Below are 230,686 nucleotides of genomic sequence, written 5' to 3'. Positions count from 1 at the left end.
TCGCGGAAAAGCTCCGCGCCCCGGTGATCTGCACGCCCGGCGGCAACGGCGCGTTCCCCTGGAATCATGAGCTCTCGCTCCAGGCGTGGATCGAGGACCGGTACATGACCGAGCTTCTCGAGGACGCCGACGTCCTGATTGTGATCGGTTCCTCCCTGGGCGAGGTGACGTCGAACTACTTCACCTTCGAACCCCGCGGCCGGATCATCCAGATCGACGCCGAACCCCGCGTCCTGGAGTCCAACCGGCCCGGACTGGGCATCCGCGCCGACGCCGGCCAGGCCCTCGCTGCCCTCGACGAGGCCCTCGTGATCGGCGAAGCCGGCCCCGACTGGCACGGCACCGCCCCCGAGACCCTGGTCAAGGAGACCCTGGCCAAGGTCACGGCCCGGCTCGAGTCCCAGGACCTGGCCAAGGAACTGAAGTTCATGGCCGACATCCGCGAGGCCGTGCCTGCGGACATGCAGACGTTCTGGGACATGACGATCTCGGCCTACTGGGCCTGGAGCTGCTGGGACGCCCGGGACGGCCAGTTCCACTCCGCGCAGGGCGCCGGCGGCTTGGGCTTCGGCTTCCCCGCCGCGATCGGCGGCGCCGTCGGCCTGGAAACCACCGGCAAGCCCGGCAGGGTGCTGGCCGTTTCGGGGGACGGGTCCTCCATGTACTCCATCTCCGAGCTCGCCACCGCCAAGCAGCACAACATCCCGGTCACCTGGCTGATCGTGGACGACGGCGGCTACGGCATCCTGCGCGAATACATGGTCGGCGCGTTCGGCAAGGCCACGGCCACCGAGCTCTCCCGGCCGGACTTCGTCAAACTTGCCGAGGCCTTCGGCGTCCCGGCAGTCCGGGTCGCCCCCGAAGACGTCGGGGATGCCCTGAAGGCCGGCTTCGCCGCCGACGGCCCCAACGTCGTCGTCGTCGAAACCCTGCTCAAAATGTTCGGCCCCACCCACCTGGCCACCTAAGCGGGCCGGCCGTCCGGCCGCCTGGCTTGGGCGGCCAACCGGCCGCCTGGCACCGTAGGATCCTGCACGCTTACCGCGCGGACCTGGCGGGTCCACCCCTCACCGCGAGGGATGGGCCCGGCAGGTCCGCGTTTGGCGTTTAAACACCCTTCTTCGGGATCGGACCGGCACCTCACACGGCCATCAAAAAGGGTTAGTTTCCCGAAGTAACCATTTTGGTGATATGGTTGCCTAGGGCAAGCAAAAAAGGGGTGTCCATCATGTCAGTTGAATCCAACGCTGCAGCCAAACTCGTTTACCAAATCTTCGACCTCCAGCGCGCCGTCCGCTGTGTTGCCACCGCTAACTTGCGCGGGCAGGACACCGGAGTGGCGCTACAGGGTGTTCTCCGTTTTGTGGGGGAGGGCGAATCCCGGGCCACGCATCTTGCGGAGCGCCTCGGCGTTAGCGCTCCGGTGCTCAGCCGCCACATCGCCGAACTCGAAGAGCACGGCTATGTGGTCCGCCGGCCGGACCCCGAGGACGGCCGCGCGCAACTGATCGCCCTGTCCGCCACCGGTGCGGAAAAGCTGCGCGCTATCGAGGACCATCGCACGGCAACCATCCAGGACCTCCTGCAGGACTGGAGCCAGAACGACGTCGAAGAGACGGCGCGCACCCTGCAAAAACTCGCTGAGTCCCTCAGGACCTCAGCCCGGGCAACGACGGCCGGACCCACGAATACGACCGAAATTGTTGAGGAGTAGACATATGGCTAGCCACGCTGCCGCCACAGGGCCGTCCCCGGTCCCATCAGGCATTCAGCCGGGGGCGCCCCGCGCATCCCAGACCGCCGCAGAACCTGCGGCGATGACCCACCGCCAGATCATGGAAGCACTCACCGGGTTGCTCGCGGCGTTCTTCACCGCCATTCTGAGCAGCACGATCGTTGCCAACGCGCTTCCCACCATCATGTCCGAGCTCAAGGGCACCCAGACGGACTTCGCCTGGGTGATCACCGCGGCGCTCCTGGCCAACGCCGCAACCACCCCGATCTGGGGCAAGCTCGCCGACCTTTTCAACAAAAAAGTCCTCGTCCAGCTAAGCATCGTGATCTTCGTGGCCGGCTCCGTCATGGCCGGCCTGTCCCAGACCATCCCGCTGCTGCTGACCGCCCGCGTCATCCAAGGCATCGCCATGGGCGGCCTTACCGCCCTGGCCCAGGCCATCATCGGCTCGATGATCCCCCCGCGTGACCGCGGAAAGTACTCCGGCTACATGGGCGGCGTCATGGCCGTAGGCACAGCCGGCGGCCCGCTGCTCGGCGGCTTCATCGTCGACAGCCCGCTCGGGTGGCGCTGGACCTTCTTCGTCTGCGTCCCGCTCGCCGTCGTCGCCCTCATCCTGCTGCAGATCACCCTGAAGATTCAGCACGTCAAGCGCCCGGCCACGATCGACTGGCTCGGCTCCGTCCTGCTGACCTCAGGCGTCAGCCTGCTGCTCATCTGGGTCTCCTTCGCCGGCAACCCCGACTACTACGACTGGTGGTCATGGCAGTCGGTCGCCATGGTGGGCGGCGGCGTCGTGCTCCTTGGCCTGCTGGTGCTGGTGGAATCCCGCGTGGCCCAGCCGATCATCCCGCTCAAGATCATCTCGGAGCGGACCACCGCCCTCGCGATCCTCGCCTCGGTGGCCGTCGGCGTCGGCATGTTCGGCTCCTCGACCTTCCTGGGCCAGTACTTCCAGGTGGCACGCGGTGCCACCCCCACGGAAGCCGGCCTGCTCACGCTGCCCATGATCGCGGGCAACCTGATCGGTTCCGTCGCCTCGGGCATGCTCATCAGCCGCACCGGCAAGTGGAAGCGGTACCTGATCGCCGGCTCCATCCTGCTGATCGGCGGCCTCGGCCTGGCCGGCACCATGGACCACACCACCGACTTGTGGCTGACCGGCATCTACACCGCCATCCTCGGCATCGGTCTCGGCCTGCTGATGCAGAACCTCGTGCTCGCCGTGCAGAACACCGTCCAGGCCAAGGACATCGGCACGGCCAGCGCCTCTGTTGCCTTCTTCCGGTCCGTCGGCGGCGCCATCGGCGTCTCGGTCCTCGGAGCCGTCCTGGGCAACCGGGTCAAGGAACTCGTCACGGAGGGGCTCGCTTCCGCCGGCATCCAGGTTCCGGCGGGATCCTCGGGAGCCAGCATGGACCTCAAGGACATGCCTGCACCCATCCGCGACATCATGCGGGCCGCCTACGGTGACGCGATCGCGGAGGTCTTCATGATCTCGGCAATCATCGGCGTGATTGCCCTGGTGGCCATCCTGTTCATCAAGGAACGCCCGCTGCGCCGGACTGTCGATATCCGGCCCGAGTCGGCCGAGCAGGCAGGCGACGCCGCTGCTGCTGTCGCCGCCGGAGGTGCTTCTGCGACCGCACTTGGAAATACCGGAAACGACGCCGTCCGGGGCGCCTCGTCCGCCACCGGAACCGGCATCGTGGACCTGGACCGGGAATTCATCGAGGTGCTCAGCCGCGAGCGGGCCGAATCCCGCTTCCCGGACGCCGCCCGCCAGGAGGCAGGCCTGACGTCCGACCCGGCTTTCCGCCAAGGGGAGCCTCGCCAGGGGGAGTCAGCCGCAGAGCGCGCGGCCGACAGGGAAGGCGCCCGTCAACGGTCCCGGACCCTTGTGGCCGATGACCGGCCCGAGGCAGCCGACGTCGTGCCCGTACTGCTGCAGACCCAGCAGCTGCTGGCCGAGCAGCAGCTCCAGCTGGCCGAGGCGCTGCGCGCCGTGTACGACCAAGCTGCTGAGCAGCGTGCGATTGCCGCGGAACAGGCCCGTGTTGCCGAGGAGCTCACGGTCCTGCGCCGGCAGTTGGCCAAGCAGCGCAAGATGCAGCGCGCGGCGGCCGACTACATCGCCACGCACGGGCGGCACCGGACCGAGTAGCACCCGGTTCCGCGTCCGCCGCTCCGGACCCTCAAGGCTCCGCGGCCGCCCCTTGGGCAGCCGCGGGGCTTTCGGCGTATCCGCCGGGGGGCCGCCTTCTAGCCGAGGGACGGGCGCCAGCCACTAAGTACACCGTTTGGATGATATTTGGTGTCCCGTGTTCCACCCGGGCGGGGGATTTCGTAGAGTTGGATGGCTGTGGCTGTCGGACCCAAAAGATAGTCTCCAATCAGCTCTTCAACGCACTTCATTTTTCGGTCTTGTTCGGTCTCCTGATTCGTCAGACTCCCCTCATTCGGTACTCCTAAGGACTCGTGGGCATGCTCGTCACCCTCATGCGGCGTTATTCCAAGCCGTATCTGCCATATATCGCGGCTGTGGTCATCTTCCAGCTGGCGTCCACCATCGCGGCTCTGTACTTGCCCAGCCTCAACGCCCAGATCATCGACGAGGGCGTGTCCCGCGGCGACACGGACTACATCTGGCGCACCGGCGGCATCATGCTCGGCGTCGCCCTGATCCAGGTGGCCACCGCGATCGCCGGCGTGTACTTCGGCTCGAAGGCGGCCATGGCGTTCGGCCGGGACCTGCGCCGCGGGGTCTTCCGGAAGGTCAGCAGCTTCTCGGCCCGCGACGTCAACGTTTTCGGTGCCCCCACGCTGATCACGCGAGGCACCAACGATGTCCAGCAGGTCCAGATGCTCATGCTCATGACGCTGAACTTCATGGTGGCCACGCCCATTATGTGCATCGGCGGCATCTTCATGGCCGTGCGCGAGGACCTCAACCTGTCCTGGCTCGTCTGGGTTTCGGTGCCCCTGCTGGTGGTTGTGGTGGGCTACCTCGTGGTTCGCCTCATGCCCCTCTTCCGTTCCATGCAGGCGAAGATCGACCGGCTCAACGGGGTCCTGCGCGAGCAGATCATCGGCATCCGCGTGGTCCGGGCGTTCGTGCGCGAACCCCACGAGGCCGAGCGCTTTGGCGCCGCCAACAAGGACCTCACCGACGTCTCGCTGAAGATCGGTTCCCTTTTCGTGCTCATGTTCCCCGCCATCGGCATGATCCTGCACATCTCCACCGCAGCCGTGCTGTGGTTCGGCGGCCAGCGCGTCGACGCCGGCGAGATGCAGGTGGGCTCGCTGACGGCCTTCCTGCAGTACCTCCTGCAGATCCTCATGGCCGTCATGATGGGCACGTTCATGGCCATGATGATTCCCCGTGCCTCGGTCTGCGCCGACCGCATCGGTGAAGTGCTCGACGTCGAACCCTCCATCCACGAATCGCTCACCCCGGTGGCGCCGGCGGCAAAGGCCGGGCGCGTGGAATTCCGGAACGTGACCTTCGCCTACCCCGGCGCCGAAGCGCCCGTGCTGAGCAACATCAGCTTCACGGCTGAGCCCGGCCAGACCGTGGCCATCATCGGCTCCACAGGCGCCGGAAAGACGAGCCTGCTGGCCCTGCTGCCGAGGCTCTACGACGCCGAATCCGGCGAGGTCCTGCTCGACGGCGTGCCCGTCACCGAACTGGACCGTGCCGAGATCACCCAGCGCGTGGCCATGGTGCCGCAACGGCCCTACCTGTTCTCCGGAACCATCGAGCACAACCTGCGCTTCGGCAAGCCCGAGGCCACCGACGAGGACCTGTGGGAAGCCCTGACGGTCGCCCAGGCCGCGGATTTCGTGCGCGAAAAGAAGGGCGGCCTTGCGTCCCGGATCTCCCAGGGCGGCACCAACGTCTCGGGCGGGCAGCGGCAGAGGCTCTGCATCGCCCGTGCCCTCGTCACCGAGCCCAAGGTCTTCCTGTTCGACGACTCGTTCTCGGCCCTTGACGTCGCCACCGACGCCAGGCTCCGCCGCGCGCTCAAGGCCAAGACGGCCGACGCCACGGTGATCATCGTCGGCCAGCGCGTGTCCACCATCGCCGATGCGGACCAGATCCTCGTCCTGGATAACGGCAGGATCGTGGACCGCGGAACACATGAGGAACTGTTGCAAAGCTCCAGCACCTACCAGGAAATCGTCGAATCCCAGCTGAGCGCGGAGGCAGTGGCATGAGCACCAACGAGAAAGTCTCCACCGCCTCGGCCCAGGCCCCGGACGGGACAGCACCGGACGCGACAGCAGCCGCGATGCCGGCAACGGACGTACTGGACGATGATTTCCTCGAGGAGGAGTTCACTCCCGGCGAAGCCGACGGCGGCATGTTCGGCGCCGTGCCGGCCAAGAAGGCCCAGCACTTCTGGCCCTCGGCCAAACGGCTCATGGGGTTGCTGAAGCCCGAGCGTGCCGGCATCATCGCGGTTCTCGCGATGGTGACAGTCGCCGTCGTACTCAACGTCATCGCCCCGCGGATTCTCGGCCAGGCGATGGACGTGATCTTCGCGGGCGTGGTCGGCAAGCAGCTCCCGGCCGGCGCCACCAAGGAGCAGTTAATCGAAGGACTGCGCTCCCAGGGCCAGGACAACTTTGCCGACATGCTGACCAAGATGGATGTGGTGCCCGGTGCGGGCATCGACTTCCAGAAGCTCGCGTTCCTCATCAGCGTGGTGCTGGTGATGTACTTCGTCGCCAACATCTTCCTGTGGCTTCAGGGCTATGTCCTGAACGTGCTGGTCATGCGCGTGGTCCGCAAGCTTCGTGACGACACTGAGAAGAAACTCAACGAGCTGCCGCTGAACTACTTCGATACCCGCCAGCGCGGCGACGTCCTCTCCCGCGTCACGAACGACGTCGACAACATCCAGCAGGCGCTCCAGCAGGCCTTTGCGCAGCTCGTGAACTCGGCCCTGACGGTGCTCGGCATTGTGATCATGATGTTCATCGTGTCCTGGCAGCTGGCCCTCATCGCGCTGATCGCACTGCCGCTCTCCGGGGTGGCCGCCGGCATCATCGGCGCCCGCAGCCAGAAGCTCTTCGCCGCCCAATGGAAGAACACCGGCGAGCTCAACGGCCAGATCGAGGAATCCTTCTCCGGCCACGACCTCGTCCGCGTGTTCGGCCGCGACGCCGACATGCTGGCCCGTTTCGACGAACGGAACGAGGAACTCTACCGGGCCAGCTTCGGCGCCCAGTTCGTCTCCGGCATGATCATGCCGGTCATGCAGTTCGTCTCCTACCTCAGCTACGTGGGGATCGCGGTCGTGGGCGGACTGCGCGTGGCCTCGGGCAGCATGAGCCTCGGCGACGCCACGGCGTTCATCCAGTACTCGCGCGAGTTCACCCAGCCGCTGGGGCAGATGGCCGGCATGGCCAACATGCTGCAGTCCGGTGTCGCCTCCGCGGAGCGGGTCTTTGAATTCCTCGACGCCGACGAACAGGACGCCGAGACGGCCACCGAGCACCTCCCGGCCAAGACCGACGGCCACGTCGAGTTCAAGCACGTCACCTTCAGCTACTCGCCGGACAAGCCGCTGATCGAGGACCTGTCGTTCACCGCCGAGCCCGGACACACCGTGGCGATCGTGGGTCCGACCGGGGCCGGCAAGACCACCCTGGTCAACCTCGTGATGCGCTTCTACGAACTGAACGCCGGCAGCATTACCCTGGAGGCGGTGGACATCACCCGGCTGAGCCGGTCGGAGCTGCGCGCCAAGGTCGGCATGGTGCTGCAGGACGCCTGGCTGTTCGGGGGGACCATCTACGAGAACATCCGTTACGGCAAACTGGACGCCACCGAAGACCAGATCATGGCGGCAGCCAAGGCCACCTTCGTGGACCGCTTCGTCCGCGCCCTGCCGGATGGCTATAACACGGTCATTGACGAAGAAGGCAACAACGTCAGCGCCGGCGAAAAACAGCTCATCACCATCGCCCGGGCCTTCGTGGCGAACCCGTCACTGCTCATCCTGGACGAGGCCACGAGCTCCGTGGACACCCGCACCGAAGTCCTGGTGCAGAAGGCCATGGCCGCGCTCCGCACCGAGCGCACCAGCTTCGTGATCGCCCACCGGCTCTCCACCATCCGGGACGCGGATACCATCCTGGTTATGGAGGCCGGCCGGATCGTCGAGCAGGGCCGGCACGCCCAACTGCTGGCACTGCAGGGCGCGTACTACCGGCTGTACATGTCCCAATTCGCGGGCGAGGACGCAGACCCGGCCTCAGCAGAGGCGGCAGAGGACGCGACGGCGGTGCGAAGTTGAGCGCCGCAGGACACGCCGGCGAGGCGGGAGCCCCGGCAGCGGGGGAGGCGGGAGCCACCGAGCCCAGGCGCCTCGAGGTGGAGGTGCCGATGCGCTGGAGCGACATGGATGCGTACGGGCATATCAACAACGTCCAGATCGTCCGGATCCTGGAGGAAGCGCGGATCGCCGGGTTCGGGCCGCCGCGCGGAGCCGGGCTGCCCGGGACCGAACCCCTGGTGTCGCTCTTCAACGACATCCCGGAGGGGACTCTGGCGCTCGTGGTGGAGCACAAGATCCGGTACGTCAGGACCCTGGAGTACCGGAACGTGCCCGCCGTCGTCCAGCTCTGGGTCGGCGCGGTCAAGGGCGCCAGCTTCGATATCCACTACCTGGTGCAGGATCCGGTGACCCGGGAGGACTGCGTCCGGGCCACAAGCCATCTGGCCTTCGTCGACGAGGCAACCGGACGGGTCCTGCGGCTGACGCCGGAGCAGAAGGAACGGCTGGCACCCTATACCCGCGCCCACCCGGTCCAATAGCCCCTACCCCCGTTCTTGGCACGGCTCCTACAATGAACAATCCCGACGCATAAGGAGCAGTGGTCGCTGTGAACATGGGCAAGAACATGCACAAGAACATGGGCAAGGACATGCACCAGAAGATGCACATGAGGCACCCCCGCAAGAAGACATGGAAAGAGCTCTCCCCGAGGGCGAAGATCGGAACAATCGCCGGCGCGGTTATCCAACTGACGCTGCTCGTTGCAGCCCAACGCGACATTTCGCGCAGGCCCGCAGCGGAAATCCGCGGCAGCAAAGCGATGTGGAGGGCTGCCACCCTAGTGAACTTCATCGGTCCGGGGTGCTATTTCACCTTCGGCGTGAAGCGCCTTCCCGCCACGAAATAGCCACGGCCAACCACCCGCCCGGGATCTACTGGCAGGTAGCTGGAGGGCAGCGTTAAATGCGCGCGTTCAGTTTAAGCCTGTAAATTGAACGTATGACCCCAACCAAAAAGCCTGCCCTGCACCGTGCCCTCGGTATCTCCAAGGAGATTGAAGACGCGGCGTGGTTCGTGCTGGGCCCGGGGTTGCTCGGCAAGGCGTCCGCCCTGGACGGCCGCACCAAGACATGGTCTGTCCCGGCGGCCGCGGAGTTGCTGGAACGTCTCGAACGAGGCGTTCCGGACCCCAAGGCGCCGATGATGACCAACCTGCGCCAGAACTTGGAGGACGCCACGCGCGGGGCGAAGCAACTCGCAGTGGAGCTCCTGTTCCTCCAGTCCCTGCCGCTGGCCCACGAGGTCAAGTCACTCAAGGTCAAGCGGGCCCGTGTCGCCGAGGCCGCGTCCTGGCTGGAGCCCCCGCTTGAGCTCCCCGACGAGCTCTACGCCGGCATGACGGACCACGGTGTGATCCGGGACCGGACCGCGGAATTCAACTGGACCATCTGGGACCATCTGAAGTGGCTCTGCCGCTTCGTGCAGCACGTCGCCCAGCGGCCGGCCGGCGTCGTCCAGGCCGCGGTCAAGGACCCGCTGGCCTTCCACCGGCTGGTCGCCGGGACCCCGGATGACCAGCCGGCCATCCGCCGCAGCATCGAGTTCCTGGTCTGGCCCAGCTACTTCGAACCTGTCGTGGCCGACGTCGAACGGCAGGAAATCCGCGACGCCTTCGCATCCCTCGTGGGCGGCGCCAAGGGGGACAGCGACGAGGAAATTTCCGCGGACATCCACCGCATCCGCCTGCACCTGGACCAGCAGGCCGGGCAGCGGATCGACTGGTACTCCCGCCAGCTGGTAAGCCAGTGGAGGAAGGTCGGTGATCCGGGTCGTCGCGCCTGGCTGCTGCGCACCCACCACGACAACGCTGAGCTGCTGGGGGAGTGGCGGGACGAGGAAGCAGTGACGCTCGACGTCGAACACCTCCGCCTCCTGGACCCCGGCGTTACCGCCGGGCTGGTCCAGAACGCCGTTGACGAGGACTACAAGCACCTCGGCTACGTGGAGCGGGAGGACACCAAGACCGCCGTCTTCGCCTTCCTGACCGTGATGAAGCCGGGCGATCTCGCGCTTTACCAGAGTTCGGGCAAGGTCCGGATCGGTGTGGTCCTCGGCGAGCCGGAGCACGGCAAGGACAACCGTCAGCTCCGCCGCAAGGTCCGTTGGTTCGATGAGGAACACGACGTCACCGGCCTGCCCCGGCACGTGCAGCGGCAGCTGACCACGTCCGGCAACATCGTGGACATCACCCGCGTGATCCAGGCGCTTGAGGCGCTCCTGCCCGCAGAAGCCGAATCCGAGGCCGGCGACGGCGTCGAGCCGGCCGCCGCCGTCGAACCGGCCTGTGAAGGTTTCCGCCCGCTGACGGAGGAGTTCGCCGCGTCCCTGCATATGGACCTGGAGCCGCTGCAAGAAATCGCAGAACTCCTTGAGGAGAACCGGCAGCTGGTCCTCTACGGTCCGCCGGGAACCGGCAAGACGTACCTCGCCAAACATCTCGCCGCCGAGCTCGCCGGCGACACCACGGACGAGCGGGTCAAGCTGGTGCAGTTCCACCCCTCGTACGCCTATGAGGACTTCTTCGAGGGCTTCCGCCCGGACAAGACGGATGAGGGCCAGGTGTCCTTCAAGCTCGTGGCCGGTCCGCTGCGCCGGCTTGCTGAGGAGGCCGCCAAACCCGGCAACGAGAGCAAGCCGTACTTTCTGATCATCGACGAGATGAACCGGGCAAACCTCGCCAAGGTGTTCGGTGAGCTGTACTTCCTGCTCGAATACCGGGATGACCGGATCTACCTCCAGTACAGCCCCAATGAGCCGTTCACGCTGCCGGACAACCTCTACATCATCGGCACCATGAACACCGCGGACCGCTCCATCGCGATGATGGACGCGGCTATCCGGCGCCGCTTCTCGTTCATTGAGCTCCATCCGAAGACGGAGCCTGTGAAGGGCTCACTCTTGCGTTTCCTGCAGGCCCGCGACCTGGACACGACGCCGGCCTTGCTGCTGGACGCCTTGAACGACGCCATCGATGAATGGGACCGGGACCTGATGATCGGGCCCTCCTACTTCATGAAGAAGTCCGCGCAGACGCCCAAGGGCCTCCGCCGGATCTGGAAGTACGAGCTCATGCCGCTGCTGGAAGAGCACTATCACGGCCAGCTCAACCGCGCCCAGCTCGAGGAGCGGTTTGGACTGGAACAACTCCTCGGCCGCCTTGCGCACGTCTAGGCTGACGCCGTCCGGGGGCTCTATGGCGCTGGAGCGGAGAGTGGCGGACCGGAACGCGGCCGACCGGGGTACGTCCGCGCCGGGCGCACTCGGGGCGGGCGGGCCCGGACGGGGCATGCAGGCCCGGGCGGCGTCTGGCCCGGCTGTGGCCGGGCGCGGCGGCGCGGTGGCCGGGCGGCACCTTGTCATCGACGAGCTCTCCGCCGGCGTCGTGGAGCGGCTTGATCCGGACACCGCGGCCTACGTCAATGCCAGCGGCCTGGCAAAAGCCTCGCCGATGGGCATGGGCCTGTACCGGATTGAACCCGTCGGAAAGGTGGGCTCGGTGCGCACCCCCACCGTCCAGTTGGAGGTGCGGCCGAAGGGACGGCTCGGTCTGAGCCGGCTCCTGTTCCTGCTCGGCTACGCCGGGGATCAAGGGTTCCGCGACGAATCCGTCGCCGCCGTGGAGCACACCGATCTCTGGAGCGCGCTGGCCGAGTCCCTGGCGCAGCTTGCCGACCGGGCGCTGAGCCGCGGCGTGCTGCAGGGGTACCTGATGGTGGAGGAATCCCTGCGGACCGTCAAGGGCCGGATCCGGATCTCGGACCAAATTTCCCGCCGGCCGGGAATGCTGGTCCCGCTGGAAGTCTCGTACGACGAATTCACCGAGGACATCGCGGAGAACCGGATTTTGCGCGCCGCGCTGGAACGGATGTCCCAAGTGCCGCGCGTGCGGCCGGAAGTCCTCAGCCGGCTGCGCCAGCTAAAGGGAAAGCTCGACGCCGTGACGCGCCTTCAGTCCGGCGCGCCGCTGCCGCAGTGGCGGCCCAGCCGGATGAACACCCGCTACCACGCGGCTCTCCGGCTCGCCGAGCTGATCCTGCGGAACGCCTCGGCGGAGGCCGGCGACGGCAAACAGCAGTCGGCGTCGTTCGTGGTAGATATGGCGAAAGTGTTCGAGGACTTTGTCGGGACGGCCCTGCGCGAAGCCATGGCTGCCTTCCCCGGCGAGATGCGGCTGCGCTACAACGCGCTCCTCAACGAGGCCGTCCGCGACTCGGACAGGATCGTCGTGCAGCCCGGGGCAGTCCATTTCCTCGGCGGCCGGCCCGTCATGGTGTACGACGCCAAGTACAAAGCAGCAGCCGACGCCGGCGCATCGCTCTCGGGCGACCACTACCGGATGCTGGCCTACTGCACATCGCTGCGGGTGCCGACGGCATGGATTATTTACCCGGGCGCCGGGGAAATCAAGCTGCGCCGGATCCTCAACACCGACATCGACATTGTCGAGTTCCCGCTGGATTTGTCCTTGCCGCCGTCGCAAATTCTTGCCTCGGTGGCAGATCTGGCCCAGCAGTCCTGGGGCGAAGTGCTCCGGCAGGCCAGTATCGACAGGTCAGCCAGCTAAACTGCTCAGCGCGTTAGGCGGATTCGTCCTGCCGGACGCCCACGGTCAGCAGGTGGTCCAGAAGCGCTTTTTCCGGCTGGCCCGGGTTGTTGGCGACATGCCACAGCAGTTTGTCCTGCGCTTCAGCATCATCCGGGTTGGTCGATGCGAGAACCTCATTAATGATTGAGGTCGACTGCCGACGCAAGGGTTCAAGATCCGGGTCCGCTCCGCGGAACCGGCGGGGCCGGACGGCACGGTGTGTGGAGTGGCTGAGGGGACGGAACTGCAGGACTGTGGGACTGTAATCTGAGGGACTGGAATCTGCCGGCGTAGCAGCCGTGTCGGGCTCGTCGTTGGACATCAGCAAGTGCGGCATGCGCTCTCCCGTGTTTGCAGTACGTAGTGGTACTGACCGAATAGTGCCTAAGGTCCCCGAATTCGAATAGTAGCGGAGACCACCTGCCTGAACCGGAAGCCGGGCCACGCGACACGCAGGACTTCTCATGGTTTTTGCTGATTCGAGGTGGAGGCCGATGCCGGCTTAGGCCGGACGTCGATGCCGGTTCATGCCGGCGGCGTGCGCTGCAGGAAAGCCTCGAGGCGGTCCTCCAGCGCCGATGGGTCCTTGAGCTCGCATTCCCAGACGGTGAGAACCTCCCAGCCATCGCGTTCGAGCTGGAGCCGTTGCTCGGCGTCGCGGTTCCGGGTCCGCGTGCGCTTTGTTTCCCAGAATTCCGCATTGGCTTGGGGCGCGTGCTGCCCCGCCCGGCAATCGTGGAAATGCCAGAAGCAGCCGTTGACGAAGATGACTTTATGCCGGCCGGCGAAGACGAGGTCCGGGTTGCCCGGGAGTTTGCCGCCGGCTGCGCTGCCGTGCAGCCGGTACCGGTAGCCCTTTGCGTGCAGCAGCTTGCGGACCAGCATTTCGGGCTTCGTATTCTTGCCCCGGATGCGGGACATGTTCCAGCTGCGCCGCTCGGGGGTCAGCTTGTCCGCCATCATTCAAGTCTAGGCGGCCGCCCCGGGCAGGTCCCCGGGAAGGTCCTCGGCCTCAGCGCGCGGACGGTGACCGACGGGCAACGAGACCCCGGCGATGCCGGACGCCGAACGGCGGCCGGGAGACGACGTCGGGCCTTAGATCTCCCGTTCAGGGTGTTCGCCGAACTGGAAGTGTCGGCCACTGACAGACGCTGGCGTAATTTCTACGTAGAAGTCCTTCAATGTTGGAACCCAGGGTTTCAGTCCGAGGGCCTCGGCTTCGGCGATATCGGCCGATTGGTCAAGAACGCGCGCAGTGCCTCGCAGGACCACAGACCACGCTTCCTCGGACAAAATGCCGTCCGTTTCGAAAAGCACCTTCGAATTGATGGTGAGCTCGGCCAATTTGTTTCCCGGGGCGGTGCGGAGGAACAATTTCCGGCCGCTGACCGCGTAGTTCACAGGGAAGATGTCGGGGTCTCCGGCCACGGTGACCACGAGCCTGCCGTGTTTTGTGCCCTCGATCAGTTTCCAGCTTTGCTCGTCGTCCAGCTTGAGGATGGGATTGCCGTCTTCGTGTTCGAACATCATGGGTTCATTGTTCTGAAACGAGCCGACGATTGCTAGGGGCTAAAGGACTGACGGCCCGCCGTCCGGCACGGCGAAAGCCTCGTCAATCAGGTGCCTGTGGATAACTTTGTTGCCCAAAATGTGACGTCGGTTACCCTTAAGCAATTGCTTGGCTTCGCGCGTCTTGATTTCTATCGGGGGAGTAGCTGACCATGACATCTCGCAGTTCGTTATCCGGTCCCTGGCGCGCCTGCACGGTTGCCGTGGTGTCGCTCTCCCTGATGTCGGTCTCCGCTTGTACCGGAGGTGGAGCGCCACCTCCCGGATCCTCACCTTCCGAGTCCCAAAGCTCGGCCGCATCGACCACTCCGAGCGCCACTCCGACGCCCACGGCCGCTTACAAACCCGCCGACGCCTCGGGTAGGGCTCAGAACGTCCCTGTTCCGGTACTGCCCGAGGCAGCGAAAGCGGAAACTAAGGAAGGGCTTGAGGCGTTTGCCCGGTACTGGTACGCGCTCTTGAATTATTCATACGAGACCGGTGATTTATCCGGCATCAACTCCATCTCCGGCCCTTCATGTGCCCTCTGTGGAAAAGTCTTTCCTGGGATCCAGAAATGGAATGCAGAGGGAAGATGGATAGTCGGCGCTACCGTCACCGTCCATGCGGTCCAGTCAAGATTCGTCAAAACGCCGAATGGAGATTTCCAAGTTGCCATCCAGTCTCAACAAGCGGCGGGATCGTTGAAGAATGCAGACGGAACTGAAGCGCAGGTAGTTTCCGAGTCCGCCATGTTGGGGGACTTGATGGTTGCCAGATATGAGGGGGGACGTTGGGCCGTCCAGAACGTTGATCGGCTCGGGGGCTGAGCCATGTCCGCCGGAGCTGCATTGCGGTCGATTGTGACAACTTTCCTAGTAGCGGCAGGTCTTCTGGTGGCTCCGATGTCTGCGGTGGCCAACGACTCGGACGTCTCCTGGAACAAGTCCGGACTTGGTGTGTGGCGCTACGACTCAGGCGTTGGAGTATGGGTGGATGCGCCAGGTGCTCTATCGGAAGACCCGAACACTTATCGATTTGAATACCTCTGTCTTGACCCCACAAAGAATAATTTCGACATTGCTTGCCTGGCAGGTGCAGTGCGGTGTGACCAAGGGACTGACGGGCGCCCCGTAAGGTGGTATTCATCGCTGAAAGTTTTCATTCCCCCGATATGGTCAACGATTCGTCCCGATCGGTGCGTCTATTCAGAGAATCCTGACGATGTACTCGGCAGAATCTCGGCGCAGATCCAGACTAAATTTCAGCAGCTGCCAGTCAGTCCAGGAAATGCCGTCATGCAGCCGAGTCCACACACACTCCGAGGCGCCGAGACAAATTTTTACGCGGAAGCTGTCGAGCAAACCTTTGGCGTCGACATGCTGGGCCAGAGGGTCTCCATTGTGGCGAAACCCGTCGAATACACCTGGAACTACGGCGACGGCACGTCGCTGGGTCCGCAAACGGCGCCCGGCGGACCGCTTCCGCAGTACCGGTGGGGCGAGAAGACCCTGACGAGCCACGTCTACGCCCAGACCGGCGACTTCCCGGTGGTGCTGACAACGCATTTCCAAGGCACCTACTCCGTAAATGGAGGACCGGCGCTGCCGATTCCCGGCCAAGGACAATTCAGCTCGCCCCCGCAGACCATCAGCGTCTGGCGGTCGATCACCAGGAATTACGCGGACACGTGCCTGCAGAACCCCCAAGGCCAAGGCTGCCCCGGCGTCGCGCCGCCTCCCTGAGGCGGCACCACAGCCCGTGGCTAGGCTCGCAACTCCCGGTCTACCCGGTCCATCCGGGCGCTCACCAGCTGGCAGCGGGGATCACCCGGTCCGAGCAATGCGGCCGCGGCCGCCGCCGTTGCCGTGTCGGAGGATCCCATATCGCTTGTGCACCATTGCAGCATCAGCCCAGCATCGCCGCTGGACCGTACGGAGGCCCCCACTGCCAGGTTGAGCTCGTCGCGCATAAACCCGACCGCCAAATTGGTCGAACGGGTGAGCAGTTTCGCCGGGTAAGCCGCAAAGGCTTCGGCCACACGCCCCTCCCGCAGATGGCCGGCCACGACCGAGGCATCCGTCACGACGGTGACGGTTGGCGAGAATCGGTAGGGGTTCGCTTCCACGACATCGCCCAGGATGCTGCGGATCCGGTGCATCTCGGTCCGGATCGCCGCCCCGGTTCCCGCGTCGCCATGGATCTCGTACGCCAGTTCGTCGGCACTCCAGCCCTGGTCGCGCGAGGCCAACAGAGCCAGGATCTCGGCACGGCGCAACGTCAGCGGGCGTCTGGTGCCGCCGTCGAGCGCCGCCGATGGTGAGTCTCCCAGCAGCCGCAGCAGCAGCTGTTCCCGGGCGCCGCCGTCGCGCAGTGTCCGCTCGTCACGTAGTGCCGGCTGCCCCGGACGCCGGACGCCGCCGCCGGGAGCCGGAACCGATTTCAGCAGTTCCTCCGCAAGCCGCACCCCACACCGGACCAGCCGCAGGCTGTCCGGCGTGACCGATTCGAACGGACCGGAGACGTCCAGGACGCCGACGATTTCGCCCGTCAAAGGATCGCGAATGGGGGATGCGGTGCACGCCCACTCATGATGGGTCCGCACAAGGTGCTCGGCCGAGAAGAGCTGCGCCGGGGCGCCGGTCACCAACGCCTCGCTGATGGCGTTGGTGCCGACGCCGGACTCGGACCAGTCGGCGCCCTCGACGAACTCCAGGGAGTCCGCGAGCCGCAACGCCTGCTTACTGCCAACGCGCCACAGGACTTCGCCCTCGTGGTCAGTCACGATCAGCAAATGGCGGCCGGTCACGGTCTCATCGGCCAGCAACTGCGACAGCGCGGGCATGACAGCGGCCAGCCGGTGGCCGGCACTTAGGGAGCGCGCCTCCGAGACCTCATGCCGGTGGGGCGGCCGGTGCTGGTCCGGATTGATGCCCAATGCCAGAGACCGCTGCCAGGACTTGATGAGCGACGGCGGCAGGTGCGGATCCGGATTGCCGGAAATAGTGGCCTCGTGAGCCGCCCGGAGCGTCCGGGCGTACTCCGCCGGCGCCGAAAACCTGAGGTCTGAGGGGTGCGTGATGGAGCCATTGCCCTGCCGCATGCTCATTCTCCCAACTCGCCCTCGAATCGTCGCACCCGGCCGGTTCCCCGCCGCTTCGCCGCCGCCGTCGGCTGCTGTGAGCGCCGGACAACGGCTTGAGAGCTCCGTGTAACCCGATTGTAACCCCCTGCGACTTTTACTTGTGATGCGGGTCACTGTGTGGTCTAGGGGTCACGCAACGGGAGCGACCCACTGTCAGCAATAGAAAGAGGAATCATGCCTGAGACACCAAACGGCGTCGTCGGGGCGTGGTTGGCGCAGTTCGAAGAGGCACTGCGCAGCCACAACACGGACGCCGCACTGGAGCTTTTCGACGACGATTCGTACTGGCGCGACTTCGTCTCCTTCACCTGGAACCTCAAGACCCTCGAGGGTAAAGAGGACATTCGTCGCATGCTGGAGGCGACCCTTGACGACGTGCAGCCCAGCAACTGGGCCCTCGCCGAGGACGCCACCGGGGACGCTGCGAACGCCGAGGCCTGGGTCAATTTCGAGACCGGCCAGGCCCGCGGCTACGCCCATCTGCGTCTCCGCAACGGCAAATGCTGGACCCTGCTCACCACCATGCAGGAGCTCAAGGGCTTTGAGGAAAAGAAGGGGCCGAACCGGGAGAAGGGAGTGGCCCATCAGATCACGAAGGGCCGCAAGTCCTGGTTGGAACTGAAGGAAGAGCAAGAAGCGCGGCTCGGCTACGAAGACCAGCCCTACACCGTGATTATCGGCGGCGGCCAGGGAGGGATCGGGCTGGGTGCGAGGCTGCGCAGGCTCGGCGTGCCCACCATCATCATCGAAAAGAATGAGCGCGCGGGTGACTCGTGGCGCAACCGCTACAAGTCCCTGCACCTGCACGACCCTGTCTGGTACGACCACCTGCCCTACATGAAGTTCCCCGACGACTGGCCGGTTTTCGCGGCGAAGGACAAGATCGGCGACTGGCTCGAGAACTACACCCGGATCATGGAGCTGAATTACTGGTCCAAGACCGAGTGCACCAACGCCCGCTTCGATGAAGCGTCCCAGGAGTGGGTGGTGGAGGTGGTGCGCGACGGCGAACCGGTCACCCTGCGCCCCAAGCAGCTCGTCTTCGCCCTGGGCGTCTCGGGGTACCCCAGCGTTCCCGTGTTCGACGGCGCCGAGTCCTTCCTAGGGGAGCAATACCACTCGTCCAAGCACCCGGGCGGCGGAGACTGGACCGGGAAGAAAGCCGTGGTTATCGGTTCCAACAATTCCGCGCACGATATCTGCGCGGACCTCTGGGAGCACGGCGCGGACGTCACCATGGTCCAGCGGTCTTCCACGCACATCGCCCGCAGCGAATCCCTCATGGACCTGGCGCTCGGCGGCCTGTACTCCGAACAGGCGCTCGCCAACGGCGTCACCACGGAGAAGGCCGATCTCCTGTTTGCCTCGTTGCCGTACCGGATCCTGCCCGAAGCCCAGATCCCGGTGTATGCGGAGATGGCCGAGCGCGACGCCGAGTTCTATTCCGAGCTGGAGGCTGCCGGCTTTGACCTGGACTTCGGTGTTGACGGCTCCGGATTGTTCCTGAAGTACCTCAGGCGCGGCTCCGGCTACTACATCGACGTCGGTGCCTCCCAGCTGATCATCGACGGCCGGGTCAAGCTCGCCAACGGCGAGATCGGCAAGATCACCGGGAATTCGGTCGTGATGGCCAACGGCACGGAACTGGAGGCGGACGTCATCATTTACGCCACCGGCTATGGGTCCATGAACGGCTGGCTGGCCGATCTGGTCTCGCCCGAGGTGGCCGACGCCGTCGGCAAGTGCTGGGGGTATGGATCGGAGACGCCGAAAGACCCGGGGCCGTGGGAGGGCGAACTACGCAACATGTGGAAGCCCACGAACGTGGAGAACCTGTGGATCCACGGCGGCAATCTGCACCAGAGCCGACACTACTCCAACTACCTGGCGCTGCAGCTCAAGGCAAGGATGGAAGGACTGCCGACGCCGGTCTTCGAGCTTCAGCCCACACACCACGCGCGCTGAATTGAACTGATTCGAACGGCCCGTGACAATCACAGGCACGGCAACCAGACTGGGGTTAAGGCTCCGTTGTGAGAAACCAATGACATTCCGTGGATGCGCCTTACCGGGCGCATCCACGGCCTGGAATGCAAAGGCGATACACCATGAAAGCAGCACGATTTCACGCCCGTAAGGATCTCCGGATCGAAGATATCGCTGAGCCTGAGCTGCGTCCGGGGGCGGTGAAGATCGCGGTCGCCTGGTGCGGCATCTGCGGCACAGACCTCCACGAATTCCTGGAAGGGCCCATCTTCACCCCGCCTCCCGGCAACCCCCACGTACTTTCCCACGAGGCCGCGCCGGTCACCCTGGGGCACGAGTTTTCCGGCACGGTCGAGGAACTCGGGGAAGGGGTCAGTGGCCTGGCGGTCGGAGACAGCGTCGTCGTGGAGCCGTACTTCGTCTGCAATGAATGCGGCCCGTGCCTCAGCGGACACTACAACTTGTGCACGAAGCTGGGATTCATCGGTTTGGCGGGCGGCGGTGGCGGCTTGAGCGAGAAGGTGGTCGTCGACGCCCGGTGGGTGCACGCCGTCGGAGACATCCCTCTGGATGAGGCCGCTCTCATCGAACCCCTCGCGGTGGCGTATCACGCCGTCGGCCGCAGCGGGCTCAAGGCCGGGGACGTCGCCGTCGTCGGAGGAGCCGGACCCATCGGCCTGCTCACCGCCGCGGTCCTCAAAGGCATCGGCATCACTACGATCGTCACCGAGTTGTCGACCGCCCGCAAGGACAAGGCGGCCTCGTCCGGGGTTGCCGATCACGTTCTCGACCCGAGCTCAGTTGACGTCAAGGCGCGCGTGCTGGAACTGACCGGCGGCGCAGGGGCCAACGCGGCGTTTGAATGTGCCGGCGTGAATGCCGTGCTGGACACGATGCTCGACGTCGTCAAGCCCGCGGGCGTCGTCGTCAACGTGTCGATCTGGGGGCATCCGGCCACGGTGGACATGCAGAAAGTCGTGCTGAAGGAAATCGATCTGCGCGGCACCATCGCCTACTGCGGTGATCATGCCGCCGCCATCAAGCTCGTCCAGGACGGAAAAGTCGACCTCAAACCCTTCATCACCGGAAGAATCGCCTTGGATGATCTGGTGGACCAGGGGTTCGACACGCTGATCAACCACAACGACACCGCGGTGAAAATCATCGTCCACCCGTAGTGATTCGAGTCTCATCAGGAATAGTTGCAGACGCCTCGCAGTTGCCGCCAGTGAACCCATTTCACTGTGAAAGGAATTGCGCATGCTGTTTTCCCCGATGACCCTCGGCGAGCTGGAACTGCCCAACCGTCTCGTGATGGCGCCGCTGACCCGTCTTCGCTCGGGCCGGGAAGGAATCCCGGGGCCGCTGGTTGTGGAACACTACCGCCAGCGCGCCTCGCTCGGCCTGATCGTCAGCGAGGGCACCTACCCGAGCCACGCAGGCCAGGGCTTCCCGGGCCAGCCCGGCCTGGTCACCCCTGAGCAGCTCGAGGGCTGGTCCAACGTCACTGCGGCCGTCCACGCCGAGGGTGGCCGGATTTTCGCCCAGGTCATGCACGCCGGCCGGGTCACGCACCAGGACACCAACGGCGGTCATGAGGTTGTGGCGCCCAGCGCCATCGCGATCGACGGCGAAACCCGAACCTACGCGGGCAAGCAGCCGTTCCCCGTTCCGCGCGCCCTCACCACCGAGGAACTGCCGGGCATTGTCGACGAATTCGTCACGGCGTCGCGCAAGGCGGTCGAGGCAGGGTTCGACGGCGTGGAGCTGCACTCCGCCAACGGTTACCTGCTCCACGAATTCCTCGCTCCGTCCGCTAACCAGCGCGATGACATCTACGGCGGTTCACCCGAGAACCGCGCCCGCTTTGTCCTCCGAGTGGTCGAGGCCGTGGTTGCAGCCCTCGGCGCGGACCGGGTGGGCATCCGCATTTCGCCGGAACACAACGTCCAGAGCGCCCTCGAGCTGGATGCTGCCGATGTCCGGGAGACCTACGGCCGGCTGGTCGACGGGCTGGCTCCCCTGAAGCTCGCGTACCTCAGCGTCCTCCACAAGGAGCCTACGAGCGCACTCGTCCAGGACCTGCGTGCTCGCTTCGGCGGGACCTTCCTCGTGAACACCGGCTTTGGCGTCATCACGACGCGCGACGAGGCGGTGGCACTCGTGGCCGACGGTCACGCGGACGCCGTCGTCGTCGGACGCCCGGCCATCGCGAACCCGGACCTCGCCCGCCGCTGGCGCGAAGGCCTGCCCGTCAACGAGCCCGACCCCTCCACCTTCTACGCCGCCGGCGCCGAGGGCTACACGGACTACCCGGCCTACCAGAACTAGGCAGCCACGGGGCCACCGGCTGGACATTCCTGCGGGCTCGCATCGCGTGGCACTTGCCCGCGCCACGCCCGCGGCTGGACATGTCCCGCCGGAGCACCCTCTCGCGGCTGGACATGCCCCTCGCCGCACGTCTTGGCCGCTGGACACGCCCAGCGTCGGCCACCAGCAGTGGACAGAATGCCATTCTGTCCACTGCTGGCATTTAACAACGAGCATGTCCCTCATTGACCAGGTCTAAGGCTGGACATGTCCACCGCATCAGTACACCTTGGGCTTACGTCGCGCCTTGAAGCACACCCGCTGCGCACTTTGTGCACTGCGACGGACCCCCGGCTGGACATGTCCCGCCGCGTCCCTCGCGGCTGCGCATCTCCCTCGCGGCACATCATGGCCAGTGGACATGCTCAGTTTCGGCCACGAGCAGCGGACAGAATGCCATTCTGTCCGCTGCTGGCATTTAACAATGAGCATGTCCCTCGTTGAGCGGTCCTGCGGATGGACATGCTCCGCGATGACACGTGCGGCCGGACATGTCCCGCTCCACGTCCCTGGGGCACTGGACATGTCCACTGTTACAACGCGCCACAGGACATGTGCCTTGGCTGGTCGCGTGGCTGGGCATGTCCCGTGGTCCCTTGCCGCTGGTGCAGCCCCCGGGGAGGGACATGTCCACTCGTGAGCGGTGCGAATGAGCATGTCCCGGAGGGAGCCTCCCCACGCACGCTTCCACCCCAGTCCTATAGGATCTGAACATGCAACTAGCTTCCACCGGCAGCGCCTCTGAGGGGCGTCCCGCGGGCCGCCCCGTCAGCCGGCAGGTTCTGGCGGACCACGTCTATGAAGAACTTCTGGCGTCGCTGATGGATGGCCGGCTGGAACCCGGTGCCGCGGTGAGCATCGACGGGACCGCCCGGGAGCTCGATGTTTCACCCACGCCCGTGCGGGAGGCGCTGGCCAGGCTGGAGCACACCGGCATGGTGCGGCGGGTCGCGCTCAAGGGTTACCGGGTTGCTCCGGTGTTCACCCAGGAAGACTTCGCCGAGCTCATGGAGGCCCGGCTTGCGATCGAGCCGGTCAACGCCCGCCTGGCGTGCGTCCGGCTGACGCCGAATCACCTCAAGGAACTGGAACAGGCGGTGGCGGACCTCAAGGACGCGCCGCGCGGGCCGTCCTTTGCCGAATTCCGCGGCTACCTCGAAGCCGACGAGCGGTTCCACCGGCTCATCGCCGAGCAGACCGGCAACCAGTTCATGGTGGCCGCCTATGCCGCCCTCGGCGGACAGATCCAGCGCTTCCGCCTGTTCGGGGGAGTAGGCATCACCGACGCCGACCACGCGATCGCCGAACACCAGGCCGTCCTGGATGCGTTGGCCTCGGGAGACCCGCAGAAGGCTGAGGCCGCCATGGCGGAGCACGTGCACAAGGTGCGCGGCCGGGCCATTGCGGACGCGCCGGCAGACTGACCACCCAGCATTCCCGGAGATCCCTTCACGCGAACGATGAATGCCTATAGGATCTTCGATTGTTGCCAATGACCCCGATGTGACCTTGACAACACCCTTTCGATAGTAAATCCTATAGGAAACAGGATTCCACGAAGGAGTGACCCATGGCTTACACCGCCGAAAACTGGCCCATCACCGCGGCGCTGCTGCAGTTCCCCGGCACCGACGCCCAGGGCACCCCCATCAACGACGCCCCGGCATCCGCCTGGGCCGACGTCCTGCAGGAAGTCAAGGACGCCGGCTTTGCCAACGCGGACCTCACGGACAGCTGGGTCCGCCCCGGCGACCTCAGCGCCGCCCGGCTTGCCGAGTTCAAGCAGACCGCGGACAACGTCGGCATCGGCATCCCCGTCATCTCGGCCATCCGCCGCAGCGTCATCGAGGCCGGCAACTGGGAAGCCAACCTGGCGTACAGCCACCGCACCATCGACGCCGCCGCCGAGCTGGGCTGCGAGGTCGTCTCGTTCGGACTGCATCAGGCCATCACCGCCGAGCAGCAGAAACAGCTCTGGTTCTGGACCGTCGAAGGCTACAAAGACCCGGTGGGGGACAAAGAAGCCTGGAACAACGCCGTCACCCGGCTCCGGGAACTGGGCCGGCACGCGGCCGACGTCGGCGTCCTGCTCTCGCTCGAAATGTACGAGGACACTTATCTCGGTACCGCGGATTCGTCCGTCCAGCTGGTCCAGGACATCGGACTGGCCAACGTCGGCCTCAACCCGGACCTTGGCAACCTCATCCGGCTCCACCGACCGATCGAGGACTGGCGCGAAATGGTCGCCAAGACCCTCCCGTACTCCAACTACTGGCACATGAAGAACTACATCCGCGACGAGGACGTCGCCCGGAACACTTACGTCGCGATGCCGGCCCCGATGGAAAGCGGCCTCATCAACTACCGCGAGGCATTCAAGGTGGCGCTCTCGGTCGGCTTCCAAGGAATCCTCTGCACCGAGCACTACGGCGGCGACGGCCTCAGCGTCACGGCCAGCAACCAGGACTACCTCCGCCGCCAGGTCCTGCCGAAGACCGACGGCTACGCCCTCGGCCAGAGTCAGGTGGCCCAGGGACGGCAGCAGCCCGCGACGGCGGAACTCGCCAGCGTCTGACCCGGCGCCCGGTGCGGCCGTCTAGCCAATTGGGGGCGGCTGCACCACCCCGTTTCACCCCAGATCCACTTCTCCAACACGGATTCAATGAGGAAACCATGACCCAGATCTTCGACAACCCCGCTGACTTTGCGGATGAGGCACTGGACGGCTTCGTGGCAGCCAATCGCGGCTACGTGGCCCGTGTCGACGGCGGCGTCGTCCGCTCCACCGAGGTCCCGGCCGGGCAGGTTGCCCTAGTGGTCGGCGGCGGCTCCGGGCACTACCCGGCTTTCGCAGGCCTCGTCGGGCCCGGACTGGCCACCGCCTCGGCCTGTGGCAACATGTTCGCCTCGCCCGCGGCCGGCCAGGTCTACCGGGTAGCCAAGGTGGCCAACGCCGGTGGCGGCGTGCTGCTGAGCTACGGCAACTACGCCGGTGACGTCCTGCACTTCGGCCAGGCCCAGCTGCGGCTCAATGCCGAAGGCATCGAGACCCGCACCGTCCTGGTCACCGACGATATCGCCAGTGCCCCGCTGGACCAGATCGAGAAGCGCCGCGGCATCGCCGGGGACCTGACAGTCTTCAAGATCGCCGGCGCCGCCGCGGAGGCGGGACTGAACCTGGACGACGTCGAGCGTCTGGCCATCCGCACCAACTACCGCACCCGCTCCCTCGGCGTGGCCTTCGACGGCTGCACCCTGCCCGGGGCGGAGGCGCCGCTGTTCTCTGTCCCTCCGGGGCACATGTCCCTCGGCCTGGGCATCCACGGCGAACCCGGCATCTCCGATCACCCCATGCCCACCGCCTCTGAACTGGCCGGCCTCCTCGTCAGCAAGCTCCTGGCCGACAAGCCGGACGACGCCGGCACCCGCGTGGTCCCAATCGTCAACGGACTCGGCACCGTCAAGTACGACGAACTCTTCCTGCTCTACGGCAAGATCGAGAAACTCCTCACCGCCGCCGGGCTCAACGTGGTGGAACCCGAATGCGGCGAACTCGTCACGAGCCTGGACATGTCCGGTCTCTCCCTGACCCTGCTGTGGCTGGACGAGGAACTCGAGCAGTACTGGGCCGCCCCGGCCGACACTCCGGCGTTCCGCAAGGGCAACCTGGCGTCCCGGGCCCGCCGCGAACTCGCCGGGCCGGAAGCCGAGGAGGCCGCCGACGTCGAACGCCCCACCCCGGCGGCGGCAGCACTCGGGCGGCTGGCCGCAGAGCTCCTCGGGCAGGTGCGCGACGTCGTCGTCGAGCATGAAGAAGAACTGGGCCGGCTGGACGCCATCGCCGGCGACGGCGACCACGGGATCGGTATGCGCCGCGGCGTCGATGCGGCCGTCGCGGCGGCCCGGCAGGCGGCCGCGAACGACGGCGGTGCGTCAGTTGCGCGGATCCTGACCGCTGCGGGGGAGGCGTGGAGCGAACGCGCCGGGGGCACCTCCGGCGCCCTCTGGGGCTCCGCGGTCATCGCAGCCGGGCTGGCCCTGGGCAACCGGGACAGCTACAGCGGCGAGGACGCGGCGGCCGCGGTCACCGCCTTCACCGACGCCATCACCGCTCTCGGCAAGGCCGCGCCCGGGGACAAGACCATGGTGGACGCCCTGCTGCCGTTCCAGGACGCCTTTTTCACGGCGTTCGACGCCGGCACCCCAGTGGCTGCCTCGCTCGCCGCAGCGGCGGCCTCCGCCACGGCCGCCGCAGACCGGACCGCCGAGCTGCGCCCGCTCAAAGGCCGGGCCCGCCCGCTCGCCGAAAAGAGCCTCGGCCACCCCGACCCCGGCGCGGTGTCCTTCGCCCTCATCGCGACGCGGATCTCTGCACACATTTCCCCTACTGGAACCTGGCTCGCCAACCCCGAGCGGGCGGAACAAGGAGCACAAGCATGAGCGCAGCAACAGGCTGGCGCGTCGTCATCGGCAACGATGAGGCCGGCGTCGAATACAAGATCGCGCTGAAGGCGCTGCTCGAAGCGGATCCTCGGGTGGCTTCCGTCCAGGACGTGGGAGTCGGCGCCAACGACGCCACGGCCTACCCACACGTGGCCGTCGACGCGGCCCGGAAAGTCGCCGACGGCGACGCCGACCGGGCGCTGCTGATCTGCGGCACCGGCCTCGGCGTGGCGATCGCGGCCAACAAGGTTCCCGGCATCCGGGCCGTCACCGCCCACGACGCCTACTCCGTGGAGCGCTCGGTCCTGAGCAACAACGCCCAGGTCCTCACCCTCGGCCAGCGCGTCATCGGCCTGGAACTCGCCAAGAAGCTCGTGAGTGAATGGCTGGGCCACCACTTCGACGAAAACTCCTCCTCCGCCGCCAAGGTGGACGCCATCTGCTCTTACGAGCCCGACTACACGAAGGCAGTCTGACCATGACCGAATCAACAACCAACGCCCCGGCTCCTGAAACGAGCACAGCACCGGACACCGCAGGCGCCATCAACGCCGCCCGCAAGATCGCCGTCGTCGGCTCCGGCTACATGGGCGGCGGGATCGCGCAGGTGCTGGCCCTCGGCGGCGCGCGCGTCGCGCTGGCTGACGTGTCCGCCGAAGTGGCGCAGAAGAACTACGAGCGGTTGCTGACGGAATCGGACGAATTCGTTGCCGCCGGGCTGTTCCCGCAAGGCTCCACGGAGCTCCTGAAGGAAAACCTGTGGCCCGCCAAGGACATTGAGGAAGCCGTGGCCGACGCCGACTTCATCGAAGAAGCCGTCCCCGAGGTCATCGCGATCAAGCACCAGACCCTGGCCCGCATCAGCGCCGCCGCCCGCCCGGACGCCATCATCGGATCCAACACCTCCACGATCTCCATCGCGGACCTGTCCGAGCCCGTCAGCCACCCGGAGCGGTTCCTGGGCGTGCACTTCTCGAACCCGTCACCGTTCATCCCCGGCGTCGAAATCATCCCTCACGCCGGCACCTCGGCGGCCACGGTCGGCGCCGTCCGCGACCTCGTGCACGCCGCCGGGAAGCAGACCGCCGTCGTCAAGGACGTGACCGGGTTCGTGCTCAACCGGCTCCAGTACGCGCTGTTCCACGAGGCGGCGCAGCTGGTGGAGCAGGAGATCGCGACGGCGGAAGACATCGACACCCTGGTCCGCACCACTTTCGGCTTCCGGCTGCCGTTCTTCGGACCGTTCGCCATCGCCGACATGGCCGGGCTGGACGTCTATAACTTCTGCTACAAGTCCCTTCAGACCGACTTCCCCGAACGCTTTGCGACGCCGCAGATCCTCACCGATCTGGTGGAGGCAGGCAAGCTGGGCACCAAGTCCGGCGCCGGATTCCTCAACGTGCCGGCCGAGCGCACACCGGAGCTGATCGCGTACCGGAACAAGGCGTACGTGGCCATGCAGCAGCTCCTGGAGGACCTTGGTCCCGCCCCGATCAACTGAACCCACTTCTTCTTTCGCACTCTTCAGGAGCAATCCCATGAGCATTTTCCCCGCCGAACGCACGGCAATCGTCACCGGCGCCGTGTCCGAGCGCGGCATCGGCCGCGCCACCGCCAGCTACCTCGCGGCGCAGGGCTGGAACGTCGGCATCATTGACCTCGACGACGCCCGCTGCAAGGCAACGGCGAAGGAACTGGCCGCGGAGCACGGCGTCAAGGCCTACGGCGCGGGCGCCAACGTCGGCGACGAGGCATCCGTCCGTGCCGCCATCGACGAGATCGAGGCCGAGCTGCCCCAGATTGTGGCCCTCGCCAACGTGGCCGGCGTCAGCTCGCCGGTCCCGTACCTGGAACTTGACGCCGCCGAATGGGACCGGGTGCTCGGCATCAACCTCAACGGTGTCCATTACGCCACCCGCCGCGTGGCTGAATCCATGGTCAAGAACGGAATCGGGCGGATCGTCAACATCTCCTCGGTCTCCGCCCAGCGCGGCGGCGGGACCTACTCCAAGACGCCCTACTCGGTGGCCAAAGCCGGCGTGATCGGCCTGACCCGGTCCACCGCACGGGAACTGGGCCCCTACGACATCACGGTCAACGCCATCTCCCCGGGCCCCATCGACACCGACATCATGGGCGGCACGCTCAGCGAAGAACGCAAAGACGAACTCACCAAAGACCTCGTGGTCAACCGCGTCGGTTCCACCCGGGACATCGCGGCCGCCATCGCCTTCCTCATCAGCGAGGACGCCGGCTACATCTCCGGCCAGACGCTGAATGTGGATGGCGGACTCTACATGCACTAAGGAAGTAGTCCCGTGGCACATCACAGCAAGACTGCCGCTCCCGCCGGATTCGCGAGCTGGAGCAAAGGACGGAAGATCTATCTCGCCATCGGGATCCTGGCCTGCCTGGCCGGAATCCTGATGATGGCCTTATCCCGTTAGCCGGCGCTTCGCCCGCTCGCTTCACCCATCTGCTTTGCACCTCTGCCTTACACCTCTGCGTCTCCACCCGTTCCATCTGCTCGTTCGACCTGTTCTACCTTCCTGATCTACTCAACTGATTCACTCAATGAGGAGTTTTGATGTCCGTAGCAACAACCTCCACCAGGGATCTCCTGGAGACACCGGTCCTGAAATCGGCCATCTCCAAGGCGTCCCGGCGGCTCATGCCGATGCTCGTCATCCTGTACGTGGTGGCGTTCCTGGACCGCACCAACGTGGGCTTTTCCGAGGCGGCCCTCGGAGTGGACAAGGGCATTAGCGCTGGCGCCTTCGCCTTGGGCGCCGGGATCTTCTTTATCGGCTACGCCTTGTTCGAAATTCCGAGCAACCTGCTCCTGACCAAGTTCGGGGCCAAGGTGTGGCTGGCCCGCATCGCCATCACCTGGGGCATCGTCTCCGCCTGTTTCGCGTTCGTGCAGGGCGAGACGTCCTTCATCATCCTGCGCTTCCTGCTGGGTGTGACCGAGGCCGGCCTGTTCCCGGGTGTCATCATGTTCCTGGCCGCGTGGTTCCCCAACAAAGTCCGGGTCAAGATGTTCGCGATCTTCTACCTCGCGCAGCCCTTTTCCCAGATGATGGGCGCACCGCTGTCCGGCTGGCTCATCAACATCGGCGACCAGGTCCCCGGCGTCCAGGGCTGGCAGGTCATGTTCTTCGTCGAAGGCATGCTGGCCGTCCTGGCCGGTGTCGCGGCGTACTTCTTCCTCATCAACAGCCCGCAGGACGCCAAGTTCCTGGAGAAGGACGAGAAGAAGGCGCTCCTGGACGTCATGGCCTTGGAGGACGGCGTCAAGGAAGAGACCGGCCCGCGCGGTGTGCTGGCTGCCATGAAGAACGGCAAGGTCTGGTACTTCACGGTCATCTACTTCTGCCTGCAGGTCGCCGTCTACGGCGTCACCTTCTACCTGCCGCAACAGGTGGCGCAACTGACCGGGCAAAAGGTGGGCCTCGCCGTCGGACTCATGGCGGCAATCCCGTGGTTCTTCGGCATCTTCGCCTGCTACTTCATTGGCAGGGCGGCTAACACCGTGGTCCGCCGCCGGGTCTGGGGCACCGGGCTCTTCATCTCCACCGGTCTATGCATCTTCGGCTCGGCTTGGGCCGGTGCCAACCACATTCCGGCCCTCGGCATCGTCTTCATCAGCCTGGCCGTCTGCAGCTTCCTGTCCATCGGTCCCATCGCGTGGTCCTACCCGACGGCGTTCCTGACCGGAACTGCGGCAGCCGCAGGCATTGGCCTGATCAACTCGCTGGGCAACCTGGGCGGCTTCGTCGCCCCGATCCTGCGGACGTCCGTCAACCAGATCACGGCATCCGACACCGGAACCATGGGTGTCTATGCCCTGGGCGTGCTGCCGTTCCTGGCCGCGGTCATGATGTTCGCAACCAAGAGGTTCCGGAACAAGGCCGACGAGCTGCTGGAGCAGTAACCGGCTTACACGTCGCAGCCCCCAACTTCGCAGTCCCTGGACCCAGCAGAAAGCACCCGCAATGCAGCAGACTTCCAGCCGCCAGACGTCCCGCCAGAGCATTCTGGTGGGCGTCAGCACCAAGATGTACCTGGGCTACCGGGACAGCCTGGCGTGGCTGGAGCAGTTGCGGAATGAAGTGGACGCCCGTCCGGCCCTCGCGGCCGGGCGGGTTGTCCCGTTTGTAATTCCGTCCTTCCCCGTCCTGCCCGCGGCAGCCCGGCTACTAGAGGGGTCGCCGCTGCTGCTCGGGGCGCAGAACTGTGGCTGGGCCGACGGCCCGTGGACCGGGGAAGTGGCTCCGTCCATGCTCGCGGAGCTGGGCGTCCGCCTCGTGGAAATCGGCCACGCCGAACGACGCCGGCACTTCGGCGAAGACGACGCCATGGTGGCCCTCAAGACTCGGGCAGCCGACGACGCCGGGCTTACGCCCTTGCTGTGCGTGGGGGAGACCGAGGCCGGGGAGTCGGCTGCCGCGGCGGACCATGTGTACCGCCAGATCGCATCGGCCGTCGACGGCGACTGGAACCGCGCCGGCCGTTTGGTGGTGGCCTACGAACCGGTCTGGGCCATCGGCGCGGCAGAGCCGGCGGCCGCGGCCTACGTGTCCGACGTCGTCCGCGGGCTCCGCGGGCGCCTGGCCACGGCCGGGGTGCCCGGGCTTCCGATCATCTACGGCGGTTCGGCCAAGCCCGGTCTGCTGCCCACGCTCGAGGGTGTCTCCGGCCTGTTCCTGGGCCGCTTCGCGCACAACCCCGCGAACTTCGGGTGCGTGCTCGACGAGGCACTGCTGCTCACGGGCGCCCGCGGGACATGTCCAGCCCTGACCGCGAGCGATGGACATGATGCCTTGATGTCCCTTGGTCACGACAAAGAATGAGCATGTTCCTTGGGGTCACGCGTGAACAATGAGCATGTCCCGTGTTGTAGCTGCCTGTGAATGAGCATGTCCCATGCTGTAACAGCCTGTGATTGGGCATGTTCTCCGACATGGCTAGCGAAGCGTGAGCATGTCCAGCCCTGACCGCGAGCGATGGACATGATGCCCTGATGTCCCTTGGCCAAGGCAAAGAATGAGCATGTCCCTCGAAATGACGAGTGAACAATGAGCATGTCCCCTTGGAGCTAGGCGCGGACTGACCTTTGGCACAGGCCGATGAACCGACCCAGCTGTTCCAGGCCCTCGGGATGTGTGGGGAGATAGTTGGTCAACTCCGGCGCGCGGACAATGACCGCACGCCACTGCCCGCGGGACACCGCCACGTTGATCCGGTTGGTCGAGAGCAGGAACTCCATTCCCCGGGGCGCCTCCGCCACTGCCGAACACGCCATGGACACGATCACCACGGCGGCTTCCTGACCCTGGAACTTGTCCACGGTTCCCACCTTCACACGCAGCAGCCCGGCAGCATTGAGGGCCTCGCGGATCAGGTTGACCTGCGCGTTGTAGGCCGCCACCACGAGGACGTCGGTTTCCGCCAGCGGCCGGGTGCCGTCCTCCGTGTGCCAACCGCGGCCCACATGCCGCTGCACCTGCCGGACCACTTCGTCAGCCTCCTCGCGCGAGGACGTGACGTTACCCTGGTGCTCGACCATCACCGTTTCGATACCCGCGGCAACACCGTCCAGGCGCCGGGCGTCGGCGGCCGGTGCCGAGACGAGCCGTCCCTCGTAGGAGAGTTCGGACACGGCCCGGCACAACGGCGACGTCATCCGCCACGAGTCCGCAAGGAAGTATCCGAGTTCGGGCGGCAGGGTGGCGTGACCGGCGGAGATCCAGCCGAGGGCCGAGGCGTCGACCGGCTCAGGGTGTGAACCCTGGCTGACCTGGGGAAGCTGCTGCGGGTCGCCGAGCAGCAGGAGCCGGCTGCTGGCCTGCGCCACGGCGAGGGTATTGGCCAGCGAGAACTGACCGGCCTCATCGATCACCAGCAGATCGAGCGAGCCGCGCGGCACGGTGGCCCCGGTCATCGTCCACGCGGTGCCTCCGATGAGGGCGCCGCCGGGGGACTCGAGCAGCCGTGCCACATCCTGGGCGGAACGCTGGCTCCAGGGCAGCGGATCCCGGTGCTTGACGTCTTTCGCGACCCGGGCGGGATCGACGCCGGCCTTTGTGACTGCGGTCCGCAACAGATTTTCGACCACCGCATGCGACTGGCCGACGACGCCAACCTTCCACCCGCGGGAGACGAGCCGGGCGATCACGTGCGATCCCACATGGGTCTTGCCCGTCCCCGGGGGCCCCTGGACCGCCACGTAGGAATGGTCCAAGGCCCCGACGGCCTCCGTGATGGCGTCAACGAAGCGTTCCGGGCCCTGTCCCGGCACCGGCAGGGGCGCCCCCGAGGCAAGCCGCGGAAGCACTCTGCGCACGAGGTCGAGGGCTGGATGCTTCCCGAACCGGCTGGCTCCGGACCGGGAAGCGCGCAAACCCGCCGCGACGTCGTCGGCCAGCGCCGCCAACGCCTCCTCCAGATTCTTGGTGGCGATGGGCTGGTCTTCGGTCAGCGCCATCGGCAGTTGGGCGTACGGCTCGATGTTCCTCTTCAGCTTGTCCCGGATGATGACCGTGTCCCGGCCGTCTTCCTCGCCAAGTTCCAGAACTTCCGTGCCGAACCAGCCGTTCCGGCCGGTCCCGTTGATGCCAGTGCCTGCGAGTCCCGCGGGGAGCGGGGGCTCGTACATGCGGAACCAGATGCTTCCTTCACGCAGATCCGAGCCGGCGGTCACGGTACCGATCAGCTTCACCCTGCGTTCGGGCAGCTTGGTCCCGTCCCTCCACCAGTCCTCGAGGGCCACAGCGTCCTCGACCAGGAACACGTTGCGGTCCTGCGGGTGGCGCGCGTCCGGTCCGTTCTCGCACCGGTCGAAGTGGGCCCACCAGAACGCCTTGCGTTCGCGACGGTGGTAGCTCACGGCCGCAGCGAGGATGGCGACCGCTTGTCGATCCGCGTCCGGCAGCCCCGAATCTGGCTCGAGGAACTCGGCCAGGGCAAGCTCAGCGGGTCCGAGGCCGGCATCTGCCTCGGCGTGATCGGCGGGGGCGCGAAGTTCGGCCGGGACCGCTTCCGCTCCGGTGCCCTGCCCGGTACCCGGTCCGATCCCGCGCTCCCGGGCCAAGCCCAAGAGCCAGTTCCGCAGCTCCAGCGTGGAGAGGCAGTCGTATTCGTTGTAGTCGGAGATCCCGGAGAGGATTCTGGCTGCCTCCTCGGGCTGATCGGAGTCGCGGGCCTCGCAGTACTGGGCGTAGGCAACAACCGAGGCTCCGGCGTCTTTCACGTCCCCCGAACGCAGGTTTGTCCCCATATACAGCGGCTCAAGCTTCTTGATGCTGTATGAGTTCTCGGAAATCCGGATGCTGTTCCGGACGGTCTGGTAGAGGTCCACCAAAAGCCCCTCACGCAGCCAGCGGTCGACGGTGTCCTCGCCGGCCACGTGCATCACGGAGAGCTTGCGGAGGGCCGTCTTCTCATAGGCGGCATAGTGGTAGACGTGCATATCCGGGTACGTCTGCCGGCGTTGCTCCACATAGTCAAGGAAATCCAGGAACGCCTGCTTCTCGGCCTCCCGGCTGTGCGCCCAGAAGGGCCGGAAAACCCCGGGGACGCCGGGCTGCGTCGGTGCTTCGATGACGCCGAACAGGTACTCCAGCCCCCAGACCCCCGTGGCGCTTTCCTGCCAGAGAGGGTCGCCCTCAAAATCGAAAAAGATGTCGCCCTCGCAGGGCGACGGCAGTTCCGCCAGCGCGTTTTCCGGAAGCACCGCAAAGCGGATGATGTGCTCTTCGCCGTCCTTGACGTACCGGACTTCCCCGTCGTAGGCGCCAACGCCGCTTTGCATTCGGGCCTGGTCCTGCAGGCGACGCAGCGCGCTGTTCGCCCCGGGAAGGTGTGCCTCGGCGAGGTCCTTGACCGTAAAGATTTTCCGTTCGTGCAGTGCCTTGCGCTGCGCGGAGTTCATCCGCGCCACGAGGAGGAGATCATCGGTGGCCTTGACCATCTCCTGGCAGTAATCGCACCGGCCGCAGGCGGTCAGCCCGGGCGCACCCCATTGCGCGGTGTTGGGCTGTGCCATGTGCGTAGAAGTCAGGGTGAGGAAGCGCTCGCGCCTCTCTAGGAACACCGGCAGGATGTCCGGCAAGTTGTGGTGGCTGCGGAGGTAGTCGAAGCCGCCGCCCGGGAGCGGGACGGTGGCGCCGAGAACCAGGGTGACTGCCGGATCCGGTGCGATGCCGGCCTTCAGGAGCTGGTCCCCATAGGCGGCAAGTTGAAGCAGTGCCGTCACCTTTGCGTGGCGCGCCAGCTTGGTGTCGAACACGGCGTAGCTTCCGTCCGGCTGCCGCACCAGGAAGTCGGAGCGGCCATGGAACTGGCCGTCGAAGAAGGCTGCTTGGAAGACGACGTCGGCGCCCGCCCGCAGTGCCTCGATGGACTCGGCGTGCTTAGCCGCCAAGGTGGCGCGATCCATGCTGTCGGCAGGAGCGACGTCGTACACTCCGCGTCCGGTGGCCGGATCCCAGGCGCCGAACTCTTCGACGAAATCCGCGAGGACCCTGCGCTCGTGGACGTCGCCCAGCTTGGCGGCGTGTTCGAGCATCTCGTCGACGCCAAAGTCCGGTTTGGGGGAGCGGCCCAGCTTCTCGTCGAGCTTGCGGAGCAGTTGGTACTCGCAGCTGGCAGCCACCACAAGATCGCTCGCGGAGTAGACCAGATCCGGTGATGATCCCGGCACTTCAGGTTCAAGGAAAAACACTGTGCCCCCGTTGTTGCTGGAATGAGCCGGGTCCGGCCTTCTGTTGTTCAAGGTATCAAAGCCCTCTGACAATCACGCCGGAACCAAAAACCACGAAGCCGGAACCAAAAACCACGAAGCCGGAACCAAAAACCACGAAGCCGGAACCAAAAACCACGAACCAGGGGAGCAGTCCGGATCTGGTTCCTGTCGCCGGTTCGGCGTAGGGTCTGAGAACTATGACTGAACAGCAACCCTATGAGCTGGTCCGGCGATACGCGCACTTCGAGTTGCGCCGCTATCCCGCGCATGTTGTGGCCGAAATACAGGTCAACGCAACCTTTGACCGGGCCGGGAATGCCGCCTTCCGGCACCTGTTCAACTACATCACCGGCAGCAATACGGCCCAACAGAAGCTGGCGATGACGGCACCGGTGATCCAGGAGCTCGGTCCTTCGCAGAAGCTGGCGATGACCGCCCCGGTGCTGCAGAGTGGTCCGCTGCCGGGAAGCAAAGATCCTGCTGATTTTGTTGTGGCCTTTGTGCTCCCCGCCGGGTTGACGGCGGAGACCGCCCCGGTCCCGGCGAACCCCGACGTCAAGGTGCGGGCCATTCCCGGGTCCCTGGCAGCTGCTCTTCGGTTCACGGGCAGCGGGTCGGAAGCCGCCTTTGAACGGCACAACACTGGCCTCCAGGCAGCACTGGTGGTCGCCGGGCTGACGGCCGTGGGCCCGCCACGGTTTGCCCGCTTTGATCCGCCCTTCAAACCGTGGCTCCTGCGCCACAACGAGGTTGTTCAGGACGTGCAGGAGCCTGTTACTCCGCTGGCCGAATCAGGCCGCTGACCCGCGTAAGGCAAAATGGACAGGGTGACCCAACTCCCGCAGCGCCCCGCCTCACCCGCCTCCAGCCCGTCGCCCAGGGCCGCGTCCACGCAGACCCAGGAATCGGGCATCGCCGCCCAGATCGCGGCCGAGCTCGGCGTGCAGGCCTGGCAGGTCAAGGCCGCCGTGGATCTGCTCGACGCCGGTTCCACCGTGCCCTTCATCGCCCGGTACCGCAAGGAAGCCACCGGGACGCTGGATGACACCCAGCTGCGCGATCTGGAGGAGCGGCTGCGCTACCTCCGCGAACTTGAGGACCGGCGTCGGACCATCCTCGAAGCGATCGCCGCGCAGGGGGCGCTGACCCCGGAACTGCAGGCCGCCGTCGTCGGGGCCGACACGAAGTCGCGCCTCGAGGACATCTACCTCCCGTTCAAGACCAAGCGGCGCACGAAGGCGCAGATCGCCCGCGAAGCCGGGCTGGAGCCGCTCGCCGACGTGCTGCTGAAGCGCCCGGAGCTGGACCCGGAGCGCGAAGCCGCCAAGTACCTCAACGCCGAACATTCGATCGGGGACGCCGCCGCAGCGCTGGCCGGTGCCCGATCCATCCTGGTCGAGCGTGTGGCCCAGGATGCGGACCTGGCAGAGACGCTGCGCGAACGGCTCTGGACGCAGGGCCGGATGGTGTCCCGGGTCAAGAAGGGCAAGGAGGCCGAGGGCCAGAAATTCAAGGACTACTTCGAGTTCTCCCAGCAGCCGTCCGGGATGCCCTCGCACCGCGTTCTCGCACTGTTGCGCGGCGAAAAAGACGGCGTGCTGGAGCTCGACCTCGCCGAGGCCGCACCGGACGACGACGCCGCCCTCACCGCGGCGCGCGGCCGTTACGAAGCCGCCGTGGCCAGGTTCCTCGGGGTCGCCGACCGCGGCCGGCCCGCCGACGCCTGGCTGTTGCAGACGGCCCAGCTCGCGTGGCGTTCGCGGGTCCTGGCCCGGCTGACCGCCGACCTGCGCAGCCGGATGTTTGCCGCCGCTGAGGACGAAGCCGTGCGCGTGTTCGCGGCCAACCTGCGCGATGTACTGCTCGCCGCACCTGCCGGGAACCGCGCCACCCTGGGGCTGGACCCGGGACTGCGGACCGGCGTGAAGGTCGCAGTGGTCGACGGCACCGGCAAAGTGGTTGCGACGGACACGATCTACCCGCACGCCCCGGCCCGGAAATGGGACGAGGCGCTGCGGACCCTCGTAGGCCTGGCGAAGAAGCACGGCGTCGAGCTCGTGGCGATCGGCAACGGCACCGCGTCGCGGGAGACGGACAAACTCGCCGGCGAACTGATCAAGCAGCTCGGCACCGGATCAGAAACCAAACCCCAGAAGATCGTGGTGTCCGAGGCCGGAGCATCGGTCTATTCTGCATCGGCGCTCGCTGCCGCCGAGCTGCCAGGCATGGACGTGTCCCTGCGGGGTGCCGTCTCGATCGCCCGGAGGCTGCAGGACCCGCTCGCGGAGCTCGTGAAGATCGAGCCGAAGTCGATCGGCGTCGGGCAGTACCAGCACGACGTCACGGCCGCGAAGCTGGACCGCAGCTTGGACGCCGTCGTCGAGGACTGCGTGAACGCGGTCGGCGTGGACGTCAACACGGCCTCGCCGGCGCTGCTGAGCCGGGTGGCCGGCGTCGGGCCCCTGCTGAGCGAGAACATCGTCGCCTACCGGAACGAACACGGCCCGTTCGCGAAGCGCAGCGAGCTGAAGAAGGTCCCACGGCTCGGCGCCAAGGCATTCGAACAGTGCGCCGGCTTCCTGCGGATCACCGGGGGAGCTGAGCCGCTGGATGCCTCCAGTGTGCACCCGGAGGCGTACCCCGTCGCCCGGAAGATCAAGGCGGCAGCGAAGGCCGGCCCGGCCTCCGCGCTGAACCCGCAGGACTTCGTCGACGGATCCTTCGGCCTGCCCACGGTGCAGGACATCATCGCCGAGCTCGAGAAGCCCGGCCGGGACCCCCGTCCGGCCTTCGCGGCAGCGGCGTTCTCGGAAGGGATCGAGAAGATCTCAGACCTCAGGCCTGGCATGGTGCTGGAGGGTACGGTGACCAACGTGGCGGCATTCGGCGCATTCGTGGACGTCGGCGTGCACCAGGACGGGCTGGTGCACGTGTCTGCGCTGGCCAACCGGTTCGTCTCCGACCCGCGCGAAGTGGTGAAGTCCGGGCAGGTGGTCCGGGTCAAGGTGCTGGAAGCCGATCCGGAGCGGAAACGCATCTCCCTCACGCTAAGGCTCGACGACGAACCGGCAGCTTCCGGCGGCAGCTCACCTTCGTCCCGGGGCCGGGCAGGCAACAGCCCCGGCACGCCTAAGCCTGACACGTCGCGGCCAGCTCAGCCGTGGGCCGGTCAGCCCCGGAGTGGACAGCAGCAGGCAGGCCAGCAGCAGGGCCGGCCGCAACAGTCCCAGCCGCAACGGTCGGCCTCCCAGCCGAGGTCCACGCCGTCGCCCGTCAACACCGCGATGGCGGAGGCGCTCCGAAAAGCCGGCCTCGGCAAGTAGGCCTCGGCAAGTAGGCCTCGGCAAGTAGCCGCCCCCCGGACGCTATTGCCACCCACTCGGCTACCGCTCATCGCTGAACAGCTACCGCTCGGCGCATAAATAATACGTTTGCTGACGATCTGCACCATGATTGCCGGAGGCAACGGTCTGTGTGAGTGGCCCTTCGCCTCAGTGTGCTGGACACCGACGTCGTTGACGAGCAGGGGGAACATTTATGGGCTGGCTGGACCGCGAACGAACCATCGCACCGCCGGGATTCAACCGGTGGCTCGTGCCGCCTGCGGCGCTCGCCGTGCACCTGTGCATCGGCCAGGCGTACGCGACGAGCGTCTATAAGACCGCTCTGGTGAAGCACTTTGGTGCCAGCCTGACCGAGATCGGCGTCATCTTCTCCATCGCGATCGTGATGCTGGGCCTCTCGGCCGCCATCATGGGCACGTGGGTGGACAGGAACGGGCCGCGCAAGGCGATGTTCACCTCTGCCGTGTTCTGGGCCAGCGGCTTCTTGATCGGGTCTCTGGGGATCTTCAGCGGCCAGCTCTGGCTCGTATACCTGGGCTACGGCGTCGTTGGCGGCATCGGGCTGGGGATCGGCTACATTTCGCCGGTGTCCACCCTCATCAAATGGTTCCCTGACCGGCCCGGGCTGGCCACCGGCATGGCGATCATGGGGTTCGGCGGCGGCGCCTTGATCGCCAGCCCCGTCTCGACGGCACTGCTCAAGCTGTACGACCCCAACTCCGGCGCCAAGGGTTGGGTGGCCAGCGGCGACTCGGTGGCCAAGCTCTTCCTGACCCTCGCCGTCGTCTACCTGGCCTACATGATGTTCGGCGCCTTCACCATCAAGGTCCCGGCCGAGGGATGGAAACCGGCAGGCTTCGACCCCGGCAAGGTCAAGGCCGCCGCTCTGGTCACGACGGACAACGTCTCCGCCCGGAACTCGGTGAAGACGCGGCAGTTCTGGCTCGTGTGGATTGCCTTGTTCTGCAATGTCACGGCAGGCATCGGCATCCTGGAACAGGCTGCCCCGATGATCCAGGACTTCTTCCGCCAGTCCGACGGCACCTCCCTGGTCAGTGCCGCCGTCGCCGCTGGCTTCGTCGGGCTGTTGTCCATCGGCAACATGTCAGGCCGCTTTGCCTGGTCAGCGACCTCCGATGTGACCGGCCGCAGGCGAATCTACATGGTGTACCTCGGCGTCGGCGCCCTGCTTTACACCGTGCTCGCCCTGGCGGGCTCGACGTCCACCGTGCTCTACGTGGCGCTCGCGTTTGTCATCATCTCCTTCTACGGCGGCGGGTTCGCTACCGCCCCCGCCTACCTGCGGGACCTCTTCGGCACGTTCCAGGTGGGTGCCATCCACGGCCGCCTCCTGACCGCCTGGTCCGCGGCCGGCGTCGCCGGTCCGTTGATCGTCAACGCGTTCCTGGACGCGCAGGGCAAGCCCGGCGCGCTCACGGCCGCGTCCTATCAGGCCGCCCTGCTGACCATGGTGGGGCTGCTGGTGATCGGCTTCGTGGCAAACCTGCTGGTCACGCCCGTGGATGCGCGATTCCACGAACCACGTCCCGGCCGTGTCCGGCCCGAAGAACCCGCCTTGGAGGCTTGAGATGAGTAATGCGCAGACACCCGTGGAATCGTCGACCGGAAAATTGATCATCGCGTGGGGCCTCGTGGGAGTGCCGCTCGCCTTCGGAGTGTACGAGACCCTGACCCGGGTGGCGGCACTGTTTGGCTGACCCCGTGGCGGCAGAAGATTCCTTGCACCGGCAGCACACTGGTGCGGCCGCGTTTACGCGCCCGGATCCGTTCACCACCCGCCCCACACTGCAGGGCACGTTCGGGATGAGCGCATCCACGCATTGGCTCGCGACGGCGGCGGCCCAAGCCGTGTTGGAACGCGGCGGTAACGCCTTCGACGCCGCCGTGGCGGGGGCGTTCGTGCTGCATGTGGTGGAGCCGCACCTCAACGGACCCGGCGGCGACATGACCGGCGTGTTTGTCACGGCAGACGAACCGTCCAGGACGGTAGTCCTGATGGGCCAGGGTCCCGCGCCTGCCGGGGCCACCGTGGAGCACTACCTTGCCGAAGGCCTGGAACTCGTGCCGGGCTCCGGTGCGCTCGCCGCCGCGGTGCCTGCCGCCGTCGACGCCTGGCTCCTGCTGCTCCGTGACCACGGCACCTGGGAGCTGGAGACCGTGCTGGACTTCGCGATCGGCTACGCGCGGGACGGCCACCCGATGCTGGGCCGGGTCGGAACCACCATTGCGGCCGTGGCCGCTCTGTTCCAGGCGCACTGGACCACCTCTGCGGAGCTGTGGATGCCCGGCGGCAGAATCCCGGCTGAGGGTGTGGTGGTCAGGAATCCGGCCTATGCCCGGACGCTGGAACAGCTCATCGAGAGCGGTGCTGGAGCACCGTCCCGCGAGGCCCGGATTGATGCAGCCCGGCGCGAGTGGCGCGAGGGATTCGTGGCCCGGGCCATGGTGGATTCGGTTCAGGCCCCGCACCGGCACTCCTCGGGCATGGACCACCGCGGGGTGCTGGCCCTGGCGGATCTGGCAGGGTTCGAGGCCAGCTACGAGGCCGCCTCCACCGCAGAGTTCCGCGGCCACACAATTGCCAAAACCGGCCCGTGGGGCCAGGGGCCGGCACTGCTCCAGACACTCGCCATCCTGGATGGTTTCGAGGACCGTTACCTGGACCCGTCCACGGAGCTGGGTGCGCACACCATCCTGGAGGCGCAGAAGCTTGGGTTGGCAGACCGCGAGGCATACTACGGGGACACCGACGTTCCGCTGGACTACCTCCTCTCGGCCGACTACTGCGCCAGCCGTCGGGCCTTGATCACGGACCGGGCGTCCCACGCCTTCCGTCCCGGAACAGTGCCGGGCCGTGAGCCGTACATCCCGCCGCTGCGCACCGAGTACGTGCCGCCGGTGGCCGCTGGACGGTCGGGTGGCGGCGCCGCAGGTGTTGCGCTCGACGGCGGCGTGGCTGGCGGTGGCACGGCCGACGGGCGCGGGACTGGGTCCCGTCGTCACGCGGCCCTGGGCATCGGGGAGCCGACCGTGGCGCCGACAGGTGAGACCCGGGGCGACACCTGTCACATCGACGTCGTGGACCGTTGGGGCAATATGGTCTCGGCTACGCCCTCGGGTGGCTGGCTGCAGTCCTCGCCCGCGATCCCGGAGCTGGGCTTCTGTCTCGGCACCCGGCTGCAGATGACCTGGCTGGAACCCGGGACGCCGTCCACGCTGACGCCCGGCAAGCGACCGCGGACCACGTTGACGCCGACTCTCGTGCTGCGTGGCGGCCGGGCCGTGACCGCACTGGGTTCGCCCGGCGGAGACCAACAGGACCAATGGCAGCTACCCTACCTGCTGCGGACTATCGTGGGCGGGTACTCGCCGCAGCAGGCAATCGACGCGCCGACGTTCCATACGACGTCGATGCCCGGGTCGTTCTGGCCGCGCACGGGGGAGCCGGGCGGCGCCGTCGTCGAAGGCCGGCTGGGGGAGAACGTCATCGAGGGCTTGGAGCGCCGGGGCCATATTGTCACCCGGGCTGGTGACTGGACGCTGGGACGGCTGTCCGCCGTCGTACGGGATCCTGAAACCGGCGTCCTGCAGGCGGCCGCGAACCCGCGCGGTGCGCAGGGGTACGCCGCGGGCCGGTAGCGGATGGAGCGCTCCGCCGGTGCAGACTTCGTGCGGTTCCGGAGGGGCCTTCGCCTGGTTGCTGTTAGCGGCTGGCTTGGAGTTGGTCCATGAAGCTGAGCGACTCAGCGACGATCTGCTGCTGCGCGTGTTCACGGGAGATGCCCGGCTCGCCGTCCCCGGGCTGCTCGCCGTAGTCCCCGAAGAACGCGTGCACGCCGCCCACGACCGTTGCGTAGGTGGTGTTCGGCGGGAGTAGGGATTTCGACGCCGCGATCTTGGCGGGAGTGCTCAGGCCATCATTCGAGCCTGAGATGGACAGCACTGAGAGGCCGGGGGCGTCTGCCATGTTTTCGGCCGGATACGAGGCAAACAGCAGCAGCCCGGAGACATCGGAATTCGACTTCGCGAAGGAGGACGCACTCACCCCTCCCAAGGAATGACCACCGACAGCCCAGGAACCGATCTCCGGGTGCCGGTCCATGACCTCACGGGCCTGGCCGGTGTTCAGCAGGGGGATGCCCAGTGGGGTTTTCAGGATGACCACCAGGTGGCCGGCGTCTGCAAGCGGGCGCAGGATGTCCTGATAGGCGCGCGCATCGACTCTGGCCCCGGGGTAGAAGACGAGCCCCGTGGTGGCTTTGCCTTCCGGAACAAGGGTGATCGAGGTGGCGTCCTCCGTGATCGTCGCGGTTCTGGTTTTCGCGGCGCTTCCGGTGGTTCCGCCGGGTGCGGTGGTCTGGCCGGCGGTGCCGCTTGGCTGGTAGGGGAACGGGTTGAGCCACAACAACGCCGCGACGACCCCCAAGACCACGATCCTGCCAGCGAGGCCGCGAATCAGTTGCCAGGATGACACGCTGACCAACTTCTGCCCATGTTCTCTTGGATTCTGCTGTTTGTTCAGTCTCCAGCGTTCGAGCAGAGTCGAGCGTTTGACCAGGATGAACGCCCAGAGCAGACCTGCCACGGCCGCGACGATCAGCAGCACGGGCAGTGCGGGGTGGCCGCCGAGGACTGCAGGGTTGCCAATCAGCATCCAGAGCGGAACCACGATCAGCGCGGCGGCGGCGAAGGCGCCGCTCCAGTTCAGCACCGCCGACCTGAAGCCCGCCGACTCGGTTCCAGCCGCGTTGACCTGAGCGGACCTTAGGTGTGGGGACTCCAAATCTGCGGGGTCCGGCGCAGGGGCGGACGATTCAGGCCGACGGGCTCCACTCGCTGCATCCGGCCCAGGATCAACAACAGGTTTGCCGGGGTCCTTCGGCATCGCATCGTTCACAGTGCGATGTTATCTCCATGATCGAGATAACTGGAGAGGTGGCCTGGAGTCTCGTGGGCTGTTCGGAAGGTCGAGGTGCCGTGACTACCGACCGGACTCCCGTCGCTGCCGGGTCCGTGATTACACGGCCGGCACGTTAGCCCGGATGACGCCGCCACTGACCGGTCTGCCGCCATAGGCCGGGTTGAGGAGTTGCGGTGTCACTCTGCGGCTTGCGGTTATGCGGCCTGGGCGGGTCGGGCGGGTGTGAAGTAGTGGTTGCGGCGGGGTTTTTGGCCGGGGTCGATGTGGGGTGGCGGGATGAACCAGGGAATCCCGGTCCGGAGCCGGATGGTCCACGCCTCTTTGTGGATCACGTGGTGGTGATGGGAACAGAGCAGGGCCCCGTTCTCCGTGCCCGTGGTCCCGCCGCGGGACCAGTACGTGATGTGGTGCGCTTCGCACCAGGGCGCGGGGATGGTGCAGCCGGGAAAGGCGCAGCCGAGGTCCCGGGCGATGAGGGCTTTGCGGAGGTGGGGCGGGAAGATCCGGGAGGCCCGGCCGATGTCCAGGATCCGTCCCTCACCCCCGAGCAGGACGGGGATAAAGTCGGCGTCGCAGGCGATCTTCCGGATGGTGGAGGCGGTGACGGGTCCGGTGAACAGCAGCGATCCCGTTTCCCGCACCGCCCCCGCGGGCCGGAACGCCCCACCGGCCGTTTCCTGACCTTCTGTCGGGCCAGCTTGGCAGGCGGCCTCGCCGGCTTCGCCCGCCGCGCCGCCCGCGTCTGGCGCGCCGCCCGCGTCTGGCGCGCCGCCCGCGTCTGCCTCACCGGCGGCAGTGCGGTCGGGGGTGGTGCCGAGCCGGGTCAGCAGGTCCCGGTAGTCGATGGTGACCATGACCTGGGGCCGGAGCCCGCCGGCGGCGGGCAGGCCGCCGGTGGCGAGGGCGATCCCGCAGGCACCGACCAGGCCGTCCAGCAGCCGCTGGGCCCGGGACCGGGGATCCAGCCGCTCCGTCCCGGGATCCTCCTCGCACATTGACTGCCCCGCTGCTGCGGGGGCGTCATCCGGAGCGGAATAATTCCCCGGGGCCGGGGCCGGGGCCGGGGCCGGGGCCTGGGTATCCGCGTGAGTCGACACGCCTGCGGCCCGGGCATCACAGGCCCATACGCTGGCCCCGGCATCCGTGACCGGCCACTGACCGCCGGCACCGGCTGCGTTGGCGGGTCCGAGGCCCGAACGCTCGCCGGCGGCCGCACTCGGAGCCCACCCCACGGCGAAAGCCATGCCAGCAGGCTCGGCGGCCCAGCCAGCAGAAACGGGCGTGGCCTCAGCGTCGGTGGCATCACCTGCCCGGCCGTGAACGGCCGCAGCCCCGGCACCTGCGGCCCAGCCAGCAAAGGCCGCAGTGCCACCGCCGGTGGCATCAACCGTCCAGCCGTGACCGGCGACCGTCTCTGCACCTGCGGCCCAGTCAGCAGAAGCGGCGGCACCGGGGGTGGCATCAACCGTCCAGCCGTGACCGGCGGCCGTCTCTGCACCGGAGGCCCCTCGATCAGCCGCCGTACCGGTGGCGGAGCCATCAGGGGCGCCAGCACCGGAGGGCCAGCCGTGGCCGATGGCAGTCTCGGCGCTGGCCGCGGGGCCGTCGGACGCGGGCGTGCCCTCAACAGCGGCCCGGGCAGCGTTCGTGGTCCCGGCGGTGTCCGTGGTCCGGGGGTTGGTGCCGGTGTTCATGACGGTGAGGAGGTATTCGAACTGTTCGGTGGTCGCGAAAATCTCAAGATGGTGCAGGCCGTGGCGCCGGCGCCGGATGAAGGCGCCCTGTAGCTGGCGCAGCAGCTCCTCGGAGGGCTCGGCACCGTCCTGATCCAGCGCATCGGCCCAGCCCCGGGCCACCCGGGCCAGGAAGTCCGCGTCGTTCTCCGCCGCCGTGCGCGTCAGGGCGTGCTCCATCCGCGCCAGGGACCCGGCGTCACAGACGTGCCGGACCTTCTCCAGCGCCGCCGTGATGATCGTCGCGGCCCCGGATGCGACCTGCCCGGACGCGACCGCCGCACCGAGCTCCGCGTGCACGGCCGGGACGGGCTGGCCGGTGAGTCCCCGGCGCGGCAGCACACCCCCGGCGAGGGCGAGCCGGCGCTTAGCCTCCGGGGCGCTGATCCGCAGCCGCGCCCGCAGGAACTCCGCCGTGTTCCGATACCCGTCATCCACCACCGCCGCGTCACCGGCCGCATCCCACGGCACACCCTCCCCGGTCAGCGCATCGGGCGAAGCCGCAGACTCGGGCACACTGTCGATCCCACCGTTGATTCCGCCGTCGGTCACGTCATCGGTCCCGGCGCTCACCGTGCCGGACGGTGCGCCACTGGCGGCCGCGGTTCCGGGGACGTCGTCGCGCCAGCCCGTCGTCCACGACGTGCCGGCCCCCGCCGCCGTCCCCGCCGTGGCGGACTGCTTCCTGGTCCGGTCCACCGCGCCGGCCGCCACCAGCTGCAAAAACTCCAACCGGCGCGAGAGCTCCTCCACACCCCCGGCGAAGTCCGCCGCGGCCCGGAAATCCCACAACGCCGCATCCTGAAGCACCGTCGACCCCACAGCCTCCAACGCGGCCAGGGCAACACCCACCCCCGACCGCCCGGCCGGACCCGAACCGGCACCTGCGCCGCGGCCGGTGCCGGGATCCGCGCCGCAGCCTGCAGCGCGACCGGTGCACTGATCCGTGCCGTGCCCGTCGTCCCCGAACGGAATGAAACCCCTGGCGGCTTCCATGACACCAGTCTCCTCCGGGGGTGTGACAGTTTTAGCGGGAACCGTGCGAGCCAACTGCCCCCGTGGCGCCCGGTGCCCGGTCGCCAGGATTTCAGGGCACTCGGGTCAAAGCGCGCGGGTCAGGGTGCGCGGGTCAGGACCCGCGGCCGGCCAAACTGCGTGCGCACTCCGGGCGAGAAGAGCACGGACTCCGGCGCCCCGGTGACTTCAATGCCGGCAGCGCGCACCAACTGATCCTCCAGCCGGGTCACGTGCGCCTGGTACAGCGGCCACGCGGTGTGCTCGTTCGGAACATAGAGGGTCTTGCCCCTAAACCGGGAATGCAGGCCGAACCGGGCCGTCAGGTGTACTGATAACGAGTCGGTCGCCTCGACGTCGAACTCCGGGACGACGGCGAAATCGCTCCGAGCGCCTCCCCGGAAACGCCGCACCAAGTAACCGCTCTGGGGCCCCGCCATGCTGGCGGCTCCAAGCTCCCCGGGTGGCACGGCATCCCCACCGGCGAAGCTCGCGCGAGACCAGACATAGGGAATCCCGGCGGCCCGCGCAGCGAGCACCACCGCCAACCGCGACGCATCCAGACTGAGGAAGACTACTCCCCGGGTGCCGTCCGGTTCCCGGGAGTAGAGGCGCACGTTGATCTCGGTGAAGCTTCCGAAATACGGGATACCGGGTCCGCGGCCCAGACCGGCGCCTTGCATTCGAAAACCGATGAGCCCCACCCAGGCGGATCCGTCAAAGCTGTCCGGGACAACTCCCGGAGGCATGAACGACGCCGCCACCGGCTCAGGGATTCGCCAGTGCAGGAAGACAGCATCGGTCCAGCGTTGATCCATGATGATCGGGCGCGGAAGCTCGGGTGCGGCGGGCCAAGGAACTATGTTCATGTGAATTTTCCTTCCTGCAAGCTCCGTAGTTCAGCGCCCCCACCTCGAACGTCGGCTCAGTTCAGATGTCGCCTCAGTTCGGCGGCGACGTCTGGAATGGCTTTAGCCGGTCACTGAGGAGGCCGATGGACCTCCGCGCTGGCTCTGCCAGGGCCAGCGTCCGGTGATTTCCAGCTCGAGCGAGAAGCTCAGGAAGGTTCGAATGAGCACAATAATGCCCAGCACGCCGACACCCTCGAAGGTCGGAGTGACGGCGACCGACCGGATGATGTCGGCGGCGACCAGCAGCTCCAGACCCAACAGGATGGACCGGCCCAGCAGTTGCCGGTAGGAGCGGTAGACGGTTAGCGGCTCGGAGCCAGCCGGCAACCGTTCCGGCTGATATCCCCGCAGCGCCAGGGGGATGGACACGATCGCGCCGATCACCATGACGGCCACTCCCGCGAAGTCCATGAAGCTGCCGACCGTCTCAATAGTGTGCTGAAGATCCATGGTTCCCCTCATTGAAGGTGGTAGTGAAGTGTGCGGTGATCGAAGCAGGCTTTAGGGGTGCCGGACGCCGACCCCGGCAAGAATGGCCCGGTAGCCTTCGCGGAAACTCGGGTACTGGAACTTGAAGCCGGTGCTGCGGAGCCGGGCATTGCTCGCCCGCTTGTTGCCACCCCGTGACGGTTCCCCGCCCGACGTCGAAGTCCCGCCCGACGTCGATGCCGCGCCCGATGGGTCCGCCGACTCCGACGCCGGCTGGGGGAGTCCCAGCTCGGCCGCCAGGAAGCCCAGCACGTCACCGAGCTCGGCCGGTTCGTTGTCGACGCCTATGTACACGGGCCCGGGGACCGCATCCATGGTGCACAAGTGGACGATTGCCGCGGCGGCGTCGTCCCGGTGAATACGGTTGGTAAAGCGCGACGTCGCCGGAATAACGGCCGTTCCGCCGCGCACCTGGTCGATCAGTCGGGTCCGGCCGGGACCGTAGATGCCGCCCAGCCGCAGCACGACGGGGGTGATGCCGGTGCCGCTCAAACGGCGGTAGAGGAGTTCCTCTGCTTCGCGGATGATGCGGCCAGAAAACCCGCCGGGTTCCGGCGTCGTGCGTTCATCGATCCAGCCGCCGCCGGCGTCACCGTAGACCGCGGTCGAGGACACAAACAGGACCCGGCGGACGGTGGCTCCGGACGCCAGCACTGCGTCCAGCACGTGTGCGAGACCATCTACATATGCACTCCGGTACGCATCTTCCGTGGGGGAATCGGCGGCAATCGCGACGACGACGGCGGTAGTGTCCGTCGGGACGGCCGGCAGCTCGCTCGAACTCAGGTCCGCGGCGACCCCCTCAATCGCAGCCGGAAGCTTGCCCGGCGAGCGACGCCAGCCCACCACACGGTGTCCGGCGGCCGCGAAACGCAGCCCGGCCTCAGTGCCCAAATCGCCGCAACCGGCCAAAAGTACAGTCATAGGGCCAGTCTGCCAGCCTTCACGGAGCGCTGCGCACAGGCCCGGGCAAAACTTGAACTGAACTTGTGGCCCACTGAACCAGCGGACCCGACGCCAGACCCCGACGCCAGGCACCGCCCGACGTCGGACCCCGCCCGACGTCGTTCGGCTGCAGCCGCTCGGCTACCTCGCCGGAATCGGGAAGAAGGCCCGCGGGTCCTGCAGCAGGGCCGGGTAATCGAAGGCCGAGCGGTCCACGATCTCGTCGACCTGGAAGTTGCGCGCGAACTGGCCGTCCACGGTGATCGGACGGCCCAGGACCTTGCCGATGGCGAAGGAGGTGCCGCCGTTGACCGGGATGGCGACCACGGAGTTGCCCGGAAGGGTGGTGAACGCATCTTCTTGCTGCTGGCGCTTGCGGGTGGGCTTCTTGACGAGCTGCTTCGGCGGCAGTTTGCGTACCTTGGGGCGGCGGGAGCCCGAATCTGCGTAGACGAACTGGTAGTCGTCATCGGCCGCGGGCTTGGCGCGTCCCACGGGCGGCAGGCTGACAGTCTTCAGCTGCTCCGGTCCGGTGTCGCCGAGCGGCAGGCGCAGGACCCACATCCGCTCCCCGGCAGGATCCTCGGGCACGAGCTCGAGCCTGGGCTCCGGCCAGACATACTCCAGGTCCGGGTCCGTGCCCGGGAAGACCTTGGCATAGAACCGCGGATCCTTGGCGATCAGCCGGGACCGGTGGCTGAGGTGGAAATCCGGCTCGCCCAGCCACGGCGGCATCGGAATCTTGGAGGCGTAGTCGGGGTGGGCCGCCTGCGGGGCAAACTCCATGATCTTCTCGCGGGTGGTGTCCTCGCCGCCGCGGGCCGTCCATTCATCCACTACGGCCAGGCCGTACATCGTCAATGCTGGGACGTACCCCATCCACATCCGGATGGCCGGGTGCGACTGCCAGCCATACTCCGGGATCACCAGCGCACGCAGAATCTGCAGCGCTTCAACGCGCTGCTTGCCGAGCCGCTCGCGGTCCAAAACCGCGGCGCTCTGCTGGAAATCGGGGAAGGGGAGGAAAGTCTGCATCTCTCCAGTTTGAGGCCACGCGACGAATCCACCAATTGCACAGGACCGCGCGTGGGCATGTTCACATTTTGGAATGAAGCAGACAGCTCATTACGAAGGGGCGTAATATAGCAGGACCCCATCAATGCCGCCCGGAGGACACGCCATGAATCCAGCCCCTGTTATGCCGTTTGTGCCGAAATACGGCCAACTGCTCGACCCGGAAGCGAACGGCATTGTGGTGCTGGAGGAGGTCATTCTTGACCCCGTGGCAGCCCGTAAGGAACAGCATGGGTTCCGCGCCGCAATGGCATCGGTAGCGCTGACCATGCGGCGGATTCTGGCGCTTCGCCTCTTCATCGCCGTCGTGGCGATCGCCAACCTGCCCCTCTTCTTGCTCAACACGGGCTGGTGGATTTACGTCGTCTCACTGGCCCTGGTGGTTGGCGTCCACGCCGCAGTGTCCTGGCTGAACCGGAACGAGCCGCGGATCAAGCAGCGCCGCATGCTGGAACTGCACCTGCACCGCGAGCGGAGCGACAACTACCGCAAGGTCCGCGACGCCGTGAAGTACGTCATCGACGCCCCTGCGCGCGTGAACGAAAACCTCTACCTGGAACTGCTCGCCGCGAAGCGGGTGGCACTGCACCTGGCTATGGGCACCGTGGCCCTGCTGGACACGAGCGACGACGCCGCGTGGAAACTTCAGATTGTCCGCGAAATCCCGCAGGCCGCCTAGCCAGCACCGACCACCCGAGAAGCACGGGTCACTCACGCACCACGACGCCGGAGCGTCCCCTCGCGGGATTGCTCCGGCGTCGTGCTGTAACGGCGTCGTGCTTTAGCGGGTGGCCTATGCGGGAAGCTGCAGCATCTGGCCCGGGAACACCACATGGGGGTTGCTGATGATCGCCGCGTTCGCGTCGGCCAGCAAGCGCCAGCCTCCGGCAATGTTGAGCTTCTCGGCGATCGTACTCAAGGTTTCGCCGCTCCGGATGGTGTAGGTCTGGCCACTGACTGATACCGGCGCAACGTGGCGGGGTGCCGGGACGGCCGCCTTGAGCGCTACATTCCGCACAGGCACCCTCGCTGGGGCTGCAACCGCGGCGGGCTGGCGTGACGTTGTTGCGCTCTGCGGAGCCCCGGCGCCTCCGTGCAGGCCCAGCTTCGCGGCGCAGGCGGGCCATGCGCTCCAACCCTGGGCGGCCTGCACTTTCTGGGCGACGGCGATCTGTTGCTCACGGCTGGCATTGGCCGCAGAGCCTGTTCCGCCGTAAGCGGCCCAGGTGCCGGGGCTGAACTGCAGCCCGCCCCCGTAACCGTTTCCGGTGTTGGTGCCCCAGTTGCCGCCACTTTCGCATTGGGCCAGGGAGTCCCACGTGGAGGCGGGGGCTGTGGCCGGGGCGGCCGCGTTGGCTGCCGAGGCCGACAATGCGACGCCTGCAATCGAGACAGCCGCCAGTGTGATGCCGCGGCGCGCGGCAGTGCCATAGGTGGATTTCTTCATGGTTCAGATGCTCCTGAGGGCCACCGGCGCTCGGTCCGTCCCCGGACGTTGTCGCGCCACTGCCCGCCCCTGACATTAGAGGTCATTACGGTGTCTACCGGTCGGGCAGTATCTGGTGGTGGCAGCACCGGGCATTCAATACCCGGTTGCCGGGCATGCAAACCAGATTAAGGCAGGGCCTGCCCGTTATCAAGACGTTATTTTTCCCGTTTCTGCCGTTATCATCCCGCCGCTGGCTCACGCGAACATGTTCGCGTCAGACCCCGAGCATGGTGGCCAGGTAAGGCGCAGTCCGGCTCGTCCCGGAGCGCGCGACGGCGGCGGGCGTCCCGGTTGCCACGATCTGACCGCCGGCGTCGCCGCCGGCCGGGCCCAGATCGATCACCCAGTCCGCGGCGGCCACCACATCCATGTCGTGCTCGACCACGATGACGGTGTTGCCGGCGTTCACGAGCCGGTGAAGCTGGGCCATGAGGAGTTGGACATCGGCCGGGTGCAGGCCGGTGGTGGGCTCGTCCAGCAGGTAAAGGGAATGGCCGCGCTGGGCCCGCTGCAGTTCGGTGGCGAGCTTGATGCGCTGGGCCTCGCCGCCGGAGAGCTCGGTGGCCGGCTGGCCGAGGCGCAGATAGCCCAGTCCCACCTCGCGCAGCGTCTCCAGGCTGCGTGCCGCCGCCGGTACCTCGGCGAGGAACTCCGCGGCCGCGTTGACGGTCATGCCCAGGACCTCCGCGACGTTCTTGCCGCGGTAGGTGACCTCGAGGGTGTCCGGGTTGTAGCGCGAGCCGTGGCATTCGGGGCACGGGCCGTAACTGCCGGGCAGGAACAAGAGTTCCACGGCCACAAAGCCTTCACCCTGGCAGGTCTCGCAACGGCCCCCGGCAACGTTGAAGGAGAAGCGTCCGGCCCCGAAGCCCCGGGCCTTGGCCTGGTCCGTGGCTGCGAATTCCTTGCGGACCGCGTCGAAGAGGCCGGTGTAGGTGGCGAGGTTCGAGCGCGGGGTACGGCCGATCGGCTTCTGGTCCACCTTGACCATCCGGTCCAGCCGGTCCAGCCCTGTGACCGGGCCAACGCTGAGCGGCTCCGCGGACTCGCCGGCCTCGGACTCCAGGTCCTCAGCGGCTGTCGCCGCGGCGTCGGCCTCCGGGTGGAGCCGGGCACCGACGACCTCGGCGAGGACCTGGCTGACCAGCGTGGACTTGCCGGAGCCGGAGACACCGGTGACCGCGGTCAGTACGCCGAGCGGGAAGTGGGCGTCGAGGCCGCGCAGGTTGTGGCGGCTGATGTCCCGCAGTTCCAGCCAGCCCGCGGCTTCCCGGCGGCTGCCGCTGGCGGCCGGACCGCCGTCGTCGTTCGCTTTGTCCGAACCATCCGGGAACAGGAACGGCCGGGTGACCGACGCGTCCACCTCCGCGAGACCGGCCACGGGACCGCTATAGAGCACTTCGCCGCCGCCCTCACCGGCGCGCGGACCCACATCCACCAGCCAGTCGGCGCGGCGGACAATGTCCATGTTGTGCTCCACCACGAACACCGAGTTGCCGGAGGACTTGAGCTGGTCCAGGACCGCGAGCAGGGGCTCGGCATCGGCGGGGTGGAGCCCGGCGGAAGGCTCGTCCAGCACGTAAATCACGCCAAAAAGGCCGGAGCGGAGCTGGGTGGCGATCCGCAGCCGCTGCATTTCGCCGGGGGAGAGGGTAGGGGTGGAGCGGCCCAGGGCGAGGTAGCCGAGGCCGAGGTCCAGCAGCACGGTGACGCGCTGCAGGAGGTCCCGGGTGATCGCGACGGCCACCTCGTTGCCCTCGGCGGAGGACTGTTTGCCGGGGGACTGTTTGCGTGAGGCGGTTCCGGCCTGTGTGAGCTCGGTGGTGGGGCGGATGATGTCCGCCAGCTCCGTCATCGGCACGGCGTTGAGCTCGGCAATCGTGCGGCCAGCGAAGGTCACGGCCAGGGCGGCGGGCGTCAGGCCGCTGCCGCCGCAGCGAGGGCACGGGCCGGTTTCCATGAAGCGCAGCACCCGGTCGCGCATGGTGGTGCTCTTGGAATCGGCCAGGGTGTGCAGCACGTAGCTCTTGGCACTCCAGAACCGGCCCTTGTAGGGCTTGGCGACGCGGTCGCGCTGCGGCGTCACCTCCACCACGGGCTGTTCCTCGGTGAAGAGGATCCAATCGCGGTCTGGTCTGGACAGCTTCCGCCAGGGCGTGTCGACGTCGTAGCCCAGGTGCGTGAGGATGTCGCGCAGGTTCTTGCCCTGCCAGGCCCCGGGCCACGCGGCGATGGCGCCGTCGCGGATGGTGAGCGAGGTGTCCGGGACCAGCGAGGATTCGGTCACGGTGTGCGCGATCCCCAGGCCGTGGCACTCCGGGCAGGCGCCGGCGGCGGTGTTCGGCGAGAACGCATCCGAGTCCAGCGGTGCGGCGCCATCCGGGTAGCTGCCGGCGCGGGAGAAGAGCATGCGCAGCGAGTTGGACAGCGTGGTGAGCGTGCCCACGGTGGAGCGCGAACTCGGCGTGCCCCGGCGTTGTTGAAGCGCGACGGCGGGCGGCAGCCCGGTGATCATCTCCACCTTGGGGTTGTGCCCCTGCTGGATGAGCCGGCGGGCGTAAGGGGCCACGGATTCGAAGTAGCGGCGCTGTGCCTCGGCGTAGATAGTGCCGAAGGCGAGGGACGACTTGCCGGAGCCGGAGACTCCGGTGAAGGCGACGATCGCGTCGCGGGGCACATCCACATCCACGTTGCGCAGGTTGTTCTCCCGTGCGCCGCGCACCCGCACAAAACCGTCCGTGGGGGTCCCCGGAGCCAGGTCCGGAGCGGTGGGGCCGGGCAGATCGGAAGCATGCTGTTTAGTTTGCATTGATTCGACTCTATCGGTGTCGGAGGGGTGCGGGCATATCGGTGCGGGCGTATCGGGGTGCAGGCATATCCTTACCGAATGGAAACAAACGACGCCGGCACGGGCACCGGTACCCCAACCGCCGCCGGCATAGATGCGGCCGCGACTGACCCTGACAGCGGCGAAGCCCCGGAACTTGCCGAAGCCCCCGAACTTGCCGAGCTCCCCGAGGAAGCCCACGTACTCCCGGTCGCTGAACTGCACTTGCACATTGAGGGAACGCTCGAGCCGGAGCTGATCTTCGCGCTCGCCGAGCGCAACGGGATCCAGCTGCCGTATGCGGACCTGGACGAGTTGCGTTCCCGGTATGAGTTCACCGACCTGCAGTCCTTCCTGGACCTGTACTACGCCAACATGGCGGTGCTGCAGACCGAACAGGACTTCGCGGACATGACCCGGGCCTACTTGAGTCGGGCGGCGCTCGCCGGGGTGCGGCATGCCGAGATCATGCTGGACCCGCAGGCGCACCTGTCCCGCGGGGTATCGCTGGAGACGTGTGTCAACGGCGTCGCCTCGGTCCTGGCGGGATCCCAGGAGGAGTTCGGTATTTCCACCCTGCTGATCGCGGCCTTCCTGCGTGACCTCTCCGAGGACTCCGCCCTCGAGGTGCTGGAGCAGCTGCTCGCCATGGGCGCCCCGATTGCCGGCATCGGCCTGGATTCCGCCGAGGTGGGCAACCCGCCGGCGAAGTTCCAGCGGCTCTTCGCCCGGGCCAAGGACGCCGGCCTGCACCGGATCGCGCACGCCGGCGAGGAGGGACCGCCGTCGTACATCATCGATGCGCTGGACCTGCTGGACGTGGAGCGGATCGATCACGGCATCCGCTGCATGGAAGATCCGGACCTCGTGGAACGGCTGGTTGACGAGCTCATGCCGCTGACCGTGTGCCCGCTGTCCAACGTCCGGCTCCGGGCGGTGGACACCCTGGCCGAGCACCCGCTGCCGGCGATGCTCGCCGCGGGCCTGAACGTCAGCGTGAACTCGGACGATCCCGCGTATTTCGGTGGCTACGTGGACGACAACTTCGCCCAGCTGAAGTCGGTGATCGGCCTGTCCGAGTTTGACTGCGTCAGGATGGCCGCGAACTCAATCCGCTCCTCTTTCGCCACCGACGAGCGCAAAGCCGAGCTGCTGGCCGAACTGGCGGCGTCCGGCGTCTAACACCACGGTTGCCCTATCACTTATGGTCGCTAAAACGCCCGGATAGGAGCCATAAGTGATAGGGCAACGGCGGTGGCGCTTAGACGTCGATCGTGCCCATGTTCGGGTAGCGTGCGCCGGCGGCGACGCCGGCCGGAGCGAGCTCATCCAGACGGTTGAGGTCTTCGGCGGAGAGTTCGACGTCGACGGCCCCCAGGTTCTCCCGCAGGCGGTCGCGCTTCTTGGTGCCCGGGATCGGAACGATGTGCGCGCCCTGGGCCAGCAGCCAGGCCAGCGCCAGCTGCGCCGGGGTGCAGCCCTTCGCGTCGGCCAGTTCCTTGACCCGATCCACGAGCTGCAGGTTCCGGGCAAAGTTCTCGCCTTGGAAACGCGGGGAGTGCCGGCGGAAATCGTCCGCCGCAAAGTCATCGGGGCTGCGGAATTGTCCGCTCAGGAAGCCCCGGCCCAGCGGGCTGTACGGGACGAAGCCGATGCCCAGCTCAGCGAGCACCGGGAACACCTTCGTCTCCGGCTCGCGTTCCCAGAGCGAGTATTCGGTCTGCAAGGCGGTGATGGGGTGCACCGCATGGGCCCGGCGGACGGTGTCGGCGCTGGCCTCGGACAGGCCAAGGTGCCGGACCTTGCCGGCCTGGACCAGCTCTGCCATGGCTCCGACGGTGTCCTCGATGGGGACGGTCTTGTCCACCCGGTGCTGGTAGTACAGATCGATGTGGTCCACGCCCAGCCGCTGCAGGCTTGCGTCGCAGGCGGCGCGCACGTAATCGGGGGAGCCGTTGATGCCCACCCAGGATCCGTCGGCCCGGCGTTCGTTGCCGAATTTGGTGGCCAGGACGACGTCGTCCCGTCGGCCGGCGATGGCCCGGCCGACGAGGGTTTCGTTGGTGAAGGGGCCGTACATGTCCGCGGTGTCGAGCAGGCTTCCGCCGGCGTCGAGGAAGGCTTGGATGGTGGCGATGGACTCGTTGTCGTCGCCGTGGCCGTAGAACTCACTCATTCCCATGCAGCCCAAACCCAGGGCTGAGACGGTGAGCGAACCGAGTGTGCGGGTTTCCATGGAAATCTCCTCAAAAAGAACGGCGGGGGCGGCCTCCGGCACCTGATCCGGCACCGATCGGGCATCTGACAGGGCGGCCGGACGGCGCGCAGTGGGCAGACCGCCACTCTAGGCCCATCGGGCGAGCGGCACAACGGAACAGCGGCCGGCCCGGTTCACCCTCGCCGGAGGATGCGCCGGGCGGCGCCGAACGGCAGAGTGCACGTATGACGAAGACTGGACAGCGGCGCGTCGGATGGCTGCGCGGGGTGATGCCTGGGCTCGACGTCCCCGCCACGTACCAGAGAGAGTGGTTCGGCAAGGACATCATCGCTGGAGTCGTCCTGGCGACGTTGCTCGTTCCCCAGGGCATGGCCTATGCGGAGCTGGCGGGACTGCCGACGATCACCGGCCTGTACACCACCATCCTCTGCCTGCTCGCCTATGCGGTCTTCGGCCCGTCCCGCATCTTGGTGCTGGGACCGGACTCTGCGCTCGGTCCAATGATTGCCGCGACAGTCCTGCCGCTCATCGCCTCCGACGGCGACCCGCAGAAGGCGGTGGCACTCGCGTCGATGCTCGCGCTCATGGTCGGCCTCATCATGGTCCTGGCGTCCGTGGCCAAGTTCGGCTTCATCGCCGATCTCATCTCCAAACCCACCATGATCGGCTACATGAACGGCCTCGCAATCACCATCCTGGTGGGCCAGCTTCCGAAGCTCTTCGGTTTCAAAGTGGACAGCGATACCTTCGTCGGTGACTTCGTCGGCTTTGTTCAGGGCGTGGCCAACGGCGAGACAGTGGTCGCGGCCGCAGCAGTCGGCATCGCCGGGATCGTGCTGATACTTGCCCTGCAGCAGTGGCTGCCCAAGGTCCCTGCTGTGCTCGTCATGGTGGTCCTTGCCATTGTGGCGACCACCGTCTTTGATCTGGCCAGCCGGGGCGTCTCCCTTGTCGGGGAACTCCCGCGAGGCTTCCCGCCGTTCACCATTCCCCGCGTGGAGCTCTCGGATATCGGACTGATGTTCGCCGGCGCCCTGGGCATTGCGCTGGTGTCCCTGACGGACACGATTTCGAATTCGTCGGCGTTTGCGGCACGCTCAGGCCAAGAGGTTCATGGCAACCAGGAGATGATCGGCATCGGTGCCGCGAATCTGGCCGCGGGCTTCTTCCAGGGCTTTCCGGTGAGCACGAGCGGCTCCCGGACAGCGGTCGCGGAACGTTCCGGGGCCAAGACCCAGCTCACGGGTGTGACGGGTGCCGTGCTGGTGCTCCTCATGCTGGTGCTGCTTCCCGGGCTGTTCCGGAACCTGCCACAGCCGGCTCTGGCGGCCGTGGTGATCACGGCGTCCGTGTCCCTGGCCGACATCCCCGGCACCGTGCGTCTGTGGCGCCAAAGCAAGGCCGAATTCAGCTTGTCGCTTGCTGCCTTCCTCGGGGTTGCGTTCCTGGGTGTGCTGCCCGGCATCGGCATCGCCGTCGGGCTGTCCATTCTCAACATCTTCCGACGGGCATGGTGGCCCTATGAGACGGTGATCGGGCGGGTTCCGGGATACGAGGGATTTCACGATGTGAACTTCCACCCCGACGCGAAGCATCTGCCCGGACTGGTGATCTACCGCTGGGACGCACCGGTGTTCTTCGCCAACGTCAAACCATTCCGCGACAACATCCGTCAGTTGGCCCGGACCGAACCCAAGCCGCGGTGGATCCTGCTCGCGGCCGAACCGATCACGGACGTGGACACCACCGCCGCGGACGTGCTGATCGAGCTGGACCGCGAACTCGACGCGCAGGGCACGTCCCTGGTGTTTGCCGAGCTCAAACACCGGGTCAAGGACAAGATCGAACTCTACGGGCTCAAACAGGAAATCGATCCGCACCACTTTTACCCCACCCTCGACGCTGCGGTGGCGGCTTACGTGGCTCTCACGGGGGCTACGTGGAGCACGGAGGACTGAGCGGGGACTGACCCCGCGTTGCTTTGCTACTGGCGGGTACTGGTGAGTTGATCCCCCGCGCGCCCCGGTTGGCGCTGTCATAGTGGGTCACGACACATAGAGTTAACAGATCCCGCTCGCAAAAACCAACGTTTCCTTGGCAAAATGCAGGTGGATCAATTGCTTCTAAAGGAGACCCATGGGCGCGAACACCGCGGAAAACACCAACCTTCGGCTAAAGGCCGTGCTGGATGTCCTGTCAGAGGAGGTATGGACCGGCGAAAAACTGAACGCCGGAGCCGTCCTGGGCGAGGCCATCGTGCGGGTGCCCCTCAATGACCACGAACGTGAACTGCTGAGCGGCGGCATTCCCCGCGGCCACAAGACGCTGACCTCTGCCACAGCCAAGCTGGTCAAGGCCGGCTGGCTGGTCAAGGGCCGCTCCGGCTGGTCCATCACTGACGACGGCCAGCGCGCCACGGTTGCTTTCGCCGAGCCCGGCGCCTTCGCCGAAGCGCTCGACGCCGGTACTCCGGTTCCGGCCGGCACCCCGCTGCCGTCTGCGCCGGCAGAAAAGCCCGCCACGAAGGCTCCGGCCAAGACTGCTGCGAAGGCCACAGCAAAGACCGCAGCGAAGGCCGAGAAGGCGCCGTCGACAGCCGGTAAGGTCGCTGACAAGGCCGCCAAGCTCGTCGAGGAGGCCGTTGCGCCCGTCGCCAAGGCGGTGCGGAAGCGCAAGCCCGCTGCCAAGGCCCCTGCGGCAGAAGCCCCGACGGCCGTTTCGGCAGCCCCGGCGGCAGAAGCGCCGGCCGTCAGCACCGAAACCATCGAACAGCCGGAGGCCGTTGCGGTTGCCGGCGACTTCAACATCCTGCTGGGCGCCCCGGCCAACTGGGCGCCGCAGTATGACGAAGTACAGATGGAACTGGACCTGGTGGACCAGCTGTGGAAGATCGCCGCGGACATTCCCGCCGGCTTCTACACCTTCAAGATCGCCCTGAACCGCTCGTGGGACGAAAACTACGGCGCGTTCGGCACCTTCGACGGCCCCAACCACGAGGTCCACCACGACGGCGGCGTCCTGGTCATTCAGTACGACCACCGCACCCGGGACATCGTTCTGCCGTAGGCTCTGACACCCTATTTCCCGGCTGACGCGCAAATGACCCTTCGATGCCTGAATTCCGGCATCGAAGGGTCATTTGCGCGTCGCGGGCGGAATTGTGCATCCTGAGCCTGCCCCGGGACCCCGGACCGGCCTAGCATTGCCTCGTGGAGACCGTCGAGCTCGCGGGCCTGCGAATCCGGTACCAGCGTGCGGGCCAGGGGCCGCCGCTGGTCCTGCTGCACGGTGCTTACGAAGACAGCCGGATCTGGCGGCGGCAGCTCGACGCGCTCTCGGATGAATTCACGGTTTTCGCCTGGGACGCCCCCGGGTGCGGAGGCTCCGACGACCCGCCACCGGACTTCACCGGAAAGGACTTGGGCGACGCCCTGGCCGGATTTCTGCGCGAAGCAGTGCCCGGCAGGCCGCACGTCCTCGGACTGTCCATGGGCTCCGGCATTGCCCTGGAGCTCTACCGGACACACCCGTCAGCCCCTGCGTCGCTGCTGCTGGTCTCGGCGTACGCAGGCTGGGCGGGATCCCTGCCGCCCGAGGAAGTGGAGCGCCGCTACGCGCAGGTGCTGGCCGAACTTGAGCAGCCGCCGGAACAATTCATCCCCGTGTGGCTGCCCACGTTGTTCACCGACCGTGCCGATCCCGCGGTGGTGCAAGAAGTCAGCGCCATCATGGCCGACTTCCATCCCAGCGGCATGCGGGCACTCCTAAACGCGAACGCACACGCCGACTATCGCGATGTCCTGCCAACCATAGAGGTGCCCACGCTGCTGCTGTACGGCACGGAGGACGTCCGCTCGCCGCTCAGCGTGGCCCGCGAAATGAACCAGCGGATCCCGGGCTCGACGCTCGTGACGATTCCCGACGTCGGGCACATGGCGGCCGTCGAGGCGCCGGACGCCTTCAATAGGGAAGTGCGGAGCTTCCTGCACGGGATTGCCGGGTGAGCCACGCCGAGGATTGACGCTAGAGCCCGGTGATGCCCATCAGAACCGGGTTGGGTCCGGCCGCGGCGGCATCGGGCCTGGATCCGGAATCGGGAGGGGATTGGGCGTCGGGAACGGACCCGGTGCCGGTGATGGCGTGGGCGCCGGTCCTGGCATCGGCTCGGGCCCCGGCTCAGGCCCAGGAACCGGCGGCGGCGTGATCGGACCTGGTTCGGGCGGGAACGGATCCCCGGGCTCCGGCGGCGGCGTCGTGGGTCCCGGTTCCGGCGGAAACGGATCGGGTTCTGGTGTCGGAGGAATTGTCATGTCAGGCTCCCTCAGTCTCTGCGGATGGTGTGTGTTGCGCCGGACTTCCGGTCCGGTGGTCTATCCAGCCGGCCGCCCTACTCCGGCGCGCAGGACCTTCAGCTCCCAGGGCCGGAGATGCAGTAGGGGCGCCGCGGCATCTGCAGGGTAGTTTCCCAGGACCAGTTCCGCGCTGTCCCAACCAGCTGGAACATCACCAACCGCAACGTCGGCGTCGTCGAGCGTCACCTTCTGGTCCTGACCGGAAAAGTTGCCGAGCACCAGCAACGTGGTACCCGGCAGCGACCGGGTGAACGCGTAGACGTGGGGGTCATCCGGCAGGAGCATCGTGAAGGTCCCGTGCGAGACCACCGGCTCCGCATGCCGCAGCGCAATCACCTTGCGGTAAAAGCTGAAGACCGAGTCCGGGTCATCCACCTGGGCGGCGGCGTTGATGTGGTTGGCGTTCGGGTTCACCGCGATCCAGGGAGCCCCGGTAGTGAAACCGGCATGCCGGGAGGCGTCCCACTGGACCGGGGTCCGCGCGTTGTCCCGGTTGAGGGGCGCGAGGGCGGCGAGGACCTCGGCGTCGGTATGGCCGAGGTGCGTGGTGGCCTCGCGGTGGTGGTTGAGGACCTCGATGTCGCGGTAGTCGCTGATCGCACCGAAGGTCATGTTGGTCATGCCGAGTTCTTCGCCCTGGTAGACATAGGGCGTGCCGCGGTGCAGGTGCAGGATGCCCGCCAGCATCTTGGCGGACAGCTCACGGTACGTACCGTCGTCGCCGAAGCGGGACACGGCCCGGGCCTGGTCGTGGTTGCCCCAGTACAGGCTGTTCCAGCCGCGCTCGGCCAGGCCGTCTTGCCAGCGTCCCAGGGTCTGCTTCAGCTCGGTGAGCAGGAGTTTCTTAGGCCGCCACTTGTCGCCCTCTTCCTGATCCAGCGCCACGTGCTCGAACTGGAACACCATGTCCACCTCGGCCCGGGCCGGGTCGGTGAACAGGACGGCTTCCTCCACCGTCACGCCGGGCATTTCGCCGACAGTGAGGAGCTCTCCAGTGCGGCCGGCGAAGACTTCCCGGTGCATCTCCTGCAGGAACTCGTGCATGCGGGGGCCGTCGATGTAGAAGGGGGTGCCGTCGCCGTAGAGCTTGCCGTCGCCGCGGGGGCCGTCCGGGAGGGAGGTGTCCTTGGAGATGAAGTTGATGACGTCCATCCGGAAGCCGTCCACACCCCGGTCCAGCCACCAGTTCATCATCTCGTAGACCGCCGCGCGGACCTCGGGGTTCTCCCAGTTCAGGTCCGGCTGCTTCTTCGAGAAGATGTGGAGGTAGTACTCCCCGGTAGCCTGATCGAACTCCCACGCGGGCCCGGAGAACGCCGAGCCCCAGTTGTTCGGCTCCGAGCCCGTGCCCGGCGCGGAGCCAGCCCCGCCAGCAGCCGCCTCGCGCGGCGGCCGCCACCAGTACCAGTCCCGTTTCAAGTTGTCCTTCGAGGAGCGGGATTCAACAAACCAGGGGTGCTCGTCCGAGGTGTGGTTGACCACGAGGTCCATCACCAGCTTCATGCCCCGCGCGTGAAGCCCGTCGGTCAGGTCCCGGAGCTGCTCCAGCGTGCCGAAAAGCGGATCGACATTGCGGTAGTCGCTGATGTCGTAGCCGTTGTCGTCCTGCGGCGAGGTATAGATCGGGGACAGCCAGACGACGTCGACCCCCAGGCGCTTCAGGTAGTCCAGTTTGCTGATGATGCCGCGGAGGTCGCCGATGCCATCGCCGTTGGAGTCGGCGAAGCTGCGCGGATAGATCTGATAGACGACGGCGCGTTGGAACCAGTCGCTTGACGTCGCCTTAGGTTCTTCCGCAGGGGCTTGTTCGACCGTCATGGGACTCCTCAGCTGGTCCGGCAGGCGATGCGGGAGAGCGCTGTTGCTGCCCCCGCCAACGTCTGATTATTGACCAGTTGGCGGGGGCTGGGAAGACCTTGCCGGGCTTAGGGCCGGCCCGGCGCTAGTTCTGCGAGGCGATGGCGTTGTCGCGGTCCTCGAAGACATCCTCGCCGGGACCGGAGAAGGCCTTGGAACGCTGGATCGCCTCGATGGACCCGGTGAACAGCTGGGAGTCGTGGGGGTCCGCGTGCCGGTGGTGCTCGTCCGCGGCGGAGACAGTGCCCGGTCGCTGGGACCCCGGGCGCTGGGGACCTGTCCCGGCGTCGGAGGCGCTGGAAGCGGCGGAAGCGGTGGCGGCCGAAGGCAGCCGTTCGAGGCGGACGTGGGGGAGCGCCGTCGGGTGGTCCTGCTGCAGGAAGAGCACGAGTTCTTCACGGATCAGGCAGCGGAGGTCGAAGAGGGAGGCGCTGTCCGCGGCGCTGACCAGGATGCGCACCCGGACGAAGCCGGCGGTGGCGTCGGTGATCTGCAGGATGCCCACGCGCTTGTCCCACAGCGGCGTGTCGGCCAGGACCTTCTTGAGCTCGGCGCGCATCGCTTCGACCGGTGCGCGCCAGTCGAGGTCGAACTCCACAGTGCCCATGACCTCGGACTGCCGGCGGGTCCAGTTCTCGAACGGGGTGGTGGTGAAGTAGGTCGAGGGCAGGATCAGGCGGCGGTCGTCCCAGATGTGGACCACCACGTAGGTCAGGGTGATTTCCTCGATCCGGCCCCATTCCTTCTGGACCACCACGACGTCGTCCACCCGGATTGCGTCCGTGAAGGCCAGCTGGATGCCGGCGAAGACGTTGACCAGCGAGGTCTGCGCGGCGAGGCCGGCGACGATCGAGATCACGCCCGCGGAGGCCAACAGCCCGGCGCCGAGGGCTTGGATCGCGGGGAACGTCAGCATCATGCTGCCCAAGGCCACCACCACGATCAAGGCGACGCCGATCCGCCGGGCCAGGATCACCTGGGTGCGCAGCCGGCGGGCGCGGCGGTTGTCCGCGACATCCACCCGGTACCGGGTCAGGACCATCGCCTCGACGATCAGCAGCATGGCGATGGCCAGCCATGCCAGGGAGGCGATGAGCGCAATGAGCAGCAGATGGTCCAGGGCGTGGCGCCATTCGAGGTCCCCGGTGGAAATGGCCAGCGCGATCCGCACGGCGATCAGGCACAGGGAAAAGCGCAGCGGCAGCCGGGCCACGCGGGAGGTCTCGCGCAGTTCGGGTTTGCTGCGGTTGAGCCGGAGCACAATCTTGCGCACCAGCCAGGACAGGACGAGTCCGGCAACCACGGCGAGGGCCATGGCCAGGAACGGCATTGCTTGTGTCAGGAACTCTTGCATTACTTAAGCTCTAGCAAGCTTCCGTGGCCAACTGAAATCGGCGGAATGTCAACGTGCGTCCCGTCACGCCGCTGCGGGCTGTGGCGTCACGCCGGGGCACTCGGCTTCGTTCGGCGGCGCCACGGCCGCACCGGGCCCGGTTCTGTGGCCGCCGCGGCGTGGAACGGCGTGGCCGCCGCGGGACTTTTGGCTCTGGTTTCTGCGGCCCGGCGATCGAGAATGGTCGAACCACTTGAATCCCAGGGGGAGGGTGACATGCGTCGACTTTCGGCACTCGGCACGGCAGCATCGGCCGGCGTCTTGGTTGCGGCGCTGCTCGGCGCCTGCAGTTCGCCCTCCGGTTCTGGTTCGCCGTCGCCAACCATGCCGACCGTGCCGCCTTTGACCTCCGCGCCCGCCAGCAGCGGCGCCGCCGATACCGCGCCGACTGAGCCGTCGGCGGCACCGGACACGCCCGCGCCGACGGCGGCGAACTGGCAGACCCTCAAGACGCCGGACGGGAAGTTGCAGTTCGACCACCCGGCCGAGTGGACCATCAAGGACCGCGGCGCCGAGGCCACTCCCGTCGGGGTGTTCCTGGAGGTCCTCAACCCGGGCGGCAAGTCGCTGGCCACGTTGCGGACCAATGTGGCCACCAGTGCCGAATGCACGCCAAGGATCCCGTACTCGGTACTCGACCTCGTGCCCGTGCCCGCTTTGGCCCAGCAAGGGGTCACCCCTCACTTCATCTTTGAACTGCGGCTCTATCCGGCGGAGAAGGACCCCACGAAGGCCAACGTCATGGCGTACGGCCTCAGCTCGGCACCCAAACCGGCCGGCCCCGACGCCTGCCCGATCTTCCACTACTTCACCTGGCCTCCCGGCGGAGCCTCGTTCGGCGGCGTCTACAACCCCTTCGACACCACCCCCGGCAACGAGCCCAATGTGGACACCCCGGAGGCGTACATGAACACCGCCGAATACCAGAACGTCAAGAGAATGATCACCTCGCTGCGGCCGGCGGGGCAGTAGAGGCGGCCGGGCTCGTGGCAATGGGGATGAAGGGACGGGCGGCGTCTTCCGCCGGTTCGGCAGTGGCTCCGGCAGCGGTTCCCGCTCCTGTACTGTCCGCGCTGACGGTCGCGGCTCTGCTGCTGGTCGGCTGCGGTTCGCCCGCTGGGCCGCCGGCGCCTTCCGGCGCTGCGACGACGGCAGGCTCGACATCGGACACGGCGACGCCTGGAAAGTCACAGGGAACAGAGCAGGGAACAGAGCAGGGGACAGCGTCCGGGACCGCGTCGCCGGGCGCTTCATCGGCAACGCCGGGAAGCTCTTCGGGAACAGCATCGGGAACATCGCCGGGAACATCGCCGCCGGACGGCTCGGCGACGGCGGTGGGGCCGCCGTCGTCGGACTGGAAGACGTTCACGACGTCGGACGGGACGCTGAGTTTCGACTATCCGGCCGCCTGGGTCGTCAAGGATCCCGCCGGGCAGGCGCCGCTGGGAGGCGAATTCGTGGACGTTGTGAACGCCGCCGGGAAGCAGATGGCCGCGCTGCGCACCAACGTGGTCACAGGCACCGAATGCGGCGATCAGCAGCCCTACCTGCTGATCGATTCGCAGCCGATGCAGGCGCTCACCGAACCCGGCTCGGCGGACCAGAACGGGCCGCGCTACGTCTTCGAGGCCCGCGGTGACTTCAGTGCGGCGCAAGCGTCGCCGCCAACCATCGCGTCGTACGGAATCACCATGATGCCGCCTGAGACGGGGCCTACGGCGTGCCCGATGTTCCAGCTCTTCCTCTGGCCGCCCAGCGGAGCGCTATTCGGCCAGGCCTACAATCCGGCGAATAACACGACGCCGGGGGACCCCGGGCTGCCATACCTCGCGAAGGCGAAACTCTATGCCACCACGGCGGAGTACCAGGATGTCCGGAAGATGATCACGTCGCTTCGGCCTGCAAAGGGTGCGGTGAGCGAGCCGGCGAAGTAGCCCGGCTATACGGCGGGCAAATGCCGCCGTCGACGGCTTATCGGCCCCGGCGAGGCGCTCCTGCTAGTGCGCGGCCCTGTCCACGGGTTACTGCGGGCCTCACTGATCAGCCCGGTGCCTGCGCACTCGCGCACGGCCATGATGCCGTCCGCCGCCTGGCGCTTGTCGTCGAATGCTGTGGAAATGGCCAATACGGTTCCGTCGGCGGCGAGAAGCCGGAACCGGACGTTGGATTCCGAGTCAGTGAAGATTTCGAACTGTCCAGCCATCGTCTTGTCCTTTCGGGCAGTTGTTGCTGCCGGGGAGGTTAAGAGCACTTCCTTGTGCTGTTGCCGGTTTTCGACAAGCCGTAGTGCTGGCAGCCAGCCTTGCGCGGACTGCAGCCACGAATAAGAGGCTAAGGTCCCTTAGTGTCTGGTGGGTGAGACCAAATCCGTGAGGCCAAGCTGTAAGACCAATCCTCTGGCCGTGCCGGGCGCTACATTGGGAGCATGACTGACAAGCACCCTGGGCAGTTTTCCGCGGATGCCGGGGAGCCCGTGCGGCTGAACGCGCGGGTGTCCGGCGTGGTTCAGGCGGTCGGCTTCCGGTACTGGACGGTGCGGAAGGCCGAGGACCTTGGGCTGACCGGCACTGTCAGGAACAACGACGACGGCTCTGTAGGCATTGTGGCGGAGGGGCCGCAGCCTGTGGTGCTGGAGTTGCGGCGCTGGCTGCGCTCGTCGGAGGCGCCGGGCCGGGTGGAGGACGTCCAGGAGTCCGTGTCGGCGGCGACGGGCGCGTTTACTAGTTTCCGGGTGGTGTACTGAGCGTCAGCAACCCGTGGCCCAGGACGGCTTTGCGGGACAGCGTCCGGTAGCCCTCGCGGTCGAACAGCACCGTGATGAGGTCGCCGTCGTGCCCCATCACCAGGCCCGGACCCCAGAGGGCATGCTCCACTCGGGAGTTCAGCGGGAACGCCTCAGCACCGCTGGCGGAAATGTTGGCGGAGATGCGGGCCGCGGAAACACCGACTGCGGAATCACCGACGGCGGCAGCCCCGCCGTCGTGCTGGCCGTTGTGCCCGTGCTCCAAGAGCAGCGCGGTGCCTTCGGTGCAGGTGTCGCAGTTCCTGCAAGGTTCGGGCAGGTCTTCACCGAAGTAGCCGAGGAGGAACTGGCGGCGGCAGCGGTGCGTTTCGGCATAGTTGCGGATCATCGCGATGCGGGACTTGTCCACGCGCTCGCGGGCTGCGGCGAGTTCGACGGCGCGTTCCACCACGCGGGCGGGCTCCGCCGCCGGGCCTAGTGCCACCTCGAGCCGGACGCCGTCGTGTGCTGTGACGGCGCCGGTGTCCTGCAATTGGTTCAGCAGGCCGGTAATCCGTCGGGCGGGGAAGCCTGTCCGCTCGGCCAGCGTCTGTGGCGGGAGCGGGCCGCCCGACTCCCGCAGCACGGTGAGGACCGCCAGCAGCGAGGCCTCGTCCGGAGTGTGGGTGGCGAAGAAGCGCCGCAGGCCGAGGTCCTCGGAGCGGTAGTGGAGCACTGCGACGGCGGGCTGCCCGTCCCGTCCGGCGCGGCCGATGTGCTGGTAGTAGCTGTCCAACGATTCGGGGATGTCGGCGTGGATGACGAAACGGACGTCGGGCTTGTCGATCCCCATGCCGAACGCTGTGGTGGCAACCACGACGTCCAGGCGGCCGTCGAGGAACTGCTCATGGACGAGCTCCCGCTCGGCGGCCGTGCGGCCGGCGTGGTACGCCGCGGCGCGGAGGCCATTCCGGGCCAGCCTCGCGGCGTACTTCTCGGTGTCCTTCCGCTTGGCGGCGTACACCAGCCCGGGCCCGCGCCCCGCGGTGACCAGTTGGGCGACCTGGCCGACGACGGCGAGGCGCTTCTCCTTGTCCTCATGGTGGCGGTGCACCTCCAGGCGGATGTTGGGCCGGTCGAAGCCGTGGACCAGGACCAGCGGGCCGATCATGCCGAGGCGGGCCAGGATCTCCTCGCGCACCGGGGGAGAGGCAGTGGCCGTCAGGGCCGCGGTGGTCGGGTTGCCGAGGCGCTCGCGGACCTCGCCGAGCCGGAGGTAATCGGGCCGGAAATCGTGGCCCCAGGCGGAGACGCAATGGGCCTCGTCCACCACGAACAGGGCGATGTTGAGGGCCGCGATCCGCTCCACTGTGCTGGTCCTGGCGAGCTGTTCCGGCGCGAGGAAGAGGAACGCAGCCTCGCCGGTTTCCACCTCCTGCCAGGCGTGCTCCTGTTCCCCGGCGCTGTGTGAGGAGTTGACCGCGACGGCGACGGCCGGCCCCGCGGCGTCCCGCAACCCGTCCAGTTGGTCCTCCTGCAGGGAAATCAGCGGGGACACGACGACGGTGGGCCGCTGCTGCTGTCGGTGCAGCAAGAGGGCGGGCACCTGGTAGATGGCCGACTTCCCGTAGCCGGTGGGCATGACGGCGAGGACGTCCCGCCCGGCGGCGAGGGCGCGCATCCCGGTGAGTTGGCCTTCCCGGAGGTGCGCCAGGCCAAAGGTGACGTCGGCGAGGTGGCGGAGGTCGGCGTCGTCGTTCACTGGAGGCTGGGGCGGAGGGAGCTGGGGCGCCGGGAGCGCTGGAACCGGGGGCGCCGGGGCGTCCGGTACCGGCGGATCCGCGCTGGAAGCGACGGCCTCGGTCATGATTGCAGCTCCGTTGCGACAGTTTGCGGTGAAGCGGGGCGGCCATGGTGCGGGCCGTTGATTTCAGCGTAGGACGTGCCCGAAGAGTTACGAAACTCGTGCGCCCGGGATCGGTCCGGTCCGGGGCGTACGGGACAAAGGACCCTCGGCAGAGAACGTGTTTCTGAGTAGGGTGGCCCCATGCAGAAGATATCGCTTGATGCCCTTGCCCGGCAGCAGATTGCAGCTGCGGTGGCGGCCCCCAGCGGACGTGCGGCAGATACTGCGTTTGGCGGACATGAGAAAGTTCTTCGCCAGACCGTCATGGCATTCAGGGCGGGGACGCAGTTGAGCGAGCATCAGAACCCCGGCGAAGCGACCGTGTTTGTGCTCCGCGGCTGTGTCCGGCTTCGGGCCGGCAACGAATCCTGGCAGGGCAAGACCGGCGACCTGCTGATCGTGCCCGACGGGCTGCACAGCCTGGAAGCGGAAGAGGACTCGGCGATCCTGATGACCGTGGCCAAAATCAATACCTGACGGCACAGCCGCAGGCGGGGAGACCGGTCGATCGACCAGGGGCCGGATTACCGCAAGGAGCAGGATATGACTGTCATCCCTTTCGACGAAGTCCCACAGACCCGGCGGTGGTGGGCCAGGGCCGCTTACGTCGCGATCGTCTGCGCGGCGCTCGTTCCCCTGGCGGCTGCGGGTTTGGCAGGAACCATCGCACTGCTCCTGACGGGTGCCGGCGGCCTCGTGGTGACCATGGTCGGGATCTACTGGTTCCTCATCAGCCGTGGAGTCCTGCGCTGGTGCGCACTGGGACTGGCGGTGCTCGCCCCGCTGGTCGTGTTGTTCTTGTTCGTTCAAGCCGGACTCCTGTGGGAGGTCATGGTCACGGTGGGGCTCGTGTTCGTGGCGTTGGTGTGTGCCCGCGCGGCCCTCCGGGAGAGCCGGGAAGGCTCAAAGATGCCCGAGTACCCCGCTCCCACCTGGCGGCATGCCTTCCTGGTGATGAATCCGCGTTCCGGCGGTGGCAAGGTGGTGAAGTTCGACCTCCAACGGAAGGCGGAGGAACTCGGCGCCGAGGTGGCGCTCCTCGAGGGCCCGGGCCCGGTGGATGTCGATGCGCTGGCCCGGCAGGCGGTAGAGCGCGGGGCGGATCTGCTCGGCGTCGCCGGCGGTGACGGAACCCAGGCGCTCGTGGCCGGCATCGCGGCCGAGCACAACCTGCCGTTCCTGGTGATCAGTGCCGGCACCCGCAACCACTTCGCCCTCGATCTCGGGCTGGACCGGGAGGATCCGACCGGCTGCCTGGATGCCCTCCGCGACGGGGTCGAGCTAAACGTGGACCTCGGCAAGATCAACGGCCGCACCTTTGTCAACAACGCCTCCTTCGGCGTGTACGCGGAGGTGGTGCAGAGCCCGGAGTACCGCGATGACAAGGCCGGCACCGTGCTGCAGATGCTGCCGGACCTGATCAAGGGGGACAAAGGCACGCGGCTGCGAGCCCAGATGGACGGCGTGACGGTGGACGGACCGCAGGCGGTGCTGGTGAGCAACGGCCCCTACGGCAGCAACGACCTCGCGGGCCTGGGCCGGCGGACCCGGCTGGACCGCGGCGTGCTCGGCGCGGTGACGATTTCCGCCGCCACCACCCGTGAAGCCGTGGGCCTGCTGCGCCGCGCGACCAAGCACGGGCTGATCCAACGCGCCGCGGTGGAGGTGGTGGTTGACGCAGACGTGCCCGCAATCCCCGTCGGTGTGGACGGCGAGGCCCTGCAGATGAGCACGCCAGTGCGGTGCAGCATCGAACCCGGTGCCCTGCGGGTCCTGGTTCCGCGGAAACGTCCCGGCGTCCCGCCCGCCCAGCCGGCGCTGGATCTGGTCCGGCTCCGTGAGCTGGCGTGGGGGCACCGGGACGCAGGGTCCACGGCGTCCGCGTCTTCGGCCCCGCAGGCCGAACGATAACGCAAGCACGCAACGGGAGGCCCTCATTGAAATTCAGCGATGCCAGGCAGCTTATCCAGATCAAGGCTCCCGTATTGTCCCGCCAACGGCGTGTGCTGGCGGGCGCCTACAACGTCGAGGAATACCGGAAATCGGCAAAGAAGGTCTTGCCGGCAGGGATCTTCGACTACCTCGACGGCGGGTCTGAAGACGAAGTGACTCTCCGCCGCAACCGGGCTGTCTTCGACGCCTGGGCACTCATGCCCACTTGGGGTCCGGTGTCCGGACCCGATACGACGACGACCCTGCTCGGAAAAGACAGTGCCCTGCCCCTCACCTTGACACCCACAGGGGCCACCCGGCTGTTCCATCCCGAGGGGGAGCTGGCCGTCGCTGCTGCCGCGGACCGGGCCCGCATCCCCTACGGGCTGGCCGGGCTGAGCACCGTGGCGATGGAAACGATCGCCGAGCGCCACCCGTCTCTTGACCGCTGGTTCAACTTCGGGCTCACCTCCAACGCCCAGGCGTTGAAGGACAAACTGGCGCGCTGCGACGCCGCAGGGTTCAACACCCTGATTGTCGGCGTCGATACGCGGGCGCTGGGTTCCAGGGAACGGGACCTCCACAACGGCTTCACCGCGCCTCCCGCGCTGACGCTGTCAACCATTGCGGACATCGCCCGACGTCCGTCCTGGTGGATCAACTTCCTGAAGTCGGACGGAATCAGTTTTCCCAATTTGGATCCGCGCAGTGCCGCGGCCACCTCTGTTGTTACCCCGTCCATGTGGCAGGACATCCTTGGCCACTCGGATGCGACCAGCGGATGGACGGAACTGGAAGCCTTGCGGCAGGCCTGGCATGGCAAGATCGTGCTGAAAGGCTGCGTCAACCCGGCCGACGTGGCGAAGGCCTCCCGCATTGGCCTGGACGCCGTCCAGCTGAGCAATCATGGCGGACGCCAGCTCGACCACATGCTGAGCCCCATGGATGTCCTCCAGGAATCGCGGCAGCGGGTGGGCGATTCGATCGAGATCTATGTGGACTCAGGCATCCGCCGAGGGAACGACATCCTCAAGGCGTTGGCACTCGGAGCCGATGCCTGTGCGATCGGCAGGGCCTACCTTTACGGATTGGTGGCGGCCGGCTCACCGGGTGTCGGGCGCATCATTGAGATCCTCGCAGATGAACTCCGGCGTACGATGACGTTAGTGGGCGTTTCCAGCATTTCCGAGTTGAAAGTTCGAGGCGGGGAAATTCTTCGGGACATTCGTCATTCCGGAGAAATCCTCGAAACAAGAGCGCCAGGTGACACGAATTGATGAGTCCTGAACTAGCAGTCACGTAGTGCCCTTCCGCAGCGTTGCGGGAGCCTAGAGGATCTTTGAACAGCTAAGGAAACCATGCGCATCCGATACCTTCTTCCCGTTCTCACCATAGCTACGGCGATGTCCCTCTCCGGTTGTGTCAACAACAGTGAACCAACCCCCTCTGGTGGGGCATCCGGAACAGCTGACACGATCGACGTGAAAAAGAATGACGCCATTGCCGCGTCGCTTCCGGAGAAAATGAAGAGTTCCGGCGTGCTCAATGTCGGCATGGCTAACAACTACCCGCCCAACGAGTTCAAGGACGATAACGGTGCGCCCGCTGGCTGGTCTGTGGACCTCACCAATGCCTTGGGCAAGGTAATGGGCTTGAAGGTCAATTTCGACATCGGCACCTTTGACAACATTCTTCCTGCCGTCAAAGCAGGGAAGGATGACATGGGAATGTCCTCGTTCTCGGACACACTGGAACGCGAAAAGCAGGTGGATTTCGTGAACTACTACTCTGCCGGCATCCAATGGGCCGCTCCCAAGGGCAAGACCGTGGACCCGAACAACGCGTGCGGGCTCAAAGTCGCTGTCCAGGCAACCACCTATGAGGACACGCATGAGGTGCCAGCAAAATCGAAGGCCTGCACGGATGCAGGGAAGCCGGCGATCACCATCTTCAAGTACGACGCGCAGGACCAGGCGACCAACGCCCTCGTGGTGGGACAGGTCGACGCGATGAGCGCCGATTCGCCCGTGACTCTTTATGCCATCTCCAAGACCAAGGACAAGCTGCAGACCGCCGGCAACGCCTTTGAGGTGGCGCCGTACGGCATCCCTGTGGCCAAGGGCAGTGAATTCACGCCCGTCCTCCAGAAGGCCCTCCAGGCGCTGATCGACGACGGCACGTACAACAAGATCCTGACCAAGTGGGGAGTGGAAGCCGGCGGCATCAAGACGGCGGCACTCAACGTGGCAGCCAAAGGGTGATAGTAAATGAGCGAGCCGGAATCCGGCAGGATGCTTGAGTCGGAACCTGATGGGAAGCCGCGAGCCCGCGCAGGACAGGACACGGACGACGCGCCGGCGGAGGCGATCGTTGCGATCCCGCTGCGTCACCCGTGGCGGATCTTCATTGCCGTGGTCCTGGTGCTCGGGTTGGCGGTCTTTGTGCTCGACGCTGCCCAGCGCCCCGACTACGGCTGGCCGGACGTGGGAAAGTACATTTTCGACCGCCGGATCAGCCAGGCCGCGTGGGTGACGTTGTGGCTGACCATCTACGCGATGATCGGCGCGATCGTCATCGGCCTGCTGCTGGCCATCATGCGGCTCTCACCAAATCCGGTGCTGAAGAGTATTGCCTGGCTGTATATCTGGATTTTCCGGGGAACTCCCGTCTACGTGCAGCTCGTGTTCTGGGGCATCGTGTCCCTGATCTATCCGGTCTTCACGCTGGGGATTCCGTTCACTCCGCCGTGGGTCACCGTCCCGAACGATATCTTCACGAACTTGTTCATCACCGCCGTGATCGGCCTGGCCTTGAACGAGGCCGCCTACATGTCTGAAATCGTGCGTGCCGGCCTGCTGTCAGTGGACGAGGGCCAAGCAGAGGCTTCGACGGCCCTGGCGATGTCCTGGGGACAGACGATGCGGTACGTCGTGGTTCCTCAGGCCATGAAGATCATCATTCCGCCTACCGGCAACGAAGTGATTTCGATGCTTAAGACCACCTCCCTGGTGGCCGCGATTCCATTGAGCATTGACCTCTATGGGGTTTCCCGTGGCATTTCAGCCGTGACGTTCACTCCCGTACCGCTGCTGATTGTGGCTTCCCTTTGGTACCTGCTCTTCACCTCGATCCTGATGGTCGGCCAGCACTTCATTGAAAAGCGGTTCTCCCGGGGAACCGGACGGCTCAAGACGACTGGCAAGGAACCCGCGGGGCCAGAACCGGGACTGACGGCGGGGCCCGGCGAACCGGGTGCACCGCTCAGTACTGATGCTGGAGGTAAGAGATGACGGGCGTGCCAATGGTCCTTGCGGAGAAGGTTTCCAAGAATTTCGGCTCCAACCGGGTCTTGCGCGGAATCAGCCTGAAGGTAGACCCGGGGGAGGTCCTCTGCATGGTGGGGCCCAGCGGTTCGGGTAAGTCGACGTTCCTGCGGTGCATCAACCACCTGGAAGTGGTTGATGGCGGCCGTCTTTCGGTCGACGGACAGCTGGTCGGCTACCGGCAAAAAGGAGACAAGCTTTACGAGCTCAAGCTCAAGGAAGCGGCTTTCCAACGCCAGGAAATCGGGATGGTCTTCCAAAGATTCAACCTGTTTCCGCACCTGACGGCGTTGGAGAACATCACCCTTGCTCCCATGCGGGTGAAGAAGATTTCCAAGGCCGCGGCCACTGCCCGGGCCGTGGAACTTCTGGAGCGTGTCGGGCTGGCGGACAAGGGCGATGCCTATCCGGCGCACCTTTCGGGCGGGCAACAGCAGCGGGTGGCCATTGCCCGTGCCCTGGCCATGGACCCGAAGCTGATGCTCTTCGACGAGCCGACAAGTGCCCTGGACCCGGAGCTGGTGGGCGAGGTCCTGGACGTCATGAAGGGACTGGCCAAGAGCGGTATGACCATGATTGTGGTGACCCATGAGATGGGGTTTGCCCGCGAGGTGGCGGACACGCTCGTGTTCATGGATGAAGGCGTGGTGGTGGAGGCCGGGCCTCCCCGTCAGATCCTGAGCGACCCGCAGCATGACAGGACCAAGGCATTCCTTTCCAAGGTCCTCTGACGCGTCACAAGGTTTCCAGGCACCGCCGGGTATGGGACAGACTGTTGCCGTGAGCAACTCTCCCCGGACGGGCATCGCCGTCGCCGGACTCAGCCTCGGCACGGCACTGAACCCGCTGAACTCCTCGATGATCGCCGTCGCCCTTGTGGTGCTGCGCGCAGACTTCGGGCTCGACGTCGCCACGGTCACCTGGGTGATCACGGCGTTTTACCTCACCTCCGCGGCCGGCCAGCCGCTCATGGGACGGCTGGCGGACCGCTTCGGCCCGCGCCGGCTGTTCATGCTCGGCATGGGCCTGGTGGCAGTGACGTGCGCGCTCGCTCCCTTCGCGCCGAACTTTGCCCTGCTCTGCGTGGCCCGTGCCTTCATGGCGCTGGGTACCGCGACCGCCTTTCCGAGCGCCGTCGTCATGGTCGCGGCGCTTGCACGGCAGGCGAACGTGAAGTCCACGCGGCCGCTGGGCCGGATCCAGATGGCCAATACCTCGGCTGCCGCCGTCGGTCCGGTGGTGGGCGGACTGCTGGTGAGCCTGGTCGGGTGGCAGGCGTTGTTCCTGATCAATGTTCCGCTCTCGATCGCCGCGATCCTGCTGGTCCGGCGCTTCGCTCCCGCCGACGAAGGACGGGAACGCGGCCGGGCCTCCGAGCTGCTGCGGGACTCGGACATCCCCGGGATTCTGGCGTTCCTGGGCGCCATGGTGCTGGTGATGATGGCGCTCCTGAACGTGCTTCCTGCCTACCGCTGGTGGCTACTGGGCAGCGGGATGCTGCTCGCCGTGCTGTTTGTCTGGCGCGAGCTGCGGTTCAGTCCGCCGTTCCTGGACCTGCGGCTGCTGGGCCGCAACCGGCCGTTGCTGCTGGTGTACCTCGGCTTTGCACTGTTCAGCGGCGTCTACTACTTCGCGTTCTTCGGCCTGCCGCAGCTGCTGCAGGAAGCCGGCGGTTACGATCCCGGCATCGTTGGGCTTCTGATGCTGCCGCTCGCCGCGATGTCGGTGGTCGTGACGCCCCTCGCAGTCCGCGCGATCGACCGTTTCGGCGTGAAGCGGGTACTGATCGCCGGCGTCGTGCTGCTGATTGTGGCGTCGGGGGCGATGTGGCTGCTGACGGCGTCGTTCGCCATTCCGCTGGTGTTTGGGCTGACCGCACTGCTGGGCGTGCCCTACGGCGTGGTCGGCATCGCCTCCAGCCAGGGCATGTACCTGTCCACCCGGATGGAGGAGCGCGGGGTGGCCGCCGGGATCTACCAGACCTGCCGGTACCTGGGGGCAATCACTGCCACTGTGCTGATCGGCATCTTCTATGGCACCGGCGTCAACCAGGAGAACTGGGGGCTGATGGTTTTCGTCATGCTCGGGCTGGGTGCTGTGGTGTTCGTGGTGTCTCTGCTGTGGCGGGAGCGGGAGAAAACCTAGGGGCCGCCAGCGCGGACTCCGACGCCGTCTCCCCGCCGGATGGGCTCCAGCAGTCAAACTGATACTGCCGCAGGGCATTGGACCGGGACGGGTGTTTGAGCTTCTCCATCGCCGTAACCTCGATCTGGCGTACGCGGTGGCGGGTCATGCCGAACGCTTTCGCGACGGCGTCCAAGGTAGTCCCTGCACCGCCCGTCATGCCGAAGCGCATCGCAATGACCCGGGCTTCCCGGGCCTCGAGTGTGTTGAGTACGGCATGCACCTGCGCCTTCATCTGTTGGTGAAAGAGCAAATCAGCCGCCTCGGGGTCAGAAGGATCCAACAGCTGTTCGGCCATCGCTTCGGTGCCGCCCTTGCCGTCGGGCACTTGACCGTCCAGCGAATGGATCGGCTTGTCCCAGGTCAGCAGATATTCGACGTTCTCGACCGAATTGTTCGTCAGCCGGGCAAGATCTTCCCGGCTGCAAAGGGTCCCCGTCATTGCGGCCGTCCGTTGTGCCGACCTCACTTTCTGCAGCTGATCGACGACGTTCCCTGGCAGCCGGATAAGACGGGCCTGATTAACCAGCGCCCGGGTGATGGCGCTGCGGATGCACCACACGGCGAAGGTGGAAAATCTGAACCCCTTGGTGAAGTCGAACTTGCAGATGGCCCGGTGCAGTCCGATGTTTCCCTCCTGGATCAGGTCGAGAAAGTCGAGGCCCCGGTGGGTGTAGTGCTTGGCGATGGACACTACCAACCGGAGGTTGGCCTGGAGCAGCGCGTCGGCAGCCCGCTTCCCCAGAAGAACGATGGTCCGCAGCTCGGCTATGTCCTGGCCGACCCGCGATGTGCCGTCCGCCAAGAGCTGTTCCGCGAAAAGCCCTGCCTCGATCTCTTGTGCCAGTTCCACCTCCTGCTCGGCGGTGAGCAGGTCGTATTGGCTCAGCCGGCGCAGGTAGTCCGCGACGGCGTCGTCGGTGAAATCGCCGCCGGCTGCCAGTAGTTGCGGCCAGTCAGAGTCGTTCGGATCGAATGATTCCGGGACCGAGGCAACGGCTGCAGGCGGGGACGGCGTCCTGCCGTTTGCCTCGTGGATCAGGTCAGCCATGTCATCCCCTGCCGGACGGTTCAAGCTCGTGAAGGCAGACTACGTGGCCGGTGTGACAACATTCGGGGGCATGGACGGATCCTGCAAAGGCGGTAGCCGCAGGACTTTGACACTCCCGGAACCCCGGAATATCTTCGGCCTTAACGAGGCATTTTGCCCGTTTCCCAACAATTTCGGCGCTGAAGGCCAACCGCCGGCCGGACACCAGACGCTAGGGGTTCAACGGTTTGATGCCACCGATGCCGCCTCTCCACGGCGGCGGCATCATCCTGCGTCCGGTTCCGGGCGATGTCGCCGGCGAGGGCCGCGCCGGGCAGAGAGAGGCAGATAGAGAGCGGGCGGACCAAGCAGCAGCTGGTCCGCCCTCTCTCTACGTGTGTCAGGAGCAGCCTCATCGCCTCGGGTAGGTTGCCATCGGCCGTGATGGTGGAAGCCGGGCCGCCCGATCATCCATGGCAGGACAGCCGCTACGAGCTGGCGAACACGCCCTTCGTCCGATCTTTTCCTTCATTTTAGAAGTTTTTGCGAATGTTACGGATACTCTCGGAGCCCAGATTTCAGGCATTTAGCGGCGATTCCAAACCCGATCAACCAATCTCTTGCCATTTAATACATGCATAACTACAGTTTTAGCAGTGAACCGCATCACACGGCGGACCTTCACCCCTTGTACACCTTGGCACCCCCTGTGCCTCTCAAAGGAGCTTCGATGTCTGAAACAGCATCGCCCCAGCCGGCAACGACGCCGCTGGATGAAGACGCCGCGCACCTTGCGCGGCTCGGCTACACCTATGACAAGCAGTTCAAACGCGAAATGACGTTCTGGGGGAACGTCTCTCTCGGCTTCACGTATTTGTCGCCCGTCGTGGGCGTCTACACCTTGTTTTCCTCGTCGCTGGGCCTGGGCGGCCCGCCGATGCTCTGGTCATTCCTGATCGTGGGGGTGGGGCAACTCCTCGTTGCGTTGGTCTTCGGTGAAATCGTCTCCAACTACCCGGTCGCCGGCGGCATCTACCCCTGGGCGCGGCGCCTGTGGGGCCGCAAGTGGGGGTGGATGAGCGGCTGGGTGTACTTGACGGCCATGCTCGTGACCATTGCAGGCGTCGCGTTCGGTGCAGGCGCCTACATCGGTGCCGTTGCCGGGGTGGAATTGGGTTCGGACAGCACCAGAATGTGGGCCTTGATCCTGATCGCCTGCGCCACGGCGATCAATCTGGGCGGAACCAAAGTCCTCAACACCATCGCCATGCTCGGACTGATCGCCGAACTCGCCGGCGCGCTGGTGGTCGGCTTCTGGCTCCTCACCACCTCCCGCCACCATGACTTGAGCGTGCTTTTCGATTCCTTTGGGGCGGGCGACGGCGGGAACTACTTCACGGCGTTCGCCGCCGCCGGGCTGATTGGCATCTTCCAGTACTACGGGTTTGAAGCCTGCGGGGATGTCGCTGAAGAAATCGCCAACCCGGGCCGCCGCATTCCGAAAGCCATGCGCATGACCATCTACATCGGCGGATTCGCCGCAACCTTCGTCTGCCTTTCCCTGATCCTTGCGGTTCCGGACTTCGGTGCCGTGATCAGCGGCAAAGACGTTGACCCCGTCAGCTCGGTCCTCGAATCCAGCTTCGGCCCGGTCGGTTACAGGCTCGTGTTGGGCGTGGTTCTTGTCTCGTTCCTGTCCTGTGTCATGAGCCTCCAGGCCGCGGCCAGCCGGCTGGGCTATTCAATGGCACGCGATGAAATGCTGCCCGGAAGCGGGCTATTGGCCAGGTTCAACGAAAAGCGGCACGTCCCGCCCTACTCGCTGGTCCTGGCAGCCATTGTGCCCGCGCTGGTGGTGATGGCCTCCGCCATCCAGGAGAACGCACTCGTCGTCATCGTGTCCTTCGCCGCGCTGGGGATCTACGTCGCCTTCCAGATGGTGGTCCTGGCCGCACTGCGCGCCCGCCTCAAGGGCTGGCAGCCCGCAGGATCGTTCCGGCTCGGCAAATGGGGAGTCCCCGTCAACGTTGCTGCACTCACGTGGGGCGTCCTGGGCATCGCCAACATGATCTGGCCCCGCACGCCGGACGCCCCCTGGTACGAAAACTACCTCGTCCTGCTGTCGGCCGCCGTCGTGGTCGGCATCGGCCTGGCCTACATGCTCATAAAGAAGCCGTACCGCCACAGCAACGTGCCTGCAGCCGACGCAATTCCTTCCGGGGAGCCACGAATCACCGTCCCCTCTAACAGCTGAGAGTCCGATCTAGCTAAGGGCAGCACCGCCCCGCCTGCGGCGATCCGCAGGCATCCACCAAGAACACGCCGCATGCCCGTGCTGCGGCATGCCAGAAGAAAGGCTCCACCCATGAGCATCTCCCTGGAAACTCCATACCTGGATATTTCCGACCCCAGCTTCGCCATGCAGTCCGAACAGCTTCGCGAAGCCCGCGAACAGAGTTGGTACGCACGCACCAACTACGGCATTGCCGTCTTGCGCTATGACGAAGTGAGCAAGCTGCTCAAGAGCCCCAAGCTTTCACAGGGAAGCGGCAAATGGCCGGACCACAACGGCGTGCACGGCGGGCTGTTCTATGACTGGTGGACCAAGAACCTGCTCGTTCTCGAAGGCGAGGACCACCACCGCATCCGCCGGCTGCTCAACCCCGCGTTCTCTCCCCGGATGATCAAGGAGTTGACCCCGCGCTTCCAGGCGCTGGCCGAGGAACTGATTTCGAACTTCATCGACAACGGCGGGTGCGAGTTCATCCGTGACTTCGCGGAACCCTACGCCACCCGGGTGCTGGCCATCCTGCTGGGCATCGACGAAAGCGAATGGCCCACGATCGCCCGCCTGGCCTCCACGGTGGGGCTTGCCCTGGGTGTCACGTTCAAGCGTGACCTCGAGAAGGTGGACGCCGCCGTCGGGGAACTTTATGAGTACGCCGAAGCCTTGATCAAGGACCGCCAACAGCAGCCCGGTGACGACTTTGTCAGCCGGCTGGTCCTCGCCAGCCGCGACGGCGACCGGCTCAGCGACGAAGAACTGCGAAACGCCCTGGTCCTGCTGATCTTCGGCGGCATGGACACCACCCGCAACCAGCTCGGCCTGGCCATGCAATCCTTCATGCGCAACCCGGAGCAGTGGGAGCTGCTCGCCGAACGGCCCGAACTCGGCGGCAAAGCGGTTGAGGAAGTCATGCGCACCAACCCGACCGTCACATGGGTGACCCGCGAGGCAGTCGAAGACTTCACCTACCAGGACCTCTTCATTGAAAAGGGCACCACAGTGCACCTCTTCACCCAGTCCTCGGGCACGGATCCGAAGGCATTCCCCAACCCCGAAATGGACCTGCTGGCCGAGAACCCGCCGCATTACGGCTTCGGCGGCGGCGTGCACCACTGCCTGGGCCACTTCGTTGCACGCGCCGACATGAGTGAAGCCCTTCCCCTGCTGGCCAGGCGCATCGCCAACCCCCACCTGACCGGCGGAGATGAGTGGCTGCCCGACTCCGGCAACACGGGCCCCATCCGCCTGCCGATCGGCTTTACCAAGCGCACCTAGCCCGCCTGGCTCGCCGGGCAGCCAGCGCCGAACCGCCAAGAACCAACCGCATCACGAATTAAGGAACATCATGGGAAACATCCACGTCGACCGGAAACTCTGCGACAACCACGGCCAGTGCGCCATCGCCGCCCCGGACGTCTTCCGAATGAACGACGACGGCATCCTCGAGTTCGAAGAGGGGTTTGCCGACACCCTTCTGGACGAGGTGGAAGAAGCCATCGACGTCTGCCCCGTCCAGGCAATCTTCCTGAAGGACTAGGCATGTCCGCCAGGATCGTCGTTGCCGGGGCTTCGATGGGCGGCCTCCGGGCCGCCGAACAGCTCCGCGCCGCCGGGTGGGAGGGGGAGATCGTCGTCGTCGGCGAGGAAGCCCACCCGCCGTACAACCGGCCGCCACTGTCCAAAGCGCTCCTCGCCGCGCCGGGCACCCCGGAGGAAGCCCTCGCTGCGGTGCAGTTCAGGCCCCGGGCCAGCGCCACCGGCATCGAATGGCGCCTGGGCACCAAAATTGTCGCTGCAGACCTCGCCGCCCGGACCGTAACGCTGGGCAGCGGCGAAAGCATCAGCTATGACGGGCTCGTCATTGCCACAGGCCTTCGCCCGGCGCGGATCGTCGCGCCCGGGCCGCTGGGTGGCCGCCATGTGGTCCGCTCTCTGGAGGACACGCTCGCCCTGCACAAAGAACTCGTGCCAGGGGCCCGCGTGCTGGTGGTGGGAGCGGGCTTCATCGGCTGCGAAGTGGCAGCCACCGCCAGCGAGCTCGGTTGCAGCACCGTCCTCGTGGAAGGCGCGAGCGGCCCCATGGAACGCTCCCTGGGCAAGGAACTGGCCGATGGCGTCCGTGGCTTCCTCAATGCCCGCGGCGTGGAGACCCATTCCGGGGCGCGCGTCACGGAATTCCTCACCAAGGAAAACGACGACGACGACGCCGGCACGTGCGGCGGAGTTGTCCTCAGCGACGGGACGAGCCTGGCGGCCGACGTCGTGGTGGAGGCCGTGGGCTCCCACCCGAACACCGAGTGGCTGCAGGGGAACGGCCTGGACCTCAGCGACGGGGTGCTCTGCGACGAACATCTTCGCGTCGTGAACGCGGGACCCGTGGTGGCGGTAGGCGATGTTGCCCGCTTCCCGGACCTTCGCACGGGTGCCGGCGCCCGACGCGTGGAGCATTGGGCCATCCCGACGGACACCGCCAAGATCGCCGCCCCCGCGCTCCTCGCGTACCTCGCCGGCGAGGAACCGGCCGAAGCCTCCGCCCCGCTGCCGTCTTTCTGGACGGACCTGTTCAAGATCCGAATCCAGGGCGTCGGCAGCCCGGCGCTCGCCGACTCCATCGAGGTTTTCGAGGGTGACACCTCCGCCCCGGAGGCGGGGGTCGCTGTCGGCTATTTCAAGGAGGGCCGCCTGATCGGAGCAGTCACCGCGGGCCTGCCGGCCGGCACCCAGTTGCGCTACCGCAATGCCGTCCTCAACCAAGAGCCGCCCTGCGCCCTTGCCGTTGCGCACGGCGCAGCTTCCCGAACTTAACAACAAACGAAAAGAGCTCGATCCACATGACTTTGGAAGCATTGACTACTGTTCACGATCTTCTTCAAGACCGCGGCGCATTCGCCCAACACCAGGAACGGAACCTGCGGGCCGAAACCGTGCGGGAGCTCGGCCGCAAGATCGAGGCGGCCGGCGTCGAGTACATCTACTACGCGCTGCCGACCCTCGGCTCACGGATGGTGGCCAAAATGGTCCCCGCAAACCACTTCCGCCGGAACCTCGAGAAGGGTATCTGTTTCCACCGGACAGCCCTTTCCGACCTGCAGACGGACCGGTACGGCGCACTGATCGGCGGCGGCGTCGAGGCCCACGAGTTCTGGGCGCTTCCGGAACCGGACACCTTTGTGGTGCTGCCGTGGGACACCAAGGTGGCGCGGATCTTCTGCACCGCCTATGAGCCGCCGCACCTGCCGGAAGTCGGAGGCCGGCCCCTCGCCATCGACAGCCGTGCGCTGCTCATCCGCGCCCACCAGGCCTTCACGTCCCGCACCGGGTTTGAGGTCCGCTCCGGCACTGAGCCGGAGATGACCTGGGAGGGCCCGGGCATGGAAGTCGTCAAGAAGCCCGGTTCCAGCCCGGCCTACCAGGTTGAAAATCTCGAGCGTATGCGGCCCATCTACAAGCAGCTGGTCAGCTACGGCAAGGCCATGGGGCTGGACATGATCGAGGGGGACTACGAGGACGACGGCCAGCTCGAGCTGAACTGGATGTACGACCGCGTGGAAAACACCGCCGACCGCCTGGTGACCTACCGTCAGATCTGCAAGCAGGTGGCGAGGGAATTCGGCGTCACCGCCAGCTTCATGCCCAAGCCCTACAACGGCCAGATGGGCAACGGCTGCCACCACAACCTCAGCCTGTGGGCCGGCGACACCAACGTCATCGAAGACCAGGGACGAGTGGAGCTGCACGTCACCGAGACCGCAAAACACGCCATCGGGGGCCTGCTCGAACACGCACCCGGCTCCATGGCCGTGATGGCCTCCACCGTCAACTCCTACAAGCGCTTCTGGGACGCCGGACAGTTCGCCCCGAGCCTCGCCAACTGGGGCCTCGACAGCCGCGCCTGCCTGGTCCGCATCTCCGCGAACGGCCGGATGGAATACCGCGTTCCCGACGCCGCGGTCAACCCCTACCTGTCCCACACGCTGATCATCGCGGCCATGGAGGACGGACTGAACCGCAAGATCAACCCCGGTCTGCCGGATGAGACCGGAGCCTCCAGCCAGGGACAGCTTCCGCTGACGCTGGGCGACGCCGTCGACGCCTTCACCCGGGACACTTACCTGACCGGCCAGCTGCCGGCCGACCTCGTGGGCATCTACACCCAGCTCAAGCAGGAGGAGTGGGCCCGCTACTGCGGCGCCATCACCGAATGGGACCGCGAGATGTACTGGGAGACGATCCCGTAATGAGCCTCCTGAAACTTGCCTGCATCGATTCGAAGGCACTGCCGCTGTTTGACCTGAAGGACGACGCCGGGCGCCGGCGCGGCTACGAGCCGGAGGCCGCGGAGCTGGTGGTGTCTGCCATGGGCCACGAGGTTGAGTGGACGTTCCTGGCCTGGGACGACATGCTGCCGGCCGTGCGCGATGGACTGGTCGATGCCGTCTGGTGCGGCCAGGGCATCATTCCGGAACGGAAAGTCGTGGTGGCCTTCACCGATCCGTACGCCATCTTCGATGAGACCGTGCTGGTCCGCAAAGGCGATCCCGCGCGTGCTCCGGAGGACCTGGCCGGCTACCGCGTGGCCGCGATCGAAGGCAGCGCCAACATGAAACTCGCCGTGACGCTCCCGGATACCGTTCCCGTCGCCTTCACCGGCGAGGACGTCTTCGGCGACATGCTCGCAGCGCTGCGGAACGGCGACGTGGACGCCATGGTGGATGACGACGTCGTCACCGTCCCGTTGGGGGACGAACCGGAGTACGACGTCGCCTTTACCGTCGCCACCCGCAACCGCTGGGGCATCGGCGTCGCCTATTCGAACCCCGGGCTGCTGGACGAGTTCAACCGTGCGCTCCGCGACGTGATCGCCGACGGCCGGCTGGAGGAGATCTGGACGAAGTGGATGCCGCACCTGGACTTCCCACTCGCGCCCGCTGCTGAGGGTACCGAGAGCCGGCAGGTGCCCGCATGAGCCGGCCCCTCATCGGTGTCCCGGGGATGTGGTCCGACTCCGTCCACGGGCTGCGCTTCGCGGGCGCCGCCGTCGCCGTCGCCGTGCTGGAAGCGATCGACCGTGCCGGGGGAGAACCGGCCATCATCTTCCCGGGCAGCTCCCAGGACACACGGGACCTGCTGGGCCGCTTCGACGCGGTGCTCGTTCCCGGAGGATCGGACATCGATCCGGCACGGTACGGCCAGGAACCGGATGCCAACCATGCGCCCGCGGACTACGCCGGCCAGGACGAGTTCGAGGCCGGCGTCATCAGCGCATGCCTGGACTCCGGGGTTCCCCTGCTGGCCATCTGCCGTGGCATGCAGCTACTCAATGTCACGCTGGGAGGCAGCCTGGTCCAACACCTTGAGGGCAGCCCGGTCGGACACCGCGGGGAGCTCCACGACGTCGCCGTTGCCGAGAACTCCCTGTTGCATCAGGTGACGGGGGAGCGGAGCATCGTCGTCTCGTCCTATCATCACCAGGCCGTTGGCCGGCTCGGCAGCGGGCTCCGCGTGACAGCCAGCGCGGCTGACGGCGTGGTGGAGGCCCTGGAAGTACCGGGATCTGCGGCGCTGGCGGTGCAGTGGCATCCGGAGGACGACGCCGGTGCCCGGCTTAGCGACCAACTCCTGTTTGAGTGGCTGGTGAGCCAGGCCGAACAGCGGTGCGCCGGACGGCGCCAGCTTGGAGCGGCGATCCACCAACCCGAACCAGCCAGCGCGGGAGCCGTTCTCTGATGGGCGCCGAGGAACGTGAACAGCTGCGGGTCGATCCCGCAGCGGTGGTGCCGCCCGGTTTTGACGCCCTTCCCGACGACGCGCCGGAGGTGGCCGTCGTCGTCTCGCTGACGTTTCCCGGGATGGGGGCTGAAAGCCAGCGGTTGATAGAGGACTTCACGAGGGGTGCTTTTCAGGAACTGCTCGACGTCGGAGCCCGCGCGGTGCTGGTGGACAGCGCCGCTGCTCAGCTTCCGCCGCCGGAGATCGTCGCGAACGCGGATGCCGTGCTGTTTCTCGGCGGCGGGGATGTCGACGCAACGCTCTACGGGCACGAGGGGCCGGTGCCCAACTCCTACGGGGTGGACAGCCGGGCAGACCACTATTGCCTTGCCCTCATCCACCAGACACTGGCTGCCGATCAGCCCCTGCTGGCCATCTGCCGCGGCTCCCAGCTGCTCAACGTTGCCTGCGGCGGGACACTCATCCCGGATCTGGTTCCTTCGGAGCTTCACAAGGGCGGTCCCGGGCAACCCCTCTTCCTGGACGAGGAGGTCACGCTCCAGCCGGCCTCCAAGGTTGCCGCGATCTTTGGCAGGGACAGGCTGGTTGTCCGTTCCGGCCACCATCAGGCCGTGGGCGAAGTTGCCCCAGTGCTCAGGGTCGCCGCGCTCGCCCACGACGGCGTGGTGGAGGGAACCGAGCATCCCGGCCGGACGTGGGTTGTTGGGGTGCAGTGGCACCCGGAAGACCCGGCTGCTTCGGCTGTGGACCGGCGGGCGCTCTTTACCGAGTTCGTGGCCCAGACCGTTCAGCGCCGCCGGCTGGGGGTTGACGGCACGGAAGGGCTGGACGCCGCGGAGGGGCTGGTGACCTCTTTCAGCATTTCCTGATAAAACCGGTGCGTCCGGAGCAGCCAGCAGCCGCTCCGGACGCACTTTTTTATTTCTGGCAGAGCAGGCTCAGGCCCAAGTGCGGCACGTTGAGGCCAAGGCGGAGCTCGCCGGCCGAGTCCAGCTTGACGCGTTCACCCACCAGATACTTGCCGGAGTTGCCGACAATCACGCGGCCGCTGGCATTCACGACGGCAGCATCGCCGGGGATGGAGCGGAGAATCGGCATGAACGCCGTCTCCAGCTCCTGGACCTTGATGTCGCAACCTGCCACACCCATGAAGCGACCCCCCACGAAGAACGGGTTGGTGTGCGTCAGGATGTAGTCGTCGGCGCCGAGGTAGTCCAAATACGGGCCCCAGATCGTCTGGTGCCCCGTCGCGGCCGCCGTCGTGAAGAACGGGAGCTTTTCGTAGTCGTAAAAGCGCTCGCCGCCGGGCGCGAGGTCAAACTCCAGCTTCTCTACGACGCCAGGCTTGGTCCGGGACCACCATTCAAGAACACCCTGCTGTTTTTCAATGACCGCGGAAGAGAAAATTGCCCCTGCGCCGACGGCAAACGGGTGCCCCGCGAGGAACTCCCTGGAGAGCTGTTCCAAACCCAGCAGCGAGTCCTGGTCCACCTTGTCCCGGCCGCCAAGGTTCCGGGCGAGCAGCTCGGTGACGTCGCCTGTGAAGGCGGCGACGTCGGATGCCACGGTGTTCATCCAGCGTGAAAGGGCGTCGGCGGCCTCGACCGGTTGGGGTGTCATTTGCCCTCCTGCTTTTCTTCGGCGTAGCCGAGGGTCAATTTGGTATCGATCAGATGGTGGACATTGCGTCGAATGTGGTCCAGGGCGAGTTGCTGTGCTTCGCTCGACCGGTCCTCCGCGATGGCTCGAACCAGGGCGAGGTGCTCGGCCGCGGCACGTTCCGGATCGAATTTCGTCGCCAGCGGTGCCCACAGGAGGTGGCCGGTTTCGGCCTGCAGCCGGATCTCCGCATTGGTGAGGCGGGGAGATTGAGCCGTGACGGCCACTTCGATATGGAAGCGGCTGTCCGCCCGGGCGCAGACTTCAGGAGAGGGGGCAAGTGCCGTGCCTCTCGCCAGGTCCTGGAGCCGCTCGATGTCATGGGCCTCTGCCCGTTCGCAAGCCAGCCGCGCTGCGGCCGCGGCGATGGCGGAATGTTCGTCGCCGATGTCGCGGATTTCCGCGATCGACGTCGCCAGGAACCAAGCGCGCATCGCGCCGTCCGGCGTCGAGGGCTGTTTGACGATGAACGTTCCGCCGCTCCTGCCCCGGCGGGTCTCGACAATGCCCTGTTCCCGCAAGTCGGCCAACGCTTCCCGGAGGGTGGCGCCTGCGACGCCGAACATCTCGGAGAGGGCGGCCTCAGTGGGCAGGCGCTCGCCGACCTTGAGCATTCCCAAGGCGATGGCTTTGGTAATCCGGTTGACTATGGCGTCTGCGCGTTCGACTTCCGGCAGTGATCTGTAGATCTGCAGTTGGAAGGACGTGGGCGTTTCCAAGGTGTCTGCGCTCCACTGGTTGGTCGACGGGTTCCTTCATGTTAGCGGTCCCGGACGGAGCGGGTTGCGCTCCGCCCGAAACTGACAACATCCTAACAAAAAATAATCCTTCAATACTAGATTATTTAGCGGCTTTCCCGTACTTTGCTTCTATGACCTACTACCGCACAATCAACCCGGCCACTGGCGAAGTCGTGGCCGAATTCCCCGCAGCCACCGCGGAAGAAATCTCCCAGGCCCTGGACTCTGCCCAGTCGGCATACCTCTCCTGGCGGCAGCTCGATTTGGCCGAACGCAGCCGCCTTCTGCGCAATGTGGCTTCGTTGTACCGGGAGCGGGCGCAGGAGCTTGCCCGGATCATCAGCGTCGAGATGGGGAAACCCGTGTCGCAGGGTGCCGGCGAGGTGGGGCTCGTGGCCGACATCTTTGACTACTACGCCAATGAAGGCCCTGGATTCATGGAGGATCAGCAGCTCACCGTCCGCGGAGGCGGCGAAGCCATTGTCCGTTCCGCGCCCGTGGGTGTACTTCTGGGGATCATGCCGTGGAATTACCCCTACTACCAGGTGGCGCGCTTTGCCGCTCCGAACCTGATGCTGGGCAATACGATCGTGCTGAAGCATGCCCGGAACTGCCCGCAGTCGGCGCTTGCCATCCAGCAGATCTTCGACGACGCCGGACTGCCGGCCGGCGCCTATGTCAACGTGTTCGCCACCAACGAGCAAATCGCGGAAATCATCGCAGACCCCCGCGTGCAGGGCGTCTCCCTGACGGGCTCCGAGCGGGCCGGCTCCGCCGTTGCGGAGGTAGCGGGCCGTCACCTGAAGAAGTATGTCCTGGAACTCGGAGGTTCCGATCCGTTCATTGTCCTCGACGGCGAAGACCTGGATGCGACGGTCAAGGCCGCTGTGGGCGGTCGCATGAGCAATGCCGGGCAGGCCTGTACCGCATCCAAGCGCTTCATGGTGGTCGAGGACATCTACGACGCCTTCGTGGAGAAATTCACGGACCGGATGGCCGCCATTAAACATGGAGATCCATTGGATTCGGCCACCAAATTCGGCCCGATTGCCTCGCGGCAGGCCGCCTCTGAACTGATCGAGCAGGTTCAGGATGCGGTCCAGAAGGGCGCCACCCTGCGTACCGGCGGAAGCCTTGTTGAGGGCGCCGGCTCATTCATGGAGCCCACCGTGCTGACCGACGTCGTTCCGCAGATGCGCGCCTACCACGAGGAACTGTTCGGGCCCGTGGCGGTCATCTACAAGGTGAAGGACGCCGACGAGGCCATCGAGCTGGCCAACAGCTCGCCATACGGCCTGGGCGGCTCGGTATTCAGCGCGGACATCGCCAGGGCCAAGTCCGTGGCTGACCGGCTGGACACGGGCATGGTCTTCATCAACAGCACTGCTGACTCCCAGGAGGACCTGCCGTTCGGCGGGGTCAAACGATCGGGCGTGGGGCGCGAACTGGCGCGCTCGGGAATGGAAGAATTCGTCAACAAGAAGCTGATCCGCACGCCTGCATAACGTTAGCGGACCGCTTCTTCCTCGAGGGACGCGGCAGACCCGGCGGGCGCGGGACCGCCATCCTGTGCCCGCTTCCGGGCGATGCCGCCGGCGACAGCCACGCCCGAGGTGAGCAGCGCGGTGAGCAGCACGCCGAAACCCGGATGCACGTGCAGCAGAGCCGCGCCGACGACCGCGCCGGCCAGGATGAGCACGACGGCGCCAAACCGGCGGCCCGCGTGGGCGCCCTTGCCGCCGCCGAGGCGGGAATCGGCGGCCAGCCCGGTCAGCGTCGAGGTCACCACCACGGTGGTGACGTCCTTGACGCTCAGGTGCCGGGCCGTGGCCGCCTGGATCCCCATAGCGACCGCCAGCGCGCCGGTGATTGCCAGAGTGACGGGGTCGCCGGCGTGCGGGGCGTGGAAGAGCAGCACGACGGCGACGGCCGCCATCGTGAGGCCGACGGCGGTCAGCAGGGCCGTCGTCCGCCGGCTCCAGCCGGAGGCTTCGGGCCGAAGGGCACGGCCGGCGATCACCGCGCCGAGCATGAAACAGGTCAAAGCAATCGAGGGCCCGACGACGGGCAGGTTGTCGGCGCCGAGCAGGGCCATGCCCAGGATGACGACGTTGCCGGTCATGTTGCCGGTGAAGACCCGGTCCAGGCCCAGATAGCCGACCGCGTCGATGACCCCGGTGGAGAACGTCAGCACGAGCATGAGGATCAGGTGCAGCCGGGCCGGTTCGGCGGACTTCAGCCGTTTCAGCATGGGTTCACTCGTTCCGGGCCGGGTCAGCTGACGGCGGCCGCGGTCAGCGGCTCGCCGTTGAGGTATTCGAGCTGCCAGCCGTCGACGGGGTGGTGGTGGACCAGGTTCAGCGCGGCGTTGTCGATGCTCTGCAGCGTGCGGCTGATCGCGCGGCCCAGGCTCAACCGGATGAGTGTGCCGTGGGCGACCACCAGGACGCGGCGACCGCGGAACTCCTCGGCCAGGGCTTCCAGCGCACCCAGCCCGCGGGTGGCTGCGTCGTCGTCGCTTTCGGCGCCGCGGAAACCGTCGGGCGTGCGCAAGGCCTCCAGCTCGGGGCCGGCCTGCAGGCCTTCGGCGGGTCCGAAGTGACGCTCGGTGAGCTCCGGGACGCGCTTCGCCACGCTGAGTCCGAGCCCTGCGGCGATCAGGTCGGCGGTTTCCGCGGCCCGGCTTAGCGGCGAGGACACGACCGCGTCCCACTCGTAAGCGGACAGCGTGGCGACGGCGTCCCGCGCCTGGCCGCGGCCGACGTCGTTCAGCGGAATGTCGGTGGATCCCTGCAGCCGGCGCTGCGCATTCCAGTCGGTCTGGCCATGACGGATGAGCGCAAAAGTCGTAAGGGTCATGCGTCCATTCTGCCCTGAGCGGGGATCGGCCCGGGAAACCGGGGTGTCACGACGCCGGCTGCCGCAGGCCGGGACACGTGCCGCCTTCGAGTATTTTCCGGGCATGTGACTAGGTGATGGCGAGCCGTTCGGCTTCTCCGCACTCAAGCACGACGGCGGGGATCTAGCAAGGCTGCCCGGAACCACGGCGAACACCTATGAGGGAGACATCGCGGCATCTTGACACGCCTAAGATCCCGGAATACCTTCGGCCTTAACGAGGCACTTCGCCCGTTTCTCACTGGTTTTTTCACAGTATTACTCGGCGCTCTCCGCGGGCCGCTGACGCCTGGCCGCGAAGCCAGGAAAGGAGAGACCCTCCGGTGCCGGCTCCGGGAAGTTGGGGACCACGGCAAACTGTGGCACCCGGCAGCGCCCCGGGAACGGCCGGAAACGACGGCCTGACCGGGCGACCCGACGGCGGGTGGGTCTGCGCGTCCGGCCGAGGCACGACGCCGGGGGGATCCAATTTCGGTCTCTCGCCAACAAGGAGTCGGAAATGTCTGAAGGTGTTGGATTGATTGAGCGGTTTTACAAGGACGTCATAGAGAGCGGTAACCTCGCCCTCATTGATGAGCTGGCCGCGGATAGCTACGTGGATCACGAAATGGCCCTGCCCGGGCAGCCATCCGGAAAAGATGGCGTCAAATTCTTTGTGAACACGATGCGGTCGGCTTTCCCGGACATCAAGGTCAAGGAGATCGAGCCCTCGGTGACGGCCGGAAACATGGAGGCGTGCCACGTGGTTCTCGCGGGTACGCATCGTGGGGACTTGGCCGGCATCCCCGCAACGGGAAAGAGTGTCGAGTTCGACTGCACTGACATCATCCGTGTCGAGGGAGGCAAGGTGGCCGAGCATTGGGGCACCACGGACAACCTGAGCCTCATGCAGCAGATTGGCGCCGTGGCCGTTGGCTGAGCTAGGCGACGAACAACAGGGCCGACGCCCCGCAAAGAAAAAGTGGCTGTCCACGTTCCCTACAGGGAAACGCGGACAGCCTTTCGACGTCGACGTCGACGTCGTTCGACGGCGGCTCTGTTCGACGGCGGCGCCGCTAGCCTGTAGCCCACAGGACGGACGTCACGCCCTCCGCTGCCAGGTTCAGCGGCGCCGGCTCTGAGGGAAGCCAGTCGTCGACCGGCCGAGGTCCTGGGGAGCTCGACCCCGCCACCGGCCCGCACGACTCAACTGATCTCGACGGCTTCACCGCTCACGGTAATCCCGCCGGTCGGGGGAATGTCGACGGTGAGCACGCTCGGGCGGCCGACATTGCTGCCCTGGTGGACCACCACGCGGGTCGGCGGCTCCACAAGTGCAAGCAAGCGGAGGTATCCGCCGAGGGAAGCGGCAGCCGAACCGGTCGCCGGGTCTTCGGTGATGGTGCCCACCGGGAAGAGGTTGCGCGAGTCGAACTCGCCCTGTCCCATCTCGTAGAGCGTCGTGACGGTGCCGGCCCAGTTCTGGGCATCCATCAGCGTGCGCATGGGAGCCGGGTCGAACACGAACGAGTTAAAAGTCTTTCGTTCTGCGAAGACAAGGATGGGGTGCCAGTTTCCGGCAAAGGCGATCATCGGAGGGTACGCGGGGTGCAGGTCGCCCCGGCCGACGCCGAGCAACCCGAGGAGGGTGCTCAGAACATCGTCGGGAAACTCGGCCACTCGCGGCTCCACGCTCGTGAAGCTTGCCGTCACCGCTGAGCCCTGGCCTGCAGTCTCGATCGCGACAGGCCCAACCGGCGTGTCGAAGATGAAGGTCCCGGCACCATCACGCCCTGACAGTGCGACGGCCAAAGCAATCGTGGCATGGCCGCAAAACGGCACCTCGGCAATCGGGGAGAAGTACCGCACGCGGTTTCGGCGGGAGTCCCCGTCAACCGAAACCTCCGTAACAAAGACCGTTTCGGCATACCCGACGTCGGCCGCGATGGCCTGCATCCGGGCGTCATCGAGCCGGGTTGCGTCCAGAACTACTCCCGCCGGATTTCCGCCGTCGGGGGTGGTAGTGAAGGCGGCATAGCGCAAGACTTCCGTGGTCTGTTCCATTCCGACATCGTCGCACAGCGGTCCAGGTGGCGGAGGCCGCCATGAGCCCCGCTGGCCGTCCTCTGCTAGGCGTGAGCGTCCGTGACAACGCGAAATGGAAGGGCTCGCCGTCGGGCGGCGCTGCGCGCAAGACGTCAGCCGGATACCAAGCGGCCCTATTTCCGCAGACCCAAATCGGTCCATAATGGCCACATAACTTCGGGGATCCCTCACGCTGACGATGGGTGTCGCTGCGTTGAAGAGTCCCAGGTGGCTGCCCCGGCTTTGCGCAAGGGACGGTCACGGGCCCCGGACAAGGATTCCGGGGACCAAAACCGGGGGGAGCAACGCCGTCGCTGCGATCATCAACGCACTGAAGGGAATCATCATGCTCAAGGATTCAAACATCATGGCTGTCCTACCCGCGAAGGACATCAACAGGGCGAAGGAGTTTTACCGGGAGAAGCTGGGAATCGAACCCTCCGAATCCATGGAGGAGGGCAGCGTGATGTACAGCTGCGGCCAAGGAACCCGCTTCCTCCTTTACCAGACAGACAATGCCGGGACCGCCAAGAACACCCAGATGGGCTGGGAGACGGACAATCTCGAGCGCGAGATGGAGGAACTGCGAGGCCGCGGCGTCGTCTTTGAAGACTACAATTTTCCCGGTCTGAAGACGGAGAACGGCATTGCCACCGCTTCCTGGGGAAAGGCAGCCTGGTTCCTGGACAGCGAGGGGAACATCATCAACATCGCCCAGCGCTCGTAGGCCGGAGTCTGACACCGATCAGCGACTCATACCATCGCTACCGCCGGCAATGGAGCCGGAGGGAACCGGACTGCGCCTTCAAAGCGGGAGCCGGTCTCGGGCCTGACGTCGCCGCTGGACAGGGCAACTGGACAGGGCAACCAGCGCGTTCAGAACGGCGCGGTTCGCAATAGCGGCCACCCGCACCCCCTAGGTCGTGTCCGGTTTCCCACCCCGGAGGTGCCGGTGGTGGAGCTCGTAGCTGTCGAACACATCGGAAGATGTGGCTCCGGAATGGCCGAATTTGCCGCGAAGGACCTCCGCGAGTCCGTCCAGCGCCGCGTGGAGCATCCGTCCAGCGAACTGCAGTTCAGGGCTCTCGCTACGCTGGGCCTGAGATGCCAACTCATGGGCGTAGGCCACCGTGGCGGGCAAGGAGCCGCGCTGCTCAATTTCACGGAAGTAGTAGGTTTCATGGAACGCAAGCAGGTCTATGGTCACCGTAGCCACGTTTCCGGCAATTGCCTCCAGCAATCCGGTAGCGTGACTGGGCTCCATGGCCAATACACCGGCCGGACCGGCAGCCTCCCTGAACAGAGTCAGCTGGTGGGCAAGGGCCCGGCGGCGGTTCAAGGCCGGGAAAGTCTGCAGGATCCAAGTGACCGTTGCTGTCAGCAAGCCGAAACCGGTGACGGCCTGGAAGGCGACAACCAGCCTGAGCACCGGATGTGTTGCCACGATATCGCCAAACCCCACGGTGGAAAGAGTGACCAAGGAGATGTAGAGGGCTTCGGCAAAGTCGGCCCGCAGTGGAACCCCGGCTCCGTAAGCAAAACCGTCCGTCAGATGGGGCAGGTATAGCAGGGCCCAGCCGATGGCCGCCAAGCCTGCCCAGGTACCAATGACAGCGGCCATCGCCAAGGGGGCGGCTATGAAGGAGCCCCGGCCCCGCAGTTTTCTTGATACAAGCCAGAATCCGCGCATGATCGCCCGGCCCAGAGGACCGGAACCGTGCGGATAAAGGAGTGTACGAAAGACGTCAACGAGCATCAGCAGAACCAGCCCGGTCCCCAGAACCGTCCAGAGCGTGTCCTCGAAGTCCATGCCTCATCTTAGTGGCGGCACTCCGGGCGCAGCCGGGGTGCGACCATCAAAGTGCCAGTAGCCCGTGGCAACTGAGCGGTTGACGACCTAAAGCGTGTGGTCCCGCAGCGCGGCCGCGGCACCCCTGTATCCTGAGAATGTAGTTCAAGGGCCCCAGCGGCCATCGACCAAGCCCGGTGCGCAGCCGGATGAGGGGTCTGGAAGCTGGGCGGCAGCCTTGGACGTCGTCGAATCGCCACCGCAATCGTCATTCTGCGATCGGCTCCCGAATTCTCGGAATGGATCCTCTATCAGCATTGACACACCAGCGCCCGCGGGAATCCCGACGCCGGTCCCCAATCCCGTGCGCGCAGCTGCGGGGGATGAGCCGGCTGTTGTGACCTGGGCCGAGGCCGGGATCAGCATGACCGCGCGATGGCGTTCGGCGAACGGCAGACCGGCGCCGACGCGCGTCGAAGTGGTCTCCGACTCCCTCACGGCCGATGATGCGAACCGGATGGCGTCACAGGGGATCGCGATGCTCTGGCACGGTGACTTCCACAACGCACGGCAGATCCTCAACGCCCTGGACCGGCGGATAGGTGCCGGAAAGAAAGAGATCGCAGCAACTCCGGCCGATAAGTTCTATCGGCACCGCCAGTCCCGCTCGCACCGTGCACGCGTTCTCGGCCTGCTGCTGATTCCTCTTGATCCGGGCCCGGTGGTGCCGCTGCGCCGGGCACCGGACATCCGGCAGGCCGCCGCTGAATCGTACGGTGAGATCGGCGAATCTTCCATTGTGTCCCTGCACGAGCTTGTCGGGGCCATTGGCGCCCACGAGTGGCGACGTAATGGCGTGTACGTCGATGCCCTCCAGGGCCGCATCCACCCGCACTATGGCACGTTCTTCCCCACCCGGAGTGAGTATGTGGATCTCATGGCCGCCGCTGCGTTGCCCTCTGACACACTGGCGTTCGACGTCGGAACCGGCACGGGTGTGCTCGCTGCCGTCCTTGCGCGCCGTGGCGTCCACCGCGTGGTGGCGACGGACAATGAACCGCGTGCAATCGCCTGCGCCTCTGAGAATTTCCGGAACCTCGGTGTCCAGGACCGTGCTGAGGCCGTCCTGACCGACATGTTCCCGCCCGGGCGGGCACCCCTCATCGTGTGCAACCCGCCCTGGATTCCGGCCACGCCGCACTCCACCCTGGATAACGCCGTCTACGACCCCGGGAGCAGGATGCTGTTCCGCTTCCTGAACGGACTCTCCGACCATCTGGAGCCGGGCGGGGAGGGCTGGCTGGTCCTCTCCGACCTGGCCGAGCACCTTGGCCTGCGGACACGTGAGGATCTGCTGACCGCCATCACGGCGGCCGGGCTGAAGGTGGTGGAAAGGCTGGACACCAAGCCAACGCATCCGAAGGCGTCGGACCGCGATGATCCTCTGTTCGAGGCGCGCGCCGCCGAGGTCACGTCGCTGTGGCGGCTTGTTCGCCGTTAGCCCGCCACCGCCGCCTTCGCGGCCTGCGAGGCCTGCATCCACTCGCTCAGCCACGGGGCCCGGACGCTCGACGTGATCCGGCAGTCGGCCACGAAGGTTCCCCTGGCGCCGGCGTCGATCCAGTCCTTGAGCGCCTCAAGGTCTGCGAGTGAGCGGATGATCGCCGACTCGGCACCGAGCGCGCGGGCGACGCCGCTGAAGTCTACTTCGGGGATCAGCATGGGCTTTTCAGTCAGGCCTTGGGAACCGTACTGGTGGATTTCGGCTCCGTAGGCGGCATCGTTGTAGATCACGACGACGGCGCTGTCCGCCGCCCCGATCAGCGATTCGAGGTCGGACAGACCCATCAGGAAACCGCCGTCGCCGGAGGCCAGCACCAAGGTGCGGCCGTCCTCCACCGCGCGGGCTGCCCCGACGGCGCTGGCGAGGCCCAGCCCGATGGTCTGGTAGGCGGTCCCCACCATGACCAGGTCCTGGGGCCGCGGGATGTGCCAGTACATGGGTGCCCAGCCGAGGAAGTGCCCGCCGTCCTGGACCACCGTGCGTCGCTCCGGCAGCACGGCGTCCAAAGCGGTTGCGAGGGAACGCGGGTCTAGCCGGCCATCCGCGGTGTCGTCGGAGCCTGGGTGGTGGGCCGGTCCTTCGGCCAGACGCTTGCGGGCTTCTGCGCGCCACGCTCCTGCGCGGCTGGCGTCCGGCGAGGACGTGCCGTCCAGGATCCTCAGAATGCGTCCCGCGGCAGACTTCGCGTCCGCGCTGACGAACGTATCCACCCGGGGGTGCGTCGGCTGCAGTGCTGAGTCGATCTGGATGACGGTGCTGTCCGGGCCCAGCAGGTGCCCGAACCGCATGGTGAAGGCGCTCAGGCTTGCCCCGGCCACGAGGACCACATCGGCCTCACCCATGAGCCCGGCAGCGGTGTCCGTGCCGAACCCGCCCGCGACGCCGAGGTATCCGTCGCCCTGGAGGAGGTTGAGTGCCAGGGCTGTTCCCGCGGTCAGCGCGCCCAGGCGGTCGGCGAGTTCCCGGAGCTCCGGGCCGGCTCCGGCGAGGTGCGCACCGCGGCCGGCGAGGATCAGCGGCCGCTTCGCCTCGGCGAGCAGGCGGGCTACCTGCCCAAGGCCGCGGTCGACGTCGTCACTCACCACCGGTGCCAGAGGCGCCGGAAGTTCCTCGTCTGCCGCCCCGAGCGACGCGAGGTCGTAGGGGATGGCAATGACGACAGCGGTGCGCCTGGTCAGCGCGTATTCCACCGCCTGCTGCGTGATGGAGCCCGCGGCGTCGCGGGTGACGGTGAAGGTGGCCGCGCCGAGTGCTGCGGCGATTGCCGCCTGGTCCACGTCCCAGGGCCTGGCGCCGCTGGTGGGAGCGTCCCCGGTGACCAGTACGACCGGGATTTGTGCCTGGACCGCCTCTGCGAGGGCGGTGAGTGCGTTGGTGTAGCCGGGGCCGTAGGTGGTGGTGCCCGCTGCGAGACGTCCTGACGTCCGGTAGTAGGCGTCGGCCGCGGCGATGGCGGCGCCTTCATGGCGGACGGCGGAGAAGCGGAGGCCCAGCTTTTCCGCGGCGTCCAGGAAGTAGACGTTTCCGTTGCCCATGACGCCGAAGACATCGCTGAGGTAGCTGCTGAGAACCTGCGCCACGCGGCCGGAGACGGTAAGTGAAGTCATGCAGGAATCATGTGGGCTGGTTCACAAATAGGCAAGAGACGCGTATTACGGTGGGATATTTGGCAGGTGCGGATGGCAGAAGTGAAAATATGCCCACTTGTGGCGTGCATCACCCGCCCTTAAGCGGAGGGGCGGGATTTCTGCTCCGAGAGCCGGCGCAGGAGGCCGTCGTAGCGGGGCGGCATGAGTTCGAGAACGGAAATGGCCGTGCTGGTCCGCTGGATCCCCTCGATTTCCAGGATCTGGTTGGTGATGCGGTAGAGATCAGCCGTACTGCGTGCCACCACCTTGGCCATGAGGTCCGCGTCGCCGGTGGTGGCGTGCACCTCGATGACCTCCGGAATGGCGGCGAGCCCGTCTTCGACCGCACCTGTCCGCGTCTGGCTGATGGACAGCGAGAGGAAGGCCATGAGGTCATAGCCAAGCGCGGCGGGATCCAGCCTCCGGCTGAAGGAGCGGAGGGCGCCGCTGCGCTCGAGCCGTGACAGCCGGGCATGGACCGTGTTCCGTGCGACGCCGAGCGTCCGCGAGAGTGCCAGGGCGCTGGCTTCGGGATCCTTGTCGAGGGCCAGGATGATCCTGCCGTCGAGGGAATCCAGGGTGCGGGGGTTCGGGATGGTCATATTTTCACCACAGACGCTAGAAGATGAGCAAAAGTCCCAATGGGTTGAGCGTATCTTGCATTGTGGGCGGGGTCACAACCATGATCGGTCCTTATGACCCGTGATCAGCTCCTAACCGCACCGGACACCGTGCTCCCCACCCTTCGTGGCGCGGTGGCTGGTCTCCCGCCCTACGTCCCGGGCCGGCGCAGCGCCGGCGTGGACATTGCAGCCCTCGCCAGCAACGAAAGCCACTACGAGCCGCTGCCCGCTGCCGCTGCTGCGGTGGCCGCAGCGGCCGGTACGATGAACCGCTACCCCGACAGTGCCGCCGTCGAACTCCGTGAACGGATTGCCCGCCACTTCGGCGTCACCGCCGGAGAGGTCGCTGTGGGACCCGGCAGCGTGGGCGTCCTCCAGCAGATCATCACCGGACTGTGCGATGCCGGGGATGAAGTGATCTTCGCGTGGCGCTCCTTCGAGGCTTACCCCATCCTGGTTGAGCTGGCGGGCGCCCGGCCGGTCCGTATCCCGCTGGACGGCGCTGAGGGCTACGACCTTGATGCCATGGCCGCGGCCGTCACTGCCCGCACGAAGGTCATCCTGCTCTGCACCCCCAACAATCCCACCGGCGTGCCCATCAGCCACGAAAGCGTCGAGGCCTTCCTGCAAGCCGTCCGCTCCGACATCCTCGTGGTGATCGACGAGGCTTACGTGGAATACGCCGAAGCGGGCAGCGGTCCCGATTCACTGGCGCTCTACCGCCAGTACCCGAACGTCTGCGTCCTGCGCACCTTCTCGAAGGCGTACGGACTCGCCGGCCTGCGCGTGGGATACGCCGTGTCCGCGCCGGACATCGCTGAGGGACTGCGCCGGACCGCCCTTCCCTTCTCCGTGAGCGCGCTGGCCCAGAAGGCGGCCATCGCGTCGCTTGACGCCGGGGACGAGATGGAAGCCCGGGTGGCCGCGGTCAGGCAGGAGCGCACCCGGATGGCCGCGCAGCTGGAAGCCCAGGGCTGGAAGCTGCAGCCGAGCCAGGGCAACTTCCTGTGGATCCGCACGGACGACTCCCTCCAAGCGAGGCTGGTGGAAGCGTTTGACCGCGCGGGCATCATGGTCCGGGCCTACCAAGGGGACGGTGTGCGGATCACCGTTGCCGGCCCCGCCTCCAACGATCGCGTGCTCCGGGTCTTGGAAGCCCACGCAGCCTAGGAACTTTCTGATTCTTACCAATCCGTTCCACCGACAACCAGAGGAACCCTCATGGAACAACAGACAATGACGTCTGCCCGCCCACTTGGCGCCGCACTTAAACCCCGCCAGCTCACCATGATGGGGCTCGGTAGCGCCATCGGCGCGGGCCTCTTTATTGGCTCCGGCGCCGGCATCCAGGCCGCGGGTCCGGCCGTGCTGATCTCCTACCTTGTGGCCGGCACCCTCATCATCCTGGTGATGTGGGCGCTCGGCGAGATGGCCGCCGCCAATCCGGACAGCGGTGCCTTCTCCGTCTATACCGCCAAGGCCTATGGTCCGGTGGCCGGTGCCACGGTGGGCTGGCTGTGGTGGCTGCAGCTCGTGGTGGTCATCGCGGCCGAAGCGCTGGGTGCGGCAGGCCTGCTGGCCACCATCTTCCCGGCCCTTCCGGTGTGGCTGATGGCCTTCGTGTTCATCGTGGTGCTCACCGCCGTGAACCTCACCAGTGTGAAGAACTTTGGCGAGTTCGAGTTCTGGTTCGCCCTGCTCAAGGTGGCAGCAATCGTCGGGTTCCTCCTGGTGGGAGCTGCTCTGCTCTTCGGCTGGCTGCCGGGCGTCCCGTCGCCGGGCCTGGCCAACTTCACCGGAGCCGGCTTCGCACCCAGCGGTTTTGCCGGGATTGCCACGGCACTCTTCGTGGTGGCATTCGCGTTCGGCGGCACCGAGATCGTCACCGTGGCGGCAGCTGAAACCGCGGAACCGGCTCGCAGTGTGAAGAAGGCAGTCCGGACGGTGCTGTGGCGCATCCTCATCTTCTACATCGGTGCAATCTTCGTTATCGCGGCTGTTGTTCCGGTAGGTTCGGCGGGGCTGAAGAGCCCGTTCGCCGCGGTGCTGGACGCCGCCGGCATGCCCGGCGCGGCCACCGCCATCACCCTGGTAGCCGTGGCAGCACTGCTCTCCGCCCTCAACGCTAACCTCTACGGTGCATCGCGGATGGCGTACTCCCTCGCGGAGCGGGGTGAGGCACCACGTCTGCTTGCCTCGGTGTCCAAAGCGCGTGTCCCGGTTGTCGCAGTCCTGGCCAGCGTCGCTTTCGGCGTTGTCACGGTTGTGCTGGAGCTGGCCTTCCCCGAGAAGGTCCTTCCCGTCCTTCTGAACATTGTGGGTTCGACGTGCCTGCTGGTGTGGACGTCCGCGCTCCTCGCCCAGCTCGCACTGCGCCTCCGCGCCGACCGCGAGGGGATGGAGCTTCCCCTGCGGATGCCCGGCTTCCCGTGGCTCACGTGCTTTGGCTTGGTCATCCTCGCAGCGATCTTCACCGTGGGCTTCATCGGCGAGGATTCCCGTCCCCAGCTCCTGAGCACGTTCGGACTCGTGGCGCTTCTGGCGGTGGCGAACTGGGTGAACCACCGGAACGGCAAGGTTGCGCCGGTTGTGGAATCTGCGGATAGTGCCAAGCAGCCGGTGCTCGTCGACTGAATCAGGTGCCTGAACCGCTTCTCGGCTCAGGGCATCTGAAGGGCGCGTCCGGTCTGGCCGGGCGCGCCCTTCGTCATGGATGCCGGTCAGCCAAGCTCGGCGACAGGCGACGGGCGGCCGCGCCGGCTGCTCCCGGTGTCGTTCTCCGTGAGTCGGGATTTCCGTGTCGGCTCTCCGACGCGAGACTAGTGAGCCGGTCCCGGCATGGACTCCTCAGCCAGCCGAGACGACAGTCCGGTCGGAATTGTGCCGAGCTCGCGTTCCCGCCAGGCGATCCGGATTCGGGCAACGGCCGTTGGTGGTCTCGTCAGGGCTCTCGAGGCGTGGGCGCTGTAAGTCTTGGTTAGCCCGGAAGCAGCGGCGCCCTCGGCGTTCTGGGCCGAGCGCACTGCCCTCTTGAGTCCGCGGTTGACCACGACGGAAGCGACCAGGAGCGTCACGGACATCGCAGAAATGGTGAGGATAATGCCCAGCCCCAGTTCCGCCCTGCCGTAGTAGCTAAGTATTGAGGCAAGCCCAGCGATGGCAATGTAACCGGCAGCATAAAGGATGTTGTGGAGGACCTTGATCACGTGATCACGTGATCACGTGATCACGTGGTCATTATGAACTGCTGGGATCTTCCGCTGGGGGCAAGCGGAGCCCGACGCGCTGTCATGAAGCCGGATGAGGCTGCCAGACACGATTGGATTGGCATCCTTGTTTCTATTCGATGATGCGGTTGCCGCCGTTGGCGGCTTCGATATGCACTGGATGACCAGGCACTACCAGCTCAGACATCAGGGCGCAGCCAAGACCCAGCCGGCCCGACCTGCCGTTGCCGGGGTGCCATGAAGCGGTCCGTTTTTCGCCTCTGATGAAGACTGTCACCGCTCCCGGAATAGACGGGAAGGCGTACTTCGAGCCTGCCGGAATTCGAAGATAGGAACGATTTCGGTCTTTTGGCGTAAGCGACTGCGATGGGACGATCACGTTGCCTGCAGGCGCCTCGAGGGCAGTTCTAGTCGGTTTGGGTGCGTTGACTGATGCCATGACAGGCGCTCTGACTGGCGAAACAGGAGGTGGATTTCTTGTAGTTGTCCGTGGCACTTTGTAGCGGTCTAGACCGTGGGCCTTATTGCCGTATCCCGGAATCAGGACGTTGGCGAATGGGCCAACGCGATTCCTGTCCGGGAGGTTGGCCCGTGTAGTTGGCGACAGCTGGTGTGCGAACTGATTGATGAGCGCAATTTCGGCGGCGTCGACATCGGAGCACCGTGCATAGTGCACTGTCAGCTCGGGAAGGATGGTCAGCATCTTGAGCCACCAGCCGCCTGCATGGGGTCCCGTGGCACCAAGCTTGGTCGAGTAGTAGGCACTCGTCCTGGCTGACAGCGACGTTACGGCTTTGCCGACATATAGAATCGGCTCGTCGGGCAACCAGAACCCCTGAAGCCGGCTCCTGAAGGAATCAAGCGTTGGGGCCTTACCGTCGACCTCGAGGAATGGGCAGACGTTCGTCAGCTCATAAAACGCCCTAGTGCTCAGGGGCAGCTCTGTAACTGCGCTATGGGAAGCGCAAGGTTCGCACGTCATTGAAATGGCGTAGACCCCAGGCTTGTCAAGGGGAATCCGATGTCGCCACTTAGCAGCTCCCGCCCATTCCAAGCCACACTTGTCGAAGAGCGCACCTACAGAACTCGTCATTGAGAAAGCCTAAGCCGTCCGGCCTGTGGGTTTGCTTGCGTAATGTCGACGGCGGGTGCCCGGCATCTGGCTGCTTCGTTCTACACAAGGAAACCCCGCCAGAACTCTTAGCTGGCGGGGTTTCCTGGGGTTCCAAGTGGTCGTGGTGGGGCGAATGCGACTCGCTACTTAACCACGGCTGCAGTTGCGACGGACGTTCTGGAGTAGGTCGTGTATCCACTCTTGGACCCCGTCACCTTGACGGTCAGAGTTTTCGCGGCGTCCGTTGCGCTGAGTTTGTAGGTAGCAGCGTTGGCGCCGGAGATCGCAACGCCGGATCGGTACCACTGGTACCGGAGCGTGACTGGTGCTGGTCCCCAAACGCCGGAGTTAGCGGTGAGGGTGGACCCCACCTTCGCGGTCCCGGTCACGGTTGGCGTGGCCCTGACCAGTGATCCCTTGACGACCCCAGCCGTGGCGGCGGAGGTCCGGGAGAACGTAGTGAAGCCCGTCTTGGACCCGGTGACCTTGACGGTGAGGATTGCCCCCAGATCCTCCGGCACGGGGACGTATGTGGCGGAGGTTGCGCCCGTGATCGCGACGCTGGACCGGTACCACTGATACCGGAGCGCAACCGGGGCGGGACCCCATACTCCGGGGACGGCCGTGAGGGTGGTCCCGACGGCGGGAACGCCCGAGATCGTGGGGGTGGACCTTGTCAGCGAACCCTTAGCTACGGCCGCCGTCGGCGCGGACGTCTGCGAGACAGTGCTGTAGCCGGTGAGGGACCCGGTCACTTTGACGCTGAGGGTGGCCGCAACGTCAGCGGCGGTGGGGGTGTAAGTGACCGCACTTGCGCCGGGAGGCACATGCCCAAGAAGACTAAGAAGCCAACACTTATCCGCCCCGAGCTCATTGAACGCCTGGCCGAGATCCTCCGTGACCGCGGACTGGATATTCGCCGCTGGTCCGCCGACTACCGCGACAACGGCAAGTTCCAGGAGGGGCGGGCCTTACTCGGAGAGCGAGCACCAGTCAGACGAGGGAGGGGTCATGGTCCGGCGGAGATGCTTGTGCCGAGGCGAGGCCGACATCGCTAATGGTCGTCGGACCGCGCGACGGGTCAGGCATGCCTGCTTCCGAAGCTGGCTTCAGGCGCAGGCACTCCCAGGGCGAGTTACATGGGGCCGCCGGCGAATACCTTGCATGAAGCAGGCGTCCCGGCAGTGAGGATATGCGCCTCAACCGCGACCTTGCCGGAAGGCGGCACGAGTTGGGGAAACTCCGAGCCCCCGCCGATGATCGTGTTGGCGGCGTTGTAGCAAATTACCCCCAGGCGCGGATTCTTGACCGGCTGATCGGTGGGGTTGGACAGTTCGAAATTGGCTGTCGAACCGCCGTACTGGCCGGCCACGACCTTGACGGGAGTGGTCGGCATCTCAGGGAACGGCTCAGTCGAAAGGGCACGCTGGTCCTCGATCAGCAGCGTGGCTTCCACCGTGGCGATCTTGACGTTGGGGGGCACGCTGATCTGGGTTCCCACTGCGAGGTCCTGGCCAGCCCGGCTGAAGGCTTCGACCTGGCTCGCGGACTTCACCAGGGCGCCGTTTGCGTCCTTGGCGTTGAACTGGACCGTAACGAACTGGCCGACTTTGTCCGAGTCGTTGTGGACCAGTGAGGTGACCCAGACATATTCGCCATCCTGTCCGAAGCCACTCGACACGAGTGATCCGGCCGCTTTCGTCGGGGTGGGGGATGCGCTGCCGGATCCGACCGTCCCGGTTGCCTGTTCGACAACGGCCTTTTCACCCGCGCAACCGGACATGAGCAATGCGATAGCGACGACGGAAGCCGCGAGAACCTTGGGCCTCATTATTATTCCTGCCTTCTTTGTGTTGTGCGACGTAGGATTCCGGCTACCTACAGTCGTTGGGCAGGGTCCTATCTTCTGCACGGATCCTATGTCACAAAGGGTCGAGCCCCTGGTTCTGACACGGCCGACCTGTCGCAGCGACACGAGAAGCAGAAGCAGATGGCGGTCGCTGCGGGTTAATGTCCGGCTTGTCCAGCGTGCCAGCAACGCGGGCAGAGCCCGTGCCAATGAACTGGCCATCGGGGACGTCCTCGAAGCCGTGGATGTCCGCTGGTGGTCCCACACCGCGTACCGCGTGGTCTACATAGTCGCTGCGATCGAGACCAGGGAGGGCGGCAAGCTCACGATCCGTTTCACCTCTGAGAACGACTGCGACCGAGTCCTCACCGTTCCGCCCGGCCGCCGCTTCCTCCCTGCCATAAGGGATTAGTGTCCGTCTACTCGCTCGTCGCAACGTTTCCGACTTGGCGCCGTGCATGCGATAGGTTCTGCAATGACCGTTCCAGGTGTACCTCTGGTGATGCCTTGGAGCTTTGAAGGCATTCCCTGCTCGACCGTCGGAGAACCTTGAAGAAGTCCCTTGCATGTCTGGCCGTTGCTACCGCCCTCGTAGTCATCGTCGGTGTCGGTGCCAGCGGCTGCTCGCAGCCGGCGGGCACCGTGGCTCCCGCGGCATCGAACGGCTCCGCTCAGCCTGCGGCCCAATCCGCGACACCGATCACGCCGGCCCCGACCGCGGCTGGCGCCAAGGCCGCGCTGGACGCGTTTTTCGCTCAGGTAAAGATCGACAGCGGCCCGTACTTGTCTAGGTCCGAAGCTACGGGCGGGGCCGCTGCCGATTATGCTACCAAGAAGGCAGTGTTCAGGGACGTGTTCCAGAAGTCCCTGGCGTTCATGGATCCATCCATGCCCGAGCAGGCCGCCCAGGACCTCGTCGTGGCTTACGCGACCTGGTTCATCATCGACCCGAAGGCAACGATCGCAACGGACGAAACGGCGTTCAAGCTGGGCGGTGACACGGCCAGCGTTCTGGGCACCAGCTTTAGGTGGAATGCGTTGGGTATGTCCCTGCCGAAGGCAACTGAAGACGGCCAGACCCACACGGTGACGCTCAAAGCCACGGACGGAAAGTGGCTGATCAGCGGATACGCCCTCGCCCCCTGACCTGCGCCATGCCGGACTGGCGATGAGCCCAGGGCCCAGGCCGTGTCAGGGGCGCTGGATACCTCCAATCCGGGCGACCGCTGCGCCATGCCAAGACGGGCCCAAACCGCCGATAAGCTGTGCGTGACCTGAACGAACTATGGGGGAATGATGTCCCGAATTGAAGAAGCAGATCGCCAGGATCGGGCGCGCCATTGAGGGCCGCCCTCGCTTACGGCGGCAGGTATTCGACAATGGCCGCTCCGGATAGCGCAGCGACCTCCACAATGCAGTGTGGTTCCCACTAGAAGGTAGCCACCCAGCCAACGGAATCACCGAGCAACTCCTGACAGGTTACAGTGCCGCCCGGTTTTCACCGCACCGACGTATTTCAGTGCCAGAGGATTTCCGCGCTCGCGCTCGCGCCCACGGCCAGGGCTATAAGACCGTTGCCAAGAATCGGTACCAGGCCCCGGGTTTCCGCTGGATACCCCTGAGCGCCAGGGACAACTCGAGTGTTCGGCGAAGCGGGTGAGGGGAAAGCATAATCGCCTCGTTTCGTTGCCCGAGCCTGCGAACCTCGTCAATGGTCGGAGGACGGTTGCTCTTCCGGCTGTTGCATACGGCATGCGCCGGTGAAAGGTTCCATAGCGAGTCGAGGTCCAGCCCGGGATCCGCGGTGAGATTTCCCCGATTCATCAGTGAAAAGGGGAAGACATGATCAATGGCGACCCGATCACTTTCCGTGATCGGGTCATGGCAGATGAGGCATCGACCGTATTGGAACCCTAGAACAGCAGGTCTAAGCCCTGCCACCGATCTTCGGCGTCGCCTGTCCACTAGCCCTTCAAGATCAAGGTTTACTCCAAAGCCTTCTGAAATCAGACTTCGACCCACGCCGCTTTCGAATGACGTCTCTACGATTCGCCAGCGTGCATCAAGCTCTGAGTCCAGGTTGCTGAGGTCATCGGACTCAGCGATCGCCATGAGTTCGGGAGTAAATTCCACGGTGCCGTTCGGACCACTTCCTCTGAGGTTGTAGAAACGATGCGGCGTTTCAATGCCTCCCCGTAGGTTGTGAAATTTTCGCATCACCATCCCCGGCATGGAACGAACGGCGGCTTCAACGAGCGGTTCCGAGGGTGTGCCCGTTTGAAGAGTATCGTCCGCATACTGGCCTACTATCGAAAGAAAGTCCTGCCCGGCCAAATCGCCGACTTCGCGAGCCTGTGGCGCTTCTGAGGAGTGTTGAACGATGACCCGCGAGTAGCCTTCCGCTAACTCACGTAGAGTCACAAAAGCACGTCCGGCCCGGGCGTGTTCAAGGAGCGCGGATGCGAGAGCGAACTTGTAGGTACGAGTGTTGGCCCCCATCAAAATTGCTAGGCGCCAAGACGTTGTTGCTGTCGGATGCGCCGAATAGAACTCCACTGTCAAAGTATCGGAAGGAGAGGAATTATGGGCAAATTGGTTAGGGACCGCATACCGGATATTATGCGGGCGGAGGGTCTTGAACCCGAAACACGCGTACTTGGAGAGGGCGAGTACCTGCTCAGTCTCTTCGAAAAGCTCATGGAAGAATCTCACGAGCTCCAGGAGGCAACTCCTTCACGGCGTTTGGAGGAGGCAGCCGACGTATGGGAAGTACTAACAACGCTGGTTGATGTGCTCGGTCTTTCTATTCGCGACGTAGAAATTCAAGCACATGAGAAGCGAATACAACGTGGCGGCTTTGACGAACGAATATGGCTCGAGGCCCGCTAGCGATTGCAAGACGCGGGGAGTTTGCGTGACTTGGGACATCAGTTACATCGCGTGTCCGTCTAGGCAGCACGGAGACTGCGCATGTATTGTCGGCGAATACTAGTACTCTGGCGCAGTGACTGATTTCATTGGGGGAGGGGTAGCCGAAGAGCTGCCCGAGGGTTTGTACGAGCTTCTCAGGACGGACGCGCTTGGCGATCTGCTGAACCGCGGGTTATCTCTGCAACCAATTTTCGCGGACATTGAAGACGACGATACCCCCGACATCCTCTCCCGCCACGTCGCCAACGCCGTCCGCCAAGCCCTGGCAGCAGCCAAACCCACGGAACGCGTGGCCCTCGCAAACAAGCTCCTGCAAGAGCTACAGCACGGCGACCGCATCGCACCGGGCCCCACCCAGCTCCAGTCGCTTCACCGACCGGACACGCTCAAGCGACGCAATCTGCGCCGCCCCGCCACCAAGCTGAGCGACTCCGCGCTGCTAACCAACAGCAAGGACGATCCGAACCTCGCCGCGGAGCTCCGCACCGAGATCGAGTCCGCCAACACCGTGGACCTCCTCTGCGCCTTCGTCCGCTGGACCGGTCTCCGCCTGCTCCATCCGGCGCTTGAGGAGCTCAGAGAGCGCGGCGCCACACTCCGCGTCATCACCACCACCTACATGGGGGCTACGGAACGCCGCGCCATCGACGAGCTTGTAACCCGCTATGGGGCCGAGGTGAAGATCAGCTATGAAACCCAGGCCACGCGGCTGCACGCCAAGGCCTGGCTGTTCCGCCGCAACTCGGGATTCAACACCGCCTACGTCGGCAGCTCCAACCTCAGCCAAGCGGCCCTCCTCGACGGCCTCGAATGGAACGTCCGGCTCAGCTCCGTCGGCACGCCCGCACTCCTGAACAAGTTCGAGGTCACCTTCGACAGCTACTGGGCGCAGCGTGCGTTCCAAAGCTACGATCCGGACCGCGACGGCGAAAAATTGGACGCCGCCCTGGAACTCAACGGCGGCCGGCGGACGGCTATCCCGGGGGCAGCCACTGGACTCGAGGTCCAGCCGTTCCTCCACCAGGAGGAGATGCTTGAGGACCTTGAGGCCGAGCGGCTCAAGGGTTTCGATCACAACCTCGTGGTCGCAGCGACAGGTACCGGGAAGACCGTCATCGCAGCCCTGGACTACAAACGCCTGTGTGAGGCGGCCGGCCGTGATCTGAAGCTGCTCTTTGTCGCCCACCGCCAGGAAATCCTCAAACAAGCCCTGCGCACCTACCGCGACGTCATGCAGGACGGCGCCTTCGGCGAGCTCTACGTCGGGGAACACAAACCCGGGCAGTGGAAGCACATCTTCGCCTCCGTCCAGTCGCTGTCCTCCCTCGGCATCCAACAGCTGGAGCCGGACTTTTTCGACGTCGTCGTCATCGATGAATTCCACCACGCCATGGCGCCCACTTACCGGCGGCTGCTGGATCACCTGCAGCCGCAGCAGCTTCTCGGACTGACGGCGACGCCGGAACGCGGCGACGGCGTCGACGTCGCCAAACAGTTCTTCGACGGTCGCACCGCCAGCGAACTGCGCCTCTGGGACGCCCTGGACGCCGATCTGCTGGTGCCATTCCATTACTTCGGGGTCTCAGACGACGTTGACCTGAGCCAGCTGGAATGGAAGCGCGGCAACTACGACACCACACAGCTGAACAACCTCTATACCGGCAACGACGCCCGCGCCGCCAAGGTGATCCGCGAACTCCGAGACAAGGTCACCAGCACGGACCAGATGCGGGCCATCGGTTTCTGTGTCTCGGTCCAGCATGCCCACTACATGGCCGAGGTGTTCAACCGTGCCGGCATCGCCTCCGTAGCAGTCGACGGGAGCACCGACGGCGCCGTCCGTGCGGCAGCGCTGGAGCGGCTCCGCTCACGGGAGATCAACTGCATCTTCGCCGTCGACCTCTTCAACGAAGGTCTGGACCTGCCGCAGGTGGACACCATCCTCTTGCTCCGGCCCACACAGAGCGCCACGATTTTCCTCCAGCAGCTGGGACGAGGGCTGCGCCGGGCCGAGGGCAAGGCCGTGCTGACCGTCATGGACTTCATCGGCCAGCAGCACCGTGAGTTCCGCTTCGATCTTCGCTACCGGGCGCTCACGGGCTACGGGCGCAAGGAACTGGAAAAGGCTGTTGAGGACGAGTTTCCCTACCTTCCGTCGGGCTCCCAGATCGTCCTGGACCGTGTAGCGCAACAGGTGGTGCTGGACAACATCAAGGCGCAGCTGCGGTTCAACCGGGCGCAGCTGGTCCGGGACATCGCCTCCTACGCGGAGACCGAGCTGGCGGCCTATCTGGAGCGGTCCGGAAACGACGTGAAGTCGATCTATCGCTCGACCAAGGATTCGTGGACGGGCTACCTCCGCAAGGCTAAGTTGGTCGAAGGGTTCTCTCCGGTGGAGGCGGTCCTCAGCGGGACGATTCAGGACCCCTCTGACGCCGACGAGGAAAAGCTGCTCGGTCGGATGTCCGCGTTGATCCATGTGGATGACCCGGAGCGCGCGGAAGCCTATTCGATGCTGGTCGGTGCTGACGCTCCCCGCTATGCGGACCTCGGCATTCGGGACCAGACGTTTGCCCGGATGCTGTTCTACACGCTGTGGGACGACGGCGGCGGGTTCCAGTCGTACGATTCCGGCCTGGACTATCTGCGCGGCTACCAGTTTGTCTGCAGCGAGATCCGCCAGCTCGTGAAGCTCGGCGTGGCCGCGTCCAAGCATGCTGCCAAGGGCCTCGGAGCGGGGCTCCAACATGTTCCCCTGCTGTCGCACGCGACGTACCGTCGCGAAGAGATCCTGGCGGCTCTGCAGTATGGTTCGCTGGAGCTCGGCAAGAACGTGCAGCATCGGGAGGGAGTGGCCTGGTGTTCGGCAACGTCCACGGACGCCTTCTTCGTAACGCTCAACAAGGACGACAAGAAGCACTCCGCCACGACCATGTACAAGGACTATGCCATCAGCCCGGAGCTGTTCCACTGGGAATCGCAGAACGCCACCTCGCCCAGAAGCCCGACAGGCAGGCGCTACCTGGAACGTGTCGCGCACGGTTCGAAGATCCTGATCTTCACCCGGGATACCTCGGAGGACGAGACCGGTCTGACCGTTCCTTACACGTGCCTCGGTCAGGTTGATTATGTACAGCACTCGGGGGAGAGACCGATTGCGATCACGTGGAGGCTGCACCGTCCAATGCCGGCAGATGTGTTCGCGACAGCAGCTGCAGTGGCACAATAAGCGCCAATAAATTTGATGGAAATATCTAGATGCTTGCTAAAGCATGAGCACATAAACAGGAAATCATGAATCTGAATGATGGGCGGCCATTGCTCAGCTTGTAACCGCAGGAGCGGTCGTCTTCGCGTACTGTAATTAGTAGGAGGCAACACGCATCGTCATCGCGATTTCGAAATCTTTACGTTCAAAAGCTGCTGGCAGTTATTGGACCGCATGTCCGCCAGAATGTACAGGCCCGCACGTCTTAATTGCTTTCGGGGTTGAGTAAGCGCAAAGGGGTGTAACCTCTTTCGAGGCGATCGACGGGATTGACACACCAGATTAGGTATCGGGTGTCGCCGCGTAGCCATCGGTTCTGGGCCAGAACTTGTGGATCTTTTCACCCGTTGATTCGTCCTCTTCGTGACGGAGAAAGTACGTCCGATCTGGGTAGTTGTCGTGGAGAGACCTCCAGGGCGCTGTCAGTCGCTGCTGGCCATCTAAGAGGTGTTCGTGGACACGCTCAGAAGGAGCAGGGGCGCTCTCCCGAGCCCGAGATATGAACTGATCGGTGTCCCAAACTTCGAGGATGAGCGTGGCCCCTGCGGGAATGCCGCAGGACTGTCTCCATGAGACCTGCGATTTCGCTATGACTCCAAGCCCAATGTCGCTGGAAACGGGACAATCGGAGTTGGCCTGTTCCGACTCTTGTGAACCAGTCGGCGAGCGATGGGTTACGGGCATCCATGCGAGTTTCCCCATTTTCTTCTGGTGTGTTGACAAGAGCCTATCTAGCGAAGCCCCCGCGCGCGGTGAATCGCCCTGACCGTCTTACCCCGTGTTCTTCGCTTTCCAGCATTGACACCTGGGCCTCATGATGTTTGGCGGCTTCGGCCCCCGGCTTGTTGAGACCGTAGGCCGAGAGAATGGGCAACGTTGCAATCAGGACGTGTGCCGGCCTTTGGGCGTGAGTCCAGCCGACCGCCAGGGGAGGTTTCGGCAGTGACGACTCCAGAGGCGCAGTACGGGCTCAGTAGGTGGTGGCGGGATGGATGCAGAAGACTTTAGCGGTTGTTCCCTCGTTGTTCCGAATGACGTTGACACGACTCATTTGGACATGACATGGTAACGGAACCAGTTACTGCGGAACACCACAGGAACAACAAGGGGCGCATTTTGAAGATCTACACGGCAAGCAAGAGTCGGAGCAAGGGAAGGGAATTCTGGGCAGTCATATTCCGGCACCCAGGAAGAATTGACCCGAATACCAACGAACTCGGGCGCCGCGTCCGGCGGGGCCTGGGGACACCCAACGAATACGAAGCTGACCGACTGGTTGAGCAACTCAACGAGCTGCTTGCGAGTCAACCCATGTGGGGACCGGCGGCTCGTTCGATTGCAGCGATGAAGTACGACGAGCGGGTTGTCGAGATCTTCTATGACGGTCTGGAATCGACACGGACCGATTTCTCCGGCATCCGAGACTCGATACTTCGGCTTCCGACACTTGATGAGGGATATCCTCGCGTCCTGTTGCTCGGCACCACGGGTGCCGGAAAGACAACGGTAGTCCGCCAGCTTCTAGGAACGGACCCCAGCACAGAGCGATTCCCGTCCACTTCCACCGCAAAGACAACAATCGCGGAAACCGAGCTCATCATTGGTGGCTCTTCAGAGTTCAGTGCTGTGGTCACGTTTTCTACTCACGATGAGATCGTGGATTCCCTGTCTGAGAATGTGGTCGAGGCTGCAATTGCTGTGTTCAACGGCAAGAGCGACGAAGAAGTACAACGAAAACTTCTCGATCACCTGAACCAGAGGCACCGCTTTAGCTATATCCTTGGTCGCGGCGTGGCCGCTACAGGTGTTGAAGATGACGACTACGACGACGATGAAGATGAGCCTTCAGACGTAGTCGACGATTCGGTCTTTGATGGCATCGACATGGCCGCAACCGCCGTCGTGCTGCGGGAATGCACCGACAAGTTGAAATCAATCGTTGGGAAGCGAACCGAGTACGTGAGAGCTCAGCTCGAGCCAAGCTCCGATGATGAACGAACTATCACTGAGCTGATTGAGGATGAAATCCAGAACCAGCTGCACGAGGCGCCTGAGTTTCATCAGATCGTGGACAAGCTCATGGACGAGATGGAACTCCGGTTCGATCATCTGGACGCCCATCAACTGAAACGCAATCGGCAGGGCTGGCCCGTGAGCTGGCATTGGTCGACAGGTGACCGCGCATCCTTCATTAAGACCATCATGCGCTTCTCCAGCAACCAGGCCTCCCTATTCGGAACTTTGCTCACGCCGCTCGTGAACGGTATTAGGGTCGCGGGTCCCTTCAAACCCACCTGGACGACGGACACACCAACGCTCGTCTTGATTGACGGTGAAGGGCTTGGGCATACTCCGGGCTCTGCGTCGACGCTATCCACTTCTGTGGCCAAGCAAGTTGAATCGGTGGACGCGGTTGTGTTGGTTGACAATGCACAACAGCCGATGCAGGCGGCGCCACTGGCGGCGATGAAATCGTTGGCCGTCTCCGGAAACGCCAAGAAACTGCACTTACTTTTCACACACTTCGACCTGGTCAAGGGTCAGAATATGCCTTCGTTTACGCAGAAGGAAGAGCACGTCTTGGCGTCAGCAGAGAATGTACTTAGCTCGCTCGGAAACGAGCTAGGCCCCGTCGGGGAGCGGGCGCTGCGAAAACGACTGGAAACTGCGCGTTACTTCGTGGGCAATATCCACGAGCGACTCGATGGCGAAAAGAAGTCGCAGAAGCGAACGCGTGCCCAGCTAGACGCGCTGCTCCTTTCGATTCAGCAAGGAACCCCGGTCCTTGCAACAGGCTTGGGAAAACCGATCTACGACCGCATGCATTTGTCGATAGCGGTTTCTGAAGCGGCCCAGGCGTTCCATCGCAAGTGGCGAGCTCTCCTGGGTCTAAAAGCGCAGGCCGAAAACCCAAAAGAACCGTGGCAGCGGATCAAGGCGCTAACAAGACGTCTCGCTTCCGGCATGGACGATCACTATGACACGCTGATGCCGGTTGCCGACCTTAGGAATCAGCTGCAGACGCAAGTCTTTGTCATGCTGCAGCGACCGGTGTCTTGGGTGAGCTCCGAGCCAAGCGAGGATGAAAAGCAGGCCGTAATCGAGAATGCCAGCAATGCGGTGACCAAGCGACTCTTTGCACTGACTGAGAGAAGACTTGTTACGGATGTCCAGCCCGCTTGGAGTGATGCGTACTTGCTCAGCGGAGCTGGATCGACATTTGAGCGCGCACGCCGCATCGCCAATGATGTTTACGATCGCGCCGTACCTGTCCCCACTGCAGCGGCAACACTTGATCAGAATAAATTCCTGACGGAGATCGCGGATCTACTTACGGAAGTTTCCGAAGAAGTCGGTTTCGAATTCCGCTGAGTCTTCGGAGCTGAGGGAACCCTTTTCGCTGGAGGCCGGAAGACCCCGTGGACCTTGATGCTTCGGCGGTTGACATGGCGCAGTAGGACGATCCGCCCCCTACTGCGCCATCGGAGCTTGGACCGTAGCGGGCAGGGGCGGGTCATCTTTAGGGACCTTGCCGAACCCTAACTGCAGCCCGACTGCACGGGATCGCCATCTCATTCCAGCGAATGCTGGGCGGTCTGGGCCCCATGAGGAGGGCTCATCCGGCCGACGTGTTGTTCAGGACCTGTGTAGAAGCAGCCTGGCCTGGGCGGAAGGACGAGTACCTAAGGCCACCTACTTCGGGCGGACGCCTTCTGCATGCTTCAGCTCGACCGGGGGTGTGGCTTCTGCCCACAGAGATCCCACCAAGACTGGCTTGCAGAAAGGTTTACATATCGTTCGCGCAAAGAACTGAGCGTTTCCGAACTGACGGCGTTGACGCTCCCGGCTGTGTCGAGATATTCGCCCCACGTGGCGGTTCTGGCGGTGCCGTCGATAGCTGCGCATCGGGCGTATGCAGTTGTTGCACGCACACCGTTTTGATCGCTGTCGTGCAGCAGCGTGAGGACTATGGCTTGTACATTCCGCCGATGGGTGCGCTGGACTGATTGTGCCAACGCATGGCAGCGAGCGAGTTGCCGTGTTTGGTTGTCCTTTAGTGCGTCCTCAAGACTATGCCAGAGCCCCGACTCCTCTTGGATCGCCAAGTAAAGAGAACCGTGCATTGCAGTCGTCTTGCGGGTGGAGAACCGGTCGGCCAGCTTAGTCTCGACTGCGACCACTTGCGTTCCACCGCCAGTCGTTCGAAACTCAAGGAGCACATCCAGCAGCGTTCGATCGCCCAGAAAATGCGGCTTGCCTACGGCTGAGTATTCAAAGTGATAGTCGGCGAGAAGATCTAGGTCCTCGCGACCGGTCAAGATGCCAAAGAGGTTGGCGCACTCGACAGGCCGAGCAACGGCATCCGCGAGCATATTGAAAGTCAGGGTTTGGCTCGAAGTCATGTACTTGGTGCACCGCACCGGATCCACGCCCCAGCCCTGAAGCCGCCTGCCCTGGTACTCCAATAACGCGCGAGAACTGACGAAATTCTTGAACGCCTCCGCGTCAGGATCGGCCAGGACGCTGCCACAGCCAGCTCCGCTGCCCGCGAGCGATCCGTAGTCAGGGAGGCCGAGTACTGCCCAACGATACCAGGCCTGATGAAACCGGATGCGCTTGAGCAGTCCTGAATCGGATTGCGGCAGCGGCCCGATCACGGAGCGCACATCGTCCTTGGTTTTTGGAGATCGAAGGTGCAGGGCTGGCGCCAGTGTCACAGAGTTTTGTTCCTTCAGCCAAGGGTTTAAGAGATATCGATTCCGCTAGAGTGCAGACTCCACTGAGCACAATATGGGAGCGGGGCGGCGAAAGCGGCATCGAAGGGTGCCCACCGAAAGATGGGCACCCTGAGCACCGCGGCGTTGCGCAGTCTCTGCTTTAATTGTCTGTGGCTCGATCCCGTATACACCGAATCGGGCGAGGCGTATAGAACCAGGCAGTAGGATCGATAGGCAGCGTCATAGGCTGGCAGGTAGAGCTGCAGCGGCCGGACGCCGAATTTCACAGGGGGAATGTTGACTGAAGATCGCTGGGTTGAAGTCAGCCCGTCGCAGTTTCCCCATGAGATCGAGGGACTGCGCTACCTTAAGTCGAAGCTGCCTGCCACCACGCCCTTCCGAGCCTGGACGAACTTCGAGTTTCTCGACAGCCAAGGGCGATGGCACGAAGTTGACGCTTTGGTGCTGGCACGCGGAAGCCTTCACCTGATCGAACTGAAGAACTACTCCGGCAGGCTGTACGGAAATAACACTAAGTGGTTGCGCGATGGCCGGCGGGCTGAGGAATCCCCGCTACTGCTGGGACGGCGCAAAGCTCAGCGATTCAGCTCCAGACTCAAGGACGAGCTGCGCTCCTGGGTTCGCGAGAAGCAGGTCGCCACTGGAGACGAGCGCAAGATCATTCCCTTCGTCCAGGAGTCCGTCTTCCTGCATCACCCGGGTATTGTTAGTGAGATGAGCGGCACCGCTGCTTCGCACCTGTTCGGGCTCGATGAACGCGAAAACGAGTCAAATCTCCCAGGAATCAGCGAACTCATACTTGAGGAGCCCCGCGCTGACCGCGCGATCGGTCAGAACCAGGAAGTCATCCTGGCCGAACTGATGGCTCGAATCGGACTTGTCCAACGCCGTGAACGCACCGCGGGCTCGTGGATCATCGAGGATCACTCCACCAGTCACTGGACTAGAGGTGCAGTTGGCCTAGATGGTCGCCGAAACCGAGGAGAGACGGCTGCGTTTCTGCGCTCCGTCTGCTTATCGGCCCCGTGAGTAGCCCTGTGGTCCTGATAGCATCGATCGGCGGCCCGACTGTCTTCCTATTCGCAACAGCGACCAGTTCAGCGGCTGACCGCTAGCAAGTCGGAACGTGGCGCTATGAACCTTCCATCGCGTTGCCATCAGACAACCTGGGCGTGAGCCCGAACAACTATGAGCAAGGAGCGACCGTTGCCGGATATCACCAACGTTGACACTCTCGAGATGTCCTTGGCGTACCTCACCGGGATCGGTTGCCGGCTCGATCCCCTCCTGCACGATCGTCTTCAGGCCCTCTTCACGAGCCTGGGTCCCTCTCTTAAGAACCAAAACGAAGTTGAGGCGACCTTTTACGCGCGGATCAATGAGAAGCTGGATCTGAACAAGGGAACTCGTAGTCAGCTCTACGGGGACCTCTCGAAGAAGGGGTACACCTTCAATTTTCCCTCTAAGAAGCTGATCAATCAGGCAATCGATCGTAACGCTCCGGAGCTGCTCCACCATCGGCTAGTGGCTCTGAAGGTCCCCGAGTCACTAGCTGCAGACGTCTGCAGCCGACTGTTACCGGCTGACACTGCCGCAACCAAGACCGCAATCATTGGGGAGACGACCAAACCTTCCAAACTTCGGAGCAATAGCGCGCGGATGGTGGCCGAGGAGGTCTTCCATTCCTGCCTTGGTGCTCTCGTCTGGTCTCTGTGGGATGAGGAGGTTCTTTACCAGCATTTCGGAGGCGGTGGGCGCGGCACCACTGCCGCTCAATACCTCGAATTTCTCCAGGATCTGCACCCTCAATTGTTCAATCGGGACCGCAATTTGGCACTGAGGTTTGTATCCCCGTCGCCGAGTGAGGACCGCGAGAGTCGCCGTCTGGACGCTTCTCGCTGGATGCGCGATGCATATTATGGACTCGGAAACCATGGTTTCGTGGCGCTGGTAGTCGACGCCGAACACGCCCCGGCCGCCGCTTGGCAGTACATCAACGACGCCACGCTCTACGGCGAACGCTTTATCGAGACTCCCCTGAAGCAGATGTTTTTCCGGTCAAAGGAGGTAGAAGCTGAAACCCTCGGACACATCGAGGGTGAGATCGACACTAAGGCTGCTCGGTTCGATTTGCTCAGTGAAGGGTTCACTTATCGTGACGTATTCGTTTTGACCGGTAATGAGGGGACCGTGGTCCGGTTAGTACTTGTCATGCAGAAGAACGAACGCGACGAAACTCGAATTCCCTGCCCTGCTTGTCGAGGTGAGGAAATCGAAGGCAATTCTTACCCATCATTCGGCGTGCGTAGCTGGGAGTGCCGGAACCCCCTCTGCCCGGGACGAAGTATCTACAATCGTGGTTACCGGTTCCAGTTCCGCAGTAGTGTGCAGCAAGCAGCGATTGAGGACCCTCGCAACCTGATCGATGCTGAGAGCATTTCGCGCTGGCGGCGTGATGTCCTGCCCTTCGTGTCCGACAACGAGATCCTGTCAACCCTGGTCAAGCACTATTCCCTTAACGGCGACGGGGTAAGCGTCGAAGGCACATACCAGTCCGAGCGGGCCATGGACGCACTGGGACGTCGACAGGCTGCGCCTTTGCCGTCCTCGGACAGCCCGGTGGGCTTCTGGGACGGCCCTTACTTCGCCCGCTTTGAAGAAGCACCTAAAGCGCAGTCCGACAGGGAGGATTGCGTTCCCCAAGAGGGGCGCATGTGTCCCCCGCACCGTGAGGTCGTGCGAGGAGATTCCCAACTCGTCCTAGCCAGTAAGGAACCTCGATGGGTTAGTCGGGCCATCACCTCTCCGCCCTACTTCAACGCTCGCGAGTACTCGCAGTGGCCAAACTTCTACACCTACTTGTTCGACATGCGCCAGAACGCAAAAGAGGTTTTCCGCGCTCTCAAACCCGGTGGACTCTACGTCTTTAACGTCTTCGACTACTTTGATAACGAGCGCACCGTCAATTTTTCTCTGATGGGGAAGAAGCGGTTGACCTTGGGGGCTCACATTGCCGCGGAGTTCGAGCGCCTGGGGTTCGAGTTGCTCGCAGTCGTGCCCTGGGACAAAGGCGAGATTCAAGGCAAACGCGGATTTAACGGCGGCAACGACTCTCCGTACTATCAGTCCCCCTTCAACTGCTGGGAGCATATACTCGTCTTCCGCAAGCCCGGCGCTGCAACCGAGGACTCCTTCAGGCTCGGGCTGCCCATGGAAAAAATGGAGCGGGTTCTGGCGGCGCAACCCGTCTTCAAGATGGTCCGCGGGGTGAATTCCTACGGGCACACCGCTCCGTTTCCGACCGCCCTGCCCGACTACTTCCTGGATGGCCTGGGCACTGAGGATACAGTGCTCGACCCCTACGCCGGCAGTGCGACCACGGGAGTCGCCTGCCGGCGTAAAGGGATCGGCTACTTCATGATCGAGCGTGACCCCGTCTATGCGGCTCTGGCTCAGAGGAAGCTCGCAGAGGCAGACTCAACACTCTTCGACACGGGCAAATATGGGCAACTCGATCAGAAGATACTGTCGGGAGCGATTTCGTAAAGCCCTTCCTGCTGGAGCCAATGGGCCATGGCCCACGCCTCGTGAAACCGGACATTTGCCATTGTCATTCCGTAAGCCCGGCACAGCCGCTCGTACTCCTGGTATGTATACGGTTTCTTGACAAAGAGAAGCCACATGAGAGCTGCCTCTGCCGTTAGGAATGTCATACCGCCGCGTTTATGGGAAGGGCGTCGGATGACGTTACAGCGGCGGCATCGCAGAGTCATGTTGCCCAGGTAGTCGGCATTGTCGCCAAGCTCCTCGCGCGGAATAACGTGATCTGCTTGGAGGTCCAGCCTCGTGCCGCAATCGGCGCAGCGTCCACTCTGAGCATTGTGCCACTCGTATACGGCCTGCATGGTCTTGCGAGGCGGGTAGTGTGCCTGGAAAGTCTTTTTTGAAGCGATGCTAGTCCCGACCTGAGATGGATTAAGTTGCCCCAGAACGAGGGCTGCCACTTCTTTCATCGTCACGATTTTTTGGTCGATTAGCCATTCCAGCAAACCCGCCCAGTCGTCCTCGGACCAATCTCTATCGACGTTCGGCCAATTGGCGGCAAATTCAGCTTCGACTTCTTCATCAAAGGAAGGGTCAATGAATCTGTTCTCCGGAGCATCCTCCTGAAACTCGTGCTCACCACCGAGCTCCGGTCCCTCAGCTGTCCGACACTTCTCCGGCGTGTTTTCCCTCATGTCCTACTCTCTTCTGGTCGGTCGCCAGGAGAAGTCGGTCAAGAGGGAGTTGGAGGGCCTCCGCTATTCTCTCCAGATTATCGATGCCCACATTTCTTCTAGAACGTTCAATGTCCGAGATGTAAGTCCGATGGAGACCGCTGATCTCCGCCAAATCCTCTTGCGATATTCGCAACTCATCTCGTCGCGATCTCATATTTTGAGCAAGCATGCCCCTGGCGCTTTTATGCACCTAAGTACATTCCAGGAGAGATGTGACTCGCGTCTACAGACTATGAGTCACATCGGCGAGAGTGACGGATTCAAGTAGGGCTAGAGGGAAGGGGGTGCCTGGATGCTGGCGGAAAGTGTGACGCTGCCACCGGGAAGGGTGTCGAGGAGTACCCCCGACCGTCCATGCAGTTATGACACGGGTCCTCAGCTGTCCTTGCAGCCATTCAAGCTGCTGCCGGCGGTGCCGGCGCGCCGCGCCCAAGGGTTCAACCAAGCCATAGGCCAGTAGGACGTCGGTGGCTACCTCGAAACCTGCCATTAATTGCTCCCGCGCCTCACCCCAAGGTCCCCAATGGGCTGCAACGTTCGTAAGCTCTCCGGTGCGGTAGGTGGGAGCCGCACACAGGTTCCCAATTAACACATCGTTGATACCCATCAGTTCAGCGAGCAGGTTCACGCGGTTTAGGGTCCTGGTCCCGGTCGTCGTTGGAGGGTTGGAGCAAATTGCCAGCAAAGTGCGTCGGTCCGATGAAGTGTTGTCCATTGAGTACCAGCTTAGATGCGACGAAGCGACCAGGCAGTTCGCTATTCAGGGGTGGGGTGCCGCAGTGGACATCATCCGAGCGTCGGAAGCCGGTAGGATTGCTTTCGTGAATGACGAACTGGGACTCTTTGATATGCCCACAGAGAAAGCCCCGGAATCTTTCCGTGACCTTCCCATCCGGCCGCAACAGGTGCAGCAGATCCGGGATGCGTTCGAGAGGGCGGGCGTCAGGGAGCAAGAGGCTCGAAAGGCCCTCATCAACTCCGTCATTATCCGCGACGTGGCATCTCTACGTGAGCTTCATGCAGTCGAGGTGCGCCGAGTACTCCTGGCAATCGAACAACGGACCAGACCAAAGGTCGTAGGATCGGCCTGGGACACGCGTGAAGAGGATACCTGGATCGACAAGCTCTGACAACGTAGAGAGCCGGCTCCTGCTCCTGGCTGTATCCGTTTCCGCCTAAGCACGCCGGGATTTTGGACGACGTAGTTCCAGCTATACACGGGGACGACTTGACAGTGATACTGGCCTGTATCGACGGCCGATGTTCGCATTCTTCGGCGGCGACCTCGATGGCAACATCAAAAGGCCATTCCCCGCCGGCCGCGGGCTGACTCGATGAGCCCTGGCCCTGGGATACCTTGCCCAACGTTTGGATGAGCTGTTCGGCCTAAACTACAGCGCAAACTGCCGATTTGCCGGTCGCGTGGATCAGCACGCTGCGGGGAAAGGTTGCACACCAGTGCAGACAGCGCCACAAGTGCGGAGGGCTCCACCCGCCCCCAGGGAGCACAACACAACCCGGCAGAACGCACGGCAATGGCCTCATATCCGGCCGGGGCCCGGAGCGGGGTCATGAGAGAGCCTCCGGGAGTCTGAGGCTCAAGGGCGGGGTCCCCGGATTGCCACGCGGGGACGGAAAGCCTCAACATGTGTACAGGCCGGCAGAAGATAGCGGGGTTGCGCGCCGGCATGGCAGTGAACCTGCATTTATGGCCGGGCCCGGCGGCCGCGAGTCCTTCCCGTCTGCCACCCGGGAACGACGTCGTCCAGGAGCCTGACTTTTTCAGAATCGAGGTCGCCGCGGCGGTGTGTGTACCGCTGGGTGTGGATCCACACTCCCAGGGTCTGTTCCTGCGCTGAGGCGAAGTGGTGATGGCGGGGCCAGTCGTTGCCCTCGGCGCGGAAGCCCGCTAGCTGGGCGAGCCGGTCATGCCACCGGGATTCATCCTCAACTGCTCGGGGGTTGCTCTCCCACTGAGGAGTCCGCGCGAGGCCGTCACGGTACGCCCGGTTGAGGGCGCCTTCGGCTGCTTCGCGTCGGCGGGCGGAGAGCCACCGAGCCATTGACCGCTCACTCTTGCTTTCCGATCGGTCACGGGGGAGTCGGCCCTCGGCCGAGATCCAGGCGATGATCTCCTCCATGCGGGCAAGGTCCGTGGGGGAGGGGGCGGGTTTGACGCCGGCGGCTGCCTGGTGAGCGGCCGCGAGGCCCGGGTCTTGGCCCCGGGCTACAACAAGGTGATAACCGACGGTTGCCGGCTCAGCACGCACCAAGTCAGCGATGCGTTTCCGGCTCAGTCCGAGCCGGTACATCAACACCCATTCCGCGTCCGGAGCGCGCCGCAACCGCCTGTCCATGATGGAGCCTATCCTGCCACGATGCCTGCCATCGGCCCAGCAGGCAAAGGCGCCCCTAACAGGGCGAAACAGTAGAACCGCACTCACGAGTTTCTTGCCCAGCTGTTGACCGTTGACGTTAGCCGCTCAGGGACGTCGACACCCCGCCTACGTTGTCGTTACGGGCCCAACGTTCGTATACCGCCTTCCCGCGCCCGGCAATCAGCCACTTGAGTCGGGTCGGGGCGTGATCGGCCTCGCGGATGCCGTCCTCGACGGTGACGGCGTCGGCGCCCAGAACTACGCGGTCAAGGCTCATCCGCTCCAGGGCCGCCTCGGCCAGCGGACCGACGAAGGCTTTGTCTCGGGCTCCGCAGCCGGCCGGCCAGGTAGTCCGCCTCGATGCCCCCAACTCGGCCAGTTCCTGCATCGTTTTGATGCCGGCGTTGTCACGGACAGCTGGTTATGGACTGCGGGGCCTTGACCAGCTCCAACCGGCCTCGGCGCCGCGTGTGGGGGTAATTTTCAACAAGAATCACGCTTTCCACTTTTCTGTCAGTGCCGTCACCTATCCTTCGAAATGGATAAAAGGGGGCATCGTGGCGGACGTAATACTTGAACTCAACCGGGCAGAGACGGCTTTCGCTAGGCCGGCCCTTGGGCTGCTCAACAGACAGGAGGCGCCGCTGGTCGTTGCCATCTTCCGGGCGACTTTCTCCCGTGATGTCCTGCAGGTGGCAGCCACGGCCTTTCATGCCCACGTCCAGACCCTGTTCGAAGTCCTCGGTGCCAGCGGTCACGAGGCGCCGGACCCGACCGAGTCTCGACAGATGTGCCGATACTGGGTAAGGCGCAAATGGTTGATCCTCGACTCCCGGGAGGACGGGGAGGAGTTCTATGCCCTCACCTCCCAAGCGCAAGAGGCCATCGACTTCGTGCAGAACCTCGGCAGCGAGCGCGCCCTGCTGTCCGAGTCCCGCATCCGCACCATCCTCGACGTCGCCCGCAGCAGCGCCATGGCCGCAAATCCCGACCGGGACGCGCGGCTGCGGATGCTGAACGAGCAGATCATCCGGCTCACTGCCGAAAGGGACCGTATCGCGGACGGCGGCGTGATCGAGACAGCCTCCGATGACCGGATGCTGGAAGCGTTCCGGAACCTCGCGGATCTGCTGAACGACCTACCCTCGGATTTCAAGAGGGTCGAGGAGCTCGTCTCCAACATGCACCGGGAGATCATCGGCGACTTCCGCACGGACGAGCGGCCCAAGGGCGAGGTCGTGGGTGACTATCTCCGACGCTCGGGCGACGTGCTCAACCACTCCATGGAGGGCCGTGCCTACCAAGGCGCCCTGGACCTGCTGGCCCGCGAGGAACTGCTCGCGGACCTGCGGCAGGACATCGAGACCATCCTCGCGCACCCATTCTCTAGGGCTTTGTCCCGCACCGATCGGGAACGGGTAACAGCGCTCGCCGGGCTATTGATGCGCGGGGTGGAGACCATCCAGGACCAGCAGCGGCACCTGTCTGCGACCCTGCGGACCAATCTGGCTCAGAAGGAGGCCCTGCGTAGCCGCGAACTCGACTCGCTGCTGAACCACCTCAAACAGAAGCTGGCCGAGCGGATCGAACGCTCGGGCGTGCGCACGCGCACCGACCTGTCGCTGACGCCGGCCAAGCTCGAAGTTGCCACCTTGCGCGAGCGGCCCTACGACCCGGCAGACCACGCTCCTCCGCCGCCTCTGGAGGACATCGGGCAGGATGCCGTAGCACTGTCCGCCGAGGAGGTCCGCCAGCAGGGCGGCCCGACCTTCGCTTTGCTGCGCTCGGCCCTGCTGCACGGGCTGGCTGAGGACCGGACCCTGACTGCCGCCAGGGTGTTCAACCACCTGCCCGCCGCCGACCGGCGACCCGTCGAAGTGCTCGGCATCCTGCATGTGGCGGGCGCTGCCCTCGTCCGCAGCGAGGGCGAGGACGTGTTCGAGGCGGTGCGCAGCGATGGTACCCGCGTCGCGTACCGAGCGCCCCGCCTGACTTTTACCGATGAAGAGCGCGCCGCGCTCGCCGTAGCCGAGGAGACACAATGACAAACCAGACGACCGGTTACGACGTCCTCGATGACGCCAGGCAACCGGAGGACGAGCCAATCGACGTCGACCTGGAGCTCGAAGGATCGTGCACCGGGGGCGGTCTCTTCGATGGGGACCGGGGAGAGCTCACCCTCGCTCAGCGCAGGACACTGGTGATCCTGCTCAGACGCAAGTACCTTGCCGCCGACAAGTACCCGCGCGAATGGCAGACCCTATTGGAATCCCGGACGGCTATCGGGTCCCGCCTCAACGAACTCTTTCAGGTGCTCGTGCTCGACGAAGAACGGCAGTTCGCGTACAAGCGCAGCGCCACGCCGGAGGCTGGCGGCACGTTCCCGACCCTGCTGTACGACCGGCAGTACACACTGGAGGAAACAGTCCTGCTGGTCGAGCTGCGGGAACTCTACGCTCGCGAATGGTCCAGCGGTGCGGCGGCGGTGCACGTGGACCGCGAGGAACTGTTGAGCTGGCTGGAAACCTACCGGCGGCCCGACGCCACAAACCACGTCGACACCCGCCAGCGCGAAATCAACGCGATCAAAGGGCTGGTCGATGAAAGCCTCCTGATCAAGACCGACGGCGACGCCGAACGGTTCCGGGTCGCCCCGGTGATTAACTCCGTGCTCACGGTGGAGAAGCTGCGCGAATTGCGGCAGTGGGTTGTCAGCGACGTGGAAGGTGGTACTCCGGTATGAGCGGTGCTCCCGTGCTCTCTGTCGAAATGTTCGAGGACATCCCCCAGTGGCAGCTTGAACGGATGCAACTTGTCAACTGGGGCACCTTCCATGGCTACCACTGTGTGGACTTCGACCGGTCTACCCTGATCAGCGGCCCGTCCGGGACCGGCAAGTCCACTCTCCTCGACGCATACACCGCCCTGATGATGGACTCCAACACACCGTTCAACGGCGCCTCCAACGAGGGCAAGGGACGGGCGCGGGGCAAGGACCAGCGCAGCGCCCTGTCCTACATCAGGGGCGCTGTGGACACCGTGCGGGACGAGGAAACCGGCGAGCTCATCGACGAAATTCTCCGAGGCAAGGGCACCGCTACGTGGTCGGCGATCGCCGCGACCTTCCGCAACGACGACGACCGGAACTTCACGGCCCTGCGCCTCTACCACGCCAAGGTAGGCGCATCGACCGCCGCCGACCTGACCATGCGCATGCTCACCATGGACGGGGTCTTGAACCTAAAGGACATGGAAGAGTTCTCCGCCGACAAATTCCTTCCCCGGGCGCTGACCGGCCGGTACCCGACAATGCGCAACCACGACTCCTACGCCACGTTCGCGCAGGGCCTGCACACCAAACTCGGCATCGGACAGAACGGGGACGGGGCTAAAGCCATGAAACTGCTCTCCCGGATTCAGGGAGGCCACCAAGTCAAATCTGTTGACGTGCTCTACAAGCAGCTCGTACTGGAGAAACCCGAAACCTATGAGAAGGCCGATGAGGTGATCAGCCACTTCGACGATCTGGCCAAGACCCACGAGGCCATGCAGACTGCAGCCCAAAAGGTCGAGGTCCTCAAACCGATCCCGAGCTTCTACGAGGACATGACAGCCGCGCAGCAGGCCCGCGATGTGATCGACACCTTCCGCATCCACGCCGACGGGCCCACCCCTTTCTTGCTGTGGAAGCTGTTCACCGAACGGAACTTGCTCGACGCGGCGACCGACGCCAACCGCGCCGCCCACAAAACCAACACCGACGCATATCGCAGCGCTTCCGCTGAGGAACAGGACCTGAAGCAGCGACTGGACCGGAATCGGGATAACCAGCGCGCAAACGGCGGCAAAGCAATGGAGGAGCTTGGACACCGTCTCGACGCGCTCGCCATCGAACGCGGGCAGGCCGCCGACGAACTACTCAATTTCACAGAGTTCATACGGCCCCTCGGCCAACCGACACCACAGGACAAGGAGGCCTTCGCGTCCCTGACCCGCGAAGCGCAGGAGTTCGTACGTTCCTACGAGAAGCAGGACGAGGACCTGACCAAGCGTCTGGACGAGGTCAAACGTCGAACATGGAAGGTCCAAGAGAACCGGGAGGAAGTAAGGGAGGAGCACGAGTCGCTGAAAGGGCGCACCTCCAAGCTCCCGCGCCGATACATCGAAGCCCGCGCCAAGATGGCAGCCCTGGCCGGAATGGATCAGGCGGACCTGCCGTTTGTCGCCGAGCTGATCGACGTACGGACTGAGCACGAGCCGTGGCGGCTGGCGGCCGAACTGGTCATGCGCGGCTTCGCCACCACCATGCTCGTGGACCGAGACGCCGCGGCAGGGTTCCGGCGCAGTATCGACTCGCTGCCGCTGTCCGACCGCATCAATTTCGACGCGGTCGCCACCGGCCTCCCCGGCGTACAGATGCCTGGCGGGACCCTGGCTGGCACGCTGGAGTTCGCCGACTCACCATTCCGGGGCTGGGTGGAACAGCAGGTCTCAAAGCGATTCGACCACGAGCGCGTGGAAACTGCCCGCGACTTCGTCGACGACGGCAGACGGCAGGTGACGGCGACTGGTCAGGTCAAGGACGGGAGCCGCGGAGCGCACGGCGGCAGGGCCGGAGAGTCCGTTATCGGTTTCTCCAACGCAACCCACCGGCAGCAGGTGGCCCAGCGCCTCGATGCTTTGGACAAGGAACTCGCTGGGCTTCTCGTGGATGGCAAGAACCTTGAGGAGCAGAGCAAGAGCCTGCACCGCCGCCACGAGGCGTACCGGTTCGTCAGCTACGCCTCCTGGCAGAAGATCGACGTCGCCAGCGTGGATAACCGGATCGTGGCGGCCAACGCAGAAATGGACCGGCTGCGCGGGGCCAACTCCGTGATGGCCGCACTCGAAAAGGAATGGCAGGTCCTCGACGAGCAGCATGGCGAAGCCAACCGCCGCCGAGTCAACGCGGAGACCAAGATCCGTGACTTGGACAAGGAGCACGGCCCGCTCGTGGACCGGCAGGACGCGGTGAGTGACGGCATCGAGACAGCAGAGGCCGACACCGCCCTCAATGACGACCAGCGGGCAACCCTCGACGTCGCCCTGGCCGAGTTCGGCGTGGCAGGGGACCTGAACCGCCTTAAGGACTCCTTCGAGAAGGTTAAACGCCAGCTCGCTGGACGGGCCGAAGAAGCCAGCGAAAAGGAAGCCAAGGCCGCCGAAGCGCTGCGGCGGACATTCGAGAACTACCATCGGCTGTGGGACGATGGCGACCTCGGCAAAGCCGTGGAATCCTACCCGAATTACCGGGCCATCCTCGATCGACTTGTGGCCGAAGGACTGCCCGAGCGCCGGAACGAGTTCAAACGGGAAATGGCCCAGTGGACCGGCCGCGACCTCGTCACCCTCGCCTACACTATGCGCGAAGCGATAAACCGCATTGAGGAACGCCTCGGCGCCGTCAACGACATCCTCACCAACATCCCCTTCGGGCGGGACATGGACCGACTGCGCATTACCCTGCGCCGCCTGCCCAACCAGCAGGTCCGCAGTTTCCTCCAGCGTCTGAGAAAGATCGCCGAGGGCGCGACCACCGCCTACACCGACGCGGAAACCGACGACCGGTTCCGGGAGATCGCCTCCTTCATCAACCTGATCCGCACCCTCGACACCCTGCCCAAGGGCGCACCCAGCACTCGAGACAACCATCTGGACGTGCACCGGCACATCGCCATCACCGCCGAACGGGTTGACGAGAACGGGACTCAGCTCAGCGTCTACGACAGCCTCGGGGGCAAGAGCGGCGGCGAAACTCAGGAACTCGTCGCGTTCATCGTCGGTGCCGCGCTGCGCTACCAGCTCGGCGACGAGGAAAGCAGCACGCGGCCACGCTTCGCCCCGGTGTTGCTCGACGAAGGTTTCATCAAGGCGGACGCGGAATTCGCCGGACGCGCGGTCGGTGCGTGGAAGAAACTGGGCTTTCAGCTCATCATTGGCGCTCCGCTGGACAAGGTCAGCGGCATCGAGAGGCACGTGGACCTCATCCTCGGAATCAACAAGCCGGACTGCTACTCGCGGATCAGCCCCATGCGTGAAGTCCCCGTGGCTCTGGATAGGACACCACAGACTACCGCGTCGACACTAGAGACAGTATGAAGACCCAAGAGCAGATTCTCGCTGCACTGGAACGGTGGCTGGTTCTTGAGGACAGATGGCAGCGCGCCGTCCTGACCCCAGTAGCGGACTGGCCGCGCCGGATCAGCCTCAGCGCCCCACGCATGGAAGCCGTCGAAGCCGACTTTCCCGCCGCCATGGACTGGGTACACAGCTGGTGGGACTGGGCCGACGCACACGGCGTCGACCTAGAAGTCGCCGTGCGCCGGGTCTTCGGCACGTCACAGAAATTGCCCACTCATCTGAAGCTCCCGGACGTCGACACGGCCGTGCGGCTGATCGGAGGGGAATGGCCCTGCCGGATCGGGACAGCCCGGGTCCGCAGCGCCATCGTCGGCAGCCGTTTTCCGGAAACCGAACTCGCACCACTGCTACGCGAACTAACTGCGCTCGCTGACGTCGACTTCGACCTGTTGTTGACCGCCGCGGACTGGTTCCGCCACCACGACGCCACGGGTATGACTCCCAGGCAGGTGCCCGTCGAAGGCCTTGACGGCAAATGGTTAAACACCAGGCAGCACCTCGTTCAAGCGCTCAGCGGCAAGGATGAGCTGGGGCTCGTTCGCCGCCCCCGCACGGTGCATTTCGCGTACCTCGACTCGAAGCACCTTGAAGGTGGCCGCCGGTACGATGCGGTTACCGAGGGCGACAGCGCCGCTCCCTGCTACGCTCCACGGACCATCGTCATCACCGAGAATAAAGACACAGCGCTCTTCTTCCCTCCTCTCGACGGCGGCATCGCCATTCAGGGAGCAGGCGCAGCCGGACCGGTCACCGTCCCGCACCTTGAGTGGGCCGCCGAGTGCAGCGCCGTCATCTATTGGGGTGACCTCGACGCGGAAGGCTTCGAGATCGTCCACCAATATCGCAGCCGGGGGCTGGATGTGCGCACCATCTTGATGAACTGCTCAACTCTTCGTGAGTACGGTAGGTTCGGCGTTCGGGAGGACCGCCACGGCAGAAGCTTGCTCCGGGCACGCAAATTCCTGCCGCTGCTCACTGCCGAAGAGAATGCGGCCTACCAGACGGTCACTGACGCCCAGCAGGGCGGCCCCTTCCGCCTGGAACAAGAACGAATACCCCTCGATGTCGCCCATGCTCTCGTCCTGGAGGCGAGCCGCGGTGGGGGTCTTTCGCCGCTTGCCGGTGCACCAGATGACGGGGGTGATACCCCCGGCATCGAGGTCCTGGCGGGCACCTGAGTCCGCCGGTTGCTAGTCGCCGGCGGCCGTAGCTTCGTCAGTGGGCGCGCCGCGGCCAGCCCGCGGCGATGTACGCGTCAAGCGTCACCTTCATCCGCTGAGGTTTGCGCTGGAGATGAGGAGGGCGTCGTCCGTTCCCTCGAAATGGCCGTACAGCCGGAGGCCCAGCTTGCTCAGCCGGATGCTGTGACCGCCGTTGCCGGACATCGGCGACCTGCACATGAGGCGAGCGGCGGGGTGGGGAGCTGCTCTACCTACAGGCAGTTGATGCCGTGGTCGGCTGTGGCAGGCGAGGCAGGCGCCGGGCCGAGGAAGACTTCGTCGCGCTGACGAACCACTGTTCATCTGGGGCGCGTCGGCCACCGTGGACATGCAGAGGCAGGTGCTCAAGGAGATCGACCTGCGCGGCACCATCGCCTACGTCCGGGACCATCCCACGGTCATCAAGCTGGTGCAGGAGGGCAAGGTGGACCTCAAACCGTTCATCACCGGCAGGATCGCGCTGGACGACCTCGTGGAGCGGGGCTTCGACACCCTCATCAACCACAAGGACCCTGCCGTGAAGGTGCTGGTGCACCCGTAGCGGCGGGAGCTTGGTGTGTTGCCGGGAGTATGCGGTCCCCGGCAGCGCTGCCGGTTGGGCGGCTCCGCGGCCCCGGCGCCGCTTGACGCTGGTTGGTTGGAGAGCTTTCTGAGCTGGGTAACAGTCGGGTGTTCCCATCTCTGGTCTTGGTTGGAACAATGCTGCCATGGCACGAATTCTTGGGTTCCTGTTATTCATGGCAGTGGTGGTTTACGGGATCCCGGCGTCGTGACGCAGTCCAGGACGGGGAAGTCGGCGGTGAGCTCGTCTTTAGTGTTGGTGGTGTTTACGTAGCCGCGGTTCTCGTTGTAGAACTTCAGGTGCGCGCAAGCGGGCGCGGCGCCGCTGGAAGCCCGTTCCCTGGTGGTCTCCATCGGCTCGAATTCAAGCGCCGACGTGATGCGGCGGAAATTCGCCAACCACCACCAGCCTGTCAGCGCGGTCCTCCCGCTGGTCCGGGGGCAGCTCCACAACATCGCCGTTGGCCACTCCGCCCACGTGAGCAAGGCCGGCTACATAGCCGCCGCCCCGTATCCGCTGCTGGGGGAGTGCACGGCGGTCTGGCTTTCGTGGCTGGATGATATTCAGCTGATGGCCCTCGACGACACGGAGCCCAACTACCGGCGGATCCAGCTCGACGGCGAAGCCTGCCCGCTCGTGGCGGACCACGGGGAACGTCCGGAGAAGTTTTCGCTGTTCACCTCGCGCTGGGGTGTGCTGACCGATGGCGACGGCGGGAAGCTTCCGTTCCTGGACCAGCCTGCCCTCTTCGGGGTCCTCGCCGGCAGCGGCCGCGGGGACCTTTTGGAGGAGGGGAAGTCCGTGTTCGACAGGCCGCCGGAGCTTGTTGCCGGGCAGCTCGCGACGCCCTCGGTCCAGGCCTGGGCCCGGGAATGGTTCAGCTCGACCGGGCTCGCCGCGCCAGTGGACTTCGACGGGGAGTGCGCGGGGTAGCAGCTCCTCCGGAACGCCGCCTTCACCGGGCGGCGACGTTCCCGGCGATGTTCTGCGCAATGTATTCGGCATCGCGGCCCACGCCCGCCACGATGGAGGAGCCGTGCCCGGTCAGCCACGGCAGCCCGACGGCGTACAGGCCCGGGTGTTCGGTGACGCCGCGGTGGTGCCGGGGGTAGTTCCATTCGTCCAGCACCGGGATGTCCAAGATGCTGAAGTCCAGCCGGTAGCCCGTGGCCCAGAGGACCGACGTGACGTTGGCGGCCTCGAGGTTCAGCCGCGCCGGCTCCGAAGGAAGCCAATCGTCCTTACGCGGCGGCTCCGGCTCCGGTGCTGACATGCCCGTGGCGGCAATATAGCTGTCGAACATCGGCTTCATCCGCTGGTAGAACGCCGACTCCACCAGGCCCAGGCGTTCCGGAAGGTCATCACTGAAGACGAGGTCGCCGTCGTCGGCTGCTTCCAAATGGCCGTGCAGCCGGACCCCGCGCCGACCGAAGTCCCGCAGATGGATGTCGTGGCCCCCGTCGGCGCCGGACACCAGCGGGTTGCAGGCGAACCTCGCCGCGGGGGAGGGCAACTGACCCACCGTGAGGCCGTTCAGTCCATAGTCGGGGCCGAACTGTGCAAGCTGCATCATCCAATAAATAAGGTCCTGGCCGCGGTACCGGCGCGGCGCTTCCGGGCACGTGGACACCGCCAGGTGGATATCGCGGCCGACGGCGAGCAGTTCCTCGGCGATCTGACCGCCGGACTGGCCGGTGCCAACGATGAGCACGGCACCGTCGGGCAGCTGGCCCGGGTTCCGGTAGCTGTCGGTGTGAAGTTGCAGGATGTGGCTAGGCAGTTGCGCCGACAGTGCGGGGATTTTCGGCTTCTGGTAGCCGCCGGTAGCGAGCACCACGTTCCGGGCCCGCCAGATGCCCTGGGTTGTGGCCACGTTGAAGCCGCCGCCATCCGCGGGCGCGATACCCGTGACATCCGAACCCGTTCGGACAGGAGCGTCGATGCGCTGGGCATAGTGCCGGAAATGGCGGATGAGGTCATCCCGCAGCATGAAAGCTTCCGGGGCGGGGCCGTCATACGGCATGCCGGGCAGCGCGAGCGAGAAGTTCGGCGTGTTCAGGCAAAACGCGTCCCACCGGTCCTGCCACGCCCCGCCAAGCGTGTCGCGCCGTTCCAGCAACTGATGTTCGACGCCGGCCCGGCTGAGCCAGTAGCTCGTGGCCAGACCAGCCTGCCCGGCCCCGATGATAAGGGTGTCGATAACGTTGTCCGGTCCTGCAGCGGCGGACGGCATGGTTACTTCCTTGCGGCGTTCGCCTTAGGCGCCTTGGGGGATTTCGACGCCTTCGGCGGCAGCCCGGCCACATGTTCGAATGCTTTCTCCACCCAGGCCCTGGCCCGCGCCTCATCGCCGTCGCCCTCGGCATTCCAGATCTCCGGCAGCCCGGTGTAGCCGCCCATCGGACGCTCGGCCGGTCCGAACGGAACAGTCCGTTCGGTACTTTCGAGCATTTCCTTGTCTTCCTCGCCCAGCTTCACGCCGATGGTGGGTCCGAACAGGCCGGCGAACATGTTGCCGTTCACGAACGCCCCGAGGTTCCGGAACATGGGCTTGATGACCACCTCGGGACGATCCGGGAGCACCGAGCGGAAGTGCTCCTTGTCGGCGTCGGACGCTTTCGGCATTTCCATGGGTCTTCCTCCGGTAACTGATGGTCACGGACTGGTCTTCCTGCAGGATATGCCCGCGGCCGGGAACGGTACAGGCTGTCTGCCCGCAGGCGGGCGGGGCCGGGGCCGCCCGGGAGCCGCAGCGGTCGGTGGCCGCCCCGGGGAATGCTGCGGGCGGCGCCTCGACGGGGCTGTGGTAAATGGCGTCCGGAATCTCCTGTACAGTTGATCTTGTTGTTGTGTTTATGCAGTTCGTAGTTCAGGCAGTACGCAAGGTTGCAAGACCTTGTTCTTCTGAAGCAGCGGTTTTGAGCACCCCAAACAGGAGGACCCGAAAGTCGGGACAGTTCCTCCACCTTCACGAAGGACAAAAATAATGGCTACTGGTACCGTCAAATGGTTTAACGCTGAAAAGGGCTTCGGCTTCATTTCCCCCGATGACTCCTCACAGGACGTTTTCGCACACTACTCTGCGATCAACTCCTCCGGCTTCCGCTCCCTCGAAGAGAACCAGAAGGTCTCCTTCGAAACCGAGCAGGGCCCCAAGGGTCCCCAGGCCACCAACATCCAGGCTATCTAATTTCCTTTTAGATACCCGGGACCGTTAGGTTTCGAGCAGGGCCCGTCTTCGGACGGGCCCTGCTTTTTGTTTAACCCACCTGTGCTGTGTCAGTCCCGCTCAACCGCCGTATTCGAGTTCAAGTTCGACGTCGACCTCGTCGCCGGCGCGGATACCCGCCGCCGTCCTGATGCCCTTCTTGACGGGCAGCAGGTACGAGACGCTCTTGCTGTCCGGGAAGACCGACGTCGACCAGCGTTGCCCGGCGATGGAAGCGGTCACCTTGACCGAACCGAAGGCCTTGGCGAACGGGGCGGCGTCGTCCCTGAACTCCTCGGCCAGGTCCGGCGGCAGCGTGATGAAATGCCACCCGGATTCCTCGGGGTAGTGCCACAGCTCGCCGTGGAACGGGTACGACGCTGTCACGTGCCAACCAACCCGGTCACAGCGGGACGCCGTGGCGCCGGTCCAGGAACGCGGCCAGCGCGGGGTTGTCGATCTCTTTGGCCAGCCAGGGCACGGCCTGGGCGGCGGCCTCGTCGCCGAGGACCGCACGATGCGACTGCGCCCGGACCGTGAACTCCCGCATGCCGCTCCGGCTGGCCAGCGCGGCCAGACGCTCCACGAACTCGGCAGCACGCGGTGACCCGGTGGCGATGGCGACTTCCGCCGCAACATCGAGCAGCCGGGCCGAGTACCAGAGGTACCACGGCGTGGGTTCCAGGCCCCGGTTGATCCAGTGTTCGGCGGCAGCAAGGTCGCCGTGGGCGAGGAACAGCCGGGCTTCGGCGCCGGCCGCGAGGGCCATGTAGCAGTGGTCGCCGGCGAGCTCGGCCATGACCCAGGACCGGTCGATCAGGTCCGCCGCCGCGTCCAGCCGGCCCTCGGCAAGGTAGGTTTCGCCCCGGACTCCGGCGACAAACGGCTCGAACGCCGTCCAGTGTTCCCCCGCGACCCAGCCCAGGGCCCGGTCCAGGCAGGCGGCCGCCAGCTCCAGGTCGCCGCGCAGCAGGTGCACGCGACCCAGCAGGGCCTCGCTGAACGCCTGCTGCCGCCGGTTCCCGGCCTCCCGGGCCAGGCGCCCCGATTCGGTGAAAGCTGCAACGGCGTCCCCATAGTGCGCCGTGTCCGACGCCAGCATGCCCTGGATCGCCAGAATCCTCGCCTGCTCGTCCGGGAAACCCTGAGCCGCGCGCATCGCCCGGTCCAGCCAGCCGGCCGCACGGTCCGGAACCCCGCGCTGGACGGACAGGTAGCCCAGCTCGCGGAAGGCGGTCGCGGCAGTCCGGGAGACGCCGTCGGGCCCTTCCGCCGACAGCGCGCGGTGCAGGAGGTCCGCAACTTCGGCACCGCGGCCGCCGGCCTGATGGATCATGGCCCCGGACAGCGTGACCAGGGATTCGGCGAGCAGATGATGATCATCGGTGCGCTGGGCAAGCCCGACGGCGAGCCGCAGCTGCTCCAGCCCGCGATCCACCGAACCTGCCGAGAGCGACGCCCCGGCGGCATCGAGGTAGGACCGCACCGTGGCCGCACTGGCCGGCAGCCCGGGCTCGGCCACCGGGTCCGCGTCCACCAGAGCCCGGCGCACCTCCGCGGGCACGCCGAGCCCGAGCTCCCGCCGGTAGAGATCCCGGCACTTATCGGCCTGATCCCGCGCCCGCCGGTACTCGCCCAGGGAGAGCAGGGCCTTGATCAGCACGGCATGGCAGTCGGCGTTGAAGGGGTCCAGGCGCAGCGCGCGGGTGGCGAGGTCGACGGCGTCGTCCGCCCTTCCCGCCGACAGCGCGCCGAGCGAGGCTTCGTAGAGCAGCGCCAGCACGCAGTTCTCGAGCCGGTGCCGCTGGTCCTCCAACCACGACTCGAACACGGGGCAGTCCGCGAAGGCAAGACCCTCCAGGAGCTGGCCGTCGAAGGCGCGGGGGTCGGCGTCGCCGGCGGGGTGCAGGGCCGCGATCACGTCGCAGTGCCAGCCGGCCGGCAACATAAGTTTCAGCGGGTCGCCGCCGACCGAGTCCGCGCCGAGGGTCCGCCGCAGCTCGGAGAGGTTCCAGCGCAGCGCGCCGAGGGGGTCCTCGGCGTCGGGGAACAGGAGGGCGGCCGTCCGGGCCCGGCCGGTGCTGTCCGGTTGCAGCGCGAGGTAGGCCAGCACAGCCCAGGCCTTGCGGCCCCGGGGCTGCCGGAGTGGGGTGCCAGCCGACTCGATCCTGGGCGGACCGAGGAGCCGAATCCATGTGTCGGCCATATGAGTCATGCTACGCCGGGGGACCGGCGGCGGCGCGGGGGCTCCATGGGCTTGCTCACGGCCGCCGGAGAAGGCCCCGCATCACACTCGTTTCGTGACACGGACGTTTCGAGGCACTAAGTCGGATCAGGAGAAGGAACAGCCTGCCCGCACGCAGATCATTTACCGTACGCCCGGGGCGGACTACGTGTGCTGAGACGAGGGCGCGCATCGCAAGTGTTCGAAGTGTTCGAAATGTGAGACTAAGTGTCTTGAATTGTGGACGTCATGATTACCATGGGCCATGGAATCGACTCAGGCAACCCGTGGCTTCCCGCCCGTCTTCGTTGACGCGATGTGGCTTCGAGCGAACCTCGACGGCGTAGTCGTGGTCGACTCGCGCTGGTATCTCGACGGTTCGTCCGGGCGGACGGAGTACGACGGCGGCCACATCCCGGGCGCGGTGTTCGTCGACCTCGACGCTTGGCTGTCCGGCGACACCGGGCCGCGCGGACTCAATCCGCTGCCGGATCCCGCAGTGTTCGCGCGAGGAATGTCCTCGCTTGGCATCGGCGACGACCCGACGGTCGTCGCCTACGACGACGCCGGCGGAGTCATCGCGGCACGGCTCGTGTGGATGCTGCGAGCACTCGGAAAGCGCGCGGCCCTGCTCGACGGCGGAATCGCCGCATGGCCCGGCCCGCTCGAGAGGAATCCGGCACGTCCTTTCCCGACGACATTCACCGCTTCCGACTGGCCCTCGGAACGCCTGGTGCAGGCCGAGGACCTTGACAGGTGGCACGGGGCGATCGTCGACGCGCGCAACACGGATCGCTTCGACGGCAGCCTTCAGCTACCCACCGATCCTCAGGCAGGGCATATCCCAGGGGCCGTGAATGTGCCCTGCCGGGAGAACCTCGACCAGCACGGGCGCCTGCGCCCCATCCCGGAAGTGCGCGAGGCGTTCGCCCGCGCCGGGATCCGAGACGGGTCCGCCATCGTCTCCTACTGCGGATCAGGCATCACGGCATGCCACAACCTGCTGACCCTTGAACACGCAGGCCTCGGCCAAGGCCGGCTCTACGCCGGCGGCTGGTCCGAATACGCCGCAGACCCGGAACGCACCGCTGAGCGATGAAGCATCCTTTCGTCTGAAACAGCCAGCGTCCGGCGGCTCCCGCGGGGTCGATGGTCTTCACGTTCATGGCTGCGTCGGCGCAGAGGGAACATGAAATCAAACGCGAACGCGTCACCGACTCCATCAGCAAGCGCCGTGAGGCCGGCAAAGAGCTGGACGGCCGCCAGAAACTGCTCGTAGTCCTGCACGACGGCGGGAGGCCGGAAACGCTGCCGCCGCCTGCCGTCATGCTGGTGTCCGCTGCGGACTGTTCGGACATGTGGCCGTTATTTGGCCTTGGGGATGAGGACCCACAACGCGATATAGACCACTTCGCCGACGCCGAAGAAGCCGAAGAATACGAAGCCGAGGCGGACCAGCGTCACGGAGATGCCGAAGCGCTGAGCAATAGCTGCGCAGACTCCCGCGAGGATCTTGCGGTTCCTTGGCCTCATCAGAGATCGTTCCATCCAGTCAAGGTAGCAGTGCGGCCACGCCAGCGGAACAGCCTCTTCTTCGGGCAGGTAGGACATAACGGCGTCGGCGTCTTTGCGGGACCGGACCCAGGCCGGAGCCAAGAATGGGCGCGAAACCGCTCACACGCTGGCTCACACGGTGACCGCGGAAACTGGACATGTCCCCCCCAAAGGACCGGAAACAAGGGGTCCGGAAACCCGACCACAACTGAAGCCCTCACCGCACCGATTACCCCGGAATCCGGCCCCGACCAGCAACTTCATCACTCGCCCCAACAACCAGCTTCATCAATCGCCCGAGGTGTTTTTCCATGGAATTTGCCGCCATCCTGCTCGTAGCACTCATGGTCTACGCAAGCGTCGCCACCATCGTCGCGGTCGTCCGCGACGGCCGGGGCCACACCCCGCTCGAGCGGTCCACACGCCCTTGGATGGCGGGTAACCTGCCGAGCGAACCGTATGCGTCGCTGCGGTCCCTGCACTGACCGAATCCCAGCAGCCGCACGCCACTAACCGCAGACACGGCCCCCGTCTCCAACGCTGGAGGCGGGGGTCGTTCGCCGTCGTCGCGCGGTTCTTGGTTTGGCACCGGCGGAAGCCGCCGGTAACCCGGTGGTTCGGGCAGCCGGGCCGCCCGACAAGTCCCATGGAGGCCGCCCGCGGCATCCGCGAGCGGGCCCCATCCCCAACGGGTGTAGGCCGGCGTGAGGGGTGTAGCGTACGCTGACCTCGGCTGATAGGCGTCGGGGGAGAGGCAAATGTCAAGACGACATCTTTGCGGGGCAGTAGCGGTGGCTTTCGGAATCGCCTTGGCCGGATGCTCTGGATTCACGCAACCCGGTCCAGTCATCACTTCGCCCACCCCGCGGGCGGCAACCCCTGTACCGAGCCCGCCGTCGAGCACGCCCATTGCCCGCGACAGCAACTTGAAGGGAAACAGCGCGATGAGCGTAACCGTGGCGCCTGACATCTTCGATCAGCAGGGAGAGAAGTACGAGGAAGGACTGGGCGACGGATGGGAAACGTCACCGGCGTTCCTCGTCGTGTCCGACGACCAGGACAAGGCTGCCAGGGCGCTGTATGCCGCGGCAGGGCGCTTCTATTCGGTGGATCAGGACGGCAATGAACTCACTCGCGCCGAAATGACTGGCGAATACCCCCAGTACACGCCGAACTACGTCTCCGACGTCTATCTGACCGATCAGGGCCCCATGATTTGGACTGACACCAAAGGCGAGCTCACGAAAGGCATGGCGGAGGAAATGCTGCGCATCCTTGTGGCCGAACTCCGTGCCCAGGGGATCACGGCCCATATCACCGCCCCGCCGGCTGACCTCCCTCTCGACGACCAGCGAATATGGCGGCCTCCCGTATAGGCCCCAAATGCCGTGGTGGGCGACTTGACGGCGCCCAATCGCGAAAGAAGCAGGCCCGCGGGGACTGTCGACGCCGGCAGTCCGGGCGCGCGGGCAGCGCCGACGTCGGCGGTCCGGTGTCTAGACACCCGCAGTGACGCGGGAGCATCCTAAACGTGTGCGCGTTTCGGGAGGAGAGCCGCAACGGGGCGGGGAGCTTCCGCCCTGGCTGGGGAATTCCGGGGAAGCAGACGGGCCACCGGCAGACGGTTCTCACTTTCCGGGCGTGCGGACACGATCGGCGAGGGAAGCTGGTACCAGATCATGGACGAAACATCCGATACGCGGCAAAGGCTGTCCTCCCGCATCGACGAGAAGCAGCAGGCCCTCCGTTCCTATCTCAGCAAGGAAAGACCCCGGCGCACCCGGCTGGCCAATATCAGCATCGTAGGCAGCGCGCTGGCCGCCGCGCTCACTGCCGGTCCCGCCTTCGGAGGCACAGGGTTCACCGAATCGGTGGCGGCAATCTTCAACCTGAGCGACGACTCTCTTGTGTGGCGCGTGCTGTGCCTGTTCGCGGTGATCTTTTCCGTTGCCGCGGCGCTGGCCACAAATTTTGCCACGTCACGTTCGCTGGCAGACCGCGTGAGCGCGGCCGAGACCTGCAGCGCCCAGTTGGAGGGACTGCAGGTCGCGTTGAACTTCGGCCACATTGAGATCGACGAAGCCGTCAAGCTCTACCAGCAATACTCGACACAGGTGGCGTTCGTGGAGGGACTGCCGGCGGGGTGAGGCTTTCTTCGCCCGGCTCCTCTACGGGCTTTTGTCGCGGCTCCTTGCGCCGCTCACTACAGCCGAACAATGTCGGGTTCGAGCCGTCGAGTAGGCCAGGAGTTGTCGTTGCTACCCAATTCCGTCGGGCGGCGGAGAATTCGGGGCATTCGGGCGATTGAGGATCAGATGAGGGAACTCCGAGGAAGAGCTCCCAGTCCCTGCTAGTCAAGTCCCGAAGGAGTCCCGGCGGGTTTGGCTAGTTTGGAGGCTTGCAGCTCAGTCCGCCCTGTAGTCGAACGTCAGCTGGGCCGGGGAGGGCCCTGCAGCATCTCCGGTGTTAGGCCGTGGAGCTCCACAAGTTGCTCCCGGAACCACACGTCGTAGGGATCATCCGACGTCGAAAGGGCCCGGAACGCCTTCTCCAAATCCTCGGCCTCGTGGAACAGGCAGACGAAGTCCCCTTGTGGGGTCTGCATGAGGCTGGCAACCTCGCGGGTCATGCCCATGCGCTCGCGCGAGCGTTTGTGTTCTTCGGCCCGGGCCCCGCTCATCTCGGCGTCCAGTGCTTTCCACGCCTCCAGTTTCCCGGGCAGGATCGGTGCGAACCACGTTATGCATTCCATGACAAATGTCCTTCCACGCAACGGTTTCAGCACGGTGGCAATCCCATCGGTGCAGCTGGAAGCTTAGTCCTGCGGCCGACGCCGGGACAGAGGACGCGGGAAGCTCCACCGCTTGTGCCGGCAGGCTCAGCCGCTTGGAGCGGCAGGCTCACGCCCCGCGCTCAGCCAGCCAGGTCGGCGAGGATCTGCGCACCGGCCCTGGCCCCGGCGGCCCTGCGGAGGCGGTCGCCGATATACGCCGCTGCCCTGCGGTGACTCTCGGACGCCAACAGGGCCGCGAGGGCGGCGCCGATCTGCTCCGGCGACGATGTGCGGTTCAGCAAGACGCCGGCGCCCGCCGTACTGATGGCCTTACCCACCATGTGCTGGTCCATCATCGGGTGCATCGGCACGACCAGGACCGGCAGGCCGTGGGCCAGCGCGCGCATGGACGTGGCGTGGCCGCCATGGCAAATGACCGCACTGCAGCCCGGCATGATCCGGTTGTGGTCGACGTAGTGGTGCACCGTGGCGTTTTTCGGCGCGGATAGGCTCGCCGGATCCACTGCGGGGCCCGTGGTCACGATCAGCTCCACGGACGATCCGGACGCCGCATCCAGGATCTTCTGCAGCACCTCCTGCTGCCCGGAGAACGCCGTGCTGCTCAGACTCACCAGGACGCGCGGAGGTCCGGCCGGAGGTTCGGGAGGCGGTCCGGCAGTCAAGACCCCTGACGACGGCGCCGCGGACGGGGGCCGTGCGGGAACCAGTTGCTCGGCAGACGTCGTCCCGGCACCGGCCAACACGACGTCGTCTACTACGGCCCCGGACCACACCACCTTGTCCGGGTGGCTCTCCCAAGAGACCCTGTCCCAAGAGCCTGCCGGGTCCAGGAGCGGGTCCGCGCAGACCAGTACCCGTTCCGCATGCCGCATCACGCGGCGCGGAGGCAGCCCCTTGAGCGAGAGTGCGGCGCCCATGGGGCCATGCCGGAACGGGCCGTCAAAGAACGCGAAGAAGCTGTGGACCAACACCACATGCCGCAGCCCGGCTTTGGCGGCGGCATCGATCGCGCCCAGGAGCAGGCAATCGATGACGACGACGTCGGTCGGCTCCCGTCGCGCCTCCGCCACAAGGTCCCGGCCGATGCCGGCGTCGCTGAATGCGGACAGCATGGCCGAGAACTGCCGGTGCGCGGGGGCCGGCACGGCGAGATCCAGCGGGGCCGCCTGCCGGTAGGGAATGAATTCCGCGCCGGTGGCCTCCACCGCCGTCGCCTGACGGGCGTGCCCGAGGAAGCGGACCCGGTGTCCCTGCCGCAGCAGCTCGCGGCCGATGCCCAGGGCGGGCGGGAGGTTGCCGCCGGCGTCGAGCGTGGCGAAGAGGAAGTTCGACAACTCTTCCTCCTTAAGCCTCAACCCGCGGGGGTTCCTTTAGGGTCCTGCGGTCCTGATTCCAGACAGCTCTGTTGCCCGGGTTCCTGCAGCGCTCCGCCGTGTCCTGCGGGAAGACAGCAATGCCGGGTTCTCAGGGCACCGGTACTGCTGAATGCTAGCCGTTCGGGCGCGGCCGGGACAGGTGACGTGCCGGGAACCGGTCCTGTGGCGCCTTCAGGTGAGCAGAATGGGGTCCGCCGACCATCAACCCATGCTGGTCACGAGCTCCGCACTCCGGGCCCGGATCGCAGCAAGGCTGTCCGCCAGGCCGCAAAGGACGATGCCGGCGTCGGCCGCCTGCAGTGGTGACTCCGGTGTGTTCAGCCCGTCGGCCCGGAGGCTAACAAGCGACTCCACGAGCCGGAAGGCCAGGTCCCCGTTCTGGCTGGTGCCGGCCCACCCGGTCGCGGGGAGGTCCGCCCCCAGCCGCTGGTACAGGCCGCGGAGCTCCGTCCTGTCGGCCATGAAGCTGTGGAACCGCTGGCTGCGCGCCTCCGGCAGGTTGTAGAGCACCCCGAGGTTCCAGCGCGCAGTGCACAACTGGGTCCCGTCATAGAGCGCGACGGCGTGCAGTCGCGCCGCAGCCGCCACGGGACTACGGTCCCCGTCACCCAGGGCGCAGACTGTGCGGGCGAAGGCGAGACCACCGGCTACCGTGCCCGCCAGGAGAACCTCGAGGATGTCGTCCTTGTGGCTGAAGTGATGGTAGAGCGACGACTGGCGTATCCCCACGGCTTCCGCGATGGAGCGCGTTGAGGTGTTGGCATACCCCTGCGTGGTGAAGAGTTCAGCGGCGGCATCGAGGATCTCGTCACGGGCGGTGGCCCCCGGACGGGAGGGCTGCTGCTTGCGGGGGCGCCCCGGGCCGGTTGTTGTCACGGCATCATTCTTGCACCCCGGCGGGCCTCTGCCCTCGCACCCCGGCGGGGCCCGCGCTGCGGCCCAAAACCCGGTGAGATCCGGGAAACACCACGGAAATATTCCGTCAATCCACCTTTTACACGGGCGAAACGAGTTCGGGATGTCCGGCTGGAAAACTATCAAGTGACCGGTATTCCGCAGCGTTGGGCCCAGTGCTGCATTTGCCGGAACGCATCAACCCCAACGCCGTTCCAGCCCCGGAGATTTTCGATGACATCCACAGTTCTCCCCTCATCCGCGCAGACGGATGATGCAGACCTCACGTCGCTTGGCTACGAGCCCTCCCTGCACCGCAAGCTGGGCCGTTACGCCTCCTTCGCGGCAGGCTTCTCCTTCGTTTCCATCCTGACCACCATCTTCCAGCTCTTCGCGTTCGGCTACTCCTTCGCCGGGCCGGCCTTCTTCTGGACCTGGCCGGTTGTGCTGATCGGCCAGCTGCTGGTGGCCCTGAATTTCGCGGAGCTCGCAGCACGCTACCCGCTCTCCGGGGCGGTCTACCAGTGGGCCCGACGCGTCGGCGGTGAAACGGTGGGCTGGTTCGCGGGCTGGTTCATGGCCCTGGCGCAGGTGGTCACCGCCGCCGCAGCGGCCATCGCCATGCAGGTGGTGCTGCCCCAGCTCTGGGACGGATTCCAGCTTGTGGGAGGCGACCCCGCCCTGAACACCACCACCGGCGCCGCGAACGCCGTCGTCCTCGGGGCCATCCTGCTGGTGGTCACCACGGTGATCAACTCCCTGGGCGTCAAACTGATGTCCCACGTGAACTCCGTGGGTGTCACCTGCGAAATCGTGGGCGTCGCCGCCGTGATCCTGGCGCTCATCACCGCCGCCCAGCGCGGACCCGACGTCGTGATGGACACCACCGTCCTGGCCGGATCCGACCTCGGCGCGGTAGGCGCGTTCATGGTCTCGGGCCTGATGGCCGCCTACGTCATGGTGGGCTTCAACTCGGCCGGTGAGCTCTCCGAGGAGACCAAGTCCCCGCGGCAGACGGCACCCCGGACCATCCTTTCCGCCCTGATCATCTCCGGCATCGGCGGGGCGCTCACGATCATCACGGCGCTGATGGCCGCGCCCAGCCTCGACGACGGCCGGCTCGCCACCGAGGGCCTGCCCTACGTGCTGACCGCCGTCCTGGGCACCTTCTGGGGCAAAGTGCTCCTGGTCGACGTGGCCGTGGCCATCTTCGTCTGCACCCTCGCCATCCAGACCGCCGGGTCCCGCCTGGTGTTCTCCATGGCCCGCGACGGCAAACTCCCCGCCTCCGCCCTGCTCTCCTCCGTGCACCCGACCCGCGGCACCCCGATGTGGCCCTCCATCGCCATCGGCGCACTGGCCGTGGGCGTGCTGGCCATCAACGTCGGCAACGCCGCCCTCTTCACCACGCTATGCAGCGTCTGCATCGTCATGGTCTACGTGGCGTACCTCCTGGTCACCGTGCCGCAGCTCCTCAACCGCCTCCGCGGCGACTGGGACCGGGTGGGCCAGACCATGCCGGCAGGGCTGTTCTCCCTGGGACGCTGGGGCCTGCCCGTCAACATCCTCGCGGTGCTCTACGGCGCCGTCATGGTGGTCAACCTCGCCTGGCCGCGGCCCGAGGTGTACGACCCCTCCGGGGAAAACGGAATCCTCCTCTATTCCGCCCCGCTCATGGTGGGCATCGTGCTCCTGCTCGGCCTCGGGATCCGGCGCACCAGCGCCCGGTCCGCGAGCCGCAGCGAAGACCCCGCCGCCGCCTGACCGCGCAACGCCTGACTCCCAGGCCGCCTGACTGTCTGCCCGCGCCACTCAACGCCCCACTCCAGGATTGACATGACACAGACCACCGAAACACCAGCCACCGCCACATCCACCACTTCAGGCGCCCGCGCGCACGCCCGGGAACAGCACGGCCGCACCGCGGACACCATGCGGCACGTCCCGGCCGCCTCCGCCCCGGCGCGGTACACCGCCGGCCTGCCCGAGGCCGCCAAGGAACACCTGAGCTGGGCCGAATCCGTGGCCTTCGGCCGCTACACCGCCCTGCCGCTGGCCCGCGGAACCCGGATCCGGCTCACGGACACCGACGGCGACGCCTGCGTCCACGTCCTGCTCTACCGGAGCGGGGCTCTGCACGAACGGCTCAACGTGGCGGACACCGTCAAGGTCCCGTGGCAGGCGTACCTCACGGCGGGACACCCGCTGCTCTCCGACGCAGGCCGGCTGATGGCCACGATTGTGGCCGATACCTCCGCCCGCCACGATGCCCTGACCGGCACCACCACGCTGGCCGGGAACACTGCCCGCTACGGCGCCGGGACCGCCCACAGCAGCTCGCCCGCCGGGCGGGAACTCCTGACCCTGGCCGCACTGAAGCAGGGGCTGGGCGCACGGGACGTGGCGCCGTCGCTCGCCCTGTTCAAGGGCATAGGGGTTGACCCGGACGGCAGCATCCGGTTCACCGGTGCCGCCGGCGCCGGTGCCGCCGTCGACATCCTCTTGCACATGGACGCCGTGGTGCTCCTGGCGAATACCGCCCACCCCCTGGACCCCCGGCCGGACTTCAGTGGAACCGCCGTCGACGTCGTCGCCTGGCACGCCCCGGACGACCTCGGCCTGCTCGCGGAGGGCCTCCTGACCGGACCACTGTCCCCCGAACACCGGCAGGCCCTGAACAACACCGACCACGACCTCATGGCAAGGAACGCACGATGAACACCGCCACTGAAATCCTGAAACCCCCGGCCGCCACCGCCAGCGAAACAGCGCTCGCGGACGGCGCCGTCATCCTGGATGAATACGTCGAAGCCCGCGGTCCCTGGTCCGCCGTCGTGTGCGCCGGGGACGTCCTGACCATCGTGGATCTGGAAGGCAACCAGGCGGTGGACTGCCTGCTCTACGCGGCAGACGACACGGACGTGCGGTACTCCGCCGCCGTCACCCTCGCCGCGCAGCGCTCCATCGTGCTGACCACCGGCTCCGTGCTCCGCTCCGACGCCGGCCTGCCGCTCATGACCGTGGTGGCGGACGAAGTCGGCGCGCACGACACAATCGGCGGAGCCTGCTCGCAGGAATCCAACACGCTGCGATACGGGCAGCACACCCGCGAACAGCACGCCTGCGTGGAGAACTTCCTGATCGAGGGGTCCCGCTGGGGGCTGGGGAAGCGTGACCTGGTCTCCAACATCAACTGGTTCATGAACGTTCCGGTGGACCCCGACGGAGCCCTCGGGATCGTGGACGGCCTTTCCGCCCCGGGCAAGCGGGTGGCCCTCCGGGCCGAGGTGGACACCCTGGTGCTGGTCTCCAACTGCCCGCAGATCAACAATCCGTGCAACGGCTTCAACCCCACGCCCGTCCGCATGATCGTCACCCGCCCGGAGGCTGCCCTGTGAACCGCTTCGACACCCTGCTGATCGCCAACCGCGGCGAAATCGCCTGCCGCATCATCGAATCCGCCCGGAAAATCGGGTTGCGCACCGTGGCCGTGTACTCCGAAGCCGACCGGGGCGCCCGCCACGTCAGGCTGGCGGATGAGGCCGTGCTCCTGGGCCCGGCCCCCGCCAAGGAGTCCTACCTCAAGGTCGAGGCCCTGCTGGCGGCGGCCGCGGCCACGGGTGCCGGCGCCATCCACCCCGGCTACGGCTTCCTCTCGGAGGACGCCGGCTTCGCGGAGGCCGTGGAGGCCGCCGGGCTGGTCTTCGTGGGACCCACCCCGGAACAACTCCGGATCTTCGGCACCAAACACACTGCACGGGACGCCGCGCGGGCCGCCGGCGTGCCCATGATCGCCGGATCCGGCCTGCTCCCGGACGTGGACGCGGCCGTGCTTGCCGCCCGCGACATCGGGTTCCCGCTCATGCTCAAGGCCACGGGCGGTGGCGGCGGCATCGGCATGACCGTGTGCCGCACCCAGGATGAGCTCACCGAGAGCTACCCCCGGGTGGCGCGGCTGGCCGGCGCGAGCTTCAGCACCGCCGGCGTCTTCGCCGAGCGCTACGTCGAGCACGCCCGGCACGTGGAGGTGCAGATTTTCGGCGACGGCGACGGCAGGGTAGTCAGCCTGGGCGACCGTGACTGCTCGCTGCAGCGCCGGCACCAGAAAGTGTTGGAGGAGGCGCCCGCCCCGGATCTGCCCGACGCGCTCCGCGACGAACTGCACCGTAGCTCGCGGGCGCTCTGCGGATCGCTGGACTACCGCTCGGCCGGGACCGTTGAGTTCGTCTACGACCCGGCCCGCCAGGAAGCGTCCTTCCTGGAGGTCAACGCCCGGCTCCAGGTCGAACACCCCGTCACCGAGGCCGTCACCGGCGTCGACCTTGTGGAATGGATGCTCCGGCTGGCCCAGGGCGGGACTGAGGCTGCCGGCGTGCTGGCCGGGCGCCCGGACAGCATTCCCGTCTCCGGCTACGCCGTCGAAGCCCGGCTCTATGCCGAGGACCCGGCCCGCAACTTCCAGCCGAGTTCCGGAACCGTCACCAACGCCGCCTACCCCGGAACTGACGGCGTGCGCGTGGACGCCTGGGTGGAAACCGGCAGCGAGGTCTCCACCAACTACGATCCCCTCCTGGCCAAGATCATCACCACCGGCACGGACCGGAACCAGGCCTTCGACCGGCTCGGCGCCGCGCTGAAGGCCACCCGGATCGACGGCATCGAGACCAACCTCGGGATGCTCCGGGCCGTGACCGGCCTAGACGTGGTCCGCGACGCCACCCACTCCACCGGCACCCTGAACGACCTCGGCGACCCGGAACCCCGGATCACCGTGGAGCGGCCCGGCCTGCAGACCTCCGTCCAGGACTGGCCCGGCCGGGCCGGGCTGTGGCAGGTGGGCGTGCCGCCCAGCGGCCCGATGGATGACCTGTCGTTCCGGCTGGGCAACCAGGCACTCGGCAACCCCGAAGGCGCACCCGGGCTCGAGTTCACCATGACCGGCCCCAGCCTGCACTTCACCCATGCGACGACGGTGTGCATCGCCGGCGCCGCCACCACGCTCACCGTGAACGGCGCGAACGTGCCCGCCTGGGAACCGGTGACGGTGCCCGCAGGAGGCACTCTCGACGTCGGCACCGCCGAAGGGTCCGGGCTCCGCGGCTACATCCTGTTCCAGGGCGGACTCGACGTGCCGCAATACCTGGGCAGCGCGTCCACCTTCACCCTGGGCCAGTTCGGCGGCCATGGCGGCCGCGTCCTCCGGTCCGGGGATGTGCTCCGCGCCGTGGCCCCGGACCCTGCCGCGGACCCTGCCGCGGACCCTGCCGCGGAGGATCCGTCGCCGGCAGCGCCGGGCCAGGCCGGTCCCGTTCCGCCGGACAGCAGGCCGATGCTGACCTCCGCGTGGGAACTGACGGTCGTGGAGGGCCCGCATGGCGCCCCCGAGTTCTTCCAGCGCGAGGACATCGAGGACCTCTACGCCGCCCGCTACGAAGTGCACTTCAACTCCTCCCGCACCGGCGTCCGCCTCATCGGGCCTAAACCGCGGTGGGCCCGCAGCGACGGCGGCGAGGCGGGACTGCACCCGTCGAACATCCACGACACCGCCTATTCGGTGGGTGCCCTGGACTTCACCGGCGACACCCCCATCCTGCTCGGCCCGGACGGTCCCAGCCTCGGCGGCTTCGTCTGCCCTGTGACGGTGGTGACGGCCGACCGCTGGAAGCTCGGCCAGCTCCGTCCCGGCGACACCGTCCGATTCGTGCCGGTGGAGGCCCGCCAGGCACCGTCGGCCAAGGACCTGGGACCGGGGCGGCAGCTGGTGCTGCCGGGCGACGCCGGCTGGTCCCGTTCCACAGCCGGTGCCTGCGTCTTGAAATCTGGCACGGCCCTGCCGTCCGCCGGTATCCGCCGGGGAGACGGCGACGACGGCGTGCTGGGCCGGGTGCCGGAAGGGCCCGGACGGCCCGCGGTCACCTACCGCCGCTCCGGCGATGACAACCTGCTGGTGGAATACGGCGACATGGTGCTCGATCTCAGCCTGCGGGCCCGCGTGCACGCCCTGCACCAGCACCTCGAAGAGCTGCGCATGCCGGGGATCGTGGACCTCACACCCGGGATCCGGTCCCTGCAGATCAAGATCGACCCGACGGTGCTCCCGGCCCCGCGCCTCCTGGGCTTGGTGCAGGACATCGAAGCCGCCCTCCCGGCGAGTTCAGAGCTGGTGGTGCCCAGCCGAACCGTACGCCTGCCGTTGTCCTGGGACGATCCGGCCACCCGCGAAGCGATCCAGCGCTACATGGCCGGCGTCCGGGACGACGCCCCCTGGTGCCCGTGGAACATCGAGTTCATCCGGCGCATCAACGGCCTGGAGTCCGTGAACGATGTCTTCGACACGGTCTTCAACGCCGAATACCTCGTCCTGGGCCTGGGCGACGTGTACCTGGGCGCCCCGGTGGCCACACCCCTCGATCCCCGCCACCGCCTGGTCACCACCAAGTACAACCCGGCCCGGACCTGGACGCCGGAAAACGCCGTGGGAATCGGCGGAGCCTACATGTGCATCTACGGCATGGAAGGGCCCGGCGGTTACCAGTTCGTGGGCCGGACCACCCAGGTGTGGTCCCGCTACGCCGATTCCGCGCCGTTCGAACCGGGTTCGCCTTGGCTCCTGCGCTTCTTCGACCGCATCTCCTGGTACCCGGTCAGCCCGGAAGAGCTGCTGGACCTGCGGGCGGACATGGCCGCGGGCAGGGGACGCGGCGTCGAAATCGAAGACGGCACTTTTTCCCTTGCCGACCATGAGGACTTCCTCGCCAGGAACAGCGAGTCCATCGCGGTGTTCCGCGAGCAGCAGGCGGCGGCCTTCGCCGTCGAACGTCAGGCCTGGGCCGACGCCGGCGAGTTCGACCGCGCGGACGCGGCAGCCGCCGTCGTCCCGGAGCCTGAAGAGCTGGTGGTCCCCGACGGCGGCACCCTTGTCTCCGCGCCGTTCGCCGCCAGCGTGTGGAAGGTGGATGTCACCGCGGGGGACCACGTGGTGAGGGGCCAGCCGCTGGTGTCGCTGGAGGCGATGAAGATGGAAACGGTGCTGGCCGCCCCGTGCGACGGTGTGGTCCAGCAGGTGCTGCCGGTGGCTGGATCCCAGGTAGTGGGCGGCGAAGCCCTGGTGGTTCTCGGGCTGCCTGTGGAGACCTCCGCGGAGGAACTAATCAAGGAACTGGGCGCCAAGGAACTGGAAGAGGCCACAGTATGAGGACGACGTTTGAAGGACCGAGTGCGACCGCCCGGGTGCGGGCGGCGCTGGCCGCCATCGAAGCCTCCGGCCGGCCGGAAATCTGGATCACCGTGCGGGGCGCGGACGAACTGCTGGCCGAGGCGGCGGCCGTTGATGACGCGGTGGCCGCGGGCGAGGAGTTGCCCCTGGCCGGGCTGCTCCTCGCCGTGAAGAACAACGTCGACGTGGGAGGGATTGACACTACAGCGGCGTGCCCCGGCTTCGCCTACACCCCGGCGCGGGACGCGGAGGCGGTGGCCCGGCTGCGGGCGGCGGGCGCGGTGGTTGTGGGGGCGACAAACCTGGACCAGTTTGCCACCGGGCTGGTGGGAACACGCAGCCCGCACGGGGCGGTCCGCGATGCGCGGCGCCCGGACCGTATCTCCGGCGGCTCCAGCTCCGGATCCGCCGTGGCCGTGGCCCTGGGGCTGGCGGACATCGCCATCGGCACGGACACCGCGGGATCGGGGCGCGTCCCCGCCGGGCTCCAGGGTATCGTCGGCATCAAAGCCACGCTGGACGTGGTGTCCACCGCCGGGGTAGTGCCGGCGTGCCGCTCTTGGGACGCCGTGACGATTTTCGCAAGGGACCTGGGCTCGGCTGAGTTGGCCATGGGGATTATGGCCGGCGGGGCTCGCCCGTGGCCCGCCGATGTCCGGCTCGCGGCGCCCGACCGGCCGCGCGTCGCCTATCCGTCCAGCCTTCCGGAACTCCCGCAGACGTGGGCGGCTGAATTCGGCCGACAGATCGCCAGGCTTCACGCCGCTGGCGTGGACGCCGAGCCGATCGAGTTCGAGGTCTTCCTGCGGGCCGCGCGTCTGCTGTACGACGGCGGGCTCGTCGCCGAACGCTACGCGGCCGTCGGGGCCTTCGTTGACGCCGCCGGCGACACTGCAGAAAATCCTGCGGGGCTGGATCCGACGGTCGCCGGAATCGTCCGCCGCGCCGGCCAAGTGCCGGCACCCAGCTATGTTGCGGACACCGCCCGGCTGGACGGACTGAAGCGGCAGGCGATGGCGCTCCTGGAGGGATTCGATGCCTTGGTGGTCCCCACCGCGCCGTTCCACCCGAGCCTGGCGGACGTCGCGGCCGACCCTGTGGGCGTGAACTCGCGCATGGGCACCTACACGAATTTCTGCAACCTGTTCGATCTGTGTGCCGTTGCCGTACCCGCGGGAGAGGTGGAGGGAGCCCAGTTCGGGCTCACCGTTGTGGGTCGCACGTTCGACGACGCCGTGGTGGCCGACATCGCCCGCACGATTGAGACCGCATCGCCGCCCCCGACGCTGTTCGCGGCCGGGGCCGCTCCTTCCCGGCAGTTGCCCGCGGGAAAGCCGTGGCCCGTCCGTGCCGGCGCGTCCTCGGTACCCCTGGTTGTGGTGGGGGCGCACCGCAAGGGCCAGCCGCTGGCACACCAACTCGAAACCCTGGGAGCCTCCTGGGCCGGGCACGTACGCACGGCCGCACGCTACCGAATGGTCTCGCTGGACACCCAGCCACCGAAACCCGGCGTGTACCGCTCGGAGGACGGGGCGGAACTGGTGGCCGAGCGCTGGCTTCTCTCCGAAGCGGCGCTGGGTCAATTCCTGGCGGCGTTGCCCGAGCCGATGCTTCTTGGCTCCGTACGCCTGAGCGACGGGTCCAGCGCCGTCGGCTTTGCCTGCGACGCGGTCGCCGCCACGAACGGCACGGACATCACCAGGTACGGCGACTGGCTGGTTGCGATGGCCGCCTCTCCGGCCGGGCAGGCGGATCCGGACTTGGAAGTGCTTGGTGAGGGACCGCGCGGTCAGGAACCCCGGGGGGACAGATCGCGAAGTCAGGGATCGCGCGGCACCCTCGCTGACGTGCTGCTGACCGGGTTCACACGAGGGATGCAGCCGGGTACCAAAAGGAGGTAACCGTGAGTCGGCACTTGGCCAGATTCACGGGGCCGGCTTCATGGCGCCGCCCGGGGAGGCCTGCGGGGGGAGTGCCTCCCGGGCGGGCGCCCGGCGGAGGCCCGTACGGCCGGCTGGTCCGGACCTTCCAGGTCTTCCAGCCCACCGCAATATCGATCGAAAGGAACGGCAGTGCTGAACGCTAAGACATGGTGGGCCGCGATGCGCGCTACGGCAGTCCCGCGTCCCGCAGGGGAGGTGACGGCCGCCACCCGTGACGCGGAACTGCAATATTGCTGGCTGCTGCCGGGAGACGTCACGTATTCCGCAGCTCCGTCAACACCCGAGACTCAAGCAGCCGTGGAGTGAGGCGCCGGACAGCAGCTGCCCGGCGCTAGCCTGGCGCGGGGCCCAGAGTAGGTGACGCAGCACACAGGAGCAAGGCCTGGCCTCTAGGCTTTTGGAAGGGCCGATGATGCGGCCGGATTCCGCGTGGATCCGGGGAATATGACGCCAGGGGACACCTTCGGGGGCCGATTTGTGCAGGGTCCTCCCGGCGTGTAAAGTAATTCGAGTCGCCGCCGCTGATGCGGAAAGAAAGCGACCGACCCCCTTCTAAACAGCCTGAAAATGGTTCGCAAATTAGCGTGCCGAATAAGGGTGGGGACCTTCTCGAGAGAATGTAGATCGCAGAAATGCGAATTTGCAAACGCTCCCGAGATCGGGTAAGTTTGAAAAGTTGCTCCGGAGCGATCCGCGACTGTTTGTTGGTTGTGGTGGTGCCGGGTGTGTCTGTTGTTTGAGAACTCAATAGTGTGCCAAGTTTGTTGATACCAATTTATTGTATTGAATTGGTTGAATGTGCCGGGCCCGCCACCCCGTGGTGTGGTCTGGTGTTTTTGGCTGGTTTCAAATTTTGTGCAGCGTGTGCATCCCGTTTTCCCGGGGGCGCATGTTGTGTCTGTTTTTCTTCAACGGAGAGTTTGATCCTGGCTCAGGATGAACGCTGGCGGCGTGCTTAACACATGCAAGTCGAACGATGATCCGGTGCTTGCACCGGGGATTAGTGGCGAACGGGTGAGTAACACGTGAGTAACCTGCCCTTAACTCTGGGATAAGCCTGGGAAACTGGGTCTAATACCGGATATGACTCCTCATCGCATGGTGGGGGGTGGAAAGCTTTATTGTGGTTTTGGATGGACTCGCGGCCTATCAGCTTGTTGGTGAGGTAATGGCTCACCAAGGCGACGACGGGTAGCCGGCCTGAGAGGGTGACCGGCCACACTGGGACTGAGACACGGCCCAGACTCCTACGGGAGGCAGCAGTGGGGAATATTGCACAATGGGCGCAAGCCTGATGCAGCGACGCCGCGTGAGGGATGACGGCCTTCGGGTTGTAAACCTCTTTCAGTAGGGAAGAAGCGAAAGTGACGGTACCTGCAGAAGAAGCGCCGGCTAACTACGTGCCAGCAGCCGCGGTAATACGTAGGGCGCAAGCGTTATCCGGAATTATTGGGCGTAAAGAGCTCGTAGGCGGTTTGTCGCGTCTGCCGTGAAAGTCCGGGGCTCAACTCCGGATCTGCGGTGGGTACGGGCAGACTAGAGTGATGTAGGGGAGACTGGAATTCCTGGTGTAGCGGTGAAATGCGCAGATATCAGGAGGAACACCGATGGCGAAGGCAGGTCTCTGGGCATTAACTGACGCTGAGGAGCGAAAGCATGGGGAGCGAACAGGATTAGATACCCTGGTAGTCCATGCCGTAAACGTTGGGCACTAGGTGTGGGGGACATTCCACGTTTTCCGCGCCGTAGCTAACGCATTAAGTGCCCCGCCTGGGGAGTACGGCCGCAAGGCTAAAACTCAAAGGAATTGACGGGGGCCCGCACAAGCGGCGGAGCATGCGGATTAATTCGATGCAACGCGAAGAACCTTACCAAGGCTTGACATGGGCCGGACCGGGCTGGAAACAGTCCTTCCCCTTTGGGGCCGGTTCACAGGTGGTGCATGGTTGTCGTCAGCTCGTGTCGTGAGATGTTGGGTTAAGTCCCGCAACGAGCGCAACCCTCGTTCCATGTTGCCAGCGCGTAATGGCGGGGACTCATGGGAGACTGCCGGGGTCAACTCGGAGGAAGGTGGGGACGACGTCAAATCATCATGCCCCTTATGTCTTGGGCTTCACGCATGCTACAATGGCCGGTACAAAGGGTTGCGATACTGTGAGGTGGAGCTAATCCCAAAAAGCCGGTCTCAGTTCGGATTGGGGTCTGCAACTCGACCCCATGAAGTCGGAGTCGCTAGTAATCGCAGATCAGCAACGCTGCGGTGAATACGTTCCCGGGCCTTGTACACACCGCCCGTCAAGTCACGAAAGTTGGTAACACCCGAAGCCGGTGGCCTAACCCCTTGTGGGAGGGAGCTGTCGAAGGTGGGACTGGCGATTGGGACTAAGTCGTAACAAGGTAGCCGTACCGGAAGGTGCGGCTGGATCACCTCCTTTCTAAGGAGCACCTACAACCACCGTGCCTCATGCATTTGAGTGTGGCGGGGTTGTCAGGAGTACGCCCGTTGCGCAGACGCAAGTTCTGCGGCGGGTGCTCACGGGTGGAATATCAACAAATAGCGGCCGCCGGTTCTTCACCGGCACCCAGTACGGACACTCACCCCTTGGGGTGGTGGTCCTGGAACGGTGCGGGAGGGGTGATCAGCGGTTTAGTGTTTGGCACACTGTTGGGTCCTGAGACAACAGGACCGGGTGGTTGCGGCTTTGGCCGTGATTGTTCCGGGACTTGTGTTTCTGGTTTCCTGGCTGCATCGATCATGCATGTTCGGCCCGTGTGGGTTGTGTGTGTGGGGTGTGTGGTACGGGGTTGTTGTTTGAGAACTACATAGTGGACGCGAGCATCTTTTATAAGAAGCAATTTCCAAGAATATGAACCTGGATCTGTCGCTGTTGTCCTTCGGGGCGGTGGTGGTGGTTTTCATGGTTCTCTCGAAAATTTCTGATTGATCTTTTGTGGTCAAGTTTTTAAGAGCACACGGTGGATGCCTTGGCATTAGGAGCCGAAGAAGGACGTAGGAATCTGCGATAAGCCTGGGGGAGTCGATAACCGGACTGTGATCCCAGGGTGTCCGAATGGGGAAACCCCGCCAGGGGCGCGAGCTGCCTGGTGACCCGCATCTGAACACATAGGGTGCGTGGAGGGAACGCGGGGAAGTGAAACATCTCAGTACCCGCAGGAAGAGAAAACAATAGTGATTCCGTTAGTAGTGGCGAGCGAACGCGGATCAGGCTAAACCGTTCCATGTGTGATAGCCGGCGGGCGTTGCATGGTCGGGGTTGTGGGACTTTCCATACCAGTTCTGCCGGGCTGGTGAGGTGTGATGTGCAGGCATAGGTGAACGGTCTTGAAAGGCCGGCCGTAGAGGGTGTGAGCCCCGTAACCGAAATGTTGTGTACCGCCTGGTGAAGTATCCCAAGTAGCACGGGGCCCGAGAAATCCCGTGCGAATCTGTCAGGACCACCTGATAAGCCTAAATACTCCCTAATGACCGATAGCGGACCAGTACCGTGAGGGAAAGGTGAAAAGTACCCCGGGAGGGGAGTGAAACAGTACCTGAAACCGTGTGCTTACAATCCGTCGGAGCCAGTCTGATTCTGGTGACGGCGTGCCTTTTGAAGAATGAGCCTGCGAGTTAGTGTTACGTCGCGAGGTTAACCCGTGTGGGGAAGCCGTAGCGAAAGCGAGTCTGAACAGGGCGTTGCAGTGGCGTGATCTAGACCCGAAGCGAAGTGATCTACCCATGGCCAGGTTGAAGCGACGGTAAGACGTCGTGGAGGACCGAACCCACTTCAGTTGAAAATGGAGGGGATGAGCTGTGGGTAGGGGTGAAAGGCCAATCAAACTTCGTGATAGCTGGTTCTCCCCGAAATGCATTTAGGTGCAGCGTTGCGTGTTTCTTACCGGAGGTAGAGCTACTGGATGGCTAATGGGCCCTACAAGGTTACTGACGTCAGCCAAACTCCGAATGCCGGTAAGTGAGAGCGCAGCAGTGAGACTGTGGGGGATAAGCTTCATAGTCGAGAGGGAAACAGCCCAGACCACCAACTAAGGCCCCTAAGCGTGTGCTAAGTGGGAAAGGATGTGGAGTTGCGAAGACAACCAGGAGGTTGGCTTAGAAGCAGCCATCCTTAAAAGAGTGCGTAATAGCTCACTGGTCAAGTGATTCCGCGCCGACAATGTAGCGGGGCTCAAGTACACCGCCGAAGTTGTGGCATTCAGATATTAGCTAAGCCCTTGTGGTTCAGGCGTCTGGATGGGTAGGGGAGCGTCGTGTGGGCGGTGAAGTCGCGGTGTAAACCAGCGGTGGAGCCTACACGAGTGAGAATGCAGGCATGAGTAGCGAAAGACGGGTGAGAAACCCGTCCGCCGAATGATCAAGGGTTCCAGGGTCAAGCTAATCTGCCCTGGGTAAGTCGGGACCTAAGGCGAGGCCGACAGGCGTAGTCGATGGACAACGGGTTGATATTCCCGTACCGGCGAAAAACCGCCCATGTTGAACAGGGGATACTAACCGCCCGAGACCTGCCCGATCACCCTTTGGGTGTGAGGGTTTTGGTGGAGCGCGGGACCTGATCCTGGGAGGCAAGCGTATTAACAGGTGTGACGCAGGAAGGTAGCCGAGCCGGGCGATGGTTGTCCCGGTCTAAGGATGTAGGGCGAACGGTAGGCAAATCCGCCGTTCATGATGCCTGAGATCTGACGGGACCCCCGTAGGGGGGGATTCGGTGATCCTATGCTGCCGAGAAAAGCATCGACGCGAGGTTTTAGCCGCCCGTACCCCAAACCGACACAGGTGATCAGGTAGAGAATACTAAGGCGATCGAGAGAATTATGGTTAAGGAACTCGGCAAAATGCCCCCGTAACTTCGGGAGAAGGGGGGCCCCAACCTTGAACACCACACGCTGGTGGGAGGGGATCGGGGCCGCAGAGACCAGGGGGAAGCGACTGTTTACTAAAAACACAGGTCCGTGCGAAGTCGCAAGACGATGTATACGGACTGACTCCTGCCCGGTGCTGGAAGGTTAAGAGGACCGGTTAGCCGCAAGGCGAAGCTGAGAATTTAAGCCCCAGTAAACGGCGGTGGTAACTATAACCATCCTAAGGTAGCGAAATTCCTTGTCGGGTAAGTTCCGACCTGCACGAATGGAGTAACGACTTCCCCGCTGTCTCAACCATAAACTCGGCGAAATTGCAGTACGAGTAAAGATGCTCGTTACGCGCAGCAGGACGGAAAGACCCCGAGACCTTTACTATAGTTTGGTATTGGTGTTCGGAGTGGCTTGTGTAGGATAGGTGGGAGACGTTGAAGCCCGGACGCCAGTTCGGGTGGAGTCATCGTTGAAATACCACTCTGGTCACTTTGGACATCTAACTTCGGCCCGTAATCCGGGTCAGGGACAGTGCCTGATGGGTAGTTTAACTGGGGCGGTTGCCTCCTAAAAAGTAACGGAGGCGCCCAAAGGTTCCCTCAGCCTGGTTGGCAATCAGGTGTCGAGTGTAAGTGCACAAGGGAGCTTGACTGTGAGAGAGACATCTCGAGCAGGGACGAAAGTCGGGACTAGTGATCCGGCGGTACATTGTGGAATGGCCGTCGCTCAACGGATAAAAGGTACCTCGGGGATAACAGGCTGATCTTGCCCAAGAGTCCATATCGACGGCATGGTTTGGCACCTCGATGTCGGCTCGTCGCATCCTGGGGCTGGAGTAGGTCCCAAGGGTTGGGCTGTTCGCCCATTAAAGCGGTACGCGAGCTGGGTTTAGAACGTCGTGAGACAGTTCGGTCCCTATCCGCTGCGCGCGCAGGAAATTTGAGAAGGGCTGTCCTTAGTACGAGAGGACCGGGACGGACGAACCTCTGGTGTGTCAGTTGTACTGCCAAGTGCACCGCTGATTAGCTACGTTCGGATGGGATAACCGCTGAAAGCATCTAAGCGGGAAGCTCGCTTCGAGATGAGATTTCCATACACCTTGTGTGTGAGAGGCCCCCAGCCAGACCACTGGGTTGATAGGCCGGATGTGGAAGCGAGGACTAACGACTCGTGAAGCTGACCGGTACTAATAGGCCGATAACTTACACCACACACTCTTCCCGCGAACCCGTTTCAAAAGGGGTTCGCACCAGGGGAGGGTACAAAGAAACAAGACTGCTTGCGTCCACTATGTGGTTCCCAACCAACAAACCCGCACCCGCGGCACGTTGCAACAGGAACAAACCACAACAACATACACAACACCACAACTGCACCAGCAACACCGGTGCAGCAGGTTGTAACCACAAAGTTTTCCCCGCCACACCCCCAGGGTGCAGGCGGCGGAGCAAGGGTTACGGCGGTCATAGCGTGGGGGAAACGCCCGGTCCCATTCCGAACCCGGAAGCTAAGACCCACAGCGCCGATGGTACTGCACCCGGGAGGGTGTGGGAGAGTAGGTCACCGCCGGAACATCATTCAGGTCGAGGACCCCCAACCACAGGTTGGGGGTCCTCCCGCATTTAACACCTGCATCAATTTCGATTTAGAACCCGCACCAGTTTCGGTAAACTCCCAGCAGACTCCGGGGAAAGCCCCGGCTCCAGCGGAACGTTCTACGAGGTGGGATCGTTAGAATGCGACGGGCTGGATTCCAAAAGACCAGCCGGCCGCTTTCGTTCTAAGGACTCATCAATGCCCGAGCGCACTATCGTCATCACCGGAGCCAGCGACGGCATCGGTGCCTCCGCCGCACGGACTCTTGCCCAGCAGGGGGACCGCGTGGTCGTCGTCGGGCGTTCCGCGGAGAAGACCGAGGCGATCGCAAAGGAAATCGGCGCCGACTTCTTTGTCAGTGACTTCGCCGAGCTCGCACAGGTGCGCACCCTGGCCGCGCAGCTGAAAGAGAAGTACCCGCGGATCGACGTCCTGGCCAACAACGCCGGCGGCATCATGGGACACCGCGAGCTCACCGTGGACGGCCACGAGAAAACCTTCCAGGTGAACCACTTGGCCCCGTTCCTGCTCACCACCCGGCTGATCGACGTTCTCACCGCCAGCCAGGCCACCGTCATCAACACCTCGAGCGTGGCGAATTCAATCTTCGGCAAACTGGACATCGACGACCTCGACGCGGCCCGGAGCTACTCCACCAACCGCGCCTACGGCAACGCCAAGCTCGCCAACATCCTCTTCACCACCGAGCTCCATAACCGCTACAACGCCGAGGGGATCTCGACGGCGGCCTTCCACCCCGGCGGCGTGGCCACTAATTTCGCGGCTGACTCCACGAGCCCCATGCGCTTCGCCTACAAGTCGTTCCTCAAACGCTTCATGCTGACCCCGGATCAGGGCGCGGACACCCTTGTGTGGCTCGCCAACGCCACCCCGGGCCACGACTGGATCTCGGGCACCTACTACGCCAAGCGGACGCTCTCCAAGGCCAACAAGCAGGCCTACGACGCCGGCCTGGCCAAGGCGCTGTGGCAGCGCAGCGAAGCGATGGTGGCCCGGGACAGCGACAAGCTGGACCCCCGGCAGTAGTTCACCAGGGCGGAGCCTCACGGGAAACGGCGAATCGGTGGGGTAGCATCTTCCTGCCCCTCGCCGACACGCGGCCGAGGGCTTCTATTTGGGGGAGTGCTGTCTACCGTGCGCCTGAAGAAATTGCTTGTCTCGTCCCTGGCGGTAACCGCCGTCGTTCTGAGCGCCACGGCCGTGCCGGCATCCGCTGCGCCCGCGCCGAAGTCGTACAAGAACTGCACGGAGCTGAACAAGGTCTACCCGCACGGCGTCGGCCGCGCTGGCGCCCGCGACAAGACCAGCGGAAAGCCGGTCACCAACTTCCGCGTCGACAACACCGTCTACAGCTACAACGACGGCGGAGCGCGGCACTGGGGCGAGTACGACCTCGACCGTGACAACGACGGCATCGCCTGCGAAAAGCGCTAGAGCGGGGACCCCTGCGGGACCCCGACTTCTGGGGCTCCTGGGGCGGGCCCGGACGATCCAACGAAGTGCCAAAAACGGCCGCTAAGCCATGATGCTTAGCGGCCGTTTGGGTCCAATGGCGGAGTGCGGCGGAGTGTGGCGGCGCCAACGCGCGCCGACCCGGCAACGCCCGGCAACAGGGGGCACACGCAGAGTCACCGCCCGGCGTCGACCTTGTCCAGGGCGGTGAGGGCGCTCTCCATGGTCCCGGCGAGGTCGCTGGCCGGAGCCGGCTTCGCGAAGAGGTAGCCCTGCAAGGAGTCGCAGCCGCGGTCCATGAGGTACTTGGCCTGTGCCGGGGTCTCGATGCCTTCCGCCGTGACTTTCAGGCCCAGGGCGTGCGCGGCGTTGACCATGGTGCCGAAGAACGGGAGCTGTTCCTGTCCTGTCTTGATCATGGCCACGAAGGAGCGGTCGATCTTGACCATGTCCAGGGGCAGTTCCCGGAGCCGGCCGAGCGTGGAGTATCCGGTGCCGAAATCGTCCATCGCAATCCGGACGCCGGCCTCCCGCAGGTGACGCAGCTGGCCCAGCACGTCCGAGGACGCATCGAAGAACACGCTTTCGGTCAGCTCAAGCGTCAGCTGGTGCGGGTTAACGCCCGTGGACGCGGCAATCGCGAGCACGTCCGTGGCGAAGTCCCGGTGCTGGAACTGCAGGCCCGAGACGTTCACCGCGACGCTGTACGCGGCGTCGCCGGCCAGCCAGGGCCGGATCTCGGCGCAGGCGCGGCGCAGGACCTCATCGCCGATCTCGCGGATGAGGCCGCTTTGCTCCGCGACGGGCAGGAACTGGTTGGGCGGGACCAGCCGGCCGTGCCGTTCCCACCGCGCGAACGCCTCGAACTGCACCACCGAGCCGATGCCGGGGGACACCACGGGCTGGTAGTGCACGGAGATCTGGCCGAGCTCGACGGCGCGGCGGAGCCCGGTCTCGCCGTCGGCCTTGTGGGCCGCGGTGTTCAGCATCTCCGGCCGGAACCGCAGCCAGTTGTCCTTGCCGGCGGCTTTGACCGCGGTCATGGCGGCGTCGGCCTGCCGCAGCAGTTCGGCCCCGTCCAGGGTCTGCGCGGACTTGGACGCCAGGCCCATGCTCACGCCGGGCCGGACCATGGTGCCGCCGACGCGCAGCGGCTGGTGCAGGGCCTCGGTGATCCGCTTGGCCACGGCGTCGGCGTTGAGGCATTCGGTCAGGAGTACCGCGAATTCGTCGCCGTCCAGCCGGGCCACGGTGTCGTGCGGGCGGACGCAGTTGCGCAGCCGGCTCGCGATCTCCACCAGCAGCTCATCGGCCGCCGAGCGTCCCAGCATGTCGTTGAGGTGCTTGAAGTCGTCGATGTCCAGCAGCAGGACGTCCACGGGATCCGGCCGGCGCAGCGCCGCGGCGAGCCGCTCGTTGAAGAACGGACCGTTGGGCAGCGCGGTCAGTGGATCGCGGAGGGAACCGGCCTTGAGTTCGTCGTCGTGCCCCACGAATGCTGCGGGAGCCGCCCCTGCCGCGCGTGCCGCGCCCGGAGCGCCCGCAGCACTAGGGGTACGACGGCGGAAGTCGCCGCTGAGCGAACTGCCGGCGCTGCCGTGGGTCGCGCCGCCACCCACAGCACTGCTGAGGGCGGCACTGCTGTGGGTGGCTCCGGCCACCGGGCCGGTGCCTGCATTCCGGTGGCCGGCGTCGCGGACCGCGAGGGCGACGGAGGTTCCGGTGTCGGGCGCTGCTGCTGGGGCCGGGACCAGCGAGCACGTGATTTCGACCTGGAGTTCGGTGCCGTCGGCCCGGCGCCCGGAGCCGGCGAACGGAGCGTGGGGACTGGGGGCCGCGGCCAGCCCGGCCAGGACGCCGTGGAATTTTTCCCGGGAGGCCTCGGCCAGGAGCAGGCTGTGGTCCGCACCGAGGAGTTGCGCGCGGGAATAGCCGAAGAGCCGCTCCGCTGCCGTGTTGAGGAAGGAAATGGATCCGTCCCGGCCGACCAGCAGCAGGGCGTCCGGGCTGTACTCCAACAGTTGCTGTGCGAAACCGGCTTCCACGATGTTTGACTGCCCCCCAGGCGACGGATGATGATAGCGGGCGCCCGGCGGAGAACCGGGCGCGCTGCGCTCACTGAATCATATGCGGTGCGTGCCCGCCGAGGGCGGTGGGCATCATGCCGCGATTGAATGTGTCGAAAGTGCTGAATCGGGCAGAAGTGCAGCGCACCAACAGCCCGGCGGACCGCGGCGCACCGGCTACCCGGGCAGCGGTACGCCCTCCAGTTCCGCGATGGCCGCCACCGAGTTGCGGACCGCCCGCTCCCTGGCCGCGGCGGGTCCGGGGCGGGAGAAGAGGAATCCCTGCAGGGCATCGCAGCCGTGGTCCATGAGGTAGCGGGCCTGGGCCGGCGTCTCGATGCCTTCGGCCGTGACCTTCAGCCCCAGGCTGTGGGCCATATGGATCATCGAGGTGAGGATGGGCAGCTTTTCGGTGCCCGTATGCAGCATGGACACAAAGGACTTGTCGACCTTGACCACGTCCACGGGCAGGTCCTGCAGCCGGCCCAGCGAGGAATAGCCGGTCCCGAAGTCGTCCAGGGCCACGCGGATGCCAGCTTCACGCAGGGTCTCGAGCTGGCCGATCACGTGGGAGTGGGCATCGAAGAACACACTCTCGGTCACTTCCAGCACCAGCTGGTGCGGGTCCACGCCGCTCCAGGCCGCAATGTCCAGGACGCGCTCGGCGAAGTCCCGGTGCTGCAGCTGCACGCCCGAGACGTTGACGGCGACGCTCCGGAACGGATCCTCGGCCAGCCACGGCGCGAGCTCGGTGCAGCTGCGCCGCAGGACCTCCGCCCCGATCTCCCGGATCAGACCGCTGCGTTCGGCCGTCTCGATGAAATCGTCCGGCGGGATCAGCTCGCCGTCCCATTCCCAGCGGGCCAGCGCCTCGAACTGCACGACGTCGAGCCGGTCGCTGGAGATGACGGGCTGGTAGTGGACCATGATCTGCCCAAGCTCCACCGCCCGGCGCAGCCCGGCCGTGAGCTGGGTGCGTTCCAGCAGCGCGGCGAGCATCTCCGGCCGGAAGTGCACATAGCAGTTCTTGCCGGCCTCCTTGGCCGCGTACATGGCCAGGTCCGCCTGCCGCAGCAGCTCCGAGGACGTCTCCGTCCCGGCGTCCCGCGAGGCCACGCCCAGGCTCAGGCCGGGCCGCATGAGCGTGCCTTCGATGGAGACGGGGGCATTCAGAGTGCTGACCACCCGCTGGGCCACGCCGTCGGCGTCCCGGCAGCCGACCAGCAGCACGACAAACTCGTCGCCGCCCAGCCGGGCGACGGTGCCGTGCGGGCCCACACAGTTCTGGAGCCGGCGGGAGATCTCCACGAGCATCTCGTCGCCGGCATGGTGGCCCAGGACGTCGTTGACTTCCTTGAAGTCGTCCAGGTCCAGGAGCAGGACGTGCACAGGGTCCGGCGTGAGCAGCGCCGCCGCGGCCCGCTCATTAAAGAGCATCCGGTTGGCCAACCCCGTGAGCGGGTCTTGGAAGGCCAGCTCCTTGAGCTTTCCGGCCTGCTCGGCCAGTTCCTCCATGGCGCGGCGGGCCTGGTCCTGGGCGCGCCGGCGCGAGGTGATGTCGCGGAAATTCCAGATCCGTCCCACGATCCTGTCCGCCACCTTCTGCGGGCGCGAGTGCAGCTCCACGGTGCGGCCGTCGGCGAACTCCAGGACGTCGTGGCTCTGCATCACCGTGTCCGCGTAGAGTGCTGACACCTTTTGCAGGAAGTAGTCGGGATCGGTCAGTTGGTCGGCGATGAACCGGACCAGCGCGGTGGGGTCTTCGGCCGCGATCAGCTCCGGCGGCATGCCCCACATCTTCAGGTACTGGTCGTTGATCCCGGTGATCTGGCCCTCGCTGGAGACCACGACGATACCATCCGACGTCGTCTCCAGCGTGGCGTCCAGGAGGGAGACGGCCAGCCGCCGACCGGCGTCGGGGTCGTTGCGGTGATCGGCGTCCCGGACGGCGACCGCCATGGCGGTGCCGGCGTCGACCGTCACGAGCGAGCACGTGATCTCCACGGGGAGTTCCGTCCCGTCCCGGCGGCGTCCGACGGCGGCGAACGGCCGGCTTCCGGCCCGGCTCTTCCGGCCCAGCCGGCCAAAGACCCGCAGGAAGCCGCCGCTGCCTTCCTCCGTGAGCAGGACGGCGTGGTCCACGCCCAGCAGTTCTTCACGTGGAAAGCCGAACAGGCGTTCCGCAGCCGAATTCACGAAGGCGATGGTGCCGTCCGCAGTTAACAGCAGAAACGCATCAGGACCCTGCTCCAGCAGGGCTTCACCAAACCCAGTTCCCACGACGATACCGGCCCCCAAAGCGACGGAAGTTCATAGAGCGATGATGTTCCCGGCCAAGGTGCCAGGGTCAATGCGTTTCACTGCATCATAGGGTCGTTCGGCCCAATGTCCAGTACATCTGTCCAGTACATTCCAGTACGTTTGTCCAGTTCATCCGTCCGGCACATCGGACCGGTGATTTGCCGGTCACCGGTGCTTTGCGGGTCACCGGTGACCGGGGACCCGGTCGCCCCGCAGTGCGGCGATGGCCCGGGCCGCCTGCTCCAGTCCCTGCTGCAGCCCGGACTCCGGCTGCGGGCCCGAAAACAGGAAGCCCTGCAGGGAATCGCAGCGCAGCTCCATCAGGTACTCGGCCTGCGCGGACGTTTCCACGCCCTCGGCGGTGACGGTGAGTCCCAGGCCGTGGGCCATGCCGATCATGGCGTTGAGGATGGGCAGCTGTTCCGCGCCGGTGCGGATCATGGACACGAACGACTGATCGATCTTCAGTGTGTCCACCGGCAGGCCCTGAAGCCGCCCGAGCGAGGAGAACCCGGTGCCGAAGTCATCCAGCGCCACGCGGACGCCGGCCGTGCGCAGGTTCATGAGCTGGCGGATGACGTGGCAGTCGTCGTCGAAGAACACGCTTTCCGTGACTTCCACGACCAGTTGGCGCGCATCCACCCCGCAGGACTCCGCCACGGCCAGCACCAGTTCGGCAAAGTCCCCATGCTGGAGCTGGACGCCGGAGACGTTCACGGCCAGGGACCGGGAGGCGTCCTCGTCCAGCCAGGGCTTGAGCTCGGTGCAGCCGCGCAGCAGGACCTCGGTTCCGATCTCGACGATGAGGCCGCTGCGTTCCGCGGCCGGAATGAAATCCTTGGGCGAAACCAGCACCCCGTCACGCACCCAGCGGGCCAGCGCCTCGACCTTGACCACGGTTCCGCGGTCCGCCGAGACGATCGGCTGGTAGTGCACGGCAATCTGCCCGTTGTCCACCGCCAGCCGCAGACCGGCCTCGAGATCGTTGCGGTCCACCAGGGCCTTCATCATCTCCGGCCGGAAGCGCATGTACCGGTTCTTGCCGGCGGCCTTGGCGGCATACATCGCGACGTCGGCGCGGCGCAGGAGCTCGGAGGCGTCCACGGCGTCCTCGCTGATCGAGGCGAGCCCCAGGCTGAGGCTGGGCCGCAGCATGGTGCCATCAATCCACACGGGCACCCGCAGCGAGTCGACGATCCTGGCGGCGACGGCCTCGGGATCCAGCGAGCCGACCAGCAGCACCACGAATTCGTCGCCGCCCAGGCGGGCCACGACGTCGTTCGGCCGGACGCACGTCCGGAGCCGTCGGCCCACTTCAATAAGCATCTGGTCCCCGGCGTGGTGGCCCAGGATGTCATTGACTTCCTTGAAGTCGTCAAGGTCCAAAAGCAGGACGTCCACGGCGGTGCCGCACGGGCCTGCGAGGGCGCTGCCGAGGCTGTCGTTGAACTGCTGCCGGTTGGACAGGCCGGTCAATCCGTCCCTGAACGCCAGCGCCTTGAGCTGGGCGGACTGCTCGGCGAGGTCGGCCATGGCCCGGGCAATCCGGTCCTGGGCCACTTTGGCCGCGGTCACATCGCGGAAGCTCCACACGCGTCCGACCACGTGGTCCGCGACCTTCTGTGGGCGGGAATAGCGTTCAAACGTCCGGCCGTCGCGGAACTCCAGGACATCGTGGCTTTCGGCCGCGGGATCGGCGTAGAGGGCAACCACCTTTTCAATGAACTGGGCGGGATCCTTCAACTGGTCCAGAACGAAGTCCATGACGGCCCCATCGTCGCGGGTGGCCAGCAGTTCCCGCGGGATGCCCCACATGGTGACGAACTGGCTGTTGACGCCGGCGATCTCGCCCTCGCTGATGACCACCAGGATGCCGTCGGCTGTGGATTCGAGCGTCGCGCTCAGCAGCGACATCGCCTCGCGGAGTCCGTCGTCGGTCTCCGCGCGGTGCGAGGTGTCGCGGATCGCGACAATCATGCCGGCCGTCCGGGCGTCGGCGTCGGCGCCTGCATCGGCGTCGGTACCGCCGGCGGCACCGGAGTGAGGCCCGGCATCGGTGACGACGAGGGAGCAGGCCACCTCGGCCTGGAACTCTGTGCCGTCCCGCCGCAGCCCGTATACCTCCATCGGCACGTGGGCAGCAGCAGAGGCAACGGCAGTTTCGGCTGCTGTGCTGTCCGCTTCACGGCGAAGGGTGAAGAACATCCGCTGGAACCCGTTCCTGAATCCCTCGGCCAGGAGCATGCGGTGGTCCAGGCCCGCGAGCTCCCCACGGGGGTACCCGAACATGCGCTCCGCGGCGGCGTTGACCATCCTGATGGTGCCGTCCTCGGCCAGCACGAGCAGGGCGTCGGGGCAGGATTCCACCAGGTCCCCGTACTGTGGGGCCTCGCCGGATGCTCCCTCCGGGTTCGACGGCGCCGTCACGCGGTTACCGCCGTGCACATCTGAGACCAATCAGTCATTTAGAACCCTCCCATCGGGAAATCATAGGCGTCCCGACGGTCCCAGAGGTGTCACCACGAGCGCAGGGCGGGTCCGGCCCCCGTTGGCCCCGCCTCCATTCTTCGGGTTGCTCTATCACTAATGGTGCTTAAAACCCCTGTTTAGCAGCCTTAAGTGATAGGGCAACGAGGGGGGAGCGGGCGACGGCGGGTTCCCGGGTGACGGCCTTGTAATGGCCCACGAGCTCGGCCCCGAGGGCCGACCACGTCCTGCCTTGAACCGAGGCATGCGCGGCCTCGGCGAACGCGCGGCGCTTGGCGTCGTCGCCCATCAGGTCCATCACGCGGGCCCGGAGCCCGGCGAGGTCGCCGGGCTCGTAGAGCCAGCCGGTCCGCGAATTCTCCACGAGGTCCAGCGGCCCGCCCCGGCCGGTGGCCACCACCGGCACCCCCGAGGCCATGGCCTCCTGGATGGTCTGGCAGAAGGTCTCGAACTCGCCGGGGTGCACGAAGAGGTCGAAAGACGCCACCGCCCGGGCCAGTTCGTCGCCGCCGAGGAACCCGGTGAAGACGGCGTCCGGCAGGGCAGCCTCCAGGGCCGCCCGCTGGGGCCCGTCGCCGACGATCACCAGACGGGTTCCGGGGATATCCGCCAGCACCGCCAGATCCTCCACCTGTTTCTCGGCCGCCAGCCGGCCGACGTACCCGATCAGGCGCTCGCCGCCGGGGGCTACGGACGCCCGCCAGCCGGCGTCGCGCTTCTCCGGGGTGAACCGCTGCGTGTCCACGCCTCGCCGCCACATGTCCACGCGCGGAATGCCGCGGCCGCGGAGCTGGTTGAGCGCGAAGGTGGAGGGGACCAGGGTGCGCGAGGCCAGCAGGTGGATATGTTCCACCCGGTTCCAGGCCCAGTTCTCCAGGAACGGGACGCCGTAGCGCGAAGCGTAGCCGGGCACCTCGGTCTGGTAGATCGCGACGGTCGGGATGCCGAGCTGGTGAGCGGCCTGCGCTGCACGCCAGCCGAGCACGAACGGGGACGCGAGGTGGACGACGTCGGGCGCGTAGTCGGCAAGGATTCGCTTGACCCGATACACACCGCCCAACGCCACCCGCACATTCGCATAGCCGGCCAGCGGGACCGAGGGGAGCCGATGCACGTGGGCGCCATAGACCTCGTCCGGGACGTCTGTGTCCTGCGTGGACGGCGCGATCACGAGCACCTCATCCCCGCGCTCCTGCAGATGCTCCAGCACGCGCAGGATGGAGTGGGTAACTCCGTTCATGAGCGGCAGGAATGATTCGGCGACGATTGCGATCCTCACTCCTCCACGGTGCGGGCGCCGCCTTGCGGTGCGGGGGAGCGGGCGTTGCCGGCAGGGGAAGACTGGGTTAACAGGTGGGCACGGTCAGCCGAGTGCCGCGAGCAACGGGGCGAGGCTCAGAGAGGGGGCCGACGGCGGGAGCGTGCGGCTAAGAGGGCGCGAATCATCGAGGCCATGTGTTCACGGCACACTCCGACTCAACGGCGGTGCCGGACGGCATGGCGGAAGGACGGGCTACAGCGGATCGGGCCAGTTGCCGACCGGGCCGCGGGCTTGCATGCCGGAACCACTTACGAACCTGGCGGCCGGCCCGAGACGCTCACGCATATTGCCTTCCATCTGAAATACCTCCAGAGGCGACGGAACTTCAGAATACGCCCGTCGCCTCCTAGCGTCCAGAGGCCGCGTTGACTCATGGAAAAGGTCCGTGGAGCCGGGTACGTTGCCTCATCTGAAAAGGTCCGGGAACGACGGGGCCGTGGACATCCTTGAGGGATGGGACTGACGATGAGCCAGCGGAAGGCTGTCACGGTGATCAAGGCCAGGGCGTATGCCCGGGCCGGCCGGCCGGAGAAGGTCCGGATCCTCGATGAGCTGGTGGAGCTCACGGGCTGGAACCGGGACTATGCGCGCCGGGCCCTGCGGCAGGCGCTTCAGCTGCGGCCGGTGCGGGCCCGGGAGCCGAGGCCGCCGGTGTATGGTCCGCGGGTCGTCGAGGCTCTGGTGGTGTGCTGGGCGGTGCTGCGCGCTCCGGCCGGCAAACGTCTGGCCCCGATGCTGCCGGTGCTGGTGCCGTTGCTGCGCCGGGACGGGGAACTGATGCTCTCGGATGAGGAGGCGGAGCTGCTGATGCGGATGAGCGCGGCAACGATTGACCGCCGGCTGGCCCCGGAACGGAAGAAGCTGGTGCTGCGGGGCCGTTCCCACACCAAGCCCGGATCGCTGCTGAAGTCCCAGATCCCGGTCCGGACCTGGGCGGACTGGGACGATGCGGTGCCCGGGTTCGTGGAGATCGACCTGGTGGGGCACGAGGGCGGGGTGGCCTCCGGGCAGTTCTGCTTCACGCTGACGGTCACGGATATCGCCACGGGATGGACCGTGAACCGGTCCGTGCCGAACAAGGCGCAGAAATGGGTGTTCGCGGCCCTGAAGTACGCGCTGGCACGGTTCCCGTTCCCGATCGTGGGGATCGACTCGGACAACGGCACCGAATTCATCAACGACTACCTCTTCGCCTACTGCCAGGAGCACCGGATCACCTTTACCCGGTCCCGTCCGGGGAACAAGAACGATGGCGCCCACGTGGAACAAAAGAACTGGGCCAGGGTCCGGGAGCTGGTCGGCTACTACCGCTATGACACCGCCGCGGAACTGGAGAAGCTCAACGAGATCTGGGAGCTTGACGGGCTGTTCACGAACTATCTGCTCCCGCAGCAGAAGCTGGTGTCCAAGGAACGCCACGGCGCGAAAGTCATCAAGAAACATGATGCCGCGCTCACCCCGCACCAGCGCGCCGCCCGCCACCCGGACACCCGCAAACGCCCCGTCATCACCATGAACGCCCAGTTCAAACGCCTAAAACCCGCGGTGTTGTCCCGGCAGATCCTGGGACTGACAGGTGAACTCGAAACCCTCGCCCAAGCCAAAGCCGCACCCCGCAACTACAAAGTCAACACCTCGTTCAACCCGCCCCTGAACCGGACCTTTTCACGTGAGGCAACGAATCAACCCTCCCGGACCTATTGACGTGAGGCAACAGGGAGGCCGTCATTCTGGTTTGAGAACGTCCGGAAGCTCGTCCACGAAGACGGTCTGGGGCGGCTCAAAATAAATGACCAGGACCCGCTCGCCCACGGCGAAGACGCTGCTTTTGTCGAACGGGTGAGCGTGGAACGCGCTGGTTCCGCCGCGGACCGGCAGCATGACCTCGCCGATGGTGCCCGGGCCGATCCGTCCGGTGACGCGCCCAATCTTTCCGGTCAGGCTCCGGTCAACATCCTTATGCATCACGATCCCCTGATCCCTGCACGCACGCCGGCCCTATGCCTCCGGAGCCTTCCCGTCCCGTTTGTGGGCGTCCCGGCCGTTCTTGAGCGCGGTCGAGAGCGCCGGAAGGTAGTCGCCCACCTGTGCCAAAATCCCGCCGATCATCCGGTTGACCCCTTCGCCGCCATTGAGCACGGTCATCTGGCCGACGTGCGCAAACGGCTCGGCTGCCGCCGCCACGATGGCCGGCATGTTCTCGGCGAGCTGCTGGGAGATGACGGCGTCCTGGTTGGTTCCGAGCGCCTCCGCACGGGCCTTGATGCCGTCAGCCTCGGCCAGCGCCTTGGCCTTGATGGCGGAGGCGGCAGCATCGCCGCGCGCCTTCGTGGCAGCAGCCTCGGCCTCGCCGGTGACCTTGGTGGCTCCGGCTGCTGCTGCCGCGGCGTTGGCGTTTGCCTGGGCCTGCAGCTCGGTCCGGCGCGCGTTGGCCTGGGCCTCAAGCTCGGTGCGCCGGGCCAGTGCCTCGGCGGCGCTGATGTCCGCGGCTTTCTGGCCTTCGGCATCGGTGCGCTTGGCGTAGGCCCTCGCGTCGGCGGGCTTGCGGACGGTGGTCTGGAGCTTCTGTTCCTCCCGGTCGGCCTCGAGCTTCGCCACCTCGGTTTCCTGGACCACCACCTGCTGGCGCGCCGAGGCATCGGCCAGGGGCCCGGCCTGGGCCGCGTTCGCCTTGGCCCGCTCGGCATTGGCCTGCGCCACGGACTGCCGGATCGCGGACAAACTCTGGGCGTCGGCGATCATGGCCTCGGCCTCTGCTTCCTTTTCCGCCGCCTCGCGGTTCCGGGTGGCCTCCGCGATGCGGGCCTCCATCTTGACCATGGCAATGTGCGGCTTGGCGATGTTCTGGATGTAGCCAGTGGGGTCCTGGAGGTCCTTGATCTGCAGCGAGTCGACCACAAGCCCCAGCTTCTCCATTTCGACGCCGCTGGCGCTGCGGACCTGGGAGGCCAACTTGTCGCGCTCGCGGATGATTTCCTCGACCGTCATGCTGCCGATGATGGAGCGAAGATGGCCTTCAAAGACGTTGTAGACCTGGCTTTCCATCTTGGGCTGCTGGCCCAGGAACCGCCGTGCGGCGTTGGCGATGAACGGCGGGGCATCCCCGATCTTGTAGATGACCACGCCGTCAACAATGACCTGGATGCCCTGGGAGGTCACACAGGAGACCTTGAGCTCGGTTTCATTCAGTGTCAGGGACAGCGGCCGCACGGTCTGGAGCCCCGGGAGCACCAGGGCCCCCTTGCCCGTGACGATCTTGAAGTCCATGCCCTCCCGGGTTTCCAGCGTGCCGCGCGTCAGCCCGGAGATGATGAGGGCCTCGTTCGGTTCAGCCACCTTCCACATCAGTTTTGTTGCCACCCAGATGACGCCGATGACCACGACCGCCCCGAGGATGATCGAAATGAGCGGGTAGAAAGCTGACAAGTCCTGCATTACCAGGTCCCTTCACGGTGGTGGAAAAGGTGTAAAAGCAAAGCCCCAAACGATGCTGCTGGTAGTCCCCGGCCTGCCTGGAAAGCAGGAACTGCGACGCCGCCCAGCCAGCCGTTGTACACAGTCTGTGGTGCTACCTGCCGGTAAGTCCAGCAATTCGACAGTGTCCGGGCATACGCCCAAGCCCCGCCGGTGCCGAAAGCCCCTGTTGGGGCGGTCGCCGCCGTGCCAACGTGGTGTAGCGTGCCAGCGTGGAATAGCACAAGCGCGCAAGCGTGGGAGGGCGGGCAGCAGATGTGCCGGGCCCGCGAAAGGGTGATGGGTGATGCGCGGCTCTCCTCTCGGGATGACACGGACGGCCGGGATGACCAGTATCGCGTGGGACATCTGGCGGGCCGAGCATGCCGGCCAGGACGCGATCGCCCGCCGGCAGCGGGACCGGCTCGCGGCGCTCGTTGACCACGCGCGGTCGGCGTCGCCCTTCTACCGCAGGTTGTACCGGGACGTCCCGGAGACGCTCACGGATCTTGTCACGAACCTGGGGGAACTGCCTCCCGTGGGCAAGCGCGAGCTCATGGAAAACTTCGATGACTGGGTGACCGACCCCCACATCACCCTCGCCGGACTGAAGGCGGACCTCCTTGACGACCCCTCGCGCGTCGGCGGCTTCTACCGCGGGCACTACCTCGTCCTGACGACGTCGGGGACCACCGGGGAGCCAGCGGTCCTGGTCCATGACCGGACCTCGTGGCTGGTGGCGAACCTCCTCGCCCGGATCCGCGAACGACGGACGATGGTGACGGCCGCGGAGACCCGGGCCTTCCTGCACCGGGGGCTGCGGGCCGCGGCACTGATCGCGGACGGGGACCATTTTGCCGGCGTCGTGCTCACCGAAACCGTGCGGCGCCGCAGCCCCACGATCGCGCGCCACGTGCGCGTGTTCTCCGTGCTCCGGCCGCTCCCGGATCTCGTGGTGGAGCTCAACGAGTTCCAACCGACCATGCTCTACGGGTATCCGAGCGCCATGCTGCAGCTGGCCGCCGAACAATAAGGCCGGACGGCTCAGGATCCGGCCGATCCTGGCCGTCGCGTCCGGGGAAAGCCTCGCGGCCACCGGAGCGGCGGAGATCGAAGCGGCCCTCGGCTGCCGCGCTACTGTGCGGTACTTGGCCTCGGAGGCGCTCGCCCTGACCAGCCGGTGCCGGCAGGGGCAGTTCCACGTCAACGCGGACTGGTACATCGTGGAGCCCGTGGACAGGACGTTCCAGCCCGTTCCGGCCGGTGAACTCTCCCACACGGTGTTGGTCACCAACCTGGCCAACCGGGTCCAGCCCCTCATCCGCTACAACCTGGGCGACCGGGTGCAGATGATTCCCGGCCCGTGCGCGTGCGGCAGCCCGTTCCCCGCGCTTCGCGTCGAAGGCCGCAGCGGCGACGTGCTGACCTTCAATGCCGCGGACGGGCGAACGGTGACGGTGCTGCCACTGGCGCTGGGGACGGTAATCGAGGAAACCGCCGGCGTCCGCCGCTTCCAGGCGATCCGCACCGGGATGCGGCAGCTGACCGTGCGGCTCGAGCTCTACCCGGAGGCCACGACGGCGGCCGTGCGGACCGCGGCACAGGAACGGTTGGGTGCGTTCTTCGCCGCCCAGGGCGCCGACGGCGTGGAGGTCCGGTTCGCCGACGAGCCGCCCCGTCCGGACCGCAGCGGCAAGTTCCGCGAGGTGTGGTCCGCCTGAGAGGTGTGACTGCTAATGCTGGTCGAGGATCCGCCGGGCGTCCTGCTGGGCCTGGAGCTTTTTCACGGTCAGCGTCTGTCCCGCCAGGTAGCCCGCGTCGGCCATGATCCGGCGCAGCTCCGCGACCGTGCGCGGCGTCCGCACCCCGTGGTGTGCCATGGCGTGGCAGTTGGCGCAGAGCGGCACGAGGTCCGTGACGGGATCCAGTTCGTAGTTGCTGCCCAGCTGCGACGCCGGGACCAGGTGGTGGACCGGGATGAAGTCCTTGCCGAGCTCCCCGTAGGCAATTTCAAACGAGAACCCGCACACGGCGCAGCTGGTTCCGTGATGGGCGATGCATACGCGCTGCGCGTCCGGGCTGTGTTCGTACCGGTTTACTTCCACGCGGCTGACCGTTGCCGCCGGGACGGTGCCGGGCACGGTGTGGGTGGGGTCGGCCGCGGGCTGCCGGCCGTATTCGCTCCAGATCCCGTGGAGCAGCGGTTCGGCGGACGGTTCGACGGCGAGTCCGGAACCTTGAAGAGCTTCCCAGTCGATGCCCGGCACGGCGTCCGTGAGGGTCTCGAACGGGATCTGGTCTCCGGCGGCCAGAAGGGAATCAAAGGCCACGCGGACATAGAGCGGGGCAGCGGCCGGCGCTGCGTCCCCGGCGCCGGATGTTTGGCCGCCGGATGTTCGAATGGCCGGCGCTTCACCGCGGAGCGTTTGAAGGTCGGGAGCCGGAAAGCGGGGAGCCGGTCGCTCCGAGACGATGACGCCGTGACCGATCAGGCCGCGCCCGTGGCGGCCCTGGAGCACGAGCCACGCCTCCGCACCGGACGCGGCGTCCCCGCTTCCGGCGTCCCGGTTTCCGACCTCCCAGCTGGCTAGGAACCAGCCTGTGTCCGCGACTTCTTCCAAGACCGCCGGGTAGGTCCAGTTGTTCCGTTCGTCGGGGTTCCAGACGAGGATGATCGCGCTCATGTGCCCATTGTCCCAGTGCCGATCGTCGCAATGCCTATTTGTCGCAGTGGCCGCCACACCTCGCGCAAATTCAGCCCGGACTGCCGGCAGCAACCTTGACGCCCTCTGACGGCGCGGCCGGGCACGTGGCGTTGAGGGAGTCCTCGGCGATGGCTTCCATTTCGCGCAGGATACGGGTGGCCCCGGACTGGAGCGGTTGCGGGGGGTAGGCCACGGCCATGGCGAGCTGCCGCGTGCCGTCCGCGCTGGTCATGGCGATGGTGCCGTAGCCGGGCACGTCGCCGGGATGGCCGTAGTAGAAGTCGTTGGTGCAGAGGTCGTTCCAGCGCACGACGCCGAGGCCGTACCGGGCATAGAGAGGGCTCTGCATCTGCATGATCGTGTCGGCCTTGAGCAGCCGGTCCTGCAGCAAGGCGCGGTAGAACGCATTCACATCCGCCATGGAGGACACCATGCCGCCGGCGGAGTTGTCGATCTGCGCCGCGGGATAGGTGACGTCGAGCCGTTTGCGGTCCAGCGTGATGTAGCCGTGGACCATATCCGAGGGCGGAAGCCCGGACGCCGTCATCTGGGTCCCGCCCAGGCCCAGCGGCTCAATGATGTCGGTGCGGATCACTTCGCCGATCGGCCGGCCCCGCAGGCGTTCGACGATCAGCGCCAGGGCGATGTAGTTCGAGTTGGAGTACTCAAATCCCTGGGCCAATTTTGCCTGCCACGTGATCCGGCCCGCCATGGCCAGCAGGTCCGCCAGGCTCACCCTGGTGGTCAGCGCCTGCTGCACCGTGGCCGGATCGTACAAGGGGCCGTCCACGGACGGCATGCCGGAGCGATGTTGCAGCAGTTGGCGGACGGTCACGGGTCCCGGCGGGTGCATGACCTGGTCGAACTCCGGCAGGTACGTGCTGACCGGCGCGTCCAACTGGAGCATGCCCTCCTCGGCCAGCTTAAGCACGGACACCGCCACCATGGACTTGGTGATGCCGCCGATGTGGACAGGGTCCGTGATTTCGGTGCGGGAACCGCTGTCCAGGTTGCGGACGCCGTACGCCGCGGACCACTCGTCCGCCCCCACACGGAGCTGGATGAGCACCGCGGGGGCGCCGCCGTCGAGCATTCGCTTGCTGAACTCTTCGAGCATGGTCCGGTAGACGGGATCGGACGACGACGGCGGCTGCGCCGGCGGTTGCGGCCCGGGAGTGCACCCGCCCAGGGCGACCGTGAGCACGACGGCGACGCTGGCGGCCGTGAGCCGGAAGGATGATGCGCGAATCCAAGCCACCGACATGGCGGGTCCTTCTTGCGGGTCGGGTCTGTAGCCGGGGCAGGAGGATGCCCCTGGCCGAGCACAGTCCTGACCCTTGTGATGGTCCTCAACCGTGCCCCGGGCGACTAGAGCCATAAGTCACGGGCACACGGCAACGGCCGCCAGGCAGTAGTGCTGGCGGCCGTCGTCGGCAACGGGGTGCGGGAGCGGGGCAGCCCAGGATGCCGTCGTCGTCACCGCCGCCGTCGTCGTCGTGCTCACAAAAGGAAGCTGGTGCAGCCGCCGCGTTTCCGCTAAGCCACTGCACCAGCAGGTAGTACGAATTTTTTCGAATGCTATGAAACGTTACTCATTCGCGGCTCCCTTAGGTCCCGGGGGTTGATGACCGGGTCTTCACGTCTTCTTCAAGATGCCTTGTCATGAGCCAGCCTGCGCCAGCCATTACGATGCCCATGACCATAAAGGCCCAATTGTCCATGGTGTTCAGCGACAGGAAGTTGGCCGCCGAATTCACGCCGACGATAAACCCGTAGATGCTCAGGACGATGTAGAGCAGGCCGGAGCCCATGAGGAAATTCCGGGCGCCCACGGCGGTCCGGGACATCGTCAAGCCGGTGGCGCCGATCGCGAGCTGAACAATGTTCAGCAACATCGACACCTGGAACAGGTTCAGGAACAGGGCCTTGGAATCGGGCCCGAAGAACCTGAGTTCGCTGTAGTTCGTAGTGATGCCCGGGATGAACCCCAGGATGCCCACGACGATAAGGACGATACCTACACCCATGCCTACGTTCTGTACATCCGTCCGACCAAAATGAACGCCATGGGCATGAGGAGATGCGGTAGTCATTTGCTGCCTCCAACCACTGATTGCGGACATTTACAATTTTACGGCCCGGGTGTGGAAAAAGCGCCGGCAGCCGGGGGACGCGAATTCCGCGGATCCGCGCGTTGTGCCTGTCGGTAACCGGCCGGATGCCGGGCTCGTGGCACCATGGAACTCGATGAAACTGCGCGCTGATCAGACCGGACAACGTGGCCTTCCCATGCCCTTGTGGCTGCAGGGTGCCCTCGAGTCCGCCCAGGCCGCCGTTATCTCCGCCCTTGTGGTGGCGGCGCCGATCGTCACGGTCTGGGCCACGGCCGGATTCCAGAACAGCGGGTTCGACCTCCTGGCCCGCCTCGCCGGCCAAGCCTGGCTGCTGATCCACGGCGTGCCGCTGCTGCTGGACACCGCCGGCGCCGGGTCAGCGGCTCACCCTGATTCCGGCACGCTCTCACTGATTCCGCTGGGGCTGACCCTCATCCCGTTCCTGCTCGCCTGGCGTGCCGGGCGTCGGCTCGCCCGCGCCTCGTATACGGACCAGCTCTGGCAGGCCCTGCTCGGATCCTGGCTGATGTACGCGGGGTTCGGAATCGCCACGGGGTTCGTTTGCCGCACGTCCGACGTCGGCATCAGCTTGTGGTCCGCCGCGCTGATCCCGCTCATCCCGTTCGGACTGGGCATGGTGGTGGGCGCGCGCCGCGAGGCAGGCTCCTGGAGCCGTCTGATCGGCGTCGACGCCGTGGCCTGGCTGTCCCGCACCAGTCAGCACTCCCGCTGGGCCGGGTCCTACCTTGGTTCCGCCATCAAGGCCGGATCGGTGGCGCTGATGGCGACCCTGGCGATGGCGGGGGCCCTGCTTGCCGTCGACCTCTTCATCCACTGGAACCTTGTGGTGGCCGTGTATGAGGGGCTCGACGCCGGTGCCATCGGCGGCGCTGTCCTGACCATTGTGCTGCTGGGCTTTCTGCCCAACCTCGTTGTGTTTGCCCTGGCCTGGATCTCCGGCGCGGGGTTTGCGCTGGGCGTCGGCTCGGCGGCCGGCCCGCTCGGAACCGCCGTCGGGCCGCTGCCGTCCATCCCCGTGTTCGCGGCGCTGCCGTCCGGGTCGCTGGACTTCGGCTTCGTGGCCCTCGTGGTGCCGGCGCTCGCCGGGGTGCTGGCCGGCTGGTGGTTCCTGCGCGAAGGCGAGAACCACTTCGACGAATGGCTGTCCATCAAGGTCCGGGCCCGCTGGTTTACCGCCGCGGCGTCCACCCTGGTGCTGGGCGCGGTAATCGGCTCGGTCGCCGGGCTGCTCGCGGCGGGGCTCGCCTGGCTTGCCGGCGGGTCCGCCGGAATCGGCAGGCTGACGGAGATCGGCCCCGACCCGCTCCGCACGGCACTGTTCGTGGCCGCGGAGGTGGGGATCGGCGTCGTGATCGGCTACGCGGCCGGTCCCTGGCTGGAACGCCAGCAGAAGCTGCGGGAAGCCGATCTCGAAGCGGTCAACGGCCGCTAACGGAACTGCGTGGGCATGGAGTTGTTGAGCTGCGTCCTGCACTCGGATGTTGCCTGCTCCGTAAGGGCATGCCGGACGCACTGCTGGTAGTCGCGGATCTGGCTGAAGAACAGTGACGAGGCCAGGACCACCAGCAGCATCACTGCCGAGGCCATCAGTCCGGAAATCGCGCCGAACAGGACCAACCGCGGTGCTTTGTACTTCACGGCCCGGATCAGCACCATAATGCCCAGCACAATCCCGGCCGTGGTGAGCAGGGCCGTCAGCCACAGGTAGCTGACGTCGAGCTGGAAGACAAAGAAGGCGCCCAGGACCGCGACGATGAACAGCCGGAACAGGGTGTGGGTCAGCTGCTGGGGGTCTTTGACCGCCGCGCCGCGCGGATGCCGGCCGGGCTGGCCGCCGCCGGAGTCCGTGGGGGAATTCATGGTTTCCAGCCTACGCGAGCGGCCCCATAAGCTAGGACCATGCGCATCGTAGTCCTCGTTTCCGGCACCGGCTCCAACCTCCAGGCAGTGATCGACGCCGTGACCGCCGGCGCGCTCGACGTCGAGATCGCCGCCGTCGGCGCCGACCGGCCCGGAACATTCGGGGTGGAGCGCTCCGCGGCCGCCGGAATCCCGACGTTCGTGGTGGACTTCAAGGCCTACCCGGACCGGGCTGCCTGGAACGCGGCCCTGACTGAGACCGTCGCCGCCTACGCCCCGGACGTCGTGGTGTCCTCGGGCTTCATGCGGATTGTCAGCGCCGGCTTCATCGATGCGTTCGGCGGCAAATACCTCAACACGCACCCGGCCCTGCTGCCGTCCTTCCCGGGCGCGCACGGTGTCCGCGACGCCCTGGCCTACGGCGTGAAGGTCACCGGCTGCACGGTCCACTGGGCCGACGCCGGCGTGGACACCGGCCCCATCATCGCGCAGGAGGCCGTGGCGATCGAGGACGGCGAGACCGAAGAGTCCCTGCACGAACGCATCAAGGTGGTAGAGCGCCGCCTCCTGGTCTCCACGCTGGCGTCCCTTGCCGCGGCCCACAACGGACGCAAGTAGCGGCACTCCCAACCCGACCAAGTAGTCGGACCCCCAAAAGCGAGTACTCCGCCGCAAAAGTCGGGTAGTGCCGAGGCAAAGACAGGTATTTCTGAGCCGGTGCAAGTAGTGGGATGGCCCCGTAGTCTGGCGCAGTCTCATTCGTTCGTTGCGTCATTCGGGGGTATTCCATGGCTCGATTCAGCCTTGCCAGAACAAGTCCAAAGATCCTTTGTCTCACTGCGGCGCTCGTTCTCGGAACGGGCGCCCTTTCTGCGGCCGTCGCGGCGTCCTCGACGCCCGCCGGCGAAATCAAGGGCTGCTACAACAACAACAACGGCGGCGAGCTGCGTGTGCTCGCGGCCGGTGCATCATGCGATTCAAAGAAGGAAACCGCGATCTCCTGGAACATCCAGGGCATCCAGGGCATCGCCGGTGCCCAGGGCATCCAGGGGCTTGCCGGCATCCAGGGACTGCCGGGCCTCAAGGGCGAGACCGGTGCGACGGGTGCCACCGGCGAAACGGGGGCCGCCGGAGCCGAAGGAGCTCAGGGCGCCCAGGGCGACAAGGGTGACACGGGCGCGACGGGTGCCACCGGGGAGACCGGCGCCCAGGGCGCCCAGGGCGACAAGGGTGACACGGGCGCGACGGGTGCCACCGGGGAGACCGGCGCCCAGGGCGCCCAGGGCGACAAGGGTGACACGGGCGCGACGGGTGCCACCGGGGACAAGGGCGACACCGGGGAGACCGGTGCCCAGGGTGTTCAGGGCGAGACCGGCGCAGTCGGAGCGACCGGCGCCATCGGCCTGACGGGTCTGACCGGCCTGCAGGGCGAGACCGGCGCCGCAGGTGCTACCGGCGCTGTCGGGCCCATGGGACCTGTCGGACCGGTCGGCCCCGCAGGTGCAACCGGAGCGACCGGCGCAACCGGTGCCGCGGCGTCCACGAGCGTGACCGTCGCGTCGGCCAGCGCCTCCACACTCACTGTCGTGGCCAGCTGCGCGGCCGGCCACGTCGCTACCGGTGGCGGTTTCTCGTCCCTCAGCAATAACGGCAACCAGGTTACGGCCAGCCAGCCGGTCGTGGGGGCATCGGGCCAGCCGACGGGCTGGTCCGTCACCCAGCTGAAGACGAACACCCTTTCGGTCTACGTGACCTGCATCCAGTAGCAGGGCTGGACGACCACGACGACGGCGCCTCCCACCTTCCCAAGGTGAGGGGCGCCGTCGTCGTCTGTTTGCTCGCGCCCCAACTCCCTGATGTCATTCCCCGGATGCGCCATCACTTATGGCGGTTTCGGCGGCTCAGAGAGACCACAAGTGATAGCGCATCCGGGAGTAAGGAGAGCGCGCTAGTCGAGCCGGCGCTGCTTGGTTTCGGGGGCGAAGAACGCCATCCACAGCACGGACAGCAGCACCAGGCCGCCGGCCAGCGCAAACGACGTCGCGAGCCCCAGCTGCGGCCACAGGACGGCCGCGAAGACCAGCGGTCCGAACCCGGCGCCGAGGCGAGAAAACGTCGAGGCCCAGCCGAAGCCGGAACCGCGCAGCTCGGTGGGGTAGAGCTCGGAGACGTAGGCGTACAGCACGGGGATGGCCACCTGCACCACGAAGCCGAAGACCAGGAGCCAGAACACGGCCGCCGTCGGGATGTCCACCACGATTGCCACAATCACGAGCGTCAGGGCCGAGAGCGGGCCGGTGATGGCCAGGATCCACTTGCGGCCCACGCGTTCGACGAGCAGGGCGGCCACCACCACGCCGAGGAGACCGACGGCGGCCATGGACGCCGTGGTCAGGAAGGCCTTGTACTCCTCGAAGCCGGCGCCGATCAGGATCCGCGGCATCCACGTCAGGGACAGGTAGTACACCAGCAGGATGCTGAAGAAGAGGGCCCAGGCCGCCGTCGTGATCTTCCAGTTGAACTGCCAGAGCGCACGCAATTGCGTCCACGCGCTGCCGGCGGAGAGCCGGGGTGCGTCCTGCGGTGCGGGCAGGCTGTAGACGCGGGGCTCGGCGCCGGTGGCCTCGACCAGACTGTCGATCACCTTGGCGGCCTCGTCGCGGCGGCCCTTGCGGATCAAAAAGAGCGGGGACTCCGGCACGCTGCGGCGGATCCAGAACACGAGCAGTGCCGGGAGCACCATGACGAGCATGGTCAGGCGCCAGTCAGCGAAGGCCGCGACCAGTCCGGCGGAGACAAAACCGCACAGGGCGGCGCCGATCGGCCACCAGCCGTCCATCGCGGTCAGTACCCGGCCGCGCTGTTTGCGGGGTGTGAACTCGCCCACCAGCGCATAGTCCACGGGGATGCAGCCGCCGAGGCCGAAGCCGGCCATGAAGCGGAACACGACGAACCACATGAAGTCGGGGGAGACCGCGCCGAGAACGGTGAAGATGGAGAAGATCAGCAACGTGGCGGTGAAGGCCTTCTTGCGGCCGATCGTGTCCGCGATGGTGCCCCAGACGAAGGCACCGAGGGCCATGCCGATCAGGTTCGCCGTGCCGATCCAGGCGGCATCGCCGGGGCTCAGGGACCAGTGTTTGGACAGCAACGGAATGAGGATGCCGTTGAGGGTGACGTCCCAGGCGTCGAACATGAAGCCCAGGCCGCCGATCAGGAAGATCCGGCCTTGGACCTTCCACCGCCACGGCAGTTCCTGGACCACTTGTTCGCCGCTGGGCACAGTGGTGTACGTGTTCATCTTGGCCTCCTGTGTGAAAACTCTACGTGGCCCGGGCACGGCCGGTGCATGCTTCACACTCCGGCGCGCGGGCAGCCCCGAGGGAAGGCGGAGGGCCGGGACGCGATAAACTGGCCGCATCCCCACCACCCGCGGCCCGCCGCGATATAAGACGGAGACTTTTTGTGAGCTTCACGCAGCTTGACCGTGTATCCATCGACCGAGTGCCCATCCGCCGGGCACTGATTTCGGTCTACGACAAGACCGGTCTGGAGGAGCTCGCCCAGGGCCTGCACGACGCCGGCGTCAAGATCGTCTCCACCGGCTCCACGGCCAAGAAGATCGCCGCCGCAGGCATCCCCGTGCAGGAAGTCGAAGAAGTCACCGGCTCCCCGGAAATGCTGGACGGGCGCGTCAAGACCCTGCACCCGCGCGTGCACGGCGGCATCCTCGCGGACCGCCGCGTCCCGGCCCACATGCAGACGCTGGCCGACATGAACATCGAGCCGTTCGACCTCGTCGTCGTCAACCTTTACCCCTTCGTGGAGACCGTGAAGTCCGGCGCGGCGGCGGACGACGTCGTCGAGCAGATCGACATCGGCGGCCCGGCGATGGTCCGCTCAGCCGCGAAGAACCACGCCGCCGTCGCGATCGTGGTGGACCCGGCGTCGTACGGTGCCGTCGTGGAGGCGGCCGCCTCGGGCGGCTTCGACCTGAAGACCCGACGCCGGCTCGCCGCCAAGGCGTTCGCGCACACCGCGAGCTACGACACCGCCGTGGCGACCTGGACCGCCAGCCAGTTCCTCGACGAGGACGGCGACGGCCTGATCAACTGGCCCGCCTACGCCGGCCTGGCCCTGGAACGCTCCGAGGTGCTCCGCTACGGCGAAAACCCGCACCAGCAGGCCGCGCTGTACGTGGACAAGGCCGCCCCGGCCGGCATCGCGCAGGCCGACCAGATCCACGGCAAGGCCATGAGCTACAACAACTTTGTCGACGCCGATGCCGCCCTGCGCGCCGCGTTCGACTTCGCCGAGCCCGCCGTCGCTATCATCAAGCACGCCAACCCCTGCGGCGTGGCTGTGGGCTCCGCGTCCGCGGCGGACCCGATCGCCGACGCCCACGCCAAGGCCCACGCCTGCGATCCCGTGTCCGCGTTCGGCGGCGTCATCGCCGCGAACCGCACTGTCACCGCCGGCATGGCCCGCACTGTGGCGGGAATCTTCACGGAGGTCGTCATCGCGCCGGGCTTCGACGAGGAGGCCGTGGAGATCCTGTCCAAGAAGAAGAACATCCGTCTCCTGGCGCTGCCCGAGGGCTACGGCCGCTACCCGACCGAGTTCCGCCAGGTCTCCGGCGGCATGCTGGTGCAGGCCACGGACAAGGTCGACGCCGAGGGTGACAACCCCGCCAACTGGACCCTTGCCGCGGGCGACGCCGCCGATGCCGACACCCTGGCCGACCTCGCGTTCGCCTGGACCGCCTGCCGCGCCGCCAAGTCCAACGCCATCCTGCTCGCGGACAACGGTGCCGCCGTCGGCATCGGCATGGGCCAGGTCAACCGGCTTGATTCCTGCAAGCTCGCCGTGGAGCGCGCCAACACGCTCGGCGTCACCGTGGAGTCCGACGTCGACGCCGCCGGCGGTGCGGCCGGCACCGACGCCAGCGAGGCTCCCGAGCGTGCCCGCGGTGCGGTGGCGGCATCGGACGCGTTCTTCCCGTTCGCGGACGGCCTGCAGATCCTGGTCGACGCCGGCGTGCGGGCCGTGGTCCAGCCCGGCGGCTCCGTCCGGGATGAGGAAGTCATCGCCGCGGCCAACGCCGCCGGCATCACGATGTACTTCACGGGAGCCCGCCACTTCTTCCACTAGGAGTCCGCGGTTCCAGCTGCACACATCCGCGGTTCCCGCTGTACGCAGAAGCCGCCGCAGTAGAAGCCGCACAAAGAATGGGCATGTCCTCCCTTATCCGGAGGACATGCCCATTTTTTGTGCCCTCCGGGTCCGTCGGCGAGCAGGGCTGCGGGACATGCTCATTTTTCGCGGGCGGGAGCGGGCTGATGGCCGAGCCCGTAGGTCATGCTCATTCCTTGTGGCGAGGAGTGGGCTGGTGGGCGAGCCCGCGGAGCATGCTCATTCCTGCGGGGGACATGCTCATTTCTCAGGCCAAGGGCTGGACATAGGGGGATATGTCCAGGCCTTGGAGTGTTGGGAGGGCATGTCCGGTGACCTCTGTCGCCGTTGGAGGTCACCAGCCAGGCCAAGGGACATGCTCATTCTTTTCGCGGGACATGCTCGTCCGTTGTGCCATGGTGTTGGTCGGTGGGCAGGCTGTGGGACATGGTCATTCTTCGCGGCCAGGAGTGGGCTGATGGGCGAGCCCGTAGGTCATGTTCATTCCTTGTGGCGAGGAGTGGGCTGATGGGCGAGCCCGCGGAGCATGCTCATTCTCGCGGGGGACATGCTCATTTTTCAGGCCAAGGGCTGGATATATGGGGGATATGTCCAGGCCTTGGCCTGTGGGGAGGGCATGTCCCGTGGCGGACCGCCGTCGCATGTTCAACTGTTCAACGCCGACGCGGGGCCACCGTGGGCCGTCCCCACTGCTGGAGACCGGCTGCAGGTGACCCCGCGCCGGGGTAGGCGAAACTGCAGGGGTAGGTGAAACCGGGGCTCGTGCGGTCCGGGTCAGGAACGCCGGTCAGGCTAGGAAGCGGCCGCCGTCGTGTAGGCCTGCTGGATGACGCTGCCCCAGTACGGGCCGTACATGGTGGTGGAGTTGCTGCCGTAACCGTAGCTGTTGATGGAGTTCTGGTAACCGGAAGCGCTGGTGCCGATGAACCACGGACCGCCCGAGGAGCCGCCGGTCATGTTGCAGGGGATTCCCTGGGTGTTGAACTGCGGGTTGTAGGGGTCGTTGGTGGCAGTGCCGGAGCAGCTCTTGAGGGATTCGCCGTTGAAGGGCGCCGCGGCGGGGTAGCCGAAGGACTTGTAGCTTAGGCCGCGGGCGGCGTTGAACTGCAGCCCGGAGCCGCCGACCACATCGGTCAGGTACTGGCCGTTGAGTGTGGACATCACGGCGAACCCGGTGTCGTACGTCATGTCGCCGGCGGAGCTCCACTGTGTGGGAGCGTAGAGGGCCTTGGCCGTCCACTTGCCGTAGGGGGCTGCGCCATTGAGGTAGGCCGGGACGAATGTGAACTTGGTGGCGAAGGCGCCCGGCCCCTCGTTGACGCAGTGCCCGGCCGTGGTGACAGTGCTCTTGTTGCCGGAGGAGACCGAGTTGCCGGAGCAGACGTAGTTGGTCCCGCCGAGGGTGAAGAAGACCTTCCCGATGTGCGGGACGGGGTTCTCGCTTGCGTTGGCCTTGGTCTGCAGGGTCTGCGACTGCTGCGCTTGGGACTGAAGCGTCGGAGCCGCAGCCTCGACAGTGCTCGGGGCGGCACCCTCCAGCGGTGCCGCCGCGGACTTCGAGGACTTGCCGCGCTTCATGGCCTTGTCCGCCAGGACGTCACCGGGGACCGCGTTCCGCATGCGTTCCGCGGTCCAGTAGTCGGCCGTCCCGGTTTCGGTGACGGTGTGGCTTGTGACGTCGGAGGCGGAGACCGGTGCCTTGGCCGGTGCGGGGGAGGCGGTGGCCGCCCCCGCGGCACTCAGGGCCAGCAGCGCTGCGGCTGAAAGAGTCAGCAGGCTGGTGGCCAGAGTCTTGGGTGTTCTCATGGGTGTCCTAACCGGTGAAAAGCGGGGCGGCCGCCTGTGGCGGCCGCTGGATGGGAACGAAACTACGGCAGTTTGACTAATCTGTAAAGTGAATTGTCAATTCTTGTTATGCCGTTTTTGGGTGTCATGCTCCCGTCCGCGCACGACGCCGGTAGGCGTCAAAGGGGGCACCTCGGGTAAGTTAGGGGTGTTGAGATAACACAAGATTCCGGAAATACCCAGACCTTCAGGGAGACGCCCGAGCAATGGCAAAGATTATCTATACCCACACCGACGAAGCGCCGATGCTGGCCACCTATTCGTTCTTGCCGATCATTGAGGCGTTCGCCTCGACGGCCGGTGTGGAAGTGGAGACCCGCGACATCTCGCTGGCCGGCCGCATCATCTCCGCATTCGGCGACTACCTCACCGAAGAGCAGCGCGTCAGCGATGCCCTGGCCGAACTTGGCGCGCTTGCCAAGACGCCGGAAGCCAACATCATCAAGCTGCCCAACATCAGCGCCTCCGTCCCCCAGTTGAAGGCGGCTATCGCCGAACTCCAGGGCCATGGCTACGCGCTGCCGGACTACCCGGACAACCCCGCCTCGGATGAGGAAACGGACATCCGGTCCCGCTACGACAAGATCAAGGGCTCCGCCGTGAACCCGGTCCTGCGCGAAGGTAACTCGGACCGCCGCGCCCCGCTCTCGGTCAAGAACTACGCCCGCCAGAACCCGCACAGCATGGGCGCGTGGTCTCCAGAGTCCAAGACCAACGTGGCCACCATGGCAGCCGACGACTTCCGCTCGAATGAGAAGTCCGTGGTGATCGATGCGGACACCAACATCAAGATCCAGCTCGTCAAGGAAGACGGCACGGTGAAGGTCCTCAAGCGCGCCTTCCCGGTCCTGGCCGGCGAGGTCATCGACGGCACCGTGATGCGCGCCGCCGCCCTGGATGCATTCCTCATTGACCAGGTTGCCCGGGCCAAGAAGGAAGGCGTGCTCTTCTCCGCCCACCTGAAGGCCACCATGATGAAGGTTTCAGACCCCGTCATCTTCGGCCACGTCGTCAAGGCCTACTTCGCCGATCTCTTCGCTACCTACGGCGAGCAGCTCGCCGCGGCCGGCCTGAGCCCCAACAACGGCCTGGCCTCCATCCTCAACGGCCTTGAGGACCTCCCCGAGGAGATCCGCGGCGACGTTCAGGCAGCCATCGAGAAGGGCCTCAACGAGGGCCCCGAACTGGCCATGGTCGATTCCGACAAGGGCATCACCAACCTGCACGTGCCCTCCGACGTGATCGTCGACGCCTCGATGCCGGCCATGATCCGCAGCTCCGGCCACATGTGGGGCCGCGACGGCCAGGAAGCCGACACGCTCGCCGTCCTCCCGGACAGCAGCTACGCCGGCATCTACCAGGTCGTCATCGACGACTGCCGCGCCCACGGCGCGTTCGACCCCACCACCATGGGGACCGTTCCGAACGTCGGCCTCATGGCCCAGGCCGCCGAGGAATACGGCAGCCACGACAAGACGTTCGAGATCCAGTCCGCCGGCACCGTCCAGATCGTCGACGACGCCGGCACCGTGCTGATCGAGCACCAGGTCGCCCCGGGCGACATCTGGCGCGCCTGCCAGACCAAGGACGTGCCGATCCGCGACTGGGTCAAGCTGGCCGTCACCCGTGCCCGCGCCTCCGCCACGCCCGCCGTCTTCTGGCTGGACAAGGGCCGCGCGCACGACGCCCAGATGATCGCCAAGGTGGAGGAATACCTCAAGGACCACGACACCGAGGGCCTGGAGATCTCCATCATGTCCCCGGACGAGGCCACGGCCTTCACGGTGGAACGCCTTCGCAAGGGCGAGGACACCATCTCGGTCACCGGCAACGTGCTCCGCGACTACCTCACGGACCTCTTCCCCATCCTCGAACTCGGCACCAGCGCCAAGATGCTCTCGGTGGTTCCGCTGATCAACGGCGGCGGCCTGTTCGAGACCGGCGCCGGCGGATCCGCCCCGAAGCACGTCCAGCAGCTGCTCAAGGAAAACCACCTGCGCTGGGACAGCCTGGGTGAATTCCTTGCCCTGGCCGTTAGCTTCGAGCACCTTGCCACGAGCACCGGCAACGCCCGTGCCCAGGTCCTGGCCGACACCCTGGACCGCGCCACCGGCACGTTCCTGCTGGAGGACAAGTCCCCGAAGCGCAAGGCCGGCGAGCTGGACAACCGCGGCAGCCACTTCTACCTGGCCAAGTTCTGGGCCCAGGAACTGGCCCGCCAGAACGACGACGCCGAGCTCGCCGCCGCTTTCGCTGCCGTTTCCGGCGCGCTGGACTCCAACGAGGAAGCCATCACTGGCGAACTTCTGGCCGTGCAGGGCTCCCCGGTGGACATCGGAGGCTACTACCGCCCCGATGAGGCGAAGGTCTCCGCCGTCATGCGTCCCTCGGCGAAGTTCAGCGAAGTCCTCGCGATGCTGACGAAGTAGGCTCCAGCCGCAACGGCCGCGCAGCACTCCCGCAGCGCGCAGCCGGTTGTGACGCAGAACGCCCCGCTTCCCGAAAGGGACGCGGGGCGTTTTGCTGCCCGATGAGGCCGCAGGACCACATGTCGATACCCACGGCGACGGCGGCGCGGGCACGCCCTGATCCTGCCCCAGAGGTGGCGGCCGGCGGGCCTCGGGTCAGCCCTTGCCCTTTCCCTTTTCCTTCGCTTTCCCGGCGGGTGCAGGAGCCGGCGCGACGGCGGCCGGTGCAGGCTGTGCGGCAGCTGCCGCCGCCTGTGCCGCAGCGGCTTGATCAGCCGCCGCTTTTTCAGCCGCCGCTTTGTCCGCCGCGGCGCGTTCGGCGGCCGCCTGCTGCGCGGCGAGATCAGCCCGGACGGCGTCGATCGATGACTTGATGCTCTGGTGGCGTTTGAAGGACACCTCGCCGTTGGCGGCAGCGGCATCCAGTCGGGTCAGAAGTTCGTCGAGCAGCTTGAGGGAGCCCGCGGGGTCATTGGCGGCGGCCGCCTCGCTGACGGCCAGGACTTGGGATTGTAGCTGCGTGGCCGCATCGCGGCCCAAGTCGGGTGCGGGGGAGCCGCAGCCCGCCATCGATCCGGCCAGCACCCCGGCCAGCAGCACTCCGGCGAGGCGCCCTGCGGCCCTCCGGTAGTTGGAACCGCTGCGGTCCCGCCACGTGATTCGCCGGCTCATGGTTCCACGCTCTTCTGCAGATCCTTCAGGTGGTCCCCGAGCGGTCCCGTGACAGTGGGGTAGGGGACGACGTCGACGGGGGCCGGGGTGGAGAGCGCCACCGCGATCACAGCCCCCACGGCCAGGACGGCGACGACGGCGAGCACCAGGGCCACGCGGGTACGGAGCCCGGCACGGCGGAACCAAGCGGTTCCTCGCGAAAGCGAGGGGCGGCGTCGTGGCCGGGGCGGCACAGCTGCCGGGTCCAGCAGATTCAGGGGGCGCGTTCCAGTTGTCCCTAATGCGCCGGTGCCGGGGGCAGCCCCGGGCCTCGGCGGCCGTGCCGGCCTGGCCGGCGGCGACGGGAGGACCCGGGTATGGTCCTCTTTGATGGGCCCGGGCAGGGATCCCGGGGAAACCAGGGCATAGCGCAATGCCGCCTCGAGTTCGGCGGCCGAGGGACGGTCCAGGGGGTCCAGCGCGGTCATGGCCCGGATGAGCCGGGCCCACTCGGCGGGGACTTCGGCCGGAATGGCGGGGGCGCGGTGCAGGCGGGCTACGGCGGATTCGACGGCGCTGCCCGGGTATTCGACCTGGCCCTTGAGGCATTCGAGCAGGACCAGGCCCAGGGAATAGATGTCGCTCGCCGGTCCGAGATCGGCGCCGCGGGCCTGTTCCGGGCTGAGGTAGGCGGCGGTTCCCACCATGGTTCCCGTAGCCGTCAGCCGGGTCCCGTCGATGATCCGGGCGATGCCGAAGTCGGTGAGTTTGGGACGGAGCGGCTCGCCGGGCCGGACCGGCACCAGGAGGATGTTGGCGGGCTTGATATCCCGATGAACGATGCCCAGCCCGTGGACGTAGGCGAGGGCGTCGGCGATCCCGGCGCCGACGACGGCCAGCTCGTCCAGGGGCAGGGGACTATGCCGGATCCTGGTCCGCAGATCCTGGCCGTCCACGAGTTCCATGGTCAGGAAGGGCCTGGGCTCATTGGGAATCCGGGTGTCCGTGCCGGCGTCGAACAACGTCACCAGGCTTGGATGGTTCAGGGTGGCCAGCAGTTCGATCTCGGCTTCCTGGCGGCGGAGTTCATCCGGGTCGGCCGACTGCGGTGCGAAGAGCTTCAGCGCCACGTCCCGGCCCAGGTTCAGGTCCTTGGCAGTGTAGACCGATGCCATGCCGCCCCGGCCAATCACATCCCCCAGCTGATAGCGGCCGCCCAAGGGCTCCGCCATGATGCTGTTGGGCGAACTGTCCACGATGTCCCCGTATCTTCCCTGTGCGCCACGGCGGCGCTCCACAAGAATAATACGGGGACGGGTATCGGCTGCCGTCACCCTGGGCCTGTGTCGGATGCGCCGTGGCCGGCAGCGGGCCTCTTTTGTTGACGGGTTTGTGTTGACGGGCCGCTCCTTCGAAGGCGCCCTACCGCCGGAGCCAGTGAATGCCGTTGGGTCCCCCAGCGGACCCAACGACCTCGCTCCGGCGGTCACAGGACCTCGAGGGGAGCGGGGCAGTGCATTACGGCGGGCGGGCCTTGCATCCGGCGCGCGGATGCTGGCCGGAGCGTTCCGGATGCGCGGGTGCGGGCAGCACTTCCGACGGCCCGGACATTGACGGTGCCGGCTCTGACTGTGCGGACTTTGGCGGTGCCGGGTTTGATGCTGCGGGCTTTGGCGGCGCAGCCGGTGACGGCGCTGACGGGATCAGCCCGTTGCGAATTGGGGTGCCGGCAACCCGGCGGCGGACGGTTGAGTCCATTGGGAAATCTCCTGGGTGACAGTTAACGGGCGCCAAGGCAGCCCGACGGGCCGTGCTCTGTGGAGACAGAGACGGCCCGACTAGTCAGGAGAAGAACCGGGATCAGCGCTAACGGCGGCGTATTCGTGCTGGAGCGGACCGGTGATGGGATCGGCTCCTGTTGTGGGCAGGCAGAAGTACAGGCCGGGCATCCAGGCAGCCGTTCCGACAGGCCCGTTGGCGGACTGACCGCTGCCGCACCCCGAGCCCGGAGCAGCCGGGAGCGCGTCAGGGGCAGGCAGGCCCGTGCCGCCATGCCAGGGGCTCGGACCGGGGGTGCCGGGGGAGACCGGCGGACCACCGGTGCCGGCAGGAGGTTCGGCAGGTGGGGCAGCGGCCGACTGGACGGGTGCCGCCGAAACGGGTTCCGACATCAGCAAACCGGCATAGGTGACCGGGGCAACCGCAGGGCGGTATGTCTGGAGCGGGCCGGGAGCCGGAGGACCTGCCAGAGCGGCGGGCGCTGGCGGTTCCTGTGATGCTGCCTTCACGCTGTTCGCTGGCGGGGAGGTGCCGACGACGGCCGCCGGCGGTGCTGCCGCTGTGCCGTCACCCGGAACGGCGGCGCCCGGAAGCACGCCCGGAACGATGGCGGCGGGGTCACCTGGTTGCAGTGGGGCCGGATCCACCGGAGCCGCGGGGACCCCGACCGGCGGAACAGTGCCCGTGCCTGGAACGGCCGGGTCCACTACAGGAGCGGCCGGGTCGACGGCGGGCGGAACCACCCCGGTGCCAGGAACTGTCGGATCCACTGCCGGGACGGCGGGATCCGCGGCGGGCGAAGTGGAAGGCGGGGCGGCGTCTGGCGCGGGGAGTGGAGGATCAGATACCGCCGGATCGGAGGCAGGAGGTCCGGGATCAACTGCGGGCGGTGGCGCGTCCGGAACTGGCGCGGCACTCCCAACGGCACTCCCAGCGCCTCCCTTAGCCGCCTTGTCAGCAGCGACCCGCGCGTCATCTGCGACGTCGTTCGAGGCGACGGTACGGGAAGCGTCCGCCGGGGCTACTGCCAGCGCAGGAACGGCGCCCGCGGTCCACGTGCCCGACGGGGCCGGGTCGGACTCCAGAGGCACCTGGGAGCCGTCGAGGGCGGGAACGGGGAAGTCGTCGGAATCCGCGCATTCGGCAGCTGCTACAGTCCCGTGCTCGTCGCCGGCCGGCCCGTAGATCGTGCACGCGTCGTCCGCCTGCGCGGCGGTGCCTGAGAGCGTCAGCCACGCGGCGCCGGCTAGGGCCGCCAAGACGACGCGGCGCAGGGGGCGGAGGCTGCGGCCCGCGCGGGAGGGCGACGCTGCTGGATCCATGCGCGCACCCCCGCTCCGGGAAGAGTAGACAATTGCCTACAGGGTAAGTCGGCCCCAACGGGCGAGTCCAGAGCAGCGCCGAAACTGTAGGCATACCGAGACACTGGGCCCCGGCCGGGTTCGCGGCCGGCGGGGGGGTCGTCAGTGGGCGTCGTTCGGGTAACTCACTCCGAGTTGCGCGCGTACACCGTCGAAGAGCCGCATGGTGTTCAGGGAGTCCTCCAGCGGCATGACCGGGCTCTCAGTGAGCCCCTGCTGGATGCAGCGCGTGACCTCGCGGAGCTCGTAGGTGTAGCCGCGACCCACCGTCGTGAACTGCTCCGTGCGCGGATCGTCGAAGCCAACCCTGACCAGCAGCTCCTTCGGGTTGTTGATGGAGCCGGAGGTCTGCAGGAAGCCCTTGCTGCCGGCGACGGTGGCAGTACGGGGCCCATGCGCGAGCAACGAGGAGGTCAGCTGGGCCTGCGCGCCGTGGTGGTAGCCGAGCGTCAGAGCGTTCTGGGCGTCCACGCCGTCGTCGTTGAGCCAGCCGGTAGCGCTGACTGTTTGCGGGAACCCCAGCGTGCCGAGCGCCCAGAGCAGCGGGTAGACCGTCAGGTCCAGCAGGGCGCCGCCGCCGTCCTTGGGCGCCCAAAGCCGGGAACCCGGCGAGTACGGTGCCGGGAAGCCGAGGTCGGCGCCGACCCACTTGACCTCACCGATCTCGCCCGAGGCCGCGATCTCGAACGCCCGCTGCATGCTGGGCAGGAAACGGCTCCACACCGCCTCCATAAGGAATAATCCGTTAGCCCGGGCCACCGCGATCAGCTCGGCGGCTTCCCGCGCGTTGATGGTGAGGGCCTTCTCGCAGAGTACGTGCTTGCCGGCGTTGAGGGCGGCGAGGGCGATCTCGTGGTGGTGGGCGTGCGGCGTAGCGACGTAGACGACGTCGACGGTGTCATCCGCCAACAAGCGGTCGTAGCCGTTCGCGCCGTCGTGGTCGCCGTAGGCGCGGACAAAGCCGTAGTCGGCCGCAAAGGCGTCGGCTGCCGCCTGGGTGCGGGAGCTGACAGCATGCAGTTCCGCATCCGCCAGAAGTTCGAGGTCGCGGGTGACCGCTGCGGCGATCCCGCCGGTGGCGATGATCCCCCAGCGCAGCCGGGCGCCGGTGGCGGTACGGGGGTCCTGGTCCGGCTGGCTGAACAGCCACGGCTTCGCGATGAGGGCAGACATGGTGCCATCTTCTCACCCACCTGCGGGAGGGATTGGGTTTTGGGGGCGGGATCTGCGGGAGGGATTGGTTCTTGGGGGCAAAAGCTGCGGGAGGATCGGAAGGGACCCGCCCGCAGCGCCGCCGTTAGCCGGTCACGGCCGCGGTCGCACGGGTCCGGGTCGTTTCCTCCGTGAGCCGGCCCTGCTGAAGCCGGAACCGCCGCTCGGTCTTGTTGGCCAGGGACCGGTCATGGGTGACGACCAGGATGGTGGTGTTGTGGTCCCGGCAGAGCGCGCTGAGGAGCTCGATGATGTGCTCGCCGGTCTGCTCGTCGAGGTTACCCGTGGGTTCATCGGCCAGGATCAGCTTCGGTTCGTTCGCCAGCGCCCGGGCGATCGCCACCCGCTGCTGCTCCCCGCCGGAGAGCCGGTTGATGCGCCGCACGTGCTTGTCCGGGTCGAGCTGGACCTGTTCGAGCAGCTGCCGGGCACGCTCGAGCCGGGCGGCCTTGCGCACCCCGGCAAACTCCATCGGCAGCATCACGTTGTCCACGGCCGAGAGGTTCGGGATCAGGTTGAACTGCTGAAAGACGAATCCGATGTCCCGGCGCCGGTAATTCGTCAGCTTGGCGTCCGGCATGCTGGCCAGGCTCACGCCGTTGACCACCACGTCGCCGCTGGTCGGCTTGTCGAGCGCGCCGAGCAGGGACAGCAGGGTGCTCTTGCCGCTGCCGCTCTTGCCCACGATCGAGGCCAGCGTGCCCTGTTCGAGCTCGAAGCTGACGTCGTTGACCGGCTTGATGGTCCGGTCACCGGATTTGAACGTGCGGACCAGGTTCTTCACTTCGATCATGGCTATTCTCCTCGGAGGACTTCGATGGGGCGGATGCGTGCGGTGAGCAGGGCCGGAACCAGGGCCCCGATGATGGCGACGCCGAATACCGCGGCGATGCCCGTGGCAATGATCTCGGGGGAGGCGCTCGCCGTGACGGAGGTCAGCAGCTGGCTGGCCCCGCCGAAGGCACCGCCCGGGCCGCCGGGGAAGCCTCCGGGGCCGCCGCGCTGGCCGGTAGCCGCAGTCGTGCTGCTGCTTGAGCTGATGAGGGCGCTCGCGATCCCGCCGCTGGCAAAGGACGCGATGGCCGCGCCCACCACGCTGCCCATGGCCACCAGCACGAGGGCCTCCAGCACGAACTGCAGTCCGATGGTGCGGTTAGGCGCTCCGATGGCCTTCAGGACGCCGATCTCGCGGCGGCGTTCGCGGACCAGCATGACCATGATCAGCAGGATGATCAGGCCGGCAGTGGCGAGGGCCGCAGCGAAGGCGATGAAGGAGATGTTCTTGACGCTGTCCAGCGAGCTGACGGCGGTCTGCAGGTTCCGCTGGCCCTGGGTGACGTCCGCCTTATCGGAGCCGAGTGCGGCCTGGAGGGCGGTCTTGGCGGCGTCGACGTTCTCCATGCTGTTGACCGTGACGATCATGGTGGACAGTTCGCCCGGCAGCGCCGCGAGGGTCTGGGCGGTGGGGAGCGTCACGTAGAGGGCGTTGTTGCCGAAGGCGGTGCCGGCGTCGAAGAGTCCCTTGACGGTGAAGGTCTGGTCCTTGATGGTGAATGTCGAGCCCACGCCCAGGCCGTTCTTCGTGGCCAGTGTGGTGCCCAGCAGGGCGCCGGTGGATGCGGCGGTGTAGTCGCCCAGGCCGGTGCCTTGCGTCAGTTGCAGGGCCTTGCCGGTGGAGTCCACCTCGGCGCCGATGCCCGTTGCGGTGACCGGCAGCGAGAACGACGGCGCGGCCTGGGTGGAGCCGGCAGTGCCGCTTCCGGAGGCCCCGGAGGCGGCCTGGTTCCGGTTCCCGAGCGTGCCGGCGTCGACTGCGGCGGTGAGGCTCGTGGTGACGGAGGTGGCCGACTGGCCTCCCGGGCCGCCCTGGCCTGTCCGTCCGGACGCGGCCTCGGCCGCGGCTTCGGCGGCGTTGCGCAGGCGCAGTGCCTTGGTGCCGACCACGCTGGTGACGTTGGGGACGGCGGCCGCGGTGGCCGCCTGCGCTGCGGTCAACGGCTCGCCGCCGCCTTCGAACCCCTGGCCGCCGGCCGGGTTGACCGTCAGGACCGTGCCTACGGAGGCATTGAGCTCGGCGACCTTGCCGGTGACAGCCTGGTTGGCTACGAGCATGGCCAGGGCAAGTCCGATTGCTACGGCCAGCACGGCCACCACAGCGGCGGTCCTGACCTTGTTTCGAAAGGCGTTGCCTACACTCCGGGCAAGAACGCTCACGGTACTCCTAATTTTTCTTGGGTGTCTCTTGCCGGACCCACTGTCCGGCGGCTGGTCCCACAGTGGTACGGGCTGCTGTGCGAACCTCCCGGTGAAGCTATGGATCCGCTGTGAAGCTCTCTGCCGCAGGCAAAAGGGAGCAGGCAAAAGGGAGCAGGCAAAAAAAGTAGAGGCAAAAGGGAGTGGCAAAACGCCGCAGGCAACACGAGAGCCCCGGCCCTCCCTTGCGGGGGAGCCGGGGCTCTCGTGTCTGGCTGGCGCCGGTGGAACCTGCGCCTAAGTCAGGAACTGCTGGTCAGGAACTACTGCTTGGTGATCGGTCCAAGTACCGGATCGTTGACATAGGCCGTGTGGACGTTCTCGGCGGTCACGATGACCGGCTTCAGCAGGTACGCGGGAACAACCTTGACGCCGTTGTTGTAGGACTTGTCGTCGTTGATCTCCGGCTTCTTGCCTGCCTGGATGTCGTTGACCATGGTGATCGAGTGCTCAACGAGCGCGTTGGTGTCCTTGTTGATGGTGGAGTACTGCTCGCCCGCCATGATGGACTTGACTGACTCAACCTCGGAGTCCTGGCCCGTGACAACCGGGATCGGCTTGCCGGCGGCCTTGACGGAGGTGATGATCGCGCGGGCCAGGGTGTCGTTCGGGGACAGCACGCCGTCAAGCGCGGCGCTGCCGTACGTTCCGGCGAGCAGGGTGTCCATGCGCTTCTGGGCGTTCTCTGCCTTCCAGCCCTGGGTAACGGCCTGCTCGAAGCTCGTCTGGCCGGAGAGGACCTTCAGGGTGCCGTCGTCCATCTTCGGCTTGAGGACGCTCATGGCGCCGTCGAAGAAGACCTTCGCGTTGGCGTCGTCGGGGGAACCGGCGAAGAGTTCGATGTTGTACGGGCCTGCCGGCTTCTTGGCCTTCATGCCGTCCAGCAGCGCCTGGCCCTGGAGTTCGCCGACCTTGAAGTTGTCGTAGGCCACGTAGTAGTCCACGTTTTCGGTGTTCAGGAGCAGCCGGTCATACGCGATGATCGTGGCGCCGGCGTCCTTGGCCTGCTTGAGCTGGGTGCCCAGCTGCGCACCGTCGATGGCACCGACGATGATGAGCTTGTCGCCCTTGGTGATCATGGCACTGATCTGGTTCTGCTGATCCGAAACGCCGCCGTTGGCGAACTGCACATCCGGCTTGTAGCCGGCCTTGGTGAGGCCGTCGTTGAACAGCTGCTCAGCCAGGACCCAGTTTTCTGAGGTCTTCTGGGGCAGCGCGACACCGATAGAAGAGCCCTTCGGGAAGGCCTCGCCCCCGGAGGAAGAACCGCTGGTGGTTCCGGTGTCGGAACGGCCGCAGGCTGTCAGCGCCAGTGCCGCAATTGCAGCGATTGCTGCTGCCTTTCCTGCTTTACCAATCATTCGCATTGCTTGGTTCTCTTTCTTTTGGTGGTGTGCGGAGAATTGTGGGATTCGGGATTCGGGGTAGCGGATCATATCCCCCTGGAGATGACCTCTTTGGTTTGGGTGGTCTCGTCGGCCTTGATCTCGCTGCTGCGGCCGAAGTTCTTCATCAGCATGCCGATGATCGACCGCTTGCCCTGCGACTTGTTGTAGACGTCGAACGCGACGGCGATCAGCAGGACCAGGCCCTTGATGATCTGGGTGAGGTCAGCGCCGACGCCCAGGAGCTGCAGGCCGTTGTTCAGCACGGCCATGACCAGGCCACCGATGATCGAGCCGATCACGGTGCCCACGCCACCGGTGACCGCGGCGCCGCCGATGAAGACAGCCGCGATGGCGTCCAATTCCCAGCCGACGCCGTCGAACGGGCCTGAGGCGGTGGACCGGCCGACGAAGATCATGCCGGCGAGGCCGGCCAGCAAGGACATGTTCATCATGACCAGGAAGTTGACCTTCTTGGACTGGACGCCAGAGAGCTCGGCGGCGTGTCGGTTCCCGCCGACGGCGTAGATGTGGCGGCCAATCACGGTCTTGGAGGAGATGAAGCCGTAGATGAGGATCAGGACGGCGAGGATCAGGCCCGGGATCGGGAAGGAGGTGCCCGGCCGGCCGGTAGCGAAGAGGTAGGTGGCGTAAAGGATGGCGCCGCAGACCAGGACCAGCTTGAGAACGCTGACCCAGACTTCGGGGACCTCGGCGCCGAGTGCCTTGGCGTTGCGGCGGGAGCGGATCTCGCTGAAGATCACGAAGGCGACGCCGAGCAGGCCCAGGACCAGGGTGAGGTTGTTATAGCCGGTTTTCGGGCCGATCTCGGGCAGGTAGCCGGAGCCGAGGTACTGGAAATCCGTGGGGACCGGGATGGTGTTCGACTTGCCGACCAACTGGTTGGCGCCGCGGAAGATCAGCATGCCGGCCAGCGTCACGATGAACGCTGGAATGCCGACGTAGGCCACCCAGAATCCCTGCCAGGCTCCGATCAGGATGCCCAGCCCCAGCCCCATCAGGACGCCGATGTACCAGGGTAGGCCCCAGTCACGGATGAAGAGGGCCACGCAGACGCCCACGAAGGCGGCGACGGAACCGACCGAGAGGTCGATGTGCCCGGCGATAATGACCAGAACCATGCCGATGGCGAGGATCAGGATGTAGGAGTTGCCGTTGAAGAGGTTGATGACGTTGCCCGACGTGAGCGTGCGGCCCTCCGTGAAAATCTCGAAGAACACGATCAGCGCAACCAGGGCGAAGATCATGCCGAATTGGCGGGTGTTGCCGCCAAAGAGCTTCTTGAGCGCGTTCATTGTTTCAGTCCTTGTGTCCGGGGTGTTCGGCTAGTTCTGGATGGTCTCAGAGGGTGAGGCGGTCTTGCGGGCGGACGTCATGAGTTTCATGAGGCTTTCCTGGCTTGCTTCGTCCTTGTTCAGCACGCCGGTGATGGCGCCTTCGAAAATCGTGTAGATCCGGTCCGAGAGGCCCAGCAGTTCGGGCAGTTCCGAGGAAATGACGATCACGGCCTTGCCCTGGTTGGCCAGGTTCTGGATGATGCCGTAGATCTCGTACTTGGCGCCGACGTCGATCCCGCGGGTGGGCTCGTCCAGGATCAGCACGTCCGGGTCGGTGAACATCCACTTGGCCAGCACGACTTTCTGCTGGTTGCCGCCGGAGAGCTTCGCGACGCCTTCCTCGACGGAGGGCGTCTTGGTCCGCAGCGACTTCCGGTACTCCTCGGCAACCATGTACTCCTTGTTGGTGTCCACCACGAAGTGCTTGCTGATCTTGCGCAGGTTCGCCGAGACCGTGGTGGCCTTAATGTCGTCCAGCAGGTTCAGGCCCAGGGACTTGCGGTCCTCCGTGACGTAGCCCAGCCCGGCGTCGATCGCCTGGCGGACGTTCTTGAGCTGCAGTTCCTTGCCATCCTTATAGACGTGGCCCGAGATGAAGCGGCCGTAGGAACGCCCGAACACGGACCGGGCCAGCTCGGTGCGTCCGGCGCCCATGAGGCCGGCGAACCCGACGATCTCGCCGCGGCGGACGAAGAAGCTGGAGTTCTTGCAGACCAGGCGGTCCTGGATCTGAGGGTGCCCGACGTTCCAGTTCTTCACTTCGAAGAGGACGTCGCCGATCTTCGGCTCGTGGTCCGGGAACCTGGATTCCAGGGTCCGGCCCACCATGCCCTTGATGATGCGGTCCTCGTCGACGCCGTCGGCCTTGACGTTCAGGGTCTCGATCGACTTGCCGTCGCGGATGATCGTGATCTCATCCGCGATCTGTTCGATCTCGTTGAGCTTGTGGGAAATGATGATCGAGGTGATGCCGCGGCCCTTCAGGCCGAGCATGAGATCCAGCAGGTGCTGGGAGTCGGACTCGTTCAGCGCGGCCGTGGGCTCGTCCAGGATCAGGAGCTTGACCGACTTGTTCAGGGCCTTGGCAATCTCGACCAGTTGCTGCTTGCCGACGCCGATCTCCTTGATGGGGGTGTCCGGGTCTTCCCGCAGCCCCACCCGGGCCAGCAGTTCGATGGACCGCTTCCGGGCCTCGGTCCAGTCGATCACGCCGCGCTTGGTCGGTTCGTTGCCGAGGAAGATGTTCTCCATGATCGACAGTTCCGGGATCAGCGCGAGTTCCTGGTGGATGATCACGATTCCGGCGTGCTCGCTGGCGCGGATGTCCTTGAACTCCTGGACTTCGTTCTGGTAAACGATGTCCCCGGTGTAGGTGCCGTACGGGTAAACCCCGGACAGGACCTTCATCAGGGTGGACTTGCCGGCGCCGTTTTCACCGCAGATGGCGTGGATCTCGCCGGCCTTCACCCGCAGGCTCACATCGGCCAAAGCTTTAACGCCGGGGAATTCCTTGGTGATGGAACGCATCTCGAGGATTAGCGGATCACTGTGCGTGTTGAGGGACGTCATCTGCCCTTACGCCTCCAATGCATGACTTCGTTGTCCGCCCCTGCAAACCGCAGGGCCGTCTGATGGAAAAGTAAACTGGATCACAGGCCTTGTCGTCAAGTCTTTAACGCAACGGCCCGATAACGAATGGTTAGTTCCGCCGGATTCCGGCGTGCTGGAACACCAAAGCCGTGGCCCCGAGAGCCTCCGCCCGGTCGCCCAGGGATGACATCGTGAGGGTAGTGGTCTCCCCGATGACCGGCACCGCGTGGCGGATCAGGCCGCGCCGGATCGGATCCAGGAGGAGCTCGCCGAGCCCTGCCAGCGGACCGCCCACCACAATGACTTCCGGGTTGATCAGGTTCGCCACGTTGCCCAGGGCGCGTCCGACGGCGAGACCGGCGTCGTCCACCACACGGAGTGTCGCGGAGTCCCGTTCCAGGGCTTTCCGGACGATGTCTCCGGGCGTGAGGGGCCGATCCTCGCCACGGCTCAGGAGTTCGATCATGGTGGTGGTGGAGGCGATGGTTTCCAGGCATCCCCGGTTCCCGCAACGGCAGATCAGCCCATGTTCGTGGATGGTGGCGTGGCCGATTTCGCCAGTGATCCCCACGTTGCCGTAGTACGGGACGCCGTTGAGGATCAGACCCGCGCCGATGCCCGAACCGATCTTGAGGAACATCAGGTTGCTGACGCCGCTGTGCGGCCCCCAAGTGACCTCGGACAGGGCGCCCAGATTGGCGTCGTTGTCCACGAAAACGGGCAGGTCAAGGGCTTCCTCGAGGCGTTTGAGGATGTTGATGCCCACCCATTCGGGCAGAATCGCGCCCTGCGCCACGGTGCCGGTGCGCCGGTCGATCGGGCCGGGAATTCCGACGCCGGCACCCACCAGGGCGCTGCGTTCCACGCCGCTGCTGGCGAGCAGCCGGTCCAGTACACCGACGGCGGCCTGGATGCCCTCCTCCGCGTGGTGGCCCAAGGGAAGCAGGACCGATTCCTCGGCGATCACGTGATAACTGAGCGAAGCCAGGACCACGCGCAAGTGGCGGCGGCCAAAGTCGATCCCGACGGCGACGGCACCGTTGCTGTTGAGCCGTACGTTCAATGCCCGTCGCCCGGAGCTGGTGATCGGCTCGGTCGAGGCCAGTCCGGCGTCCTGCATGATCTTGACGATGTTGGAAACAGTCGCAGTGGAAAGGCCGGTCTGGCGGGCCAGTTCCGCCTGGGTGGAAGGACCGGCGAGGAGGCATTCGATGATCCGCTGCTGGTTCAGATGCCGGAGCGCGGACTGCGATCCCGGGTTCTTGGTTCGGCTCCTCGTTGAGCGCGTTGGTGAGGGCATGCTATGAAGCGTGACGCATCCGCGGCTTGTAGTCAAGAAGTTAACGCATTGATAACGGTGCCGCAGGATTCCGGCGGCGCGAGCGGCCCTTAGCGCTTCCACGCTCCGCTGCCGGGACGTTCTGCCCTGCCCGCCGGACGGCCGGGCGGAAATGCACCACTGCAGGCCGTGTGGGCCGAAGCTACGCTGGGACAAGAGAGTCCGCAGCGGTCCTGCGGAGGTGCCCGGAAAATCTTGAGGTGGTAATGGTGCTGCTGGCCCTGATGCAGGCGAACTCCGCCGTGCTGGACATAACGGCGAACTGCGCCGCGGTGGATGACGCGGCGCGCACGGCGGCGGCCGCGGGGGCGCAATTGCTGCTGACCCCCGAGCTCTTCCCCGTGGGCTACGCGCCGGGCCGGCTGCGCACGGACTTCGACCCCGCCACGCTGCCTGCGCTCCGGGAGGCCCTGGCGGGGATCGCCCGGCGCCATAACATCGCCCTGGTCTACAGCCTGCCCGCCGTGACGCCAGCAGGAGGGTGGCACATCTCAGCGACTCTGGTCGACGAGTCAGGAGACGAACTGCTCAGCTACGGGAAAGTGCACTTGTTCGGCCCCGATGAGCGGGCTGCGTTTGCGCCGGCCGCCGCGGCCCCCGGCGTCGTGGAGTTCCACGGGCTCAAAACGTCGCTGGTTATTTGCTACGACATCGAATTTCCCGAGTCCGCACGGGCCGCCGCCGTGCGCGGTGCCGAACTGCTCCTGGTGCCGACGGCCCTCGCCGGCGGGTTCGACGCCGTGCCGAAGGTGCTGGTCAGGGCCCGGGCCCTGGAGAACCAGCTCACGGTCGCCTATGCCAACCACACCGGCGTGGAGGGCAGCTATGACTTCCACGGCGGCAGCATCGTGGCGGGTCCGGACGGAGCCGTCCTGGCCGAGGCCGGCCCCGGGGCGGAACTGCTGTTTGCCGAGCTTGGTGAACCCAGTAACGCCGCCGCGGACCCTGCCGAAGGGGCCGGCAGCGCAGACAGGGCGGACGATCCGGAGGCCGCCGTGGCGTATCTGCGCGACCGCCGCCCGGACATCTACCGTTCCTGGGACGTCTGACCGGCGGGCGTCCGGCCACGGGTCTGGGCGGCGGGGGAGCCAGCAGCCGGCGCAACGACGTCGGACGCGGCCGGCACCGCCGAGCCAGCCGGGGCGCCGGGCAGCTCCAGGCCGCCTAGGTACTGGAACGCTATCCACAGCTCCGCGCGGGCCTGCGCCTGATTGAGGTCAAGTCCCAGCAGATCGGTGATGATGCCGATCTGCCGGCGGACGCTGTTGCGGTGCAGGCCCGTGGCCTTTGCCGTGGCGTCCCAGCTGCCGTTCTCGCCCAGCCAGGCCCGCAGGATGCCGAGCAGGTTGTCGCGGCGTTCCGGCTCAAGCGCGAGCACGGGTGCCAGCAGGCGCCCCGCCAGCTGGGCCCCGGCCTCGGCGCCCAGCAGGCCCGTCACGGACCACGTAACGTCGTCCTCCCGGGCGCTCCGGCGGCTCGTGAGCACACGTTTCCGCAGCGAGGAGGCGCGCTGGTAGGCCTCCGCCAGGCCGGCGAATTCGGTGCTGCTGCCGATCACCAGGCTCCACCCGAGCCGTTCGACCTCGGCGAGCAGGGCGTCGTCGACCTTCAGGCGCGTTATGGCGGCAAAGCCGTAGTCGGTGAGCTCCACCAGTTTGGTGTCGAACAGCCTGCGCCACTCGAGCAGCTCCCGGACCGGGCCCTCGCCCGTGCGGCGCGGCGCGTCCGCCGTCCTGCCGCTGCCGGCGGCGGTGTCCAGCCGGAGGCCCTGAATGACGCGCAGCTGACCGGACCGGGTGGAGGAAATGCTTTGTGCCAGCAGGTCCTTCAACCCGGTGACGTGCCGTGCCGTTCCTGACGCCACGCTTTCCGGATGCAGGAGCAGCGCCGTGGCCAGCTGGCTGGGGGCCAGGGAACCGCTGGTGCGCTGGCGGACCAGCAGTTCCAGCAGGCCGACGGCGGTGGAGACAACACTGTTCTGCGCCGGGGTCAGCGCGGCGTCCGTGCCGATGACGAGAGCGCCGAGGTTGGCGTCCCGGGTGCTGCGCAGCGGATGCCCGAAGACCAGCGACGAGCCGGCGGCGTCGAACGAATCCATCTCCACCCGGGGACCGCTGCCGGCGAGCAGCCGGGTCAGCAGCGGCTGCAAGGCGGCTGAATCAACGCCCGGGGCGGCCGGGCCGCGGGCACGCACCCGGCCGTCGGCGCCGACCAGCACGGCCCAGACCGGGACGCGCTGCACGAGGGCGGCGAGGAGTTCATGTTCGGGGCGCGCAGACAGGACCGCGCGCATCAACTGCCGGTTGGTGTCCGCCAGTTGGCGGAAGGTCTTGGCGTTGTCCGATTCGAGGAGCCGGGAGAACTCGAGCCCCAGGGCGGCGAACGGGAGGTTCCCCGGGATGGACACCAGCGTCAGCTCCTGCCGCCGGCAGGCCTGGACCACGGTATCCGGCACGGCATCGAAGTAGGGTTCCAGGCCAAATCCGAGGGCACCGACCCGGGCCTCAACCAGCCGCCGCACATAAGCGTCCACCGCATCCTGGCTGCCGCCGTCGCCTACGAACGGCAGGCCGGCGGTGAGCAGGAACTCGCCGTCGAGCAGGTAGGGGGTCGGGTCGTCCAGCTCACTCGGCTCAACCCAGCGCAGCCGCCCCTCTCCGTTGCCGCCGTCGTGCAGGACCTTCAGCGCCGGAAGCTGGCCCAGGAACTGCGCCAGAGTGACGAAGCCGAGCCGCTCGGAGCCCTCAGCAGCCACGGCCGTGGATCCCGGTCTGGCCGCCCGGACGCCGGGCCCACCACCGGGTCGGCAGTGCATTAAGTCTCATGACTGAAGACTATAGGTCATTTTGCACACCCGTGAGAGGTGGCTCACAAGCCTAGGGTGGGTCAGGGGAAACCGACCACTACTGAAGATAAGGACGTCAACGATGACTGTGCCAACTCTGATCGGGGAACGCCCGCCGGCTGCCGCCGGCCGTCCCGGGCTCGCCGCCCAGCTCCTGCGCCGCAAGCCGATCGGGCAGCTGGTCAGCGAGGCCGAGACCGGGCACGGCGGCACGCGGCTGGTCCGCAGTTTCGGGGTACTGCAGCTGACCATGATCAGCGTCGGCGCCACGCTCGGCACCGGCATCCTGGTCATCCTGGGCGAATCCGTGCCGCTCGCCGGACCGGCCATCTGGATCTCCTTCGCCATCGCCGGATTCGCCGCGCTGCTCTCCGCCGTGTCCTACGCGGAGATGGCCGGCCTGGTGCCTGCCGCCGGGTCCAGCTACTCCTACACCTACGCGACCATGGGCGAGGGCATGGCCTGGATCTGCGGCTGGTGCCTGGTTCTGGAATACGCCGTCTCCGTGGCCGCCGTCGCGGTCGGTGCCGGCCAGTACGTCAACGAGGCCCTGGCGGTCTTCGGCCTCACGCTTCCGGACGCGATGTCGCAGCCGCCGGGAGCCGGCGGGGTGCTGAATGTCCCCGCAATCATCATTGTGGTGCTGGCCATGGTGCTGCTGGTCCGCGGTGCCAAGGAAAGCGCCTGGATCAACACCGCGATTGTCCTGATCAAGGTCGGCATCCTGCTGTTCTTCTGCGCCGTGGCGTTCACCGCGTTCAACGGCGGACACTTTGAACCCCTCATGCCGATGGGCGCCGCCGGGGTCTCGGCCGCGGCCTCACGGGTCTTCTTCTCCTACATCGGCTTCGACGCCGCCTCCACGGCCGGCGAGGAAGCCCGCAACCCCAAGCGCGACCTCCCGCGGGCCATCCTGCTCTCCATGCTGATCGTCACCAGCATCTACGTGCTCGTCTCCGTCGCCGCCATCGGCGCCCGACCCTGGGGCTGGTTCGACGGCACCGAAGCCGCCCTCGTGAAGATCCTCGAGGAAATCACCGGTCAGCCGTGGGTCGGCGTCGTGTTCGCCGTCGGTGCCGTGCTTGCCATCGCCAGCATCGTGCTGACCGTCCTCTACGGGCAGACCCGGATCCTGCTGTCCATGTCCCGCGACGGCCTCGTCCCCAAAGTCTTCGGCCGCGTCTCGCCCCGGACCGGCACGCCGGTTGCCGGAACCCTGATCGTGGGCACCGCCGTCGCGCTGACCGCCGGCCTCGTGCCGCTGGGCGCCCTCGCGGACGCCACCAGCATCGGCACCCTGTTCGCCTTCGCGCTGGTCAACGTGGCCGTCCTCTACCTGCGCCGCAACCGCCCGGAGCTCAAGCGCAGCTTCCGCGTCCCGCTCTTTCCGCTGACCCCGATTCTCGGCGCCCTCATGTGCGCCTACCTCATGGCCAACCTCGGCGCCGAGACCTGGGCGGTCTTCGGTGTCTGGATGCTCGTGGGCCTTGCCGCCTACTTCGGCTACGGCCGCAAGAACTCCAGGGTGGCGGCCCTGGGGCACGAGGAATACCGTGAACTATCAAGCCGCCAACCCGCCAACACCACCACAACCGAGGAACTGAAGGCAGAGATCTCATGACCACCGCCACCGAACTGCCGGCTACCACTCCGGCTACCACTCCGGCTTCCACCCCGGCCGAGGCGCCCATCACCATGCTGAACCCGGATTTCCCGTTCAGCTACGACCACTATCTGGCCCACCCGGACGGCCTGGGGTCCGTGCCGCCGGAACTGTACGGGACGGAGGTCGCCGTCGTCGGTGCCGGCCTGTCCGGGCTCGTGACCGCCTATGAGCTCATGAAGCTGGGCCTGCGGCCGGTGGTCTATGAGGCCGATCAGATCGGCGGCCGGCTGAGGACCGCCAGCTTCCCGTCCGCGCCGGGCATCGTGGCGGACCTCGGCGGCATGCGGTTCCCGGTCTCCGGGAAGGCTTTCTACCACTACGTGGACCTGCTCGGGCTGGACACCCAGGAGTTCCCCAATCCGCTGGCGCCGGCGACCTCCAGCACGGTGATCGAGCTCGCGGGCCAGAAGTACTACGCCGAGACCGCGGCGGACCTGCCCCCGTTCTTCCTGGAGGTCGCGGACGCGTGGAAGGCGGCCGTGAACGACGGCGCCCGGTTCGCCGAGATGCAGGAGGCCATCCGGGCCCGGGACACGGCCCGGATCAAGGAACTGTGGAACGCGCTGCTGCCGGAGCTGGACGAGCAGACGTTCTACGGTTTCATCGCCGGCAGCGACTCCTTCAAGCAGGCCGGCTTCGCCCACCGCGAGGCGTTCGGGCAGGTGGGCTTCGGCACCGGCGGCTGGGACACCGACTTCCCCAACTCCATCCTCGAAATCCTCCGGGTCGTCTACACCGACGCCGACGACCAGCACCGGCTCATCGCCGGCGGCGCGCAGCGGCTCCCCGAGGCGCTGTGGGAGCACGCGCCGTCGGGCATGGCGCACTGGCCGGACGGCACCTCCCTGGCGTCGCTGCATGCGGGTGCCCCCCGCGGCGCCGTGGAGCGCATCGCCCGCGACGGCAGCGGCGACTTCCGGATCCGCGAACGCTGGGGACGCGAGTCCGCCTACCCGGCGGTGGTGACCACGTGCCAATCCTGGCTGCTGTCGACGCGGATCCACACGGACGAAACCCTGTTTCCCGCCGAGCTGTGGACGGCGATCGAACGCTCGCACTACATGCAGTCCTCCAAGACCTTCGTCATGGTGGACCGGCCGTTCTGGAAGGACATCGATCCGGAGACCGGCCGCGAGGTCCTGTCGATGACGCTGACCGACCGGTTGAACCGGGCCACGTACCTGCTGGACAACGGCCCGGACCAGCCCGCCGTGATCTTGCTGTCCTACACGTGGAACGACGACGCGCTGAAGTGGCTCTCACTCGACGCGGACCAGCGTGCGGAGCTCATGCTGCACTCGCTGGAGCAGATCTACCCGGGCGTCGACATCGCCAGCCACATCGTGGGACAGCCGATCACGGTCTCGTGGGAGGCCGACCCTAACTTCATGGGCGCTTTCAAGGCCAACCTGCCGGGGCACTACCGCTACCAGCAGCGGCTCTTCACCCACTTCAAGCAGGACGGGCTGCCCGCCGAACAGCGCGGGATCTTCCTCGCCGGCGACGACGTCTCCTTCACCGCCGGCTGGGCCGAGGGTGCCGTCACCACAGGCCTCAACGCGGTCTGGGGCGTGGTCAACCACCTCGGCGGCCGGACACCGGCCGGGAACCCGGGCCCGGGCGAGCTCCTGCCCGAGCTGGGCCCGATCGCCCTCGACTAAGCAGCTCTGTGGACTAAGCGGCGCCTGGACGCAGCAGCCCCGTGGCTCAGGCGCTGTGGAGTTCGCGGTGGGCCCGCGCCAGCTCCTGGTAGTGCGCGGCATTGCGCTGGACGCCCGCGAACTCCTCGTCGCTGAGCTCGCGCCGGACTTTCGCGGGCACCCCGGCGACGAGCGAGCGCGGCGGGATGACCGTACCCTCCAGCACCACGGCACCGGCAGCAACAAGCGAGCCGGCGCCGATCACGGCCCCGTTGAGGATGGTGGCGCTCATGCCGATCAGGCAATCGTCCTCGACGGTGCAGCCGTGCACCACGGCGCTGTGGCCGACGCTGACCCGGGCCCCGACGGTGCAGGGGAACCCGGGATCGGCGTGCAGCACCACGTTGTCCTGCAGGTTGCTGCCGGCCCCCACCGTGATGGCGGCGGTGTCGGCGCGGACGGACACGCCGTAGAAGGCGCTCGAGTTCTCAGCCAGCGTGGCGTTGCCGATCACCGAGGCCGTGGGCGCGATGAAAGCGGAGTCATGGACGGCCGGGGTCGTGCCGGCGAATGCGTAGAGGGGAGCCATGCCTCCAGCCTAGGACACCTGCCCACCCCGTTGCCCTATCACTTATGGCTGCTCTGAGCGCTCAGAGCAGCCATAAGCGATAGGGCAACGGGGGTTTGGGTCAGCCGGGGGAGCGGAGGACCGTAAAGCCGCCGTCGCCGCTGCCACCTTTGCTGTCACTTGCGGCTTCTCCGCCCCTGTCGCTTGCGCTGCCACCTTTGCTGTCGCTTGCGCCGTCGCTTCCCCCGTCGCTTGCGTCGCCTTCGCTGCGCGGGGCGGGGGACGGGAGGACGACGGCGATCGGCGCGCCGGGTTCGGCCACCCGCCCGAGTTCGCGGACGACGTCGTCCCACTGGTCCGGCGGCAGGCCCGCCAGGGCGTCCACCGCCCAGACCGAGGAGAACGCGGCGTCGGCGAACGGCAGCGATTCCGGGCCCGCAACGGACGCCTCCAGCCCGTGCGCCCGTGCGGCATGGATATTTTCCTCGGACGGGTCGACGCCGGTGAAATGGATGCCGGACTGCACAAAGTGCAGCCCGTCGGTGCCCGAGCCGCAGTCGAGCCCCAGCACCGCGTGCCGCCCCTCTGACTTGAGCAGGGCCACAAATGATTCGAGCCGGTCCTTCCGGATGGAGTCCATGGCTCTAGTCAAGGACCGGAATCAGTTAAAGACAACCGTCCGGTTGCCGTCGAGCAGGACGCGGTGCTCGGCATGCCACTGCACGGCCTGGGCCAGGGTGCGGCCCTCCACGTCGCGGCCCATCTGGACGAACTGCTCGGCGGTGCGCCGGTGGTCCACGCGGATGACTTCCTGCTCGATGATCGGTCCCTCATCCAGGGCTGCCGTGACGTAGTGTGCCGTGGCCCCGATGAGCTTCACGCCGCGGGCGTGCGCCTGGTGGTAGGGCTTGGCACCCTTGAAAGAGGGCAGGAATGAGTGGTGGATGTTGATCGCCTTGCCCGTGAGTTCGCTGCAAAGCTCGTCGGAGATGATCTGCATGTACCGGGCCAGGACGGTGAGCTCGATGTCGTGCTCCTTCATCAGGAGACGAAGGGCGTCCTCGGCCTGGACCTTGGTGTCCGGCGTGACGGGGATGTAGTGGAAGGGGATGCCGTAGAACTCCGCCAGGCCCTCAAGGTCCCGGTGGTTGGAGACAATGGCCGGAATGTCGATCGGCAGGGTGCCGGAGCGCTGCAGGAACAGCAGGTCGTTCAGGCAGTGGGCCGAGGTGCTGGCCATCAGCAGGGTGCGGACCTTCCGGCCGGCCGGGTTCAGGCTCCACTGCATGCCGAAAGCCTGGGCCACGGGCTCCAGTGCCGCCTGCAGCTCGGCCCGCTCGGCGGCCGTCGTCGCCTCCACCCGCATGAAGAAGGTGCCCGTGCCGTGGCTGCCGTACTGCTGGGAGTCCGTAATATTGCAGCCCGCCACGAGGAGGGCTCCGGCGACGGCGTGCACGATGCCGGGCCGGTCAGGGCAGGACAGAGTCAGGATGTAGGAAGCAGTCAGGTTCTCGTCAGTCACGAAGAACAGCCTACCCGCGCTTCAGGGGCAGTTTTGTAAGCGTTTTGGTAGTGTTAACCCGTCGCAACTGGCGTTGGATGGCTAACCATCAGGGAGCGGCACTCACGAAGACCACGGATCGTACGCCTGGGCCGAGGGTCATGTCTTACCGGTTGGCAGCTTCACCGCTGTCAGGCCGTTGCCGGCGCCCGTTCAGGGTGCCAATCGCCGACGTCGCGTCCCGCTGTCCAGGGGTCCGTCATCAAGGGGCGGTGCAACGGGCCAGCCGGTAGCCTGACCATTAGCCGTACCCGTTGCCTACCAGGAGTTCCTCGTGACTACTACTACCGCCACCTCAGCCGCCGTGAGCAACCAGCCGCTGGCCGAACTCGACCCGGAAATCGCCGCCGTTCTGGCCCAGGAGCTTGGCCGCCAGCGCGGCACCCTGGAAATGATCGCCTCCGAGAACTTCGCCCCGCGCGCCGTGATGGAAGCCCAGGGTTCCGTCCTGACCAACAAGTACGCCGAGGGCTACCCGGGACGCCGCTACTACGGCGGCTGTGAATACGTCGACGTCGCCGAGCAGCTGGCGATCGACCGCGTCAAGGAGCTCTTCGGCGCCGAATACGCCAACGTCCAGCCGCACTCGGGTGCGCAGGCCAACGCCGCCGCGCTCGCCGCCATGATCACCCCCGGTGACAAGATCCTGGGCCTCTCCCTGGCCCACGGCGGTCACCTCACCCACGGCATGAAGCTGAACTTCTCCGGCAAGCTCTACGAGGTTGCCGCCTACCAGGTCGAGGAAGACAACTTCCGGATCGACATGGACAAGCTGCGCGAGCAGGCCATCGCCGAAAAGCCCCAGGTCATTATCGCCGGCTGGTCCGCCTACCCGCGGCACCTTGATTTCGCCGCGTTCCGCTCGATCGCCGACGAGGTCGGCGCCCTGCTCTGGACCGACATGGCGCACTTCGCCGGCCTCGTGGCCGCCGGGCTGCACCCGAGCCCGGTCCCGCACTCGGACGTCGTCACCTCCACCGTGCACAAGACCCTCGCCGGCCCGCGCTCCGGCGTCATCCTGGCCAAGCAGGAATGGGCCAAGAAGCTCAACTCCGCCGTGTTCCCCGGCCAGCAGGGCGGCCCGCTCATGCATGTGATCGCCGCGAAGGCAGTGGCCTTCAAGATCGCCGGTACCGAGGAATTCAAGGAACGCCAGGAGCGCGTCCTCGAAGGCGCCAAGATCATCGCCGAACGCCTCGGCCAGACCGACGTCGCCGACGCCGGCGTCTCGGTCCTGACCGGCGGCACCGACGTGCACCTGGTCCTGGTGGACCTGCGCCACTCCCAGCTGGACGGCCAGCAGGCCGAGGACCTCCTGCACTCCGTGGGCATCACCGTCAACCGCAACGCCGTGCCGTTCGACCCCCGCCCGCCGATGGTCACCTCCGGTCTGCGCATCGGCACCCCGGCCCTGGCCACCCGCGGCTTTGGCGCCGAGGAATTCACCGAGGTCGCCGACATCATCGCCACGGCGCTGAAGTCCGGCGCGGCCACGGATATCGAGGCCCTGCAGGCCCGCGTGGACAAGCTGGCCGCCGATTTCCCGCTGTACCCCCAGCACGAGCAGTGGTAATCGATGACTTCTGCAAAAATGGCTGAAACCGCCCAGATCCTTGACGGCAAGGCTACCGCCGCTGCCATCAAGGCTGAGCTGAAAGAACGCGTGGCCGCACTCAAAGCCATGGGCGTCACCCCCGGACTGGGCACCATCCTGGTCGGCTCCGATCCCGGCAGCACCTGGTATGTCGGCGGCAAGCACAAGGACTGCGCCGAGGTGGGCATCACGTCCATCCGCCGCGACCTGCCCGAGGAAACCACGCAGGATGAACTCCTGGCCGTGGTCCGCGAGCTCAACGAGAACCCGGAGTGCACCGGTTACATCGTCCAGCTGCCGCTGCCCAAGCACATCGACCAGGACGTCATCCTGGAGGCCATGGACCCTGAGAAGGACGCCGACGGCCTGCACCCGATGAACCTGGGCCGGCTCGTGGCCAACGTCAGCGGACCCATGAAGTCCCCGTTGCCCTGCACTCCCAAGGGCTGCGTGGAACTGCTGACCCGGCACGGCATCAGCCTCAACGGCAAGCGCGTCCTCGTGGTCGGCCGCGGCGTCACCATCGGCCGCCCGGTGGGACTCCTGCTGACCCGCAAGGACGTCAACGCCACGGTCATCCTGGCCCACACGGGCACGGTGGACCTGCCGGCCGAACTCCGCCAGGCCGACGTCGTGATTGCCGCCGCCGGCCAGCCGCACATGATCAAGGCCGGGGACCTTAAGCCCGGGGCGATCGTGCTCGACGTCGGCGTCAGCCGCGTGGACGACGGCACCGGCAAGGCCGTGGTTACGGGAGACGTTGACCCCGCCGCGGCCGACGTCGCCGCCTGGCTCTCGCCGAACCCGGGGGGAGTGGGGCCCATGACCCGCGCCATGCTCCTGGCCAACGTGGTGGAAACCGCCGAGCGCCAACTGGCATCGAAAAGCCACGCCGGGCTCGCCTAGGAATCCGAGCTGATGACAGGGCACCTGCTTCCCGCGAAGCAGGTGCCCTGTGGCTTTAAGAGCGGGGGCTTGAATCGGGCGGAACGCCGCACCTGCCCGCCGGGACGCATAACAGAACGAATACGTCAGGAGTTTTTACGAAAAGACTCTTTCATACTTTGCGGGGATCCACTACCGTGGTGCGGGTGTCCGAACTTGTCTCGAAAGAATCCCCCGTGAGCAGCCCCTCTGATGCCGCTCCGCAGTACGTCATCACCGCCGAAAACCTCACCAAACGCTACGGCGAGGTCACCGCCGTCGACGGCATCTCCTTCCGCGTCCCCGCCGGGGAAGCCTTCGGCCTGCTGGGCCCCAACGGCGCCGGGAAGTCCACCACGATGAAGATGATCGGCGGGGTCTCCCAGCGCACCTCCGGCAGCCTGAGCATCATGGGCCTGGACCCCGAGCAGCACGGTCCGGAAGTCCGCGCCCACCTGGGCGTCGTCCCGCAACAGGACAACCTGGACGAGGAATTGAAAGTCCGGGACAACCTGCTGGTCTACGGCCGCTACTTCGGCCTTCCCATGAGCTACCTCAGGCGCAAAGCCGACGAGCTGCTGGAATTCGCCCAGCTCACGGACAAGGCCAACGCCAAGGTGGACGCTCTGTCCGGCGGCATGAAGCGGCGCCTGACGATCGCCCGCTCCCTCATCAACGAACCCCGGATCCTGCTGCTGGACGAGCCGACCACCGGCCTGGACCCGCAGGCGCGGCACATCCTCTGGGACCGGCTGTTCCGGCTCAAGGAACAGGGCGTCACCCTGATCCTCACGACCCACTACATGGATGAGGCCGAGCAGCTGTGCGACCGCCTGATCGTGGTGGACAAGGGCAAGATCATGGCCGAGGGCTCTCCGGCCAGCCTGATCCGCGACTACTCCACGCGGGAGGTGCTCGAACTGCGCTTCGGCTCGGACCGCAACGCGAGCGTCGGCGCGGAGCTCGAAGGCATCGGCGAACGCCTGGAGACCCTGCCGGACCGGGTGCTCATCTACGCCCATGACGGCGAGGCCGCCCTGGAACAGGTCACCGCCCGGGGACTCCGGCCGGTCACCTCGCTGGTCCGCCGCTCTTCGCTGGAAGACGTCTTCCTGCGCCTGACCGGCAGGAGCCTCGTTGACTAAGCCAACGACGACGGCGACGCCCGCCCTCCGCGCCCACTCGCCGGAAGTCTCGGCCGCCCGTGCCCGCCGCTGGGGCGCCTTCTACTACGCCGAACAGGTCCTGCGTGTCATGAAGGGCTACGGCTGGACCATCGTCATGTACGGCGTGGGGCAGCCGGTGGCCTATCTGTTCGCGATGGGCGTCGGCCTGGCCACACTGGTCGAGGCCAACGGCGCCGGCGCCTTCGGCGGCGTCAGCTACCTGACGTTCATCGCGCCCGCCCTGCTGATCTCGGCCGCCGTCATGACGGCCGCCAACGAGTTCACCTTTCCGGTGATGGACGGCTTCAAGTGGCGGCGCGTTTACTACGGCCCGCACGCCTCGCCGCTGACGCCGGAGCAGATCGCCGGGGGCCAGGTCATCGCCGTCACCGTCCGCTTCCTGCTGCAGTCGGCCCTCTACTTCGCCGTCGTCGCCCTGTTCGGGGCCGCACCCGGCACCTGGGCCTGGGTGTCCATCCTCATCGCCACGCTCGCCGGCCTGTCCTTCGGGCTGCCGCTTATGTCCTACGCGGCGACGATCCGGAATGACAGAGGCCAGTTCGCCATGGTCATGCGGTTCATCGTCATGCCGCTGTTCCTGTTCTCCGGCACGTTCTTCCCGCTGGACACGCTTCCGCTCGGCGTCCGCTGGATCGGCTGGATCTCGCCGATCTGGCACGGCACCGAACTTGGCCGCGTGGTCAGCTACGGCTACGAGGAAGAGCCGTGGCTCACGATCGTCCACCTGGTCTTCCTGCTGGGCCTCGCGGCCGCCGGCTGGGTCCTGTCCAAGCGCCAGTTCGCCAAAAGGATGGCCTCATGAGCGTTCTTACCGGAAGTTTCAATGCGGGGGACCACAGCGTCAACGGACGCCGCACGCCGCCGGCGTTTCGGGCCCATGTACTCCCGCAACGTCCGCGCCGTCGTCGCCCGCGGGCTCATGGCCACCAAGAGCAGCAACTGGATGGTCATGGTCTCCGGGTTCTTCGAACCCGTGCTGTACCTGATCTCCATGGGTGTGGGCCTGGGCGCAATCGTGGGGTCCGTCCAGGGCCCCGGCGGGCAGGAGATCAGCTACGCCGCGTACATTGCGCCGGCACTCTTGGCAGTGTCCGCCATGAACGGCGCCGTCTACGACTCCACTTGGAACGTCTTCTTCAAGATGAACTTCGCCAAGCTGTACCAAGGCATGCTCTACACCTCGCTGGGGCCGCTGGATGTCGCCATGGGCGAGATCTTCCTGGCCCTCCTGCGCGGGTTCATGTACGCCACCGGCTTCACCGCCGTGATGGGCGTGATGGGCCTCATCACCACGCCATGGGCCATCCTCATGATCCCGGCCTCGGTGCTGATTGCCTTCGGCTTCGCGAGCTTCGGCATGGGGGTCACGAGCTTCATGAAGACGTTCCAGCAGATGGACTGGATCAATTTCGTGATGCTGCCGATGTTCCTGTTCAGCGCCACGTTCTACCCGCTCAGCGTCTACCCGCAGTACATCCAGTGGCTCATCCAGGCCATGCCGCTGTGGCACGGCGTGGAACTGCTGCGCCAGATCAGTGTGGGCGTGTTCACCCCGGCCACCGCCGTGCACGTCGGCTACTACCTCGTCATGATCGCCCTCGGCGTCACGCTCACCACGGGCCGCCTGCGCCGGCTGTTCCTCACCTAAGGAGATCCCATGATCGGACAATGGCACGCACTCGTCATCGACTGCGAGAACCCGGACACGCTCGCAGGCTTCTACCAGGAGCTGCTGGGCATGATCCGGGTGCAGGAGGACCCGGACTGGATTTCGATCGGCGACGCCGCCGACCGTCCCGCCGTCGCCTTCCAGCGCGTGGACAGGCTGGTCCGGCCGCAGTGGCCCGACGCCGAGCACCCGCAGCAGATGCACGTGGATGTGAAAGTCACCGACCTCGACGCCGGCGAGGCCGAAGTCATCCGGCTCGGCGCTGCGCGCCTGGCAGGCGGCGGGGAATCCTTCCGGGTCTACACCGACCCCAGCGGCCACCCGTTCTGCCTGGTTCTTTCCTGAGTCGCCTGAAGTGGGCTGCGTGGCCTGAACCGCCTGAACTGGGCCGCGCGGCCTGAACCGCCTGAACTGAGCCGCGTGGCCTCAGCCGCGCCGTGCGGGGCGCCTCTCCGGGGCCGCTTCGCCTATCTCCGCGGCGGGGGCGGCGTTCGCCCGGGGTGGAAGCGCCGCGGGCGGCCTGCCCCGTTTGCGATAATAGGCTCATGCAATCTCTGGGTAGCCCCGCGTCCTCGTCCACCACGGCCACGGGCCGGTTCTCCACGTTCCGCATCAGCGGACCGGGGATGCTGGTCTTCATCATCGCGTTCACGGTCGCCGTGATCTTCGCGGCCAACCAGAACGACGTCGTGGGCTGGGTCGTGGCGATCATCGCCGGCGCCTGGCTGGCGCTGGCCTCGTTCGTGGTGTTCAGCATCCAGCGGGCCGCCAAGCGGGCCGCGGCCAGGCTCGACGAGGCCCAGAACGCCTTCAACGCCGCCACCGGGCGGGCGCCGACCGCCAGCAGCGTGGACCATGGCGGCACCCGCGTGGTCAGTGAAGGGCTCCCTGCGGAGAGCGTACGCGACATGAAGCTCGACCACTCCTTCAAGATCGTCCAGGTTCAGGTGCGCGTCGTCGAACAGGAACGTGCCAAGGGCGAGGCCGCGGACCAGGACACGATCCGCCGGGCCCTGGAGACCATCGAGATCACCTCGACCAACGCACGGGACATGATCAAATCCTCGGCCGGCGGCGACGAACCCGTCAGCGGAACCATCATCGACTAGAGTGGATCGGGTGAGCTCGGCATTGAAGAAGGACCACCTTCGCATCGCATCAGTCAACGTCAACGGCCTGCGTGCCGCCTATAAGAAGGGCATGGCGGAATGGCTTGAACCGCGCGAAGTGGACATTCTGTGCCTCCAGGAGGTCCGCGCGCCCGATGCGATCGTCCAGGAGCTGCTCGGCGAGGGCTGGTTCATCCTGCACGCCGAGGCCGAGGCCAAAGGCCGGGCCGGCGTCGCCATCGCTTCGCGCGAAGAGCCGCTTGCCACCCGCGTGGGCATCGGGGATGACTACTTTGCCACCACCGGACGCTGGGTCGAAGCCGACTACACCGTCCGCAACGCGGAGGGCGAGGCATCGCAGCTGACCGTCGTGAGCGCGTACGTGCACTCGGGCGAGGCCGGCACGCCCAAGCAGGATGACAAGTTCCGTTTCCTTGACGTCATGATCAAGCGACTGCCCGAACTCACCAAGCACAGCGACCACGCCCTCGTCGTCGGTGACCTCAACGTCGGCCACACAGAGCTGGACATCAAGAACTGGAAGGGCAACGTCAAACGTGCAGGCTTCCTGCCGGAGGAGAGGGCGTATTTTGACCGCTTCTTCGGCGAGGAAATCGGCTGGAAGGATGTTCACAGGGGCCTGGCGGGTAACGTCGACGGCCCCTACACTTGGTGGTCGCAACGGGGCCAGGCCTTCGACAACGACACCGGCTGGCGCATCGACTACCACATGGCCACGCCCGCTCTCGCTGCTGCCGCAGTGTCAGCCGTTGTTGACCGGGCATCGTCCTGGGACACACGCTTCTCCGACCACGCCCCGCTGGTAGTGGACTACCGGCTCTAGTTTTAAGGCTTCCACGAATGACCTCTACTTCCACTGTGACCGACGCCGGCGTCGCTCCTGACCCTGAGACAGCCGCCGGCAAACCCGCTCCGGCTACCACCGGGGCCCGGCACCGCATCCTCTCGGGCATGCAGCCCTCCGCGGACTCCCTGCACCTGGGCAACTACCTCGGAGCCCTCGTGAACTGGGTCCGGATGCAGGATGAGTACGACGCCGTCTTCTTCATCCCGGACCTCCATGCGATCACCGTTCCGCAGGACCCCGCCGAGCTGGCCCACCGCACCCGGGTCACGGCCGCGCAGTACATTGCCGGCGGCGTGGACGTGGACAAGTGCACGCTGTTCGTCCAGTCCCAGGTGCCGGAGCACGCCCAGCTGGCGTGGGTCCTGAACTGCATCACGGGTTTCGGCGAGGCGTCCCGGATGACCCAGTTCAAGGACAAGGCCCACAAACAGGGCTCAGACCAGGCCAGCGTCGGCCTGTTCACCTACCCCATCCTCCAGGCCGCGGACATCCTGCTGTACCAGCCGCACGGTGTCCCCGTGGGCGAGGACCAGCGCCAGCACGTCGAACTGAGCCGTGACCTCGCCCAGCGGTTCAACACCCGCTTCGGCCAGACGTTCACGGTGCCGCAGCCCTTCATCCAGAAGGAATCCGCGAAGATCTACGATCTGCAGCACCCCACCGCCAAGATGTCCAAGTCGGCGGAGTCGCCTGCAGGCCTGATCAACCTGCTCGACGATCCCAAGGTCACCGCCAAACGGATCAAGTCGGCCGTGACGGACGCGGAGACCGAAATCCGGTTCGACCGCGAGGCCAAGCCGGGCGTGTCCAACCTCCTGACCATCTATTCGGCGATCACCGGGCAAACCGTTGACGCCCTGGTCGGCGCCTATGAGGGCAAGATGTACGGTCACCTCAAGGTGGACCTCGCCGAGGTGGTCACCGAGCACCTGACGCCGATCCGGAACCGCGCCAATGAGCTGTTGGACGATCCCGCGGAGCTGGACCGGCTGCTGGCCCTCGGCGCGGACAAGGCCCGCGAGATCGCCTCGGTCACCCTGCGCGACGTCTACTCCAAGGTGGGTTTCCTGCCGTACGCCGGCGCTCACGGAGTCCGCTAGGTCAATGTCCTCCGTCAGCAAAGTCACCGCGAAAGCCGCAACGTCAAACGGGCAGGCACGCAGCGAAGGCATTAGCATCGGCGTGATCCTGAGGTTCCCGGCGGACATCGCCGAGGAGCTTCAGCGCTGGCGGGCGTCCTTCGGGGACCCGATGGCCTCCGTCGTCCCGGCCCACATCACGCTGGTCACCACCACCATGACGCAGGACTGGGACGCGACCTGCGCCCATGTCCGGGACGTGGCCCGCCGGCAGGAGCCGTTCACGGTGACCATCGCGGGGACCGGGTCTTTCCGCCCGGTGTCCCCGGTGGTCTTCCTGAACGTGGAGGACGGCTTCGGCGAATGCGTGAACCTGCACCGTCAGCTGCAGTCCGGTCCCCTGGAACGGGAGTTGCCCTTCGACTACCACCCGCACGTGACCGTGGCCCACGACGTCGCCCCGGAAAGCCTCGATGATGCCGAAACGGTCCTGAAGGATTACTCGGCCACGTTCCCGGTGGCTAGCATGGGACTTTACGAGCACGATGACAACGGCATCTGGCAGCTACGGGAAGAGCTTGACTTTGGGACCAAACTCGACGACGACAGAGGCCAGGACGGCACCGCAGACGCCCGCTAAGCCGCCGCTTCCCACCGACCTGGCCGGGCTGAAGCTGGAAGTGATCCGGAAAAGGGTCGACTGGGGCCGGGTACGACGCTCCGGCGGCGGATGGATGGCTTCGCTCATGGCGATGGTGGCGTGGCTGCTGGCCAAGGTCAACGCGCTGCTGCCCGTGCGGGCCTACACGCACTACCTCCGCCAGCGCGGCCCGTTGTTGAGTGCCGGCATCGGGTTCCGGATGTTTTTCTCCGTCACGGGTCTGTTGGCCACCGGATTCTCCATTGCCGGCCTCGTCCTCAGCGGACATCCGGCTCTGCTGGACACGATCATCAGGAGCGTGGACGCCGCCGCGCCCGGCCTGTTGCAGGTCGACGGCAGCGCGGGGCTGGTTGATCCCTACCAGCTGCTGAACCCCGCCAGCCTCGGCTGGGCCGCCGGGATTGCCGCCATCGTCACGGTATTCACCTCCCTGGGCTGGATCAGCGGCATCCGCGACGGCGTGCGGGGCATGATGCGGCTCGGCCCGCTGGTGATGAATCCGATCCTGCAGATACTCAAGGACGTCGGCACGCTGCTCCTGATGGGCGTGGCCCTGGTGGTCAGCTCGGCAGTCTCCCTGATCTTCGGCACGGCGGCTGGCTGGGTGGCCCAGCAACTGGGCCTGGACCCGGTAGTGGCCGGGCCTTTGACGACGTCCATCACAATCCTCGTGCCGCTGCTGCTCGGCTGGGGCACCGCCCTGATCATGTACCGGGTGGCCGCGGGGCTGAAACCGGCCCGCCGCTCACTGCTCGAGGGGACCACCCTCGCCGCGGTAGGCGCCACCGTGCTGCAGATCTTCAGCACCCAGCTGCTGGCCAGTGCCGGGAAGAACCCGATTCTGGCGCCTTTCGCCATCATCATCGGCCTGCTGATCTGGTTCAACCTGGTCAGCCAGGTTTACGTGTTCTGCGCCGCGTGGGTGGCGATCCGGGAGGAAGACCTTAAATCGCAGCCCGTCTCGACGACCACCGGGTGGGGCGCCCGGCGGGTCCAGCCCGGCAAAACACCGGTGGAGTCGCCGGCTGAGCCGCGGGCACGCCGCAGGGCACTGCCCGCCGTGTTCAGGCGTCGAGGTACTGGTCGGCCCACGCCGAAATAATCTTCGCGGCACGCGCCGCCTGCCCCTTACCCGTCAGGAGGTGGTCGCTGCCCTCCAGCGAGACGAAGCTGCGCGGGTGGCGTGCCGTCCGGAAGATGGTGCTGGCGTTTTCGATCCCCACCGTGTTGTCGGTAGGGGAGTGCAGCACCATGAGCGGCTTGTGCAGCTGCCGGATGCAGTCCGTCAGGTCCGCGTTTTCCAGATCCTCGACGAAGTGACGCCGGATCTCCACACGCTTGCCGCCAAGATCCACCTCGGCGCTTCCCTCCTCCAGGATCCGGTCCAGCGCCGCGTCAAAGACGTGGGCCACGTGCTTGGGCGAGAACGGGGCGCCCACCGTGGCAACAGCTTTGAGCTCCGGAATCTGCCGTGCCGCGGACAGGACGGCAGCGCCGCCGAACGAATGTCCCACCAGCAACGACACCCGCCGACCCGAGTCCCGCATGAACTCGGCGGCCTTGACGGTGTCGGCCACCTTGTGGCTGAACGAGCCCTCCGACCACATCCCCGCCGACTCGCCGAGCCCCAGGTTGTCGAACCGGAGCATGCCCACGCCGTTGTCCGCCAGGGCCTTGCACATCCGCGACGCCGAGGGGCTGTCCTTGCCCAGGGTGAAGCCGTGCGAGAACACGCCCCAGCCCTTCACCGGGCCTTCGGGCAGGTCCACGACGCCGGAGAGCAGTTCGCCGGTGGAACCCTGGAACGAGACTTTTTCTGAACGGGACACGGTGTCCCCTTTCGTGTGAGCGCGAAGACGACGACGGCGCCCCCACCCATAAGGTGAGAGGCGCCGTCGTCTGTTTCTCGTGGTTCTGGAGGAGTCGCTAGACCTTGCGGGACAGGATGGCCTGCTTGACCTCGGCGATGGCCTGAGTCACCTGGATGCCGCGCGGGCACGCTTCGGTGCAGTTGAAGGTGGTGCGGCAGCGCCACACGCCTTCCTTGTCGTTGAGGATCTCCAGGCGCATGTCGCCGGCGTCATCGCGGGAATCGAAGATGAAGCGGTGTGCGTTGACGATGGCCGCCGGGCCGAAGTACTGGCCGTCGGTCCAGAACACCGGGCAGGACGAGGTGCACGCGGCGCACAGGATGCACTTGGTGGTGTCGTCGAACCGCTCGCGGTCCTCGGCTGACTGCAGGCGTTCCTTGGTGGGCTCGTGGCCGCGGTTGATCAGGAAGGGCATGACTTCGCGGAAGGACTGGAAGAAGGGCTCCATGTCCACGATCAGGTCCTTCTCCACCGGCAGGCCCTTGATCGGCTCGACCGTGATGGGCTTGGACGTGTCCAGGTCCTTCAGCAGGGTCTTGCAGGCGAGGCGGTTGCGGCCGTTGATGCGCATGGCATCGGAGCCGCAGACACCGTGGGCGCAGGAGCGGCGGAAGGAGACGCTGCCGTCCATCTCCCACTTGATCTTGTGCAGGGCGTCCAGCACGCGGTCCGTGCCGTACATGGTGACCTTGAAGTCATCCCACGTGGCGTCCTCGGAGACCTCGGGGTTGTAGCGGCGCACGCGCAGCGTGACGTCAAAGGACGGGATTTCCCCGCCCCCGCCGACGCCGGCGGGCAGTTCGATCTTGGATGCTGGCTCAGCGAGTTCAGCGCTCATCTTAGTACTTCCTCACCATCGGCTCGTAGCGCGTAAAGACCACCGGTTTGGTGGCAAGCCGGATGCCGGCAATAGCCTCGGCAGAACCATCCGCCGGAGCATGCTCATCCTTGTACGCCATGGAGTGCTTCATGAATTTTTCGTCGTCGCGCTCGGGGAAGTCCTCACGGAAGTGTCCGCCGCGGGACTCCTCGCGGTGCAGGGCCGCCACGGTCATGACTTTGGCAAGCTCCAGCAGGAAGCCCAGTTCCACGGCCTCGAGCAGGTCCAGGTTGAAGCGCTTGCCCTTGTCCTGGACGCTGATGCGCTGGTACCGCTCCTCGAAGGACGCGATGTCCTTCAGGACCTGGTTCAGGGTATCGGCGGTGCGGAACACCTGCATGTTGGCATCCATGGTGTCCTGCAGTTCCTTGCGGATCGCAGCGACCTTCTCGGTGCCGTTTGAGGTGCGGACGTGGTCCAGCAGGTTCAGCGTGTACGCCTCCGGATCGGCCGGGAGCTCCACGAAGTCCGCGGTCTTGGCGTATTCGGCGGCGGCGATGCCGGCGCGCTTGCCGAACACGTTGATGTCCAGCAGCGAGTTGGTGCCCAGGCGGTTGGAGCCGTGGACGGAGACGCAGGCGACCTCGCCGGCGGCGTAGAGGCCCGGAACCACGGTGTCGTTGTCCTGGAGGACCTCGGCGCTGATGTTCGTGGGGATGCCGCCCATGGCGTAGTGCGCCGTCGGGAACACCGGGACCGGCTCCGTGTACGGCTCCACACCCAGGTAGGTGCGGGCGAACTCGGTGATGTCCGGCAGCTTGGCGTCGATGTGCGCGGGCTCAAGGTGCGTCAGGTCCAACAGGACGTAGTCCTTGTTCGGGCCGCAGCCGCGTCCCTCGCGGACTTCGTTGGCCATGGAACGGGCCACGATGTCGCGCGGGGCGAGGTCCTTGATGGTGGGCGCGTAACGCTCCATGAAACGTTCGCCCTCGGAGTTGCGCAGGATGGCGCCTTCGCCGCGGGCGGCCTCGGAGAGCAGGATGCCCAGCCCGGCAAGGCCTGTCGGGTGGAACTGGAAGAACTCCATGTCCTCCAGCGGGATGCCCCGGCGGAACGCGATGCCCATGCCGTCACCGGTGAGGGTGTGGGCGTTGGACGTGGTCTTGAAGACCTTGCCGGCGCCGCCGGAGGCGAACACCACGGACTTGGCCTGGAAGACGTGCAGTTCGCCGGAGGCGAGGTCGTAGGACACGACGCCGGCAACGCGCTTCTGCTTGTACGGGGTGCCGTCCTCGCGGACCGCGTCTTCCTCGACGGTCAGCAGGTCCAGCACGTAGTACTCGTTGTAGAACTCAACGTTGTGCTTGACGCAGTTTTGGTACAGGGTCTGCAGGATCATGTGTCCGGTGCGGTCCGCGGCGTAGCACGCGCGGCGGACCGGTGCCTTGCCGTGGTCGCGGGTGTGGCCGCCGAAACGGCGCTGGTCAATGCGGCCCTCGGGCGTGCGGTTGAACGGCAGGCCCATCTTCTCCAGGTCCAGGACGGCGTCGATCGCTTCCTTCGCCATGACCTCGGCGGCGTCCTGGTCAACCAGGTAGTCGCCGCCCTTGATGGTGTCGAAGGTGTGCCACTCCCAGTTGTCTTCCTCGACGTTGGCCAGGGCCGCACACATGCCGCCCTGCGCCGCGCCGGTGTGGGACCGCGTGGGGTAGAGCTTGGTCAATACTGCTGTTCGGGCGCGCTGACCTGATTCGATCGCCGCGCGCATCCCGGCGCCACCGGCACCGACGATCACGACGTCGTACTTATGGACCTGCATACCAGACGCTCTTTCTCTCAAAATTCGCTATAACCTACCGGCAGGTTCGCGCCTGTCCGGTGAAGTCTCGTGCAATCTGCGCCTGCGCTCGGCAGGCAAGATCAGTTGCCGTGACGGACCGTCCCTGCCCGCGGGGGCAGCGATCCGCGGCGGCTCCGCTGTTATGGCTGAGCCGTGGCGGCTGCGCCCCTAAGGTGCGGGGCAGAATCCGCCGGGAAGCTGGACGCCATGGACCACGGGGCACGGGTCGAACGTGAAGATGACCAGGGTGCCCAGGATGATGATGACGGTGGTGGCCGCGTAGAGCACGATCTTCAGCCAGAGACGCGTGGCGTCCCTCTCGGCGTAGTCATTGATGATCGTGCGGACACCGTTGGTGCCGTGCAGCATGGCGAGCCACAGCATGGCCAAGTCCCAGAACTGCCAGAACGGGTCGGCCCACTTGCCGGCCACAAAGCCGAAGTCGATCGCGTGGATGCCCTCGCCGACCAGCAGGTTGACGGTCAGGTGACCGAAGATCAGCACCACCAGCACGACGCCGGAGAGCCGCATGAAAAGCCACGCGAGCATCTCGAAGTTGCCCTTGGACCCACCGCCGCGGCGGTACTTGGGCTGGATCTTTCCGCTGCGCGGACTCTGAATGGTTGCAGTCATGGCTTAGTGACCTCCAAGGGCGAGGGACAGGTGGCGGATCGCGAAGCCGGCCATGACAACAACCCAGAGGCCCAGGACCGTCCAGAGCATCTGACGCTGGTACTTGGCACCCTTCTTCCAGAAGTCGACGGCGATAATCCGCAGGCCGTTGAAGGCGTGGAACACGATCGCTGCGACAAGGCCCGTTTCACCCAGGGCCATGAGGGGGTTCTTGTAGGCGCCAATCACGGCGGTGTAGGCCTCGGGGGACACACGCACCAATGAGGTGTCCAGCACGTGGACCAACAAGAAGAAGAAAATCACTACACCGGTAATGCGGTGTCCAACCCAGGACCACATGCCTTCACGGCCGCGGTACAAGGTGCCAGCTGGTTTTGTCGGCACTGAATAAACCTCCCTGCAACACAGCGGCGCTGGCATGGGATCCACGCGGGGGGAACGCCTGCTGCGAGAGCACTCGTAAGCTCAAGCCTAAATCTAGGCTTCGCTCACAGCTTATTCAATTTAGGGACAGGTTGTTGACAAGCCCCGGCGCGGTTTTTCGTCTCTTTTGAGACGAACGCCACATTCGGCTGCGGCTGCGGCCGTGACCGCGGCCCCGACTGCGGGGGCCGCGGGGGCGGGATTCCTTCCCGTTCGGGGGTGATGTGGCCGCCGTCGGCTAAAGTAGCGGTGATGACTACAGACAAAGTGACAAGCCAGGATTCACCGCTGGACCGTTTTATTGCGGTCATTCCGGCGGGCGGGGTGGGGACCCGTCTTTGGCCCCTGTCACGGGCAGCGGCCCCCAAGTTCCTCCATGACCTGACCGGTTCGGGCAGCACTTTGCTGCGCGCGACCTACGACCGCCTCCAGCCCGTCGCCGGCAAGCACGTGCTGGTGGTGACCGGTGCCGCCCACCGGGCCGCCGTCTGCCGCCAGCTGCCTGAGGTCCTGGAAGCCGACCTCGTCCTGGAAAGCGAGCCCAAGGACTCCGGCGCGGCCATCGGCCTCGCCGCGGCCATCCTCCATGAGCGGGATCCGGACACCATCATGGGCTCGTTCGCCGCGGACCAGGTCATCAGCCCAGACGCGCTCTTCCAGGATGCCGTCCGCGAGGCCGTCTACACCGCGGCTGCGGGGAAGATCGTCACCATCGGCATCAAGCCCACCCACCCGTCCACCGGATTCGGCTACATCCGCTCCGGCGCGAACCTCAACATCCCCGACGCCCCCAGCGCGCAGTCCGTGGTGGAGTTCGTAGAGAAGCCCAGCGAGGAAGTGGCCCAGCAGTACGTTGACAGCGGCGAATACGTCTGGAACGCCGGAATGTTCGTTGCGCCGGTCTCGCTGATGCTCAAGCACCTCGAAGCCAACCAGCCCGAGCTCTTCGCCGGACTGCAGGAAATCGCCAAGGCCTGGGACACCCCGGAGCGCGACGCCGTCACTGCCCGGGTCTGGCCCACCCTGCCCAAGATCGCCATTGACTATGCGGTCGCCGAACCGGCCGCGGCCGCGGGCGACGTCGCCGTGGTGCCCGGAACGTTCCGCTGGGACGACGTCGGGGACTTTGCCTCCGTGGGCCGGCTCAACAGCGCCAAGGAAGTCGACGAAGTCACGGTGCTGGGTGAAGGCGCACGCGTTTTCACCGAGAACGCCAGCGGTGTGGTGGTCTCCGATACCAAGCGGGTGATCGCCCTCATCGGCATCAAGGACGTCGTGATCGTGGACACCCCGGACGCTCTGCTGGTCACCACGAAGGAACACTCGCAGCGGGTCAAGCAGGCAGTGGACGCCATCAAGGCCAAGGGCGACACCGACGTCCTGTAGGCGTGCGGGCGGCTTTTCGGCCATCCCGCGTTCAGCAAACCGTAACGCGCCGTACGCGATGCCGCTATTCGTTGTCGGCTGGATAGAGTTGTTCCGTGCGCAACTACTCTACTGAAGCTGAGCCCACGACTCTCGTGGGGCCGTGGCTGGAGCCCCTCCTGCCGGAGCTGATCGCTTTCCGCCGCGACCTCCATGCGCACCCCGAGCTGTCGTTCAAGGAATTCCGCACCACCGACAAGCTCGCGAAGCGGCTCGAGGAAGCCGGCCTCAAGCCCCGGCGCCTTGAGGGAACCGGCCTGACGGTCGACGTCGGACAGGGGCCCATCGCCACGGCGCTGCGCGGTGACATTGACGCCCTGCCGATCATCGAGGAAACGGGCCTTGAGTTCGCGTCGAAGAACCACGGTGTGACCCACGCCTGCGGCCACGACGTCCACACCACCACCATGCTCGGCATCGCCCTGGTCCTGCAGCGCATGCATGAGCAGTCCCCGCTGCGCGGCACCGTCCGGATCATCTTCCAGCCTGCCGAGGAGACGATGCCCGGCGGCGCCACCTCGTGCATCGAACAGGGTGTACTCGAGGGCGTGCCGCGCATTCTTGCGCTGCACTGCGATCCCCGGATCGAGGTCGGCAAGATCGGCACCCGGATCGGGGCCATCACCTCCGCTTCGGACACCATCAAGATTGAACTCTCCGGCCGCGGCGGGCACACCTCGCGCCCGCACCTGACCGAGGAACTGGTCTTCGCCCTCGCGCAGATCGCGGTCAACGTTCCCGCCGTCCTGTCCCGCCGCGTCGATGTCCGCAGCGGCGTATCGGTGGTCTGGGGACAGATCTCGGCAGGCTCGGCCCCGAACGCCATCCCGGGCAGCGGCTACATGGCCGGCACCATGCGGTGCCTGGACCGTGACGCCTGGCACGATGCCGGTGAGCTGCTCGACGAGGTCGTCCGGCAGATCGCCGAGCCGTACGGCGTCGACGTCCACCTTGAGCACACCCGCGGCGTGCCGCCGGTGGTCAACTCCGAGCACGAGACCGCGCTGATCGAGGCCGCCGCCCGCGCCGAAATCGGCGAGGGCGCCGTCGTCCTGACCCCGCAGTCCATGGGCGGGGAGGACTTTGCCTGGTTCCTGGCCGAGACCCCCGGCGCCATGATGCGCCTCGGCACCAAGACCCCCGGCGGGGAAGAGTACGACCTCCACCGCGGCGACTACATTCTCGATGAGCGGGCCCTCGGCCTCGGCATCCAGGTGCTCACGGCGGCGGCCCTGCGCACCATCCGCGACCTCTAACCCGGCCCCGCTCGGTCCGGACCTCCGCGGTGCCCGCCGTGCGGGGGTTTCCCCACCTCTGGCGGCACGACGCCGGGACGCGCCTGACGTTCGGGCCGACACGGCGTCGGCGCCCGGCGAACATGGGGAAATTCGGCGACGCCGGTATTGGCATCGATGTCCCATCGCTGATCGGCGGCACGGTTGGAGTCTCCACAATTCAGTTGTGCACAATTGAATTGTGCGCAACTGAATTGTGGAGTAGGCTAAAGCTATGACCACGCCAGAAGGGGCCCGCCCGCACGGGCCCGAAGCGCTCCGCCTGAATCGGCAGGTGTGCTTTGCCATGTACTCGGCCTCCCGCGCCGCCACGGCCGCCTACCGGCCCATGCTGGAGGAGCTCGGCCTGACCTACCCGCAGTACCTCGCCATGCTGGTGCTGTGGGAAGCGGAGCCGCGCAGCGTCCGTGAACTGGGGGAGGAGCTCGGGCTCGACTCCGGGACACTCTCGCCGCTGCTCAAGCGGCTCGAAGCCCTCGGCCTCGTCCGGCGCCGCCGGTCCACCGAAGACGAGCGCCGCGTGGAGATCTTCCTGACCGACGCCGGAGCTGCGCTAAGCGCCAAAGCCAGTGGCATCCCGCAACGGCTCGCCGACGCCGCCGGCCTCACGCCGACCGAACTCGACCAGCTGCGCGAAACCCTGGGCCGGCTGGCCAGTGCACTCCAGGCCTCCCACTGAGCTCACCCCGGCAGACGCGTCCGACGTCGAAATCGCCGGTGGCGTGCCGTCTCGCCGGAAGTCCACGGCGACTCCGCTAGCTTCCGGCGAGTTCCCCGCTGGAGCCCTTTTGTCTCAACCACTTTGTCCCGCCGACAGAACGGAAACCCCATGAAAACCCTTTACACAGCCGAGGCCCTGGCCTCCGGCGAAGGCCGCGACGGCACCGCCGTCACCAAGGACGGCAAACTCAACGTGGCCCTGGCCAGCCCGGTCGAACTCGGCGGCAGCGGCGAGGGCACCAATCCCGAGCAGCTCTTCGCCGCCGGTTACGCGGCCTGCTTCCACTCGGCGCTGCGCCTCGTCGGCCGCCAGCAGAAAGCAGACCTGACCGATTCCGCCGTCGCCGCGAGGATCCACCTCGGCACCCTCGACGGCGGCGCCGGCTACGGCATCGCCGCCGAACTCGAGATCGCCCTGCCCGCCGTGGACCGGGAAACCGCTGAGGCCCTCGTGGCCAAGGCCCACGAGGTCTGCCCCTACTCCAACGCCACCCGCGGCAACATCACTGTCGACATCAAAATCCTGGAGGTAGCCGCATGAGCACCCACACCGAAACTCCCACCCTTCCCGTCACCACCCGCGAGATCCAGCTGGCGTCCCGTCCGCACGGCCGTCCCGTCCCGGCGAACTTCCGCCTCGCCGAATCGCCGCTGCCCGAACTGCAGGACGGCCAGGTCCTGGTCCGCAACCTCTACATCTCGGTGGACCCGTACATGCGCGGCCGCATGAACGACGTCAAGTCCTACTCCGCGCCGTTCGCCCTGGATGCCGCCCTCGACGGCGGCGCAGTCGGTGAAATCATCGCGTCCCGGGCCGAAGGGCGCGCCGTCGGCGATACCGTCGTGCACAGCCTCGGCTGGCGCGAATACGCCGTCCTCGACGCCGCGGCCACCACCCCGGCGCGCACGGACCTGGCCCCCGCCTCCGCGTTCCTCGGCGCCCTCGGCATGACCGGCCTGACGGCCTACGCGGGTCTGCTGAAGGTCGCCGAATTCAAACCCGGCGAGGTCGTGTTCGTCTCGGGCGCCGCAGGTGCGGTCGGCTCCCTCGTCGGGCAGATCGCCAAGGCCATGGGTGCGTCCCGCGTGATCGGCAGCGCCGGCTCGCCGGAAAAGGTGGCACGGCTCCTGGAACTCGGCTTCGACGCCGCGTTCAACTACCACGACGGCCCTGTGGCCGAGCAGCTCGCCGCCGCCGCGGGGGAGCGCGGGATTGACGTCTACTTCGACAACGTCGGCGGCGAGCACCTTGAAGCGGCGCTGTCCGCGCTCACCGTCGGCGGCCGGGTGGCCATGTGCGGCGCCATTTCGCAGTACAACTCCACCGAGCCGACTCCGGCGCCGCGGAACCTCATGCAGGCGATCGGCAAGCAGCTGACGCTCAAGGGCTTCCTCGTCAGCGGCTACTGGCAGCACATGGCCGAGTTTGTCGAAGCCATGTCCGGCTGGCTGGCCGACGGAACCGTCCGCTACGACGAGACGGTGGTGGACGGCCTGGAGAACGCACCGCAGGCGTTCATGGACCTGCTGGACGGCGCCAACACCGGCAAGATGCTCGTTCGGCTGTAGTCCGGCGTCGGCGCGCCACCAAACAGGCAGCCGCCGCTGTACTCCGTCGCCTCCGGCACCGGTCCCCGCGGGGACCGGTGCCGGAGGCGTCTGCGCGCAGGGGCCGGTAGGAAGATTCGGGCTACTACTAGGTAACAAGTTCTCAACAATCTGGGTAATTGCTGTGAAGTCTGCTACGTGCACGTGTCGCAGGACACTAAAGTAACTTCATCAGTGCGCCTCGGCGCAGTGCTGCGAATCCATCAGTGACAAACAGAGTTCAGCGGAACACCGCGGACAGACACTCATTGAGCTCCGTCGTAGCGCCTACTCTTTCTTCCTGGAGGAAAATTGAAGAACTCCCTGCGTGCCACCCTCAAGCGCGGATCAATGGCCGGGGTCGCCACCGCGGGCGCGGCTGCACTCCTGTTGACCGGCTGCGGAGCTGCCCCGGAGGCCAGCACCGCCACCCAGACTGCCAGCAACTACAAGGGCTGCATCGTGTCCGACTCGGGTGGATTCGACGACCAGTCGTTCAACCAGTCTTCCTACGAGGGCCTGAAGAAGACCGAGAAGGATCTCGGCATCCAGACGAACCAGGCCGAGTCCAAGACCAACAACGACTTTGAGCCGAACCTGCGCGCCATGGTCGCCGCCGGCTGCAACCTGACCATCACGGTCGGCTTCCTCCTCGGTGACGCCACGAAGGCCCAGGCCACCGCGAACCCGGACAAGCACTTCGCCATCATCGACTTCGGCTACGACACCCCGATCACCAACGTCAAGCCGATCATCTACGACACCGCCCAGGCCGCGTTCCTGGCCGGCTACCTCGCGGCAGGCACCACCAAGACGGGAACGGTCGCCACGTTCGGCGGCATCAAGATCCCCACGGTCACCATCTTCATGGACGGCTTCGCCGACGGCGTGAAGTACTACAACGACCAGAAGGGCAAGGACGTCAAGCTCCTGGGCTGGGACAAGGCCAAGCAGGACGGCTCCTTCACCGGTGACTTCGAAAAGCAGGACAAGGGCAAGCAGTTCACCCAGAACTTCCTGGACCAGGGCGCCGACATCGTCATGCCCGTCGCCGGTCCGGTCGGCAAGGGTGCAGGTGCGGCCCTGAAGGAAGCCAAGGCAGCAGGCAAGGACGTCAAGCTCATCTGGGTTGACTCCGACGGCTTCCTCACGGCACCGGATTACAAGGACATCATGCTCTCCTCCGTCATGAAGCTGATGGGCGAGGCCGTCGAGACGGTCGTCAAGCAGGACAAGGACGGCCAGTTCACCAACGCGCCGTACGTCGGCACCCTCGCGAACGACGGCGTCCAGCTGGCTCCGTTCCACGACATGGACTCCCAGGTTCCGGCGGACGTGAAGTCCGAGCTGGACCAGATCAAGAAGGACATCGCCTCCGGCAAGCTGAAGGTTGAATCCGCAGCAAGCCCGAAGTCTTAACTTCTTCCGCTGAGCGCCACGGCCCGTCCGGTCACCACCGCACGGGCTGTGGCGCTTTTCGTTTCGCGGCCCGCTGCGCCTGCGACCGCAGGCACTAAGCTGGTGCTGCGGCCCCCACTTCGCGTCCGGACCAAGCCTTCCGGACACTTCGAGATTGGTCAGAGTTTTGAAACTTGAACTCAAGGGGATTACCAAACGCTTCGGCTCCCTGGTAGCCAACGATCACATTGATGTGGTTGTTGAACCCGGGCAGATTCACTGTCTGCTCGGCGAGAACGGCGCTGGCAAGTCCACGCTGATGAATGTCCTTTACGGACTGTACGAGCCCACAGAGGGCGAAATCCTGATCGACGACAAACCGGTCACCTTCCGCGGCCCCGGCGACGCCATGGCTGCCGGCATCGGCATGGTTCACCAGCACTTCATGCTGGTCCCCGTCTTTACCGTCGCGGAAAACGTCGCCCTGGGAGCAGAAACCACCAAGACCGGCGGATTCCTGGACCTTGACGACACCCGCCGGAAGATCCGGGAGATCTCGGACCGGTACGGCTTCGACGTCGACCCCGATGCACTGATTGAAGACCTGCCCGTGGGCGTGCAGCAGCGGGTGGAGATCATCAAGGCACTGGTCCGGGACGCCAAGGTGCTCATCCTCGATGAGCCCACGGCCGTCCTGACCCCGCAGGACACCGACGAGCTGTTGGACATCATGCGCCAGCTCAAGAGCCACGGCACGTCCATCGTCTTCATTTCGCACAAGCTCCGTGAGGTCAAAGCCGTTTCGGACACCATCACCGTGATCCGGCGCGGCAAAGTAGTAGGCACGGCCGATCCCGACGCTTCCACCACCGAGCTGGCGTCCATGATGGTCGGCCGCGCCGTCAGCCTCACCCTGGACAAGGCTCCCGCCAAGCCGCAGGAGACCACCTTTGAGGTCAAAGACCTCACCGTGATCGCCCCCAGCGGCCAGCATGTCGTGGACGGCATCAGCTTCGGGATCGCCCGCGGCGAGATCCTCGCCATCGCGGGCGTCCAGGGCAACGGCCAGACTGAGCTGACCGAAGCCGTCCTCGGCCTCCACAGCAGGGTCCACGGCTCGATCGTGCTCGACGGCGAAGAACTCGTGGGCCGCAGCGTCAAAGAGGTCCTGAACGCCGGGGTCGGGTTCGTCCCGGAGGACCGCTCCCTCGACGGGCTGATCGGCACGTTCTCCATCGCCGAAAACCTGATCCTCGACCGGTACGACCAGGCACCGTTCGCCAAGGGCATCAGCATGAGCCCGGCCAAGGTCCTGGAGAACGCCAAGACCCGGATCGAAGAATTCGACGTCCGCACCCCGTCCGGCTCGCTCGCCGCAGGCACCCTGTCCGGCGGCAACCAGCAGAAGGTTGTCATGGCGCGGGAACTCTCCCGGCCGCTGCGGCTCTTCATCGCCTCACAGCCCACCCGAGGCGTGGACGTGGGATCCATCGAGTTCCTGCACAAACGCATCGTCGCGGAGCGGGACAACGGCACGCCCGTCATGATCGTCTCCACCGAACTGGACGAAGTGATTGAACTCGCCGACCGGATCGCCGTGCTGTACAAGGGCAAGCTGGTCGGGATCGTCCCGGCCGGCACCGGGCGCGACGTCCTGGGCCTGATGATGGCCGGGGTATCCGCGGAAGAGGCCCTGACCGACGCCGCAGGCAAACACCCGGCGCCTGCACCGGCGCCGGAATCTGCCGAAAACCCAGCCGACACCCCAGCAGCGTACCCGGCGCCCGCCGCCCCGTCCGTGCAGGAGCCCAGCTCCGGCGCCGTAGGAGACCACCATGACTGAGAACACCGAGCCGCGGCACGCGGCCGCGACGGACCCGGACCCGATTCCGGCTGACCAGGCCACGGCGCCGGAACTCGAGCCGCTTGAGGACGACGAGGCCTTTGTCACCGCGCTGGACACCGCCGGCGGCGCCATGCAGCCATCGGCGGTTCCGGTTTCGACCCAGAGCGGCCACCTGGGCGCTCCGGAGGAATCCGAGTCGGTGATGCGGAAGATCTTCACCGGCAA

General features: G+C 66.0%; 191 protein-coding genes, 3 rRNA genes and 2 pseudogenes (2 of these 196 running past the window's edge). 116 read left to right on the top strand and 80 right to left on the bottom strand.

Annotation, left to right across the window (positions count from 1 at the left end):
* From ACVWZ7_RS06785 to ACVWZ7_RS06745, 9 genes are all read left to right on the top strand, one after another.
* Positions 1-968: the 3' portion of a thiamine pyrophosphate-binding protein gene (locus ACVWZ7_RS06785; protein WP_202615933.1), read on the top strand. It extends 685 nt beyond the left edge of the window; only the last 968 of its 1,653 coding nucleotides appear in the window; its start codon lies off the left edge, out of view; the stop codon is at positions 966-968.
* Positions 969-1,228: 260 nt separating this feature from the next.
* Entirely contained in the window at positions 1,229-1,714 is a 486-nt protein-coding gene (locus ACVWZ7_RS06780; RefSeq protein ID WP_116768499.1) for a MarR family winged helix-turn-helix transcriptional regulator, read from the top strand.
* 103 nt (positions 1,715-1,817) lie between these two features.
* On the top strand, positions 1,818-3,899 hold the full coding sequence (locus ACVWZ7_RS06775) for an MDR family MFS transporter (RefSeq protein ID WP_456507380.1): 2,082 nt from the start codon (positions 1,818-1,820) through the stop codon (positions 3,897-3,899).
* A 320-nt stretch (positions 3,900-4,219) separates the two neighbouring features.
* Positions 4,220-5,953 carry an ABC transporter ATP-binding protein gene (locus tag ACVWZ7_RS06770; protein ID WP_344363707.1) on the top strand — a complete coding sequence of 578 codons (1,734 nt, stop codon included), beginning with the start codon at positions 4,220-4,222 and terminating at the stop codon, positions 5,951-5,953.
* The gene (locus ACVWZ7_RS06765) at positions 5,950-8,040 is read left to right on the top strand and encodes an ABC transporter ATP-binding protein (protein WP_456507379.1); all 2,091 of its coding nucleotides are present in this window, start codon (positions 5,950-5,952) and stop codon (positions 8,038-8,040) included. Before ACVWZ7_RS06770 ends, ACVWZ7_RS06765 begins: the two co-directional genes overlap by 4 nt.
* Positions 8,041-8,129: 89 nt before the next feature.
* Positions 8,130-8,561 (top strand): acyl-CoA thioesterase, encoded by a 432-nt coding sequence (locus ACVWZ7_RS06760; protein ID WP_091251521.1) that lies wholly within the window; start codon positions 8,130-8,132, stop codon positions 8,559-8,561.
* 59 nt (positions 8,562-8,620) lie between these two features.
* Positions 8,621-8,929 (top strand): hypothetical protein, encoded by a 309-nt coding sequence (locus ACVWZ7_RS06755; RefSeq protein ID WP_456507378.1) that lies wholly within the window; start codon positions 8,621-8,623, stop codon positions 8,927-8,929.
* 92 nt (positions 8,930-9,021) lie between these two features.
* Entirely contained in the window at positions 9,022-11,253 is a 2,232-nt protein-coding gene (locus tag ACVWZ7_RS06750; protein ID WP_456507377.1) for an McrB family protein, read from the top strand.
* Positions 11,254-11,368: 115 nt separating this feature from the next.
* Positions 11,369-12,646, top strand: a complete 1,278-nt coding sequence (locus ACVWZ7_RS06745) for a 5-methylcytosine restriction system specificity protein McrC (protein ID WP_456509079.1) — start codon at positions 11,369-11,371, stop codon at positions 12,644-12,646.
* Positions 12,647-12,659: 13 nt separating this feature from the next.
* Here the strand turns inward: ACVWZ7_RS06745 and ACVWZ7_RS06740 are convergent, their stop codons facing one another.
* The 3 genes from ACVWZ7_RS06740 to ACVWZ7_RS06730 all read right to left on the bottom strand — a co-directional run bounded on the left by ACVWZ7_RS06740 (position 12,660) and on the right by ACVWZ7_RS06730 (position 14,197).
* Positions 12,660-13,004 (bottom strand): hypothetical protein, encoded by a 345-nt coding sequence (locus ACVWZ7_RS06740; protein WP_456507376.1) that lies wholly within the window; start codon positions 13,002-13,004, stop codon positions 12,660-12,662.
* 188 nt (positions 13,005-13,192) lie between these two features.
* Positions 13,193-13,627 carry a very short patch repair endonuclease gene (locus ACVWZ7_RS06735; RefSeq protein ID WP_116768481.1) on the bottom strand — a complete coding sequence of 145 codons (435 nt, stop codon included), beginning with the start codon at positions 13,625-13,627 and terminating at the stop codon, positions 13,193-13,195.
* 135 nt (positions 13,628-13,762) lie between these two features.
* Positions 13,763-14,197 (bottom strand): pyridoxamine 5'-phosphate oxidase family protein, encoded by a 435-nt coding sequence (locus tag ACVWZ7_RS06730; RefSeq protein ID WP_116768482.1) that lies wholly within the window; start codon positions 14,195-14,197, stop codon positions 13,763-13,765.
* Between the two features lie 191 nt (positions 14,198-14,388).
* Here ACVWZ7_RS06730 and ACVWZ7_RS06725 point away from each other — a divergent pair, with 191 nt between their 5' ends.
* Together ACVWZ7_RS06725 and ACVWZ7_RS06720 are read left to right on the top strand one after the other, a co-directional pair.
* Entirely contained in the window at positions 14,389-15,045 is a 657-nt protein-coding gene (locus tag ACVWZ7_RS06725) for a DUF6318 family protein (protein ID WP_456507375.1), read from the top strand.
* A 468-nt stretch (positions 15,046-15,513) separates the two neighbouring features.
* On the top strand, positions 15,514-15,960 hold the full coding sequence (locus tag ACVWZ7_RS06720) for a PKD domain-containing protein (RefSeq protein WP_456507374.1): 447 nt from the start codon (positions 15,514-15,516) through the stop codon (positions 15,958-15,960).
* A gap of 20 nt (positions 15,961-15,980) precedes the next feature.
* Here ACVWZ7_RS06720 and ACVWZ7_RS06715 read toward each other — a convergent pair whose 3' ends face one another.
* Complete coding sequence (locus ACVWZ7_RS06715) at positions 15,981-17,318, bottom strand: helix-turn-helix domain-containing protein (RefSeq protein WP_344363723.1); 1,338 nt, start codon at positions 17,316-17,318, stop codon at positions 15,981-15,983.
* Between the two features lie 216 nt (positions 17,319-17,534).
* On the opposite strand from ACVWZ7_RS06715, the gene ACVWZ7_RS06710 reads away from it, so the two are divergent.
* The 12 genes from ACVWZ7_RS06710 to ACVWZ7_RS06655 all read left to right on the top strand — a co-directional run bounded on the left by ACVWZ7_RS06710 (position 17,535) and on the right by ACVWZ7_RS06655 (position 31,015).
* Entirely contained in the window at positions 17,535-19,325 is a 1,791-nt protein-coding gene (locus ACVWZ7_RS06710) for an NAD(P)-binding domain-containing protein (RefSeq protein ID WP_456507373.1), read from the top strand.
* Between the two features lie 143 nt (positions 19,326-19,468).
* A complete protein-coding gene (locus ACVWZ7_RS06705; protein ID WP_116768486.1) occupies positions 19,469-20,524 on the top strand; it encodes a 2,3-butanediol dehydrogenase in 1,056 nt (351 codons plus the stop codon).
* Positions 20,525-20,606: 82 nt separating this feature from the next.
* Complete coding sequence (locus tag ACVWZ7_RS06700; RefSeq protein WP_456507372.1) at positions 20,607-21,677, top strand: alkene reductase; 1,071 nt, start codon at positions 20,607-20,609, stop codon at positions 21,675-21,677.
* Between the two features lie 752 nt (positions 21,678-22,429).
* Positions 22,430-23,140 (top strand): GntR family transcriptional regulator, encoded by a 711-nt coding sequence (locus tag ACVWZ7_RS06695; RefSeq protein ID WP_456507371.1) that lies wholly within the window; start codon positions 22,430-22,432, stop codon positions 23,138-23,140.
* Between the two features lie 146 nt (positions 23,141-23,286).
* Positions 23,287-24,291 carry a sugar phosphate isomerase/epimerase family protein gene (locus ACVWZ7_RS06690; protein WP_456507370.1) on the top strand — a complete coding sequence of 335 codons (1,005 nt, stop codon included), beginning with the start codon at positions 23,287-23,289 and terminating at the stop codon, positions 24,289-24,291.
* A gap of 98 nt (positions 24,292-24,389) precedes the next feature.
* Positions 24,390-26,156: a dihydroxyacetone kinase subunit DhaL gene (gene dhaL / locus ACVWZ7_RS06685; protein WP_456507369.1), complete on the top strand. Its 1,767-nt coding sequence runs from the start codon at positions 24,390-24,392 to the stop codon at positions 26,154-26,156.
* Complete coding sequence (locus ACVWZ7_RS06680) at positions 26,153-26,635, top strand: ribose-5-phosphate isomerase (protein ID WP_116768491.1); 483 nt, start codon at positions 26,153-26,155, stop codon at positions 26,633-26,635. The genes dhaL and ACVWZ7_RS06680 overlap by 4 nt, the downstream gene beginning before the upstream one ends.
* Before the next feature lie 2 nt (positions 26,636-26,637).
* Positions 26,638-27,660 carry a 3-hydroxyacyl-CoA dehydrogenase family protein gene (locus ACVWZ7_RS06675; protein ID WP_456507368.1) on the top strand — a complete coding sequence of 341 codons (1,023 nt, stop codon included), beginning with the start codon at positions 26,638-26,640 and terminating at the stop codon, positions 27,658-27,660.
* Between the two features lie 37 nt (positions 27,661-27,697).
* Positions 27,698-28,465 carry an SDR family NAD(P)-dependent oxidoreductase gene (locus tag ACVWZ7_RS06670; protein WP_456507367.1) on the top strand — a complete coding sequence of 256 codons (768 nt, stop codon included), beginning with the start codon at positions 27,698-27,700 and terminating at the stop codon, positions 28,463-28,465.
* Between the two features lie 12 nt (positions 28,466-28,477).
* Complete coding sequence (locus tag ACVWZ7_RS06665) at positions 28,478-28,606, top strand: hypothetical protein (protein WP_456507366.1); 129 nt, start codon at positions 28,478-28,480, stop codon at positions 28,604-28,606.
* A gap of 140 nt (positions 28,607-28,746) precedes the next feature.
* The gene (locus ACVWZ7_RS06660) at positions 28,747-30,096 is read left to right on the top strand and encodes an MFS transporter (RefSeq protein WP_456507365.1); all 1,350 of its coding nucleotides are present in this window, start codon (positions 28,747-28,749) and stop codon (positions 30,094-30,096) included.
* Between the two features lie 61 nt (positions 30,097-30,157).
* Positions 30,158-31,015, top strand: coding sequence for a triose-phosphate isomerase family protein (locus ACVWZ7_RS06655; RefSeq protein ID WP_456507364.1), 858 nt, complete (start codon positions 30,158-30,160; stop codon positions 31,013-31,015).
* 245 nt (positions 31,016-31,260) lie between these two features.
* Here the strand turns inward: ACVWZ7_RS06655 and ACVWZ7_RS06650 are convergent, their stop codons facing one another.
* The gene (locus ACVWZ7_RS06650; protein WP_456507363.1) at positions 31,261-34,887 is read right to left on the bottom strand and encodes a TM0106 family RecB-like putative nuclease; all 3,627 of its coding nucleotides are present in this window, start codon (positions 34,885-34,887) and stop codon (positions 31,261-31,263) included.
* 218 nt (positions 34,888-35,105) lie between these two features.
* Here ACVWZ7_RS06650 and ACVWZ7_RS06645 point away from each other — a divergent pair, with 218 nt between their 5' ends.
* The 5 genes from ACVWZ7_RS06645 to ACVWZ7_RS06625 all read left to right on the top strand — a co-directional run bounded on the left by ACVWZ7_RS06645 (position 35,106) and on the right by ACVWZ7_RS06625 (position 41,912).
* A complete protein-coding gene (locus tag ACVWZ7_RS06645) occupies positions 35,106-35,711 on the top strand; it encodes an SOUL family heme-binding protein (RefSeq protein ID WP_456507362.1) in 606 nt (201 codons plus the stop codon).
* A gap of 24 nt (positions 35,712-35,735) precedes the next feature.
* The gene (locus ACVWZ7_RS06640; protein ID WP_456507361.1) at positions 35,736-38,231 is read left to right on the top strand and encodes a Tex family protein; all 2,496 of its coding nucleotides are present in this window, start codon (positions 35,736-35,738) and stop codon (positions 38,229-38,231) included.
* A gap of 214 nt (positions 38,232-38,445) precedes the next feature.
* Positions 38,446-39,840 (top strand): OFA family MFS transporter, encoded by a 1,395-nt coding sequence (locus ACVWZ7_RS06635; RefSeq protein WP_456507360.1) that lies wholly within the window; start codon positions 38,446-38,448, stop codon positions 39,838-39,840.
* Between the two features lies 1 nt (position 39,841).
* Entirely contained in the window at positions 39,842-39,970 is a 129-nt protein-coding gene (locus tag ACVWZ7_RS06630) for an MFS transporter small subunit (RefSeq protein ID WP_456507359.1), read from the top strand.
* Positions 39,971-40,076: 106 nt separating this feature from the next.
* Positions 40,077-41,912, top strand: a complete 1,836-nt coding sequence (locus ACVWZ7_RS06625) for a gamma-glutamyltransferase family protein (RefSeq protein ID WP_456509078.1) — start codon at positions 40,077-40,079, stop codon at positions 41,910-41,912.
* A 64-nt stretch (positions 41,913-41,976) separates the two neighbouring features.
* Here ACVWZ7_RS06625 and ACVWZ7_RS06620 read toward each other — a convergent pair whose 3' ends face one another.
* From ACVWZ7_RS06620 to ACVWZ7_RS06595, 6 genes are all read right to left on the bottom strand, one after another.
* Entirely contained in the window at positions 41,977-42,984 is a 1,008-nt protein-coding gene (locus ACVWZ7_RS06620; RefSeq protein ID WP_456507358.1) for an alpha/beta hydrolase, read from the bottom strand.
* 404 nt (positions 42,985-43,388) lie between these two features.
* Entirely contained in the window at positions 43,389-45,923 is a 2,535-nt protein-coding gene (locus ACVWZ7_RS06615; protein WP_456507357.1) for a DUF222 domain-containing protein, read from the bottom strand.
* A 119-nt stretch (positions 45,924-46,042) separates the two neighbouring features.
* Positions 46,043-46,810 carry a YqjF family protein gene (locus ACVWZ7_RS06610; RefSeq protein WP_456507356.1) on the bottom strand — a complete coding sequence of 256 codons (768 nt, stop codon included), beginning with the start codon at positions 46,808-46,810 and terminating at the stop codon, positions 46,043-46,045.
* A gap of 102 nt (positions 46,811-46,912) precedes the next feature.
* Positions 46,913-47,302 (bottom strand): DUF1622 domain-containing protein, encoded by a 390-nt coding sequence (locus ACVWZ7_RS06605; RefSeq protein ID WP_456507355.1) that lies wholly within the window; start codon positions 47,300-47,302, stop codon positions 46,913-46,915.
* A gap of 51 nt (positions 47,303-47,353) precedes the next feature.
* Entirely contained in the window at positions 47,354-48,265 is a 912-nt protein-coding gene (locus ACVWZ7_RS06600; RefSeq protein ID WP_456507354.1) for an SDR family oxidoreductase, read from the bottom strand.
* A gap of 162 nt (positions 48,266-48,427) precedes the next feature.
* The gene (locus ACVWZ7_RS06595; RefSeq protein ID WP_456507353.1) at positions 48,428-49,321 is read right to left on the bottom strand and encodes an MSMEG_6728 family protein; all 894 of its coding nucleotides are present in this window, start codon (positions 49,319-49,321) and stop codon (positions 48,428-48,430) included.
* 145 nt (positions 49,322-49,466) lie between these two features.
* On the opposite strand from ACVWZ7_RS06595, the gene ACVWZ7_RS06590 reads away from it, so the two are divergent.
* On the top strand, positions 49,467-50,039 hold the full coding sequence (locus ACVWZ7_RS06590) for a hypothetical protein (protein WP_344364441.1): 573 nt from the start codon (positions 49,467-49,469) through the stop codon (positions 50,037-50,039).
* A gap of 114 nt (positions 50,040-50,153) precedes the next feature.
* On the opposite strand, the gene ACVWZ7_RS06585 is transcribed toward ACVWZ7_RS06590, so the two are convergent.
* Positions 50,154-50,807 (bottom strand): LysM peptidoglycan-binding domain-containing protein, encoded by a 654-nt coding sequence (locus ACVWZ7_RS06585; RefSeq protein ID WP_456507352.1) that lies wholly within the window; start codon positions 50,805-50,807, stop codon positions 50,154-50,156.
* A 256-nt stretch (positions 50,808-51,063) separates the two neighbouring features.
* On the bottom strand, positions 51,064-53,658 hold the full coding sequence (locus ACVWZ7_RS06580) for an ABC transporter (RefSeq protein ID WP_456507351.1): 2,595 nt from the start codon (positions 53,656-53,658) through the stop codon (positions 51,064-51,066).
* 78 nt (positions 53,659-53,736) lie between these two features.
* Here ACVWZ7_RS06580 and ACVWZ7_RS06575 point away from each other — a divergent pair, with 78 nt between their 5' ends.
* Positions 53,737-54,858 (top strand): adenosine deaminase, encoded by a 1,122-nt coding sequence (locus ACVWZ7_RS06575; protein ID WP_456507350.1) that lies wholly within the window; start codon positions 53,737-53,739, stop codon positions 54,856-54,858.
* Positions 54,859-54,937: 79 nt separating this feature from the next.
* Here the strand turns inward: ACVWZ7_RS06575 and ACVWZ7_RS06570 are convergent, their stop codons facing one another.
* A complete protein-coding gene (locus ACVWZ7_RS06570; RefSeq protein ID WP_344364451.1) occupies positions 54,938-55,912 on the bottom strand; it encodes an aldo/keto reductase in 975 nt (324 codons plus the stop codon).
* A gap of 206 nt (positions 55,913-56,118) precedes the next feature.
* Between ACVWZ7_RS06570 and ACVWZ7_RS06565 the strand changes: the two genes are divergently transcribed.
* The 3 genes from ACVWZ7_RS06565 (at position 56,119) to ACVWZ7_RS06555 (ending at position 59,898) form a co-directional block, all read left to right on the top strand.
* On the top strand, positions 56,119-57,852 hold the full coding sequence (locus tag ACVWZ7_RS06565) for a SulP family inorganic anion transporter (RefSeq protein WP_116768093.1): 1,734 nt from the start codon (positions 56,119-56,121) through the stop codon (positions 57,850-57,852).
* Positions 57,853-58,030: 178 nt separating this feature from the next.
* Positions 58,031-58,960 (top strand): pullulanase X25 domain-containing protein, encoded by a 930-nt coding sequence (locus ACVWZ7_RS06560; RefSeq protein WP_456507349.1) that lies wholly within the window; start codon positions 58,031-58,033, stop codon positions 58,958-58,960.
* 143 nt (positions 58,961-59,103) lie between these two features.
* Positions 59,104-59,898, top strand: a complete 795-nt coding sequence (locus ACVWZ7_RS06555) for an alpha/beta fold hydrolase (protein ID WP_456507348.1) — start codon at positions 59,104-59,106, stop codon at positions 59,896-59,898.
* A 366-nt stretch (positions 59,899-60,264) separates the two neighbouring features.
* Here the strand turns inward: ACVWZ7_RS06555 and ACVWZ7_RS06550 are convergent, their stop codons facing one another.
* A complete protein-coding gene (locus tag ACVWZ7_RS06550; RefSeq protein ID WP_456507347.1) occupies positions 60,265-62,064 on the bottom strand; it encodes a glycoside hydrolase family 13 protein in 1,800 nt (599 codons plus the stop codon).
* Positions 62,065-62,188: 124 nt separating this feature from the next.
* Positions 62,189-63,457, bottom strand: a complete 1,269-nt coding sequence (locus tag ACVWZ7_RS06545; protein WP_456507346.1) for a mechanosensitive ion channel family protein — start codon at positions 63,455-63,457, stop codon at positions 62,189-62,191.
* 255 nt (positions 63,458-63,712) lie between these two features.
* Between ACVWZ7_RS06545 and ACVWZ7_RS06540 the strand changes: the two genes are divergently transcribed.
* Positions 63,713-64,468 carry a hypothetical protein gene (locus tag ACVWZ7_RS06540; protein WP_456507345.1) on the top strand — a complete coding sequence of 252 codons (756 nt, stop codon included), beginning with the start codon at positions 63,713-63,715 and terminating at the stop codon, positions 64,466-64,468.
* On the opposite strand, the gene ACVWZ7_RS06535 is transcribed toward ACVWZ7_RS06540, so the two are convergent.
* Positions 64,440-64,865: a hypothetical protein gene (locus ACVWZ7_RS06535; RefSeq protein ID WP_456507344.1), complete on the bottom strand. Its 426-nt coding sequence runs from the start codon at positions 64,863-64,865 to the stop codon at positions 64,440-64,442. The genes ACVWZ7_RS06540 and ACVWZ7_RS06535 overlap by 29 nt on opposite strands.
* On the opposite strand from ACVWZ7_RS06535, the gene ACVWZ7_RS06530 reads away from it, so the two are divergent.
* Entirely contained in the window at positions 64,831-65,430 is a 600-nt protein-coding gene (locus ACVWZ7_RS06530) for a hypothetical protein (RefSeq protein WP_456507343.1), read from the top strand. The two genes, ACVWZ7_RS06535 and ACVWZ7_RS06530, sit on opposite strands and share 35 nt — an antisense overlap.
* Positions 65,431-65,435: 5 nt before the next feature.
* Here the strand turns inward: ACVWZ7_RS06530 and ACVWZ7_RS06525 are convergent, their stop codons facing one another.
* Entirely contained in the window at positions 65,436-65,699 is a 264-nt protein-coding gene (locus ACVWZ7_RS06525; protein ID WP_456507342.1) for a YegP family protein, read from the bottom strand.
* A gap of 222 nt (positions 65,700-65,921) precedes the next feature.
* Here ACVWZ7_RS06525 and ACVWZ7_RS06520 point away from each other — a divergent pair, with 222 nt between their 5' ends.
* The gene (locus tag ACVWZ7_RS06520; RefSeq protein ID WP_456507341.1) at positions 65,922-66,239 is read left to right on the top strand and encodes an acylphosphatase; all 318 of its coding nucleotides are present in this window, start codon (positions 65,922-65,924) and stop codon (positions 66,237-66,239) included.
* Here ACVWZ7_RS06520 and ACVWZ7_RS06515 read toward each other — a convergent pair.
* A complete protein-coding gene (locus ACVWZ7_RS06515; protein ID WP_456509077.1) occupies positions 66,217-67,980 on the bottom strand; it encodes a RecQ family ATP-dependent DNA helicase in 1,764 nt (587 codons plus the stop codon). The genes ACVWZ7_RS06520 and ACVWZ7_RS06515 overlap by 23 nt on opposite strands.
* Positions 67,981-68,265: 285 nt before the next feature.
* Between ACVWZ7_RS06515 and ACVWZ7_RS06510 the strand changes: the two genes are divergently transcribed.
* The 7 genes from ACVWZ7_RS06510 to ACVWZ7_RS06480 all read left to right on the top strand — a co-directional run bounded on the left by ACVWZ7_RS06510 (position 68,266) and on the right by ACVWZ7_RS06480 (position 75,524).
* Entirely contained in the window at positions 68,266-68,601 is a 336-nt protein-coding gene (locus ACVWZ7_RS06510) for a cupin domain-containing protein (RefSeq protein ID WP_344364471.1), read from the top strand.
* Between the two features lie 66 nt (positions 68,602-68,667).
* Positions 68,668-70,035, top strand: coding sequence for a diacylglycerol/lipid kinase family protein (locus tag ACVWZ7_RS06505; protein ID WP_456507340.1), 1,368 nt, complete (start codon positions 68,668-68,670; stop codon positions 70,033-70,035).
* A 26-nt stretch (positions 70,036-70,061) separates the two neighbouring features.
* Positions 70,062-71,333 (top strand): alpha-hydroxy acid oxidase, encoded by a 1,272-nt coding sequence (locus ACVWZ7_RS06500; RefSeq protein ID WP_456507339.1) that lies wholly within the window; start codon positions 70,062-70,064, stop codon positions 71,331-71,333.
* Between the two features lie 204 nt (positions 71,334-71,537).
* A complete protein-coding gene (locus tag ACVWZ7_RS06495; RefSeq protein WP_456507338.1) occupies positions 71,538-72,317 on the top strand; it encodes an ABC transporter substrate-binding protein in 780 nt (259 codons plus the stop codon).
* Positions 72,318-72,323: 6 nt separating this feature from the next.
* Positions 72,324-73,346: an amino acid ABC transporter permease gene (locus ACVWZ7_RS06490; RefSeq protein WP_456507337.1), complete on the top strand. Its 1,023-nt coding sequence runs from the start codon at positions 72,324-72,326 to the stop codon at positions 73,344-73,346.
* A complete protein-coding gene (locus ACVWZ7_RS06485; RefSeq protein WP_344364482.1) occupies positions 73,343-74,110 on the top strand; it encodes an amino acid ABC transporter ATP-binding protein in 768 nt (255 codons plus the stop codon). Before ACVWZ7_RS06490 ends, ACVWZ7_RS06485 begins: the two co-directional genes overlap by 4 nt.
* A 49-nt stretch (positions 74,111-74,159) precedes the next feature.
* Positions 74,160-75,524: an MFS transporter gene (locus tag ACVWZ7_RS06480; protein WP_344364485.1), complete on the top strand. Its 1,365-nt coding sequence runs from the start codon at positions 74,160-74,162 to the stop codon at positions 75,522-75,524.
* Here ACVWZ7_RS06480 and ACVWZ7_RS06475 read toward each other — a convergent pair.
* Positions 75,457-76,614, bottom strand: coding sequence for a sigma-70 family RNA polymerase sigma factor (locus tag ACVWZ7_RS06475; RefSeq protein WP_344364488.1), 1,158 nt, complete (start codon positions 76,612-76,614; stop codon positions 75,457-75,459). The two genes, ACVWZ7_RS06480 and ACVWZ7_RS06475, sit on opposite strands and share 68 nt — an antisense overlap.
* Before the next feature lie 709 nt (positions 76,615-77,323).
* On the opposite strand from ACVWZ7_RS06475, the gene ACVWZ7_RS06470 reads away from it, so the two are divergent.
* The 8 genes from ACVWZ7_RS06470 (at position 77,324) to ACVWZ7_RS06435 (ending at position 85,479) form a co-directional block, all read left to right on the top strand.
* Positions 77,324-78,847, top strand: coding sequence for an APC family permease (locus ACVWZ7_RS06470; protein ID WP_344364490.1), 1,524 nt, complete (start codon positions 77,324-77,326; stop codon positions 78,845-78,847).
* Between the two features lie 111 nt (positions 78,848-78,958).
* A complete protein-coding gene (locus ACVWZ7_RS06465) occupies positions 78,959-80,155 on the top strand; it encodes a cytochrome P450 (RefSeq protein WP_344364492.1) in 1,197 nt (398 codons plus the stop codon).
* A gap of 70 nt (positions 80,156-80,225) precedes the next feature.
* Positions 80,226-80,417 carry a ferredoxin gene (locus ACVWZ7_RS06460; protein ID WP_344364495.1) on the top strand — a complete coding sequence of 64 codons (192 nt, stop codon included), beginning with the start codon at positions 80,226-80,228 and terminating at the stop codon, positions 80,415-80,417.
* A gap of 2 nt (positions 80,418-80,419) precedes the next feature.
* The gene (locus tag ACVWZ7_RS06455) at positions 80,420-81,685 is read left to right on the top strand and encodes an NAD(P)/FAD-dependent oxidoreductase (RefSeq protein WP_344364498.1); all 1,266 of its coding nucleotides are present in this window, start codon (positions 80,420-80,422) and stop codon (positions 81,683-81,685) included.
* Between the two features lie 26 nt (positions 81,686-81,711).
* Entirely contained in the window at positions 81,712-83,118 is a 1,407-nt protein-coding gene (locus ACVWZ7_RS06450; protein ID WP_456507336.1) for a glutamine synthetase family protein, read from the top strand.
* Positions 83,118-83,846, top strand: coding sequence for an ABC transporter substrate-binding protein (locus ACVWZ7_RS06445; RefSeq protein ID WP_344364503.1), 729 nt, complete (start codon positions 83,118-83,120; stop codon positions 83,844-83,846). The genes ACVWZ7_RS06450 and ACVWZ7_RS06445 overlap by 1 nt, the downstream gene beginning before the upstream one ends.
* On the top strand, positions 83,843-84,607 hold the full coding sequence (locus tag ACVWZ7_RS06440; protein WP_344364505.1) for a gamma-glutamyl-gamma-aminobutyrate hydrolase family protein: 765 nt from the start codon (positions 83,843-83,845) through the stop codon (positions 84,605-84,607). Before ACVWZ7_RS06445 ends, ACVWZ7_RS06440 begins: the two co-directional genes overlap by 4 nt.
* Positions 84,607-85,479, top strand: a complete 873-nt coding sequence (locus ACVWZ7_RS06435; protein ID WP_456507335.1) for a gamma-glutamyl-gamma-aminobutyrate hydrolase family protein — start codon at positions 84,607-84,609, stop codon at positions 85,477-85,479. The genes ACVWZ7_RS06440 and ACVWZ7_RS06435 overlap by 1 nt, the downstream gene beginning before the upstream one ends.
* Positions 85,480-85,528: 49 nt before the next feature.
* Here the strand turns inward: ACVWZ7_RS06435 and ACVWZ7_RS06430 are convergent, their stop codons facing one another.
* Entirely contained in the window at positions 85,529-86,230 is a 702-nt protein-coding gene (locus tag ACVWZ7_RS06430) for a cache domain-containing protein (RefSeq protein ID WP_344364509.1), read from the bottom strand.
* A complete protein-coding gene (locus ACVWZ7_RS06425; protein ID WP_116768112.1) occupies positions 86,227-86,988 on the bottom strand; it encodes a FadR/GntR family transcriptional regulator in 762 nt (253 codons plus the stop codon). Before ACVWZ7_RS06425 ends, ACVWZ7_RS06430 begins: the two co-directional genes overlap by 4 nt.
* Before the next feature lie 152 nt (positions 86,989-87,140).
* On the opposite strand from ACVWZ7_RS06425, the gene ACVWZ7_RS06420 reads away from it, so the two are divergent.
* Positions 87,141-88,514 (top strand): NAD-dependent succinate-semialdehyde dehydrogenase, encoded by a 1,374-nt coding sequence (locus tag ACVWZ7_RS06420; RefSeq protein WP_456507334.1) that lies wholly within the window; start codon positions 87,141-87,143, stop codon positions 88,512-88,514.
* Between the two features lie 2 nt (positions 88,515-88,516).
* Here the strand turns inward: ACVWZ7_RS06420 and ACVWZ7_RS06415 are convergent, their stop codons facing one another.
* Both ACVWZ7_RS06415 and ACVWZ7_RS06410 read right to left on the bottom strand, forming a co-directional pair.
* Entirely contained in the window at positions 88,517-89,260 is a 744-nt protein-coding gene (locus ACVWZ7_RS06415) for a YoaK family protein (RefSeq protein WP_456507333.1), read from the bottom strand.
* Positions 89,261-89,283: 23 nt separating this feature from the next.
* Positions 89,284-89,868: a histidine phosphatase family protein gene (locus ACVWZ7_RS06410; protein WP_456507332.1), complete on the bottom strand. Its 585-nt coding sequence runs from the start codon at positions 89,866-89,868 to the stop codon at positions 89,284-89,286.
* Between the two features lie 538 nt (positions 89,869-90,406).
* Here ACVWZ7_RS06410 and ACVWZ7_RS06405 point away from each other — a divergent pair.
* Positions 90,407-90,826 (top strand): ester cyclase, encoded by a 420-nt coding sequence (locus tag ACVWZ7_RS06405; protein WP_344364522.1) that lies wholly within the window; start codon positions 90,407-90,409, stop codon positions 90,824-90,826.
* 266 nt (positions 90,827-91,092) lie between these two features.
* Here the strand turns inward: ACVWZ7_RS06405 and ACVWZ7_RS06400 are convergent, their stop codons facing one another.
* Positions 91,093-91,950 carry a PhzF family phenazine biosynthesis protein gene (locus tag ACVWZ7_RS06400; RefSeq protein ID WP_456507331.1) on the bottom strand — a complete coding sequence of 286 codons (858 nt, stop codon included), beginning with the start codon at positions 91,948-91,950 and terminating at the stop codon, positions 91,093-91,095.
* Positions 91,951-92,317: 367 nt separating this feature from the next.
* Here ACVWZ7_RS06400 and ACVWZ7_RS06395 point away from each other — a divergent pair, with 367 nt between their 5' ends.
* Positions 92,318-92,698 (top strand): VOC family protein, encoded by a 381-nt coding sequence (locus ACVWZ7_RS06395; RefSeq protein WP_344364528.1) that lies wholly within the window; start codon positions 92,318-92,320, stop codon positions 92,696-92,698.
* A 189-nt stretch (positions 92,699-92,887) separates the two neighbouring features.
* Here the strand turns inward: ACVWZ7_RS06395 and ACVWZ7_RS06390 are convergent, their stop codons facing one another.
* Positions 92,888-93,781 carry a potassium channel family protein gene (locus ACVWZ7_RS06390; protein ID WP_456507330.1) on the bottom strand — a complete coding sequence of 298 codons (894 nt, stop codon included), beginning with the start codon at positions 93,779-93,781 and terminating at the stop codon, positions 92,888-92,890.
* A 403-nt stretch (positions 93,782-94,184) separates the two neighbouring features.
* On the opposite strand from ACVWZ7_RS06390, the gene ACVWZ7_RS06385 reads away from it, so the two are divergent.
* Entirely contained in the window at positions 94,185-95,261 is a 1,077-nt protein-coding gene (locus ACVWZ7_RS06385; protein WP_456509076.1) for a methyltransferase, read from the top strand.
* On the opposite strand, the gene ACVWZ7_RS06380 is transcribed toward ACVWZ7_RS06385, so the two are convergent.
* Positions 95,258-96,931 (bottom strand): thiamine pyrophosphate-binding protein, encoded by a 1,674-nt coding sequence (locus tag ACVWZ7_RS06380; protein ID WP_456507329.1) that lies wholly within the window; start codon positions 96,929-96,931, stop codon positions 95,258-95,260. The two genes, ACVWZ7_RS06385 and ACVWZ7_RS06380, sit on opposite strands and share 4 nt — an antisense overlap.
* A gap of 119 nt (positions 96,932-97,050) precedes the next feature.
* Positions 97,051-97,554 (bottom strand): Lrp/AsnC family transcriptional regulator, encoded by a 504-nt coding sequence (locus ACVWZ7_RS06375; RefSeq protein ID WP_456507328.1) that lies wholly within the window; start codon positions 97,552-97,554, stop codon positions 97,051-97,053.
* 93 nt (positions 97,555-97,647) lie between these two features.
* Here ACVWZ7_RS06375 and hisC point away from each other — a divergent pair, with 93 nt between their 5' ends.
* Both hisC and ACVWZ7_RS06365 read left to right on the top strand, forming a co-directional pair.
* Positions 97,648-98,745: a histidinol-phosphate transaminase gene (hisC, locus tag ACVWZ7_RS06370; protein WP_456507327.1), complete on the top strand. Its 1,098-nt coding sequence runs from the start codon at positions 97,648-97,650 to the stop codon at positions 98,743-98,745.
* Between the two features lie 51 nt (positions 98,746-98,796).
* Complete coding sequence (locus tag ACVWZ7_RS06365) at positions 98,797-100,209, top strand: amino acid permease (protein ID WP_456507326.1); 1,413 nt, start codon at positions 98,797-98,799, stop codon at positions 100,207-100,209.
* A gap of 185 nt (positions 100,210-100,394) precedes the next feature.
* On the opposite strand, the gene ACVWZ7_RS06360 is transcribed toward ACVWZ7_RS06365, so the two are convergent.
* The 4 genes from ACVWZ7_RS06360 to ACVWZ7_RS06345 all read right to left on the bottom strand — a co-directional run bounded on the left by ACVWZ7_RS06360 (position 100,395) and on the right by ACVWZ7_RS06345 (position 103,747).
* Positions 100,395-100,781 carry a hypothetical protein gene (locus tag ACVWZ7_RS06360; protein ID WP_456507325.1) on the bottom strand — a complete coding sequence of 129 codons (387 nt, stop codon included), beginning with the start codon at positions 100,779-100,781 and terminating at the stop codon, positions 100,395-100,397.
* A gap of 133 nt (positions 100,782-100,914) precedes the next feature.
* Positions 100,915-101,241 (bottom strand): hypothetical protein, encoded by a 327-nt coding sequence (locus tag ACVWZ7_RS06355; RefSeq protein ID WP_456507324.1) that lies wholly within the window; start codon positions 101,239-101,241, stop codon positions 100,915-100,917.
* 818 nt (positions 101,242-102,059) lie between these two features.
* Complete coding sequence (locus ACVWZ7_RS06350) at positions 102,060-102,743, bottom strand: hypothetical protein (protein ID WP_456507323.1); 684 nt, start codon at positions 102,741-102,743, stop codon at positions 102,060-102,062.
* 308 nt (positions 102,744-103,051) lie between these two features.
* Positions 103,052-103,747, bottom strand: a complete 696-nt coding sequence (locus ACVWZ7_RS06345) for a hypothetical protein (protein ID WP_456507322.1) — start codon at positions 103,745-103,747, stop codon at positions 103,052-103,054.
* A gap of 567 nt (positions 103,748-104,314) precedes the next feature.
* Between ACVWZ7_RS06345 and ACVWZ7_RS06340 the strand changes: the two genes are divergently transcribed.
* On the top strand, positions 104,315-104,911 hold the full coding sequence (locus ACVWZ7_RS06340; RefSeq protein WP_456507321.1) for a hypothetical protein: 597 nt from the start codon (positions 104,315-104,317) through the stop codon (positions 104,909-104,911).
* A gap of 417 nt (positions 104,912-105,328) precedes the next feature.
* Here the strand turns inward: ACVWZ7_RS06340 and ACVWZ7_RS06335 are convergent, their stop codons facing one another.
* Positions 105,329-106,321 carry an HNH endonuclease gene (locus ACVWZ7_RS06335; RefSeq protein WP_456507320.1) on the bottom strand — a complete coding sequence of 331 codons (993 nt, stop codon included), beginning with the start codon at positions 106,319-106,321 and terminating at the stop codon, positions 105,329-105,331.
* A 27-nt stretch (positions 106,322-106,348) separates the two neighbouring features.
* On the opposite strand from ACVWZ7_RS06335, the gene ACVWZ7_RS06330 reads away from it, so the two are divergent.
* The 3 genes from ACVWZ7_RS06330 to ACVWZ7_RS06320 all read left to right on the top strand — a co-directional run bounded on the left by ACVWZ7_RS06330 (position 106,349) and on the right by ACVWZ7_RS06320 (position 113,336).
* On the top strand, positions 106,349-106,654 hold the full coding sequence (locus ACVWZ7_RS06330) for a nucleoside triphosphate pyrophosphohydrolase (RefSeq protein ID WP_456507319.1): 306 nt from the start codon (positions 106,349-106,351) through the stop codon (positions 106,652-106,654).
* 115 nt (positions 106,655-106,769) lie between these two features.
* Complete coding sequence (locus tag ACVWZ7_RS06325) at positions 106,770-109,925, top strand: DUF3427 domain-containing protein (protein ID WP_456507318.1); 3,156 nt, start codon at positions 106,770-106,772, stop codon at positions 109,923-109,925.
* A 1,155-nt stretch (positions 109,926-111,080) separates the two neighbouring features.
* Positions 111,081-113,336, top strand: a complete 2,256-nt coding sequence (locus tag ACVWZ7_RS06320; protein ID WP_456507317.1) for a hypothetical protein — start codon at positions 111,081-111,083, stop codon at positions 113,334-113,336.
* A 350-nt stretch (positions 113,337-113,686) separates the two neighbouring features.
* Here the strand turns inward: ACVWZ7_RS06320 and ACVWZ7_RS06315 are convergent, their stop codons facing one another.
* A complete protein-coding gene (locus tag ACVWZ7_RS06315; RefSeq protein ID WP_456507316.1) occupies positions 113,687-114,682 on the bottom strand; it encodes a PGN_0703 family putative restriction endonuclease in 996 nt (331 codons plus the stop codon).
* Positions 114,683-114,976: 294 nt separating this feature from the next.
* Between ACVWZ7_RS06315 and ACVWZ7_RS06310 the strand changes: the two genes are divergently transcribed.
* Together ACVWZ7_RS06310 and ACVWZ7_RS06305 are read left to right on the top strand one after the other, a co-directional pair.
* Positions 114,977-115,732, top strand: a complete 756-nt coding sequence (locus tag ACVWZ7_RS06310; protein ID WP_456507315.1) for an NERD domain-containing protein — start codon at positions 114,977-114,979, stop codon at positions 115,730-115,732.
* Between the two features lie 177 nt (positions 115,733-115,909).
* On the top strand, positions 115,910-118,249 hold the full coding sequence (locus ACVWZ7_RS06305; protein WP_456507314.1) for a DNA-methyltransferase: 2,340 nt from the start codon (positions 115,910-115,912) through the stop codon (positions 118,247-118,249).
* On the opposite strand, the gene ACVWZ7_RS06300 is transcribed toward ACVWZ7_RS06305, so the two are convergent.
* The 3 genes from ACVWZ7_RS06300 to ACVWZ7_RS06290 all read right to left on the bottom strand — a co-directional run bounded on the left by ACVWZ7_RS06300 (position 118,219) and on the right by ACVWZ7_RS06290 (position 119,698).
* On the bottom strand, positions 118,219-118,941 hold the full coding sequence (locus ACVWZ7_RS06300) for an HNH endonuclease (RefSeq protein WP_456507313.1): 723 nt from the start codon (positions 118,939-118,941) through the stop codon (positions 118,219-118,221). The genes ACVWZ7_RS06305 and ACVWZ7_RS06300 overlap by 31 nt on opposite strands.
* Complete coding sequence (locus ACVWZ7_RS06295; protein WP_456509075.1) at positions 118,904-119,137, bottom strand: helix-turn-helix domain-containing protein; 234 nt, start codon at positions 119,135-119,137, stop codon at positions 118,904-118,906. Before ACVWZ7_RS06295 ends, ACVWZ7_RS06300 begins: the two co-directional genes overlap by 38 nt.
* A gap of 69 nt (positions 119,138-119,206) precedes the next feature.
* The gene (locus tag ACVWZ7_RS06290; RefSeq protein WP_456507312.1) at positions 119,207-119,698 is read right to left on the bottom strand and encodes a DUF1643 domain-containing protein; all 492 of its coding nucleotides are present in this window, start codon (positions 119,696-119,698) and stop codon (positions 119,207-119,209) included.
* Between the two features lie 106 nt (positions 119,699-119,804).
* On the opposite strand from ACVWZ7_RS06290, the gene ACVWZ7_RS06285 reads away from it, so the two are divergent.
* A complete protein-coding gene (locus tag ACVWZ7_RS06285) occupies positions 119,805-120,113 on the top strand; it encodes a hypothetical protein (protein WP_456507311.1) in 309 nt (102 codons plus the stop codon).
* 576 nt (positions 120,114-120,689) lie between these two features.
* Here the strand turns inward: ACVWZ7_RS06285 and ACVWZ7_RS06280 are convergent.
* A complete protein-coding gene (locus ACVWZ7_RS06280) occupies positions 120,690-121,340 on the bottom strand; it encodes a helicase associated domain-containing protein (protein WP_456507310.1) in 651 nt (216 codons plus the stop codon).
* 118 nt (positions 121,341-121,458) lie between these two features.
* Complete coding sequence (locus ACVWZ7_RS06275) at positions 121,459-121,638, bottom strand: hypothetical protein (RefSeq protein ID WP_456507309.1); 180 nt, start codon at positions 121,636-121,638, stop codon at positions 121,459-121,461.
* Positions 121,639-121,918: 280 nt separating this feature from the next.
* Between ACVWZ7_RS06275 and ACVWZ7_RS06270 the strand changes: the two genes are divergently transcribed.
* From ACVWZ7_RS06270 to ACVWZ7_RS06250, 5 genes and pseudogenes are all read left to right on the top strand, one after another.
* The gene (locus tag ACVWZ7_RS06270; RefSeq protein WP_456507308.1) at positions 121,919-123,406 is read left to right on the top strand and encodes a DUF3375 family protein; all 1,488 of its coding nucleotides are present in this window, start codon (positions 121,919-121,921) and stop codon (positions 123,404-123,406) included.
* Entirely contained in the window at positions 123,403-124,104 is a 702-nt protein-coding gene (locus tag ACVWZ7_RS06265) for a DUF4194 domain-containing protein (RefSeq protein WP_456507307.1), read from the top strand. The genes ACVWZ7_RS06270 and ACVWZ7_RS06265 overlap by 4 nt, the downstream gene beginning before the upstream one ends.
* Entirely contained in the window at positions 124,101-127,499 is a 3,399-nt protein-coding gene (locus tag ACVWZ7_RS06260) for an ATP-binding protein (RefSeq protein WP_456507306.1), read from the top strand. Before ACVWZ7_RS06265 ends, ACVWZ7_RS06260 begins: the two co-directional genes overlap by 4 nt.
* Complete coding sequence (locus tag ACVWZ7_RS06255; RefSeq protein ID WP_456507305.1) at positions 127,496-128,719, top strand: Wadjet anti-phage system protein JetD domain-containing protein; 1,224 nt, start codon at positions 127,496-127,498, stop codon at positions 128,717-128,719. The genes ACVWZ7_RS06260 and ACVWZ7_RS06255 overlap by 4 nt, the downstream gene beginning before the upstream one ends.
* 343 nt (positions 128,720-129,062) lie before the next feature.
* A pseudogene (locus ACVWZ7_RS06250) lies at positions 129,063-129,302 on the top strand (2,3-butanediol dehydrogenase); the annotation flags it as partial.
* A gap of 194 nt (positions 129,303-129,496) precedes the next feature.
* Here ACVWZ7_RS06250 and ACVWZ7_RS06245 read toward each other — a convergent pair.
* A complete protein-coding gene (locus ACVWZ7_RS06245) occupies positions 129,497-129,676 on the bottom strand; it encodes a hypothetical protein (protein WP_456509168.1) in 180 nt (59 codons plus the stop codon).
* On the opposite strand from ACVWZ7_RS06245, the gene ACVWZ7_RS06240 reads away from it, so the two are divergent.
* A complete protein-coding gene (locus tag ACVWZ7_RS06240; protein ID WP_456507304.1) occupies positions 129,666-130,256 on the top strand; it encodes a hypothetical protein in 591 nt (196 codons plus the stop codon). The genes ACVWZ7_RS06245 and ACVWZ7_RS06240 overlap by 11 nt on opposite strands.
* 22 nt (positions 130,257-130,278) lie before the next feature.
* Here ACVWZ7_RS06240 and ACVWZ7_RS06235 read toward each other — a convergent pair whose 3' ends face one another.
* Both ACVWZ7_RS06235 and ACVWZ7_RS06230 read right to left on the bottom strand, forming a co-directional pair.
* Positions 130,279-131,556, bottom strand: coding sequence for a flavin-containing monooxygenase (locus tag ACVWZ7_RS06235; protein ID WP_456507303.1), 1,278 nt, complete (start codon positions 131,554-131,556; stop codon positions 130,279-130,281).
* A 2-nt stretch (positions 131,557-131,558) separates the two neighbouring features.
* Positions 131,559-131,954: a TfoX/Sxy family protein gene (locus tag ACVWZ7_RS06230; protein WP_456507302.1), complete on the bottom strand. Its 396-nt coding sequence runs from the start codon at positions 131,952-131,954 to the stop codon at positions 131,559-131,561.
* A 355-nt stretch (positions 131,955-132,309) separates the two neighbouring features.
* Here ACVWZ7_RS06230 and ACVWZ7_RS06225 point away from each other — a divergent pair, with 355 nt between their 5' ends.
* Positions 132,310-132,513: a cold-shock protein gene (locus ACVWZ7_RS06225; RefSeq protein WP_011690916.1), complete on the top strand. Its 204-nt coding sequence runs from the start codon at positions 132,310-132,312 to the stop codon at positions 132,511-132,513.
* A gap of 99 nt (positions 132,514-132,612) precedes the next feature.
* Here the strand turns inward: ACVWZ7_RS06225 and ACVWZ7_RS06220 are convergent, their stop codons facing one another.
* Positions 132,613-132,918, bottom strand: coding sequence for a DUF1905 domain-containing protein (locus ACVWZ7_RS06220; protein WP_456507301.1), 306 nt, complete (start codon positions 132,916-132,918; stop codon positions 132,613-132,615).
* 16 nt (positions 132,919-132,934) lie between these two features.
* Positions 132,935-134,737, bottom strand: coding sequence for a BTAD domain-containing putative transcriptional regulator (locus tag ACVWZ7_RS06215; protein ID WP_456507300.1), 1,803 nt, complete (start codon positions 134,735-134,737; stop codon positions 132,935-132,937).
* Positions 134,738-135,020: 283 nt separating this feature from the next.
* On the opposite strand from ACVWZ7_RS06215, the gene ACVWZ7_RS06210 reads away from it, so the two are divergent.
* Together ACVWZ7_RS06210 and ACVWZ7_RS06205 are read left to right on the top strand one after the other, a co-directional pair.
* On the top strand, positions 135,021-135,854 hold the full coding sequence (locus tag ACVWZ7_RS06210; protein WP_456507299.1) for a sulfurtransferase: 834 nt from the start codon (positions 135,021-135,023) through the stop codon (positions 135,852-135,854).
* 32 nt (positions 135,855-135,886) lie between these two features.
* A pseudogene (locus ACVWZ7_RS06205) lies at positions 135,887-136,024 on the top strand (recombinase family protein); the annotation flags it as partial.
* A 96-nt stretch (positions 136,025-136,120) separates the two neighbouring features.
* On the opposite strand, the gene ACVWZ7_RS06200 reads toward ACVWZ7_RS06205, so the two are convergent.
* Positions 136,121-136,288: a PspC domain-containing protein gene (locus ACVWZ7_RS06200; protein WP_456507298.1), complete on the bottom strand. Its 168-nt coding sequence runs from the start codon at positions 136,286-136,288 to the stop codon at positions 136,121-136,123.
* A gap of 332 nt (positions 136,289-136,620) precedes the next feature.
* On the opposite strand from ACVWZ7_RS06200, the gene ACVWZ7_RS06195 reads away from it, so the two are divergent.
* The 3 genes from ACVWZ7_RS06195 (at position 136,621) to ACVWZ7_RS06185 (ending at position 138,456) form a co-directional block, all read left to right on the top strand.
* Complete coding sequence (locus tag ACVWZ7_RS06195; protein WP_456507297.1) at positions 136,621-136,794, top strand: hypothetical protein; 174 nt, start codon at positions 136,621-136,623, stop codon at positions 136,792-136,794.
* A gap of 459 nt (positions 136,795-137,253) precedes the next feature.
* Entirely contained in the window at positions 137,254-137,685 is a 432-nt protein-coding gene (locus tag ACVWZ7_RS06190; RefSeq protein ID WP_456507296.1) for a hypothetical protein, read from the top strand.
* Positions 137,686-137,988: 303 nt separating this feature from the next.
* Positions 137,989-138,456 carry a hypothetical protein gene (locus ACVWZ7_RS06185; RefSeq protein ID WP_116768145.1) on the top strand — a complete coding sequence of 156 codons (468 nt, stop codon included), beginning with the start codon at positions 137,989-137,991 and terminating at the stop codon, positions 138,454-138,456.
* A 281-nt stretch (positions 138,457-138,737) separates the two neighbouring features.
* Here the strand turns inward: ACVWZ7_RS06185 and ACVWZ7_RS06180 are convergent, their stop codons facing one another.
* The 3 genes from ACVWZ7_RS06180 to ACVWZ7_RS06170 form a co-directional block, all read right to left on the bottom strand.
* On the bottom strand, positions 138,738-139,061 hold the full coding sequence (locus tag ACVWZ7_RS06180) for a DUF6176 family protein (RefSeq protein WP_456507295.1): 324 nt from the start codon (positions 139,059-139,061) through the stop codon (positions 138,738-138,740).
* Positions 139,062-139,222: 161 nt separating this feature from the next.
* Complete coding sequence (locus ACVWZ7_RS06175) at positions 139,223-140,437, bottom strand: nucleotide disphospho-sugar-binding domain-containing protein (RefSeq protein ID WP_456507294.1); 1,215 nt, start codon at positions 140,435-140,437, stop codon at positions 139,223-139,225.
* A gap of 243 nt (positions 140,438-140,680) precedes the next feature.
* A complete protein-coding gene (locus ACVWZ7_RS06170; protein WP_456507293.1) occupies positions 140,681-141,355 on the bottom strand; it encodes a TetR/AcrR family transcriptional regulator in 675 nt (224 codons plus the stop codon).
* A gap of 252 nt (positions 141,356-141,607) precedes the next feature.
* Between ACVWZ7_RS06170 and ACVWZ7_RS06165 the strand changes: the two genes are divergently transcribed.
* The 10 genes from ACVWZ7_RS06165 to ACVWZ7_RS06120 all read left to right on the top strand — a co-directional run bounded on the left by ACVWZ7_RS06165 (position 141,608) and on the right by ACVWZ7_RS06120 (position 158,452).
* Positions 141,608-143,137 carry an amino acid permease gene (locus ACVWZ7_RS06165; protein WP_456507292.1) on the top strand — a complete coding sequence of 510 codons (1,530 nt, stop codon included), beginning with the start codon at positions 141,608-141,610 and terminating at the stop codon, positions 143,135-143,137.
* 72 nt (positions 143,138-143,209) lie between these two features.
* Positions 143,210-144,091: an urea amidolyase associated protein UAAP1 gene (locus tag ACVWZ7_RS06160; protein ID WP_456507291.1), complete on the top strand. Its 882-nt coding sequence runs from the start codon at positions 143,210-143,212 to the stop codon at positions 144,089-144,091.
* Positions 144,088-144,771: an urea amidolyase associated protein UAAP2 gene (locus tag ACVWZ7_RS06155; protein ID WP_456507290.1), complete on the top strand. Its 684-nt coding sequence runs from the start codon at positions 144,088-144,090 to the stop codon at positions 144,769-144,771. Before ACVWZ7_RS06160 ends, ACVWZ7_RS06155 begins: the two co-directional genes overlap by 4 nt.
* Complete coding sequence (gene uca / locus ACVWZ7_RS06150; RefSeq protein WP_456507289.1) at positions 144,768-148,568, top strand: urea carboxylase; 3,801 nt, start codon at positions 144,768-144,770, stop codon at positions 148,566-148,568. The genes ACVWZ7_RS06155 and uca overlap by 4 nt, the downstream gene beginning before the upstream one ends.
* Entirely contained in the window at positions 148,565-150,490 is a 1,926-nt protein-coding gene (gene atzF / locus ACVWZ7_RS06145; protein WP_456507288.1) for an allophanate hydrolase, read from the top strand. The genes uca and atzF overlap by 4 nt, the downstream gene beginning before the upstream one ends.
* 950 nt (positions 150,491-151,440) lie before the next feature.
* A 16S ribosomal RNA gene (locus ACVWZ7_RS06140) occupies positions 151,441-152,967 on the top strand.
* 518 nt (positions 152,968-153,485) lie between these two features.
* Positions 153,486-156,612: ribosomal RNA gene (locus ACVWZ7_RS06135) — 23S ribosomal RNA — on the top strand.
* Between the two features lie 244 nt (positions 156,613-156,856).
* Positions 156,857-156,973, top strand: a 5S ribosomal RNA gene (rrf, locus tag ACVWZ7_RS06130).
* The 16S, 23S and 5S rRNA genes sit together here, the layout of an rRNA operon.
* 222 nt (positions 156,974-157,195) lie before the next feature.
* Positions 157,196-158,044, top strand: a complete 849-nt coding sequence (locus ACVWZ7_RS06125) for an SDR family NAD(P)-dependent oxidoreductase (RefSeq protein WP_456507287.1) — start codon at positions 157,196-157,198, stop codon at positions 158,042-158,044.
* A gap of 96 nt (positions 158,045-158,140) precedes the next feature.
* The gene (locus tag ACVWZ7_RS06120) at positions 158,141-158,452 is read left to right on the top strand and encodes an excalibur calcium-binding domain-containing protein (RefSeq protein ID WP_344364369.1); all 312 of its coding nucleotides are present in this window, start codon (positions 158,141-158,143) and stop codon (positions 158,450-158,452) included.
* A 194-nt stretch (positions 158,453-158,646) separates the two neighbouring features.
* Here the strand turns inward: ACVWZ7_RS06120 and ACVWZ7_RS06115 are convergent, their stop codons facing one another.
* The 4 genes from ACVWZ7_RS06115 to ACVWZ7_RS06100 form a co-directional block, all read right to left on the bottom strand.
* A complete protein-coding gene (locus tag ACVWZ7_RS06115) occupies positions 158,647-160,515 on the bottom strand; it encodes a putative bifunctional diguanylate cyclase/phosphodiesterase (protein WP_456507286.1) in 1,869 nt (622 codons plus the stop codon).
* Positions 160,516-160,713: 198 nt separating this feature from the next.
* Entirely contained in the window at positions 160,714-162,816 is a 2,103-nt protein-coding gene (locus ACVWZ7_RS06110; RefSeq protein ID WP_456507285.1) for a putative bifunctional diguanylate cyclase/phosphodiesterase, read from the bottom strand.
* Positions 162,817-163,020: 204 nt separating this feature from the next.
* Positions 163,021-165,264 (bottom strand): sensor domain-containing protein, encoded by a 2,244-nt coding sequence (locus ACVWZ7_RS06105; RefSeq protein ID WP_456509074.1) that lies wholly within the window; start codon positions 165,262-165,264, stop codon positions 163,021-163,023.
* A 166-nt stretch (positions 165,265-165,430) separates the two neighbouring features.
* Positions 165,431-166,603 (bottom strand): glycosyltransferase family 4 protein, encoded by a 1,173-nt coding sequence (locus ACVWZ7_RS06100; RefSeq protein WP_456507284.1) that lies wholly within the window; start codon positions 166,601-166,603, stop codon positions 165,431-165,433.
* Between the two features lie 507 nt (positions 166,604-167,110).
* Between ACVWZ7_RS06100 and ACVWZ7_RS06095 the strand changes: the two genes are divergently transcribed.
* Positions 167,111-168,349: an integrase catalytic domain-containing protein gene (locus ACVWZ7_RS06095; RefSeq protein WP_456506949.1), complete on the top strand. Its 1,239-nt coding sequence runs from the start codon at positions 167,111-167,113 to the stop codon at positions 168,347-168,349.
* Positions 168,350-168,370: 21 nt separating this feature from the next.
* Here ACVWZ7_RS06095 and ACVWZ7_RS06090 read toward each other — a convergent pair whose 3' ends face one another.
* Together ACVWZ7_RS06090 and ACVWZ7_RS06085 are read right to left on the bottom strand one after the other, a co-directional pair.
* On the bottom strand, positions 168,371-168,610 hold the full coding sequence (locus ACVWZ7_RS06090) for a hypothetical protein (RefSeq protein WP_456509073.1): 240 nt from the start codon (positions 168,608-168,610) through the stop codon (positions 168,371-168,373).
* A 33-nt stretch (positions 168,611-168,643) separates the two neighbouring features.
* Positions 168,644-170,080 carry a flotillin family protein gene (locus tag ACVWZ7_RS06085; protein WP_091250968.1) on the bottom strand — a complete coding sequence of 479 codons (1,437 nt, stop codon included), beginning with the start codon at positions 170,078-170,080 and terminating at the stop codon, positions 168,644-168,646.
* A gap of 364 nt (positions 170,081-170,444) precedes the next feature.
* Here ACVWZ7_RS06085 and ACVWZ7_RS06080 point away from each other — a divergent pair, with 364 nt between their 5' ends.
* A complete protein-coding gene (locus tag ACVWZ7_RS06080; RefSeq protein WP_456507283.1) occupies positions 170,445-171,131 on the top strand; it encodes a hypothetical protein in 687 nt (228 codons plus the stop codon).
* A 115-nt stretch (positions 171,132-171,246) separates the two neighbouring features.
* Positions 171,247-171,819 carry a hypothetical protein gene (locus tag ACVWZ7_RS06075; RefSeq protein WP_456507282.1) on the top strand — a complete coding sequence of 191 codons (573 nt, stop codon included), beginning with the start codon at positions 171,247-171,249 and terminating at the stop codon, positions 171,817-171,819.
* A gap of 12 nt (positions 171,820-171,831) precedes the next feature.
* On the opposite strand, the gene ACVWZ7_RS06070 is transcribed toward ACVWZ7_RS06075, so the two are convergent.
* From ACVWZ7_RS06070 to ACVWZ7_RS06055, 4 genes are all read right to left on the bottom strand, one after another.
* Positions 171,832-172,782 (bottom strand): HNH endonuclease, encoded by a 951-nt coding sequence (locus ACVWZ7_RS06070; RefSeq protein WP_456507281.1) that lies wholly within the window; start codon positions 172,780-172,782, stop codon positions 171,832-171,834.
* A 70-nt stretch (positions 172,783-172,852) separates the two neighbouring features.
* The gene (locus tag ACVWZ7_RS06065; protein ID WP_456507280.1) at positions 172,853-174,067 is read right to left on the bottom strand and encodes a serine hydrolase domain-containing protein; all 1,215 of its coding nucleotides are present in this window, start codon (positions 174,065-174,067) and stop codon (positions 172,853-172,855) included.
* Between the two features lie 117 nt (positions 174,068-174,184).
* The gene (locus ACVWZ7_RS06060; RefSeq protein WP_456507279.1) at positions 174,185-174,307 is read right to left on the bottom strand and encodes a hypothetical protein; all 123 of its coding nucleotides are present in this window, start codon (positions 174,305-174,307) and stop codon (positions 174,185-174,187) included.
* A 103-nt stretch (positions 174,308-174,410) separates the two neighbouring features.
* Complete coding sequence (locus ACVWZ7_RS06055) at positions 174,411-174,830, bottom strand: DUF4383 domain-containing protein (protein ID WP_237563317.1); 420 nt, start codon at positions 174,828-174,830, stop codon at positions 174,411-174,413.
* Between the two features lie 220 nt (positions 174,831-175,050).
* On the opposite strand from ACVWZ7_RS06055, the gene ACVWZ7_RS06050 reads away from it, so the two are divergent.
* Positions 175,051-176,370 carry a cell division protein PerM gene (locus tag ACVWZ7_RS06050; protein ID WP_344364344.1) on the top strand — a complete coding sequence of 440 codons (1,320 nt, stop codon included), beginning with the start codon at positions 175,051-175,053 and terminating at the stop codon, positions 176,368-176,370.
* On the opposite strand, the gene ACVWZ7_RS06045 is transcribed toward ACVWZ7_RS06050, so the two are convergent.
* Positions 176,367-176,798, bottom strand: coding sequence for a hypothetical protein (locus ACVWZ7_RS06045; protein WP_456507278.1), 432 nt, complete (start codon positions 176,796-176,798; stop codon positions 176,367-176,369). The genes ACVWZ7_RS06050 and ACVWZ7_RS06045 overlap by 4 nt on opposite strands.
* A gap of 39 nt (positions 176,799-176,837) precedes the next feature.
* Between ACVWZ7_RS06045 and purN the strand changes: the two genes are divergently transcribed.
* The gene (gene purN / locus ACVWZ7_RS06040) at positions 176,838-177,416 is read left to right on the top strand and encodes a phosphoribosylglycinamide formyltransferase (RefSeq protein WP_344364338.1); all 579 of its coding nucleotides are present in this window, start codon (positions 176,838-176,840) and stop codon (positions 177,414-177,416) included.
* A 170-nt stretch (positions 177,417-177,586) separates the two neighbouring features.
* Positions 177,587-178,564 (top strand): hypothetical protein, encoded by a 978-nt coding sequence (locus ACVWZ7_RS06035; RefSeq protein ID WP_456507277.1) that lies wholly within the window; start codon positions 177,587-177,589, stop codon positions 178,562-178,564.
* Positions 178,565-178,746: 182 nt separating this feature from the next.
* Here ACVWZ7_RS06035 and ACVWZ7_RS06030 read toward each other — a convergent pair whose 3' ends face one another.
* A complete protein-coding gene (locus tag ACVWZ7_RS06030; RefSeq protein ID WP_456507276.1) occupies positions 178,747-180,099 on the bottom strand; it encodes an MFS transporter in 1,353 nt (450 codons plus the stop codon).
* A gap of 164 nt (positions 180,100-180,263) precedes the next feature.
* Between ACVWZ7_RS06030 and purH the strand changes: the two genes are divergently transcribed.
* Positions 180,264-181,949, top strand: coding sequence for a bifunctional phosphoribosylaminoimidazolecarboxamide formyltransferase/IMP cyclohydrolase (purH, locus tag ACVWZ7_RS06025; protein WP_456507275.1), 1,686 nt, complete (start codon positions 180,264-180,266; stop codon positions 181,947-181,949).
* Positions 181,950-182,783: 834 nt separating this feature from the next.
* Here the strand turns inward: purH and ACVWZ7_RS06020 are convergent.
* Entirely contained in the window at positions 182,784-183,797 is a 1,014-nt protein-coding gene (locus ACVWZ7_RS06020) for a trypsin-like serine peptidase (protein WP_456507274.1), read from the bottom strand.
* Positions 183,798-184,042: 245 nt separating this feature from the next.
* Between ACVWZ7_RS06020 and ACVWZ7_RS06015 the strand changes: the two genes are divergently transcribed.
* Positions 184,043-186,265, top strand: a complete 2,223-nt coding sequence (locus ACVWZ7_RS06015) for an NADP-dependent isocitrate dehydrogenase (RefSeq protein WP_456507273.1) — start codon at positions 184,043-184,045, stop codon at positions 186,263-186,265.
* A gap of 195 nt (positions 186,266-186,460) precedes the next feature.
* Here ACVWZ7_RS06015 and ACVWZ7_RS06010 read toward each other — a convergent pair whose 3' ends face one another.
* The 10 genes from ACVWZ7_RS06010 to ACVWZ7_RS05965 form a co-directional block, all read right to left on the bottom strand.
* Positions 186,461-186,976, bottom strand: coding sequence for a mucin-associated surface protein (locus tag ACVWZ7_RS06010; RefSeq protein WP_456507272.1), 516 nt, complete (start codon positions 186,974-186,976; stop codon positions 186,461-186,463).
* Positions 186,973-188,214, bottom strand: a complete 1,242-nt coding sequence (locus ACVWZ7_RS06005) for a serine/threonine-protein kinase (protein WP_456509072.1) — start codon at positions 188,212-188,214, stop codon at positions 186,973-186,975. The genes ACVWZ7_RS06010 and ACVWZ7_RS06005 overlap by 4 nt, the downstream gene beginning before the upstream one ends.
* A gap of 579 nt (positions 188,215-188,793) precedes the next feature.
* Positions 188,794-190,056 carry a hypothetical protein gene (locus ACVWZ7_RS06000; protein ID WP_456507271.1) on the bottom strand — a complete coding sequence of 421 codons (1,263 nt, stop codon included), beginning with the start codon at positions 190,054-190,056 and terminating at the stop codon, positions 188,794-188,796.
* A gap of 141 nt (positions 190,057-190,197) precedes the next feature.
* Positions 190,198-191,268 carry a Gfo/Idh/MocA family protein gene (locus ACVWZ7_RS05995; protein ID WP_456507270.1) on the bottom strand — a complete coding sequence of 357 codons (1,071 nt, stop codon included), beginning with the start codon at positions 191,266-191,268 and terminating at the stop codon, positions 190,198-190,200.
* Between the two features lie 124 nt (positions 191,269-191,392).
* The gene (locus tag ACVWZ7_RS05990) at positions 191,393-192,100 is read right to left on the bottom strand and encodes an ABC transporter ATP-binding protein (RefSeq protein WP_456507269.1); all 708 of its coding nucleotides are present in this window, start codon (positions 192,098-192,100) and stop codon (positions 191,393-191,395) included.
* Between the two features lie 2 nt (positions 192,101-192,102).
* Positions 192,103-193,521, bottom strand: a complete 1,419-nt coding sequence (locus ACVWZ7_RS05985) for an ABC transporter permease (RefSeq protein WP_456507268.1) — start codon at positions 193,519-193,521, stop codon at positions 192,103-192,105.
* A 302-nt stretch (positions 193,522-193,823) separates the two neighbouring features.
* Entirely contained in the window at positions 193,824-194,927 is a 1,104-nt protein-coding gene (locus ACVWZ7_RS05980; RefSeq protein ID WP_344364314.1) for a sugar-binding protein, read from the bottom strand.
* Positions 194,928-194,992: 65 nt separating this feature from the next.
* On the bottom strand, positions 194,993-196,261 hold the full coding sequence (gene mmsB / locus ACVWZ7_RS05975; protein ID WP_456507267.1) for a multiple monosaccharide ABC transporter permease: 1,269 nt from the start codon (positions 196,259-196,261) through the stop codon (positions 194,993-194,995).
* A 30-nt stretch (positions 196,262-196,291) separates the two neighbouring features.
* Positions 196,292-197,872, bottom strand: coding sequence for a multiple monosaccharide ABC transporter ATP-binding protein (mmsA, locus tag ACVWZ7_RS05970; protein ID WP_116765958.1), 1,581 nt, complete (start codon positions 197,870-197,872; stop codon positions 196,292-196,294).
* A 130-nt stretch (positions 197,873-198,002) separates the two neighbouring features.
* Positions 198,003-199,193: an ROK family transcriptional regulator gene (locus ACVWZ7_RS05965; RefSeq protein WP_116765959.1), complete on the bottom strand. Its 1,191-nt coding sequence runs from the start codon at positions 199,191-199,193 to the stop codon at positions 198,003-198,005.
* Positions 199,194-199,438: 245 nt separating this feature from the next.
* Between ACVWZ7_RS05965 and ACVWZ7_RS05960 the strand changes: the two genes are divergently transcribed.
* Positions 199,439-200,281, top strand: coding sequence for a nitrilase-related carbon-nitrogen hydrolase (locus ACVWZ7_RS05960; protein WP_456509071.1), 843 nt, complete (start codon positions 199,439-199,441; stop codon positions 200,279-200,281).
* Here the strand turns inward: ACVWZ7_RS05960 and ACVWZ7_RS05955 are convergent.
* Positions 200,260-202,047 (bottom strand): PucR family transcriptional regulator ligand-binding domain-containing protein, encoded by a 1,788-nt coding sequence (locus tag ACVWZ7_RS05955; protein WP_456507266.1) that lies wholly within the window; start codon positions 202,045-202,047, stop codon positions 200,260-200,262. The genes ACVWZ7_RS05960 and ACVWZ7_RS05955 overlap by 22 nt on opposite strands.
* Positions 202,048-202,159: 112 nt before the next feature.
* Between ACVWZ7_RS05955 and ACVWZ7_RS05950 the strand changes: the two genes are divergently transcribed.
* Positions 202,160-203,698, top strand: a complete 1,539-nt coding sequence (locus tag ACVWZ7_RS05950) for an amino acid permease (RefSeq protein ID WP_344364306.1) — start codon at positions 202,160-202,162, stop codon at positions 203,696-203,698.
* Complete coding sequence (locus ACVWZ7_RS05945) at positions 203,695-205,404, top strand: flavin monoamine oxidase family protein (protein WP_456507265.1); 1,710 nt, start codon at positions 203,695-203,697, stop codon at positions 205,402-205,404. Before ACVWZ7_RS05950 ends, ACVWZ7_RS05945 begins: the two co-directional genes overlap by 4 nt.
* A gap of 46 nt (positions 205,405-205,450) precedes the next feature.
* Here ACVWZ7_RS05945 and ACVWZ7_RS05940 read toward each other — a convergent pair whose 3' ends face one another.
* The 3 genes from ACVWZ7_RS05940 to purU all read right to left on the bottom strand — a co-directional run bounded on the left by ACVWZ7_RS05940 (position 205,451) and on the right by purU (position 207,473).
* On the bottom strand, positions 205,451-205,972 hold the full coding sequence (locus ACVWZ7_RS05940; protein WP_456507264.1) for a gamma carbonic anhydrase family protein: 522 nt from the start codon (positions 205,970-205,972) through the stop codon (positions 205,451-205,453).
* A gap of 100 nt (positions 205,973-206,072) precedes the next feature.
* Positions 206,073-206,591 (bottom strand): class I SAM-dependent methyltransferase, encoded by a 519-nt coding sequence (locus ACVWZ7_RS05935; protein WP_456507263.1) that lies wholly within the window; start codon positions 206,589-206,591, stop codon positions 206,073-206,075.
* 21 nt (positions 206,592-206,612) lie between these two features.
* A complete protein-coding gene (gene purU / locus ACVWZ7_RS05930) occupies positions 206,613-207,473 on the bottom strand; it encodes a formyltetrahydrofolate deformylase (RefSeq protein ID WP_091250903.1) in 861 nt (286 codons plus the stop codon).
* 313 nt (positions 207,474-207,786) lie between these two features.
* Here purU and glyA point away from each other — a divergent pair, with 313 nt between their 5' ends.
* The 11 genes from glyA (at position 207,787) to ACVWZ7_RS05875 (ending at position 217,705) form a co-directional block, all read left to right on the top strand.
* Positions 207,787-209,085, top strand: a complete 1,299-nt coding sequence (gene glyA, locus ACVWZ7_RS05925; RefSeq protein ID WP_456507262.1) for a serine hydroxymethyltransferase — start codon at positions 207,787-207,789, stop codon at positions 209,083-209,085.
* Positions 209,086-209,103: 18 nt separating this feature from the next.
* On the top strand, positions 209,104-210,012 hold the full coding sequence (locus ACVWZ7_RS05920; protein ID WP_116765965.1) for a bifunctional methylenetetrahydrofolate dehydrogenase/methenyltetrahydrofolate cyclohydrolase: 909 nt from the start codon (positions 209,104-209,106) through the stop codon (positions 210,010-210,012).
* Between the two features lie 215 nt (positions 210,013-210,227).
* The gene (locus ACVWZ7_RS05915; RefSeq protein WP_456507261.1) at positions 210,228-211,175 is read left to right on the top strand and encodes an ABC transporter ATP-binding protein; all 948 of its coding nucleotides are present in this window, start codon (positions 210,228-210,230) and stop codon (positions 211,173-211,175) included.
* Positions 211,168-212,019 (top strand): ABC transporter permease, encoded by an 852-nt coding sequence (locus ACVWZ7_RS05910; RefSeq protein WP_456507260.1) that lies wholly within the window; start codon positions 211,168-211,170, stop codon positions 212,017-212,019. Before ACVWZ7_RS05915 ends, ACVWZ7_RS05910 begins: the two co-directional genes overlap by 8 nt.
* 21 nt (positions 212,020-212,040) lie before the next feature.
* Positions 212,041-212,865, top strand: coding sequence for an ABC transporter permease (locus tag ACVWZ7_RS05905; protein WP_456507259.1), 825 nt, complete (start codon positions 212,041-212,043; stop codon positions 212,863-212,865).
* A gap of 9 nt (positions 212,866-212,874) precedes the next feature.
* The gene (locus ACVWZ7_RS05900; protein ID WP_116765968.1) at positions 212,875-213,231 is read left to right on the top strand and encodes a VOC family protein; all 357 of its coding nucleotides are present in this window, start codon (positions 212,875-212,877) and stop codon (positions 213,229-213,231) included.
* Positions 213,232-213,431: 200 nt separating this feature from the next.
* Positions 213,432-213,995 (top strand): hypothetical protein, encoded by a 564-nt coding sequence (locus tag ACVWZ7_RS05895; protein WP_116765969.1) that lies wholly within the window; start codon positions 213,432-213,434, stop codon positions 213,993-213,995.
* A gap of 10 nt (positions 213,996-214,005) precedes the next feature.
* Positions 214,006-214,839 carry an exodeoxyribonuclease III gene (locus tag ACVWZ7_RS05890; protein ID WP_116765970.1) on the top strand — a complete coding sequence of 278 codons (834 nt, stop codon included), beginning with the start codon at positions 214,006-214,008 and terminating at the stop codon, positions 214,837-214,839.
* 17 nt (positions 214,840-214,856) lie between these two features.
* Complete coding sequence (trpS, locus tag ACVWZ7_RS05885; protein ID WP_456507258.1) at positions 214,857-215,963, top strand: tryptophan--tRNA ligase; 1,107 nt, start codon at positions 214,857-214,859, stop codon at positions 215,961-215,963.
* 4 nt (positions 215,964-215,967) lie between these two features.
* On the top strand, positions 215,968-216,582 hold the full coding sequence (locus tag ACVWZ7_RS05880; protein WP_456507257.1) for a 2'-5' RNA ligase family protein: 615 nt from the start codon (positions 215,968-215,970) through the stop codon (positions 216,580-216,582).
* Entirely contained in the window at positions 216,527-217,705 is a 1,179-nt protein-coding gene (locus ACVWZ7_RS05875) for a YihY/virulence factor BrkB family protein (RefSeq protein WP_456509070.1), read from the top strand. The genes ACVWZ7_RS05880 and ACVWZ7_RS05875 overlap by 56 nt, the downstream gene beginning before the upstream one ends.
* On the opposite strand, the gene ACVWZ7_RS05870 is transcribed toward ACVWZ7_RS05875, so the two are convergent.
* The 5 genes from ACVWZ7_RS05870 to sdhC all read right to left on the bottom strand — a co-directional run bounded on the left by ACVWZ7_RS05870 (position 217,668) and on the right by sdhC (position 222,151).
* Positions 217,668-218,432: an alpha/beta hydrolase family protein gene (locus tag ACVWZ7_RS05870; protein WP_116765974.1), complete on the bottom strand. Its 765-nt coding sequence runs from the start codon at positions 218,430-218,432 to the stop codon at positions 217,668-217,670. The genes ACVWZ7_RS05875 and ACVWZ7_RS05870 overlap by 38 nt on opposite strands.
* A 97-nt stretch (positions 218,433-218,529) precedes the next feature.
* Complete coding sequence (locus ACVWZ7_RS05865; RefSeq protein ID WP_026537821.1) at positions 218,530-219,312, bottom strand: succinate dehydrogenase iron-sulfur subunit; 783 nt, start codon at positions 219,310-219,312, stop codon at positions 218,530-218,532.
* A 1-nt stretch (position 219,313) separates the two neighbouring features.
* Entirely contained in the window at positions 219,314-221,113 is a 1,800-nt protein-coding gene (gene sdhA / locus ACVWZ7_RS05860) for a succinate dehydrogenase flavoprotein subunit (RefSeq protein ID WP_344364279.1), read from the bottom strand.
* A 189-nt stretch (positions 221,114-221,302) separates the two neighbouring features.
* Complete coding sequence (locus tag ACVWZ7_RS05855; RefSeq protein ID WP_456507256.1) at positions 221,303-221,767, bottom strand: succinate dehydrogenase hydrophobic membrane anchor subunit; 465 nt, start codon at positions 221,765-221,767, stop codon at positions 221,303-221,305.
* Between the two features lie 3 nt (positions 221,768-221,770).
* Complete coding sequence (gene sdhC / locus ACVWZ7_RS05850) at positions 221,771-222,151, bottom strand: succinate dehydrogenase, cytochrome b556 subunit (protein WP_091250876.1); 381 nt, start codon at positions 222,149-222,151, stop codon at positions 221,771-221,773.
* A gap of 291 nt (positions 222,152-222,442) precedes the next feature.
* On the opposite strand from sdhC, the gene ACVWZ7_RS05845 reads away from it, so the two are divergent.
* From ACVWZ7_RS05845 to ACVWZ7_RS05810, 8 genes are all read left to right on the top strand, one after another.
* On the top strand, positions 222,443-223,576 hold the full coding sequence (locus ACVWZ7_RS05845; protein WP_116765976.1) for a mannose-1-phosphate guanylyltransferase: 1,134 nt from the start codon (positions 222,443-222,445) through the stop codon (positions 223,574-223,576).
* Between the two features lie 95 nt (positions 223,577-223,671).
* On the top strand, positions 223,672-224,871 hold the full coding sequence (locus ACVWZ7_RS05840) for an amidohydrolase (RefSeq protein WP_116765977.1): 1,200 nt from the start codon (positions 223,672-223,674) through the stop codon (positions 224,869-224,871).
* A gap of 253 nt (positions 224,872-225,124) precedes the next feature.
* A complete protein-coding gene (locus ACVWZ7_RS05835) occupies positions 225,125-225,589 on the top strand; it encodes a MarR family winged helix-turn-helix transcriptional regulator (RefSeq protein ID WP_456507255.1) in 465 nt (154 codons plus the stop codon).
* A 150-nt stretch (positions 225,590-225,739) separates the two neighbouring features.
* Positions 225,740-226,171: an organic hydroperoxide resistance protein gene (locus ACVWZ7_RS05830; RefSeq protein ID WP_456507254.1), complete on the top strand. Its 432-nt coding sequence runs from the start codon at positions 225,740-225,742 to the stop codon at positions 226,169-226,171.
* Entirely contained in the window at positions 226,168-227,199 is a 1,032-nt protein-coding gene (locus ACVWZ7_RS05825; RefSeq protein ID WP_116765980.1) for an NADP-dependent oxidoreductase, read from the top strand. The genes ACVWZ7_RS05830 and ACVWZ7_RS05825 overlap by 4 nt, the downstream gene beginning before the upstream one ends.
* A gap of 330 nt (positions 227,200-227,529) precedes the next feature.
* Positions 227,530-228,636 carry a BMP family lipoprotein gene (locus ACVWZ7_RS05820; protein ID WP_425547158.1) on the top strand — a complete coding sequence of 369 codons (1,107 nt, stop codon included), beginning with the start codon at positions 227,530-227,532 and terminating at the stop codon, positions 228,634-228,636.
* A gap of 166 nt (positions 228,637-228,802) precedes the next feature.
* The gene (locus tag ACVWZ7_RS05815) at positions 228,803-230,458 is read left to right on the top strand and encodes an ABC transporter ATP-binding protein (RefSeq protein WP_456507253.1); all 1,656 of its coding nucleotides are present in this window, start codon (positions 228,803-228,805) and stop codon (positions 230,456-230,458) included.
* A protein-coding gene (locus ACVWZ7_RS05810; RefSeq protein WP_456507252.1) for an ABC transporter permease crosses the window boundary here: on the top strand, positions 230,451-230,686 show its beginning. 1,165 nt of this gene lie beyond the right edge of the window; only the first 236 of its 1,401 coding nucleotides appear in the window; the start codon lies at positions 230,451-230,453; its stop codon lies beyond the right edge, outside the window. Before ACVWZ7_RS05815 ends, ACVWZ7_RS05810 begins: the two co-directional genes overlap by 8 nt.

The organism is Arthrobacter sp. TE12232 (assembly GCF_054062615.1).
This window is presented reverse-complemented; position numbering and strand designations above follow the sequence as displayed.

Bases quoted from the DNA above. Each gene is read 5' to 3' on its own strand.
- ACVWZ7_RS06255 (WP_456507305.1), top strand. From the start codon at position 127,496: ATGAAGACCCAAGAGCAGATTCTCGCTGCACTGGAACGGTGGCTGGTT.
- ACVWZ7_RS06735 (WP_116768481.1), bottom strand. From the start codon at position 13,627: ATGGCGGACAAGCTGACCCCCGAGCGGCGCAGCTGGAACATGTCCCGC.
- ACVWZ7_RS06460 (WP_344364495.1), top strand. From the start codon at position 80,226: ATGGGAAACATCCACGTCGACCGGAAACTCTGCGACAACCACGGCCAG.
- ACVWZ7_RS05900 (WP_116765968.1), top strand. From the start codon at position 212,875: ATGATCGGACAATGGCACGCACTCGTCATCGACTGCGAGAACCCGGAC.
- ACVWZ7_RS06235 (WP_456507303.1), bottom strand. From the start codon at position 131,556: ATGCCGTCCGCCGCTGCAGGACCGGACAACGTTATCGACACCCTTATC.
- ACVWZ7_RS06245 (WP_456509168.1), bottom strand. From the start codon at position 129,676: ATGGAGACCACCAGGGAACGGGCTTCCAGCGGCGCCGCGCCCGCTTGC.
- ACVWZ7_RS05995 (WP_456507270.1), bottom strand. From the start codon at position 191,268: ATGTCTGCCCTCATCGCGAAGCCGTGGCTGTTCAGCCAGCCGGACCAG.
- ACVWZ7_RS06670 (WP_456507367.1), top strand. From the start codon at position 27,698: ATGAGCATTTTCCCCGCCGAACGCACGGCAATCGTCACCGGCGCCGTG.
- ACVWZ7_RS06690 (WP_456507370.1), top strand. From the start codon at position 23,287: ATGGCTTACACCGCCGAAAACTGGCCCATCACCGCGGCGCTGCTGCAG.
- ACVWZ7_RS06215 (WP_456507300.1), bottom strand. From the start codon at position 134,737: ATGGCCGACACATGGATTCGGCTCCTCGGTCCGCCCAGGATCGAGTCG.
- ACVWZ7_RS05920 (WP_116765965.1), top strand. From the start codon at position 209,104: ATGGCTGAAACCGCCCAGATCCTTGACGGCAAGGCTACCGCCGCTGCC.
- ACVWZ7_RS06525 (WP_456507342.1), bottom strand. From the start codon at position 65,699: ATGGCTGGACAGTTCGAAATCTTCACTGACTCGGAATCCAACGTCCGG.
- ACVWZ7_RS06540 (WP_456507345.1), top strand. From the start codon at position 63,713: ATGCGTCGACTTTCGGCACTCGGCACGGCAGCATCGGCCGGCGTCTTG.
- ACVWZ7_RS06565 (WP_116768093.1), top strand. From the start codon at position 56,119: ATGACGAAGACTGGACAGCGGCGCGTCGGATGGCTGCGCGGGGTGATG.
- ACVWZ7_RS06385 (WP_456509076.1), top strand. From the start codon at position 94,185: ATGACCGCGCGATGGCGTTCGGCGAACGGCAGACCGGCGCCGACGCGC.
- ACVWZ7_RS06375 (WP_456507328.1), bottom strand. From the start codon at position 97,554: ATGACCATCCCGAACCCCCGCACCCTGGATTCCCTCGACGGCAGGATC.
- ACVWZ7_RS06570 (WP_344364451.1), bottom strand. From the start codon at position 55,912: ATGGAAACCCGCACACTCGGTTCGCTCACCGTCTCAGCCCTGGGTTTG.
- ACVWZ7_RS06260 (WP_456507306.1), top strand. From the start codon at position 124,101: ATGAGCGGTGCTCCCGTGCTCTCTGTCGAAATGTTCGAGGACATCCCC.
- ACVWZ7_RS06160 (WP_456507291.1), top strand. From the start codon at position 143,210: ATGACACAGACCACCGAAACACCAGCCACCGCCACATCCACCACTTCA.
- ACVWZ7_RS06490 (WP_456507337.1), top strand. From the start codon at position 72,324: ATGAGCGAGCCGGAATCCGGCAGGATGCTTGAGTCGGAACCTGATGGG.
- ACVWZ7_RS06760 (WP_091251521.1), top strand. From the start codon at position 8,130: ATGCGCTGGAGCGACATGGATGCGTACGGGCATATCAACAACGTCCAG.
- ACVWZ7_RS06085 (WP_091250968.1), bottom strand. From the start codon at position 170,080: ATGCAGGACTTGTCAGCTTTCTACCCGCTCATTTCGATCATCCTCGGG.
- ACVWZ7_RS06400 (WP_456507331.1), bottom strand. From the start codon at position 91,950: ATGGAACAGACCACGGAAGTCTTGCGCTATGCCGCCTTCACTACCACC.
- ACVWZ7_RS06180 (WP_456507295.1), bottom strand. From the start codon at position 139,061: ATGGAATGCATAACGTGGTTCGCACCGATCCTGCCCGGGAAACTGGAG.
- ACVWZ7_RS06680 (WP_116768491.1), top strand. From the start codon at position 26,153: ATGAGCGCAGCAACAGGCTGGCGCGTCGTCATCGGCAACGATGAGGCC.
- ACVWZ7_RS06605 (WP_456507355.1), bottom strand. From the start codon at position 47,302: ATGGATCTTCAGCACACTATTGAGACGGTCGGCAGCTTCATGGACTTC.
- ACVWZ7_RS06055 (WP_237563317.1), bottom strand. From the start codon at position 174,830: ATGGGTGTAGGTATCGTCCTTATCGTCGTGGGCATCCTGGGGTTCATC.
- ACVWZ7_RS06395 (WP_344364528.1), top strand. From the start codon at position 92,318: ATGCTCAAGGATTCAAACATCATGGCTGTCCTACCCGCGAAGGACATC.
- ACVWZ7_RS06405 (WP_344364522.1), top strand. From the start codon at position 90,407: ATGTCTGAAGGTGTTGGATTGATTGAGCGGTTTTACAAGGACGTCATA.
- ACVWZ7_RS05905 (WP_456507259.1), top strand. From the start codon at position 212,041: ATGCGGGGGACCACAGCGTCAACGGACGCCGCACGCCGCCGGCGTTTC.
- ACVWZ7_RS05845 (WP_116765976.1), top strand. From the start codon at position 222,443: ATGACTACAGACAAAGTGACAAGCCAGGATTCACCGCTGGACCGTTTT.
- ACVWZ7_RS06015 (WP_456507273.1), top strand. From the start codon at position 184,043: ATGGCAAAGATTATCTATACCCACACCGACGAAGCGCCGATGCTGGCC.
- ACVWZ7_RS06070 (WP_456507281.1), bottom strand. From the start codon at position 172,782: ATGAGCGCGATCATCCTCGTCTGGAACCCCGACGAACGGAACAACTGG.
- ACVWZ7_RS06645 (WP_456507362.1), top strand. From the start codon at position 35,106: ATGACTGAACAGCAACCCTATGAGCTGGTCCGGCGATACGCGCACTTC.
- ACVWZ7_RS06590 (WP_344364441.1), top strand. From the start codon at position 49,467: ATGAATCCAGCCCCTGTTATGCCGTTTGTGCCGAAATACGGCCAACTG.
- ACVWZ7_RS06475 (WP_344364488.1), bottom strand. From the start codon at position 76,614: ATGGCTGACCTGATCCACGAGGCAAACGGCAGGACGCCGTCCCCGCCT.
- ACVWZ7_RS06520 (WP_456507341.1), top strand. From the start codon at position 65,922: ATGACTGACAAGCACCCTGGGCAGTTTTCCGCGGATGCCGGGGAGCCC.
- ACVWZ7_RS06655 (WP_456507364.1), top strand. From the start codon at position 30,158: ATGCAGCAGACTTCCAGCCGCCAGACGTCCCGCCAGAGCATTCTGGTG.
- ACVWZ7_RS06210 (WP_456507299.1), top strand. From the start codon at position 135,021: ATGGAATCGACTCAGGCAACCCGTGGCTTCCCGCCCGTCTTCGTTGAC.
- ACVWZ7_RS06635 (WP_456507360.1), top strand. From the start codon at position 38,446: ATGGGCTGGCTGGACCGCGAACGAACCATCGCACCGCCGGGATTCAAC.
- ACVWZ7_RS06510 (WP_344364471.1), top strand. From the start codon at position 68,266: ATGCAGAAGATATCGCTTGATGCCCTTGCCCGGCAGCAGATTGCAGCT.
- ACVWZ7_RS06430 (WP_344364509.1), bottom strand. From the start codon at position 86,230: ATGACACCCCAACCGGTCGAGGCCGCCGACGCCCTTTCACGCTGGATG.
- ACVWZ7_RS06000 (WP_456507271.1), bottom strand. From the start codon at position 190,056: ATGGATCCAGCAGCGTCGCCCTCCCGCGCGGGCCGCAGCCTCCGCCCC.
- ACVWZ7_RS06265 (WP_456507307.1), top strand. From the start codon at position 123,403: ATGACAAACCAGACGACCGGTTACGACGTCCTCGATGACGCCAGGCAA.
- ACVWZ7_RS06065 (WP_456507280.1), bottom strand. From the start codon at position 174,067: ATGTCGGTGGCTTGGATTCGCGCATCATCCTTCCGGCTCACGGCCGCC.
- ACVWZ7_RS06275 (WP_456507309.1), bottom strand. From the start codon at position 121,638: ATGAGCCTTGACCGCGTAGTTCTGGGCGCCGACGCCGTCACCGTCGAG.
- ACVWZ7_RS06580 (WP_456507351.1), bottom strand. From the start codon at position 53,658: ATGCAAACTAAACAGCATGCTTCCGATCTGCCCGGCCCCACCGCTCCG.
- ACVWZ7_RS06330 (WP_456507319.1), top strand. From the start codon at position 106,349: ATGGGCAAATTGGTTAGGGACCGCATACCGGATATTATGCGGGCGGAG.
- ACVWZ7_RS06390 (WP_456507330.1), bottom strand. From the start codon at position 93,781: ATGGACTTCGAGGACACGCTCTGGACGGTTCTGGGGACCGGGCTGGTT.
- ACVWZ7_RS06010 (WP_456507272.1), bottom strand. From the start codon at position 186,976: ATGAGCCGGCGAATCACGTGGCGGGACCGCAGCGGTTCCAACTACCGG.
- ACVWZ7_RS06775 (WP_456507380.1), top strand. From the start codon at position 1,818: ATGACCCACCGCCAGATCATGGAAGCACTCACCGGGTTGCTCGCGGCG.
- ACVWZ7_RS06660 (WP_456507365.1), top strand. From the start codon at position 28,747: ATGTCCGTAGCAACAACCTCCACCAGGGATCTCCTGGAGACACCGGTC.
- ACVWZ7_RS06450 (WP_456507336.1), top strand. From the start codon at position 81,712: ATGACTTTGGAAGCATTGACTACTGTTCACGATCTTCTTCAAGACCGC.
- ACVWZ7_RS06295 (WP_456509075.1), bottom strand. From the start codon at position 119,137: ATGAGATCGCGACGAGATGAGTTGCGAATATCGCAAGAGGATTTGGCG.
- ACVWZ7_RS05950 (WP_344364306.1), top strand. From the start codon at position 202,160: ATGACTGTGCCAACTCTGATCGGGGAACGCCCGCCGGCTGCCGCCGGC.
- ACVWZ7_RS06165 (WP_456507292.1), top strand. From the start codon at position 141,608: ATGACATCCACAGTTCTCCCCTCATCCGCGCAGACGGATGATGCAGAC.
- ACVWZ7_RS05965 (WP_116765959.1), bottom strand. From the start codon at position 199,193: ATGCCCTCACCAACGCGCTCAACGAGGAGCCGAACCAAGAACCCGGGA.
- ACVWZ7_RS06020 (WP_456507274.1), bottom strand. From the start codon at position 183,797: ATGAGAACACCCAAGACTCTGGCCACCAGCCTGCTGACTCTTTCAGCC.
- ACVWZ7_RS06455 (WP_344364498.1), top strand. From the start codon at position 80,420: ATGTCCGCCAGGATCGTCGTTGCCGGGGCTTCGATGGGCGGCCTCCGG.
- ACVWZ7_RS06585 (WP_456507352.1), bottom strand. From the start codon at position 50,807: ATGAAGAAATCCACCTATGGCACTGCCGCGCGCCGCGGCATCACACTG.
- ACVWZ7_RS06095 (WP_456506949.1), top strand. From the start codon at position 167,111: ATGAGCCAGCGGAAGGCTGTCACGGTGATCAAGGCCAGGGCGTATGCC.
- ACVWZ7_RS06750 (WP_456507377.1), top strand. From the start codon at position 9,022: ATGACCCCAACCAAAAAGCCTGCCCTGCACCGTGCCCTCGGTATCTCC.
- ACVWZ7_RS06730 (WP_116768482.1), bottom strand. From the start codon at position 14,197: ATGATGTTCGAACACGAAGACGGCAATCCCATCCTCAAGCTGGACGAC.
- ACVWZ7_RS06470 (WP_344364490.1), top strand. From the start codon at position 77,324: ATGTCTGAAACAGCATCGCCCCAGCCGGCAACGACGCCGCTGGATGAA.
- ACVWZ7_RS06380 (WP_456507329.1), bottom strand. From the start codon at position 96,931: ATGACTTCACTTACCGTCTCCGGCCGCGTGGCGCAGGTTCTCAGCAGC.
- ACVWZ7_RS06410 (WP_456507332.1), bottom strand. From the start codon at position 89,868: ATGACCCTTACGACTTTTGCGCTCATCCGTCATGGCCAGACCGACTGG.
- ACVWZ7_RS06050 (WP_344364344.1), top strand. From the start codon at position 175,051: ATGAAACTGCGCGCTGATCAGACCGGACAACGTGGCCTTCCCATGCCC.
- ACVWZ7_RS05835 (WP_456507255.1), top strand. From the start codon at position 225,125: ATGACCACGCCAGAAGGGGCCCGCCCGCACGGGCCCGAAGCGCTCCGC.
- ACVWZ7_RS06710 (WP_456507373.1), top strand. From the start codon at position 17,535: ATGCCTGAGACACCAAACGGCGTCGTCGGGGCGTGGTTGGCGCAGTTC.
- ACVWZ7_RS05980 (WP_344364314.1), bottom strand. From the start codon at position 194,927: ATGCGAATGATTGGTAAAGCAGGAAAGGCAGCAGCAATCGCTGCAATT.
- ACVWZ7_RS06155 (WP_456507290.1), top strand. From the start codon at position 144,088: ATGAACACCGCCACTGAAATCCTGAAACCCCCGGCCGCCACCGCCAGC.
- ACVWZ7_RS06035 (WP_456507277.1), top strand. From the start codon at position 177,587: ATGGCTCGATTCAGCCTTGCCAGAACAAGTCCAAAGATCCTTTGTCTC.
- sdhA (WP_344364279.1), bottom strand. From the start codon at position 221,113: ATGCAGGTCCATAAGTACGACGTCGTGATCGTCGGTGCCGGTGGCGCC.
- ACVWZ7_RS06225 (WP_011690916.1), top strand. From the start codon at position 132,310: ATGGCTACTGGTACCGTCAAATGGTTTAACGCTGAAAAGGGCTTCGGC.
- purN (WP_344364338.1), top strand. From the start codon at position 176,838: ATGCGCATCGTAGTCCTCGTTTCCGGCACCGGCTCCAACCTCCAGGCA.
- ACVWZ7_RS05935 (WP_456507263.1), bottom strand. From the start codon at position 206,591: ATGGACTCCATCCGGAAGGACCGGCTCGAATCATTTGTGGCCCTGCTC.
- dhaL (WP_456507369.1), top strand. From the start codon at position 24,390: ATGACCCAGATCTTCGACAACCCCGCTGACTTTGCGGATGAGGCACTG.
- ACVWZ7_RS06715 (WP_344363723.1), bottom strand. From the start codon at position 17,318: ATGCGGCAGGGCAATGGCTCCATCACGCACCCCTCAGACCTCAGGTTT.
- ACVWZ7_RS06420 (WP_456507334.1), top strand. From the start codon at position 87,141: ATGACCTACTACCGCACAATCAACCCGGCCACTGGCGAAGTCGTGGCC.
- mmsA (WP_116765958.1), bottom strand. From the start codon at position 197,872: ATGACGTCCCTCAACACGCACAGTGATCCGCTAATCCTCGAGATGCGT.
- ACVWZ7_RS06445 (WP_344364503.1), top strand. From the start codon at position 83,118: ATGAGCCTCCTGAAACTTGCCTGCATCGATTCGAAGGCACTGCCGCTG.
- ACVWZ7_RS06705 (WP_116768486.1), top strand. From the start codon at position 19,469: ATGAAAGCAGCACGATTTCACGCCCGTAAGGATCTCCGGATCGAAGAT.
- ACVWZ7_RS06545 (WP_456507346.1), bottom strand. From the start codon at position 63,457: ATGCAAGAGTTCCTGACACAAGCAATGCCGTTCCTGGCCATGGCCCTC.
- ACVWZ7_RS06045 (WP_456507278.1), bottom strand. From the start codon at position 176,798: ATGAATTCCCCCACGGACTCCGGCGGCGGCCAGCCCGGCCGGCATCCG.
- ACVWZ7_RS06125 (WP_456507287.1), top strand. From the start codon at position 157,196: ATGCCCGAGCGCACTATCGTCATCACCGGAGCCAGCGACGGCATCGGT.
- mmsB (WP_456507267.1), bottom strand. From the start codon at position 196,261: ATGAACGCGCTCAAGAAGCTCTTTGGCGGCAACACCCGCCAATTCGGC.
- ACVWZ7_RS06290 (WP_456507312.1), bottom strand. From the start codon at position 119,698: ATGGACAACACTTCATCGGACCGACGCACTTTGCTGGCAATTTGCTCC.
- ACVWZ7_RS06575 (WP_456507350.1), top strand. From the start codon at position 53,737: ATGGAAACAAACGACGCCGGCACGGGCACCGGTACCCCAACCGCCGCC.
- ACVWZ7_RS06365 (WP_456507326.1), top strand. From the start codon at position 98,797: ATGGAACAACAGACAATGACGTCTGCCCGCCCACTTGGCGCCGCACTT.
- ACVWZ7_RS06280 (WP_456507310.1), bottom strand. From the start codon at position 121,340: ATGGACAGGCGGTTGCGGCGCGCTCCGGACGCGGAATGGGTGTTGATG.
- ACVWZ7_RS06720 (WP_456507374.1), top strand. From the start codon at position 15,514: ATGCAGCCGAGTCCACACACACTCCGAGGCGCCGAGACAAATTTTTAC.
- ACVWZ7_RS06550 (WP_456507347.1), bottom strand. From the start codon at position 62,064: ATGACGGTCGAACAAGCCCCTGCGGAAGAACCTAAGGCGACGTCAAGC.
- hisC (WP_456507327.1), top strand. From the start codon at position 97,648: ATGACCCGTGATCAGCTCCTAACCGCACCGGACACCGTGCTCCCCACC.
- trpS (WP_456507258.1), top strand. From the start codon at position 214,857: ATGACCTCTACTTCCACTGTGACCGACGCCGGCGTCGCTCCTGACCCT.
- ACVWZ7_RS05825 (WP_116765980.1), top strand. From the start codon at position 226,168: ATGAGCACCCACACCGAAACTCCCACCCTTCCCGTCACCACCCGCGAG.
- ACVWZ7_RS05940 (WP_456507264.1), bottom strand. From the start codon at position 205,972: ATGGCTCCCCTCTACGCATTCGCCGGCACGACCCCGGCCGTCCATGAC.
- ACVWZ7_RS06300 (WP_456507313.1), bottom strand. From the start codon at position 118,941: ATGAGGGAAAACACGCCGGAGAAGTGTCGGACAGCTGAGGGACCGGAG.
- ACVWZ7_RS06595 (WP_456507353.1), bottom strand. From the start codon at position 49,321: ATGCAGACTTTCCTCCCCTTCCCCGATTTCCAGCAGAGCGCCGCGGTT.
- ACVWZ7_RS06740 (WP_456507376.1), bottom strand. From the start codon at position 13,004: ATGCCGCACTTGCTGATGTCCAACGACGAGCCCGACACGGCTGCTACG.
- ACVWZ7_RS06465 (WP_344364492.1), top strand. From the start codon at position 78,959: ATGAGCATCTCCCTGGAAACTCCATACCTGGATATTTCCGACCCCAGC.
- ACVWZ7_RS06675 (WP_456507368.1), top strand. From the start codon at position 26,638: ATGACCGAATCAACAACCAACGCCCCGGCTCCTGAAACGAGCACAGCA.
- ACVWZ7_RS05945 (WP_456507265.1), top strand. From the start codon at position 203,695: ATGACCACCGCCACCGAACTGCCGGCTACCACTCCGGCTACCACTCCG.
- ACVWZ7_RS06625 (WP_456509078.1), top strand. From the start codon at position 40,077: ATGAGCGCATCCACGCATTGGCTCGCGACGGCGGCGGCCCAAGCCGTG.
- ACVWZ7_RS06080 (WP_456507283.1), top strand. From the start codon at position 170,445: ATGACCAGTATCGCGTGGGACATCTGGCGGGCCGAGCATGCCGGCCAG.
- ACVWZ7_RS06090 (WP_456509073.1), bottom strand. From the start codon at position 168,610: ATGCATAAGGATGTTGACCGGAGCCTGACCGGAAAGATTGGGCGCGTC.
- atzF (WP_456507288.1), top strand. From the start codon at position 148,565: ATGAGGACGACGTTTGAAGGACCGAGTGCGACCGCCCGGGTGCGGGCG.
- ACVWZ7_RS06610 (WP_456507356.1), bottom strand. From the start codon at position 46,810: ATGAACATAGTTCCTTGGCCCGCCGCACCCGAGCTTCCGCGCCCGATC.
- ACVWZ7_RS06780 (WP_116768499.1), top strand. From the start codon at position 1,229: ATGTCAGTTGAATCCAACGCTGCAGCCAAACTCGTTTACCAAATCTTC.
- ACVWZ7_RS06560 (WP_456507349.1), top strand. From the start codon at position 58,031: ATGGGCGCGAACACCGCGGAAAACACCAACCTTCGGCTAAAGGCCGTG.
- ACVWZ7_RS06700 (WP_456507372.1), top strand. From the start codon at position 20,607: ATGCTGTTTTCCCCGATGACCCTCGGCGAGCTGGAACTGCCCAACCGT.
- ACVWZ7_RS06485 (WP_344364482.1), top strand. From the start codon at position 73,343: ATGACGGGCGTGCCAATGGTCCTTGCGGAGAAGGTTTCCAAGAATTTC.
- ACVWZ7_RS06695 (WP_456507371.1), top strand. From the start codon at position 22,430: ATGCAACTAGCTTCCACCGGCAGCGCCTCTGAGGGGCGTCCCGCGGGC.
- ACVWZ7_RS06440 (WP_344364505.1), top strand. From the start codon at position 83,843: ATGAGCCGGCCCCTCATCGGTGTCCCGGGGATGTGGTCCGACTCCGTC.
- ACVWZ7_RS06195 (WP_456507297.1), top strand. From the start codon at position 136,621: ATGGAATTTGCCGCCATCCTGCTCGTAGCACTCATGGTCTACGCAAGC.
- ACVWZ7_RS06435 (WP_456507335.1), top strand. From the start codon at position 84,607: ATGGGCGCCGAGGAACGTGAACAGCTGCGGGTCGATCCCGCAGCGGTG.
- ACVWZ7_RS06190 (WP_456507296.1), top strand. From the start codon at position 137,254: ATGAGCGTAACCGTGGCGCCTGACATCTTCGATCAGCAGGGAGAGAAG.
- ACVWZ7_RS06345 (WP_456507322.1), bottom strand. From the start codon at position 103,747: ATGAGGCCCAAGGTTCTCGCGGCTTCCGTCGTCGCTATCGCATTGCTC.
- ACVWZ7_RS06200 (WP_456507298.1), bottom strand. From the start codon at position 136,288: ATGAGGCCAAGGAACCGCAAGATCCTCGCGGGAGTCTGCGCAGCTATT.
- ACVWZ7_RS05955 (WP_456507266.1), bottom strand. From the start codon at position 202,047: ATGCACTGCCGACCCGGTGGTGGGCCCGGCGTCCGGGCGGCCAGACCG.
- ACVWZ7_RS06185 (WP_116768145.1), top strand. From the start codon at position 137,989: ATGGACGAAACATCCGATACGCGGCAAAGGCTGTCCTCCCGCATCGAC.
- ACVWZ7_RS05830 (WP_456507254.1), top strand. From the start codon at position 225,740: ATGAAAACCCTTTACACAGCCGAGGCCCTGGCCTCCGGCGAAGGCCGC.
- ACVWZ7_RS05990 (WP_456507269.1), bottom strand. From the start codon at position 192,100: ATGATCGAAGTGAAGAACCTGGTCCGCACGTTCAAATCCGGTGACCGG.
- ACVWZ7_RS05960 (WP_456509071.1), top strand. From the start codon at position 199,439: ATGGTGCTGCTGGCCCTGATGCAGGCGAACTCCGCCGTGCTGGACATA.
- ACVWZ7_RS06415 (WP_456507333.1), bottom strand. From the start codon at position 89,260: ATGCTGAAACGGCTGAAGTCCGCCGAACCGGCCCGGCTGCACCTGATC.
- ACVWZ7_RS06770 (WP_344363707.1), top strand. From the start codon at position 4,220: ATGCTCGTCACCCTCATGCGGCGTTATTCCAAGCCGTATCTGCCATAT.
- ACVWZ7_RS05880 (WP_456507257.1), top strand. From the start codon at position 215,968: ATGTCCTCCGTCAGCAAAGTCACCGCGAAAGCCGCAACGTCAAACGGG.
- ACVWZ7_RS06505 (WP_456507340.1), top strand. From the start codon at position 68,668: ATGACTGTCATCCCTTTCGACGAAGTCCCACAGACCCGGCGGTGGTGG.
- ACVWZ7_RS06765 (WP_456507379.1), top strand. From the start codon at position 5,950: ATGAGCACCAACGAGAAAGTCTCCACCGCCTCGGCCCAGGCCCCGGAC.
- ACVWZ7_RS06355 (WP_456507324.1), bottom strand. From the start codon at position 101,241: ATGGCATCAGTCAACGCACCCAAACCGACTAGAACTGCCCTCGAGGCG.
- ACVWZ7_RS05895 (WP_116765969.1), top strand. From the start codon at position 213,432: ATGCAATCTCTGGGTAGCCCCGCGTCCTCGTCCACCACGGCCACGGGC.
- ACVWZ7_RS06615 (WP_456507357.1), bottom strand. From the start codon at position 45,923: ATGGAAGCCGCCAGGGGTTTCATTCCGTTCGGGGACGACGGGCACGGC.
- ACVWZ7_RS06745 (WP_456509079.1), top strand. From the start codon at position 11,369: ATGCAGGCCCGGGCGGCGTCTGGCCCGGCTGTGGCCGGGCGCGGCGGC.
- ACVWZ7_RS06630 (WP_456507359.1), top strand. From the start codon at position 39,842: ATGAGTAATGCGCAGACACCCGTGGAATCGTCGACCGGAAAATTGATC.
- ACVWZ7_RS06725 (WP_456507375.1), top strand. From the start codon at position 14,389: ATGACATCTCGCAGTTCGTTATCCGGTCCCTGGCGCGCCTGCACGGTT.
- ACVWZ7_RS06030 (WP_456507276.1), bottom strand. From the start codon at position 180,099: ATGAACACGTACACCACTGTGCCCAGCGGCGAACAAGTGGTCCAGGAA.
- ACVWZ7_RS06600 (WP_456507354.1), bottom strand. From the start codon at position 48,265: ATGACTGTACTTTTGGCCGGTTGCGGCGATTTGGGCACTGAGGCCGGG.
- ACVWZ7_RS05855 (WP_456507256.1), bottom strand. From the start codon at position 221,767: ATGACTGCAACCATTCAGAGTCCGCGCAGCGGAAAGATCCAGCCCAAG.
- ACVWZ7_RS05865 (WP_026537821.1), bottom strand. From the start codon at position 219,312: ATGAGCGCTGAACTCGCTGAGCCAGCATCCAAGATCGAACTGCCCGCC.
- ACVWZ7_RS06230 (WP_456507302.1), bottom strand. From the start codon at position 131,954: ATGGAAATGCCGAAAGCGTCCGACGCCGACAAGGAGCACTTCCGCTCG.
- ACVWZ7_RS06310 (WP_456507315.1), top strand. From the start codon at position 114,977: ATGTTGACTGAAGATCGCTGGGTTGAAGTCAGCCCGTCGCAGTTTCCC.